Origin of the sequence: Rossellomorea vietnamensis (assembly GCF_008180415.1) — a bacterium.
GTDB lineage: Bacteria > Bacillota > Bacilli > Bacillales > Bacillaceae_B > Rossellomorea > Rossellomorea vietnamensis_C.
In genome coordinates, this window is sequence record NZ_VTEI01000001.1 from 173,015 (window position 1) to 403,700 (window position 230,686).

Annotated in this window: 192 protein-coding genes, 1 tRNA gene, 1 riboswitch and 5 other annotated features (1 of these 199 only partly in view); of the genes, 36 read left to right on the forward strand and 157 right to left on the reverse strand. The window is 43.3% G+C overall.

Annotation, left to right across the window (positions count from 1 at the left end):
- Together FZC78_RS00845 and FZC78_RS00850 are read left to right on the forward strand one after the other, a co-directional pair.
- A protein-coding gene (locus FZC78_RS00845; RefSeq protein ID WP_148937807.1) for an IscS subfamily cysteine desulfurase crosses the window boundary here: on the forward strand, positions 1-88 show its end. It extends 1,049 nt beyond the left edge of the window; the window shows 88 of its 1,137 coding nt (coding positions 1,050-1,137); its start codon lies off the left edge, out of view; the stop codon is at positions 86-88.
- A 29-nt stretch (positions 89-117) separates the two neighbouring features.
- The gene (locus FZC78_RS00850) at positions 118-663 is read left to right on the forward strand and encodes a transcription repressor NadR (protein WP_148937808.1); all 546 of its coding nucleotides are present in this window, start codon (positions 118-120) and stop codon (positions 661-663) included.
- 620 nt (positions 664-1,283) lie between these two features.
- Here FZC78_RS00850 and FZC78_RS00855 read toward each other — a convergent pair.
- The 29 genes from FZC78_RS00855 to FZC78_RS01000 form a co-directional block, all read right to left on the reverse strand.
- Positions 1,284-1,754: an ACT domain-containing protein gene (locus FZC78_RS00855; RefSeq protein ID WP_148937809.1), complete on the reverse strand. Its 471-nt coding sequence runs from the start codon at positions 1,752-1,754 to the stop codon at positions 1,284-1,286.
- 13 nt (positions 1,755-1,767) lie between these two features.
- Entirely contained in the window at positions 1,768-3,060 is a 1,293-nt protein-coding gene (gene obgE / locus FZC78_RS00860) for a GTPase ObgE (RefSeq protein WP_148937810.1), read from the reverse strand.
- Between the two features lie 448 nt (positions 3,061-3,508).
- Positions 3,509-4,036 carry a Spo0B C-terminal domain-containing protein gene (locus FZC78_RS00865; RefSeq protein ID WP_148937811.1) on the reverse strand — a complete coding sequence of 176 codons (528 nt, stop codon included), beginning with the start codon at positions 4,034-4,036 and terminating at the stop codon, positions 3,509-3,511.
- Positions 4,037-4,206: 170 nt separating this feature from the next.
- Positions 4,207-4,497, reverse strand: a complete 291-nt coding sequence (gene rpmA / locus FZC78_RS00870; RefSeq protein WP_113930151.1) for a 50S ribosomal protein L27 — start codon at positions 4,495-4,497, stop codon at positions 4,207-4,209.
- 12 nt (positions 4,498-4,509) lie between these two features.
- Complete coding sequence (locus FZC78_RS00875; RefSeq protein ID WP_148937812.1) at positions 4,510-4,845, reverse strand: ribosomal-processing cysteine protease Prp; 336 nt, start codon at positions 4,843-4,845, stop codon at positions 4,510-4,512.
- 12 nt (positions 4,846-4,857) lie between these two features.
- On the reverse strand, positions 4,858-5,166 hold the full coding sequence (rplU, locus tag FZC78_RS00880; RefSeq protein ID WP_006838655.1) for a 50S ribosomal protein L21: 309 nt from the start codon (positions 5,164-5,166) through the stop codon (positions 4,858-4,860).
- A gap of 13 nt (positions 5,167-5,179) precedes the next feature.
- Positions 5,180-5,262 (reverse strand) — a sequence feature (ribosomal protein L21 leader region).
- A gap of 546 nt (positions 5,263-5,808) precedes the next feature.
- Positions 5,809-7,266, reverse strand: coding sequence for an Rne/Rng family ribonuclease (locus tag FZC78_RS00885; RefSeq protein WP_148937813.1), 1,458 nt, complete (start codon positions 7,264-7,266; stop codon positions 5,809-5,811).
- Between the two features lie 96 nt (positions 7,267-7,362).
- Entirely contained in the window at positions 7,363-8,229 is an 867-nt protein-coding gene (locus FZC78_RS00890) for a M50 family metallopeptidase (RefSeq protein ID WP_148937814.1), read from the reverse strand.
- Complete coding sequence (locus FZC78_RS00895; protein WP_353733553.1) at positions 8,222-9,208, reverse strand: M23 family metallopeptidase; 987 nt, start codon at positions 9,206-9,208, stop codon at positions 8,222-8,224. Before FZC78_RS00895 ends, FZC78_RS00890 begins: the two co-directional genes overlap by 8 nt.
- 806 nt (positions 9,209-10,014) lie before the next feature.
- Positions 10,015-10,818 carry a septum site-determining protein MinD gene (gene minD / locus FZC78_RS00900; protein WP_148937815.1) on the reverse strand — a complete coding sequence of 268 codons (804 nt, stop codon included), beginning with the start codon at positions 10,816-10,818 and terminating at the stop codon, positions 10,015-10,017.
- Position 10,819: 1 nt separating this feature from the next.
- Positions 10,820-11,500: a septum site-determining protein MinC gene (minC, locus tag FZC78_RS00905; RefSeq protein ID WP_148937816.1), complete on the reverse strand. Its 681-nt coding sequence runs from the start codon at positions 11,498-11,500 to the stop codon at positions 10,820-10,822.
- A 202-nt stretch (positions 11,501-11,702) separates the two neighbouring features.
- Positions 11,703-12,221, reverse strand: a complete 519-nt coding sequence (gene mreD / locus FZC78_RS00910; RefSeq protein WP_148937817.1) for a rod shape-determining protein MreD — start codon at positions 12,219-12,221, stop codon at positions 11,703-11,705.
- Entirely contained in the window at positions 12,218-13,096 is an 879-nt protein-coding gene (gene mreC, locus FZC78_RS00915) for a rod shape-determining protein MreC (RefSeq protein WP_148937818.1), read from the reverse strand. The genes mreD and mreC overlap by 4 nt, the downstream gene beginning before the upstream one ends.
- Before the next feature lie 226 nt (positions 13,097-13,322).
- Complete coding sequence (locus FZC78_RS00920; RefSeq protein ID WP_148937819.1) at positions 13,323-14,327, reverse strand: rod shape-determining protein; 1,005 nt, start codon at positions 14,325-14,327, stop codon at positions 13,323-13,325.
- Between the two features lie 129 nt (positions 14,328-14,456).
- Positions 14,457-15,128 carry a RadC family protein gene (gene radC / locus FZC78_RS00925; protein ID WP_148938124.1) on the reverse strand — a complete coding sequence of 224 codons (672 nt, stop codon included), beginning with the start codon at positions 15,126-15,128 and terminating at the stop codon, positions 14,457-14,459.
- Positions 15,129-15,201: 73 nt separating this feature from the next.
- A complete protein-coding gene (locus tag FZC78_RS00930) occupies positions 15,202-15,768 on the reverse strand; it encodes a Maf family protein (protein WP_148937820.1) in 567 nt (188 codons plus the stop codon).
- Positions 15,769-16,215: 447 nt separating this feature from the next.
- A complete protein-coding gene (locus tag FZC78_RS00935; RefSeq protein WP_148937821.1) occupies positions 16,216-17,211 on the reverse strand; it encodes a hypothetical protein in 996 nt (331 codons plus the stop codon).
- 570 nt (positions 17,212-17,781) lie between these two features.
- The gene (locus tag FZC78_RS00945) at positions 17,782-18,222 is read right to left on the reverse strand and encodes a prepilin-type N-terminal cleavage/methylation domain-containing protein (protein WP_187444754.1); all 441 of its coding nucleotides are present in this window, start codon (positions 18,220-18,222) and stop codon (positions 17,782-17,784) included.
- Positions 18,223-18,250: 28 nt separating this feature from the next.
- Positions 18,251-19,036 carry a hypothetical protein gene (locus FZC78_RS00950; protein ID WP_148937823.1) on the reverse strand — a complete coding sequence of 262 codons (786 nt, stop codon included), beginning with the start codon at positions 19,034-19,036 and terminating at the stop codon, positions 18,251-18,253.
- Positions 19,036-19,650: a PilN domain-containing protein gene (locus FZC78_RS00955; RefSeq protein WP_148937824.1), complete on the reverse strand. Its 615-nt coding sequence runs from the start codon at positions 19,648-19,650 to the stop codon at positions 19,036-19,038. Before FZC78_RS00955 ends, FZC78_RS00950 begins: the two co-directional genes overlap by 1 nt.
- A complete protein-coding gene (pilM, locus tag FZC78_RS00960) occupies positions 19,650-20,612 on the reverse strand; it encodes a type IV pilus biogenesis protein PilM (protein ID WP_148937825.1) in 963 nt (320 codons plus the stop codon). The genes FZC78_RS00955 and pilM overlap by 1 nt, the downstream gene beginning before the upstream one ends.
- Before the next feature lie 18 nt (positions 20,613-20,630).
- Positions 20,631-21,380 carry a prepilin peptidase gene (locus FZC78_RS00965; RefSeq protein WP_148937826.1) on the reverse strand — a complete coding sequence of 250 codons (750 nt, stop codon included), beginning with the start codon at positions 21,378-21,380 and terminating at the stop codon, positions 20,631-20,633.
- Positions 21,381-21,389: 9 nt separating this feature from the next.
- A complete protein-coding gene (locus FZC78_RS00970) occupies positions 21,390-21,875 on the reverse strand; it encodes a type II secretion system protein (protein WP_148937827.1) in 486 nt (161 codons plus the stop codon).
- A 113-nt stretch (positions 21,876-21,988) separates the two neighbouring features.
- On the reverse strand, positions 21,989-23,200 hold the full coding sequence (locus FZC78_RS00975) for a type II secretion system F family protein (RefSeq protein WP_148937828.1): 1,212 nt from the start codon (positions 23,198-23,200) through the stop codon (positions 21,989-21,991).
- Positions 23,201-24,244, reverse strand: coding sequence for a type IV pilus twitching motility protein PilT (locus tag FZC78_RS00980; RefSeq protein ID WP_148937829.1), 1,044 nt, complete (start codon positions 24,242-24,244; stop codon positions 23,201-23,203).
- A gap of 9 nt (positions 24,245-24,253) precedes the next feature.
- Positions 24,254-25,915 (reverse strand): GspE/PulE family protein, encoded by a 1,662-nt coding sequence (locus tag FZC78_RS00985; RefSeq protein ID WP_148937830.1) that lies wholly within the window; start codon positions 25,913-25,915, stop codon positions 24,254-24,256.
- Between the two features lie 29 nt (positions 25,916-25,944).
- Positions 25,945-27,366, reverse strand: coding sequence for a VanW family protein (locus tag FZC78_RS00990; RefSeq protein ID WP_148937831.1), 1,422 nt, complete (start codon positions 27,364-27,366; stop codon positions 25,945-25,947).
- Between the two features lie 23 nt (positions 27,367-27,389).
- Entirely contained in the window at positions 27,390-28,127 is a 738-nt protein-coding gene (locus tag FZC78_RS00995; protein ID WP_148937832.1) for a PRC-barrel domain-containing protein, read from the reverse strand.
- 10 nt (positions 28,128-28,137) lie between these two features.
- Positions 28,138-29,754 (reverse strand): hypothetical protein, encoded by a 1,617-nt coding sequence (locus FZC78_RS01000; protein ID WP_148937833.1) that lies wholly within the window; start codon positions 29,752-29,754, stop codon positions 28,138-28,140.
- A gap of 114 nt (positions 29,755-29,868) precedes the next feature.
- On the opposite strand from FZC78_RS01000, the gene FZC78_RS01005 reads away from it, so the two are divergent.
- From FZC78_RS01005 to FZC78_RS01015, 3 genes are all read left to right on the forward strand, one after another.
- Entirely contained in the window at positions 29,869-30,390 is a 522-nt protein-coding gene (locus tag FZC78_RS01005) for a type IV pilus modification PilV family protein (RefSeq protein WP_187444755.1), read from the forward strand.
- Positions 30,332-30,964 (forward strand): PilW family protein, encoded by a 633-nt coding sequence (locus FZC78_RS01010; RefSeq protein WP_148937835.1) that lies wholly within the window; start codon positions 30,332-30,334, stop codon positions 30,962-30,964. Before FZC78_RS01005 ends, FZC78_RS01010 begins: the two co-directional genes overlap by 59 nt.
- A 117-nt stretch (positions 30,965-31,081) precedes the next feature.
- On the forward strand, positions 31,082-33,070 hold the full coding sequence (locus tag FZC78_RS01015) for a hypothetical protein (protein ID WP_148937836.1): 1,989 nt from the start codon (positions 31,082-31,084) through the stop codon (positions 33,068-33,070).
- 470 nt (positions 33,071-33,540) lie between these two features.
- Here FZC78_RS01015 and FZC78_RS01020 read toward each other — a convergent pair whose 3' ends face one another.
- Positions 33,541-36,363: a vWA domain-containing protein gene (locus tag FZC78_RS01020; RefSeq protein ID WP_148937837.1), complete on the reverse strand. Its 2,823-nt coding sequence runs from the start codon at positions 36,361-36,363 to the stop codon at positions 33,541-33,543.
- Positions 36,364-36,602: 239 nt separating this feature from the next.
- Between FZC78_RS01020 and FZC78_RS01025 the strand changes: the two genes are divergently transcribed.
- On the forward strand, positions 36,603-36,866 hold the full coding sequence (locus FZC78_RS01025; protein ID WP_148937838.1) for a hypothetical protein: 264 nt from the start codon (positions 36,603-36,605) through the stop codon (positions 36,864-36,866).
- A 177-nt stretch (positions 36,867-37,043) separates the two neighbouring features.
- Complete coding sequence (locus tag FZC78_RS01030; RefSeq protein WP_148937839.1) at positions 37,044-37,247, forward strand: hypothetical protein; 204 nt, start codon at positions 37,044-37,046, stop codon at positions 37,245-37,247.
- Between the two features lie 105 nt (positions 37,248-37,352).
- On the opposite strand, the gene FZC78_RS01035 is transcribed toward FZC78_RS01030, so the two are convergent.
- The 3 genes from FZC78_RS01035 to FZC78_RS01045 form a co-directional block, all read right to left on the reverse strand.
- Complete coding sequence (locus tag FZC78_RS01035) at positions 37,353-39,062, reverse strand: sensor domain-containing diguanylate cyclase (RefSeq protein ID WP_148937840.1); 1,710 nt, start codon at positions 39,060-39,062, stop codon at positions 37,353-37,355.
- 146 nt (positions 39,063-39,208) lie between these two features.
- Positions 39,209-40,504 carry a bifunctional folylpolyglutamate synthase/dihydrofolate synthase gene (locus tag FZC78_RS01040; protein ID WP_148937841.1) on the reverse strand — a complete coding sequence of 432 codons (1,296 nt, stop codon included), beginning with the start codon at positions 40,502-40,504 and terminating at the stop codon, positions 39,209-39,211.
- Between the two features lie 208 nt (positions 40,505-40,712).
- Positions 40,713-43,358, reverse strand: coding sequence for a valine--tRNA ligase (locus FZC78_RS01045; RefSeq protein ID WP_148937842.1), 2,646 nt, complete (start codon positions 43,356-43,358; stop codon positions 40,713-40,715).
- A 66-nt stretch (positions 43,359-43,424) separates the two neighbouring features.
- Positions 43,425-43,657, reverse strand: a binding site (T-box leader).
- 161 nt (positions 43,658-43,818) lie between these two features.
- Between FZC78_RS01045 and FZC78_RS01050 the strand changes: the two genes are divergently transcribed.
- Entirely contained in the window at positions 43,819-44,010 is a 192-nt protein-coding gene (locus FZC78_RS01050) for a hypothetical protein (protein ID WP_148937843.1), read from the forward strand.
- A gap of 214 nt (positions 44,011-44,224) precedes the next feature.
- Here FZC78_RS01050 and ysxE read toward each other — a convergent pair whose 3' ends face one another.
- From ysxE to hemA, 8 genes are all read right to left on the reverse strand, one after another.
- Positions 44,225-45,268, reverse strand: coding sequence for a spore coat protein YsxE (gene ysxE, locus FZC78_RS01055; protein WP_148937844.1), 1,044 nt, complete (start codon positions 45,266-45,268; stop codon positions 44,225-44,227).
- 342 nt (positions 45,269-45,610) lie between these two features.
- Positions 45,611-46,771, reverse strand: a complete 1,161-nt coding sequence (gene spoVID, locus FZC78_RS01060) for a stage VI sporulation protein D (RefSeq protein ID WP_148937845.1) — start codon at positions 46,769-46,771, stop codon at positions 45,611-45,613.
- 797 nt (positions 46,772-47,568) lie between these two features.
- A complete protein-coding gene (gene hemL, locus FZC78_RS01065) occupies positions 47,569-48,858 on the reverse strand; it encodes a glutamate-1-semialdehyde 2,1-aminomutase (protein ID WP_148937846.1) in 1,290 nt (429 codons plus the stop codon).
- A 740-nt stretch (positions 48,859-49,598) separates the two neighbouring features.
- Positions 49,599-50,579, reverse strand: a complete 981-nt coding sequence (hemB, locus tag FZC78_RS01075) for a porphobilinogen synthase (protein ID WP_148937847.1) — start codon at positions 50,577-50,579, stop codon at positions 49,599-49,601.
- 2 nt (positions 50,580-50,581) lie between these two features.
- The gene (locus FZC78_RS01080) at positions 50,582-51,379 is read right to left on the reverse strand and encodes a uroporphyrinogen-III synthase (RefSeq protein WP_148937848.1); all 798 of its coding nucleotides are present in this window, start codon (positions 51,377-51,379) and stop codon (positions 50,582-50,584) included.
- Positions 51,379-52,311 carry a hydroxymethylbilane synthase gene (gene hemC / locus FZC78_RS01085; RefSeq protein WP_148937849.1) on the reverse strand — a complete coding sequence of 311 codons (933 nt, stop codon included), beginning with the start codon at positions 52,309-52,311 and terminating at the stop codon, positions 51,379-51,381. The genes FZC78_RS01080 and hemC overlap by 1 nt, the downstream gene beginning before the upstream one ends.
- A gap of 16 nt (positions 52,312-52,327) precedes the next feature.
- Positions 52,328-53,161 (reverse strand): cytochrome c biogenesis protein, encoded by an 834-nt coding sequence (locus FZC78_RS01090; RefSeq protein WP_148937850.1) that lies wholly within the window; start codon positions 53,159-53,161, stop codon positions 52,328-52,330.
- A gap of 15 nt (positions 53,162-53,176) precedes the next feature.
- A complete protein-coding gene (gene hemA, locus FZC78_RS01095) occupies positions 53,177-54,532 on the reverse strand; it encodes a glutamyl-tRNA reductase (protein WP_148937851.1) in 1,356 nt (451 codons plus the stop codon).
- Between the two features lie 84 nt (positions 54,533-54,616).
- Between hemA and FZC78_RS24465 the strand changes: the two genes are divergently transcribed.
- Together FZC78_RS24465 and FZC78_RS01100 are read left to right on the forward strand one after the other, a co-directional pair.
- Complete coding sequence (locus tag FZC78_RS24465; protein ID WP_286365463.1) at positions 54,617-54,739, forward strand: hypothetical protein; 123 nt, start codon at positions 54,617-54,619, stop codon at positions 54,737-54,739.
- Between the two features lie 297 nt (positions 54,740-55,036).
- Entirely contained in the window at positions 55,037-55,522 is a 486-nt protein-coding gene (locus FZC78_RS01100) for a LiaI-LiaF-like domain-containing protein (protein WP_148937852.1), read from the forward strand.
- A gap of 36 nt (positions 55,523-55,558) precedes the next feature.
- Here FZC78_RS01100 and FZC78_RS01105 read toward each other — a convergent pair whose 3' ends face one another.
- From FZC78_RS01105 to lonB, 6 genes are all read right to left on the reverse strand, one after another.
- Positions 55,559-56,281 carry an amino acid ABC transporter ATP-binding protein gene (locus tag FZC78_RS01105; protein ID WP_187444770.1) on the reverse strand — a complete coding sequence of 241 codons (723 nt, stop codon included), beginning with the start codon at positions 56,279-56,281 and terminating at the stop codon, positions 55,559-55,561.
- 46 nt (positions 56,282-56,327) lie between these two features.
- The gene (locus FZC78_RS01110) at positions 56,328-56,975 is read right to left on the reverse strand and encodes an amino acid ABC transporter permease (RefSeq protein ID WP_148937854.1); all 648 of its coding nucleotides are present in this window, start codon (positions 56,973-56,975) and stop codon (positions 56,328-56,330) included.
- Positions 56,976-57,227: 252 nt separating this feature from the next.
- Positions 57,228-58,028, reverse strand: a complete 801-nt coding sequence (locus FZC78_RS01115; RefSeq protein WP_148937855.1) for a transporter substrate-binding domain-containing protein — start codon at positions 58,026-58,028, stop codon at positions 57,228-57,230.
- Positions 58,029-59,025: 997 nt separating this feature from the next.
- Entirely contained in the window at positions 59,026-59,607 is a 582-nt protein-coding gene (gene yihA / locus FZC78_RS01120) for a ribosome biogenesis GTP-binding protein YihA/YsxC (RefSeq protein ID WP_148937856.1), read from the reverse strand.
- Positions 59,594-61,927, reverse strand: coding sequence for an endopeptidase La (gene lon / locus FZC78_RS01125; RefSeq protein ID WP_148937857.1), 2,334 nt, complete (start codon positions 61,925-61,927; stop codon positions 59,594-59,596). The genes yihA and lon overlap by 14 nt, the downstream gene beginning before the upstream one ends.
- Positions 61,928-62,315: 388 nt before the next feature.
- Positions 62,316-63,977, reverse strand: a complete 1,662-nt coding sequence (gene lonB, locus FZC78_RS01130) for an ATP-dependent protease LonB (RefSeq protein ID WP_148937858.1) — start codon at positions 63,975-63,977, stop codon at positions 62,316-62,318.
- Positions 63,978-64,064: 87 nt separating this feature from the next.
- Here lonB and FZC78_RS23410 point away from each other — a divergent pair, with 87 nt between their 5' ends.
- Positions 64,065-64,223: a hypothetical protein gene (locus FZC78_RS23410; RefSeq protein ID WP_187444756.1), complete on the forward strand. Its 159-nt coding sequence runs from the start codon at positions 64,065-64,067 to the stop codon at positions 64,221-64,223.
- A gap of 175 nt (positions 64,224-64,398) precedes the next feature.
- Here the strand turns inward: FZC78_RS23410 and clpX are convergent, their stop codons facing one another.
- The 14 genes from clpX to FZC78_RS01200 all read right to left on the reverse strand — a co-directional run bounded on the left by clpX (position 64,399) and on the right by FZC78_RS01200 (position 79,039).
- On the reverse strand, positions 64,399-65,673 hold the full coding sequence (clpX, locus tag FZC78_RS01135) for an ATP-dependent protease ATP-binding subunit ClpX (RefSeq protein ID WP_148937859.1): 1,275 nt from the start codon (positions 65,671-65,673) through the stop codon (positions 64,399-64,401).
- A 378-nt stretch (positions 65,674-66,051) separates the two neighbouring features.
- Positions 66,052-67,338, reverse strand: coding sequence for a trigger factor (gene tig, locus FZC78_RS01140; protein WP_148937860.1), 1,287 nt, complete (start codon positions 67,336-67,338; stop codon positions 66,052-66,054).
- 187 nt (positions 67,339-67,525) lie between these two features.
- A complete protein-coding gene (locus FZC78_RS01145) occupies positions 67,526-68,539 on the reverse strand; it encodes a tetratricopeptide repeat protein (protein WP_148937861.1) in 1,014 nt (337 codons plus the stop codon).
- Positions 68,540-69,209: 670 nt separating this feature from the next.
- Positions 69,210-69,286, reverse strand: a tRNA-Arg gene (locus FZC78_RS01150).
- A 123-nt stretch (positions 69,287-69,409) separates the two neighbouring features.
- Positions 69,410-69,919, reverse strand: a complete 510-nt coding sequence (locus tag FZC78_RS01155) for a metallophosphoesterase (RefSeq protein ID WP_148937862.1) — start codon at positions 69,917-69,919, stop codon at positions 69,410-69,412.
- Positions 69,916-70,524, reverse strand: coding sequence for an XTP/dITP diphosphatase (locus FZC78_RS01160; RefSeq protein ID WP_148938125.1), 609 nt, complete (start codon positions 70,522-70,524; stop codon positions 69,916-69,918). Before FZC78_RS01160 ends, FZC78_RS01155 begins: the two co-directional genes overlap by 4 nt.
- A gap of 111 nt (positions 70,525-70,635) precedes the next feature.
- The gene (locus FZC78_RS01165) at positions 70,636-71,718 is read right to left on the reverse strand and encodes a GerMN domain-containing protein (RefSeq protein WP_148937863.1); all 1,083 of its coding nucleotides are present in this window, start codon (positions 71,716-71,718) and stop codon (positions 70,636-70,638) included.
- A 922-nt stretch (positions 71,719-72,640) separates the two neighbouring features.
- A complete protein-coding gene (gene racE, locus FZC78_RS01170; RefSeq protein ID WP_148937864.1) occupies positions 72,641-73,441 on the reverse strand; it encodes a glutamate racemase in 801 nt (266 codons plus the stop codon).
- An 18-nt stretch (positions 73,442-73,459) separates the two neighbouring features.
- On the reverse strand, positions 73,460-73,900 hold the full coding sequence (locus FZC78_RS01175) for a MarR family winged helix-turn-helix transcriptional regulator (protein WP_187444757.1): 441 nt from the start codon (positions 73,898-73,900) through the stop codon (positions 73,460-73,462).
- 199 nt (positions 73,901-74,099) lie between these two features.
- Complete coding sequence (locus FZC78_RS01180; protein ID WP_113930207.1) at positions 74,100-74,324, reverse strand: helix-turn-helix domain-containing protein; 225 nt, start codon at positions 74,322-74,324, stop codon at positions 74,100-74,102.
- Positions 74,325-74,519: 195 nt separating this feature from the next.
- Complete coding sequence (locus FZC78_RS01185) at positions 74,520-74,987, reverse strand: acyl-CoA thioesterase (RefSeq protein ID WP_435873988.1); 468 nt, start codon at positions 74,985-74,987, stop codon at positions 74,520-74,522.
- 837 nt (positions 74,988-75,824) lie between these two features.
- Complete coding sequence (sdhB, locus tag FZC78_RS01190) at positions 75,825-76,589, reverse strand: succinate dehydrogenase iron-sulfur subunit (protein WP_148937867.1); 765 nt, start codon at positions 76,587-76,589, stop codon at positions 75,825-75,827.
- Positions 76,590-76,591: 2 nt separating this feature from the next.
- Positions 76,592-78,352 carry a succinate dehydrogenase flavoprotein subunit gene (gene sdhA / locus FZC78_RS01195; protein ID WP_148937868.1) on the reverse strand — a complete coding sequence of 587 codons (1,761 nt, stop codon included), beginning with the start codon at positions 78,350-78,352 and terminating at the stop codon, positions 76,592-76,594.
- 78 nt (positions 78,353-78,430) lie between these two features.
- A complete protein-coding gene (locus FZC78_RS01200) occupies positions 78,431-79,039 on the reverse strand; it encodes a succinate dehydrogenase cytochrome b558 subunit (RefSeq protein WP_148937869.1) in 609 nt (202 codons plus the stop codon).
- A 506-nt stretch (positions 79,040-79,545) separates the two neighbouring features.
- Here FZC78_RS01200 and FZC78_RS01205 point away from each other — a divergent pair.
- Positions 79,546-79,989, forward strand: a complete 444-nt coding sequence (locus FZC78_RS01205; protein ID WP_426899782.1) for a YslB family protein — start codon at positions 79,546-79,548, stop codon at positions 79,987-79,989.
- Positions 79,990-80,199: 210 nt separating this feature from the next.
- Here FZC78_RS01205 and FZC78_RS01210 read toward each other — a convergent pair whose 3' ends face one another.
- From FZC78_RS01210 to zapA, 15 genes are all read right to left on the reverse strand, one after another.
- On the reverse strand, positions 80,200-81,444 hold the full coding sequence (locus FZC78_RS01210; RefSeq protein WP_148937871.1) for an aspartate kinase: 1,245 nt from the start codon (positions 81,442-81,444) through the stop codon (positions 80,200-80,202).
- A 142-nt stretch (positions 81,445-81,586) separates the two neighbouring features.
- A riboswitch (Lysine riboswitch) is annotated at positions 81,587-81,765 on the reverse strand.
- Positions 81,766-82,049: 284 nt separating this feature from the next.
- Complete coding sequence (gene uvrC, locus FZC78_RS01215) at positions 82,050-83,822, reverse strand: excinuclease ABC subunit UvrC (RefSeq protein WP_148937872.1); 1,773 nt, start codon at positions 83,820-83,822, stop codon at positions 82,050-82,052.
- A 307-nt stretch (positions 83,823-84,129) separates the two neighbouring features.
- Positions 84,130-84,444, reverse strand: a complete 315-nt coding sequence (gene trxA, locus FZC78_RS01220) for a thioredoxin (protein WP_148937873.1) — start codon at positions 84,442-84,444, stop codon at positions 84,130-84,132.
- 398 nt (positions 84,445-84,842) lie between these two features.
- Positions 84,843-86,558 (reverse strand): thiol reductant ABC exporter subunit CydC, encoded by a 1,716-nt coding sequence (gene cydC / locus FZC78_RS01225; protein ID WP_148937874.1) that lies wholly within the window; start codon positions 86,556-86,558, stop codon positions 84,843-84,845.
- Complete coding sequence (cydD, locus tag FZC78_RS01230) at positions 86,555-88,285, reverse strand: thiol reductant ABC exporter subunit CydD (RefSeq protein ID WP_148937875.1); 1,731 nt, start codon at positions 88,283-88,285, stop codon at positions 86,555-86,557. Before cydD ends, cydC begins: the two co-directional genes overlap by 4 nt.
- Positions 88,286-88,765: 480 nt before the next feature.
- Positions 88,766-89,746: an electron transfer flavoprotein subunit alpha/FixB family protein gene (locus FZC78_RS01235; protein WP_148937876.1), complete on the reverse strand. Its 981-nt coding sequence runs from the start codon at positions 89,744-89,746 to the stop codon at positions 88,766-88,768.
- A gap of 94 nt (positions 89,747-89,840) precedes the next feature.
- Positions 89,841-90,614 carry an electron transfer flavoprotein subunit beta/FixA family protein gene (locus FZC78_RS01240; RefSeq protein WP_148937877.1) on the reverse strand — a complete coding sequence of 258 codons (774 nt, stop codon included), beginning with the start codon at positions 90,612-90,614 and terminating at the stop codon, positions 89,841-89,843.
- Between the two features lie 106 nt (positions 90,615-90,720).
- Positions 90,721-91,494, reverse strand: a complete 774-nt coding sequence (locus FZC78_RS01245) for an enoyl-CoA hydratase (protein ID WP_148937878.1) — start codon at positions 91,492-91,494, stop codon at positions 90,721-90,723.
- 26 nt (positions 91,495-91,520) lie between these two features.
- Positions 91,521-92,108, reverse strand: coding sequence for a TetR/AcrR family transcriptional regulator (locus FZC78_RS01250; RefSeq protein ID WP_148937879.1), 588 nt, complete (start codon positions 92,106-92,108; stop codon positions 91,521-91,523).
- 187 nt (positions 92,109-92,295) lie between these two features.
- Positions 92,296-93,993 (reverse strand): long-chain-fatty-acid--CoA ligase, encoded by a 1,698-nt coding sequence (locus FZC78_RS01255; protein ID WP_148937880.1) that lies wholly within the window; start codon positions 93,991-93,993, stop codon positions 92,296-92,298.
- 249 nt (positions 93,994-94,242) lie between these two features.
- On the reverse strand, positions 94,243-94,650 hold the full coding sequence (locus tag FZC78_RS01260) for a DUF350 domain-containing protein (protein ID WP_148937881.1): 408 nt from the start codon (positions 94,648-94,650) through the stop codon (positions 94,243-94,245).
- A gap of 222 nt (positions 94,651-94,872) precedes the next feature.
- On the reverse strand, positions 94,873-97,227 hold the full coding sequence (locus FZC78_RS01265) for an endonuclease MutS2 (RefSeq protein WP_148937882.1): 2,355 nt from the start codon (positions 97,225-97,227) through the stop codon (positions 94,873-94,875).
- A gap of 19 nt (positions 97,228-97,246) precedes the next feature.
- Positions 97,247-98,968: a DNA polymerase/3'-5' exonuclease PolX gene (polX, locus tag FZC78_RS01270; protein WP_148937883.1), complete on the reverse strand. Its 1,722-nt coding sequence runs from the start codon at positions 98,966-98,968 to the stop codon at positions 97,247-97,249.
- 1,232 nt (positions 98,969-100,200) lie between these two features.
- Entirely contained in the window at positions 100,201-100,743 is a 543-nt protein-coding gene (locus FZC78_RS01275; protein ID WP_148937884.1) for a CvpA family protein, read from the reverse strand.
- A 7-nt stretch (positions 100,744-100,750) separates the two neighbouring features.
- The gene (gene zapA, locus FZC78_RS01280; RefSeq protein WP_148937885.1) at positions 100,751-101,011 is read right to left on the reverse strand and encodes a cell division protein ZapA; all 261 of its coding nucleotides are present in this window, start codon (positions 101,009-101,011) and stop codon (positions 100,751-100,753) included.
- A 181-nt stretch (positions 101,012-101,192) separates the two neighbouring features.
- On the opposite strand from zapA, the gene rnhC reads away from it, so the two are divergent.
- Entirely contained in the window at positions 101,193-102,119 is a 927-nt protein-coding gene (gene rnhC, locus FZC78_RS01285) for a ribonuclease HIII (protein WP_148938126.1), read from the forward strand.
- Between the two features lie 115 nt (positions 102,120-102,234).
- Here rnhC and FZC78_RS01290 read toward each other — a convergent pair whose 3' ends face one another.
- From FZC78_RS01290 to FZC78_RS01315, 4 genes are all read right to left on the reverse strand, one after another.
- Complete coding sequence (locus FZC78_RS01290; RefSeq protein WP_148937886.1) at positions 102,235-103,200, reverse strand: arsenic resistance protein; 966 nt, start codon at positions 103,198-103,200, stop codon at positions 102,235-102,237.
- A 791-nt stretch (positions 103,201-103,991) separates the two neighbouring features.
- Positions 103,992-106,409 (reverse strand): phenylalanine--tRNA ligase subunit beta, encoded by a 2,418-nt coding sequence (gene pheT, locus FZC78_RS01305; RefSeq protein WP_148937888.1) that lies wholly within the window; start codon positions 106,407-106,409, stop codon positions 103,992-103,994.
- Between the two features lie 16 nt (positions 106,410-106,425).
- Positions 106,426-107,463 carry a phenylalanine--tRNA ligase subunit alpha gene (gene pheS, locus FZC78_RS01310; protein ID WP_148937889.1) on the reverse strand — a complete coding sequence of 346 codons (1,038 nt, stop codon included), beginning with the start codon at positions 107,461-107,463 and terminating at the stop codon, positions 106,426-106,428.
- Between the two features lie 62 nt (positions 107,464-107,525).
- Positions 107,526-107,761, reverse strand: a binding site (T-box leader).
- Between the two features lie 57 nt (positions 107,762-107,818).
- Positions 107,819-108,580: a TrmH family RNA methyltransferase gene (locus FZC78_RS01315; RefSeq protein WP_148937890.1), complete on the reverse strand. Its 762-nt coding sequence runs from the start codon at positions 108,578-108,580 to the stop codon at positions 107,819-107,821.
- A gap of 161 nt (positions 108,581-108,741) precedes the next feature.
- Here FZC78_RS01315 and sspI point away from each other — a divergent pair, with 161 nt between their 5' ends.
- Positions 108,742-108,951: a small acid-soluble spore protein SspI gene (gene sspI, locus FZC78_RS01320; protein ID WP_148937891.1), complete on the forward strand. Its 210-nt coding sequence runs from the start codon at positions 108,742-108,744 to the stop codon at positions 108,949-108,951.
- A gap of 562 nt (positions 108,952-109,513) precedes the next feature.
- On the opposite strand, the gene FZC78_RS01325 is transcribed toward sspI, so the two are convergent.
- Positions 109,514-110,599: a M42 family metallopeptidase gene (locus FZC78_RS01325; RefSeq protein ID WP_148937892.1), complete on the reverse strand. Its 1,086-nt coding sequence runs from the start codon at positions 110,597-110,599 to the stop codon at positions 109,514-109,516.
- Positions 110,600-110,726: 127 nt separating this feature from the next.
- A complete protein-coding gene (locus FZC78_RS01330; RefSeq protein WP_148937893.1) occupies positions 110,727-111,215 on the reverse strand; it encodes a dUTP diphosphatase in 489 nt (162 codons plus the stop codon).
- Positions 111,216-111,399: 184 nt separating this feature from the next.
- Here FZC78_RS01330 and FZC78_RS01335 point away from each other — a divergent pair, with 184 nt between their 5' ends.
- The gene (locus FZC78_RS01335) at positions 111,400-111,801 is read left to right on the forward strand and encodes a sigma-w pathway protein ysdB (RefSeq protein ID WP_187442640.1); all 402 of its coding nucleotides are present in this window, start codon (positions 111,400-111,402) and stop codon (positions 111,799-111,801) included.
- A 51-nt stretch (positions 111,802-111,852) separates the two neighbouring features.
- On the opposite strand, the gene FZC78_RS01340 is transcribed toward FZC78_RS01335, so the two are convergent.
- The 5 genes from FZC78_RS01340 to infC form a co-directional block, all read right to left on the reverse strand.
- Positions 111,853-112,425: a TVP38/TMEM64 family protein gene (locus FZC78_RS01340; RefSeq protein WP_148937894.1), complete on the reverse strand. Its 573-nt coding sequence runs from the start codon at positions 112,423-112,425 to the stop codon at positions 111,853-111,855.
- A gap of 83 nt (positions 112,426-112,508) precedes the next feature.
- On the reverse strand, positions 112,509-112,796 hold the full coding sequence (locus tag FZC78_RS01345; protein WP_148937895.1) for a DUF1294 domain-containing protein: 288 nt from the start codon (positions 112,794-112,796) through the stop codon (positions 112,509-112,511).
- Positions 112,797-113,680: 884 nt separating this feature from the next.
- Positions 113,681-114,040, reverse strand: a complete 360-nt coding sequence (gene rplT / locus FZC78_RS01350) for a 50S ribosomal protein L20 (RefSeq protein WP_148937896.1) — start codon at positions 114,038-114,040, stop codon at positions 113,681-113,683.
- Between the two features lie 32 nt (positions 114,041-114,072).
- Positions 114,073-114,270, reverse strand: coding sequence for a 50S ribosomal protein L35 (gene rpmI, locus FZC78_RS01355; protein WP_113928486.1), 198 nt, complete (start codon positions 114,268-114,270; stop codon positions 114,073-114,075).
- Positions 114,271-114,291: 21 nt separating this feature from the next.
- The gene (gene infC, locus FZC78_RS01360) at positions 114,292-114,795 is read right to left on the reverse strand and encodes a translation initiation factor IF-3 (RefSeq protein WP_113928485.1); all 504 of its coding nucleotides are present in this window, start codon (positions 114,793-114,795) and stop codon (positions 114,292-114,294) included.
- A gap of 107 nt (positions 114,796-114,902) precedes the next feature.
- Positions 114,903-115,036: a sequence feature (ribosomal protein L20 leader region), on the reverse strand.
- Between the two features lie 190 nt (positions 115,037-115,226).
- Here infC and FZC78_RS01365 point away from each other — a divergent pair.
- Positions 115,227-115,703, forward strand: a complete 477-nt coding sequence (locus tag FZC78_RS01365) for a YusW family protein (protein ID WP_187444758.1) — start codon at positions 115,227-115,229, stop codon at positions 115,701-115,703.
- Between the two features lie 92 nt (positions 115,704-115,795).
- Here FZC78_RS01365 and thrS read toward each other — a convergent pair whose 3' ends face one another.
- From thrS to citZ, 20 genes are all read right to left on the reverse strand, one after another.
- Positions 115,796-117,727 carry a threonine--tRNA ligase gene (gene thrS / locus FZC78_RS01370; RefSeq protein ID WP_148937898.1) on the reverse strand — a complete coding sequence of 644 codons (1,932 nt, stop codon included), beginning with the start codon at positions 117,725-117,727 and terminating at the stop codon, positions 115,796-115,798.
- Positions 117,728-118,287: 560 nt separating this feature from the next.
- Entirely contained in the window at positions 118,288-119,148 is an 861-nt protein-coding gene (gene ytxC / locus FZC78_RS01375) for a sporulation protein YtxC (RefSeq protein WP_148937899.1), read from the reverse strand.
- A 642-nt stretch (positions 119,149-119,790) separates the two neighbouring features.
- Positions 119,791-120,723, reverse strand: a complete 933-nt coding sequence (gene dnaI, locus FZC78_RS01380) for a primosomal protein DnaI (RefSeq protein ID WP_148937900.1) — start codon at positions 120,721-120,723, stop codon at positions 119,791-119,793.
- Between the two features lie 10 nt (positions 120,724-120,733).
- On the reverse strand, positions 120,734-122,125 hold the full coding sequence (locus FZC78_RS01385; RefSeq protein ID WP_148937901.1) for a replication initiation and membrane attachment family protein: 1,392 nt from the start codon (positions 122,123-122,125) through the stop codon (positions 120,734-120,736).
- A gap of 92 nt (positions 122,126-122,217) precedes the next feature.
- Positions 122,218-122,673: a transcriptional regulator NrdR gene (gene nrdR, locus FZC78_RS01390; RefSeq protein WP_148937902.1), complete on the reverse strand. Its 456-nt coding sequence runs from the start codon at positions 122,671-122,673 to the stop codon at positions 122,218-122,220.
- Between the two features lie 92 nt (positions 122,674-122,765).
- Complete coding sequence (locus FZC78_RS01395; protein ID WP_148937903.1) at positions 122,766-123,119, reverse strand: cytosolic protein; 354 nt, start codon at positions 123,117-123,119, stop codon at positions 122,766-122,768.
- Positions 123,120-124,080: 961 nt separating this feature from the next.
- The gene (speD, locus tag FZC78_RS01400; protein ID WP_006837820.1) at positions 124,081-124,461 is read right to left on the reverse strand and encodes an adenosylmethionine decarboxylase; all 381 of its coding nucleotides are present in this window, start codon (positions 124,459-124,461) and stop codon (positions 124,081-124,083) included.
- A 693-nt stretch (positions 124,462-125,154) separates the two neighbouring features.
- Positions 125,155-126,177: a glyceraldehyde-3-phosphate dehydrogenase gene (locus FZC78_RS01405; RefSeq protein ID WP_148937904.1), complete on the reverse strand. Its 1,023-nt coding sequence runs from the start codon at positions 126,175-126,177 to the stop codon at positions 125,155-125,157.
- A 675-nt stretch (positions 126,178-126,852) separates the two neighbouring features.
- Positions 126,853-127,455: a dephospho-CoA kinase gene (gene coaE, locus FZC78_RS01410; protein ID WP_148937905.1), complete on the reverse strand. Its 603-nt coding sequence runs from the start codon at positions 127,453-127,455 to the stop codon at positions 126,853-126,855.
- Positions 127,456-127,477: 22 nt separating this feature from the next.
- Positions 127,478-128,110: a sporulation membrane protein YtaF gene (gene ytaF / locus FZC78_RS01415; protein ID WP_148937906.1), complete on the reverse strand. Its 633-nt coding sequence runs from the start codon at positions 128,108-128,110 to the stop codon at positions 127,478-127,480.
- 162 nt (positions 128,111-128,272) lie between these two features.
- A complete protein-coding gene (gene mutM / locus FZC78_RS01420; RefSeq protein WP_148937907.1) occupies positions 128,273-129,097 on the reverse strand; it encodes a DNA-formamidopyrimidine glycosylase in 825 nt (274 codons plus the stop codon).
- A gap of 21 nt (positions 129,098-129,118) precedes the next feature.
- Positions 129,119-131,746, reverse strand: coding sequence for a DNA polymerase I (gene polA, locus FZC78_RS01425; protein ID WP_148937908.1), 2,628 nt, complete (start codon positions 131,744-131,746; stop codon positions 129,119-129,121).
- A gap of 505 nt (positions 131,747-132,251) precedes the next feature.
- Complete coding sequence (hflC, locus tag FZC78_RS01430; RefSeq protein ID WP_148937909.1) at positions 132,252-133,187, reverse strand: protease modulator HflC; 936 nt, start codon at positions 133,185-133,187, stop codon at positions 132,252-132,254.
- Positions 133,180-134,142 (reverse strand): FtsH protease activity modulator HflK, encoded by a 963-nt coding sequence (gene hflK / locus FZC78_RS01435; RefSeq protein ID WP_252183462.1) that lies wholly within the window; start codon positions 134,140-134,142, stop codon positions 133,180-133,182. Before hflK ends, hflC begins: the two co-directional genes overlap by 8 nt.
- A gap of 309 nt (positions 134,143-134,451) precedes the next feature.
- Positions 134,452-136,233, reverse strand: a complete 1,782-nt coding sequence (gene pnpS / locus FZC78_RS01440; RefSeq protein WP_148937911.1) for a two-component system histidine kinase PnpS — start codon at positions 136,231-136,233, stop codon at positions 134,452-134,454.
- Complete coding sequence (locus tag FZC78_RS01445; RefSeq protein WP_148937912.1) at positions 136,230-136,949, reverse strand: response regulator transcription factor; 720 nt, start codon at positions 136,947-136,949, stop codon at positions 136,230-136,232. Before FZC78_RS01445 ends, pnpS begins: the two co-directional genes overlap by 4 nt.
- Positions 136,950-138,276: 1,327 nt before the next feature.
- Complete coding sequence (locus FZC78_RS01450) at positions 138,277-138,753, reverse strand: MaoC/PaaZ C-terminal domain-containing protein (protein WP_148937913.1); 477 nt, start codon at positions 138,751-138,753, stop codon at positions 138,277-138,279.
- Positions 138,754-138,953: 200 nt separating this feature from the next.
- Positions 138,954-139,892, reverse strand: a complete 939-nt coding sequence (gene mdh / locus FZC78_RS01455; protein WP_148937914.1) for a malate dehydrogenase — start codon at positions 139,890-139,892, stop codon at positions 138,954-138,956.
- A gap of 247 nt (positions 139,893-140,139) precedes the next feature.
- Positions 140,140-141,408, reverse strand: coding sequence for an NADP-dependent isocitrate dehydrogenase (gene icd, locus FZC78_RS01460; RefSeq protein ID WP_148937915.1), 1,269 nt, complete (start codon positions 141,406-141,408; stop codon positions 140,140-140,142).
- Positions 141,409-141,555: 147 nt separating this feature from the next.
- Positions 141,556-142,674: a citrate synthase gene (citZ, locus tag FZC78_RS01465; protein ID WP_148937916.1), complete on the reverse strand. Its 1,119-nt coding sequence runs from the start codon at positions 142,672-142,674 to the stop codon at positions 141,556-141,558.
- A gap of 652 nt (positions 142,675-143,326) precedes the next feature.
- Here citZ and ytvI point away from each other — a divergent pair.
- Positions 143,327-144,451 (forward strand): sporulation integral membrane protein YtvI, encoded by a 1,125-nt coding sequence (gene ytvI / locus FZC78_RS01470; RefSeq protein ID WP_148937917.1) that lies wholly within the window; start codon positions 143,327-143,329, stop codon positions 144,449-144,451.
- Between the two features lie 184 nt (positions 144,452-144,635).
- Here ytvI and FZC78_RS01475 read toward each other — a convergent pair whose 3' ends face one another.
- The 8 genes from FZC78_RS01475 to dnaE form a co-directional block, all read right to left on the reverse strand.
- Positions 144,636-145,022, reverse strand: coding sequence for an FxsA family protein (locus FZC78_RS01475; RefSeq protein ID WP_148937918.1), 387 nt, complete (start codon positions 145,020-145,022; stop codon positions 144,636-144,638).
- 874 nt (positions 145,023-145,896) lie between these two features.
- On the reverse strand, positions 145,897-147,657 hold the full coding sequence (gene pyk, locus FZC78_RS01485; protein WP_148937920.1) for a pyruvate kinase: 1,761 nt from the start codon (positions 147,655-147,657) through the stop codon (positions 145,897-145,899).
- Between the two features lie 55 nt (positions 147,658-147,712).
- A complete protein-coding gene (pfkA, locus tag FZC78_RS01490; RefSeq protein ID WP_148937921.1) occupies positions 147,713-148,672 on the reverse strand; it encodes a 6-phosphofructokinase in 960 nt (319 codons plus the stop codon).
- A gap of 679 nt (positions 148,673-149,351) precedes the next feature.
- Positions 149,352-150,332: an acetyl-CoA carboxylase carboxyl transferase subunit alpha gene (accA, locus tag FZC78_RS01495; RefSeq protein WP_148937922.1), complete on the reverse strand. Its 981-nt coding sequence runs from the start codon at positions 150,330-150,332 to the stop codon at positions 149,352-149,354.
- Positions 150,326-151,195, reverse strand: a complete 870-nt coding sequence (gene accD / locus FZC78_RS01500) for an acetyl-CoA carboxylase, carboxyltransferase subunit beta (RefSeq protein WP_148937923.1) — start codon at positions 151,193-151,195, stop codon at positions 150,326-150,328. The genes accA and accD overlap by 7 nt, the downstream gene beginning before the upstream one ends.
- 317 nt (positions 151,196-151,512) lie before the next feature.
- Complete coding sequence (locus FZC78_RS01505) at positions 151,513-152,127, reverse strand: FadR/GntR family transcriptional regulator (protein ID WP_148937924.1); 615 nt, start codon at positions 152,125-152,127, stop codon at positions 151,513-151,515.
- 8 nt (positions 152,128-152,135) lie between these two features.
- A complete protein-coding gene (locus FZC78_RS01510; RefSeq protein WP_148937925.1) occupies positions 152,136-153,374 on the reverse strand; it encodes an NAD(P)-dependent malic enzyme in 1,239 nt (412 codons plus the stop codon).
- A 612-nt stretch (positions 153,375-153,986) separates the two neighbouring features.
- Positions 153,987-157,340 carry a DNA polymerase III subunit alpha gene (dnaE, locus tag FZC78_RS01515; RefSeq protein ID WP_148937926.1) on the reverse strand — a complete coding sequence of 1,118 codons (3,354 nt, stop codon included), beginning with the start codon at positions 157,338-157,340 and terminating at the stop codon, positions 153,987-153,989.
- Positions 157,341-157,550: 210 nt separating this feature from the next.
- Here dnaE and FZC78_RS01520 point away from each other — a divergent pair, with 210 nt between their 5' ends.
- The gene (locus tag FZC78_RS01520) at positions 157,551-157,886 is read left to right on the forward strand and encodes a YtrH family sporulation protein (RefSeq protein ID WP_148937927.1); all 336 of its coding nucleotides are present in this window, start codon (positions 157,551-157,553) and stop codon (positions 157,884-157,886) included.
- Positions 157,883-158,389, forward strand: a complete 507-nt coding sequence (gene ytrI / locus FZC78_RS01525) for a sporulation membrane protein YtrI (protein ID WP_148937928.1) — start codon at positions 157,883-157,885, stop codon at positions 158,387-158,389. The genes FZC78_RS01520 and ytrI overlap by 4 nt, the downstream gene beginning before the upstream one ends.
- Before the next feature lie 652 nt (positions 158,390-159,041).
- Here the strand turns inward: ytrI and FZC78_RS01530 are convergent.
- Positions 159,042-159,980 (reverse strand): DHH family phosphoesterase, encoded by a 939-nt coding sequence (locus FZC78_RS01530; protein ID WP_148937929.1) that lies wholly within the window; start codon positions 159,978-159,980, stop codon positions 159,042-159,044.
- 112 nt (positions 159,981-160,092) lie between these two features.
- Between FZC78_RS01530 and FZC78_RS01535 the strand changes: the two genes are divergently transcribed.
- Positions 160,093-160,398, forward strand: coding sequence for a YtpI family protein (locus FZC78_RS01535; protein WP_148937930.1), 306 nt, complete (start codon positions 160,093-160,095; stop codon positions 160,396-160,398).
- Positions 160,399-161,132: 734 nt separating this feature from the next.
- On the opposite strand, the gene FZC78_RS01540 is transcribed toward FZC78_RS01535, so the two are convergent.
- The 7 genes from FZC78_RS01540 to ald all read right to left on the reverse strand — a co-directional run bounded on the left by FZC78_RS01540 (position 161,133) and on the right by ald (position 167,132).
- Positions 161,133-162,452, reverse strand: coding sequence for a CBS domain-containing protein (locus FZC78_RS01540; protein WP_148937931.1), 1,320 nt, complete (start codon positions 162,450-162,452; stop codon positions 161,133-161,135).
- Between the two features lie 83 nt (positions 162,453-162,535).
- Positions 162,536-162,781, reverse strand: a complete 246-nt coding sequence (locus tag FZC78_RS01545; RefSeq protein ID WP_148937932.1) for a hypothetical protein — start codon at positions 162,779-162,781, stop codon at positions 162,536-162,538.
- A 382-nt stretch (positions 162,782-163,163) separates the two neighbouring features.
- Positions 163,164-163,448, reverse strand: a complete 285-nt coding sequence (locus FZC78_RS01550) for a hypothetical protein (RefSeq protein WP_148937933.1) — start codon at positions 163,446-163,448, stop codon at positions 163,164-163,166.
- 177 nt (positions 163,449-163,625) lie between these two features.
- Complete coding sequence (locus FZC78_RS24660) at positions 163,626-163,883, reverse strand: PH domain-containing protein (protein ID WP_353733555.1); 258 nt, start codon at positions 163,881-163,883, stop codon at positions 163,626-163,628.
- 242 nt (positions 163,884-164,125) lie between these two features.
- On the reverse strand, positions 164,126-164,413 hold the full coding sequence (locus FZC78_RS01560) for a hypothetical protein (RefSeq protein WP_148937935.1): 288 nt from the start codon (positions 164,411-164,413) through the stop codon (positions 164,126-164,128).
- Positions 164,414-164,790: 377 nt separating this feature from the next.
- Positions 164,791-165,471 carry a metal-dependent hydrolase gene (locus FZC78_RS01565; RefSeq protein WP_148937936.1) on the reverse strand — a complete coding sequence of 227 codons (681 nt, stop codon included), beginning with the start codon at positions 165,469-165,471 and terminating at the stop codon, positions 164,791-164,793.
- A gap of 542 nt (positions 165,472-166,013) precedes the next feature.
- The gene (gene ald, locus FZC78_RS01570) at positions 166,014-167,132 is read right to left on the reverse strand and encodes an alanine dehydrogenase (RefSeq protein WP_148937937.1); all 1,119 of its coding nucleotides are present in this window, start codon (positions 167,130-167,132) and stop codon (positions 166,014-166,016) included.
- A gap of 1,150 nt (positions 167,133-168,282) precedes the next feature.
- Here ald and FZC78_RS01575 point away from each other — a divergent pair.
- The 3 genes from FZC78_RS01575 (at position 168,283) to spoIIP (ending at position 171,239) form a co-directional block, all read left to right on the forward strand.
- Complete coding sequence (locus FZC78_RS01575) at positions 168,283-169,617, forward strand: purine-cytosine permease family protein (protein WP_148937938.1); 1,335 nt, start codon at positions 168,283-168,285, stop codon at positions 169,615-169,617.
- Positions 169,618-169,825: 208 nt separating this feature from the next.
- A complete protein-coding gene (locus FZC78_RS01580; protein ID WP_252183463.1) occupies positions 169,826-170,350 on the forward strand; it encodes an RNA polymerase sigma factor in 525 nt (174 codons plus the stop codon).
- Positions 170,343-171,239 (forward strand): stage II sporulation protein P, encoded by an 897-nt coding sequence (gene spoIIP, locus FZC78_RS01585; RefSeq protein ID WP_187444760.1) that lies wholly within the window; start codon positions 170,343-170,345, stop codon positions 171,237-171,239. Before FZC78_RS01580 ends, spoIIP begins: the two co-directional genes overlap by 8 nt.
- 51 nt (positions 171,240-171,290) lie before the next feature.
- Here spoIIP and FZC78_RS23415 read toward each other — a convergent pair whose 3' ends face one another.
- Entirely contained in the window at positions 171,291-171,449 is a 159-nt protein-coding gene (locus tag FZC78_RS23415; RefSeq protein ID WP_187444761.1) for a hypothetical protein, read from the reverse strand.
- 108 nt (positions 171,450-171,557) lie between these two features.
- Here FZC78_RS23415 and FZC78_RS01590 point away from each other — a divergent pair, with 108 nt between their 5' ends.
- Positions 171,558-172,004 (forward strand): universal stress protein, encoded by a 447-nt coding sequence (locus FZC78_RS01590; RefSeq protein ID WP_148937941.1) that lies wholly within the window; start codon positions 171,558-171,560, stop codon positions 172,002-172,004.
- A 398-nt stretch (positions 172,005-172,402) separates the two neighbouring features.
- On the opposite strand, the gene FZC78_RS01595 is transcribed toward FZC78_RS01590, so the two are convergent.
- The 8 genes from FZC78_RS01595 to sppA form a co-directional block, all read right to left on the reverse strand.
- Positions 172,403-173,242, reverse strand: a complete 840-nt coding sequence (locus tag FZC78_RS01595; protein ID WP_148937942.1) for an EcsC family protein — start codon at positions 173,240-173,242, stop codon at positions 172,403-172,405.
- Between the two features lie 345 nt (positions 173,243-173,587).
- Positions 173,588-174,775, reverse strand: coding sequence for an acetate kinase (locus tag FZC78_RS01600; protein ID WP_148937943.1), 1,188 nt, complete (start codon positions 174,773-174,775; stop codon positions 173,588-173,590).
- A gap of 317 nt (positions 174,776-175,092) precedes the next feature.
- Positions 175,093-176,079: a class I SAM-dependent methyltransferase gene (locus FZC78_RS01605; RefSeq protein ID WP_148937944.1), complete on the reverse strand. Its 987-nt coding sequence runs from the start codon at positions 176,077-176,079 to the stop codon at positions 175,093-175,095.
- 242 nt (positions 176,080-176,321) lie between these two features.
- Positions 176,322-176,822 carry a thiol peroxidase gene (gene tpx, locus FZC78_RS01610; protein WP_148937945.1) on the reverse strand — a complete coding sequence of 167 codons (501 nt, stop codon included), beginning with the start codon at positions 176,820-176,822 and terminating at the stop codon, positions 176,322-176,324.
- 237 nt (positions 176,823-177,059) lie between these two features.
- Complete coding sequence (ytfJ, locus tag FZC78_RS01615; protein WP_148937946.1) at positions 177,060-177,545, reverse strand: GerW family sporulation protein; 486 nt, start codon at positions 177,543-177,545, stop codon at positions 177,060-177,062.
- 101 nt (positions 177,546-177,646) lie between these two features.
- Positions 177,647-178,354: a DUF2953 domain-containing protein gene (locus FZC78_RS01620; RefSeq protein ID WP_252183464.1), complete on the reverse strand. Its 708-nt coding sequence runs from the start codon at positions 178,352-178,354 to the stop codon at positions 177,647-177,649.
- A 318-nt stretch (positions 178,355-178,672) separates the two neighbouring features.
- The gene (locus tag FZC78_RS01625; protein ID WP_148937947.1) at positions 178,673-179,185 is read right to left on the reverse strand and encodes an RDD family protein; all 513 of its coding nucleotides are present in this window, start codon (positions 179,183-179,185) and stop codon (positions 178,673-178,675) included.
- A gap of 20 nt (positions 179,186-179,205) precedes the next feature.
- On the reverse strand, positions 179,206-180,216 hold the full coding sequence (gene sppA, locus FZC78_RS01630) for a signal peptide peptidase SppA (protein ID WP_148937948.1): 1,011 nt from the start codon (positions 180,214-180,216) through the stop codon (positions 179,206-179,208).
- A 209-nt stretch (positions 180,217-180,425) separates the two neighbouring features.
- Here sppA and FZC78_RS01635 point away from each other — a divergent pair, with 209 nt between their 5' ends.
- Positions 180,426-181,226 (forward strand): NAD kinase, encoded by an 801-nt coding sequence (locus FZC78_RS01635; protein ID WP_148937949.1) that lies wholly within the window; start codon positions 180,426-180,428, stop codon positions 181,224-181,226.
- 356 nt (positions 181,227-181,582) lie between these two features.
- Here FZC78_RS01635 and rarD read toward each other — a convergent pair whose 3' ends face one another.
- The 7 genes from rarD to FZC78_RS01670 form a co-directional block, all read right to left on the reverse strand.
- Positions 181,583-182,518, reverse strand: coding sequence for an EamA family transporter RarD (gene rarD / locus FZC78_RS01640; protein WP_148937950.1), 936 nt, complete (start codon positions 182,516-182,518; stop codon positions 181,583-181,585).
- A gap of 341 nt (positions 182,519-182,859) precedes the next feature.
- Positions 182,860-184,458 (reverse strand): amidohydrolase, encoded by a 1,599-nt coding sequence (locus FZC78_RS01645; protein ID WP_148937951.1) that lies wholly within the window; start codon positions 184,456-184,458, stop codon positions 182,860-182,862.
- A gap of 381 nt (positions 184,459-184,839) precedes the next feature.
- Positions 184,840-186,423, reverse strand: a complete 1,584-nt coding sequence (mbcS, locus tag FZC78_RS01650) for an acyl-CoA synthetase MbcS (protein WP_148937952.1) — start codon at positions 186,421-186,423, stop codon at positions 184,840-184,842.
- 1,321 nt (positions 186,424-187,744) lie between these two features.
- Positions 187,745-187,951 carry an alpha/beta-type small acid-soluble spore protein gene (locus tag FZC78_RS01655; RefSeq protein ID WP_148937953.1) on the reverse strand — a complete coding sequence of 69 codons (207 nt, stop codon included), beginning with the start codon at positions 187,949-187,951 and terminating at the stop codon, positions 187,745-187,747.
- Between the two features lie 86 nt (positions 187,952-188,037).
- Positions 188,038-189,249, reverse strand: a complete 1,212-nt coding sequence (gene thiI, locus FZC78_RS01660; RefSeq protein WP_148937954.1) for a tRNA uracil 4-sulfurtransferase ThiI — start codon at positions 189,247-189,249, stop codon at positions 188,038-188,040.
- Positions 189,246-190,394 carry a cysteine desulfurase family protein gene (locus FZC78_RS01665; RefSeq protein ID WP_148937955.1) on the reverse strand — a complete coding sequence of 383 codons (1,149 nt, stop codon included), beginning with the start codon at positions 190,392-190,394 and terminating at the stop codon, positions 189,246-189,248. The genes thiI and FZC78_RS01665 overlap by 4 nt, the downstream gene beginning before the upstream one ends.
- Before the next feature lie 257 nt (positions 190,395-190,651).
- Positions 190,652-191,338 (reverse strand): glycosyltransferase, encoded by a 687-nt coding sequence (locus tag FZC78_RS01670; RefSeq protein ID WP_148937956.1) that lies wholly within the window; start codon positions 191,336-191,338, stop codon positions 190,652-190,654.
- Positions 191,339-191,762: 424 nt separating this feature from the next.
- Between FZC78_RS01670 and brnQ the strand changes: the two genes are divergently transcribed.
- On the forward strand, positions 191,763-193,094 hold the full coding sequence (gene brnQ, locus FZC78_RS01675; protein WP_148937957.1) for a branched-chain amino acid transport system II carrier protein: 1,332 nt from the start codon (positions 191,763-191,765) through the stop codon (positions 193,092-193,094).
- 355 nt (positions 193,095-193,449) lie between these two features.
- Here the strand turns inward: brnQ and ezrA are convergent, their stop codons facing one another.
- A complete protein-coding gene (gene ezrA, locus FZC78_RS01680) occupies positions 193,450-195,147 on the reverse strand; it encodes a septation ring formation regulator EzrA (protein WP_148937958.1) in 1,698 nt (565 codons plus the stop codon).
- A 224-nt stretch (positions 195,148-195,371) separates the two neighbouring features.
- On the opposite strand from ezrA, the gene hisJ reads away from it, so the two are divergent.
- Positions 195,372-196,163 (forward strand): histidinol-phosphatase HisJ, encoded by a 792-nt coding sequence (gene hisJ / locus FZC78_RS01685; protein ID WP_148937959.1) that lies wholly within the window; start codon positions 195,372-195,374, stop codon positions 196,161-196,163.
- On the opposite strand, the gene refZ is transcribed toward hisJ, so the two are convergent.
- Positions 196,158-196,805: a forespore capture DNA-binding protein RefZ gene (gene refZ, locus FZC78_RS01690; RefSeq protein WP_148937960.1), complete on the reverse strand. Its 648-nt coding sequence runs from the start codon at positions 196,803-196,805 to the stop codon at positions 196,158-196,160. The two genes, hisJ and refZ, sit on opposite strands and share 6 nt — an antisense overlap.
- A gap of 242 nt (positions 196,806-197,047) precedes the next feature.
- Here refZ and FZC78_RS01695 point away from each other — a divergent pair, with 242 nt between their 5' ends.
- A complete protein-coding gene (locus FZC78_RS01695; protein WP_148937961.1) occupies positions 197,048-197,527 on the forward strand; it encodes a GAF domain-containing protein in 480 nt (159 codons plus the stop codon).
- Positions 197,528-197,882: 355 nt separating this feature from the next.
- The gene (locus tag FZC78_RS01700; protein WP_148937962.1) at positions 197,883-198,392 is read left to right on the forward strand and encodes a cupin domain-containing protein; all 510 of its coding nucleotides are present in this window, start codon (positions 197,883-197,885) and stop codon (positions 198,390-198,392) included.
- Between the two features lie 668 nt (positions 198,393-199,060).
- Here FZC78_RS01700 and FZC78_RS01705 read toward each other — a convergent pair.
- From FZC78_RS01705 to FZC78_RS01715, 3 genes are all read right to left on the reverse strand, one after another.
- Positions 199,061-200,596: an FAD-dependent oxidoreductase gene (locus tag FZC78_RS01705; RefSeq protein ID WP_148937963.1), complete on the reverse strand. Its 1,536-nt coding sequence runs from the start codon at positions 200,594-200,596 to the stop codon at positions 199,061-199,063.
- Positions 200,597-201,216: 620 nt separating this feature from the next.
- Positions 201,217-202,404, reverse strand: coding sequence for a methionine gamma-lyase (megL, locus tag FZC78_RS01710; protein ID WP_252183465.1), 1,188 nt, complete (start codon positions 202,402-202,404; stop codon positions 201,217-201,219).
- Between the two features lie 242 nt (positions 202,405-202,646).
- Positions 202,647-204,551: a sensor domain-containing diguanylate cyclase gene (locus tag FZC78_RS01715; RefSeq protein ID WP_148937965.1), complete on the reverse strand. Its 1,905-nt coding sequence runs from the start codon at positions 204,549-204,551 to the stop codon at positions 202,647-202,649.
- A gap of 669 nt (positions 204,552-205,220) precedes the next feature.
- Here FZC78_RS01715 and rpsD point away from each other — a divergent pair.
- Positions 205,221-205,823, forward strand: a complete 603-nt coding sequence (gene rpsD, locus FZC78_RS01720) for a 30S ribosomal protein S4 (protein ID WP_148937966.1) — start codon at positions 205,221-205,223, stop codon at positions 205,821-205,823.
- Positions 205,824-206,022: 199 nt separating this feature from the next.
- Here the strand turns inward: rpsD and FZC78_RS01725 are convergent, their stop codons facing one another.
- The 3 genes from FZC78_RS01725 to tyrS all read right to left on the reverse strand — a co-directional run bounded on the left by FZC78_RS01725 (position 206,023) and on the right by tyrS (position 208,897).
- Positions 206,023-206,586, reverse strand: a complete 564-nt coding sequence (locus FZC78_RS01725) for a GNAT family N-acetyltransferase (RefSeq protein ID WP_148937967.1) — start codon at positions 206,584-206,586, stop codon at positions 206,023-206,025.
- A 98-nt stretch (positions 206,587-206,684) separates the two neighbouring features.
- The gene (locus FZC78_RS01730; RefSeq protein ID WP_148937968.1) at positions 206,685-207,347 is read right to left on the reverse strand and encodes an HAD family hydrolase; all 663 of its coding nucleotides are present in this window, start codon (positions 207,345-207,347) and stop codon (positions 206,685-206,687) included.
- A gap of 287 nt (positions 207,348-207,634) precedes the next feature.
- Positions 207,635-208,897 (reverse strand): tyrosine--tRNA ligase, encoded by a 1,263-nt coding sequence (tyrS, locus tag FZC78_RS01735; RefSeq protein WP_148937969.1) that lies wholly within the window; start codon positions 208,895-208,897, stop codon positions 207,635-207,637.
- Positions 208,898-209,154: 257 nt separating this feature from the next.
- Positions 209,155-209,374: a binding site (T-box leader), on the reverse strand.
- 268 nt (positions 209,375-209,642) lie between these two features.
- Here tyrS and FZC78_RS01740 point away from each other — a divergent pair.
- Positions 209,643-212,609: a transglycosylase domain-containing protein gene (locus FZC78_RS01740; RefSeq protein ID WP_148937970.1), complete on the forward strand. Its 2,967-nt coding sequence runs from the start codon at positions 209,643-209,645 to the stop codon at positions 212,607-212,609.
- 1,412 nt (positions 212,610-214,021) lie between these two features.
- On the opposite strand, the gene acsA is transcribed toward FZC78_RS01740, so the two are convergent.
- Positions 214,022-215,740, reverse strand: a complete 1,719-nt coding sequence (acsA, locus tag FZC78_RS01745) for an acetate--CoA ligase (RefSeq protein ID WP_148937971.1) — start codon at positions 215,738-215,740, stop codon at positions 214,022-214,024.
- A gap of 234 nt (positions 215,741-215,974) precedes the next feature.
- Here acsA and FZC78_RS01750 point away from each other — a divergent pair, with 234 nt between their 5' ends.
- From FZC78_RS01750 to FZC78_RS01760, 3 genes are read left to right on the forward strand one after another with little or no spacing between them, the layout of a single operon-like run.
- Positions 215,975-216,607 carry a GNAT family N-acetyltransferase gene (locus FZC78_RS01750; RefSeq protein ID WP_148937972.1) on the forward strand — a complete coding sequence of 211 codons (633 nt, stop codon included), beginning with the start codon at positions 215,975-215,977 and terminating at the stop codon, positions 216,605-216,607.
- 27 nt (positions 216,608-216,634) lie between these two features.
- Positions 216,635-217,282 carry an acetoin utilization AcuB family protein gene (locus tag FZC78_RS01755; RefSeq protein ID WP_148937973.1) on the forward strand — a complete coding sequence of 216 codons (648 nt, stop codon included), beginning with the start codon at positions 216,635-216,637 and terminating at the stop codon, positions 217,280-217,282.
- On the forward strand, positions 217,279-218,457 hold the full coding sequence (locus tag FZC78_RS01760; RefSeq protein WP_148937974.1) for an acetoin utilization protein AcuC: 1,179 nt from the start codon (positions 217,279-217,281) through the stop codon (positions 218,455-218,457). Before FZC78_RS01755 ends, FZC78_RS01760 begins: the two co-directional genes overlap by 4 nt.
- Before the next feature lie 492 nt (positions 218,458-218,949).
- Here FZC78_RS01760 and ccpA read toward each other — a convergent pair whose 3' ends face one another.
- Complete coding sequence (gene ccpA, locus FZC78_RS01765; protein ID WP_148937975.1) at positions 218,950-219,948, reverse strand: catabolite control protein A; 999 nt, start codon at positions 219,946-219,948, stop codon at positions 218,950-218,952.
- Between the two features lie 980 nt (positions 219,949-220,928).
- Entirely contained in the window at positions 220,929-221,993 is a 1,065-nt protein-coding gene (locus FZC78_RS01770) for a bifunctional 3-deoxy-7-phosphoheptulonate synthase/chorismate mutase (protein WP_148937976.1), read from the reverse strand.
- Between the two features lie 376 nt (positions 221,994-222,369).
- Here FZC78_RS01770 and FZC78_RS01775 point away from each other — a divergent pair, with 376 nt between their 5' ends.
- Positions 222,370-224,520, forward strand: coding sequence for a cell division protein FtsA (locus tag FZC78_RS01775; protein WP_148937977.1), 2,151 nt, complete (start codon positions 222,370-222,372; stop codon positions 224,518-224,520).
- A gap of 43 nt (positions 224,521-224,563) precedes the next feature.
- Here the strand turns inward: FZC78_RS01775 and ytxJ are convergent, their stop codons facing one another.
- From ytxJ to FZC78_RS01790, 3 genes are read right to left on the reverse strand one after another with little or no spacing between them, the layout of a single operon-like run.
- Positions 224,564-224,878, reverse strand: a complete 315-nt coding sequence (gene ytxJ, locus FZC78_RS01780; protein ID WP_252183466.1) for a bacillithiol system redox-active protein YtxJ — start codon at positions 224,876-224,878, stop codon at positions 224,564-224,566.
- Between the two features lie 59 nt (positions 224,879-224,937).
- Positions 224,938-225,450, reverse strand: a complete 513-nt coding sequence (locus tag FZC78_RS01785) for a YtxH domain-containing protein (protein ID WP_148937979.1) — start codon at positions 225,448-225,450, stop codon at positions 224,938-224,940.
- 23 nt (positions 225,451-225,473) lie between these two features.
- On the reverse strand, positions 225,474-225,986 hold the full coding sequence (locus FZC78_RS01790; protein WP_148937980.1) for a DUF948 domain-containing protein: 513 nt from the start codon (positions 225,984-225,986) through the stop codon (positions 225,474-225,476).
- 291 nt (positions 225,987-226,277) lie between these two features.
- Between FZC78_RS01790 and FZC78_RS01795 the strand changes: the two genes are divergently transcribed.
- Positions 226,278-227,393 (forward strand): aminopeptidase, encoded by a 1,116-nt coding sequence (locus tag FZC78_RS01795; protein WP_148937981.1) that lies wholly within the window; start codon positions 226,278-226,280, stop codon positions 227,391-227,393.
- 121 nt (positions 227,394-227,514) lie between these two features.
- On the opposite strand, the gene FZC78_RS01800 is transcribed toward FZC78_RS01795, so the two are convergent.
- The 4 genes from FZC78_RS01800 to murC form a co-directional block, all read right to left on the reverse strand.
- Positions 227,515-228,030, reverse strand: coding sequence for a YobA family protein (locus FZC78_RS01800; protein WP_148937982.1), 516 nt, complete (start codon positions 228,028-228,030; stop codon positions 227,515-227,517).
- A gap of 158 nt (positions 228,031-228,188) precedes the next feature.
- Positions 228,189-228,329, reverse strand: a complete 141-nt coding sequence (locus tag FZC78_RS01805) for a hypothetical protein (RefSeq protein ID WP_252183467.1) — start codon at positions 228,327-228,329, stop codon at positions 228,189-228,191.
- A 90-nt stretch (positions 228,330-228,419) separates the two neighbouring features.
- Complete coding sequence (locus FZC78_RS24095) at positions 228,420-229,103, reverse strand: sigma-70 family RNA polymerase sigma factor (RefSeq protein ID WP_252183468.1); 684 nt, start codon at positions 229,101-229,103, stop codon at positions 228,420-228,422.
- Between the two features lie 192 nt (positions 229,104-229,295).
- Positions 229,296-230,606, reverse strand: a complete 1,311-nt coding sequence (gene murC / locus FZC78_RS01815; RefSeq protein ID WP_148937984.1) for a UDP-N-acetylmuramate--L-alanine ligase — start codon at positions 230,604-230,606, stop codon at positions 229,296-229,298.
- Positions 230,607-230,686 lie beyond the last annotated feature (80 nt).

The window sequence follows — 230,686 nt, forward strand, 5'->3', positions numbered from 1 at the left end:
CTCAATGGGAAAAGGTACAACGAAAGAAGATGTTACAGAGCTGGTAAAGGCTCTTTCCGATATTGCTGAAAAACACTACGAACAATAGCTTTCTGCTACGCTGGAGAGGAGAAAAAAATGTCAAAAGGCAAGAAAATACTTGGAGAAGAACGAAGGAATCTTATACTATCCAAACTTCAGGAAGAAGGAATCCCGATTACCGGGGGAGACCTTGCCAAATTCACGAATGTCAGCCGGCAGGTCATCGTCAGTGACATCACCCTGCTGAAGGCCAGAGAAGAACCTATCATCGCCACAAGCCGGGGGTACCTTTATCTGCAGCCAAAACACCCTGAAGGCACTGTCGAAAAAACCATTGCCTGCAGGCACACACCGGACCGCACAGAGGAAGAACTGAACCTTCTGGTCGACCACGGAATCCTCGTCAAAGACGTCCGGATCGAGCATAAAGTATACGGCGACCTGACCGCTTCCATCATGGTCTCCAACCGCCAGGAAGTAAAACAGTTCATGAACAAAATCAAAGAAACAAACGCCTCCTACCTATCCGAGCTGACAGATGGCATCCACCTGCACACCATCTCGGCGCCGAATGAAAAGGTCATGGCCAATGCTGAAAAAGCACTGAAAGAGGCTGGTTTCCTGATTGAATCCACTTCTTGATTACGAGGATGCCCCATAGAGGGTATCCTTTTTTGGTTTGTCTTTTTTAGGGGAGGGGGGCTAGTACTCTGATTTGGGGTAATTGTTTTGTGATCGGGGTGTGCGGGGGGAGTCAGCAGCTCCTGGCTCGGTTCATATTCGTTATGCAGGACTACATCGTGCTCTATCGACCCGTTTTGCTTGTCTATCATTTGAGAGTTTGGGGTTTCTATCGACGACTACATTTCTCCCTCAATGAGTTTGGATATTCTATTGTTAAATTTGCCCTTTCTATCGACGTTCTGCCTTTTAATTGCTTCCAAGCTACACCCGGCAGCGATGGCGTTCTTTCAACGAGTTATGCTGGTCTATCAACGAATTTGAGTACTCTATCCACGATTTTGGCCTTTCTATCGACGAAAGCCCTTAATCTAGCAAATCATCGCCCGGTTTCATCCGTTATGCATAACTTCATTTTGCTCTATCAGCGACTTTTGCTGATCTATCAACCGGTTTTGGATTTCTATCAACCGGTTTCACCGTTCTATCAACCAAATAGCGTGTTCTATCAACCGATTTAACGATTCTATCAACCATTCAGCTCTTTCCCTCACCGATATCACCCACACAACAAAAAAATGCTAGGCACCTGAGCCCAGCATTTCCACTTTTTCTACAAATTCAAGTTTTCTCAAGCTGTTCAGCATTTCTTCGATATCGACCGTGATATCCGCCACGTTAAGGGAAAGCGTAACGTTCGCTCTTCCCTGCAGGGGGATTGTCTGGTGAATCGTGAGAATGTTGCAGCCTGTTTTGGCCACTTCGCCCAGCAGGCAGGAGAGTGTACCTGATCGGTCTTCCAGGTGGAAGAACAAAGTGATGATCCGTTCCTTCACAATTCTGTGAAACGGAAATACAGTGTCGCGGTATTTATAAAAGGCACTCCGGCTCAAGTCGATACTGCGGACAGCTTCCCAGACTGAACCGGCTTTGCCTCTTTCAATCAGCTCTTTGGCTTGCAAGGTTTTCTTCATGGCATCAGGAAGCACGTCTTCCCTTACCAGATAAAATTTTCCTTCCTGTGCTTTTTTCTGCAAGGCTGGTTCCCCCATTACAAAGCTTCAATCAATCGACGAAGTCAAATTCAAAGTCAAGCAGTCTGACAGTGTCTCCGTCTTTTGCTCCTCTTTCTCGCAGTGCCTCGTCGACTCCCATGGTGCGCAATTGACGCGCGAACCTTTTTTGAGATTCTTCGCGGCTGAAATCGGTCATCTTAAATAGCTTCTCTATTTTGGCACCGTTGACAACGAATGTGCCATCCGGTTCTCTTGTGATAAAGAATTCAGCCTCAGCTTTTTCATGTTTATAAAGGACGCGCTGATCTTTGGTTTCTTCTTCCTCTTCTTGGAACATCGCAAATTGAGGTGTTTCTTCCAATTTATCAGCAATGGCGAACAGCAAATCACGCAGGCCTTGTCTTGTAACAGCAGAGATTCCGTAAACAGGATAGTCCTCTTTCAGTTGTTCCTTGAAGTTCTTAAGGTTTTCTTCTGAATCAGGCATGTCCATTTTATTAGCTACAATGATTTGCGGACGTTCTGTCAAACGAAGGTTGTAAGCTTCCAGCTCCGCATTGATGGTCTGGTAATCCTCGTAAGGGTCTCTTCCCTCAAGTCCGCTCATATCGATGACGTGGACGATGACACGTGTACGTTCGATGTGGCGGAGGAACTGATGTCCAAGACCTACACCTTCAGATGCGCCTTCGATCAATCCAGGAAGATCAGCCATAACAAAGCTGCGTGCGTCTTCCGTTTCAACCATTCCCAGGTTAGGAGCGATGGTTGTAAAGTGATAATCGCCGATTTTTGGCTTGGCTGCTGAAACGATGGAAAGCAGAGTCGATTTTCCTACACTCGGAAAACCTACAAGTCCGACATCAGCCAGAAGCTTCAATTCCAGTACGATATAACGTTCCTGGCCCGGCTCCCCTTTTTCGGATAATTCAGGAGCAGGGTTGGAAGGTGTCGCAAAGCGGGTATTTCCTCTTCCTCCGCGGCCTCCTCTGGAAATGACGGCTCTCTGGCCGTGCTCCGTCAAGTCGGCAATCAATTCTCCTGTATCATCATCTTTCACGATGGTACCCGGCGGAACTTTGACTACCATGTCTTTCGCGTTCCTTCCGTGCATGTTCTTGCTCATCCCATGCTCTCCGCGCGGGGCTTTGAAGTGGCGCTGATAACGGAAATCCATCAGTGTGCGAAGACCTTCTTCCACTTCAAATATCACGTCGGCGCCATTTCCGCCGTCACCGCCCGCTGGACCTCCGTCCGGGACGTATTTTTCACGGCGGTAAGCAACCATTCCGTTGCCTCCGTCGCCGCCTTTTGTATAAATCTTGACCTGATCGACAAACATTTATTTTCACTCCTAAAAAAGTCTGTTTTCGTATAAATTGTTGCTTTCGGAAAAATCCCAAAAACCGGATTTTTCCCCGAATACTCAGATACTCTCTCTATTCAGGGGGAGCAGCTCTTCTCTTTCTTGCTTACCAGAATATTTCAGGTAGATTATGGTGTAATCTTAACTAATTCATATGAAAAAGCAACAAAGTTTACGAAAAGAGCTTTTAAAAAGGCTGTTTTCGCATAGATTGTTGCTTTCGGAAAAATCCCAGGAGCCGGATTTTTCCCCGGGTATTAAGGGATTTCTCTCTAATCGGGGAAAGCAGCTCTTTTCTTTTCATGATCACCAAGTTATTAAGATGAATTATGATTAGTTTTTTGGAATTAGTATCCAAATAGCAACAAAGTTTACGAAAAGAGCCTTTAAAAAGAGGACCACAAGATGGCCTGCTCTCCATAAATTATCTATTTAGATTCAAGGATATTAGAAATCCGTTACTATCCATGGTTTCAACAGCAACACCGGCACTGTTTCTTTCCAGCCAGTCCTGCAGGCTTTCTTTATCTACTATTATCCCATTAAAATCCAATTCAAACCGTGCTTCCTGCTGGCAAATCTTGATGGTTACCATCATATTGTTTTCTTCATAGGGTTTCACACAGTTTTCAAGAACTGAGAAAAGCCCAGTGAACCACCCAAATAACCGAGCATCATTAACATCTGGTTCTTCTGCTTCCAGCACTTCGAATTCCAGCTTGATAAAATGGGTCTGCCAGTTATAGGTCAGCATCCACTCAGAAAACTTAGGCACCTTAAGATTAGAAAGCTTGGACTCATTCTGGGACTCGGCAACAATTTCTTCAATGATCTGCTTTGCCCGATCCATTCTTCCTAAATCCATATTGCCTTTGATTAATTGTAATCTATTCATCCAGTCATGGCGGGCATGCCTCAATGCCTCTACCAGGTTCCATTCACTATTCATCATAAAACTCCCTATAAAACGGTCTTTTCTTATTTGTAGTATATCAGAAAAGGATAGGGGAACGAAAAAAATTCCTGTTAAAAAGACAAAATTCGACTGAACTGCTTAAATTGTTCTTCATAAAACAAGAAAACTCTAACCGAATATACGGCTAGAGTTTTCTTTAAAAAGCATTATGCTTCTTTAACTACAGGGTATACGCTGACTTTTTTCTTGTCACGGCCCATACGCTCGAAACGTACGATTCCGTCAACTTTAGCGAATAAAGTATCGTCACCGCCGCGTCCAACGTTAACTCCCGGGTAAATTTTAGTACCGCGTTGACGGTATAAAATAGATCCGCCAGTAACCTCTTGACCATCAGCACGTTTTGCACCAAGACGTTTAGAGATTGAGTCACGACCGTTTTTAGTCGAACCTACCCCTTTCTTCGATGCGAAAAATTGAAGATCTAATCTTAACATGTGTTCCACCTCCTACGCTTTGAAGGTTATTTTTATAAACTTGCTATATTCACGTTCTATCGTCTGTAAAGAGACAATCATCCCTTGTAAAAGAAGCTGGACCTTTTCCTCTGTTTCATCCGGCAGGCCTGCCGGGAATTCACAGTGAAGGTAACCGCCATCAGGCGACTGGTCAATCTCGGGTTGAACCCCGGTCAATGACATGATCGCATTAACGGCACCAAAGGATACAGCCGATGCTCCGGCACAAACGATATCTTGACCATTCTGCGCAAAATTTGCATGACCATCCATGGAAAAAGAAGAAATTCTTCCTCCCGGATCTTTAGTGAAGTAAACATTAATCATTTTTCAAACGCCTTACGCGTTGATTTTGTCAATCGTTACTTTAGTGTAAGGTTGACGATGACCTTGCTTACGACGATAGTTTTTCTTCGGCTTGTATTTGAAAACGACTAATTTCTTAGCGCGGCCTTGTTTTTCAACTTTAGCTGTAACAGTAGCTCCATCAACTAATGGACTTCCTACTTTTACGTTGTCGCCACCTACGAAAAGTACTTTGTCAAAAGTAACTGTTTCGCCTTCGTTTCCTGCAAGCTTTTCAATGTAGATAGATTGTCCCTCTTCTACTTTGATTTGCTTTCCGCCAGTTTCGATAATTGCGTACATGAATGGCACCTCCTTATAAACTCAGACTCGCCAAGTACAGGCGTTTTGTTTTTGCAACAAAAGCTTACTGCCTGATTTGAGCGGTTGTAGCACGGGTGCTACAAAAACTATAACATAAGAATCCTATCATATATTCAAGAATGGTGTCAATAGCTTTCATGGGAATTAAAATGATTCAGGAATTTGCTACTTAAATAAAAACCTGAGTTTTTTGGTCTCCGAGGGGCGTGCACTTTGAACCAGCTGGACTGGACGCACGCCCATCCTGGAGGGGATCGACTTCTGGTGCTATCCCTCTAAGCAGAAAGAAAGGATGCATTTAAAAGATACAAATTTTTGGGAGAAGCGAAATTAAATGCCACGTCCAGAGGAGCAAAAAATAAGGGGAGAATTTCCCGTAAAGTGCAGGTTTTATCTTATTTCACTGGTAAATAGGGGGGATTTTTCCCCTTATTTAGAGAAAAAGCCCCTGTTTTCCAGTGCTTCTAGTCAAATAAGGGCAGATTCTCCCTCTATTTCAGCTAATTTTTGATGCTGCTTATTCATTAAGGGGAATTTTTCCCGCTATTCTAAAAAGCGTAAGCTCCTTGATCAACTCCGAGAGGGTGAACACTGGAACTGGAAACCACCTACAGGGTTATATTACCTGTTTTCTAATCTTTTGATTTTATAATATGGTTTGTTCTCTTTAACATGTTGGAACTCAATTTTTTTATGGATGGTACTTTCCATCTCTTTTAGATAATGAGAACTCTCTCCGCGGAATGCCCGCTGAACATCTTCTGTCGCTTCGATAACTACTTTATCTTCATCCGCAGGATAGAGCTCATAAAGTTCTCTCTCAAGCCTGTAGGCCATGGATTCCGCACTAAGCACTCTGCCTTGTCCGCTGCAGGATGGGCAGGAGCATGTCGTATACTCAAGCAGCGGCGGCTTCGTCTTCTTCCTCGTCAGCTGAAGGATTCCCAATTCAGTGAAGCCGACGATGGTCGTCCGCTTTCCATCTTCGCTGAGTCCAGCCTTTAAAGCAGCGATCACTTCCGCCTGCTGCTGTTCACTCTTCATTTCGATGAAGTCTATAAGTATGATGCCTGACAGGTTCCTGATTTTCAGCTGCCTGGAGATTTCCTTTGCAGCCATTTTATTGGTTTTCAATACCGTTTGGGAAAGACCGCTTTTACCAGTGAATTTTCCAGTATTCACATCGATCACCGTCAAGGCTTCGGTAGGTTCAATGACAATGGTTGCCCCATTTTCCAGCCAGACGACTCTTTGCATCGCTTTTTCAATTTGTGTTTCCACCCGGTAATGATTGAAAATATTCTCATGACCCTGGAAATGGGAAATCGGAGAAGACAGTGATACTCCGTGCTGCTGGAGATAGACCTGAAGTTCTTCTTTCCATACAAAATCATCCGTAATGATTTCAACTTCTTTGATTTTTTTAACTTCCTCCAAGATATCATCTGCCATGACATCCTGCCCGTGAAGCAAGAAAGGAGCTTTTCGATTGAGAGATGAAGCATATAAACTTTGATACTGCTTTCTCAACGCCAGGAATTCTGTTGTAATCTCTTCTTTTGATTTTTGCAGAGAGGCCGTCCTGAAGAGAATGCCTTCCTTGTCCTCTTTCATCTTCGAGCCAAAGCGGCGCCATTTTTTCTTCTGTTCTTCATCGGACGCTTTTTTCGAGACAGCCACATAGCGGCCCTGGGGCATATAGACAATGGAAGCTCCTTTCAGTTCGATCACACCTGTGAGCCTCGGCCCTTTTGTTCCGGCAGGGTCCTTTTTGACTTGAACGAGCAGCTTCTGGCCCTGGTGGAGAAGCTTGCTGATTTCTGCAGAGTTTCTTTCCGGCTCCTCAAGAGATACATACTCTGCCAGATCATCTATATGTAAAAAACCATTTTTATCTTCGCCAATATTAATAAAAGCAGCATTCAGGCCCTTTTCAACTTTATCGACACGACCCAGATAAATGTTTCCGACGATCGATTCTTTTTCAGGCTGATAGACATGAAGACTTTCCATTATTCCATCACGCAGGCGGGCCCATCTTTTTTCCCGTCCCAATGCATTTACGATAATTCTGTTCATCAAGAGCTCCTCATTTCGAGTACAAGTAGAATAAGACTAACCGTAAGCCGGTCAGTCTTTTCATCATAATATGAAGAGAAATTTTACGCAAACGTTTCAATATAAATACAGAAGGTCACGGGACTTAGCGGTTGTCATCTTTTCAGTAAAATAAGCATGCAGAATTTCGTTTTCGTCCAGCTTGCCGGCTTCTTTGCCATCAATATAAACAATGAGCGGATGCTTGAACCCTCTATGGAATTTCTCCAGTACAGAGTAAATGGTCTCCTCTCCATCCACCTTGAGAGGTTTCAAATCCCGGACATCTCCGCTTTTACCGTAGTACCTTTCCAATAAAAATCGTATGAAGGTAAACTGCCTCTGCTTCCACTCTGTCCATAAAGAAAAATACAAAAAAGACAGGATGATCCAAAGATTAAGATGGAAAGGAACCGTCAACAGGACGACTGCATGAAACAGCAGAAGCGCAGCCAGTGACAGGATCAACGTCCACTGATAGGCGGTGATGAACGTGAACCTGTGCCCAAGGCCAACCGCGAGCAGTTTCCCTCCATCCAGAGGCCATATGGGCAGCAGGTTAAAGAGCAGGACCATCAAGTTCAATTGAATGAAAAGCTCGTAATAATAAGGCGGGATCAGTCCGGCGGAATAGAGAAGCTTGGCTCCACCCATCATCCACAAATGCTGAAGCGGACCGGCCGCCACTACAATGAGTTCTTCCTTCAATGACCGGTTTCCATGCTCATCCATCTCCGCTACTCCCCCAAACGGCAGGAGGGAAATCCTCTTAATCCGCCAAGAAAAAACATGGGCCGCACCCCCATGTCCTAACTCGTGTATCAATATAATGATAAACAGCATGATCAGCTCAACGAAATGGGCGGTCAGAATCGCCAGTCCGGCCGCCGCCCACAGCAGCGGATGAATATGAACCTTCTTCAGCAGTTTTCCAAATTCATTCAAATGTAATCACCTGGATTGGATCTATGAAAGCATCCTCTTTTTTGATGGCGAAATAAAATTCCCCAGTCGCTGCATTCTCTTCATCGGTAACCGTTCCAACCGGATCACCTGCTTTCACTTGTGCATATTGAGTGACCTCGATTGAGTTCAAATGCCCATACCAGGATTCCGATTTGTCACCATGCTGAATGATGACAGTCTGGCCGAGATCCTCTTTCTTTCCTGCAAAAGTGACCAAACCGCCTTGCATGGCTTCCACCAGGGAACCTTTCCCTGTTTCCACCATGATGCCCTGTCCATTGCTTTTAAAATTTTCAACAACCTTTGCTGAAGCCGGCAGTGCATAATCAGCTGACTTCGTCGCCTCTGGCAGACTGCTGTCTTTTCCCTCCGGAAGCAAAGCCAGAGGCTTCCCGAATTGATCTTCATACCATCCGGCAACTGCTGCGAACTGGAATTCCTTCGTCATTGTCTGCTGAACATATGAACGTGCTTTATCAAACCCAGGTACCTGATTCTGAAAAAGAATAGCCGTGCAAAGAACAATGACACTGGTCCCAAGGATCTTCAAAATGAACATTTCTTTACTGAACAGGGGATGGGTTCCTTCAGAAGGTCCCCCTTCGTAAGATGAAAACCGTTCCCCGCCATACCTTTCTTCGTCCGTTGGAAGCAGCATGCCCCGGGATTCAGAAGAATGGGTGCTGCTCATCCGTTTTCTCTTAGCTATCCGCTTTCTGATTTCATCCGCTCGATTCCCCATATACCATTCCCCTTTTTGTATGCTGGAACGCGTACAGCCTGGAGTCTGTAACGATCGGCTTTCGGTGCAGACTCTTCTCCCTGTATAGTACAAGTCCCTTTTGCTATCAATGTATGACTTGTCCTTTGGAAATATGTCTGTTGAAGTTTTGGGTGAATGAAGTTGCTCACTTGTCAGCAGATGCTGATGCAGCCCTTTCTCTGCGAGGTACATCATCTTTTCGTATTTCCTTTTTGATGTACCTCGCTCGCTTAGCGAAGTACATTATCTTCTCGATTTTTTCTTTTGATGTACCCCGCTCGCTTAGCGAAGTACATTATCTCCTCGGTTTTCCCTTTTGATGTACCTCGCTCGCTTAGCGAAGTACATTATCTTCTCGATTTTTTCTTTTGATGTCCCCCGCTCGCTTAGCGAAGTACATTATCTTCTCGATTTTTTCTTTTGATGTACCTCGCTCGCTTAGCGAAGTACATTATCTTCTCGGTTTTCCCTTTTGATGTACCCCGCTCGCTTAGCGAAGTACATTATCTTCTCGATTTTCCATTTTGATGCACCTCGCGCCCCGCGAGGTACAACTTCTTCTCTGTTTTCTCATTTGATGTACCCCGCTCGACCTGCGAGGTACATCATCTTCTCGGTTTTCCTTTTTGATGTAACTCCCTCGCTTAGCGAAGTACATTATCTTCTCGGTTTTTCCTTTTGATGTACCCCGCTCGACCTGCGAGGTACATCATCTTCTCGGTTTTTTCTTTTGATGTACCTCGCTCGCTTAGCGAAGTACATTATCTTCTCGGTTTTCCCTTTTGATGTACCCCGCTCGACCTGCGAGGTACATCATCTATTAATTTCCCTCATTTAATGCACACCCTCGCAAACAGACTAACTTCTCCCTTCGCCGTTTCTAAGCCTCACACACACCTATCCTCCCGCCGGCAAAATTGCTGCTCCATTACTTCCTTTCCACCCAAACTCCCTAAACACAAAAAAGCCGCCCTGCAACAATGGAGGACGACTTGATTCTATTAAGCTTTTACACCAAAGAACTTTTTCAGCTTGGTGAATACGCCTTGTCTATCATCATCCAAGGACTGAAGCGGCACCGATTCTCCAAGGATTCGGCGGGCGATGTTGCGGTAGGCAATGGATGCCTTGCTGCTTGGATCCATGGCAATCGGCTCGCCTCTGTTGGAGGATTTAATGACATTGTCATCATCGGCTACGATGCCGATCAGGTCGATGGACAAGTGAGTCGTGATTTCATCAACATCAAGCATTTCGCCGTTTTTCATCATATGGGTCCTGATGCGGTTGATGATGAGTTTCGGAGGCTCGATATCTTCCTTTTCGAGCAGGCCGATGATGCGGTCTGCATCCCTGACCGCGGAGATTTCCGGTGTGGTTACCACAATTGCTCTGTCAGCACCGGCAACGGCATTCTTGTAGCCTTGTTCAATTCCTGCAGGGCAATCGATGATAATATAATCATAGTCTTGCTTAAGTGTATCGATCAATTTCTTCATCTGCGGAGGAGATACCGCCGATTTGTCGCTTGTCTGTGCGGCCGGAAGCAGGAAGAGCTTATCTTCGAACCGTTTGTCTTTTACAAGGGCCTGATGGATTTTACAGCGTTCTTCCACGACATCGACCAGATCATAAATAATCCGGTTTTCAAGCCCCATTACGACATCCAGGTTCCGCAGGCCGATATCGGTATCCACCAAACAGACTTTTTTCCCTTGCAGAGCTAATGCCGTTCCAACATTCGCGGATGTAGTCGTTTTACCTACACCACCCTTACCTGAAGTGATTACTATAGCTTCACCCACATTAGCGTCCCCCTTTAAAACTGGTTATATTTGGTCTAAGATGCTTCAAAACTTGCAATCTGTCAATCACGATTTGATTCGATTCATCTATGTAGGCACATTCCATTTCATGGCCTTCTTCTTTATCGAAATGATCAGGAGCCCTGTTCAGGCAATCCGCTATCCGAAGCTGTGACGGTGTCATTTGTGATGCGACGATCACCGCTTCATTGCTGCCCGTGTATCCTGCATGTGCAATCCCTTTCAGTGCACCCATTACATAAAGGTTGCCTGCAGCTTTAACGGTGCCTCCCGGATTGACGTCTCCTACAATTAGTAAATCGCCCGGAACTTCAATTACTTGTCCTGAACGGATGACACCGGCAATTGTATGGATTTCACTTTCTTCTTTCATCTTTAACGCTTCATCGTTCGTCACGACATTAGAGGTAATCTCCTGGACTGTTAAATTGCGTTTCTCACTTACAATCTCCTGGAGCTCCTCTTTCTGCCGTGAAGTCAAATATCTATTTCCAGCTTGTATTTTTACAGTTATCAGAGGAGTCCCCTCGCTCTGCCGGTATTGCGCAGACAGCTTGTCCTTCAATTCACTTTTCAGTTCCTCGAGTGAGCATTGATCATTCAAATGAAGGGTCAACCCATCTTTTGTACCTTTGATCATAACGTTTTGCCTTTTTTTCATGTCGGAATAATTCACCTCAGTCATCATTTAATTCGACAAATGCATGCCTGTTTCCTTTTTTATAACGTGCTTTTTGAAAATTATTGAGGATGGGATGTGAGGTGAATGTAAATGTGCATCCTGCCATTCCACCCGGCTCCTTACCTGCTGAAACAGCTGTTGCAGCAAGCTCCAGAAACAGGCAGCGGCGAAAACAGCACATTCAGTCTTCCAGTCTTTCTTTTTCAAGCTTCAAAAGCAGTTGTTTTAATGGATAAGAGACGATGATGATAAAAACAGCATTCAGAACAAGTGTCGGCCATAGGCGCAAATCGGCAAATGCTGCAATATCCCAATCCGTCTTACCTATCAGGAAATTGATTTCATAGACAATAAACTCAAGAAGTGACACATTCAGCAGGATTACTATACTGGTGACAATCCAATTGCTGTTTAATACTTTCATGATCCGGGATGTCAAAAAGGTGACAAATGGGAAAATGAACAAGTACACACCGAGTACCTCTGTATAAAAAGAATCATAGAGAAATCCGAAGATAAAGCCGTAAAGAACGGCGGTTGTATTATGATAATAGACGCTCATCAACAAGATGAAAATAATCAGGAAGTGAGGAACCAGAACCCTGTCACTGCTGATTATATCCAATGGCAGGAAGGTGACGAAGACGCTGGAACCATAAAAACAAAGCAAGGCAATCAGCGGAAGGAGAAGTCTCTTCATTCCTCATCCTCCGCTTCTTCCGGCTCCTCCAGGTCGATGCTGACTTTGCTTCTGTCCACAACGATCACATGCTCGAGATGATATAAATCTGCCGTTGGTTCTACATAGGCTGTTTGGGTCAGCCCGTATTGATCAGACTCAATTTCCTTGACTTCGCCAATCGGCAGCCCTTTTGGAAACACTCCGCCGAGGCCGGAAGTGATCACCTTGGAGCCTTCTTCTACCTGCATATCATTAGGGATTCGCTTAACAAGAAGCTGATCCCTTTCCGTGTCATATCCTTCGATGGAGCCGATTACATTTTCTTCTCCCTGGATAAGGGCAGAAATTCGGTTGTTAGGATTTTTATTGCTGAGAAGCTCGATAGTTGATGAAAACTGCTTGACGCTTTTTACTTTTCCTATTAACCCTTGGGCCGTGATGACCGCCATGTTGGATTGCACTCCCTGGACTTTTCCTTTATCAATCACAAGCAGATCTTCCCACTGCCCCGGGTTTCTGGCAATGACGGTTGCCTGGATGGGATCAAAGTCTCTCAGGTTTTCTTCCTTGCCGAGTATCTCGCGCAATTCATCATTATCTTTTTCAAGGTCTTTGACCATCGTTTCCAATTTCACAAGTTCTTCAAGCCTGGATTTCAGCTTTTGATTTTCGGTGTACGTATTTTGCAGATCATTTACATTTTCAAAGAAGCCTGCAACAGCTCCAACCGGTTTGGATACCAGCGACTGCCCAAATCCGACAATATCTCCTACAAACTGTTCCGGCCAGGAAATGTTATCCCTTTCACGAACAGAATATCCTATCAATGCCACCAGCACGATGATGCTGACAAGGAGGATGATCAATCGTTTATTCAAAAAAAAGCGGGGCATGAAAGACACCTCTATCTTTTACACTTATTTTCTCTCCTGATGTAATCAAAATATAAACTCTTCTAGTACACTTCTTAATCTACCATTTTTCTTAAAAATGAAAAAGAGCCTTTTATGTAAAAGCTCACAGAGTCGAAAAGGATACTTTTACCATTCACAGCAAACAAGAAGGGACTGCCCACTAAACCTTTCAATGAGTGCAGCCCCATCTGAATGTTAATCCATTTTATTTCTTGTTTTTAAATAAATCGATATGGTCCAGAGCTTTCCCTGTTCCGATTGCCACACAGTCAAGCGGATTTTCAGCTATAAGGACAGGCATTTTCGTTTCATCACTGATGATTTTATCCAGATTGCGAAGCAAAGCACCGCCTCCAGTGAGGACGATTCCGCGGTCCATGATGTCTGCCGCCAATTCGGGCGGAGTCTTCTCAAGCGTACTCTTGACGGCGTCTACGATAGAGTAAACCGTGTCTCTGAGCGCAGCCGCGATTTCATCCGCTGTGATTTCAATTGTTTTCGGCAGTCCTGTCAACAGGTCACGTCCGCGGATATCAAGAGTATCAATACCTTCAGAGTCACCGGCAGAGCCGATTTCAACTTTGATCGTTTCAGCCGTACGGTCCCCGATCATCAGGTTGTATGTTTTACGGATGTAGTTGATGATGGCTTCATCCATTTCATCCCCTGCTACACGGATGGACTGGCTTGTCACGATTCCGCCGAGGGAAATAATGGCAACTTCCGTCGTTCCGCCTCCGATATCCACAACCATGCTTCCAGTCGGTTCCCATACTGGAAGATTGGCGCCGATAGCCGCCGCAAATGGTTCTTCGATTGTAAAAGCATCCCTCGCTCCTGCCTGCCGCGTAGCGTCAATGACAGCACGTTCTTCAACAGCGGTAATGCCCGATGGAACACAAATCATCACATATGGCTTGCGGGAGAAGGAACCTCTTCCATTCGTCGCCTGTCTTATGTAATATTTCATCATCGTAGCAGTAGTTTCGTAATCAGCGATGACACCGTCTTTCATTGGACGGAGGGCCACTACATTTCCCGGAGTTCTTCCGATCATATTTTTAGCGTCGTTGCCGACAGCGACAATTTGCTTAGAATCCGTCTGCATTGCCACAACTGAAGGCTCCCGGACGACGATTCCTTTTCCTTTTACATATACGAGTGTGTTAGCCGTTCCTAAGTCTATTCCAAGATCCTTTGTACCAAACATTGTTGTATCTCCCTTTCTAATACGGAATGGGGTCATTCCAATCTATATAAGTTCTTTCCCTATATATCGAACTGAGCGTGCAAAAAGCATAAACAATATTATAGCTTAACCATTACAAAAAACAAAGCCTCATAAGTAGCCTTTTTCCTTTAAGCTGACATATTTCTTTTCACCGATGATCAAGTGGTCGAGAACGTCTATCCCTATGATTTTGCCGCATTCTACGAGCCTCTTCGTCACCTCTATGTCTTCCCTGCTCGGGGTAGGGTCCCCGGAAGGATGATTGTGTATGCAGATGATGGAAGCGGCGGACCTCCGAAACGCTTCCTTGAAGACTTCACGCGGATGAACGATAGAGGCATTGAGACTGCCGATAAAAATCGTCTGTTTATGAAGCACCTGATTCTTGGTATTGAGATAGAGACAGACGAAATGCTCCTGTGAAAGGAACCGCATATCATTCATCACATAATTAGCTCCATCTTCAGGTGAACGGATCGAATAACGGTCATCGAATGCAAGGTTGCTGATCCGGCGCCCGATTTCGACAGCCGCCATGATCTGCACTGCCTTAGCAAGACCAATTCCGTTAATTTCTGTAATTTCCTCAAGCGATGCTTCCTTCAACAGCCTGAACCCTTCGAATGTCGTCAGGACTCTGTTGGATAACTGGAGCACAGACTCAGATTTGGTGCCTGTCCTTAAAATGATTGCCAGCAGTTCCTGATTCGACAGGCTTGCAGCACCGCTTTGGACCATTCGTTCCCTTGGCCGTTCGTCAGTTGGATAATCCCTGATCATCAATTTTGTCTCTGTCAAATGATTCAATACCTCCTAATTATAACGCATAGGAGGAAAAAGAGAGGAAATATGCTTATGGGTGAAAACCCATTTCTTTCAAGCTGCGGTATACCTGGGAAATCGGCAGACCGACAACGGAGAAGTAATCACCCCGGATCTCTTTCACCAGGAAGGCACCCAGGCCCTGGATGCCATACCCTCCTGCCTTATCGAGTGGTTCACCGGAAGCTGCATAAGTATCTATTTCCTCTTCTGTCAGCTCCCAAAACGTTACATCTGTTTTTTTATAAAACATTTTTTCCTGTTCATCTTTTACAATGGCTACGCCTGTATAGACGGAGTGAGTACTGCCGGACAGTTTTCTTAACATTTCCTTGGCATGGCTGGAATCCTCTGGTTTTCCCAGGATAGCCCCATCGTGGACTACTACAGTGTCCGAGCCGATAACAAAGGCCCCTGGATGGCCTGCCGCCACAGAGGCTGCTTTTCGTTTACTCAGTTCCATAACGACTTCGTCCGGCTGAAGGTCTTGCGGGAAAGTTTCATCAGCGTGGCTGACTTCAATAGAAAAAGAAAGTTGGATTTGTTGTAGAAGTTCTTTTCTGCGGGGAGAACCTGAAGCTAAAATGAGGTTTGACAATTCATACACCTTTCCCTTCTTCCGTTTGATTGGGAGATACTAGTTCATCGTACCAAATACTTGTCTCAATCACAACTAATAACCGAAGAGTTTGGAGGGACTTAAATGGTGTCGCTGACAAATAAAAAGCAGAACTCCTATAATAAGGATTCCTGCTATGATTTTTATTTTTGCGTTCATGGTTATAGGCCTTCAATTAATGTGCTTTATCAGACATGTTTATCCGCTTGGTAATATTCTAGGTGCTTATATATTTATAGAACCAGCGCTATGTTTCTCAGCGGCACCTTTTTCTGTATCAAAAAAAGCAGAGGACAAATCCTTTAACGGGTTGCCCTCCAGTTTTTATACCATTACTTTTTCCTCGTTAATCCATCTCGTATTTTTGCTTCAGCTCTGCCACTTTATTATATATTTCCCGGAAAATATCCATTATACGAGATAAGGTTACAAATTATGATAGGCCTCCAGGTAATTAAGAAGAGATTGTTGGGATGCAACCAGCTTGGTGAGTTCGGAAGAAGACTTGTACTCCTGCAGGTTAAGAGCAGCTGCCTCCAGTCTTTCTTTTAACCCTTTCATGCTTTCGCCCGTCTTGATGGCTGTGATGTCTTTCAGGAGCGTATTGATTTCAGCAAGTTTTTCATCATTTACACTTCCTGTAGTATACGCACTTGTACTTTCGGCAGCTAATGCAGTATAAAGGGATGCAGACTTTTCAAGAAAGTCAGCGTCAGCTTTCGACCCTTCTATTTTCTTTTCCGAAAGGACAATTTCCTTGGCATACACTTCGACGTTTTGCTCAGTCAGCTTTTTTCCCATGGACTTGGCCGATTCCAAATCCCCTGAGGTTCCAAGGAAAAGGTACTGATTACCTTCCATCTCCATCAGCATGACCGGTAGTCCCTTCGCTTCAAGAGATGCTTTCATGGCATTTGCCGAGTCAGCAGTGGAAAACACACCTCCCTGTAAAACTGAGGTATTCAAACTCTTCATTGAAATACTTCCTCCGCCTGCAGAAGGAGCAGCCGCTTCACCTGTATTTGCACTTCCTGGTTCCTGAAGCTTGATGGCAGGTGCAGACTGCTCTCCTTCCGTGATTACATTAAGAATAATGAAGCCAAAAATAAGCGAAATGGCTACTGCACCTACCAGCGTATAGATAATACGGGCAATTCCCGGAGTAATTCCGCCTCCGCTGAAAGTCCTTTTTCCTTTTTTCTTATTCTTTTGGACATAGTTGATTTTCTTGAACTCTTTAGGGACCGGATCTTCATCGGGCAGAACCCATTCAAAGGAATCATCTTCTGCCCGTTCTTCCGCAGCTGCAGATTCCTGTTCTCCTAAATTCCAATTATGTACAGGAAGATCTTCCTGGAAATCTTTTTTATCGCCATTGATTTTGATCGTGATGCCGGCATTTTTCTTTTCCCGCTTGTCCACTTTTGACCCCCTCCTTTTTGTCGTTTTTTTCATGCTATCACAGCGCATAAAAAAAAGAACAAGACTTTTGTCGTCTTGTTCAAAGAGGTTTTCGTCAAATTTTTTAACTGGCTCAATCTGCGCAGCTGAAGCGGAAATAGTATTGGATTTCCGCTACAGGTGTGCGACTCCGCGGGGCGGGCGGTGAGCCTCCTCAGCTTCGCCTGTGTAAAAAGTGGAAGCGCCCTGCTCAGGCCCGTCAGGCAAATGTTCCAAAGCGAAAAAAAGGCGGTCTTTCCTTTTATTCGCTTTGGGTTATTTGACCCCGAGGGACTGGGCGCTGCAACTGAATTGGGGGTCTCACCTGTCACCAAAAGTGGAAGCACCTTGGTCAGCCCCGACAGGCAAATGTTCTCAAGAGAAAAAAGGCGAACTTCCTTTTTTTCTCTTGGGGTTATTTGACCCCGAGGGGCTAGGTGCTGGAACTAGACGCCCGCTAGTCCCGCAGGAGGTCGCCCACCTTCCGCTCCAATCCCTCTAAGAGAGCATTCATAAAAAGTCTAAAAATAACAATCTCTTAGAAACAGCTTTTCAATTGGATGATATCAGGTCTTCATTTATATCTTTCATTAGGACGGGCGTATAGTCTTCTCCGTCAATTCCGCACAGCTTTTTAGTTTCACCGATGAAGCAGATGGATTCGATTGTTTCTTTGGTTACCATGACAAATGATTTGTTTGTACCAGGATCCAGCGTTTTATTGGTAAACGGATCCCGAATCTTTTCAATCATATTGTTTTCATAGAGTGTTTTGTAAGAGATTTCGGTGAGTTCATTATCATGCAGCAGGGATTCTTTTGCATACAAGGTTGCTGCATCTTTTAAAGTATGGGCGTTGGCTACAAATGCCTGATGCTTTGATTTTTCTATAATTTGGCCGATGGCGAGGACAGCGATCATCCCGATGATCCCCATGATGACAATTACCGCGAGCAGCTCGACCAACGTCAATCCTTTTTGATTCAGTTTCACTATATCCAGCCCCTTTGCAGGCTATCTTTTATTCGTCGTCTTCCTCTTCCAAATCACCGTAAGAACTGAAAGGATTCACCTTATTCGCTGGAGGCGGGGATTTCAGTCCAGGCATCTCTTCTATTAATTGAATCAAGTCGGGCAGGTAGAAAGCAGCTACCACAAGTTTGTAGCTGACTTTATCGTAACTGTCTCCCTGAGATGTCGATTCTTCCGGACCTTCAAAAGCGACCTGTTCAATTTCTGTGATTCTATCAAGATCTTCAAGCACTTCGAGGAATCTTTCCATTTCGAAATAGCTGGGAGATTCTACTGACAGGGTCGCGCTGATTTTCTTCAACCCCTGAGGGAGAAGTTCCTGCGTCTGGGCTTCCTTATCCACTTCAGTCTCTGCTTCTCCATCGGTACTTTCATCGCCTTGGGCAGAAGAAATATTCTCTATGTCTTCTTCGGCGCTTTGTGATGTCAGAGGAAGAGTCACATCTCCCTCTGCAAACTGGATGCTTGATACGAAGCTGTCAGAAATGGTTTCCGCTTTTTCCAAATCAAGCAGTAGTTTTTCTGTCATAGGTTTGACAGGAACTTTTTTCTGAAGAGAAATAGAACTTTCAAAAGTTTCCTGCTCGATATTGCTTGTCTTTTCTTGGAGCAGGGAAATCAGTTTCTCTTCTGTTTCCAGTTCCTGCTCACGAAGGCCGATTTCCTTTTGAACCGGATTATACAGCAGGAAATAAACTCCTGTTAAAATAAGGATTCCAAGCAGTAAAGAACCGGCGATAAGGAGCCACTCTCTTTTATCAAATTGGAGGTTCATTATTCATCCCCTCCTTCATTATCAGCTTGAAGTTCATTTTTGATGACAGCCTGGTTGAGGGAGATTTCGTACTGCCCCAGGTACCTCGGCATGACTTTATCTTCAGGAAGTACAATGGTGTCCCCTGCTGTTTCACCTTGCGATGTTTCAACAGATGTCAGCTTTGCTTCCCCTATCCACTTTGAACTTTTTAGATCGTTAAGGAAGTAGGCTGCCTGTCTGCTCGTATCAAACTGGACGTTGAGGTTGATCATACCTTCTTCCGTGTAATTGAACGACTTGAAGAAACCTCTCTCAGGCAGCAGGGCCGTAAGATGCTCAAGAACCGGCACCGTATCTATCGGATACTCTTCCGCCCACTGTACGGCCGTTTGAAGCTCCTGCAGACCATCGGAGGATTGAATGCTGTTCATGGCAGTTTCCTGCTGAAGGCGAAATTCTTTCTTCATATCAAGTTCTGTAGTCAGATTCTCTAATTTTTGCTGAGACAGATTCGTATGAATAAGCAGGAATGCCGTCCCGATGATCGTCAAGGCAATAGAAGCAATCGCAATATAAACCGGAAACCTGCGCTTTCGTTCTTTCTGTGGAAGTAAATTGATATCAATCAGCATCACAGCACCTCTTTCAGCGCAAGACCGACAGCCAGGTCATAATAACCCGGAACTGACTGACCTTTGCTATCCAGCATGGAATTCTGTGGTGCTCTATGTACAGCTGCGCTCAGTCTTTCTGTTAAACTCCGATAAATTTCGTTGAGATAGGGATGGTCTCCAGTCAGAATGACATTGTTCACGTTGACCTCTCCCTTATTCAATGAGTATTTATAAAAACTGAAGACTTTCTCAATCTCTTTGAACGTATCTTCCAAATAAAATATCCCTCCGCGATCAAGGTCCGGAGATGAATCCGGAAAATCGGCATCACCCTGGAAGGAAATCGGCCTGAGAAAGATCGGCTGATTCCTATGGAAAATGGAAATGGTCAAAAGTTTTTCATCAAACTGAAGAATCATTTCGTGGTCGGCACTTCTCACCATATCATTGTGATAAAAGAATCTGTAGAGAGCTAATGGTGAAATATCAGCAGCCACCGGCTTCAGCTTCACTTCATCAAGAATATCTCTGTAGGAATGGATGACTTCTTCAGGGGAAGCCACCAGCAGGATCTCCTGCTTATCGTCTTTCTCCCCAAGCCTTACGACATCGAATAGGGGATCTTCGAAAGGAAGGTGAATGCTTGTGCCGATCTCCATGAACAGATAGCCCTTCAATTCATCCTCTGCGATATCGGCTGGAACAAGTACTCTTTTAACAATGATGGATGTACTGGGAACTATGAACCGGACCTGCCGCTTCTTGATTCCCCAGTCATAAATACACTCCTCCAGGATCATGGCAAGGGTGTCATATTCAATGATCTTTCCATCTGTAATGACGCCTTGAGGAAGAAGCTTCTCTCCATAGTTCTGCACGATCAGCGGAGATCCCATCTTCAAATCTGCGTACCGGATTGCTGTATCAGTGATGACAAGATTCGCTATTCTATTGTTATTTCCAAACAATCCAAAGTTCATTGAATATAACCCCTTTACCTAAAAACCCATTAAGAGTGATAAATACCAGTCTATAATATTGTCATAATAAAAATAAGAAATTAAAGCACCTGCCGCAATGAATGGTCCAAACGGAATCGGTTTCTTTCTTTGAAAGAAGCCTGCCGCAAGCCCGATCATTCCAATCACAGCTCCCAGAAGAGTCGCGAGGAAAAATGCCAGCAGCACCGGTCCTACCCCCATAACAAAGCCAATGAGTGCGTATAGTTTAATATCACCGCCGCCCATTCCGCCTTTACTGATGACAGCAATCAGCAGAAGCAGGCTGAATCCAATTGCGCTTCCAGCCAAAGAATCCCACCACGGGTTCAACGGGATAAATAGCCGTTCTAACAAAAAAAGCCCCGAGAAAAATAACAGAACTTTATCCGGGATGATCATGTATTTTATATCAGATACAAAGATGATGACAAACAGCGAAACAAGTGTGAGAGCAACGAGAAGTTCCGGCTCCCATCCGATGATAGAATACGAGATTAGAAATAGTATGGCAGTTGAGGCTTCCACTAAAGGATAAAGAGGAGAAATGCGCTCCAGGCAGCGGGAACACTTTCCTCCTTGAATGATGTATGACAGAACCGGAATCAATTCCAGCGCCGTCAGGGTATGACCGCATCCCGGACAAGAGGAACGCGGCTTGACGATCGATTGGTTAAGTGGCACTCGCAGGCCTACTACATTGTAGAAGGAGCCTAGGAGGAGACCGTAAATTAATAATAAGTTTAACATTAGATAATATTATGGTGTAGGGTTAGTAGTTGTCTCAGTCGCTAGGCCATCTAAATTTACATCGTCACGAGTTAAACTATCTGGGTCCTTATTAACAAAATAGCCATTGGTAGCACTATTATTGCTAGAAAGAGTTACTCTATAAGTATAATTACCAGTCGATGAGTTTTTTGTAACAAATACAGCAGTTTTGTCATCATCGTAGCTAGTTCCAGAAGGATTATCAACATCCTCTAAGTAACCATCTGAAACTAATGAATCTAAAGTAAATGTAGTACTTCCTTCAACATCTTTCGCAGTCACTGCCATACGAGCAGCACTAACCATCTGCTGAGCATTCGCAATATGCGCATCCTTCTTTGAGTTATTAATCAATCCACCAATACTAGGTATAGCAATAGCAGCAATAATTCCAAGGATGACAACGACAGCAAGCAGTTCGATAAGGGTTAACCCTCTTTGGTCTTTCAATTTTTGACCGATTTTCTTAAACATTTTCCGTACCTCCTATGGTTCTTTTAGATTAGGTAAATAGTATTTCTGTTTCAATTATACATGACAATTTTGTCATTTAAAGTAGCAAAATGTAAAATTTTTAAAGAAATTGTTTAATAGCCTCCGACATTGTTGAAGATTTCGAACATCGGCACCATGATGGATGTGACGATGGTCCCGACCAGTGCTGCGAGGAAGACGATCATCAGCGGCTCGATCAGGGATTTTAAGCGGTCTGTGCTGTTTTCGACTTCTTTTTCATAGAAGTCCGCGACTTTTCCCAGCATAGAATCCAGTGAACCGGTTGTTTCTCCAATCGCAATCATCTGGGTGACGAGCGGCGGAAACGCCCAGTGCTTTTTCATCGGCTCTGTCAGGGATGTCCCTTTCTCGAGGGAATCTCTTGACTGGCGGAGAACTCTTGCAATCACTTCATTCTCGACGACCTTCTCGACGATAGCCAAGGCCTGCAGAATCGGAACCGAGCTGGAGAACAAGGAGCTGAGTGTTCTTGTCATTCGCGCCAATGCCGCTTTTTGGATCATGCTGCCGAAAATCGGCATACGCAGCATCGCATAGTCATAATAATATTTCGTTTTGCTGTTTCTCTTTATGGCCATGATGCCGGCCGCAAATGCTAGCATGGCTGCCGTAACCAAATACCAATACTTCTGCATGAATTCACTCGAACCCAGTACGAATTGCGTGATGGCAGGAAGCTCGCCGCCAAAGTCCGAAAGCATTGTGACAAAGGTTGGTACTACAGCCACCAGCAGGAAGATGACGACCGCAATTGCGATGACTCCCACCACCGCAGGATAAGCGAGGGCGGAAACGATTTTCTGCTTTGTCATGTGCTGCTTTTCATAGTGTGTGGCAAGGCTTTCAAGCGTTTCGTCCAGGCTTCCTGATGCTTCCCCTGCCCGGATCATGTTGATCAGCATCGATTCAAAGATCCTTCTGTGTTTGGCAAGTGCATCCGAGAGCGGGTTTCCGTCTTTCAACTCTGATTGCACTTCAACCAGCGCCTTGCCTAAAGGTTTGCTTTCTGTCTGCGAGGAAAGGATATCCGTTGCGTCCACAACCGTTACCCCTGCCTGCAGGAGGGTCGCAAACTGTCTTAAAAAAATGACCATGTGCTGCAGTTTGACCGGATTTCCGATTGCGATATCCTTGGTCAGCAAGGTTTCCGGGACTTCACTCATCTCGATAACCCGGATGCCCTGGTTTTTCAGCTTGAGCATCGCTTCCCTTGTAGAGCCTGCCGTTAATACCCCTGACTTCTTGCCCGTCCGTCCGCGTCCTGTATATTTAAAGCGCGCCATCTAGGTCGTCTGCTCCATTTCAATGTAAGGAAAGGCCGATTCACGGGCAATGATACCGGATTCGTACAGATTTCTGATGCTGGACGACATAAGATGCATCCCCAACCCTTTTGAGGTTTGCAGGATATTATCAATCTGGTGGACCTTTTCTGAGCGGATCAGGTTGGCGATCGCCGGATTATTGACGAGAAGCTCGGTTGCCGCTCTCCGCCCTTTTTTATCGACCGTCGGAAACAGTCTTTGCGACAGAATCGCAACAAGAACAGAAGCGAGCTGAATCCTGACCTGGGCCTGCTGTTCAGGAGGAAACACATCCACAATCCGCTCGATCGTTGCTGCTGAACTGGACGTATGTAAGGTAGCAAATACAAGATGTCCGGTTTCCGCAGCCGTTATCGCTGTATGAATCGTCTCGAGATCACGCATTTCTCCAACAAGAATAATATCCGGGTCCTGGCGTAGCGCACTGCGGAGCCCTCTAGAGAAATTTTTCGTGTCAAATCCGACTTCACGCTGGTCGATGATGGAGCTGCCATGTTTATGCAGATACTCGATAGGATCCTCCAATGTGATGACATGCTTGCGCATGGACCGGTTCACATGGTCGATCATCGAAGCAAGCGTAGTCGATTTCCCGCTTCCCGTCGGACCTGTCACAAGGACAAGGCCCTGCGGCTTTTCGGTAATTTTTTTCAGCACCGGCGGAAGCGACAAGTCATCAATGCTTGGAATGCTTGTCGGCACAATCCGGATGGCAAGAGAAATACAGGAGCGCTGCTGATAAACGTTGATCCTGAAACGTGATATTCCCGGGATGCCATAGGAAAAGTCAAGCTCGCCTTGATCCATAAACATCTTCCACAGATCTTCAGGAACGATTGACTTGGCCATGCCTTCCGTGTCAGATGGCTTCAGAATGTCTTTGCCGTATCTCTTCAAGTCCCCATGAAGGCGGAACACAGGAGGCGCCCCGACAGTTAAGTGTATATCGGATGCCTTTAGCTCGTATGCTGAACGCAATAAATAGTCGATTTTTTCTTTCATTTCTATCACCTATTCTGAGATGGCTACCCGAAGGATCTCTTCGGTCGTCGTCAAGCCTTGTTTTACTTTCAATAATCCATCATCGACGAGGAAGATGGTCTTGCTTTTCACTGCATGCTCCCGCAGCTTGGAGAACGATTCGCCATTTAAAATGACTTTTCTCATATCCTCATTCATGACAAGGACTTCATGAATGGCGAGGCGCCCTTTATAGCCTGTCATGTTGCAGGAAGAACAGCCCTCGCCCCTCATGATTTTATCGATCTTCATCCCTCTTTTAGCAAAGATTTCGACTTCCCGTTTACTCGGCTCATGTTCTCGGCCGCAGTCACGGCAAACTTTTCTAACAAGACGCTGAGCGACAATTCCGCTCAATGAAGAAGCGACAAGGAACGGCTCCACTCCCATGTCCAGAAGCCTTGTGACGGTTCCAAGAGAATCGTTGGTGTGGATGGTGCTAAGTACAAGATGTCCTGTCAAAGAAGCCCTGATCGAGACCTCCACTGTTTCCTTGTCACGTATTTCCCCGACCATGATGATGTTCGGATCCTGACGGAGAATGGCCCGCAAGCCCTTGGCAAATGTAAGGCCTACGTTGGGATTAACCCCGATCTGGTTGATGCCTTCGAGCTGGTACTCAACTGGATCTTCAACCGTGATGATATTGACTTCTTCGCTGTTCAAGTGATTTAAAGCCGCATAGAGTGTTGAAGACTTACCCGACCCGGTTGGACCTGTAATCAGGACAATCCCTGTCGGCTGCTTGATCATATCCATGAAACGCTTGAAATTAAGTTTGTTAAATCCAAGCTGACTGATATCATTTAATGCAGAGCTGAGGTCAAGTATCCTCATGACGACCTTTTCACCGAATACGGTTGGCAGTGTGGAGACACGGAGATCGACCGGCCTATAATCTACATTGGTTTTGATCCTGCCGTCCTGCGGGACCCTGAACTCTGTGATATCAAGGTTGGCCATGATCTTGATCCTGGCAATCAGCATGCTTTGCATATGCTTCGGCAGATTTCTTTCCGTTCTCAAAACACCATCAATCCGGTAGCGGATCGCTACCTTCGTCTCCTGTGGATCGATATGGATATCACTGGCCTTCTGCGTGACTGCGTTTGAAAGGAGCTGATTGACAAGCTTAACGATCGGCGAATCCTGGTCGACGATTGTCTGTTCTTCTATAGTGCTCTTTTCTGGCTTTTCATTGACCAGCTCTTCAAAGCCTTCCTCTGTATCATAGTACTTGGTGACAGCCCTAAGGATATCATCCTTCGTTGCAATCGCTGTTTCAATTTGGAAGCCTGTCGACAGCCTTAAGTCCTCTATGGCATAGAAGTCCATGGGATCTGACATGGCGACATAAAGCTTCTCACCTTCTTTTTTTAAAGGGATCATGAGGTTCCGTTTAGCCTCTTCCTTTGGGATCAGGTGAAAAAGATTCGTATCAAAAGGATAACGGTATAAGCTGACGTGCGGGATACCCAGCTGGAACTCGAGGACCTCGATCAGCTGCTGTTCGGTAATATATCCCTTTTGCAGCAGGGCATCTCCAAGCTTTTGTCCCTGTTCTTTTTCCTGCAGGGCCATATTAAGTTTTTCTTCTGAAATCAGGCCCGCTTCCACTAAGAGATCTCCGAGCCTCTTCCTGGTCTGTACCATCCAATCACCAGCTTATCTAATTTTCTAGTTCATTTTTTTTTATCTTCGTCTGCTTTTTCATCTTTTTTATTGGACGCGGCTGCTGTGCCGGCATCACTTTGCGAGGAAGCTGATCCCTCGCTGGCTTTTCCGTCCGCAGAAGATCCGCCCGCATTGTCATTCTCTGATGAATGGTTCTCTTTTGTAGAATCATCACTGCTTCCTGAATTCGGCGGAGGTCCGCTTGTTTCTGTGGAATCTGATTCTTCATCACTATCTGTCAAAGGAGTATCGACAATATCTTTTTCCTCAACATCTTCAGGTGCTTCTTCCAGACTATGAATCTCGATTCTATGGACAGGCGGATAAAAATCCTCTGCAATCAGTTTTTCTTCCATTACTTCTCCATTTTCACCGATACTCTGGCGGAACACTTTGATCAGGACGCCTTTCCTTCCTTCTTCAGGCACCTGAACTACATTCTTCTCGAGGAAAGGATTGTACTGGACGATTTTCTTTTGAGGAAATTCCTCTTTGTCCTTCAGTGTTACCTTGTAGTCCGTCGCCAATGGAAAGCCGATCAGCTTGGCGTACAGCTGATTGTCGAGAAGCTCGAGGACAATAAGGTAATCGTTATTATTCGGATTGGCAAAAACAAAATCCTGGCTGCTTGCATCATCGATTTTCGCTTCATAGCCGAGCTCTATTTCTGCAGGCAGGTCCGGGCTTGTATTTCGTTCAATGATAGAAAAATTGGACTGCAGGACCAGCTTATATAGAAGCGAGGTAATGACACTGAGGTCTTCACCTTTTTCATTGCCGGTAAAACCGTTCTCCTCCAGATGCCTGAGGAACGAGAATTCTGTGCCCTGCTTCACAGTGATTTGCGGAAAGGCTTCTACGAATCTCTTAATCTCCGGTGTGACCGTGATTTTTTCCGAAAGAGCTTCGGCGGTAACTTCCTCCACACTTCCCTTTTCAAAATAATCACTGAGGGAAATGACAGAGCTGCTTGGCAGCATGGAAGCCTGGCCGATTAGATCCTGCTCCAATGAAGCAGTGTCCATTTCTTCAACAGACATTTCGGGATAGGCTGTTTTCAATTGATCCATAAGCGTTTCCATGTCTACAGTGACAGCCAGAGGAGTGGTTCCTCCCCCGCTGGCATTCTGCATACTTTGATTGATATCGATGGAAAATAGAGAAAGATCTATATCCGTTTCCACTCCGGAAAGTTCTGCTGTCATGATTGCTGATGCTTTCCATTCGGCTGCCGCCAATGCAAGTGCCTCTTTTGCCTCCTGCTGGGACTGCCCCCCTACATTGATGGAAGCCACCATTGTGGACGGCTGAATCATATCGGCCTCTGTAAATTTATTCAGTGCAAAAGAGCCTGCATGGGAAAAACCGAAAATAAAAACGGTGGCAGAGAGTAGTGGGATGAATACATTTTTAACTGGTCTGTTCTCCATGTCAATTCCCCGCTCCTTTCACATTAATCTTGTGTATTCATTGTCAATTCAACGAATACGGACGGTCCTTCAGTTTGTGCTCGGGAGATGTCCTCTTCAGTCAAGATGGTACCACTTGAGATGATTGTTTCTCCTGAAACTCCTGTTATATCTTTCGTGACACGCTTGCCTTTCAACAGGCCTGCCTGCTTGTTTCTAATATTTTCTATATCGATTGACGTGTTCTCTTCAAGATCTAATTCAGGCTCTTCTTGAGTTTCAGGAAGCAGTTCTTCCACAGAATCCATAAAGCGCCCCGCTGAATCTTCCTTGACGATCAGGATATCTTTTCCGTAAGTGAGGATTTGTTCGGCTGACAGCACCTTTTCACTTTCTTTCATTCCCACAAGAATACCAATGATGTATCCTGTTTCATCATCCACAAAGTACTCTTTTGCTTCACCGATCAATTGACCTTTTCTTGACATGACCTTTGTATCATTGATGCGGATCTTCTTGTTCACCAGCGCATTTGCAATCGGAATTTCATTCAAGTCGATGACAGCATTGCCGTTTTCCACAGTGACTGCATATTCCCCGATGCCGATTACTTTTTTAAAAGGGATGGCTTTAACACTTACCTGCCAATCTTCATGCTCGATTGTAAGGAAGTCGACTGATCCTTTTTCAGGGTTCACAACCAGGGATTTAACACTCCCAATTTCCACTCCATCGGCGATACTGATAATCGGCAAACTTAAAATTTCTGTACTCTTCTTCATATTACTGCACCTATTCCCTTCTGTTTAACAACTCTTGTTTTATGATATTCTTCCATGCCATTTCTTTATAATCATTCAATTCACTCTTTAACAGCGGGTAAGTCATGAATCTCTCTTCCATTCCTTCTATGAAAACTTTCATCTTCTTGAATTCCTGGGATTCATGATAGCGCTGAATCAATTGCTGAGATAAAACATAGAAATCCCGGTCATGAAGCTCTGGCTGCATATACTGCGCTGCTAATGCTTCAAACTCTTCAAGAGACATCTTGTTTCGATAATAAGCCAGTTCTTCCGCTATGGTGTGGATAATCAAGGTCTGCAGCTGGGCGTTTCCTTGCGGTTCCTGCTCCTGCTGCGTTTCCTCTTCGATGCTCTCATCAGCGTTCTCCTGGTGAGAATCAGCCGATAGAATCATCATTTCTGCATCATCAGTCAGGTCTGATAAGAGAACTGGCTGGAGTTCTTCCTCCTGCTCTTCAGCCACTTCCGCTGATTCGCCGGAAACCAGAATTTCATTTTGGTCTGACCTGATCTTATCTTCAGGCCCTTCTATTTCTAAAAGGTCTTCGGCCAACACAGGCTCTTCTGGTTCTTCGATTTCAACTATGCTTTCTTCTATCGGGCTGAGTACTTCCAATTCATGTTCATCCTCAGATGGAGACGACATTAAGAATTGAGCTTCTATATCAGTCAATTCTCCCAAATCATGCTCTTTGGCGGTAACTTCGGATTCTTCCGACACCTGCACCTCTGCTTCAGCGTCAATACTGAGTTCAAAATCTGTTCCCAGTAGTTCCGATTCATCTACAGCAGGTTCAGATTCATCCGACAGCTCTATCAATAACTCGATTTCACTAAGCTCTTCATCGTCTTCCTCAACATCCACTGAATTCCATTCCTCGACAGTATCGTTAAGTTTAAGTTCATCGAGTGGCTCTTCTGCCTCCATCGCTGCTTCATCGTGATTTTTATTATGTATTGGTTCTGCAAGTTCCCCTTCTTCCTGACTAATCAGCATTTCAATTTCACTTAAATTTTCATCGTGTGAAGGTAGAAAGGAGACCTCTTCAAGTATGCCGTCTTCTTTATCTTCACTGTCTTGTGCAGCATCTTCTTCTATTTCCGGCGCATCCGCCTCTTCCTTTATATCGTACACAGAGCTGCTGTTTTCAGTAAGCAAAGGAATTTCTTCAAGATCTTCATTAATGAATTCTACTCTTGTCTCACTTTCTGCCTGAGCTTCTTGAACATCTTCCTGCTCTACCAGAGTGCTTTCGGCAGATCCTGGATCTTCTTCCACTGCTGTAAAAAGAATCTTCTCAGGTCTTTCAGCAGCGGTATCAGCCTCAGCACTATTATTTCTATCCTGCATACCTTCTTCTGCAAGCAAAAGAGGGCCAAAACGGTTTCCGATCATAACGGAGGATACAATGACTAAAATGAATAATATAATGGCAACCAGTCCAAGGGGATATTGGTTGGAGGCCAGCAAACCCAGAAGAGAAATCAAAAGCCCTCCCCCAGCAATCCAGACCTTCCCTTTCCTGGTCATCGCGCCAGGCAAGAACAATAGGACAGGCAGCAATAACACAAATGCTATTAACGCAAAAATATATTCCTCCATTTTCTCACTCCCTTCAGCAAGTATTAATTTTCTATGAAATTAGTACTACTTCTACATTATTCGACTCATAGTTATTGTATAATAAACTTAGGCAATTTGAAAGAAGGTGACGGAATGAAACTGTCAAATATCTTCAGAAATAACCAAGGTTTGACACTAATTGAGGTTTTAGTCTCAGTAACTCTATTGAGCACCGTGCTATTAGTCTTTTTAAATTTTTTCTTCCAGGCAGGTACATATACAAATATGAATCAAAAGAAGACAGTGGCCGTCAATGTTGCCAGAAACGCCTTGATGCATATGGAAAGCCAGAGTTTTCTTGAAGTCAAAAGAGAATTTTCCCAGGTGAATGAAGGAACTGCCGCTCCTGATGACCATTTATTGAATCTGAAACTATGTGATGATACCCGATATAAGACTTTTGGACCTGAAGAAAGTCCCCCTGATACTTGTGAAGATATCCCTATAAATGGAACTTCCTATAAAGTGACTATAAAGTCCGAAGAAGTCTCTCCTTCCAAAAAGGAAGAGTTAAAATACTATATACCGATCAAAGCAGAAGTGAGGTGGACTGCAAATGATAAGGAATTCGATACATCGGTTGGCGGAACGGTTAAAAGTGAAGACATTCGATGAAGATGGCTTCACACTCATCGAACTGCTTCTCACATTAGCCATTTCGGCCATCCTGCTTCCGGTCATATACGGTACCTTTTTGACAGGATATAAGATTTATGAAAAAGTCAACATAGAAGGCCAGCTCAGGGAAGATGCTGACTATGTATCGGCCTTGCTGATGAATTCACTGTATTCGACTCCTTTTGACTATGTGGACCAATGCGAAGGAGAAGATAACTGCCTAGTATTCGTTGATAATTTAGAGACCGCCCAAAACACCTACCACCCTGAAGTAATCGATCAGGACAAAAAGAGAGAATCAGGCGACATAAAATCCTTTACGATAAGGTTAATAGAGAAGGACGGAAAACAAGTATGGGAAACAGGCAATGGAACAATCGACACCCCTTCTGATTTTCGGGACTCTGAGATCAGTTTTGCTTGTTCGAATCCCAATCAAGACGATTTTGATGACGAGGATACAAAGAAAGAAAAATGTACGAATGCCGTTATTAAGCTGAACTTCTCAATAGCTCATGAGAACGAGGACCGAAGTGAACAGCTCAATCTTCAAAGCCAATTCGGGTTTTAGGCTGTTTCTGGAAAATCCAAAGAAACGGATTCCCGGTGAACTGTTCCATTGTGTCCCGCTATAAATCTCAAACACCAGCAAAGTAACGAAAAAAGCCTGAAAGAAAGGAGGATACACATGGTAAACAACCAGAGGGGAAACACACTGATTACCGTTATGATCACCTCCCTTGTCATCATAACAATCGGCATGGCAGTTCTAACGGCATCCATCGGAGGAGCTAAAAGAACGGAGGTAAGGGAAACGGATATCGATATTACATATGACGGGCTGCGGCTGGTCGATGAAATGACGGCCGACCTATCTACCCGCCTGGTACAAAATAACTTCAAAATTGAAGGCTTATCTCCGACAGATTTAAGTTCAAAACTGACATCCTATTTTTCTTCCCAGGCAGACTCTGCACAATTTAATGACAGCATTTCTTGTGTCAATGTTGTAGATGTAACAGGAGCAAATCCGAAGTATCTTATACCAGGAACGGAAAATCAGTGCCTTGGAAGCGGCCTTGCGAATTTAGACACCTTTAACATCGACACTTCCCTTCAATTGACAAGGGTCCTTGATTTTGTCGTAACGGTCAATACACCGGATGGCCAGCAGGGAGAGGTGAACAGAACGGTACGGAAAAGGGTGATTCTGTCCCCACTGCCTGGATTCCTTAAATATGCTGCTGGCGCAGGGAATCAGACCATCCTAAATGGCTCTCCGAATATCGCGGGAAACGTGTACGGCAAAGAAATTGTCATTGACAAGAACGCTCATTACCAATTAACGAGTGGAGACCAGGAAGAAATTGAAACGCCTTTTTCTTCGATTTTTGGCGACATCTATATAAATTCTTCGAAATCAGATTATAAGGATGTAATGGATTATTTGACTGCCGACAAATTTTATCACCAGCAGCTGCCGCAGTTAAAGAATGACAGCCAATTCGTGTCGGTCTATTTTGATAAAACTTTCTTGGAAAGAATAAATGAGATTAGACAAGATCAGGGATTTGCTAAGACACCTGCTATACAGAATCTTTCCCAGCAATTAGAGCAGTCCATCAAGGGACAGTATACTTTTAGTGAGAGCGGCCTTCCTGATGTACTGACCAGCCCGTTGAATGAAGCTGGCATCGGGCTGGATGCACTTCTTGGACAGGACCTATACAATGAGGTTAATACTCTCGGGTATAAACTGATTGACACCAGCTTATCATCAACCGTTGCAGTGCCGGGTGACCTTATCATATCCAGTATTTCTTCCGCACTCACCTTTTCCGGGAAAATTATTGCGGATGGAGACATCTACATTATTGGAAATAAAACAATTACACTAAATGATATAATCGCTACTGGAGATATTCATTTGATCAATCTGGATGGCGATATCAATGTGGAGGGAAATATTCTTTCCGCAGGTGAGGTTAATATCCAGACCAACAATGGGTTTTCATTTAACAATGATACTGAAACGCCAGGATATATGCTGGCAGGAAAGTCTCTTACAATTGAATCCCTCGATAGCCAGTCGACCATCATCGGCAATCTTGTTGCAGGGGAAAACCTTCTCATACAGGGAAACAGCAATGAAACCGACCGGCCGGAAGACGATGTAGTGTTATTCGACTCTGTCATATACAGCGGGGGAGAAGCCTTTATCTCTAACTTGAATATTTTGGGCAGTGAAGATGATGATATTCAAAAACAGCTTATCCTTCTGTCTGGTAAAAACCTGACCATGACCCGGATGAACGAGTATAAAAACTTTGTTCCGAGTGACGAAGATATTAACTATGAGGGAAAAATTTCTGATCAAACTGTTCAGCCATTAAAAGCATTCTTCTATACAAATCAGAAAGCTGAACTTTATGGTGTTGGTTCTCTTTTCCATATTGATGGCGGAGTCTTCGCGAATGATACTCTTGAGATCAATGCAATCAGAGGAGATATAAACAGCATTCAGGATGCAGACCTGTATTCAACCAAAATTGATCAGGACAATCATTATTCCCGCTTTAACATTAATTACAATCGAGATATTCTTCTTCAAAAAATTGATGCCCTTCCGAAGACAGAATTTTTGTCATTGTTCAGTGATGAAGTATCTGTTCAGTAAAATCGGATGCAGATTCTGTCTTAATAAAAATAATAGCAAACAAAAACAACTATCTTAATAAAAACTCCCCTGACAACAGCACCGTCAACCCTTGTATTCTAAAGAAAGACTACTTTAATCCTCCTAGCAATATAAGGGTGAATTAAAGCGGAAAACGTATTTTTGGCTCAGCCTAAAATGTCTTTATATTATTAAAAAAGCCACTAGTAAAACCCGTTCAGATAAATTCTCTGGACGGGTTTTACTGTTGGTTTAAATTATTAACCAAGATAACTATGACACTGACAACCCCCAGCCCTGACTAGCACAGAAAGCTAATTACTTTTTAAGGACAACCCCCGGCCTCTGTTTAAATCGGTGTACTCAAAAAGAAAGGCGGCGGATCATATAAGATCCTGCCGCCTTTCCGTTGATGCGATGCTATAGTCCTTCGATAACGATTGAGATGCCATTATATGACGGAGCTTGGTTTACCATCTTCCATCAATATACGGATTTTCATCTCCGCCTTCTTCAGGCGTAACCACTTCAAATACTGCTGAATCGGTTAAGGAATCATCTTCGTCCGCTGTGACTGTAACCGTTGTAAAGCCGAGTTCTTCTGTTCTGATATACCACTTTCCATCCTTTTCAACTGCTTCTATTGCCGGAGCTGAAGATACTGTTTCCGCCAGCTCTTTATTAGTCGCATTGGATGGGTTGAAAATCAGGAAAGCCTCGATTGGTATGTCCTTATCATTTAAAGGCAGGTTGATTTTTGCCTGCTTGAATTTTACCTCTTCAAGGGCAACATAAGGGTCAATCACTTTGACGGGAACAATGATCTTTACTCCAGAGCCATCATTCGCTTCGATGACCAGCTGATCCTCACCAGGTTCGATTCCCAGTATCCTGTGATTGCCTGATCCCTCTTCGGAATAGCTGGCGATTTTCCCATTGCTGTCCAAGAGCTGGACTGTGACACTCTTATCGGTTGCATCCAGTGGCAATACTTCAATTTGGAACGAAATCGATTCTCCTGCAGTGACCTTAATTGGATTAGGTGTTACGTTGATTTCACTAACTTTTTTAACGATGACGATGTTCTTTGTAACCGGCTGCTCATTAAGCGTGAAGCCGCCCTCTGTTTTCACTTGGATTTCTATATTGCCAATTAAATCTGCAGGAAGGGCAACCGGTTCATCCGGCTGGAATTTTTCCCATCCGCTGTCCTTTTGTCCAGATATGGTCTTGTAGTAATAAGTAACATCTTCCCCGCCTACTTTTTTACTCACTTTGAAAGAGGCAGGTCCTGTGGTCTTTTCATTATTGCTCAGTACTTTTTCAGTATTCGTTTCATAAACCGCAAAGTCTGTTTTTAGGAATACGTCGTGGAACGAATTATCGTTGTAATGTACCCTGATTGTATTGCCGTCCTTCAACTCTAATCCTTTTACAGGCAGATTCTTAGGGGTGGCTTCAGCTTTGACTTCATTTGTAGAATCTTCTTTCTTTGTCAGCTTGCCAGTATGATCTCCGATATAGGTAGCATCGCCGGACATGCCATTCAAAATAACCTGAAGGCCGATATAACCTGAATGTGAAGTAAGAGTATGGTTCTGGCTGCTGAAGTTTGAGTCAGTATAATGGATGGCTGCCTTTGGCATTTTCACCAATGACATGGCAAAATCGGCTTGGAGAACAGCTTTCATGTTCAACCGGGCTGGAGAGAATTGATTTCCATTATAAGTAATCGTTTTCCCCGGCTTAATCTCAAGGACCCGTTGGCCATTCTGAGTGGTTTCCCTGACAGCGGCCCCCGCCAGCGACCCGCTTAGGCTTGTTTGGAGAGCAGAACTCTTCAGGCTGATTCCATCAGGCAGCGGCTGGATGATCTTTATATTTTTTAGATTTCCTGACTTGTTCGCTTGCAGGACTGCGGAAGGAGTTATATCATACTCAATTGAAAACTCGTTATGTTCATTATTCTGCATTCCCATTTTCACTAGATTTTCAGGAGCGTGATACTGATTGCCGTTAATCTTCACAGCACTCTCGAATTTAGGCGCTGCTTCATCCACAATATTGATTGTAACGTTTTTATGTGTTACAGCCGGCAAAGTGTTGCCGTCAAAATCTTTTTGGATGAGTTTAATGTTATCAAAAACATACTGTCCTTTTTGAGTAAACTCCAGCGGCAGGCTGAGCTGAATGTTCGCAGGAGAAGGACTTTTGCCGATAGGGTATGTGAAGTTGTACTTCATGTGAACGATGTTCCGATCATCCATATAAGCATCTGAATTCGCTGCAAGCTTTACTTTTCCATTGAATTTGCTTAAATCGATTTGTACTTCCCCTTCAATGGAAGGAGAATTGAACTCTTTCGATATATCTGTAAATACATTGGAAAGGCTGTTTGGATTTGCCTGAATGGCTCTTCCGCCTGTTTTGTTTGACATGGTTTCCAGCAATTGATAGTTGACTTCGCCTGGCTGGGCAAAAGCGATGCTGAACATTGTTACATCATTGCGGCCAAGCTTTTCAGCAGATAAGACTGCATGATGCTGAATGAAGTTTTGCACACTATCGTATGTATAATTCCTGTTGCCTACCTTGGCTGTGCCATTCGTATACAACGTATACTCTTCACCTTGGTATTTAAGAGAAGTAGGTTCTCCATCTGTCAGGAAAATAATGTAGCGCTTGGAATCCCTCATTCCGGAAAACTTTTGAAGTGCATATTCAAGGGATTGCGTATAGTTGGTCCCTCCATTACTGACTTCCAGGTATTCTTGGACCCAATCATAATAATAGCCTCTTTTATAACGAACCCAGTCATAATACCCATAATCGAGGTTCTCTGCAATCTCTGAGATACTTCCTAATCCTGTCTCAGGATTAACTACTCTCCCATTGACGTTTTTATAACTAACATCACTATCAAAAGGAACAAAATAATATTTATCCCCACTTTGTTTATTTTGCTCAAAAAATGCAAGAGACTGTTTCAACGCATTTTCTGCACTCGTGGCTTTTTTGGCACCGCCATATGTATCTGCCATTGATCCCGAAGTATCGTGAACGAACACGACATCAATCGGCTTTCTCTCTTCATTGGTGGCTTGTCCCCTCGGAGTCAATTCGATATCGAGCCGGCCCTGGGCATCTCCATTTTGGGGCTTAACATATTCATTAGCGCTGGGCTGTACGGAAAATTCAATTGAAGGCTGTCCTGATGCATTTGCAAAGGAGGTATGTATCATAAAACTGAATAAAATGGTAAAAATGACTGCTGCAGAAAACCTCTTCTTCAAACCCTTCCCTCCTCTTTGTCATTTATTGTCATTATTTCTTTAGAAATTACTACTTATCTACTATTATAGCAACCTATCCCCTCTTTACATAGACCAAAGTACTAGATTCGATAAAAATTTACACACTAAAAAGCGGAAAGGCCCCGCTCAGCGGCGTACGGACTGTTCCAGCCCCGCATTGAGATAAAGGAATCACGAAGAACGAAGTGATTCGATGATGACTTATCGCAGAGGAGGGGATGGGCAGTACGCTAGCCGCTGGGGCCTTGGAGCTGGATTGCATAAAAAGCGGAAGCGCCCTGTTTAGCCCCGACAGGCAAATGTTCTCTGGAGAAGAAAAGGCGGTCTTCCCTTTTATTCTCTTTGGGTTATTTGACCCCGAGGGGCTAGGCGCTGGAGCTGGATTGCATAAAAAGTGGAAGCGCCTTGATCAGCCCCGACAGGCAAATGTTCCAAAGAGAAAAAAAGGCGGTCTTCCCTTTTATTCTCTTTGGGTTATTTGACCCCGAGGGGCTAGGCGCTGGAGCTGGATTGCATAAAAAGTGGAAGCGCCTTGATCAGCCCCGACAGGCAAATGTTCCAAAGAGCAAAAAAGGCGGTCTTCCCTTTTATTCTCTTTGGGTTATTTGACCCCGAGGGGCTAGGCGCTGGAGCTGGATTGCATAAAAAGTGGAAGCACCTTGATCAGCCCCGACAGGCAAATGTTCCAAAGAGAAAAAAAGGCGGTCTTCCCTTTTATTCTCTTTGGGTTATTTGACCCCGAGGGGCTAGGCGCTGGAGCTGGATTGCATAAAAAGTGGAAGCGCCTTGATCAGCCCCGACAGGCAAATGTTCCAAAGAGAAAAAAAGGCGGTCTTCCCTTTTATTCTCTTTGGGTTATTTGACCCCGAGGGGCTAGGCGCTGGAGCTGGATTTAGAAACGCTCCCTAATTTTCATCTATAAATTTCACTTTCTAATATCATAAAAAAACCCCGTATGAAAAACGGGGTCAAGAAGACTTCACATATTCAGCCACTCTGTTTCTTCCAGCTTGTTTAGCACCTGTATAGAGGGCTCGGTCAGCATGCCTGATCAACGACATGCTGTCATCTGCATCAAGCGGGGCCGAGGCCACTCCGATACTAGCGGTTACTTTAAGGTTTACTGTTTTTCTCTCGACTTCAAGATTACTGTGTAGAATAAACGGCCTGTCCGCTATTGTTCTCCGGACAATTTCGGCTATTAGAAACGCATCTTCCTTGGTCGTGTCAGGAAGCAGGATGATGAATTCCTCACCGCCGTAGCGGGCAACGGTTCCTTCATCCCCAATCAGTGTTTCCAGCCGCCTTGCTAATTCAAATAAAATTTCGTTGCCGCTTTGATGGCCATAGTTATCATTAACCGATTTAAAATGGTCTATATCAAGCATAACGAGGGATAAATTGGTTCTTTCTCCGTTGTGCAGCGCGCTGAATTCCGTAGACAACAGGTTTTCAAAATATCTGTAATTGTATAGTTTGGTTAAGGCACATCGTTCACTGCTTCTCTTGGTTGCTTCATAGTGGCGTGCATTGGCAATGGCCACACCAAGATATGAGCAGAGAATGTCTACAATCATGAGCTGATATTTTCGATAGGCCTTTTTCTTTGAAGAAGCGAGCAGCAGGACTCCCCTTACCTTTTGATTCCGAACTATCGGAACCGAGAGTACGCTTTCCACATTGTCAGGCATATACCCCTTCGCTACCTCAGTCCAGTCTGATCTATTATGAAACAGGGCGGACTTCCCTGTTCCCCATACAAGCCCGCTGATCCCTTCGTTCTTCTTCAATGGAGGCAGGTTGATTGATTTATTTTCATTGTTCTCCACTCTGCGGAGAAGAACAAGTTCATCGCCCTTTACATCCAGTATGTATGCATACTCTACGGGAAGAGTTTGCAGAATTTTATCAAGAAATAACTGCAGCACTTCATTTACCTGCAGGCTTTCTGTTAGTTGATGTCCAATTTCCACCGATTTTTGCAGGTATTGGTTAATCTGTTCTGACGAATTATAAAGCCTCAGTATCATCGCGCCAGATAAGAATGGCAGACCAATAAGGAAGAGCGCAATCGGACCGATATGGTATTCAAGAAAAAACAGGCCAAGGCCCATTGGAAACATGATCAGCATGGCGGAAAAGTCCCACTTGAGATCTTCACCGAAAAGTTTAATTTTTCTATTAAGAAAAACATGGAATCCTATCAAAAGCACCTGGTTCAATAGAATAGAAGATACCTGATAGATTAAAGCAGGAATGAACAAAGCTTCCACCGGGGAAAATCCGATTGTCCCTCCAATAGCATAATAAACCACACCGCTGAAAACGGACATCAGGAAAAACATGATGGAATTCCACGGCACACGGTAAAAGTCATTCTTCCCGATACGCAGTCTGATCATATGGGAAACGATCGCCACTTGAAGCAGGACCACTTCAAAGAAGAGGCCGAATTTCAAAAATGCGGCAAGGGAAACCCATTGAATCAGTAATATAGGGAGTCCGTTGATGATAATCGGCATGACTGAAATGATGATGGCAAAAAGAATAAACGCCGACATACTGAGTACATCAGCGTTCACGGGAGGGAAAAATTGATAGGTAAAGTAGATTCCTGCAGGCACAAGCAATGCCCACACTATCCAGATAATCATTTCCTGAGTTCTGCTGATTCCCATCTAACTTCCCCACCTTTCCATCCTATTGAATGATCCTTTGCTCTATTACCAAGGAATCTTATAGTAGAACTTAGTCAAAAAGTCACAAGTTTAAGAATATTTTATCAAAGTATACAGTAAATGTCATGAAAAATTTACAAATACTTTCAGTTGCTTACAATTACCGGCCTGACTTCTGACAAGAAATACAGCGACCCTGTTATGATCAGGATATCGTCACTGCCGGCCTTATTTTTATACGCTTCCAGGTACTTCTTCCACTCCTTTACCGTGCGGTGTTTTTTTAATAAGAAGTGCTTTTCAAGCTCTTCAGGAGATGCCGCCCTCGGAAAATCAAACGTGGTCAATGCGATGCTGGAAACCTTTTTTTCCAGTTCTCTTACCATGGTTTGCAGGTCCTTATCTTTGAGAGCTGAAAATAAAATATGCACTGTTTTTTCTTTGAATCTTGTTTCAATCGTCCTGATCAGTGACTGCATCCCTTCTGGATTATGTGCTCCGTCGAGATAGATGGCGGGCGTTGTACTGACCTTGTCCATCCTGCCCGGCCAATAAGCTTCAGCCAATCCACGTTCTATAGCATTTTCATCAATTTTATAAGAATACATTTTCTCTAGTAAATCTGCAGCTTTTACAGCCAATACCGCATTTTCTGTTTGATGCCTGCCGATCATCCCGATTTCAAATGTTCTCTTTCCACCTGTGCCGATGTAATCAAATATCTCACCATCCGATGAAGCCCCTTTATAATCCGCCTTAAAATCCCGGTTGTGCAAATAGAGGTCCCCGTTCATTTGTTCTGCTTTTGAACTAATCACTCTTTGTGCATCAGTCTGGGAGGCCGCCGATACGACCGGCTTGCCTTCTTTGATGATCCCGGCTTTTTCAAAAGCTATATCACTGATGGTATCACCTAAAAATTGAGTATGATCAAGCCCGATGTTTGTAATAATGGAAAGCATCGGATCAATGACATTTGTCGAATCGAAGCGGCCGCCAAGTCCTACTTCAAGTAAGACAATCGGGACCCGGTTCATCCGGGCAAAGTAATACAGGGCCATACACGTAATTACTTCAAATTCAGAAGGTCCCCCTAAATCGGTTTTCTCTAGTTCCTCCGCCAGTGGAATGATGACATTTACGAGTTCCACAATCTCTTCGTCAGAAATCGGTCTGCCGTTTACGGAGATCCTTTCATTGAAAACTTCAAAATAAGGCGATGTGAACGTACCTGTATCGTAACCTGACGCTTCCAATATGCTGCGCAGGAAGGTCAGAGTCGACCCTTTTCCATTTGTACCGCCAATATGTACCGCCTTCAATTCTTTTTCCGGGTGGTCCAGCTTCTTCATGATCCATTCCATCCTGCTTAAACCAGGCTTAATGCCCAGCCTCAACCGTGAATGGATCCAGTCAACCGCTTCATCATATGTTTTAATCAACACTGTCACTCCGTTTCTAGAGGCAATTTCACATGTGTGGATGTTCTTTCAACACCCAGGGCCCTTTGATCAGAAAATGCACCTCATACATACTGATTGTTTATCCATGGCACATACGCTGGATTCTAATATATTACTCATTTAAAAGCGGGACTGCCAAGAAGAAGTATTTTCACTTCCTTTTGGATCAGTCCCGATGATTTTTATCTTATTGGCCTTTCAGTTCCTGTATGCGGGCTTCAACCGTGCTGCGCTTTTCGAGATAATCCGCTTCTTTGGCGCGCTCCTCATCTACTACTTTTTGCGGAGCTTTGCCTACGAACTTCTCGTTGTTCAGCTTGCCTTGTACTCTGGCTACTTCTTTGTTCCACTTCTCATACTCTTTTTCCAAGCGGGCGATCTCTTCCTCAATATCGATCAGGCCCTCTAATGGAAGATAAAGCTCCACTCCTGTTGCTACAGCTGTCATAGCTTTATCAGGCGCTTCAATATCCTTTGAAATGACCATTTCTTCAGGGTTACAGAAGCGTTCAATGTACGCTTTGTTCTTTTCGAGTGTAGAAAGTGCTCCATCATCCTTGGCTTTCAGAAGCAATTTGATTTGCTTACTTAAAGGCGTGTTCACTTCTGCACGAATATTGCGGACAGAACGGATGATTTCTACAAGAAGCTTCATTTCCTCGGCAGCTGCTTTGTCAGTGAACTCTTCCTTCACAGCCGGCCATGCAGCAGTCGTGATGGATTCGCCTTTATGCGGCAGGTTCTGCCATATTTCCTCGGTAATAAACGGCATGAACGGATGCAGAAGTCTCATAGTGTTATCGAGAACGTAGGCAAGAATCGATCTTGTCGTCTTCTTGGCTGCTTCATCTTCTCCGTATAGCGGAAGCTTCGCCATTTCAATATACCAGTCACAGAAATCATCCCAGATGAAGTTATAAAGGATGCGGCCCACTTCGCCGAATTCATAGCGGTCAGCCAGTTTCGTTACCGTTTCGATTGTTTCGTTCAATCTTGTGAGAATCCATTTATCTGCAACAGATTTTTCACCTGTCAGGTCGATTTCTTCGTATTTCATTCCATCCATATTCATAAGAGCAAATCTTGAAGCATTCCATATCTTGTTGGCAAAGTTCCAAACTGATTCAACTTTCTCCGTTGAATAACGAAGGTCCTGGCCTGGAGAACTTCCAGTGGAAAGCATGTATCTTAAAGCATCTGCACCATATTGATCGATCACTTCCATCGGATCGACGCCATTGCCAAGGGACTTGCTCATCTTGCGGCCGTCTTCAGCTCTTACTAGACCGTGAATCAGAACATCTTTGAAAGGGCGCGTTCCTGTGAACTCAAGTCCTTGGAAAATCATCCTTGAAACCCAGAAGCCGATGATATCATAGCCTGTTACAAGAGCATCTGTCGGATAGTAGCGTTTGAAGTCTTCTGCTTCTGTATCCGGCCAGCCCATTGTAGAGAACGGCCATAGTGCGGAACTGAACCATGTATCCAACACATCTTCTTCCTGTCTCCAGTTTTCGATGTCTGCTGGTTCCTCTTTCCCAACATGGATTTCCCCTGTTTCTTTATGGTACCAGGCCGGAATGCGGTGCCCCCACCAAAGCTGACGGGAGATGCACCAGTCACGCGTGTTTTCCATCCAGCGAAGGTATGAAGTTTCAAAACGGTCGGGAACAAAATTCACCTTGTCCTCAGCATTCTGAAGGTCGATCGCTTTATCTGCAAGAGGCTGCATTTTAACAAACCACTGTGTGGAAAGATAAGGTTCTACCACTGCTCCGCTTCGTTCTGAATGGCCAACTGAATGCATGTGGTCTTCGATTTTGAAGAGTACACCTGATTCTTGAAGGTCCTTCACGATCTGTTTGCGGCATGCGAAGCGGTCCATTCCCTGGTACTTTCCTGCTTTTTCATTCATAGAACCGTCTTCGTTCATAACCAGGATGCGCTCAAGATTATGGCGGTTTCCAATTTCAAAGTCGTTAGGATCGTGGGCAGGTGTGATTTTAACGGCACCTGATCCAAATTCCATATCAACATAGTCATCGCCGACGATCGGTATTTCACGACCGGTGATTGGAAGTGTTACCTTTTTGCCTATGAGGTGTTTGTAACGATCGTCTTCCGGATGTACCGCAACGGCCGTATCACCAAGCATTGTTTCAGGACGGGTAGTCGCGATTTCAATGTGCCCGGATCCGTCTGTCAGTTCATATCTCATATGATAGAATGCTCCTTGAACATCCTGATGGATAACTTCTATATCGGAAAGAGCCGTCTTAGTTGCCGGATCCCAGTTGATGATATATTCTCCCCGGTAAATTAAGCCTTTCTCATACAGGTTAACGAACACTTCATTAACAGCCTCTGAAAGACCTTCGTCAAGAGTGAAGCGCTCCCTGCTGTAATCAAGCCCAAGCCCGAGCTTCGACCATTGCTGGCGGATGTGCTTTGCGTATTCTTCTTTCCATTTCCATGTCTCTTCAAGGAACTTTTCACGGCCAAGATCATAACGGGTTGTACCTTCATTGCGGAGCTTCTCTTCTACCTTAGCCTGTGTTGCGATTCCGGCGTGGTCCATCCCCGGAAGCCATAAGACATCATAGCCCTGCATCCGTTTCATTCGAGTCAGGATATCCTGCAGGGTTGTATCCCAAGCGTGGCCCAAGTGAAGTTTCCCGGTTACGTTAGGAGGCGGTATAACAATTGTGTATGGTTCCTTCTCTTTATCAGTTTTTGCTTCAAAAAACTTTCCATCGAGCCACCATTGATAACGGCCGCTTTCAATAGATTGCGGATCATACTTGGTCGGCATGCTGATTTCATTGTTTTCCATGATTACTTCCTCCTTAGAGATGATATTCTGTTTTTTTCTCTGAAAAATAAAAAAACTCCACTCGTCTAAAAGGACGAGGGAGCTGATTCGCGGTACCACCTTTTTACACAGGCTTAAATATAGTTTCAAACCTGGCACTTCATTGAGATAACGGCTTTAAACCGGATCCCGCTACTGCTCTTTCACGGAATCTGCTCAAGGGCGACTTTCCTTTGTCTTTGCCTGGGAAATCTTTCAGCAGATTGATTTCCCTCTCTGGAGGCGAGTTTCAAAGTACTACTCCCTATCTTTGCATTTGGAACGTATATACTATTATTCAATATAGTATCGGATTTTAATTCTGTTCGTCAATCATTATCGCCCATTTTTTCAAAAATAATTCAAAAAAATTTGGACAGATGCGGAACTAAAGAAAACCTAGGCACATAGAATAATATAAATCGTATCAGGAGGAGATTCAATGCGAAAAAAATATAATCCTTATGTACTGCCTCCCTGGCTCCGTACCTGCCGGAATGTATGTAAGCAGTTCAGTATACCATTTTGCATTTTCCAAGGGATACGAACCATCCTGATCCCGACTACCTTTGATGTGTTGCTGCTGGCGGTTTTCATCGGCCTTGCCCTTGCCTTTTACTTTGAATGGCTGTAAAGGGCTTTTTCACTTATGTTGCTGCTTTCGAAAAAAACCCAAGAACCGGATTTTCCCTTCCAATACTCGGTTTCTCTTTCTGAAAAAGAAGAGCAGCTCTTTTCGTTTTAGTTCACTAGGGGATTTATGTATATTAGGGCCTATATATTTAAAATTTATATTTAATAGCAACAAGTTCTGCGAATAGAGCTTTATAAAAAGGAGCTTCTTCCTGCTATGAGGATGAAGCTCCTTCTTGTGCTTGCTGTTGGGCTTCTTTCTTGCGCTGCTCCCGCTCTTCCCATTTCATGACAATATACTCGGTATTCTTGAGAAGCCAGTAGTGCTGCTGCAGTTTCCTCAAATACTTTATCTCGTTTCGTTTGTCCTTTGGAGTATCGTGATATTTTTTCACAACTGAAATCAAACCGCTTGGATAGGCAAGATAACTCAGGAATAGCAGCTTTTCTTCACTTCTGAATGAAAAGTGGCTGCAGTAGGTCATCAGCCAGTCAAAGCATTCATCGTATGCTTTTGGGTAGGTTTTAAGAGTCCGGGACAAAAATGGAAGCAGGTCATGGATCGGGGAGGCGATCCTGGTCTGTTCAAAATTTGAGAAAAATCCTGAACCCCTGTCGTCATAAAGAAAATGCTCCGAGGATATTTTTCCGTGAACCACTACACTCCTGACTTTTTCCAATTCCTTCGACTCTTCATACCAGCTGTCGAACTTTTTCCTGGCAAACTTAAGGGCCTGAGAAGTATCACCGTAATACATACAGTAAGACAACTGAAAAGGAGACATATACAATTCTTTCTCACACAACTCTATATATTCTTCCAGGAAATTCTGCTCTTTCTCCCATCTTGCATTAACAGCTTCATAATGTTCTTCACGTTCTTCTTTTCCTATCTTCTGTTCTTTGGAAGAAAGGGTATGAAGCCTCGCCAGCTCGCGAAAGAGGGTTTGATGCCTTTCAAACCGATTCTCTTTCACTTCATTTGTCAGCCAGGGCATAACGTAATACAGGTCGTTGTCCTGCCAAACTGCATATCTTCCATCCATGGTGGGATAAATCGGGACTATCCGGTGATAGCCTGATTGAAAAAGATGCTGTACATTTCTTACAAAATCAACCCCTGCCCCCGCGTGAATCCTCTTAACAGCAAGTGTGCCTTTTTCTGTATACACCTTTTTCACCTTGCCGAAATCCTCCGCAAAATGCGGCTGGACACCATAAGCCTTCAAGACATCCGTTAAGTTTTGGTCAATAGCCATTCCTTTCACCTGCTTTATTTTTTGCCGTAAAATCGTCTCTGTCTTAGTAAGGAAACTGAATTTCACCAAGTCATCCAGAGGTGAAGAATTTCACCTTAAGAAAAGGCTGTTTTCGCATATAATGTTGTTTTCGAAAAAATCCAAAGAGCTGGATTTCCCCCCTGATACTGAGAGTTTTATCTCTTATCGGGGAGGATCAGCTCTTTTCTTTTCGTTAAGTACCGTACTTTTCCCATCTAGATATTGACATTTCTTCGGAATTAGATCAAATAGCAACAAAGTTTTCGAAAAGAGCCAAAGAAAAAGACAGAAGAGCAAGGAAAAACCCTTGCTCACCATCACCTAATTTTTGAAGACTGCTTCTTGTGGAATATACAAGACATGGCCTTCTGATACATCCTGATGCGCCTCCAGGTGATTGACACGAAGTAATTGCGGGATCGATAAATCATACTTATCGGCAATCAATTCAAGTGTTTCTCCTTCCTGGACGATACAGACCTTCATTTTCGCCGCTCTGCCTTCATCTTTGCGGGCAAAAAAGTCGGTTAAAGAAATACTTTCATACTTTTTCTTGAACAGTGGTTTTTTCTTGGCTGCCTTTTCCTCCGGAGAACTGCTTTCGTCTTCGAACATCAGTGAAGAAGATTCTTCTTCCATCTCCTGCACTTCTTCTGCAGCCACTTCTTCTTCAAACTCAACTTGTTCGCCTCTTGCATACTCGAATTCTTCCTCATCATACGAAAAGACCGGATGATTCTCCTGTTTTGCTTCATAGGAGATCGGGATTACCACTTCTTCCTCTTCTACAGGAGCCTTTCTGCCTTCGACAACAAACGGTTCATAAACATCTTCTTCCTCAGCACCGTCATCTTCATAGTGGACTTCCGTCTCTGTTTCTTCTTCGATTTCTTCTTCTCTATCATCTTCGTATTCTAAGTCTTCCAGTTCTTCATAAGACTCTTCTTCCGTCTCCTGTAAAACTTCAGCAGCCGGAGCCGCGCGATAAACGGGTTCAATCACTTGGTCTTCTGCGAGCTCAATCGGTGCATGGACCTGCTGCTCCCCATAAATCCCCGATATCGTTAAATCAGCATTCAGCTTCAAACACGCATTTTCGGGAACTACGTAATCAAAAGAATCGACATATACATCGATTTCATCCAGGTTGGCAATCCGGTTCTTTGGAATGGTTACATCCACTGGAAAACTGTGTGTGAACTCACATTCTCCTTTTTCCCTGAATTCCACACGCTGGACAAACTTTCCATTATGCTGGAAGTCGTACCAATTATCCGGTTCTTCTTCAGGCTGAGAACCTGATGGCAGATACTCTCCTGTCAAATCCAATGTTCCCCGGATCAATACATATTGTTCCTGCTCTTGGATCGTTATATGGGGATCTAAAGAGATGGAAAGTAATTCTTCTACTTCCTGTCCTTTTTTAAACCAAACAGCTTCTTCCAAAGAAAATCGCAAGCACGATTGTTGTTCTTGTGACAAAGAAAACTCCTCCTTTCAATTCCGTTACAAGGTATATCAATGTCATTATCAACTTATGAGGAGGAGTGGAAGAATATGAATTGAAATTAAAAAATTCAGTGTGTGGTTGGGAAGTAACCTTAATCAAACAAATTCCACTGCTCCCGACTGAAGCAGCACCAGCTTCATACATATCTCCACTCCGCAGGTCCACCGGTTCCCGACCGAAGTAACCCGCTCTTCGTACATATCTCATGCAAATTCCACGCCTCCTGACCGATGCTGCCCGCACTTCATACACATCTCAAGCAAATTCCATGCCTCCTGACCGATGCTGCCCGAACTTCATAATTTCTCAAAACAAATTCCCTGCTCGTGACGATGCAGACCGTTCTTCGTACATATCTCAAGCAAATCCACCTGCTCGCGACCGAAGTAACCCCAACTTCATACATATCTCCAGTAATTTCACTGGCTCCCTACCGAAGTAACACCCACTTCATACATATCTCCAGCAAATTCACCGGTTCCCGACTGAAGCAGGACCAGCCCATACATATCTCAACCTAATCCGCCTGCTCGCGACCGATGAAGCTCCCTCTTCGTATAAATCACAAGCAAATTCACCGGCTCCCGGCCGAAGCAACCCAATCTCATACAATTCAAAAATCCTCTGAGAATAACAAGTAAACAGGCTTTTGTGTGAGAGCTTCGCAGGAAGAGGGAGCAGAATATTTGAATAAGTATCCTGGGTAAAAATCTGATCAAAATCAAAAAAAAGACAAAGCCAGCAATAATTGGCTTTGTCTTCACTATTATTATCCTTTAATTTTCTGGAAAGCTTTCTCTGCAGCTTGGATGGTTTTCTCGATGTCTTCGTCCGTGTGAGCTGTTGAAAGGAAAAGACCTTCGAATTGTGAAGGCGGGAGGAATACTCCTTCATTTGCCATTTCACGGTAATAGGATGAGAATAACTCTAAATCTGAGCTCTTCGCACCTTCATAATTTTTGACTTCTTCGTTTGTAAAGAAGATGCCGATCATGGAACCAGCACGGTTGATGGTATGCGGAATTCCGAACTTTTCAGCTGCCGCATGAAGGCCTTCTTCGAGTCTGTCGGCTTTTCGTTCAAATTCTTTATAGCTTTCTGGTGTCAGCTGGCTTAAGGTTTCATAGCCTGCTGTCATAGCAAGCGGATTTCCTGACAGTGTGCCCGCTTGGTAAATAGGACCGCTCGGGGCGATTTGTTCCATGATTTCCGCTTTACCGCCATACGCTCCAACTGGAAGGCCGCCGCCGATGACTTTTCCTAGGCACGTCAAGTCAGGTGTAACACCATAAAATCCTTGAGCACAATTGTAGCCGACACGGAAGCCTGTCATGACTTCATCAAAGATCAGCAATGACCCGTATTTCTCTGTGATTTCACGAAGAGACTCCAGGAATCCAGGCTGAGGAGGAACAACACCCATATTACCTGCCACTGGTTCTACGATCAATCCCGCTATATCGTCTCCGAATTGTTCGAAAGCATATTCCAGGCTTTCTAAGTCATTGTAAGGAACCGTAATCGTGTTCTCTGCCACGCCGGCAGGAACTCCTGGACTGTCCGGCAATCCCAATGTAGCCACTCCGGAACCAGCTTTGATCAGCAGAGAGTCGCCGTGGCCATGATAACAGCCTTCAAATTTAATGATCTTGTTCCGCCCGGTATATCCTCTTGCAAGGCGGAGCGCACTCATTGTCGCTTCTGTTCCGGAAGAGACCATTCTTACAATTTCAATAGAAGGTACACGCTCGATCACAAGCTCAGCAAGCTTGTTTTCAACCAAAGTCGGTGCCCCGAAGCTTGTGCCGAGTTCAGCCACTTCCTTGATCGACTGAACTACTCTTTCGTTGGTGTGCCCTAAAATTAATGGTCCCCAGGAAAGTACATAGTCGATATATTCATTTCCATCGATATCATAGATTTTGGAGCCTTTTCCTTTTTCCATAAAAATCGGGTCCATATCAACTGATTTAAACGCACGGACAGGGCTGTTCACTCCGCCCGGCATTACTTTTACCGCTTCTTTAAAAGCCTGTTTTGACTGGTCATATTTTCGCATGATAAGTTCCTCCGTTTTCTTTAAATTTCGTCATTTTCTTCCTTACAGAAGGGCTATTTCTCTAAGTTCGTTTTAAAGAAAGGCAGCTTTCGCAAAAATTATGGTTATGGAAAAATGATTGATTTCCACTCCAGGCGAACGACTCCGCGGGGCGGGCGTTGAGCCTCCTCGGCTTCGCCTACATATAAAGTGGAAGCGCCTTGGTCAGCCCCGACAGGCAAATGTTCTCAAGAGAAAAAAAGGCGATCTTTCCTTTTATTCTCTTGAGGTTATTTGACCCCGAGGGGCTAGGCGCTGAAACTAGATTGCGGGGTCTCACCTGTCTTCAAAAGTGGAAGCGCCTTGGTCAGCCCCGACAGGCAAATGTTCTCAAGAGAAAAAAGGCGGTCTTCCTTTTTATCTCTTGGGGTTATTTGACCCCGAGGGGCTAGGTGCTGGAACTAGACGCCCGCTAGTCCCGCAGGAGGTCGCACGCCTTCCGCTCCAATCCTTCTACGTAAAAGGCAGAGGTGGGTTAAAGTATTTTTAAAACGAACAATCTTTTAGAAATACTCCGCTGATGGCACCAGTGTTACCAACTATTTAATAAAGGCTATTACAGTTATCCTCATAGTACATGTACTATTCCAAATGAATAAGATGAAAATATTGCCGTGCCTTAGCATGCCTTTTTTCTTACAAACACCCTCAAGAAAATGTACTTATTTAATTCTTACTGAGTATGATTCTGATTCAGGAGATTACTCACCTTTTATCCAGGCTGCTGCATCTTTGGCTGCATAAGTGATAATGAGATCCGCTCCTGCTCTCTTCATGCTTGTCAGTTTTTCCATGACCATTGCTTTCTCATCGACCCAGCCGTTTGCTGCCGCTGCTTTAATCATGGAGTATTCGCCGCTGACATTATAAGCTACGACCGGTGCATTAAATTGATCTTTGACGTCACGGATAATATCCAAGTAGGAAAGGGCTGGTTTGACAATCAGGAAGTCTGCTCCTTCTTCTATATCGGATTGAGCTTCACGAAGGGCTTCTCTTCTGTTAGCAGGGTCCATTTGATACGTCCTGCGGTCGCCAAATTTCGGCGAACTGTGGGCAGCATCCCTGAATGGTCCGTAGAAGCTGGAAGAGTACTTCACAGCGTAAGACATAATCGGTACATCTAGGAAACCGGCCTCATCAAGCCCTTTTCTGATGGCTGCCACGAAGCCGTCCATCATGTTTGATGGAGCAATGATATCCGCTCCTGCTTCCGCCTGGCTTACAGCTGTTTTGGCCAGCAGGTCGAGTGTCGGGTCGTTAAGGATCTTGCCGCCCTCCACAATCCCGCAGTGTCCATGGCTCGTATACTGGCAAAGACATGTGTCGGCCACCACGACCATTTCAGGATAGTGTTCTTTTACAAGGCGGGTTGCCTTTTGTACAATTCCGTTTGCATCATAGGCACTTTTTCCAAGCTCATCTTTTTCGGCAGGTACTCCAAACAAAATGATGGAGTGAATGCCAAGTTCATTCAATTCGTCCAATTCAGCTTTCAGGTAGTCCATCGATATTTGATAGACCCCCGGCATGGATGCAACAGGGTTCTTTACATTTTCTCCCTCCACTACAAAAAGCGGATAAATTAAATCTTCTGTCCTAAGAAAGTTTTCACGGACCATCGCTCTCATGTTTTCTGACTGGCGAAGGCGGCGGTGACGATTAAATTTCAAGTCTGTCATGCTTATTCCTCCCTTTTCTTTTTTAAAGCGAAATAGCCGGCTAACCCTTCTATCATCTCTTCAACTGTATACTTTTCAGGGATAACTTGTACAGCCAGACCATTCTGATCGGCTGCCTCCTTGGTTACAGGCCCGATACAAGCGGTGATCAAGCTGTCGAGGGTATGCTCAAGAAGATTCTCCCTGACAATTTTCATGAAACTCTTTACGGTCGAAGGGCTTGTAAAAGTAATGGCAGCCAGTGCTCTGTTTTCCAATAATCCAATTAATTTTTTTTCATGATCTTTTGGGAAAAAGGTTTCATAGGTGATCCATTCATCAATAGTTATGCCCGTTTCCCTTAATCGAACAGCTATAGTATCCTTAGCCAAGTTTCCTTTTGATAGAAGAATCGGTCCAGTTTCTGTGACTTTTTCAAGGAATTCACCAGAAAAGTCAGCTGCTGAATAGAATTTCGGCACAAAATCCGCTTGGATTCCGTAACTATTAAGTGCTTTACATGTTTTTTCCCCGACAGCAGCAAATTTGGTTTCGCTTCCATTAAGGGTAATAAAGTGATTCTTCAATTTTTCAAAAAAGAAGTGCACACCGTTTTTACTAGTAAAAAAAATCCATTCATAGGATTTCAGCTTTTTTAAATATGTACTTTCCATTTCATCTTTATGGGGCCTGAATGAAATAAGCGGGACGATATGGGGGATACCGCCAAACTTTCTGATGGTATCCGCCATTCCTTCCGCATTCTTTGCTTCTCTTGTCACTAAGATATCCATCCCTCTTAGCGGTAAAGAGGAGTCCATTACTGATCCAGCTCCTCTTTCACCTTATCAATAAGGGCTTTGGCCCCTCTTTCAGTCAACAATGCCGCCGCTTCTTCACCGACCTTCACAGGATCTGTACCTGTGACTGTCTCTTTGAAAATATCTTTTCCATCTGGAGAGGCAACAAGCACTGTCAGCTCTACACCATCATGGCCCCTAAGTTCGGCATAGCCTGCAATCGGCACCTGGCATCCGCCCTCCATTTTGTGAAGGAAAGACCGCTCCGCTGTAACTGTCTTCGTAACTTCTGCAGAAGCAAATTTGCTCAGCAGTCCAAGAAGTTCATTGTCGTCTTCACGGCATTCGATGGATAAAGCCCCCTGCCCCACTGCCGGTACACAGAACTCAGGCTCCAGGAATTCTGTTACGACATTGGATGTCCAGCCCATACGGGACAATCCGGCTGCGGCCAGGATGATGGCATCATAATCTTCCGTTTCCAGCTTAGATAAACGTGTATCAATATTTCCCCTGATCCACTTTATTTCCAGCTCAGGACGCTGTGCAAGGATCTGTGCCCCTCTTCTTAAGCTGCTTGTTCCGACAATCGCACCCGCAGGCAGATCGCTCAGCTTGATGTGATTCTTGGAAATGAAAGCGTCACGATGGTCTTCTCTTTCAGGAATACAGCCGATGCATAAACCATCCGGAAGTACAGCAGGCATATCTTTCATGCTATGTACTGCCATATCAATTTCTTTATCCAGCATTGCTTGTTCGATTTCTTTTACAAACAGGCCTTTTCCTCCGACTTTGGATAGTGTGACATCCAGGATCTGATCTCCTTTAGTGACAATCTCCTTTACTTCAAACTCAAAAGAGGGATCCAATTCTCTCAACTTATTGATGACCCAATTAGTTTGTGTTAATGCAAGTTTGCTTCGACGTGATCCTACTATAATTTTTCGCATTACGAACCTCCTAAGCTTATGAATACCAGAAATGAAATGATGAAAGCCTGCTGACAAGAAGAAAGTTGATCAAGATTACTAAGAAGGCGCCGGTATTCAAAAACGCCAGACTCTTGCCATATACCTCTTTGCGTATACGTAAATATAAAAAGACGCTGTATATAATCAGCACAAAGAAGGAGCCGATGATCTTCGGATCGTACCAGAGAAAGTCAGGCAGTTTGATAAAGGCCCATTGAAGGCCGAGTATCAAACTCAATAACAGCATGGCCACTCCTATCGCATTTAATATGTAAGCCATCTTCTCTAGTTTCGACAAATCACTGATCCTCCATAACCTGGGCCCCCATTTTTTCTGTTTCAGCAGTTTATACTGCAGCAAATAGAGAAGGGAAAACACAAAGGACAAGGAAAATGCCCCGTATGAAAGAATGGCCATGGTGATATGGATCAGCAGCAGCTCAGAGACAAGCTGCTCTGCCATTGCATTGGATTCAACCTGCACAGGCGCAAATGTATGTATGGCCATGATGATGAATCCGAGTACATTAGTGAAAAATACCGTAAAATCCACACGCAGGACCCTATTAATAGCAAGGGACAAGGTAATCAGCACCCAAGCATAAAAATAAAGTCCCTCAAAAATGGTGAGGACCGGAAATCTGCCTGTTTTCATCATATAAAGAAACAAAAAGATTGTTTGAAGGACCCAAACAATCGCAAGAAGCCAGAAGGCAAACATATTTGCCTTCCGGTTTTTGTTTAAGAAATCTATGAAGTAAAACAGAATGCTTATAGCGTACAGAACAATCATCAGTTCATGCAGCCTTGTCATCGTTTGTTCAAACATAGACAACACCCTCGCTTATGATTGAAAAGAAGGCTGGAGTTTAGGTGCCGTAACTGCCTGCTTTTCTTTCCCCTTGCTCTCAAGTGCATCTGACTGGAGCTGCAACTGTTCTTCGATATTGAAGATTTTAATGAATAGGTCAAGTTTTTCCTGTCCGTCAGGCAGTGCCGCTAATTCCTTGGCCTGAAGAATCGGGTCTTTCAAAAGCTGGTTGATGATGCTCTTCGTGTGTTTATTTAAAATTTTACGTTCACGATCAGACAGGTTTGGCATCTTTCGCTCAATGCTTTCCATGGTCTGGCCTTGGATCGTCAAAGCTTTCTCTCTTAAAGCTGAAATTACTGGTACAACGCCAAGCATATTGAGCCATTCCTTGAAAGCTACAATTTCCGCTTCAATCATGATCCCAATCGTTTCAGCCGCTTTTTGCCTTTCAGCCATGTTCGCCTGAACAATGCCTTCCATGTCATCTATATCGTAAAGGAAGGCACTCTCAAGGTTCTCGATTTCAGGATCGATATCCCTAGGCACCGCAATATCAACCATGAACAACGGACGGCCTTTTCTCATGCGCTCAACCAAGACCATCTGATCTTTAGTAATGACATAATCCTTTGCACCTGTAGAGCTGATAAGGATATCTGCTTCTACAAGGGCACATTGAAGCTCTTGCAGAGTTTTAGCATCTCCGTTAAATTTCTCAGCCACATCCACCGCTTTTTCAAACGTACGATTAATTACAGTGACCTTGGTTGCTCCGCTTCCTTGCAAATTCTTTATTGCGAGCTCACCCATTTTTCCAGCCCCGAGAATCAGGACATGCTTCCCTTTTAAGTCACCAAAGATCTTTTTGGCAAGTTCAACAGCCGCATAGCTTACAGAAACAGCATTTGAGCCGATTTCTGTCTCAGAATGAGCTTTCTTTGCAAGCGTTACTGCCTGCTTGAACAAATGATTAAAAACCGTTCCCGTTGTACCGGATTCCTGTGCAGCCAGGAAGCTGGTCCTGATCTGGCCAAGGATCTGCGTCTCTCCGACAACCATGGAATTCAATCCGCACGTAACATTAAACAAGTGCTCAACAGCACCATCCTGCTCATATATGAACAAATAAGGAGAAAACTCCTCTTTGTCAAGACCAAACCACTGAGATAAAAATTCTTTAATATAATAACGACCTGTATGAAGCTGATCCACGACCGCATATACTTCCGTCCTGTTGCATGTAGAAACGATCACATTCTCAAGAATACTCTTCTTACTCTTAAGTGTTTCCATCGCTGTTTGCAGGTCTGCTTCATTAAAAGATAAACGTTCACGAATCTCGACAGGGGCCGTTTTGTAATTTAAACCGACTACAATAATATGCATGATAGAAATGACACCCCCAAATTAATCATTGACTCTAGTATAACATGTACGATAAATAACCCATCAAATAAATGTGAACATAAGATGAAACCTGTGGTACCATTAAAAGTGGAGCTGGCTCGTTCAGGTCCGACAGGCGCTGGCAGGCCGGCAGATGAGGATGCACTTTATCCTCAACTGACGGTATGCAACGACCCGAGGGGCTAGCAGCGGAACTGGATAGCGATTAAGTGTAGAGACGGCTCGTTCAGGTCCGACAGGCGCTGGCAGGCGGACAGGTGAGGACGCCCTTTGTCCTCGGCTGGTGAATGAATAACGACCCGAGGGGCTAGCCAGCGAGAGTAACGGCAGTCCATTGTAAGCCAAACTTCCTATAAACCTTATACCGCATTAAAAGGAAACTATATATTGAATTTTACATAATCTTATTCTTTTCGACATACTTTCCTATGTTAGATTAACAAAATGAACCCTATTATTCAAGTTTACAATTTGGAGGCACTCATGAAAGGACAACGACTTTTTCCAGGAATGATACTGATAGGATTCGGCATCTATTTCTATCTTCAACAATCCAATATTTCAATCTTCCGGGAATTTTACACATGGCCCACTTTACTGATCATAGTCGGCATTGCCTTCTTGGCTCAAGGCTACAAAGGAAAAGACTATGAGGCTATCCTGCCAGGCACGATCCTCACCGGTTTCGGCCTGCATTTTCACATTAGCAGCCATATCGCAATCTGGCCTGACCATATTGGTGTGTTCATTCTGATCATTTCACTCGGTTGTCTTCTTCGTTACCAAAAGACGGGCAATGGCTTGTTTCAAGGAGTGCTATTCCTTATTCTAGCTATAATACTTCTATTTTATGATAAAGTTTTGTTGTGGCTGGGCATTCTGCAAGGAGGAGTAAATATAATAAGGGACTTTTGGCCGCTTATTATCGTAATAATCGGGATTTATCTGCTATTCATAAAGAAAAAGTAAAAAGGAACCGGATTGTCCGGTTCCTTTTTTGTATGGCTATAAAATGGAATCAAGAAACTCCTGAGTACGCTGCTCTTTAGGATTTCCGAACAACTCCTCCGGCGGACCGACTTCCACAATCCTGCCATCATGCATATAGATGACCCAGTCTGCTACCTCACGGGCAAATCCCATTTCGTGAGTGACGACCACCATTGTCATCCCTTCAAGCGCCAGTTCTTTCATAGTGGAGAGAACTTCCCCTACCAATTCCGGATCAAGGGCTGAAGTCGGTTCATCAAACAGCATGATATCCGGCTTCATCGCAAGTGCCCTGGCAATCGCAACACGCTGCTTCTGTCCCCCGGAAAGCTTGGAAGGATAGACATCTGCTTTGTCTTCAAGGCCGACCTTCTTTAAAAGGACCATTGCTTCTTCCCTTGCCTTGCTTTTTTGAATCTTTTTTACTTGAATAGGTGCCTCCATGACATTTTCAATGACTGTCTTATGGGGAAAAAGAAAGAAATGCTGAAAGACCATCCCTACTTTGGCCCTGACTTCATTCAAGTCGTGAGTTCCCTTATTCACTTCTTCCCCTTCAATGATAATCTTTCCGCTGTCTTTCATTTCAAGGAAGTTAAGGCATCTTAGCAAGGTGCTTTTTCCCGAACCACTCGCACCGATAAGACAGACCACATCACTCTCTTTTACTTTCATATCTATATCCTTCAGCACGTGCAAATCGCCAAAGGACTTATTCAATTTTTCAACATTTATCATTTCCTGACTCAAATTAATCCCTCCATCTGTTTTGGAAGTCAGTTCATTAATCACTTAAAGACATACGCTTTTCGACTAGGTTGACAATCATAGAGAAGAAAAGTACCAACACAAGATAGTAAACCGCTACGATTAATAGATAGGTCATATAATCAAAGTTATTTGATCCGAGTGTAGTCGCTACACTGAAGAGTTCAAACATACCGATGAAAGATGCCAGCGAGGAATCTTTCAGGGCAATGATAAATTGGTTGCCCATTGGAGGAAGCGCTCTGCGGAAAGCCTGAGGAAGTATAATCCTTCTCATAGTCAATCCGTTGGACATTCCGAGGGAGCGGCCCGCTTCCATCTGGCCCTTATCAATTGACTGGATTGTACCCCTGAAGATTTCAGCTATATAGGCACCATTGTGGAAGGCAAGACCAAGAACTACCGACCAGAAACCGGAAATATCCAATTCAGTTAAACCAAAATAGAAGATAAAGATCTGAACAATCAAAGGTGTTCCCCGCACTATAAAAATATAAAGATCTGCGATGATTTCCAGGACTTTCACTTTGGAAATTTTCATAAAGGCAAAAAATAAACCTATGAATATGGCAATGAATACAGATACCACGGTAAGTTGAAACGTTAAAAGCATTCCCTGAAGGAACACATCGATAGTATCTATGAATGTTTCAAAAAAAGTCACCTTATTCCCTCCTATATCTTTATTTCACTTCTTAAACCTGAATGCAGATTAGGTGATCATTTCTATATCCTGGTGAGTATTTCATCCAACCTGCCTTCTTACTTTTCAAATACTTATGTAGAAGATTGGCCAGGATTGGGGAATGAAAACTAGTCGAGATTTAAGGAATGAATAATTTGCAATTAAAAGAATTTTAGATAAAAAAAGCGAATGCGCTAAAAATGTGCACATCCGCCCTAAAAATGATGGTGTTTATTCTTCTCCCTCAGGGTCAGCTGTAATGTCTTCTCCGAAATATTCTTGACTAATTTCTTCCAACGTTCCGTCTTCTCTAAGTGTTTCTAACGCTTCATTGATAGCATCAAGAAGTTCTTCATTATCCTGGGCAACGGCAATCGCCTGTTCACTGCGGCCAAGAAGTTCCCTTGCCTCAATTTCCAAACCAGCACCGATCGCTTCTTTACCTGTAACAAAATCGGTGATGACGGCATCATGCTTCCCTTTGCTCAGAGCTTCAAGTGCAACAACATCACTATCATACGTTTTGATATTCTCTGTTGCTTCACCCGCTGTCTCTGCATAAGTAGAGCCTTTTGATACGGCAATTTCCATTCCTTCCAGATCCGCCAATGTTTCAACATCACTGTCCGGACGTACAAAGATCTGAGGACCTGAGTAGTAATATGGAGTAGAGAAGTCTACTTTCTCAGCACGTTCCTCTGTAATGGTATGACTCGCCACTGCTGCATCAAAACGGCCAGACTGGACACCTTCAACAATTCCGGCAAATTTAAATTTCTTTTGTTCCGGATCTAGTCCCAATTCCTCGGCAACCGCCTCAGCAACGTCGATATCAAAACCTGTCATTGTCCCGTCACCGCTTGTAAAACTGAAAGGTTTGAATTCCCCGGATGCAGCGAAGGTGAATTTACCTTCATCGACTAAATCCAATCCGCTGTCTGATCCACTTCCGGAACTGCTGTCGTCTGTTCCGCACCCCGTAATTAAAATGGCTGATAATGATAATGCTGCAAAACTGAATAATTTCTTCATTTTTCTGTAAATGCCCCCTTCAAATCTTTTTAATCATATGTATTATGCTAACAAACTAATGGATGATTCACAAAATTCAAAATTACTGATAAATCTGTAAAAACCTGTGAATCCAAGGGTTACACCAAGCAAGCCCAGTTTTCCATTGAAATCCATAAATTTGCAGGCACATCCTTAGTTTTCCTTTTCCCGTGACAAATAATTTTAAACATCAGAATAGTAATTTAATTGTTATTTTCGAAATTAAACTTCATCAGCCTTCCATTAGTTATCAACCAACTAGAAAATCAGGCTGTTTTCATATGAGTTGGTTCTCGCTTCAGTCATATGGAACTTGGAGGCTGGATTTCCCGCTAGTCTGATAGAAGGTTTTAAGCATTCCGCTTCAATCGATGCTCCCTGCACAAAAGGTTATAACAGCATTTTTAGAAAAGAGACACACAGTAGGAGAGCAAGTTTTTTTGTATGAAGAGAGTTTCCAACATGCCTTGCAAATCGAGACACTTCTCAAAACCTGAACCTCTTTTTGCTCCTGAAGTGTCTCCTTTTTGATCTCTCCTATGTGACACTTCAACCTCTTTTTGCTCCTGAAGTGTCTCTTACAACTCTCCTATGCGACACTTCTACCCCTTTTCTCTCTCAAAGTGTCTCTTAGAACTCTCCTATGCGACACTTCTACCCCTTTTTTCTCTCGAAGTGTTTCTTACAACTATCCTACGTGACACTTCATCCTCTTTTTGCTCTCGAAGTGTCTTTTACAACTCTCCTATGCGACACTTCAACCTCTTTTGGCTCCTGAAGTGTCTCTTACAACTCTCCTATGTGACACTTCAACCTCTTTTGGCTCCTGAAGTGTCTCTTACAACTCTCCTATGTGACACTTCAATCTCTTTTTTTTTCTGAAATGTCTCTTGGGACACTTATGAGGGACCTATAACACTAGTAAAGACCCATAAAAAAAGAGAATACCCGTGTGGCGGATATTCTCTCGTCTTGTTTATCTTCTTGCATTAAGAGCGGCCCAGACCTGGTCTTTGCCCAAGCCAGTTTCGGATGAAAAGAGTATGACTTCATCTCCCTCTTTTATATCCAGCCCTTCTTTAGTCGCTTTCAAATGCTTCTGCCATTTTCCTTTAGGAATCTTGTCGGCTTTCGTGGCAATGATTACACAAGGAATGCCGTGATGCTTTAGGAATTCATACATCATGACGTCATCCTGTGTCGGCGGATGACGCAGGTCGACAATCTGAATGACCGCTTTCAGCTGCTCCCGCATTGTGATATACGTCTCAATCATTCTTCCCCATGCTTCACGTTCTGTTTTTGAAACTTTAGCAAACCCATACCCCGGAACATCCACAAAATAGATACTTTCTTCTATCTTGTAAAAATTAAGGGTTTGGGTCTTCCCTGGCTTGGATGAAATCCTCGCCATACTCTTACGGCCGATCATCTTGTTAATAAAAGACGATTTTCCGACGTTGGAGCGGCCTGCAAGAGCAAACTCGGGAAGATAGTCTCCCGGATACTGCTCCGGCCTTACCGCACTGATTACAAGCTCTACATTATTTACTTTCACTTCTCTCACCTACTAAAGCTGTTTCTAGTACTTCTTCTATATGGGAAACCAGAACAAACTTAAGATCCTTTCTAACACTTTCCGGGATATCGTCAATATCCTTCTCGTTGTCTCTCGGGATAATAATTGTTCTAAGGCCCGCACGGTGTGCACTCAGGGATTTTTCCTTCAATCCGCCAATCGGGAGCACACGTCCGCGCAGGGTAATTTCCCCTGTCATGCCGACTTCACGTTTTATTTTCCGTCCTGTTAGAGCCGAAACCAGAGCTGTGGCAATCGTGATTCCTGCAGACGGGCCGTCTTTAGGAACCGCCCCTTCTGGCACGTGAATATGAACATCATATTTCTCATGGAAATTTTCTTCTAAATTCAGATCGGCTGCTTTGGACCTTACATAACTGAATGCCGCTTGAGCCGACTCTTTCATGACATCCCCAAGCTTTCCTGTCAGGACAAGCTTACCTTTACCTGGAGATAGAGATACTTCAATCTGCAGGGTATCTCCTCCAACAGAAGTATACGCCAAGCCGGTTGCGACACCAACCTGGTCTTCTGTTTCAGCCTGGCCATAACGGAATTTCTTTTTGCCAAGGAAATCTTCAATATTCTTTTCCGTGATGACGACTTTCTTTCTCTCACCGGAAACGATCACCTTTGCGGTTTTTCGGCACAATGTTGCCAGCTGGCGTTCCAAGCCCCTGACTCCCGCTTCTCTTGTATAATAACGGACCACCGCTTGTACAGCATCTTCCCTGACTTGCAGCTGTGATTTTGTTAATCCGTTTTCCGCGATTTGCTTAGGAAGCAGATGATCTTTGGCGATGTTAATTTTCTCCAATTCTGTATATCCTGCAATCGTGATGATTTCCATTCTGTCCCTTAATGGACCGGGAATAGTGGAAAGGTCATTGGCCGTTGCAAGGAACATGACCTTGGAAAGATCATAGGTTTCCTCTATATAATGGTCACTGAAATTGAAGTTTTGTTCAGGATCCAGCACCTCAAGCATTGCTGATGAAGGATCTCCCCTGAAGTCGCTTGACATTTTATCGATTTCATCCAACAGAAAGACCGGATTGATGGTACCGGCTTTCTTCATGCCTTGGATGATCCTGCCCGGCATGGCGCCGACATAGGTTCGTCTGTGTCCCCGGATCTCTGATTCATCACGCACTCCGCCCAGGGAAACTCGGACAAAATGCCTGCCAAGAGACTCTGCAATAGATTTGGCAAGGCTGGTTTTCCCCACACCTGGAGGTCCCGCAAGACAAAGGATCGGCCCGCGAAGAGATTGAGTAAGCTTTTGAACAGCCAAATATTCAAGTACCCGCTCTTTCACTTTTTCAAGTCCAAAGTGATCTCTGTTCAGTATTTCCTCCGCCTTGATGATATCAAGGTCATCCTCTGTCTGTGCAGACCAAGGAAGAGAAACCAGCCACTCGATGTAGTTTCTGATCACAGAACTTTCAGCTGAACTTGTAGGGACTTTTTCATAACGGCCCAGTTCCTTCAATACTGTTTTCTCAATCGCTTCCGGCATGTCGGCTTCTGCAATCCGCTGAGTCAGCTCTTCGATTTCACCGGTTTTGCCTTCTTTATCACCCAGTTCTTTCTGGATGGCTTTCATTTGCTCTCTAAGATAGTACTCTTTTTGCGTGCGTTCCATAGAACGCTTTACACGCTGGCCGATTTTCTTCTCCAGATTCAATACTTCTTTTTCATTGTTGATCGTCTGGATGACAAGCTGTAATCTTTCTTTGATATCGAGCGTTTCAAGAACCTTTTGTTTTTCTTTCATTTTCAGAGGAAGATGGGAAGCAACTATATCGGCAAGCCTGCCTGGTTCATCGATATCCGAAACCGTGGAATACGTTTCAGCAGAAACTTTCTTGGAAAGCTTTATGTACTGCTCGAAATAGTTCAGGAGGGTTCTCATTAACGCCTCTGTTTCAGATTCCTTATCCTCAATGTCTTCGTGTGTCGAAATGTTCACTTCGTAGAACTTCTCTTCATTCGTGAAATTACTGATTTCCGCCCTTTGGATCCCTTCCACAAGTACCCGTATTGTTCCATTGGGAAGCTTAAGCATTTGTTTGACCTTTGTCAGCGTTCCCATTTCATAAAAGTCATCGACGCCTGGTTCATCTATATTCATATCTTTTTGAGTGGTCAAAAATATATATTGGTCATCCACCATTGCCTTTTCAAGCGCCTGGACTGACCTGTCACGCCCTACATCTAAATGAAGGACCATCGTTGGATAAACAAGCAGACCTCTTAATGGAAGGAGGGGAAGAGTTAATTCTTTCTGTTTTGCCATAAATACACCTCCAAAAATTCTCGCCCTTTTGAATCTCATAAGTCTTTGTACAATTCTATCTTATTTATATATAGGTGTCCATTTTAGAGTGGATGGGCACTCTCCTATGAACCCTTGGTGGTCAGGGGTTCATGCTTCAAGCCGGGGATTATTACTCTCACGAAATTCCTGAAATTTCTCGGCTGTCCTCCTGCCTTAAACAGGTCCCGACCATATTAGACACGATTTAACGAAATATATTACCACTTTAACATTCAAGAGGGCGGGCTGAAACATACCCTCCCTCTTATTGTACAGCTAAGAATGATCACATTCATGAATTATGCTTAACATATACTTCTCGTATTCCTCTCCAGAGCAGAACTTAAACGATAAATGCATCAGCAAATCATACGCTTTTTTTGTTGTTTTCTTCATTATATGTGATTTCTTCCTCTATTTTCTCTTTATCAAGTGCAATATTGAAAACCTCTTTCAAATGTTTGACAGGATGGACCTCTATTCCTTCTATTTCCTGAAGAAGGGCACCCATATTTTCATGAGGGATCACAGCAGCACGTGCACCTGCAAGCTTAGCGGCTTTTACCTTAGGAAATACTCCCCCCACCGGTTTAACAAAACCATGGATACTGATTTCACCGGTTAAGGCGATATCTGATCTAACCGGAATCCGGTAAATCGATGAATAGATTCCCGTAGCCATTGCTATGCCTGCTGAAGGGCCGTCGACTGGGATGCCGCCCGGGAAATTAACATGAATGTCAAATTGGTCGGCAGGAACGCCCATCGAGCGCAAAACTGTAAGGACATTTTCGATAGACCCTTTCGCCATACTCTTTCTTCGGATAGATTTACCCTTATCACCGATACTTTCTTCTTCCACGATCCCAGTGACATTGATGCTCCCTTTTTCCTCTGCAGGAATGACTGTGACCTCAATTTCCAAAAGCGAACCGGAGTTAGGGCCAGTTACCGCAAGGCCATTTACGAGGCCAATGGCAGATTTTTCGTTGATTTTCCGGTCCATCCTTGGTGAGAGCTGACTCGACTGAATCATCCATTCTATGTCTTTATCATCGATAAATTCCCTGTTCTCCGTGATGGCGAGACCTGCGACGATTTGGACCATATTAACTGCTTCTCGGCCGTTTCGGGCATATGATGCAAGAAGTTCCACCCCTTCCTTGCTGATGGAAATGTTCACTTTTTCCGAAGCATTTTCGGCCACTTTTATTACCTCTTCTTTGTTGAGTTCCCTGAAAAACACTTCCATACACCTTGACCTGATTGCAGGCGGTATCTCACTTGGCGTTCTTGTCGTAGCACCAATCAATCTGAAATCTGCCGGAAGCCCATTCTTAAAAATGTCGTGGATATGGGTAGGAATTTGTGTATTCTCTTCACTATAATAGGCACTTTCTAAAAAAACTTTACGATCTTCCAGGACTTTCAGCAGCTTATTCATTTGAATAGGATGCAGTTCACCGATTTCATCGATAAACAAGACTCCGCCATGGGCATTCGTAACAGCACCCTGCTTTGGCTGAGGAATCCCCGCTTGTCCCATAGCTCCTGCTCCCTGATAGATCGGGTCATGCACAGAGCCGATCAACGGATCCGCAATTCCTCTTTCATCAAACCTTGCCGTCGTCGCATCCAATTCCACAAAAACAGAAGTCTTTTTGAAAGGAGATTGTAACTGCTCTTTAGCCTCCTGCAGGACAAGGCGTGCCGCCGCGGTCTTTCCTACACCTGGCGGACCATAAATAATAACATGCTGAGGATTTGGACCACATAAAGCAGCCTTTAATGACTTGATGCCATCCTCCTGGCCGACAATATCCTTAAAGCTTTGCGGCCTTACCTTTTCCGAAAGTGGTTCTGAAAGCGAGATGGACCGCATTTTCCGCAGCTGCTCCATTTCTTTTTTTGATTCGCGATCAATCGAAACCTTTTGTGTGCGTTGACTTTTTAATAAGTTCCAAAAATATAAACCGATAATCACCCCGAAAAACAGTTGGATGATCAGTGCTATTCCTGTCCAACTCATGCCTTTCCCTCCAGTAATAACTCGTTGTTAAAGGTTAGTATCTCCTCGAGTTTGGAGGAATAAACAAGTTTTTCTAGGATGAGGGGAATGCATTTTACTTACCTTTATTGTATAGGCAAATTAATGAGTGCTTTGATTTCCGCTCCAGGGGAACGACTCCGCGGGGCGGGCGGTGAATTAAAAAGCAGAAGCGGCCGTTCAGCGGCGTACTCTTCTGAAAGCAACAATATGAAAACAGCCTCTTAAAATGAGAAGAAATTAAAATAAGTCTTAGTTAACCAAATACCTTGCTGTTTAATTTAACTCAGTTTTAAGTTATAAAACAGGAGGTAAGTCTTAGCTGAATTATCTATATCTCCAATTTTTATAAGTGCACAAAAGGTCCTCCACGGCGAACCGGGAGGACCTTGTTGGCTTATTGTTATGCGGAAGTCTTTTCTTCGTCATTTCCTTTGATAACCGTGCCGTCTTCCAATAGAAGCTTTGGAGCTTCACTATCGGTGACTGTGCCTGGTGTAATGATACATTTCTTGATATCTTCTCTTGAAGGAAGATCGAACATTACCTCAAGCATGATGGTTTCGATGATTGAACGAAGACCGCGGGCACCTGTTTTGCGTTCAATCGCTTTATTGGCGATTTCTCTAAGTGCATCTTCTTCAAACTCTAATTCCACCTGGTCCAGTTCAAGCATTTTTTGATACTGCTTTACCAGTGCGTTCTTCGGTTTTGTCAGGATTTCCACAAGAGCATCCTCATCAAGAGGAGTCAAGCTGGAAATAACCGGCAGACGCCCGATGAATTCCGGGATCAGACCGAACTTCAACAAGTCTTCAGGAACGACCTTAGCCAGTAATGCTTTATCATTATCGACATTGACTGCTTTCGAGTCGGAACCAAAGCCGATAACTTTTTGCCCAAGGCGTCTCTTCACAATTTGCTCGATACCATCAAATGCTCCTCCACAGATAAACAGGATATTTGATGTATCGATTTGGATGAATTCTTGATGCGGATGCTTTCTTCCACCTTGAGGAGGAACGCTCGCAACCGTACCTTCCAAGATTTTAAGCAGCGCCTGCTGAACACCTTCACCTGAAACATCTCGTGTGATTGAAGGGTTCTCAGATTTTCTGGCTACTTTATCGATTTCATCGATGTAAATGATGCCGCGTTCTGCTTTTTCTACATCATAATCAGCCGACTGGATCAACTTCAACAGGATGTTTTCCACATCTTCTCCGACATATCCGGCTTCCGTCAGTGAAGTAGCGTCCGCGATGGCAAACGGTACATTAAGTATGCGGGCCAAAGTCTGGGCTAAAAGGGTTTTACCGCTTCCTGTCGGCCCAATCATTGCGATATTACTCTTAGATAGTTCAACATCATCCACTTTACTGTTCGAATTGATTCGTTTGTAGTGGTTATAAACAGCTACCGCCAAGGACTTCTTCGCCTGCTCCTGGCCTATTACGTATTCGTCGAGGATTTCACGGATTTCCTTCGGTTTAGGAACATCCTTGAACTCAACTTCTTCTTCTGTTCCAAGCTCCTCTTCCACGATCTCGGTACAAAGCTCGATGCATTCATCACATATATAAACACCCGGTCCTGCTACAAGCTTCCGGACCTGATCTTGTGTCTTACCACAAAAAGAACATTTCAATTGTCCTTTTTCATCGTTAAATTTAAACAATGAAATTCACCCCTTATAAAAAGCTATGTCGTTTCAAAAAAATCAAGTTATGTATTGCATTTTATCATACTATATGTCCGGAAAGGAAATTAAACGATCCAACCAATTTTACGCCCGCTTATTAAGGTTTATCCAAAAAACGGTCATCCTATTCCTGTTTAGGAGATTATGTAAACGGATTGTAAATGTACCGGTTTCTTCTCCTAAGAGGATTACCAGTTACAGCTTCAATAACAAGCTGGGTTGAAATCCTTGTGATCTCCAGTCCATCCATTCTTGCTGAGTTAAGTATAAGCTTCAAAAGAGACAGAGGGAAAAATTTCTTATTTTTATAAAACAAGGCACGATTCAACTCGCGCCTTGTTTCTATACTTATTATTATGCAACAGTCTTGCTGTTATCCACAAGAACTTCTACTGCTTTACGGATTTTAAGATCTGTTTTCAGGTTATCAAGACCGCCAAGAGCCTGCTTGATATTGTCTGCAGCCATATTGTACTGCTCAGCCAGTTTGTTAACTTCCTCTTCTGCTTCCTCATCAGAAATTTCAAGATTTTCTGCTTCAGCAATTGCTTCAAGAGTTAAGTTAGTGCGTACTCGCTTAGCTGCATCTTCTTTCATCTGGCCGCGAAGATCTTCTTCTTTTTGTCCAGAGAATTGGAAGTAAAGCTCAAGGTTCATTCCCTGCATTTGCAGACGCTGTTCGAATTCCTGCATCATGCGGTCAACTTCAGTATCAACCATTGCATCCGGGATCTCCACTTCTGTATTTTCAGAAGCTTTTTCCACTAGCGTGTCACGAAGTGTTTGTTCTGCTTCGTTTTTCTTGGATTCTTCAAGACGCTTTTGGATTTTCTCTTTTAACTGGTCAAGAGTTTCAACTTCTTCATCTGCATCTTTAGCGAATTCATCATCAAGCTCAGGAAGCTGTTTCGCTTTGATTTCATGAAGTTTTGTTTTGAATACCGCAGGCTTGCCAGCAAGCTCGGCAGCGTGGTATTCCTCTGGGAAGTTAACTTCTACTTCTTTTTCCGCTCCAGTTTCAAGGCCTACCAATTGCTCCTCGAATCCTGGAATGAAGGATCCTGAACCAAGTTCAAGAGAGTAGTTTTCAGCTGTGCCGCCTTCGAAAGCTTCACCATCAACGAATCCTTCAAAATCGATAACAACTGTGTCGCCGTTTTCAGCTGCACCTTCTTCTTTGACAGCCAGCTCAGCTTGTTTTTCCTGAAGAGATTTTAATTCGTTCTCAACATCTTCAGAAGTAACTTCTGTTTCCATTTTCTCTACTTCAAGCCCTTTGTATTCACCAAGTTTAACTTCTGGTTTCACAGTGACTGTAGCAGTGAAAATAAGCTCTTTGCCTTTTTCCATTTGCTCGATGTCGATTTCCGGACGATCCACAGGCGAGATTCCAGTTTCTTCAACAGCTTTAGCATAAGCTTCAGGAAGAATGACATCTAACGCGTCCTGGTAAAGAGATTCTACACCAAAACGTTTTTCGAACATTCCGCGAGGCATTTTTCCTTTACGGAATCCTGGTACATTAACTTGCTTAACTACTTTCTTAAATGCAGCGTCCAAACCATTGTTCACTGTATCTGCATCTACTTCAATTGTAAGAACCCCTTGGTTCCCTTCTTGCTTTTCCCATTTAGCAGACATACTTTTCCCTCCAACAATCTATAATTGATTATAGTTAATACAAAATAAATATTTAGATAGGTTTGCCTATGTAACAAAAGCACTATCTCTTCGAATATGAAAAACTTCACATTGCAACCATTATATTATAACATATGAAATCCTTCTTTCAACTCATAGCATTAAAAACGAGTTTCCTATATTTGTTTTATAGGACCGGAGAGGTAACACCTTCCAATTTTCCGATTAACTCCCCGATGGATTTCAGTTCCCTTTCCTCATCTGCCGCTTTTTCTTCCAATCCCATTGCCGAAAGGTCTTCACCATAAAGGTCCAGTCCAAAAGCCAGGTAAGCGAGCGCAGTCTTTTCAGCCGGCCACTCCATCTCAAGAGGATACAACAGGAAGCTGTGGCGGGTAAATGTCTCGATCACCTGCTGCTGCAAGGAAGGATTTCTTTGGGCAATCAATTCATCTATTTCTTCAGTTACTTCTTTATAGTAGCTGGTCTGAAAGACATCTTCCAAGCTTGCCGGCACACATGTGACTCTTTTTCCGAACTTACTGATTCCTACCTCTTCATGAAAACCATGCTCTCTCAGAACATTAACGATCATCGTTTGAATAAAAGGATGGGTAGTATCTTCATCCAAGGCAGCGAGTAATTCTGTCATATATGGCCGGATATTCCGGTTAACAAGCTCCGCCAAAATAAGCGTCTGCTCCTGAAGTTCTTTTCCTTCTAAAACTTTTTCTTGAGATGAATGACGAATATCATCAGTACTTGCAGGGCTTGGCACTTCCTTTCCTTCCAGCACCCTCTTGCTGAAGGACAACAGCTTGCTGAAGTGCTCTTCCTTCTCAAGAGGCACTTCTTTCTCATCGAATAAGGCACTTATAGTACTCACAACTTCTTTATGTTCATTCAACTGTATCAAGATCATCAAATATAATTCGACAACCTTAAAGTAATCTCCAATTCCTTCATGAAGGAGTTCCTTACAGAGTTCCTTCGCCCGGCGGTAGTGCTTGTTCTCATATAGCGCCAGAACGTATGCAGCACCGATTTCACCGTCTTCCGGATCTATTTCGTAGGCCTGCCCAAACAAACCGGCTGCCTGATCCAGCTGACTGTTCTGCAGTGCTTCCAGCCCCTTTTCAAAAAGTCTCTCCTTCAAGCGTGGAAATTGAACTATTTTTTTATCTTTATTTTCTTTACTCATCAACGTTACCGCCCTGCTCCATTTAATGATTTCAGTTTAGCAAAACTGCGGGGAATAAACAAAGAGGAGGAGAGGAGAATTTTAAAAAGCTCATTTCCCTTCAGCTCATAAGGCAGGTTTGGGCACCTAGAGGGTTTCTTGGTTTCCTTTTTCCGCTCTGCTCACCTTGTTTTGGCACCTAGAGGGTTTCTTGGTTACTTTTTTCAGCTCTGCTCATCTTCTTTAGGCACCTAGACCATTTCTTGGTTTCCTTTTTTGGCTTAGCGCAACCTATTTGGGCACCTATGCACTTTCTTGATTACATTTTTTAGTTTTAATCACCCTGTTTGGTTACCCAGCCACCTCTTTCGTTACCTTTTTAATATTCCTCTCTGGCTTGGCTTCCCTCTATTCTAACTAAAAGGCTGTTTTCGCACATTTTAGCTTTCGGAAAAATCCCAAGAGCAGGATTATCCCTGGATAATAAGCTTTTCTCTCTAATCGGAATCATTCAAGATAACCATGTGATCTCGGTGATTAGGATTTAGTTTAAATAGCAACAAAGTGTTAACGAAAAGAGCCTTTAAAAAAGCTCTCCCCAAAACAGCCAAAACAAAAAGAAGCCCCTTGATACCTAGGTATCAAGGGGCTTCGAACGACGGTTTTTAAAAACCGTAATATGTAGTTTAAATGGCGTCCCAGGAGAGATTCGAACTCCCGACCGTACGCTTAGAAGGCGTATGCTCTATCCGGCTGAGCTACTGGGACTTGTTTCAGCGACAATATTTATTATATTTGAATAACAAATGAAAGTCAACACTTTTTAAAAACTTTTTTTAAAAATTATTGCCAGCTTCAGAAAAAAGAAGGCGGTTGTTTTCCGCCTTCTTATTATACAAAGAACTTCTGTGATAAATCAACAATCTCTTGATGATTATGATCGAAAAATTTTACAGAGATTGAATCTCCTTCTTTTTCGATAAGTGCATAGGTTCTTTCCTTTCGTCCCCTCGGCAGAAGAATGCTGCCCGGATTCACAAACAGTACATCCTCTATCTTCTCTGCCCCCAACTGATGGGAGTGACCAAAGAACACGATTTCAGCGTCATTTTCCTTCGCTAAGTAATTGAGGTTCATCAAGGTCATTTTCACATTATACAGATGACCGTGTGTGGCCAGAATTCTCGTACTGCCAAACTCCTCTGTCAGCACTTCTGGATAAGAGGAATCCATGTCGCAATTACCCCGGACCGCAAGATATCCTTCCATTGCAGGGTCACTTGCTTTCAGTTCTGAATCTCCGCAATGCACAAACCCATCGACTTTCCCTTTGTACGTACTGTATAAGTTCTTTATTTCTGTGTCGGAACCGTGGCTGTCACTTACTACAATCAGCCTCATAGATGATCACCTGACAATTCTTCCAGATCATGTTCAAATTGTTTCAGTGCGTTTCCTCTGTGGCTGATCGCCGCCTTTTCTTCAGAAGTCAGCTCGGCCATCGTTCTGTCTTTTTCTTCTACAAAAAAGACAGGGTCATATCCAAACCCGTTCGAACCGCGTCGCTCGGCCAGGATTTTCCCTTCACAAGCCCCTGAGTAGGTCTTTGTTTCTCTGTCAGGACCTGCTATGGCCAGTACACAATAGAAACGTGCGGATCTCTCATTGTAAGGAACCCCTTCCAATTCAGAGAGCACTTTATCCATATTGTCATTGTCATCTTTTGCTTCCCCAGCATAGCGTGCCGAATACACACCCGGCCGTCCGTCAAGTGCATCGATGATCAAACCGGAATCATCGGCAATGACGATTTCATTCAGGACTGAAGATGCTTCCTCTGCTTTCAAAACAGCATTTTCTTCAAAGGTTTCACCCGTTTCCTCGATGTCCTGGAAGTCCGGGAAATCAAGCAGCGTCAGCACCTCATATCCCTTTGGGGACAACATGCGCTCAAACTCCTTAGCTTTTCCCTTATTTTTTGTCGCGATTATTACTTTTCTTTTCATCATGAACCACCTTTACTGTAAGTAGTCTTAATTTGCCATTATCTCTTTTAAATTCCGCAAAAAGATAAGAGGCAGTCTCAGCTGCCTCTTATCTTGATTACTTATAGTATATCAAAAACTGATTGTGTTTACATTTTCCGGACGAGTAACCGGTTCACTCAAGGTTTCCCCTTTTTCATTCACCAGTTCACCTTCCCCGTTGACCATGACAGCAACACTTTCGATTCCTTCCTGCTCTGTCAGGGACAGAACCAGCGAATTCATGAAGTGCTCAGAGACAATTTTTTCCTCGAAGCTGCCATAAACCGCCTCATTGAAATTAAGCGTTACCTGACCGTCCTTTACGGAAGGTTCATCCAGTAAGGCTACCCCGGTAAAATCGCTGAGAAGATTTTTTTGATAACCAGGTCCCTCGACAAGCTGCTGGACGACCGCTTCAACCTTATTATTCACCTTATTGCTGACCCGTTTGGTTACAGGAACATAATACGTGTTATCTCCTTTTTGAGCGACAAAGTAAACGGTTACCGGGTGAGTAGCCGTCACATCGGTAATACCTGATGTATCCACATTAATACCCACTTTTCTGGATAATCCTTTTTCATCGACCGGAGTCCCGTTGACTGGCATCTCCGTCAACTCATATCCATTCACCCGCAGTTCAACCTTTTCAATCGACTCAAATTGAGTTAGTGTCCATGTAACCGACTGGAGGATTTTCATCTCATCTTCCGGCTGATAATTTTGGAACTCGCTTGAAAAGTCTGCAACTGCTGTACCATCTTTAATATTCACACTGATTTGAGTGCCCGCTGGCAGCACAGGGCGGAAACCGTTGGGAAGCAGATTTTGGACAGGTCCATCCGCTACAAGATAGTCCAGCGCCTGTTTCGCGACACTTTCCGTTTTTGGCAGAGCCAGCGTCTGTGATACGACATAGCCATCAGAATCAATTAGATACAGCTCTGTCATCACACTACTTTCAGCTGCTTCCTCAGTCGAAGTAGAAGATGTTACTTCTCCTTCAGCATTTTCTTCAGCCACATCCACTTTCTCACCTTCTTCTAAGTACGATAAATCTGATGGCGGATCAATCTTTGCTTTCTCGTCTCCACCTAATAATCCGCACCCTGAGAGGTAAATGGATGAAGTTACCACTGTAAGCACAATCGCTGCTTTCGTTTTCTTTGACATGGGGGAACCCTCCTCAGACAGTTTGTACTATATGTATACGAGCTCTTTTTTGAAAATAGACCGAAAAAAGTGATAGAAATTTACGAGGCATTGAAAAAGTCCAACTTCCCTTTACCGCTTCAGATATTATAAAAGAGCTTTGATTTCCGTTGAAGATAACCGGCTCATCTGGGTAGGCGCTTGATGGATCAGGTCTTATAACGAAAGCAGCCTTCATTTCATTATTTGGGTACCCAGCGTTATAATTGAGGGAACTTTTTTTCCTTAATCCTCAATCCATGCTAAATCCTGGGTAAATAGAGGAACTTTTTTCCCTTATATGACAAAAAAGCACATTTTTTTAGTGTATTAAGTTAAATAAGGGAATTTTCTTCCCCTATCTTAGCTTTTTTCAATGTTTTTTAGTAAATAAGGGAACTTTTTTCCTCTATTTATTATTTAGAATACTGAGCCATATCGGAAAGTCCCATCGGTCACTGGCTTGAGTTAGCCTTTTTCTATGGACTAGTTGAAAAAGGCCACATTCCCGACAGGCAAATGTGCCAATGATTCGATACATTGCTTTCAATGAAAAAAATCAACTTTTTCTTCCTATTTAAGAAAGGATAGTTGACTTTATCGTTGTTCATAACAAGAAAATTTTAAAATTCCCTAGATTTTCAGTGCCCTTAAATTTACGATGCTCTTTTTTTGAGGGGGATTTGATTGTATATATTGATGAGGAAGCTGACTCATCACGTTCACATCCAATATACTCATCAGCTGTCTGGATTTCTAATTCCGGGCTGTTTAAACCGCCTTTTTACCGCCCAAACTCATCCGAATTCTAATATCACGCTATTTCAATCCACTATAAATTCAGCGACTTTAGTACCCTAATCTGCAAACCTATCAACCAACAAAAAAACCATCCTTCACGGGATCAGTCCCCGAGTAGGATGGTCTTTGTATCAATATGTTCAAGCTGCAGCCAGTCTTGTGCAATTTTGGAGAACATCCGTGATGAACCCGTGGTGAAGAATGTATGCTGCGGCTTCTTTTTCTGTTTGTTCAGCATTCCTTGATAGTCCAGGATGGCACTTACTTCGCTTGCTGTTTCATCACCTGAATTGATGACCTTTACATCTTGTCCCATCGCCTTTTGGATGATTTTTTGCAGCAGCGGGTAATGCGTGCATCCGAGAATCAGGGTGTCGATTGGCTCTCCTTTTATCCCGGCAAGCGTTTCATCGACAATTTCCACTGCCCATTTGCTGTCATACTCGCCACTCTCTACCAAAGGAACAAATTTAGGGCAGGCGAGGGATGACACCTCCATAGAATCATTGATGGAATGAATCGCCTTGTCGTATGCTTTGCTGTTCACAGTGCCTACCGTTCCCAGCACACCGATATTCCCATTTTGACTGTGTTTCAAGGCAGCTCTGGCACCAGGCTGGATGACGCCGACTACAGGAATTGGGAGCATGTCCTGAAGCTCTTCCAGCACGACTGCGGTTGCCGTATTGCAAGCAATGACCAGCATTTTAATATTGTAGTTCATGAGAAATGCCGCCATCTCCCAGGTAAACTTTTTCACTTCTTCTGCTGTCCTCGGTCCATAGGGACAGCGGGCGGTATCTCCTAGATAAAAAATCGTCTCATTAGGGAGCTGGCGCATGACTTCCCTTGCTACCGTCAATCCTCCAACACCTGAGTCAATAATTCCTATAGGTTGATTCACAAAAATTTTCCCTCATTTTTATTTCATTTCTTGATGCAATTTAGATAGATTCGCGTTAAGTGTCTTGATTTCATCACCGGAGAAGTTTTTAAGGATTTGCTGCAGGTACTGCTGCCTTTTCTCGATTACTTCTTCGATGATTCTTTCGCCTTCATGGAGGAGGTGAATTCTCACAACACGCCTGTCTTTATTATCCTTCACTCTTTCTACTAATTCCGTTTTTTCCATTCTATCGACCAGGTCGGTAGTGGTACTGCAAGCAAGGAACATTTTGGTGGAAAGTTCCCCGATTGTCATGTCACCGCCTTCGAACAGCCATTGTAACGCAACAAATTGGGGCGGCGTAATCGAATATTGGCTAAGAATCTCTCTTCCCTTTTGTTTAATGATAGATGATATGTAGCGTAAATCTTTTTCGATATCTGCAAAGACTTCCATATCCTGCGATTTGTTGTTCATTTCTGACACTCCTATCAATACCTTTTCGTACAAGTTATATACTTAGCATTGTCGCCTTTTTTCTGACTTTTTTCAAGTAACTTTTATAGGTAAATGCCGTACCGGACTATTGTTGCTGTTTTCGACAAATTTCAAAAAGGGCCACAGTAAGCCCTCTGATAGTTAAAGCCGGCTGTCCTTAATGGGCAGCCGGCTAATTTTACAGCTTGAGTTCCCCCATGCGAAGAAGCTCTACAACAGCTTGAGAACGCCCCTTCACTCCAAGCTTTTGCATGGCGTTGGAAATATGGTTCCGAACTGTCTTCTCGCTAATGAATAGTTCACCAGCGATGTCTTTAGTCGTTTTGTCCTGGACTAACAGCTCGAATACTTCTTTTTCTCTTTTGGTAAGCAACGGTTTGTGTGCAAATTCATTGTCCTTCAATTATGGTAACCCTCCTTGCCTTCGCCAGCTTTAAACCGCGGGGATGGGTATTGTCGGTCGTCACGATATCATATGTGAACCATTGGTGTGGAGTGACATAGAGGAGGCTTTAATTAGCAAAAATAGGCAAGGTTACTTTTGATATAGAGACATAGGGTTTCTGCTATTCTTGACACTGTCTTCAGGCTTGATCATTCAACAACTTTTCGATAAATGATGATTGTTAGATAATTTCGCCTTCATATCATCCGTCCAAGGTACTCCCTTTCCTGTTTCCTTGGAAATCTGCACCATTGTTCCTCTGCCAGTAAAACAAACCCTGTCACGTTCATCCATTCCCATATAATGAAGATCAACTGAGGATGATCCAATCTTATTAGCATTCACATATACCCGTATGGTTTGGCCAAAATATACCTGTCTCAAAAAATCGCACTGAAGATCGGCTACAACCGGAATGGTTTCATTCTCCGGTTTTACCCAGTCCTGCATAAATCCTTTACTCTTGAAAAATTCAATCCTTGCTTCTTCGAAATAAGTGAATGGAACCGTATTATTTAAATGGCCAAACATATCCGTTTCAGAAAATCTGACTTTTATCTTGTTATAAAATTCAAATTGGCCTTTCCACTGCTCCATCTCTTCAATATATGTAATTCTCATGATTTTGCCCCTCCTGTGCTCAGGCTGTCTCTGGTTAGAGAAGAGAAGCCTGTTTGGTTTTTGAAAATGAATGAATGTTCATTCTTTTCTTACTATTATATATTTTTCTTACCCAAGAAAAAAGATATTTGTTCTTTTTTGCTATATTAGATGTGTTCCAGGATCATTTTCTTGATCTTGAAATGAACCGAGCACTACAAAATGGGGAAATTTTTATATGATGTATTTCGAAACGCCAGCGAGGTACATCAAAACCAAAAAATTCAAAGATGATGTACCTCGAAACCCAAGCGAGGTACATCAAAACCTAAAAAATCAAAGATGATGTACTTCGAAACCCAAGCGAGGTACATCAAAACCTAAAAAATCAAAGATGATGTACTTCGAAACCCAAGCGAGGTACATCAAAACCTAAAAAATCAAAGATGATGTACCTCGAAACCCACGCGAGGTACATCAAAACCTAAAAAATCAAAGATGATGTACCTCGAAACCCAAGCGAGGTACATCAAAACCTAAAAAATCAAAGATGATGTACCTCGAAACCCACGCGAGGTATATCATAATCCATAAAATCAAATTTGATGCACCTCACAGCTGAGTACATGACTTTAAAAGCACAGCATAAATGTTCTGCCCCTTCTCTGAAACTGGAGATCCTCTAAATCAAGAACTCTAAACACCCCACTGTCCCGTCATTGGTTTAGAACCTTCGAATACTAACCATGCACCCTAAGGGACAATCACACAATTTGATGTTCTTCCATCCATAGAAGTTAGTTCCATCAAAAACCCCCTCAAGCTCTCAGGCTGAGGGGGTTTGGGTTTAATTTAATATCAAACCATATTGTCGCTTCCGAAGAAGTTTTTGAACATTTGGAAAGAGGTATCTCTGTTTAGTGCAGCGATGGATGTTGTCAAAGGAATTCCCTTCGGGCAAGACTGCACACAGTTTTGTGAGTTACCGCAGTTGGCAAGCCCTCCATCTCCCATGATGCTTTCCAGACGCTCGTCTTTATTCATGGCACCCGTTGGATGGGCATTGAATAGACGAACCTGAGAAAGTGGTGCAGGCCCGATGAAATCTGATTTCGAATTCACGTTCGGACAAGCCTCAAGGCAGACACCGCAAGTCATGCATTTAGAAAGCTCATATGCCCACTGACGTTTTTTCTCAGGCATACGAGGTCCTGGTCCCAGGTCATATGTTCCGTCAATCGGAACCCATGCTTTGACTTTTTTCAGTGAATCGAACATTCTGCTGCGGTCCACCACAAGGTCACGAACAACCGGGAATGTTTTCATAGGAGCCAGACGGATTGGCTGCTCCAGCTTATCAACAAGTGCCGTACAAGATTGGCGCGGCTTGCCGTTGATGACCATTGAACAGGCTCCGCAAACTTCCTCAAGGCAGTTCATGTCCCAGTTGACCGGAGTCGTTTTCTCACCTTTAACATTTACAGGATTTCTGCGGATTTCCATCAGTGCAGAAATGACGTTCATGTTCGGGCGGTAGGCCAGTTCGAATTCCTCTGTATAAGAGTCAGTTTCAGGGCTGTCTTGACGAGTAACGATAAAGCGTACTGTTTTATTTTCACTCATCTTTATTTACCCCCTTTTTTCTTAGTGTAGTCGCGCTTACGCGGCGGGATCAACGATGTATCTACCTCTTCGTAATGGAATTCAGGTGAATTTGTTTCTGCATTGTACTTAGCCATAGTGGTTTTCAGGAACTTCTCATCATTACGATCCGGGAAGTCCGGTTTGTAATGGGCACCACGGCTTTCATCACGCTGAAGGGCACCAATTGTGATGACACGTGCAAGCTGAAGCATATTGTGCAGCTGGCGGGTGAACATCGCACCTTGGTTGCTCCATTTTTGGGTATCATTGATATTGATATTTTTAAAGCGTTCCATCAACTCTAGGATCTTATTATCTGTTTCTTTAAGTTTATCATTGTAACGAACCACTGTAACGTTATCCGTCATCCACTCACCAAGCTCTTTGTGGATCACGTAAGCATTTTCAGTTCCGTCCATGGACAGGATTTCGTTCCATTTTTCTTCTTCCTGCTGAACATGGCGTTCAAATAAGGAAGAAGGCAGTTCATCCACACTCTTCTCCAGCCCACTCATATACTTGATTGCGTTTGGACCGGCAACCATTCCGCCAAAGATGGCAGAAAGAAGAGAGTTTGCTCCAAGACGGTTTCCGCCGTGTTGTGAATAATCACATTCACCAGCAGCGAACAGTCCAGGGATATTCGTCATTTGATCGTAATCTACCCACAGGCCGCCCATTGAATAGTGAACAGCTGGGAAGATTTTCATAGGGACTTTACGAGGGTCGTCTCCCATGAATTTCTCGTAGATTTCAATGATGCCGCCCAGTTTGATATCCAGCTCTTTAGGGTCTTTATGTGAAAGATCAAGATAAACCATGTTTTCACCGTTGATCCCAAGCTTCTGGTTGACACATACATCAAATATCTCACGTGTGGCAATATCACGAGGCACAAGGTTTCCGTAGGCAGGATATTTTTCCTCCAGGAAGTACCAAGGCTTACCGTCTTTATATGTCCAGACACGTCCGCCTTCTCCACGAGCGGATTCGCTCATAAGGCGGAGCTTATCGTCTCCCGGAATTGCTGTCGGGTGAATCTGGATGAATTCTCCATTTGCATAGTATGCACCCTGCTGATACACGATGGAAGCAGCAGATCCTGTGTTAATGACTGAGTTCGTGGATTTACCGAAAATAATTCCAGGACCTCCTGTAGCCATGATTACTGCATCTGCAGGGAATGATTTAATTTCCATTGTCTTAAGATCCTGTGCTACGATACCGCGGGCTGCTCCTTCGTCATCAACGATAACACCAAGGAATTCCCAGCCTTCATATTTATTGACAAGTCCAGCCACTTCATGGCGTCGAACCTGTTCATCAAGTGCATATAATAACTGCTGTCCAGTCGTTGCACCAGCGAAGGCTGTACGGTGATGCTGTGTCCCTCCGAAGCGGCGGAAGTCCAGAAGTCCTTCCGGCGTACGGTTGAACATTACGCCCATACGGTCAAGCAAGTGAATGATTCCCGGTGCAGCTTCCGTCATAGCTTTGACTGGAGGCTGGTTAGCGAGGAAATCTCCTCCGTAAACAGTGTCATCGAAATGTTCCCAAGGAGAATCTCCTTCCCCTTTCGTATTTACCGCTCCGTTGATTCCGCCCTGTGCACAGACAGAGTGAGAACGCTTCACTGGCACTAATGAAAATAGATCGACCGGCGCTCCTGCTTCTGCTGCTTTTATTGTAGCCATCAAGCCGGCTAAACCGCCGCCGACCACGATGATTTTCCCTTTACTCATCTAGACTCACTCCTTCTCCTACAAAAATACCAATAACCGAGTCTCGTAAATTCTGAATCCAGTTACTTTAATAATGAATTAAACGAACGCATATAATGAGCTGATTCCCACATAGGAAAGAGCAATGAAAATTCCGATTGTAATGTAAGTAGCGATTACTTGGGAACGCGGAGAAACTGTGATTCCCCAGCTCACAAGGAAAGACCACAAACCGTTAGCAAAGTGGAAGATAGTAGAGATGACGCCAACAATGTAGAAGCCCATCATAAATGGGTTGGACAAGATGTTCTCCATCATTTGAAAGTTAACTTCTGCTCCGAATGCAGCTGCAACCCTTGTTTCCCAAACATGCCACGTAATGAATACCAGCGTGATGACGCCCGATATCCGCTGAAGCAGGAACATCCAGTTACGGAAATAACCGTATTTGCTTACATTGTTCTTTGCAGTGAAGGCTATATATAAACCATAAATAGCATGAAACAACAATGGAAGAAAAATAATGAATGTTTCAAGTACGTACCGGAAAGGTAAACTCTCCATAAAGTGTGCTGCATTATTAAATGCTTCTGCGCCCCGTGTGGCAAAGTTGTTGACTACTAAGTGCTGAATTAAGAATATCCCTACTGGAATAACACCTAGCAAAGAGTGAAGCCTGCGTAAATTATACTCACGATTTCCAGCCATGATATACCCCCCCTTAATGATGAAAAAATGCATAAAATAAGATATTGCCAATACTATTAAAGGTATGAACCTTCTGCAAATTTTCATATTATAACAAAAATGTGACAAGTTCATTTTACTCCCATGTTAGAGGTGCGTCAAGAAAACGTATACATAAAATTCGATGATATCGCAAAAATATTTATAATATATTGATAATATTACTTTGCTGTTTAATCTGGCAGAACAAGTACCCCGTATAGGGTGAGCAAGCTGCGGTAAAATGAAAAAGATGAATAATCATTATGCCGGTAAAACATTCCATCTATACTATTTTTGTCTTAGCGATTTATATTTTACCCTCACCTTGTTTATAATAGATTAATAGAAGATTGTTGATGCACTGGAATGTTTTTAGAAATCGACAAAAACCTCAGGAATACTTTTACAATTCAGTGGAAAATAATCAGATAATAACTCTCTTAAAGCGAGCAGGAAGAGAGCCTTATAGAAAGAGGGGATTCGTTTTGGAAAGCAGCAATAACCAAAAAAGCGGGGAAATGGAAGCCGTTCCCTTGTTTGGGTACGAATTGATGAGAGATATCCTGCTGCCCGAGATTTTGGGCAAGCATACGACAGACATTCTTTACTGGGGCGGCAAAAGCCTTGCAAGGAGATTTCCTCTTGTCTCACTGGAAGAAACAGAAGCGTTCTTCTTGGAGGCAGGCTGGGGGAAATTGAGCCTTGCTGATGATAAAAAAGACGAACAGATCTTTATTTTATCAGGACCATTCGTCGAAAGAAGACTTTCACTCAAAACAGACATTTCCTTCAAGATGGAAGCAGGCTTTCTAGCGGAACAAGTTCAGTCTAAAAAAAAGGCCGTCACCGAAGCGGCTGAAGAGATCCATAAGAGATCCAAGACAGTCAAGTTCATCGTCCGGACTGATCCCAAGGATAAAATAGAATAGTATTATAAAAAGCGCAAGCGGCCCGTTCAGCCCCGACAGGCAAATGTTCCCCGGAGAGAACAGTGTCCTTTTATTCTCCAGGGGTTATTTAACCGAGAGGGTCCGTTCCAGTGGGTACTCCCTTGGGCACTGCAGCTGGATCCAGAAGCGATGCCCATTTTCAAACTACTATTTAAAAGGCTTTCCAGGTGTGGAAAGCCTTTCAAGTATTTATTTTACCGAAACCTTTTGCGGCTTCTGTGCTTTATCAAGATTGAATTCCGTATGAAGTACTTCCGCCGCTTTCAGCATTTGTGCTTCATCCACCACAGCAGAAACTTTGATTTCTGATGTGCTTACCATTTTGATTGGAATCTGATTATTGGCCAGCGCTTCAAACATCTGTGCCGCTACACCCGGATTGGAGATCATGCCTGAGCCCACAATGGAAACTTTAGCCAGTCCGCTTTCATGTTCAATGGAACTGAATCCAAGCTGTCCACGATTATTTTGCAGCACTTCGACCGCATCCTCCAGGGACTCTCTCTTGATGGAGAAAGAAAGATTGATACTTCCTGTCTCTGTCTTACTCTGAATAATGATATCGACATTGATGTGATTTTTTGCAAGAGTGGTGAATATGGAAGAAAGGCCTGTGATTTCATTTTCAAGTCCTATTACAGTCATCCTGATTATTTCTTCTTCGAACGCTACTCCTCGAACAATCAACCCTGTTTCCATTGAAACTTCCTCCTCAATCATTGTACCTTCTTGTTTGTCCATGCTTGATCTTACTACCAGCGGTACTCCATGATTTTTGGCAAATTCCACTGCCCGAGGATGAAGAACACCGGCACCAAGATTAGCCAGTTCCAGCATTTCGTCATAAGCGACGGATGAAAGCTTACGGGCGTTCTTCACATATCGGGGATCAGAAGTATAAACTCCATCCACGTCTGTATATATATCGCACCGATCTGCATTCAGCGCTGCGGCAAGGGCTACAGCCGTTGTATCTGAACCGCCGCGTCCCAAGGTGGTTATTTCTCTTCTCTCTGCCATTCCTTGAAACCCTGCAACTACCACAATACGGTTGTCTCTAAGGTTCTGCTGGACTCTGTCACTATTGATGTTAGTGATACGGGCATTGCCATGTATATCTTCTGTCTCAATGCCTGCCTGCCAGCCTGTCATAGAAACCGCGTCATATCCTGATTCAAGCAGCACCATCGTCAGCAGCGAAATGGTGATTTGTTCACCGGTAGTAAGGAGCATATCCATTTCACGCTTGCTTGGCTTGGCAGAAGCCTGATAAGCCAAATCGACCAGCCCGTCGGTTGTTTTCCCCATAGCCGAAACCACAACCACTACGTCATTGCCCCTGTTTTTCTCTTCGATTACACGCAAAGCAGCATTTTTGATTCTTTCCATATCGCCGACGGAGGTTCCTCCAAATTTCTGTACAATCAGTCCCACATTCTCGTCCTCTTTTCTTAAGTGTTTTTTTCTCTAAGTATAAGTACAAGAATAACGGTCCATCACGAAAACCAAACCTCAATAAAAAAGGCAATGAGATAGTATCTCATTGCCTGTGAAATCGCAAAATTATGCAGGTTCCACGTGAGATAGCTCTCCAAGACTGTTAATCTTGACAATTCTGCATCTCTTAAACACAGAACCAGCGAAAACAGCCATGAGCCTGTTCTCACTTCGGCGAATTTCCCTTTCAATGCCTGTCAAAAGAGCCCATACTCCTCGAAACATCTACTGATGAAAGTCCGCACCTCTATCACCACTTGTATAAAAGTGATAATTTTATAAAATTTTCATTCATTTTAACACACAACGTAAATGATGACAATCCTATTTTCTTCATCTCTTGGAAGGCGAGTATTTTAATTAACCAAGGCTGGCTTCTTGAGGACATCTTCTCGATCTTTTACTCGTTTTGAATGTCTCCAAGCCAGCACCTCGGGTACATTCCCGCTTTTGATGCATTCCGAACAAGCACATTGAAGACATACATTGCCCTCGGACAAACAAAAAAACACCCTGCCATTTCAAGGCAGGGTGTACCTATGCTATTCTTTCAGTTTCTCCATCAATTCCTCGGCAGCTGCTTTTGGAAGCCCCGCTTCGATCAGTTCCTCCATAGAAGCTTCTCTCATTTTCTTCATGGATCCAAAAGTTTTCAGAAGCTGTTTTTTTCTTTTAGGACCAATGCCGCTAACTTCATCCAGCATTGAAGAAAAGGCGGTTTTGCCTCTCAGCTGGCGGTGGAAGGTAATCGCAAATCTATGCACTTCGTCCTGGATTCTCTGCAGCAGATAAAATTCCTGGCTCCTTTTTTCAAGTGGAACAATTTCGAGCGGATTTCCATAGAGCAATTCAGATGTCTGATGTTTGTCGTCTTTTGCCAGTCCGGCTACAGGAATATCGAGATTCAATTCCAATTCCAGCACTTCTTTTGCAGCGCCTATCTGGCCTTTCCCACCATCTATGACGATTAAATCAGGGAGCGGCAGTCCTTCTTTCAAGACTCTGGAATACCTTCTTCTCACTACTTCACGCATGGAGTCATAATCATCCGGCCCTTTTACAGACTTGATCTTATACTTGCGGTACTCTTTCTTTTCCGGTTTGCCGTCAATGAAGACAATCATTGCCGAGACAGGGTCAGTGCCCTGGATATTGGAGTTATCAAAGGCTTCGATACGGTGAGGAGTATAGATACCCATCGCCTCACCCAATTTATCAATTGCCATGATGGTTCTTTCCTCGTCCCGCTCAATCAAGGAAAACTTTTCCTTCAGTGCAACTTCAGCATTCTTGCCCGCTAATTGAACCAATTGCTTTTTCTGCCCCTTCTTAGGCTGTGTCGTCCTTACCTCCAGAAGCTCTGATACGATTGATTCGTCAATCCCTTCAGGAAGATTGATCTCCTTCGGTTTAAAATGATTGGCCTTGGTATAGAACTGGCCGATATAGGTCAGGAATTCCTCTGCCGGTTCATCATAGATGGGGAACATAGAAACATCACGTTCAATCAGCTTCCCTTGCCGGATAAAAAACACCTGAACACACATCCAACCTTTATCGACCGCATATCCAAAGATGTCACGGTCCGTGAAGTCGGTCATGGTCATCGTCTGCTTCTCCATCGTCGCCTCAATATGCTGAATTTGATCACGAAACTCTTTTGCGCGTTCAAATTCAAGATTTTCTGCAGCCTGGCCCATCTTTTCGTTAAGTTCCTTTTTAATATCCTTATAACCGCCGTTCAAGAAGCGGGCAATCTCATTTGTCAGCTCTTTATATGTTTCAGATTGCACTTCATGGACACACGGTGCCAGGCATTGTCCCAGATGATAGTACAAGCATACCCGGTCAGGAAGGTTATCGCATTTTCTTAGAGGGTAGATCCGGTCGAGCAGCTTCTTCGTTTCATTTGCTGCCCCTGCATTTGGATAAGGACCGAAATACCTTCCCTTATCTTTCTTGACATTGCGTGTGATAATCAGCCGCGGATGTCTTTCTGCCGTCAGCTTGATAAAAGGGTAACTCTTGTCATCTTTCAGCATGACGTTATATTTTGGATCATATTTTTTGATCAAATTCAATTCAAGGATCAGTGCCTCCAGATTTGAAGACGTTATTATATATTCAAAGTCCTCGATCTCTCCGACGAGCCTTTGTGTTTTACCATCATGAGAACCTGTGAAATAGGACCTTACCCGATTCTTCAGCACCTTTGCCTTACCAACATAGATGATGGTCCCTTGTCTGTCTTTCATCAGGTAGCATCCCGGCTGATCCGGGAGCAGTGCCAGTTTGTTTGATATATTCTCGTTCATTACCCTCACCCCCTGCGGCTTACCACTAAACATAAGCAGTTTTCAAAGGATACAAATGAAGACCCCTGTAAAAACAGCTTGAAAAATGAACGGAAATCAGTAAACTTTCTTCAATAATCATAGGCAATTAGCCCGCCAAGGTCAACTGGCGGGCTTCTGGCAAAAGAATACAATCCAGCCGGCACGAAGCTTTTCTTCTTAAAGGTTACCAGCAAAGGAAGACTGTATCCTGAGCAGATGAGATATACCATGCACCTTACCTTGCAAAAAAAAGAAACGAGCCAATCGGCTCGTTTCTTCTTATTCATTAAGCATGTTTGTTCAGTAATTCAGCAAGAGCTTCTTTAGGCTGGAAGCCGATGACTTTGTCAACTACTTCTCCATCTTTAAGAACAACTAGTGTCGGGATACTCATAACACCATAGTTTCCTGCAGTTTCTTGGTTTTCGTCAACGTCAACTTTGACGATTTTCACTTTATCGCCCATTTCGGAGTCAAGCTCTTCCAGAACTGGTGCAATCATTTTACAAGGTCCGCACCAAGGCGCCCAGAAATCAGCAAGTACTAAACCTGAACTTACTTCATTTTTGAAATTTTGATCTGTTGCATTTGTGATAGCCATTTATATTCGCCTCCAATTATGTTTAAAAGTTAACGTCAGTATATCATCGTTCTATTGATGATGCTATAAATATGCTCGCAGGTAATTTACCCTGTTTTGCCTTGTTTATTCATGGATGGCTCCCTGGACTCGAGGGTAACGGAAACGAGGATTTTCTCCTTTGCCTTATTTGGTAAAAGCATATCTTTTATAAATGCTTTCCCGGTATAACCGCCAGACCTGCGTCTGCCGCGAAGACCGTCACCGTAATAGGGTATTAGACACGCTGGGATAAAAAACACTCACCCTGAAAAGAACAGATAAGACTACTATGGTACCTAAAAACAGAAAATTAGTTCTTACCATATAAAGTGGAATGCCTGATTCTAAACCCTTTGGGGATCAGTTCCGCCACTGCCTTATCCAAATACACTTCTTTCAATCTCTTTCATAGCAAAGAAGTACCCTTGCTTTGCCATCAATTCATCAAATGTTCCTGTTTCAACTACCTGTCCTTTTTCCATCACGATAATTTGATCCATTTTCTCCAGTCCCGTTAAGCGGTGGCTGACCAGCACAAGTGTATTATCCGCTGCTTGTTCAAAAAGCTCTTCATAAATAGTCTTCTCTGTCAGCACATCAATTGAAGATGTAGGTTCGTCCAATATCCATAGACGCCCTCCCTTTAACATGGCACGGGCGATGGCAAGCCGCTGTTTTTCCCCGCCTGACAAATTCTCTCCACGTTCGAGAACTTCGCTGTCAAGATTAAAATGAGCTAACTGGACTTTTTCAAGGACTTTCATTAGTTCTTCATCTGTTTTATCAGCTCGTGCCAAATCAAGATTTTCCCGGATAGTTCCATAGAAGAAATGGTTATCCTGCAATACCACGTTAGATTTCGACCAGAGATCGTGCTCATCCACATGATTAAGCGGATGGTTTCCAATCCTAATCTCTCCTTCGGCAGCTTGAAGCACTTTAAGCAGCATCATCAACACCGTTGATTTACCAGATCCACTGGGGCCGACAATAGCCGTTTTTGAACCCTCCGGCAACTGAAAGCTCACCTCATTCAATGCCCTGCGGCTTTCTCCTTCGAAGTGGTAAGACAATTCCTGGAATTCCACAGATAAAGATTGAGATTCCGGCAGCCTCGCGATTGGGGCAGAGGGTAAAACCGGCTCTTCCTTTACTACAGAATACAAACGCCGAGAGGCTGCGCGGCTCTCTTCCAAATGGCCGGGCAGTGCTGCCATCGGAGCGGAATTTTCAAATACAGTCAAAGAGACCATGACAAGCATTGCCAAAAAAACGCCTTCAAGCTGGCCTTGTGTCACGAAGTACGCACCGAGTGCCAGGACAGCCCATGACACCATAAGAGATACTGCTGAATTTACAGATTGATTGAACATTAGTTGAACAGTTTCGCGTTCTTGATCTTCGATATATTTTTGGGAGGAATCTTTCAGCATTTCTTCTTTTTCCTCTAAACGCTGATACAATTTCAGTTCCCGGAATCCATATAAAATCTCTGTCGCTTCTGTAGATAGGCTGCCTCTCCGCTCACGCAAACGATAATCCAGCCTGCGCTTTCTGTAGGCAAAAATTGCAGGCACAACCAGCGATGTCAGTATAAGCCCCACAATCAATACCAAAGCAATGTATACAGAGAAAAACATCATGAAGACAACCGTGCTTAAAAACACGATGACCAGGACAATGGGAGGGTAATACACACGCAGGAAAAAGTTTTGCAGTCTCTCTACATCCCCTACAATCCTCGATAGCAAATCTCCGCTCCGATATTTTTGATAAATGCCGGGTGCCAGGGGTTCAAGCCTTTTGAAGAAATCAACTCTCAGGTTGCTTAGAATCGAAAAAGTGGCCCGATGGGAGTATAAGCGTTCCCCATACCGGCTGCCAGCACGCGCCAGCCCAAAAAGCTTCAATAAAGCAATCATGACAGTTAACGCATACAGAGGCGGAACGAAAGCGGCCTTGGAAATCAAGTATCCGCTGGAAGCAAAAAGGCCCACCGCTGTAATACCGGCTAAAACCCCGAATAAAATCGAAAGCAAGATATCTTTTCTTTCACGGCCAACTTCCTTCATAACAAGCATCAGATCTTTCATCCCGCATCCCCCCTTTGCTGAACTGACACCATGCTGCGATATTCCAGAACTTTTTCAATCAGTTCTTCATGTGTGCCGCTCCCTATTAACTCTCCATTTTCCATGAACAGAATCAAATCAGCATCTTTGATGGTATGCAGTCTATGCGCTACGGTGATGACCGTCGCCCTCTCTGAAAGCTCTTCGATCGATTCCTGTAATATTCGTTCTGTTTTTAAATCAAGCCCTGTCGTCGGCTCATCAAATAAGATGACGGCAGGGTCCTTCAAAAATGCCCGCGCAATGGCTAGACGCTGCTTCTCTCCTCCCGATAAGCCTCGGCCGCCTTCACCTACCCGGGTATCATAACCCTGATCAAGCGCCTCAGCCATCTCTGACAACCCAGCTTTTTCAGCAGCTTTTACAATTTCCTGCCGACTTGAGTCTCTTTTCGCTCCAATCGCAATGTTTTCTGCGATAGTACCTGAAAATACATAAGGTCTTTGGGAAATATAACTGATTTCATTTAACCAGGATTCTTCCGTATAGGTTGAAAGAGGCTGCTGATTAATTTCAATCTGTCCCTTGGAGGGAGCTGCAAGTCCGGCAAGCAAGTGAAGAAGAGTTGACTTTCCTGAACCTGTGCGCCCGACTACCGCTGTTTTTGTATAGGGTTTTATATCGGCAGAAAAGCCTTTTAATTGGAATCCCCCATCTTCATATTTGAACCCAACATCCTTCATGCTGATCAAAGGAGGAGCTGAAACCGACAGTTCCTTCTCTCCCCATTTGACAGGGAGATCCGATCTATCGAGCTCCTCCTTTATTTTGTTTGCAGCACCGAGACTGCCTCTGCCTGTGTGAAAGGCACTGCCAAGTTCTTTGATCGCTGCATAAAACTCCGGTGCCAGCACCAGTAAAAAGAATGCAGTGAAGAATTCCACACTTTCAAAAACAACAAGCCGAAGTCCCAGTTCAAGGGCAATCAATCCAATCCCGAGCATGGAAATATACTCAAGCATCAAGGAAGAAATAAAGGCTACCTTCAGTACATCCATCGTCGCATCCCTGAAACCGTGACTGCTTTCTCGAATGGCCTCTTTTTGATTTGCAGACTGTCCGAATAATTTCAAGGTCGTTAAGCCTTGAAGAGTATCAAGAAACTTCCCTGAAAAGGCCGACATTTTATCCAATTGCTCTTCTGATTTTTTCTGCGTTTTCATTCCGATTATGATAAAAAACAAAGGAATGAATGGGGCAGTAATCATCATCAGCAGCCCTGTTGAAATATGCTGAGTGAATGCAGCAGCTAGGATCATGAGCGGAATAATCGAAGTCTGGATAACCTGGGGAATGTAACGGCTGAAATAGCTGTCAATCTCGTCAACCGCATCCAGCATGACGCTCACCTTTCGACCGGACTGGCCTTGAAGAGAAGCCTGCAGAGGGTTTTTAGTGAATTTAGCCAGCAGCCTTTGCCGAAAGCTGTCTTTTACCTTAGAAGCCATCCTTGCACCTGCTCGTCCACTGCCAAAGTTCAGCAAGACCCTGACCAGCAGGACAAGCGCTAGCCAGCCCAGAAAAGGAACAACATCAGCGAAGGGTTGTCCTTGAAGGAACACCCGGTCAACCACAGTCACAATTAAATATGCCTGAGTTATGATACTTAACCCTGTAAGGGTTGCTATTATTCCTAAGTATATTAATGTTCCTCTATGATGTTTCAAAAATGGGTTTAGTATATTCATTTTTAAAAAATCTCCTATCTTAAAAAGAAAAATCTGCTTAGAATGTTTGTGAATATATTCACAATTTTATAATGTCATTATACATAATTATCAGGAGAAATTCATCTGAGAGGGTTTGAGCGACTAGATTCTTCGCTATGTACCTTTTAATATTGGATGTATTGTTTGTCTTCATTGAACAATGCCAGCTTGCTCTTATTGCCAGTCATTATCTCGGCCCTTCCTCTTCCTTAATGGGCAGTATACTTCCTAAAATAATATATAAAACCAGAATTTTTTTCCACGTCGCTTAAGTCTGTCTTTGAGCCACCCATTCTTATAAACCAGTACAGTGCTCTACTCCTCTCTATTCCTCTAAAGAACAAGAGAGAAACCATTGAAACACACAAAAAAGCACCCGTCACTTTCACGGATGCTTTCTCTAAATTTAATTAAAATCATTCATCAAATGAATTTCCAAGTCAGCTTACAGACTGCTGATTAAGAAGAAGAAACTTTTAATTTCTTGAATTCTTCTGTCAACATCGGCACCACTTCAAACAAGTCTCCCACAATTCCGTAGTCTGCTACATTGAAGATGCTTGCTTCAGGATCTTTGTTGATGGCAACAATCACTTTGGAGTTGGACATACCGGCCAAATGCTGAATGGCACCTGAGATACCGCAGGCAATATATAAGTCAGGAGTAACAACCTTACCCGTTTGCCCAATTTGCAGGGAGTAGTCGCAATAGTCCGCATCACATGCACCACGAGAAGCTCCAACAGCTCCGCCTAATACATCGGCAAGCTCTTTCAGCGGACCGAAACCATCTGTACTTTTCACCCCGCGCCCTCCTGCGATGACGACTTTAGCTTCAGAAAGATCTACACCATCCGTTGCTTTTCGGACAACATCTTTGATAATTGCACGAAGGTCCTTGATTTCCACAGAAACAGAACTTACATCTCCGCTTCTGGATTCATCTTTTTCAAGTGGATCAATATTGTTCGGGCGGATTGTCGCGAAAATCAATCCGTCTGTCACAATTTTCTTTTCAAATGCTTTACCGGAATAAATCGGGCGTGTGAATACTAGGTTTCCGCCTGCCTCTTCAAGAGAAGTGGCATCGGAAATCAGTCCTGATCCTAATTTGCTCGCAATCTTAGGAGCAAGATCTTTTCCAAGGGCTGTGTGGCCAAAAATGATTCCCTCTGGGCTTTCCTGATCAAGGACAGCCATCAATGCTTGAGAATAACCATCGGAAGTGTACTGCTCCAGCTTTGCATCCTCAACCACGATTACGCGGTCAGCTCCATATTGAATTAGTTCATTTCCTAAAGCGCTTACAGAACTGCCCAATAAAACTCCAACTACTTCTCCTCCCTCAGCAATTGTCTTACCCGCAGCAATTGCTTCGAAAGAAACGTTTCTCAATGCGTTGTCACGTGCTTCTCCAAGTACCAATACTTTTCTTGCCATGTTCGATTACCTCCTGAGTGAATGATCTGTTGATTGTATATAAGGATCGTTCGCTAATGCTGCTTTTAGCAGATCAGCGGCTTCTTCCCTTGTATTAAACGACTTTGGCTTGCGTGTGAAGCAGACCGACCAGTTCTTTTACTTGGTCTTCAAGCTCACCTTCAAGAATTTTGCCCGCTTCCTTCTCAGGCGGCAGGAAGATTTCAATCGTTTTTGTCTTTGCCTCAACATCTTCTTCTTCAAGATCTAAATCATCGATTTCAATTTCATCCAATGGTTTCTTCTTTGCTTTCATGATACCAGGCAAAGAAGGGTATCTCGGTTCATTCAGCCCCTGCTGTGCTGTTACGAGTAAAGGAAGAGATGTTTCGATTGTTTCGGAATCGCCTTCTACATCGCGGACAACCGTTACAGTTCCTCCGCTGATTTCAAGGCTTGTGATAGTGGTTACATAAGGGATATCCAGTTGTTCCGCTACTCGTGGTCCAACCTGGCCTGATCCGCCATCAATGGCAACGTTTCCTGCAAGGATTAAATCTGCTTCCTTGTCTTTTAAGTATTCGGCAAGGATTTTGGCTGTAGTGAATTGATCGCCGTTTTCCACATCATCTTCTGTGTTGATGAGTACCGCTTTATCAGCCCCCATTGCCAGAGCAGTGCGAAGCTGTTTTTCACCTTCTTCGCCGCCGACAGTGACAACTGTGATTTCTCCGCCGTGCTCGTCACGGACCTGGATTGCTTCCTCTATCGCATATTCATCGTAAGGATTGATGATGAATTCTGCACCATCTTCACTGATTTGGCCATTTGAAATACTGATTTTTTCTTCAGTATCGAAAGTTCTTTTCATTAATACGTAAATGTTCATTTCTAGTTCCCTCCTAAAATTTCAAACTTTCAATCGGTTAAAAAGATTGAGAATATTTAAAGTAAAAATTTTTACCTGTGATTCAAGGAAGAGCCGGGAGCCCGGCTTATCTGCCCTTGAATTCAGGTGTACGCTTTTCAATGAATGCCTTGATGCCTTCCTGGCCATCCTCGGAAACGAATACATCTCCGAATAATTCCGCTTCCCGTCTGACTCCCTCATAAAAGCGTTCATGTTTGGAAAAGCTTAGAAGTTCCAAAGCAGCTTTCATTGCCACAGGGCTCTTCTTCGCAATCCTGAACGCCATTTCTTTCGCATGCTGAAGGACCTCATCATCCGGGTATGCTCTATTGGCCAATCCCCATTGAACCGCTTCCTTCCCGGAAATTGGTTCACTTGTGAGCAGCATTTCGGCCGCTTTCGCAGATCCGACAAACTTAGCAAGGCGCTGAGACCCGGCAAATCCAGGAACAAGCCCTAACTGCAGCTCCGGAAGCCCCAATTTTGCATTTTCGCCGACAAGGCGGATATGGCAGCCCATCGCAAGTTCAAGGCCCCCTCCCAATGCAGCTCCATGAATGGCTGCAATGATTGGTTTAGGGAAATTTTCCATGCGTTCAAAAAGGTCCTGCCCTCTTTTGGAAAGCTTCGAGAAATCCTCTCCGCTTTCTACTTTGGTGAACTCTTTAATATCTGCTCCTGCAGAAAAGAATCTGCCTTCACCATGCAGCAGGATGACTCGTGCTTCTTCATTCTTCTCCAGCTCATCCATCAGTTCGTCCAGTTCGATAATTAAGTCACTGGCAAGAGCATTTGCAGGAGGACGCTGAATAGTAACGAACGCTGCCTGATTTTCAATCTTGAAACTTAGATACTGCATCTAGTCTTCCTCCCTTACACAATACTTCAGTTCCTTGAACCGCAGCCGTTCAGCAGCAGTTTATGTATCGCAGGAACTTGTGCTGCCAGGTCATATTTTTGTTCATTCATGACCCAATTGGTAAGCATTTCATCGATAGTGCCGAAAATCATCTGTCGTGCAAGGCGGATATCGAGATCTTTCGAAAATTCCCCTGACTCGATTCCTTCTATCAAAATCTTGTCTATGACGATCAGGTAGCCTTTAAGGACCTCATTGATTTTCAATCGAATGTCCTTATTGGACTGCCTAAGCTCCAGCTGGGTGACGATTGCCAGATGGTGATCTTCCGACAAAATCTTACAATGATTTTCAATCATCACTAATAACTTCTCCGCTGCTGTTCGTTTTCCTGCTATAACTTCTTCAATTTTTTCGACAAACATTCCCATCTTTTCACGAAAAAGTGAAATCAGGATATCTTCTTTATTTTTGAAGTAAAGATATATGGTCCCATCCGCAACCCCGGCCTGTTTCGCTATCCTTGAAACCTGGGCCTGGTGGTATCCATTTTCAGCAATCACTATTACAGCGGCATCAATAATTTGTTTATACTTCGGTTTGTCTCTTTTCATATCATGCCCTGCCTCTAAGAAATAATGAATGACTATTCATTCATAAATTCATCATAAAATGTGAGAGAAAAAAAGTCAAGAAGAATATCCTTGTCCACATCTCTTTCAAAAAGAAAGGCCTGGTGGCCGCCTCAATGTTTTTGCCATAACCTATTCTAGTATGAAGTTGTGTATTCTCCAAATAAAATTAACCGAGTTTTTCATCATTCTCTTTTAATTTGTTTTTTTCCTCATCGACCAAGGCCCTTCGCAGGATTTTCCCTACAGCCGTTTTCGGAAGTTCATCCCGGAATTCATATATTCTTGGTACTTTGTAAGCAGCAAGATGCTTCCTTGCAAATGAATCCAGATCTTCCTCCGCCAGTTTGGAATTCTCCTTAAGAACAATATATGCCTTTACGGTTTCACCTCGGTAAGGATCGGGAATCCCGGCCGCGACAACCTCTTGGACATCCGGGTGTTCATAGAGCACTTCTTCGATTTCCCGCGGATAGATGTTGAAGCCTCCGGCAATGATCATATCTTTCTTCCGGTCCACTACGAAGAAATAACCTCTTTCATCCATATATCCCAGGTCACCCGTAAGCAGCCATCCATCTTTCAGAGTCATTTCTGTTTCTTCCGGTCGGTTCCAATAGCCTTTCATCACTTGTGGACCTTTGACACAAATTTCACCGATTTCATTCGGCGGAAGCTTTTCGCCGGTCTCCATTGAAAAAACAGCTGCATCTGTATCGGGCCAAGGTATGCCTATGCTTCCTTTCACCCTTTCCCTGTTCCACAGGAAGTTGGAGTGAGTGACAGGCGACGATTCAGTCAGGCCGTAGCCTTCCACTAATTTTCCGCCGGTTACTTCTTCAAATTTCTGCTGTACTTCTACCGGAAGAGGAGCAGAACCGCTTATACAGGAGTCAATGGAAGATAAGTCGTATTTCTTCAGATCTGGATGGTTTAATAACCCAATATAAATGGTCGGTGCACCAGGAAACAAAGTAGGCTTTTGCTTCTGGATCGTTTTCAGCGTGGTTTTTGCATCAAATTTAGGAAGCAGCACCATTTTATAACCCTGCATGACAGAAAGGATCATGACGGTGGTCATACCATACACATGAAAGAATGGGAGAATGCCGAGAATAATTTCTTCTCCTTTTTTACACTTATAAAGCCAGGTGTCACACATCATGGCATTGGAAACAAGATTTTTATGAGTCAGCATGACTCCTTTGGGAAATCCAGTTGTTCCTCCCGTATATTGAAGCAAAGCCAGGTCTTCTTCAAAATCAAACGGTATATCAATAGGAGTGCCATCCGCCGTTTTCATGATATCTGTAAAAAGATGATTCTTCTCAGATGGCTCTACCTTCACGACAATGTTATACTGCTTCTTTTGAATAAAAGGATAAATTAAATTCTTAGGAAACGGGAGATATTCTTTGATAGCGGTTACAATTACATGCTGCAAAGAAGTCTCTTTCATTACTTTTGTCACCTTTGGAAAAAGGATATCCATTGTAAGGATGACTTTAGCACCTGAATCTTTCATCTGATACTCGATTTCCCTCTCCATATAGAGCGGATTAGTTTGAACGACGACTCCGCCTGCGTAGAGGACTCCATAATAGCCAATGACTGACTGCGGGGTGTTCGGCAGCATGATCGCCACCCGGTCCCCTTTTTCAACTCCCAGAGTTCTGAGATAATTGGCAAACTTCAATGCGGAATTATAAAGTTCTCGGTAATTGATTTCCTTTCCCATGAAGTGGATAGCGGACTTGTCGGGATATAGTTCTGCTGCTTTCGTCAGATAGTCCTGCAGCGGCTTAGGTGTATAATCCAGTTCTTTCTTGATTTCTTCCGGATATAATTCCAGCCATGGTTTTTCCATATTGTTTCACCCCTTTTAAATTTTTAGAAAATTTTAATTCTTTATGCTATTATAGTATATCTTTACTACTGTATCAATTCGAATTCCTTTAATAAACTATGTATATTTCGGACTAATGAAAAAGAGAACGGCAGCCGCCGCTCTCCTTTTGCCCTTTACACGAAGAAAACCATGTAAAGGATACCCACAATTATAAACACGGCACAAAGTCCCAATAATACTTTTGCTAATGTTTCCATTTCTCTCTCCTTATGAGATGCCCGCTCCTATGACATAAGACAGGCCTACTGATATGACAAGGGAAATAAACCCGACTGCCCGATTATCTCTCTCGATTTCTTCATCAATCTTAAACTTAGGTGTCATAAATTCATAGATGAAGTACCCGGTTAAAAGCAGGAAAAACCCGAACACTCCCCAGCCAATCGTTGTCAGCAGGGTATCATTTTCAGCGATTGAATGCCTGAAGATATTGGCGATACCAAAAATCTTCCCGCCTGTAGCCATAGCCACCGCCATATTTCCTTTCTTTATTTCTTCCCAGTTGTTGTACTTCGTAACAAGTTCGAAAATGGAAAGGAACAGCACAAGAAACAGTACGACGACACTGTAGTAACCAGCCGTCTGAATAAATTCATTTTCCCAAAAGTTTTCCATCCCTAAACACCCTTAAATGATTTATTGTATAAAAAGTGGAAGCGGCCTGATCAGCCCCGACAGGCAAATGTTCCGGAGAGAAAAAAGGCGCTCTTTCCTTTTATTCTCTCCGGGTTATTTGACCCCGAGGGGCTAAGTCCGTTCCAGTGGGTACGGACCCTCGGCCGCTGCGGATAAATTGCATTAATAGCGGAAGCGGCCGCCAGCTCAGGAACTACTACTTTACTTAAATTCCACTACACTGACACCGGTTCCGCCTTCGCCCGCTTCGCCAAGACGGACCCTTTTGACAGAGCGGTGGTTTTTCAAGTATTCCTGCACTCCCTGCCTGAGGGCACCCGTTCCTTTACCATGGATGATGGAAACACGCGGGTAGCCTGCCAATAAGGCATCATCGATATACTTTTCGACTCGGGACAGGGCATTTTCAAATCTTTCTCCCCTAAGGTCCAGTTCCAAGCCTACATGAAAATCTTTTCCTTTGACAGTAGCAAGCGGTTTGGTTTCAACCTTTTTCTCTGCCTGAATGAACTCAAGATCGGATTCTTTAACCTTCATCTTCATGATTCCCATTTGAACCTGCCACTCTTTTGAGGATACTTTTTCAACCAGGTGGCCTTTCTGATCAAATGTAAGGACCTTCACTTCGTCTCCCGGTTTTAGCTCTCGTTGGCTCGAAGCGGCTTTTTTCGGTTTGCTTCTGTCCAAGTTAGGCGCAGCGCCTTCAATCCTTTTCCTGGCATCGATCAGCTCATGCTCTTTAACATCAGCGCTTTTTTCCAGCCTCATTTTCCGCAAGTCTCTGATAACGCCTTCTGCTTCTTCTTTAGCTTTCTCAACGACTTGAGAGGCTTTCACCTCGGCTTTTTCATATAAGCTGTCACGCTTATCATAAAACTCCATCATTTGTTTCTGCATGTCTTTATGCATCTTATCCGCTTGCTTAAGAAGTTCATGTGCTTCATCATAATCAGCTTCAGCATCTTTCCTGCTTTTCTCAAGAGAAGCAATCATATTTTCAATTTCTTTGCTGTCTGTTCCGATGTGTGATTTGGCGCGGTGAATGACCCTGTCGGCCAATCCAAGCCGTTTGGATATTTCGAATGCGTTGCTTCGGCCCGGGACCCCGATCAGCAGCTTATAGGTTGGACTCAGGGATTCTACATCAAATTCCACACTGGCATTGATGACACCTTCCCGATTATAGCCATAAGCCTTCAGTTCAGGATAGTGGGTAGTAGCAACGACTTTCGCACCTCTCTGATGTACTTCGTCCAGGATGGAAATCGCCAGCGCCGCCCCTTCCTGCGGATCTGTTCCAGCACCAAGCTCATCGAAAAGAACCAGGCTTTCGTGGTCGACTTTGTTAAGAATATCTACAATATTCACCATATGTGAAGAGAAGGTACTCAAACTTTGCTCTATCGACTGTTCATCACCGATATCAGCGTAGACATTCTGAAAGACTCCCAATTGAGAGCCATCCAAAGCAGGAATCTGCAGTCCCGCCTGCCCCATCAATGTCAGCAGCCCGACAGTTTTCAACGTCACTGTTTTACCACCGGTATTCGGTCCGGTGATGACTATCGAACTGAAATCTTTGCCCAATTCAATGTCATTGGGGACTGCTTCCTCAATCGTGAGCATCGGATGCCGCGCCCTGTTCAGTTTCAGTACTTGTTCGCCATTAATCTCAGGCTTAGTCCCTTTAATGGACTTTCCGTACTTTGCTTTAGTAAACATAAAATCTATATCGGCCAGGGTGGCGACAATCGTTAATAAATCCTCAGAATATCCACTGACCTCTACCGTCAATTCGGTAAGGATCCTTTCGATTTCCAGTCCTTCTTTCAGCTTTAATTCACGCAATGCGTTATTAAGCGTCACAATAACCTCAGGCTCAATGAAAAGAGTCTGGCCTGAAGAGGACTGGTCATGAATGATGCCTCCATAATTTCCGCGGTATTCCTGCTTTACCGGTATAACATACCGGTCATTCCGTATGGTGATGATCGCGTCTGAAAGCATTTTCTGCGCATTGCTGGATCGGATCATTCTTTCAAGTTTTTCTCTGATCCGCCCCTCATTTGCCCTGATCTGCGAGCGGATCTGCCTTAAGGAATCACTGGCAGAATCCAGAATTCCGCCATTTTCGTCGACGACCGCTCTGATTTTATGTTCAAGAGGGGTTAAAACCGTCATCTCGCTGACTTTTTCAGACAGGATCGGAAGCTCTATTTCTTCCTCTCCCAGATCCTCCATGAAAAGTCTGATCTGCCTGCTGGCATAAATGGTGCTCGCTACCTGCACAAATTCCTGGGGGCTCAGCATGCCGCCGATTGTAGCGCGTTTGACAGCAGGACGGATATCAAAGATCCCTCCCAGCGGTGCATGACCTTTTAGTCTCAGGATGCTGGCCGCTTCATCTGTCTCATCCTGTATTCTGATTACCTCTTCAAGGGTTGTGGAAGGCTGCAGGGCTTCCGCCTTTGCTCTTCCAAGTGCAGAAGCGGCAAAGCCTGAAAGCAGTTCTTTTACCTTATTAAATTCCAATGTCCTTAATACTTTATCATTCATGGAGTATACTCCTCCCTAACTATCCATCATTTCTATTTAAGAATTTCAACAGGTCATCACTCTCATAGGTGTTGATGACTGAACTTGATTTTACCCAGCCTCTTCTTGCTGCACCGACGCCAACTTCCATGAATTGAAGATGGTCGATGCTGTGGGCATCTGTATTGATGACAATCTTGACGCCGGCTTCCTCTGCCTTTTTGATATTTTCAGAAGACAAGTCCAGACGGTTTGGATTAGCATTAAGTTCAAGCGCAGTGCCAGTCTCTTTTGCCAGTTCGATCAGCATATCAACATCCACATCATAACCTTCCCTCCTGCCGATGATCCTTCCAGTCGGGTGGGCGATGATATCGACATGAGCACTCTTAAGAGCTGTCTTCAGACGATCCATTATTTTATCACGTGATTGTGTAAAACTGGAGTGTATGGAAGCAATCACGAGATCCATCTGTTGGAGTACTTCATCTTCATAATCCAGTGTACCGTCCGGGAGGATATCCATTTCGATACCTGAAAGAATGGTAATATCATCATATTTATCATTCAATTGGCGGATTTCTTCCCGTTGTTTCAATAGTCTTTCGGCAGTCAGTCCGTTCGCTACTTTAAGATACTGCGAGTGATCTGTGAATGCCATATATTTATACCCTTTTTCTCTGCAAGCCTCAACCATTTCCTCCAATGAATGGGCGCCATCTGTCCAGGTGGAGTGCATATGAAGGTCGCCTTGGATGTCCTTCAATTCAACCAGCCCATAGTCATTTGAATAGCGGTCGATTTCCCTGCCATCTTCCCTCAGTTCAGGCGGAATCCACGGCAGGCCGAAATGGCTGAAGAATTCCTCTTCAGAACGGAATGTCGCAATGTCACCCGTCTCAGCATTTTCGACTCCGTATTCACTGATCTTTTCGCCTCTCTCTTTGGCGATCTGCCTCATACGGACATTATGATCCTTAGAGCCAGTAAAGTGATGGAGAGCAGTTGCATACTCTTCGGGTTTTACAAGTCTGAAATCCACGGATACTTCCCATTCATAAAGGAAAGTAAGGGAAATCTTTGTATCTCCCGCCGCAGCGGAATCCTTTATATCCGGAAGACTCATAATCTGTTCTTTCACTGTCTGGACATCATCGACGGCAATAATGAAATCCAAGTCTTTGACTGTTTCCCTCACCCGCCTTAAACTTCCTGCTCGTGAAAATTCCTTAACTCCCTTCATTCCTGAAAGAGTCTGTTCGATTTTCTCAGCAATCGGAAGCATATAAGCAATCGGAAGCCGGTCCGGCTGCGAGCCGGCACTTTCAATCGCCTGAAGGATTTTTTCCTCAGTCTTCTTGCCGAAACCGGACAATGCCGAAACCTTGCCCGCCTCGCAGACATCCTTCAAATCCTCTATGTTCGTGACATTCAACTCCTGGTATAGCTTGGCAATCTTCTTCCCGCCAAGGCCAGGCAGCTTTAACAGGGGAACTAGGCCTTCTGGAACTTCTTTCTGAAGCTCCTCCAGAACACTTGATTCCCCCTCAGTGATGTATTCTTCAATGACAGCTGCTGTTCCTTTTCCAATTCCATTAATCTCTGTGAACGATTGAATTTCACTCAAGCTTCTGTCATCCGTTTCAAGCGCGTTGGCCGCTTTCCTGAAAGCAGATACCTTAAACGTGTTTTCGCCTTTCAATTCCATATATATAGCAATTGTTTCAAGTAGTTTTATAATATTCTTTTTGTTGACAGCCATTCGATCACCCTCTTATTAAAATTTGTCAGAGTAATGTCTATTTCTTTTGGGACTCTATTTTCAGACTCCAATACTAATACTATCAGAATACGCTCACAAAGGGAAAAAGAGATACCTTGAAGATGAGTGATTGGTGTGGCGGGGAAGGGTTCGGATTGATATGTGGTTGTATATTTAGTGGCCGATTCACGGCGATTTAGGTTCCCGATATTTCAGGACCGATTGAGGGCTGATATGCTGACATTTTCGGGTGCGTTGTAGGATAAACGAGCTTTTTTTTTGAGGGGGTGGCATTTTTAGTGGGTTTTCCGGATATTCGTGCCATTTTTTGGGGGTGTGGCATTTTAGGTGCATTCCCGAAGTAAACACCAATAAGTCAGGGATTTCATCTTTTAGTATGGTGTTTTGCTCTTAATCACACTACTAACTCCTGGGTTCCATCTTTTAGTTTAGTGTTTAGCCCTTAATCACACTACTAACTCATGGATTTACCCTTTTAGTATAGTGTTTAGCTCTTAATCACACTACTAAATTCAGAATTCAATCCTTTAGTATAGTGTTTAGCCCTTAATCACACTACTAACTCCTGGATTTACCCTTTTAGTATACTGTTTAGCTCTTAATCACACTACTAAATTCAGAATTCAATCCTTTAGTATAGTGTTTAGCCCTTAATCACACTACTAACTCCTGGATTTACCCTTTTAGTATACTGTTTAGCCCTTAATCACACTACTAACTCCTGGATTCCCCCTTTTAGTATAGTGTTTAGCCCTTAATCACACTACTAACTCCTGGGTTCCCCCCTTTTAGTATAGTGTTTAGCTCTTAATCACACTACTAACTCCAGGATTCCCACTTTTAGTATAGTGTTTAGCCCTTAATCACACTACTAACTCCTGGGTTCCCCCCTTTTAGTATAGTGTTTAGCTCTTAATCACACTACTAACTCCTGGGTCCCCTATTAGAATTTAGCCTCTAATCCCTATGTTAATTCCAAGATCCCACCTTTTAATATAGCGTTAGCCCCTAATCAGCCTATTTCCCTGCTAAGCATGCTCCTCAGCCCTTAATCCCCTATCAACTTACAGTATGTTACCTTTTCAGCCGCATTACTTAGCTCTTTTTCAGGTGTTGTCATATTCCTCCGAAATGTTATCACACTAATTTCAGCACCGGAAAGACACAAAGAAGGACCAGCCGGGTCAAGCCGGCCAGCCCTAAAGAAAGAATTATTCTGATACGTAATGGATCCACCATTCCTGAACCTGGTCGGATAAAAACGGTGTATTGGTTATCATGAATTCAGCAAGTACAGAATCATTCAACAGTGTCTGAATCATGGAAATCGGCAGCATTGCCGCGATGTATAATAAAATAAAAACAACAATATAGGTTTCTATGAAACCCAATATTCCCCCGCCCAAAACATTCAATTGTTTCAGGATCGGCAGGTGCGCAACAAAATCAAGCATGGATCCGAGGATTTGAAATACAATCCGGACAGCAAAAAAGATAATAGCAAAGGCAATGACCCGATAATAAGACTGGTCCAGATTCGTTGCTTCAAAAAGCATATTTAATGTAGATTCTTCATCCAGCATCGGAAAGGGAATCCATAACGTTAATTTTGGTGCCAGCTGATCGTAGTAGATATAAGCAATGATAAATGAAATGATAAAACCTGTCATATGTACAAGCTGAAGGATAAACCCTCTCCTCAATCCGACAAAGAATCCGAAAACGAGGATAATCAATAGTGCTAAATCAAGCATAATATTTTCAATCCTTTAATTTTTTTAATTCTTCTTCCAGACTTTCGCAGTACTCTTTCAGCTTAATGTTGTCATGAAGCGTGTTCACCGCAGTGAGTACGGCAAGCTTGCTCTTATCCAGGGAAGAATTCATGGAGCTGATCTCTCTCATTTTTTCGTCGACCAAGGAAGCAACCTGACGGATATGGCTGGTAGATTCAGTACCGACAATAACATATTGCGTCCCATATATATCCACAGTTGTACGGTTTTTTTGTTCTTGAGACAACACGAAAGCCCCCCATCATAAGAATCCTAAACATTATCATAACATGAATGTAATTAATATGGGAAAGAAAATGTCATTTTACGTCTAATTTTGTTCGCAATTCTAAAAGCAGCCAAAGTTTGATATGATTTAAGTTCAACCTTACATATGAAATACTTTTCTGGAGAAGGGAATGGGCTACGTGGCAAACACTGTTTTACAATGCTCCACATCAAAAATCAATGAAATGAAAACATATTATAAAAACAATTTGCAAAGCAAACTGCCCCCAGGGTCGGTTTTCACTGCAAAAGTACCGGGATGCACCATTACAGCTTACCGGTCAGGAAAAGTTCTTTTTCAAGGAGGAAGCGGCCAGGAAGAAGCAGGCAGGTGGGGCTCCACGGAAACAGCCCCTGCCAAAAGCGGCAAACCAAAAACGAATCCCAAGCTTCCAGCGAATATCGCGGATATGTCGATCCTTGGGTCGGATGAAGTCGGAACAGGAGACTTCTTCGGCCCCATCACAGTGGTTGCCGCTTATGTAAAAAAAGAACAAATAGCACTCTTGAAGGAGCTTGGCGTCCGTGATTCCAAGAATCTGACCGATGACAAAATCATAGCCATTGCGAAAGATCTGCTTTCTGTCGTTCCATACAGCCTCCTCATTTGTCATAACGAAAAATATAATGACCTCCAGGAAAAGGGGATGTCTCAAGGAAAAATCAAAGCCTTGCTTCACAACAGGGCAATCCTGAATCTGCTTAAAAAAATAGAGCCGGAGAAGCCTGAAGCTATTTTGATAGACCAGTTTGCAGAAGAAAACACTTATTACAAATACCTTGCTGGCCAAAAGGAAATCCACAGGGAAAATGTACTCTTCAGTACAAAAGGTGAAAGCATTCACCTATCCGTAGCCGCTGCTTCCATACTGGCTCGATATGCTTTTGTGAAAGAGATGGATAAACTCAGCGCAGCTGCAGGATTCCAAATTCCAAAGGGTGCCGGAAAGCAAGTTGATGTCGCTGCCGCCAAAATCATCCGCCAATCCGGTGCTGACGAACTGAAAAAAATCACAAAGTGGCATTTCGCCAATAGTGATAAGGCGCAAAAGCTTGCCAGGCATTGAGGCCTTTGCTACTTAGACAGTAAAATATAATGGGAATCAATAAAAAACACAACTGCAAGCAGTCCAATCAGAATAGATTGGACTGCTTTTTATACTAAAAATTTCAGTTAGATGCTTAAAGACTTTGTGTTCCTTTACTATTCCGCCCCAACAACAATAATACTTGTGCTGCGACTGCCAGAATTGGCAATTCTAATAACGGACCGATTACTAAAGTCAATGCGATTAACGGTTCGTCCGGGAAGGCGGTCATCGCAATCGCTAAAGCAATAGGCGAGTTTCTAGCTAAGGTCGTCAAGCTTAAACTGATTCTGTCAGAGGAAGAGAATCCCATAACTCTTCCAATTTTTTGTCCCACAAAAAAATTAATAATAAAGAATAACATAACCGGAATGAAAATTTTCCATATTAAACTTAAATTATCCAGAAGCAGTCCCCCTTTTGATGCAAACATAGCAGTAATGGCCAAACTCAAGAAGAGCACCGGAAATACGGCCAGTTTGGTTATAAGATATTCCCTCCATTCTTGTCTGTTTTTCAAAAGGGAATTAGTTAAAACTGCTAAAAATAAAGGAAGAATTAAAATCAGAAGAATGCTCTCCACTAGAAATTGCATCTCGATGACACCGGTGGTTCCCTCAAAAATAAGAAGATAAATCGGCAGCAGCAGTACCTGCAGGATCAAATTCAATGGCAGGATGGCAGCAGAGAGTGCCACATTGCCTTTTGCAATACCCGTAAAAATTAAATACCAATCCGTACAGGGTGTGACCATCAGCATAATGAAGCCTATGTATAAAGGAGTCTGCCCATCTAAAAAGACCAACGCCAGTATCCACGCCAGCAGAGGGGTCCAGACAAAATTGATAAGAACTGATGTAAAGGTAAACTTTCTATTTTTAAAAGCTTTCTTTATCTCCTCTAAAGGAATTTGCAAGAAAGTGATATAGAGCATGACAACTAACAAAGGAACGATGAAACTTTCTGCATAAGCCCTTACAAACTCCACTTGCCCTATTGCTATGCCAATGATCACTGCTGAGAAAATAATGATGGTATACAATTTTTCAAATAAGTTCATAGTGACTCACAACCCAACCTGCTGTATATTTTTTTAAAATTATAACACAGCGTCAATTTGAATAGATGCTCTATGACCCATACTCGGAGAACGCTGAACTTAATTTTATCAAAGCTCTTTTCATAAACTTTGTTGCTAATTTATATGAACTTCGTTAAAAATCCTTTACCAAAATATTCTGGTGAGCAAGAAGAAAAGAGCTGCTCTACAGTTTAGAGAGAAAAAACCTAGTATCTGCGGGAAATCCTGTCATTGGGAGTTTCCTGAAAATAAAAAATGAGAAAACCTCCTTTTATAGACTTTTTCTAAATAAATATTACATTAGAATGTGAATTCGCCTTCACTCCAATTGCCGCAGGAGGATCTTCGCTGCAGGCGTACGATCTCCTGCGGGACTAGCGGGACAGGTGAGACCCGTAATCTAGTTCCAGCTCCTAGCCCCTCGGGGTCAAATAACCTCAAGAGAATAAAAGGAAAGATCGCCTTTTTTCTCTTGAGAACATTTGCCTGTCGGAGCTGACCAAGGCACTTCCACTTTTTATACAGGCGCAGCCGAGGAGGCTCACCGCCCGCCCCGCGGAGTCGTGTGCCTGGAGCGGAAATCCATTATTTCTCAAAAACCACAATCTTTGCGAAAACAGCCTATCACAAAAATTGCAAGTTATTTTTACATAGGGTTGCAAGCCCCCAGTATATAAGATAAGAGAAAAACGCTCCGAGGCTTCACACTCGGAGCGTTTCTCTATGGCAGCAGTAACAATACTGAACCTATTCAATTCTGCCCTGGCTTATTAGCCTCTCAGCTCAGCCCCGGCTTTTTCTTTAACAGCATCCAAAACTTTGTTGTGCGCTTTAACGACTTCATCGTCAGTCAATGTTCGGGATGGATCAAAGTATTTCAGTGAATACGCAAGAGATTTCTTGCCAGGTTCCATATGCTCACCTTGATACAAGTCAAAGACGGAAACTTCTTTCAGCAGCTTGCCGCCCGCTTCTTTGATGATGGACTGCAGCTCGCCTGCTTTGATATCCTGCTGAACTACAAGAGCAATATCTCTTGAAATCGATGGGTATCTAGGAATCGGTGAATACTGCAATGCCGGTAAATTAAAGTTGTATAGAGGTGCCGCTTCGATTTCGAATACATAGGTTTCATTCAAATCCATATCTTTTTGGACCTGAGGATGCACCTGTCCAGCGAACCCGATAACCTTTTCGTCTAAAAGGATTTCCGCTGTTCGCCCAGGATGCATGCCATCCAGTTCTTCCGCTTGGCGGAACCTGATATGCTCAGAAACACCCAATTCTTCGAAGAGGCCTTGAAGAATTCCTTTTACAACGAAGAAATCAACAAGCTTCTTTTCACCCTGCCATGGATGGCTGTTCCATAATCCAGTGACAGCACCGGCAATATGCTCATGTTCAGAAGGAAGCTCCTGCCCCTCTTCTTTCAGGAATACAGATCCTGTTTCATAAAAAGCAAGACTATCATTTTGGCGGGCTGTATTGTAAGACAGCACTTCAAGCAATTGCGGGATGATACTCAGACGCAGGTTGCTGCGCTCTTCACTCATAGGCATGATCAGGCGGATCGGTTCGCGCTTATCGATGGCATACTGACCTGCTTTTGCATCATTAGTCAGAGAGTAAGTGATAGCTTGCTGCAAACCGGAGCCTTCCAGGTTGCTGCGAGTAGCACGGCGCTTGATTTGGAATGAAGTCAGGCTTCCTGCTGTCGCATCTCCTTCAGGGAGGGTCAATGGCAGGTTATCGTATCCATACAATCTTGCCACTTCTTCAAGCAGATCTTCAGGAATGGTGATATCCCCTCTTCGTGTCGGAACCGTAACTTGGAATTCTTCACGGTTAACAGCTGTTTCAAATCCAAGGCGGGTAAAGATATTTTCCACTTCCCCGGCACTGATTTCGGTTCCAAGCACTGAGTTGATTTTATCCAGGGTAATCGTTACAACTGCCGGCTCCACCTTCAGATTATCTACTGTGACGGAGCCTTCCAGTACGTCCCCGCCTGCATATTCTGCCATCAATGAAACGGCTCTTTCCGCCGCTTCTCTAACCCGGTTTGGATCGACTCCCTTTTCATAGCGCGTGCTCGCTTCGCTTCTAAGACCGTGGTCTTTCGAAGCAGTCCTAACCGTTCCGCCTGCAAAGTAAGCAGATTCCAGTAATACTGTCGTTGTTTCCTGGCCCACTTCAGAGTTCGCGCCGCCCATTACACCGGCTAGTGCGATTGGCTCTGTTCCGTTGGTGATCACTAAGTGGTTTTCATTCAGCTTTCTTTCTTCATCATCCAAAGTGACAATCACTTCATCCTGTTTCGCTTTTCGTACAAGGATTTCCTTGGAACCAAGACGGTCATAATCAAACGCATGAAGCGGCTGGCCGTATTCCAACAGAATGTAGTTAGTAATATCGACGACATTGTTATGAGGACGGATACCTGAAGCAATCAGACGGTTTTGCATCCACATTGGAGAAGGGCCGATTTTGATGTTTTTGACTACTTTTGCTACATAAAGCGGATTATCTTCTGCTGCTTCTACATTTAACGTAATATAATTTTCTGCTTTTTCAGATGATACCGCAGTATCAATTTCAGGTTTTTTCACTGAACGGCCAAGAATTGCTGCTACCTCATAAGCTACTCCCAGCATACTTAGTGCATCTGATCTATTTGGCGTTAATCCAAGTTCCAGAATCGCATCGTCCAAGTTCAGTTCTGCCACAGCATCCGCCCCGACTTCCGTCTCTTGTGCGAACACATAAATACCTTCAGCGTGCTCTTTAGGAACAAGCTTGCCTTCAACACCAAGCTCCTGCAAAGAACAGATCATTCCGTTAGACTGCTGTCCGCGGAGCTTCGCTTTTTTGATTTTAAAATTGCCCGGCAGGACAGCTCCTACCTTTGCAACCGGAACCTTTTGGCCTTTTGCTACATTAGGCGCACCGCAGATGATTTGAACAGGTTCTTCATCTCCGACATCGACTTGGCATCTATTTAATTTATCTGCATCCGGATGAGGCTCGCATTCCAATACGTGCCCAACCACAACATTCTTGATTTCTTTTCCAATTACCTCGACACCCTCGACTTCAATTCCGCTGCGGGTGATTTTTTCAGCAAGCTCTTCAGGGGTTACACCGGAAAGATCGACATAATCCTGCAGCCATTTATATGAAACAAACATTTTCCTGCCTCCTTAATTATTCCTGGGTTTGAAATTGTTTTAAGAAACGAACATCATCTGTATAGAAGTGACGGATATCATCAATTCCGTATTTCAGCATCGCAATACGCTCTGGTCCCATACCAAAAGCGAATCCTGTGTACTTCTTAGAGTCGAATCCGGACATCTCAAGTACATTTGGATGAACCATTCCGCCTCCAAGAATTTCAATCCAGCCAGTGCCTTTACATACACTGCAGCCTTTACCGCCGCAGATCTTACATGTGATATCCATTTCTACAGAAGGCTCTGTGAAAGGGAAAAAGCTTGGACGAAGACGGATTTCCCTGTCTTCACCGAACATTTTTTTCGCAAACACCTGCAGAGTTCCTTTCAGGTCGCTCATGCGGATGTTTTCACCGATGACAAGTCCTTCAATCTGCATGAATTGATGAGAGTGGGTCGCGTCATCATTATCGCGGCGGTACACTTTCCCGGGGCAGATCACTTTAACAGGGCCTTTTCCTTCATGCTTCTCCATCGTCCTTGCCTGTACCGGTGAAGTGTGGGTCCTAAGTAAGGTCTCCTCTGTGATATAGAAAGAGTCCTGCATATCTCTTGCCGGATGTCCCTTTGGAAGATTCAATGCTTCGAAATTGTAAAAGTCGGTTTCAACTTCCGGTCCTTCCGCAATGCTGTAACCCATTCCGATGAACAGATCCTCGATTTCTTCCACAATTTTCGTCAGCGGGTGTTTGCTTCCTTTTTTGACCGGTCTGCCAGGCAGGGTGACATCAATCGTTTCTGATGCAAGTTTTTTATTGACCGCCTCTTTTTCAAGTTTTTCATTTTTCTCTTCCAGACGTTCTGTGATGGCCGCTCGAACATCATTGGCGAGGGCTCCCATTTTTGGGCGTTCCTCAGCAGAAAGCTTGCCCATTCCTCTTAACACTTCCGTGATAGGGCCTTTCTTTCCGAGATAAGCAACCCGGATGTCGTTGAGCTCTTTAAGCCCTTCTGCTGCTTCGATTTGTTGAAGAGCTTCGTCTTGCAACTGCTTTAGTTTTGCTTCCATGCAAATGGCCTCCTTAGCTAATTTTGGCATTTTATTTAAACAACAAAAAAACCTCTTCCCAATCAAGGGACGAGGTTATCGTCGCGGTACCACCCTTATTAACACACAGCAAGCCTGTGCTCTCTTCATTGGGATAACGGCTTGTCGCCGGGGCATCTTTCGGTTTCCTGAAGAAACGGTCCCGATGCCAACTCAAGAGGTGAACGTTCGCGGTGGTGTCCATAAGAGCACTTTCAGTCACGGTACTCTTTCCCTGAAATGGTTACATCACGCTACTTTTCTCTATCATTGTTTTTTTACATATGTGCATTCATTATAGAAAACATTTCAGCTGATTTCAAACCTTTTTCAAAAATTACTGCGCCTTTTTCAAGTGATACATTAGAATCCCTGCTGCAATAGCCACATTCAATGATTCGCTCTTGCCGTAAATCGGTACATAAAGGTTCTGGTCAGTGGAGCCCAGAATGGATGGAGATACGCCATTGCCTTCATTCCCCAGGATAAGGGCGAATGACTCTTCGCTTGATACAGTATGGTATTCCACACTGTTCTCCAATGCGGTTCCATATACCGGAACTCCCTCATTTTTCAAAGAGTCTATCCAGTCCGGCAGATCGCCTTTTATAATCGGAAGGTGAAAATGGCTTCCCTGCGCTGAACGAAGAACTTTCGGGTTATACAGGTCCGCAGTACCTTCCCCAAGGATAATCATATCGATGCCGGCTGCGTCTGCAGTGCGGATGATGGTTCCGAGATTTCCCGGATCCTGTACTTCATCAAGCATCAAGAAGGCTCTGCCTTTCAACTCGCCTTCCTTTGTTTCGGGCTGATAGCAAACCGCAAAAACTCCCTGACTGGTTTCAGTAGCCGAGACTGCTTTGGCAGCATCTTCAGACAGCTGAGTGACCGAAACAGAGTCAAGATTCCAAGCGGAGGGAAGATCAATTCCTTCTTTCACCAGCACCTCTTGAACAACTTCATCGTATTTAAGGGCTTCCTCAACCAGATGGAAACCTTCAACCATATATGTACCAGAGCGGTCGCGCTCTTTCTTTGTATGCAGCTTCTTCCACTGCTTCACCTGTGGATTTTTAGCAGATTGAACATATTTCACAGTTTGTGTCTCCTTGTGAACAGTTTGGCGGCTGATCTGTGTACCTTATCTTTATGCCGCTTTCGAATTTACATTATACCTCACATTTCGTACATAATAAACGGGAAGTGGGAGAAGATAACCAAGAAAGCACTAATTTCAGGGTAAAGGAGCGTTTTAAAATGGGATTGAACTTACGAAATGCGATCATCCATAATGTTTCAGGAAATAATCAGGATCAGTTAAAAGATACGATTGTTGACGCTATCCAGGGCGGTGAAGAAAAGACACTTCCTGGACTTGGCGTTCTTATGGAAGTGTTTTGGAATACGGCAGATCCACAAGAGCAGAAAATGCTGCTGGAAACAATTGAAGAAGGCTTGAAGGGTTGATTAAGACGGATGCATTGTGCATCCGTTTTTTTGGTTGGCTTGGCTGGGGTGCTTTTGGGTAAGCTTGATTGAATACAGAGGGCCAGCGTGAGTCCGTTTTATAAGATGGATTAGGATGAGATTTGCGGGACATTGAGATTCACTTTTTTGATAGTTAACGGCCCGGAAGCGGGATTTGCGGGCCATTGAGATTTGCTTCTTTGATGGATAACGGCCCGGTAACCGTATTTGCGGGCCATTGAGATTTGCTTCTTTGATGGATAACGGCCCGGAAACGGGATTTGCGGACCATTGAGATTCTCTTTTTTGATAGTTAACGGCCCGGAAGCGGGATTTGCGGGCCATTGAGTTTCGCTTTTTTTACGGTTAACGGCCTGGAAGAGGAATTCCCGGGCCGAAACCGAGAAAGCTCTATCGCCAACGTAAATTCATACCTCTCATCTATCATTTATTATTCATCCCTGCATTAATGACGATTTGTCCCATACCTCAGCAGCCTCAGTAAAATCAATTAGAAACACAACAAAAAAAGAGACCCTCAAAAGGTCTCTTTTTCAACAAATCAATCAAACGTAATTTTAGCAACAGTGTCTTTATCAAGACGCTTGATGACTTCAGTGATTAGTTTCACTGCATTTTCGTAGTCATCACGGTGAAGCATCGCTGCATGAGAGTGAATGTAGCGTGTTGCAATCGTGATGGAAAGTGCAGGAACACCATTTGCCGTCAAATGGATAGCACCTGAATCGGTTCCGCCGCCTGCAATCGCATCGAACTGGTAAGGGATGTTGTTTTCATCTGCAATATCCGTAACAAAGTCACGAAGACCTTTGTGTGAAACCATGGATGCATCATAAAGAATGATCTGCGGGCCTTCACCCATTTTGCTTTGTGCTTCTTTTTCAGAAACGCCAGGAGTATCTCCGGCGATTCCGACATCGACACCAAATGCGATGTCCGGCTTGATTTTAGAAGCAGAAGTTCTTGCGCCGCGAAGGCCGACTTCTTCTTGCACTGTTCCAACACCGTATACGACGTTTGGATGGTTTTCGCCTTTTAATCCTTTAAGGACATCAATGGCAATCGCACAGCCGATACGGTTATCCCAAGCTTTAGCTAATAGCATTTTTTCATTGTTCATTACAGTGAATTCAAAGTAAGGAACAACCATGTCACCAGGCTTAACGCCCCACTCTTGTGCTTCATCACGGCTTGAAGCGCCGATATCGATGAACATGTCTTTGATATCAACCGGCTTTTTGCGTGCTTCCGGAGGCAGGATGTGAGGCGGCTTTGAACCGATTACCCCTGTGATGTCCCCTTTGTTTGTAACGATTGTCACACGCTGGGCAAGCATCACCTGTGACCACCAGCCGCCGACTGTTTGAAAACGAAGGAAGCCTTTGTCATCAATTTGAGTAATCATGAATCCAACTTCATCAAGATGGCCGGCTACCATGATTTTTGGACCGTTTTCATCGCCGACTTTCTTAGCGATCAAGCTTCCAAGATTATCAGTTGTGATTTCATCCGCGAAAGGCTCTATGTATTTCTTCATTACTTCTCTTGCTTCGCGCTCATTACCTGGCACACCTTTAGCATCTGTTAGATCTTTCAGCATGCTTAGTGTTTCGTCTAGTTTCGCCATTATTTCGACCCCCTAATGATTTTATGTACCACTGAATATAATAACAAATTATCAGAATTTATTCAAAAAATTTGCATATTAAACGGCAGCTACCGTTAGATTTCCTCTATCAGCAAATAATATCCATTCAGTACCCTTGTTCCTGGCGCCTGTAGTTCACTTCATTCTTCTGTTTATAAGCCTGTACTACTTCCTCATGGGAAAAACCAAGAGATTCCCCTAAATAAAAGTATTGATGCACAAGCTGGTCATACTCGGTCACTGATCTTTTGGACGTAAAATCATTGATGGAATGATACACATTAAGGAACTGCTCTGTAAGACTGGCATCCCTGTAGCTCGCATCCCGGAGCTTGAAATTTTTGATGCCAAGCGCAATTCCCAAAGATAAAATGAAATGGACGCCATCTACAAATTCTTCAAGAATGACATCCTTTTCTGAAGGAGATTTTTTGCTCCAAAATTTAAAACACCTTGTTTCATTGGCCAACTCCCCGATCTCCACCAGGAGAGCCAGCGTTTTTTCTTGAAACAAGTCCTCTTCTTCCAGCCCGTGTTCCTTTTCAATATATGTATCCAGTGCTTTCTGCATTTGAAATAACTCATTAATATTCATGATTATCCTCTTCCTTTCTTAAAGTACCCTCATAAAATCCTTCTTCAGCCCCGAAAACTATACCATACTGTGCAGTCTGCTAAAAAAAAATAACTTTTTTTCAATTTAAATGAAACTTTTTTCCGGCTCAATCGTAGAGAGAAATGGATGTACTATGCAGTGTGATTGTCTGGAGGGTTAAACGATGCTGATACTCATTAGGATTTTGGTCTTTTTACTTATTATTTATCTATTATACCGCGCTTTTAAATACGTTGTGAATCCAAAGCGCAAGCTGGAATTAGCTTCGGAACAGAAGAAATTCTACTTCCTCGACGATCAAGAAAATGTCAGGAAAAACTTCCTGGTCACTTATAAAGGTGTTTTATTTCAGGGAGAGAAGTACCTGGGTACTACAGAACGCGCCTTTGAGGTTGTTTCTATTTTTGTTTGGGTTGAAAATGCCAACCTTTTAAAAGGAATCAGCTATGAAGACCTGAAATATGTGGAAACAGAAATATTGGAGAGGTACCCGAATGCCTCGATTGACTGGAAAAGTCCTTTAAAAGAGTTTATTAACAAAAAACAGGAACCGGAAATGGAATGAGCATTCCCCCGGCTCCTGTTTTTTGTTAGGCTCTTCTCTAAAACTATAATTTTATGACGGCTGATGAAAGAACTCCCTCCACTTGATCACTTTTACTTTTTCCCTCAAGGTATAAAACAGCAGACACAACCCCAATAGAATCATCGCGATAATCCCGGGAGTAAACTCGGAAATGAATTCACCAAACACGGTATAAAAGAACGCCAGGGGCAGGTTTGCCAGAAAAGAACTTTTCAAATAGTCCCCCAGCGCCGGCCTTCTTTCCATCAAACAAACATTCAAAAGTTGATAATGAACAAAAGGCACAAGCCTCAAAACCGCAATCTGCCCGACTGTCAGAACCGCCCCCTGCCCAAACCACTTTTGTTTAAGATTTAACAGCTTTTGATTCAAACCGGGAAACATTTTCAATATAAAATAAGAGCCTGCTGACAGCAAGGTTAATCCAGCCAGGGAATACAAAGTGCCAAAAACACTGCCAAATAGGATGCCTCCGACAATACAAACCAGGACCACAGGTATAAAAATAAATTGCCTGACGATATGAAATAAAATGAATGCGAGGGGAGCCAGCCAACCGCTTGCTTCAATAAAAGTAAACACAAAGGCATATCTATCATCCATGCCCCCACCTCTTTTCTACATGTTACTACAGCATATACAATGGTACGAGCTGTTAGAACAAGACATCTTATCCCAGCGCATTTCTATCCTTGGTAAAAGACAAACGCAAGGGCTGAATAACTGATCAGCTGCCCAACAGACAACGCAGGAAGACCATATTTAAAAACTTTATGTTTCGTCTTATGCCTGAACACTCTCATCCCCGCGAAACAGCCGGCAGCACCTCCAAGGAAGGCCGCCTTCCAGATTGTGCTCTCTTTAATTCTGTACTGTTGTTTTTTCGCTCTTGTTTTATCATTTCCCATAATCATAAATCCCATAAGGTTTATAATGATAAAATACGTGATTAATAGAATGAGTGCAGTATTCATACGCAGATGCCTCTTTTCAAGTTTTTCTTGATTATACTAATTTAATTATAAAGGAAGGATGTCCTGCCGCAACAACAGATGAATGATTACCTGGTATTCTGGTTTTCAAGCGAATAACCTGTTGGAAGGGAAAGGCAGCTTTCCTCAGCTGGATGCTTAAGCGAATCTCGCACTGTAAGATTGCTCTTAGCGATCAAGCGATGAGATTAGGTACATTGATTTTATTAATAGAGGAAAAGAATTCCCTTATTTTAATAATTGCATAGAAAATAGCTTAAATAGAGGAAGAAATGTCCCTTATCTCACTCAAAACACTAAAAATAGGTTCTTTTTCTTTCAATAAGGGAAAAAACTTCCCCTATTTACGGACAAAATCAGTTCCAACCTGCAATTAACTGTATAATCTTCCCTTATTTTTCCGCAGGTTAGTCAATTAGGAACAAGACTTTAATTTCACTTTTTCTACAGACTGTTTTCTAAGAAATTATTGCTTTAGAAAGGAATTGCGGTTGTTATAAGAGTAACTATCTTTTAATGGCTGTTTTTTGTAAAGTTTATCCTCCTCCTATTTGGTAGAAGGATTGGAGCGGAAGGCGTCCGACCTCCTGCGGGACTAGCGGGACAGGTGAGACCCCGCAGGCGCAGCCGAGGAGGCTCAACGCCCGCCCCGCGGAGTCGTACGCCTGGAGTGGAGATCCATTACTCTTAAATGTCATGTTACTTTTCTGAGAGGAATCATCGCTGCAGACATATGATTTCCGTGGGACTAGCTGTACCTTTTCACATTTTATATAGAAATTAACTAGTTCAGTTCCCCACTAGTTGGAAGAGCTCAACAATACAAAAAAGCCATCCTCCAAAGAGAATGGCTTTTATAAAGTAAATTACTTGTTGTTTTGAGATTTTGCAGCTTCTGCTAATTGAGCAAATGCTTGTTCGTCGTTAACAGCAAGCTCAGCAAGCATTTTGCGGTTCACTTCGATACCTGCAAGTTTAAGACCATGCATCATGCGGCTGTAAGAAAGACCGTTCATGCGTGCAGCTGCATTGATACGAGTGATCCAAAGCTTACGGAAGTCGCGCTTTTTCTGGCGACGATCGCGGTAAGCATACATATAAGATTTCATAACCTGCTGGTTAGCTACTTTGTATAATGTATGTTTTGAACCGTAAAAACCTTTTGCTAATTTAAGAACTCTTTTGCGACGTCTGCGTGTTACTGTACCGCCTTTTACACGTGGCATATAATTTCCCTCCTAGTGTTAAATCTTCGATATTATAAGTTGTCAAGCATGTGACGAATGCGTTTGAAATCACCTTTAGAAACTACAGCGCCTTTACGTAGCTTACGCTTTTGCTTCGTAGATTTGTTAGCGAATAAATGGCTTGTATAAGCATGAGAGCGTTTCAATTTTCCAGAACCTGTCTTCTTAAAACGCTTAGCTGAGCCGCGGTGAGTTTTCATTTTTGGCATGTGAAATTCCTCCTCGATCCATTACTTTTCATTAATAGGTGCTAAAACTAAGAACATACTGCGTCCTTCCATCTTTGGCTTCGATTCTACTGTAGAAAGATCTTTACATGCTTCAGAGAAACGATCCAGTACGCGTTGGCCGATTTCTTTATGAGTAATGGCACGGCCTTTAAAGCGGATAGAAGCTTTTACTTTATCTCCTTTTTCAAGGAACTTGCGAGCATTGCGAAGCTTCGTGTTAAAATCATGTTCTTCGATACCGGGGCTCAGACGAACCTCTTTCAAATTAATGATTTTCTGGTTTTTGCGAGCTTCTTTCTCTTTTTTCTGCTGCTCGAACTTATACTTACCATGGTCCATGATACGGCCCACTGGCGGTTTTGCATTCGGAGCAACCAATACAAGATCAAGATTCACACGTCCAGCGATTTCTAATGCTTCATTTTTGGATTTAATTCCAAGCTGCTCTCCATTTTGGTCAATCAAACGGATTTCACGAGCGCGTATGCCTTCGTTAACGAACATGTCTTTGCTAATAGTCAGCCACCTCCAAGGTTAATTAAGAATACTGTGTTTGGGTCAAGATCAGCATTGAGCAAATAGCTGCAGGGCAAGAATGTATGTTGGTTTTAAGCCATAAAAAAATGCCGGTGGCAAAAGCACACCCGCATTATAAGACGTAAACGTCATAAAGTACATTTCGTAAAACCTGCCAACTGCCTAGTGCGTCAATCAGGTGAGAAGCGGGTAGCTCCTTCTTTACCGCAAACTGTATTCAATTACCTTAGTTACTATATCATAATCAGTCTTACACTGTCAAATGATCGCTTTCTTTTGCAACAAGATTTATCTTATCAAAAGTCTGCCCAGAACGCAATAGCTTTTCTGCAAAAATGTTTGAAAAGTCATTTTTGGGGCTAAAGAATAGTAGCAGAAACTTCAAAGGAGTGTTTTTTATGAAAAAATTATTCACCGTCGGTACGGCACTTTCAATAACACTCATGCTCGGCGCCTGCCAGGATTCAGAAGAAGGGCAAAATGAGAGCCAGGAGGAAGTACAAAATCCGGAAGAGGGCCAAGATGCTGATACAGTGATTGCGTACGATTATTTTGATATGAAAGTAGATTATCAAGACCTTGAAAATGCTTATGCAGTTGAATATGAAAAAGAAGGAGAAGGCCAGGACGTCGATATTACTGATAATATTAACAATAAAGAATACGACACTACAGATGACAGCGTAGCGTTTGGAGACATCCAGCCTGCTTTCAGCGAGTTGGAATTTGATGAAGATACTCCTGATGAAGAAGTAGCTCAACAGCTTGTTGATGCATTTGGACTGAGAGAAGATTATGAAAGAATTGAACTCGAGGTCGACTTTACAGAGGGCGGAGAAAAGAACTTTACCTACGAGAACCCGTCTAATTCATAATAATGGACTATCATGCAGGTCATTTAACCTTACTCATAGCCCATTAGCAAAAAGGCCGTCTCCTTCGAAGGGAGACGGCCTTTTTAATGGTGTTATCTACTCACTTCATCCGTTACTTTCGAGATGAAATCAGAAAGTGAGATGGTTTCTGAGTTTTGCTCGCCATACTTACGAACGTTGACGGCTTCTTCTTTAATTTCATTGTCACCGACCACAAGCATATATGGAGTCTTGCTCATTTGCGCTTCACGGATCTTGTAGCCGATTTTTTCATCACGGCTGTCAAGTTCTACACGCAGCCCTTTAGCCTGCAGGTCTTCCTGAACTTTTTTTGCATAATCGAAATGTACATCTGGAGAAACAGGGATGACCTGAACCTGTACTGGTGCCAGCCAAGTTGGGAACGCTCCCTTGTACTCTTCAATCAAGAACGCGACAAATCGTTCCATTGTTGACACGACTCCGCGGTGGATAACAACCGGACGATGGTGCTTGCCATCTTCTCCGATATACGTTAAGTCAAAGCGCTCAGGAAGCAAGAAGTCCAGCTGAACAGTTGAAAGTGTTTCCTCTTTGCCCAAAGCTGTCTTCACCTGGACATCCAATTTAGGGCCGTAGAATGCTGCTTCGCCCTCTGCTTCGAAATAGTCAATTTCCATTTCATCCATTGCTTCTTTCAGCATTGCTTGCGCTCTCTCCCACATTTGATCATCATCAAAATACTTTTCTGTATCCTGAGGATCACGGTACGAGAGTCTGAAGGAGTAATCATTGAGGTCGAAATCTTTATATACCTCAAGGACCAGACGGACAACGCGCTTGAACTCTTCTTTGATTTGATCTGGACGCACAAATAAATGGGCATCATTCAGAGTCATTCCTCTTACACGCTGCAATCCAGAAAGAGCTCCGGACATTTCATAACGGTGCATTGTTCCGAGTTCCGCGATACGAATCGGAAGCTCACGGTAGCTGTGGATGCTGTTTTTGTAAATCATCATATGATGCGGACAGTTCATCGGACGAAGAACCAATTGTTCATTATCCATATCCATGACAGGGAACATATTTTCCTGATAATGATCCCAGTGGCCGCTTGTTTTATACAGATCAACGCTGCCCATCACTGGAGTATACACATGGTCATAGCCCAGTTTTTCTTCTTTATCGACGATGTAGCGCTCGATGATGCGTCGGATTGTCGCACCTTTTGGCAGCCACATTGGAAGGCCTTGTCCGACTTTCTGTGAGTTCATGAACAAATTAAGTTCTTTACCGATTTTACGGTGGTCACGTTCCTTTGCTTCTTCTAGCAGGCGCAAGTGCTCTTTTAAATCTTCTTTATTGAAGAAAGCAGTACCGTAAATACGCTGCAGCATTTTGTTATCGCTGTTTCCGCGCCAGTAAGCCCCTGCCACGCTCAGCAGTTTGAATTCTTTAATTTTCCCTGTTGATGGAACATGGATTCCTCGGCATAGGTCAAAAAAGTCACCTTGCTCATAGATGGAAACCTGCTCTCCTTCAGGGATGGCCTCCAGAAGTTCAAGCTTATACTCATCCCCGATGTCTTCGTACATTTTTTGCGCTTCATCACGGCTGACATCTTTTCTGACAACCTCAATATTTGATTCAGAAATCTTTTTCATCTCTTTTTCAATTTTAGGAAGGTCCTCAGATGTAATGCCGTGCTCTGAATCGATATCATAGTAGAAGCCGCCTTCTATAACAGGACCAATTGCTAGTTTAGCATCAGGATATAACCTTTTCACTGCCTGTGCCATCAAGTGCGCTGAACTGTGGCGCAGCACTTCAAGAGCATCGTCATGATCAGGGGTAACGATCTCAATCGGTCCATCCTCTGTAATCGGTGTTCTTAAATCGATCAAGTTTCCATTGATTTTTCCTGCCAGTGCTTTTTTCTTTAAGCCTGAGCTGATGGATGATGCGATTTCTTCAGTTGTCGTTCCTCGAGGAAACTCTTTCACTGCTCCATCAGGAAATGTAATTTTTAATGACTCTGACATAATGTTGTTCCTCCTTATTTGCATTGTTTGGTGCTCTGGGAGTTTTAAAAAAATTTTAGAAACACAAAAAACCCCATCCCTTCAAAAATGAAGGGACGAGGTTTGTTAGTTTCATCTCGTGGTTCCACCCAACTTCTCATTTGTATTTTCAAAAAAAGGAAATACAAATGACTCCGGATCATATAACGGCTGCTGCCGTCAACCAATACTGACGAACGATAAGCGGCGAATTTCTGCGTCGATTTCGCTCGTTCGGATCCTCACGTATTAAGATACGCTCCGGTCCTCTCTCCCTCATCTCCTTGAACTTCTTGCTTCTCGTTCGTCAGGGACGGGGATTGCGGCGAATTTCTGTATTGTTTTCGCTCAATCGTGTTCATGGTTGAAGTTCAGAGGCGGTCAGTGCTTCAATCGTGTTGGGAAGTTCCAGCCTAAGCTTCCCTCTCTGTAAACCGTGTTGAATACTGTTGTCCTCATCAAAACCTTGATATATGAAGTTAATATGTAGGTTATTATAGTCGGTTAGATGAGGAAAATCAAGCGTATGGCAGCAATTTGGGCTATTCATTTGCAGCATCGGGAATCTCGGGTTGGACACTGCCTGAAAATGCGGATAGCGGCAGAATCCTTACACGCTCCTCGAATATGTTTTGAATGGTTCGAATGAGCTTGATTTCGGAATCGGTGCAATACACATTAATCTGTTTGGGTGCCATGGACAGCAATGGGGCAATGGTATAGGAATCCACATATACAGGATGATTGGTCAAGAGGCGCTTGTCCACGAGACTGAACAATTCATTTCGTTTCAACTCTTTTAGAGCAGCATTGAAAAACAGCAGATCATAATTAGAAAAATAAAGATGAATGCACTCCTCCTGGTTGTTTTTTCCTGCCAGGTAGTCTCTCAGCATTTGGACGAACATCTGATAGTCCTGTTCGAGCTTATATTCATCGATCGCCCTTTCTACATACAAAACCGTTCTTTCATAAAGAGCTTTCAATCGGAACTTTACTAAAGAATCAAAGTGGACAGGTTCCTCTGCTTCCAATAAAGGCTCCAGATTACTTTTTAGAAAACCTGTTTCATCCCACTCCTCGATCAGGCTGGTTAATTCGTCCCTTTCGCCTGAGAGCATTTCATCAATGACCATTAGAATTTGTTCCTGCTCATGCGGATCTTTGTATAGGTAGTATTCCGACAACATAAAGGCTGACCAATCAAGCCTTTTTGTTTTCATAATAAAATGGAACAGACCATCCAGAATGGCTTGATGATCCTTCTGCTTATCCACTGACACAATATAATGCACTTGATTCTGAAAAAGAGTTTCGTGAATCAGCGAGCTGCACGACTCTTTTTCAAAGAACTTTTGGAGATTCTTAGCGTCTCCGTTTTGTTTGAAGATAATCTCAAACAATCCGCTCCCCCCTTTAAAGCCAAATCCCTGCTTTATATATATGGGGAGCTGGGACAAATTAGAAGTGCTCTTATTTACTTTCACCAAGCTTTTTCCAACTTAACTTTTAAATTTAATCTCTTTCATAAAAGTTTCGGTAGTTTCCTCATGATATCAGGTATTTTTTTACTAGTGGAAATCAACCTCAGAAAGTAATAACGATTTGCCAGGTTATTTATCTATTGTTAAGGACTTTATCTTCTGCGGTAATTATGAGATTGTTTTAGTTGTAAACGTTCAAGTTCTTCAGAACCGAGTGTGCGTTCAATTTTAAGGCATTGGGGGATTCAGATTGGAAATTATCGGAATAGCCATTATACTTATCGTGTTTTTCTCATCTAATATCATAGAAAAAAGGTTGAAATCAATTGAAAATCAAAACCATCGCTTAATAAAGATTTTAGAAGACATAAGAGATAAAAAATAAAGCGGACGTAATGTATTCGCTGAATTTCCCACTTTGTTATTTACCTCTTTATTGCAGGTTTAGTTTCATAACTTGTCATTAATAATCAAAACGCAGAGGCTGTTAAAACCTCTGCGTTTTCGGTGTGATTTAGTTAACCATAATATAAAAATCAGCTTAATATTATTCTGATCCTGCTACTGCCTTCGGTTGATTCCATCAAGAAGGACCGGCTTGGTTAAGTACTTGATTCTCTCCATGATTCTCGCAGCTTTCATTTTTTCCTCTTCTCCGCGCTGTGAATACGTAAGGTGATGTTTCAGGCCTTCGTAATCAAAGTTTGAGGTGAAGAAGGTTGGAAGGTTTTCCAGCATTCTGAATTGCAGGATGGTTCCCAGAATTTCGTCCCTCACCCAGCTTGACATAGTTTCTGCACCGATGTCATCCAGCATGAGGATAGGGGCTTTCTTAACCGCATCCAGCTTTTCATCCATGGAATGATCATTGAGGGACTGCTTCATCTCCCGCACAAACTCCGGCATGTAGACCAGCAGGGAGGAGATTTTTTTATCCGCAAGCTGATTAGCGATGGCACCGAGCAGATAAGATTTCCCCACTCCGAACTTACCGTGAAAATATAAACCCTTCTGGCTTCTCCCCGCTTCATAACTTTCAACAAATTCATTAGCGAGGTCCACCGCTTCCAGTCTGCCTTGCGAATCAAGATCGATGGTCGAGAAAGACGCCTGAAGAATATCCCTGGGTACATAAAGGCTCTTAATCAGCTTCTCAGACTTCCTCTTCTCATCATCCATTTCCTTGCGCGGGCAGACATGATACTCAATATCGATGAGTTCTCCTCTTATGACTAAATGGGGATCATACCCTTTCATCATATTCTTACATTCGGAGAGGCTTGGACAATCCACACACTGTTTGCTCTGTGAGATATATTCATAGAGCTTCATCATGCTGTTATCCACCATTGTTTTAGTGACTTTACCTTGGTTCTTTTCAATAAAATGCTTTACATAATCGTCTTGCATGATCTCCTGCCTCATTTTTTCATATCTTTCTTTAAAGGTTTGGGAGCCCGCAAGCTTTTTCAGGGAATTTTGGATCGAATCCAATCTTCTTCACCTACTTTCGGTATTTCTTCAGTTTTTCTTCCAGTTTTCGTTTCTGCTCTTCAAAATCAGAGCTGTTTTGATCAGGCTTCTTATCTGTTGTGTCTGCAGGTTTTTCGTCAAACCAATCAGGCAGCTTCTCAGTCCTGACTGGTTTTTTATAATTTCTCTTATTATCTTTTTTGCCTTCTGCCCATGACAGATATTCCTTGTGCTCTTTCTTAGCCAATTCCATCGCTTCCTGGGCAGTAGAGACCTTCTTCCGCACCCATTGGGACGCAATCTTCTCCACATATCCCTTCGTGAGCTTCATATCTGTTTTTAAAAGGACGTATTGTAAAAGGACATTGGCCACACCGGTAGAAAGTTTCTTGGATATCATCACTTCTTCAATAGCCTGCAAATCGCTTTTTGCCGGCTCAATCCCTCCGGAAATATCCTTAAGAACTTCTTTGGGAGAAGTCGTTTCAAGATACTCTATCAACTCTTCTTCTTTTGTAGCAGGAGTTTTCCTGGATGCTTCAGCAGTTTTTTCCGTCTTGGTCTTCAAATCAGGAAGCGGGTCCCCCGCATTATGGAGCTGATACCAATCCCTTGCCGCTTTACGTAATTCCTCGATATTAATTTCCTCGTCTTCCGTCAAAGCACTCAGCACGACATTCTTCATTTGCAGCGGGTCTATGCTGTATAAACAGCTTAGCTTAGCAACTGTTTCTTTTACATTAGGAGTGAAAGCCCGCCTCGGAACCATGTTCTGGGAAAGTCCGGCAAGCAGCAGGTCAAAATCGAAATCTATGGTGTCAACTGGAACACCGGGCGAACTTTGCGGCTCCGTAAACCTTTTGCCTTCAGATAGCGAGCTTGCACTTTCGGCTTCATCATCGAGCAGGTTAATCGATTGGCTGGAAGTATAGATATCCTGAAATGACCTAGTGACTTCCTTATAATGTGACAAATCCTTTTCTTCATCGCAGAAGAATTTCTTCAAACGGTTGAAATGGGTCTTCCCGATTTTCCTGAAAAGGTATACATTCAGCATTCCATCAGAAAAGAATTGCTGAGGAGACAGCGGAGGCTGGATTTCATAAATGAAATCCCGAGGATCTCCACCTTGTTTCTCATACGTCTTCAACAATCCGATGCCCTCCAACTTCATTCTCGCCTCGTAAACATCAGGCAGGTTGGAAGAAAGAAAATTCATCAAGTGATAATGAGTGGATTGTTCGGAGTTCAGCCTGTTCTCCTCTACCTCATTTAACAGGGTCATATACAGGCTGTAGCATATCGGACCTATCAGCGGCTGATATAGGAATGTGACAGCTTTCCGTTCATATTCCTGAATAACGCCGTTTAGACATACCGTATACCTGTCGACAGGCTGAATTTTATTCCAGTGATTCTTCATTTGATCTCCTTACCTTTCCAAATACGACGACTTGCGGAGGGTGCCCTGTAACAAAGAGAAAAAGAGCCAAGAAGTACTCAGCTCATACACAGTCAGTCTTTTTTAATCAAATCCTTTAACTCATCTATAAACACATTAATATCTTTGAACTGGCGGTAAACAGACGCAAAGCGGACATAGGCAACTTCATCCACTTTCGCAAGGCGGTCCATAACAAGTTCACCGATTTTTTCCGATTGAACTTCAGATGACCCTTCATTCCTCAGTTCTTTTTCAATATCTCCCGTGATGCTTTCAAGAGTATCCAAGGAGACAGGGCGCTTTTCACACGCTTTAATAAGACCCCTCAGCATCTTCTCGCGGCTGAACTCTTCACGGATCCCTTCCTTTTTGACTACGATGAGAGGATACTCCTCCACCTTTTCAAAAGTTGTGAATCTATAAGAGCAAACTTCGCATTCCCGTCTTCTTCTGATCGACCGGCCTTCGTCAACCGGACGCGAGTCAACCACTCTCGTTCCATTATATTTACACGATGGACATTTCATAATATCAGCTCCGAATCTTTGTCACAATCGGACTACGCTTTGTTTATCTACTTAAATAATATATAACCGGACGCTCAATCACAAGATGGAATTTATGCCCTTTTCAATCTGCTGTCCAAGATTTTATAAAAAGAAGCGATTTCCTGCTTCATCTTCGGATACAAGCCCGGCACCTTTTTCTCTGCACTGATTTTGAAGTCGACTGCTGATTCAAATGGTGCAACATTTATGGCCGTTACAACGATGAAATAACCGGGAAACCCGCCTTTCTCTACTGTAATTTCCCCGCGTTCCCTCGACTCGGCAATCACTTTATACCCGCCTGATGCAAACAAGTCCAAAACCGCCTGAAAAACCTTATCCTGAGCAGATTTATAGTAATGGGTCTGAATTGCTTTATCCTGAGTGCTGTCCGATGTTTCGACATCCGATTTAAATATAGTCATGATAGATGTAAATACTCCCAAGTTTCTTCCCTCGCTATCTTCATTCAAATATCCCGCAGGTTCCCCGTCGAGATCTATTAGTTTCCGAAAAAATATTCCTGCTCTTATTGTACCGAAATTCTTCACTTAAAAAAAGCATTCCCCACCCAAAGTGATAGACTTTGTTCAATACTTGCTTCTTAGAGGTGTATATACCTAAAGAAAGACCAAAAGCGCAAGCGCACCTTTAAGTCCGGACAGAACAATTTGCATCTTTGGTCTAGAAGGATGGATTTTTGTAGAGATCTGTATGAAGATGGAGGTGCCTCGGTCGGGAGGGATGGATTTTCGCTGAGATCTGTATGAGGTTGCCGGCACTTCGGTCACGAGAGGTGGATTTTCGCTGAGATATGTATGAAGTTGGAGGGACTTCGGACGGGAGGGGTAGATTTTTGGTGAGATATGTATGAGGTTGGCTGCACTTCGGTCAGGAGAGAGGGTTTTTTRCTGAGTTATGTATGAGGTTGGGGCTGCTTCGGTCGGGAGTGGTGGATTTTTGCTGAGATATGTATGAGGTTGGCTGCACTTCGGTCAGGAGAGAGGGATTTTTGCTGAGTTATGTATGAGGTTGGGGCTGTCTCGGTCGGGAGGAAGGGATTTTCGTTGAGATCTGTATGAAGTTTGGGCTGTCTCGGTCGGGAGGGAGGGATTTTCGCTGAGATATGTATGAAGTTGGAGGGACTTCGGTCGTGATGAGCGTTTTGCTTTTAGACATATATCAAGTAATAACATCTAGTAGTAAGAATACGATGGGATTAGTCAGAACCATAACCAGCAAGCACCGATCCTAGTGCGCTTACACTGGAACATTAATACACACAGGCGCCTAGATTAGATCTTACACGAAAAGTTCCCCAACCTGAAAAGTCAATCTTACTCACAAAAAAGAGCCATTCTAAGAATTAGAAGGCTCCGTGATTTTTTATAATGCGTTCACTTTTGATTGTTTCACTTGTACAGGACCCATGCCGCGCGGTAATTCGATATTCTCGCGTGTTTGTGCATTTAGGGCTTCAGCTATATAATCAGCAGCGATATTAGGATCTAGATCACCGCATGTATATACATCAATGCTCGCATAACCATGTTCAGGAAAGCTGTGAATCGTCAAGTGAGACTCTGAAATGATCACCACTCCGCTTACACCTTGAGGAGCAAACTTGTGAAAGGCCACCTCGCGAACTTCTGCACCTGATTTCAATGCAGCATCTACAAACGTTCTTTCAATCTCATTTACATCGTTTAACTTGTCAAAATCGCAACCCCATAATTCAGAGATTACATGTCTACCCATTGTTTCCATTTCTTGTTTCCCCCTTTGACATAATTTTTTTCGTCAAAATGAACCTATCCTTCGGCAACATAATAACTACCACGGGGGAAAGTTAGTCCGAAGAGGTCCTAACCCTTTAAGTAGTTAACAATAATTACAATTGCGTTCAAGAAGTTCACGAAAAATAGTATACTTTGTTTAAATCAGATTTGCAATAAAAAAAGTTAAATATTTTCTTTGATTGATTTTTGGGTGAAGCGAGACCAGTTAAGATTCCTATCGAAAAGGTTTTCAGATATTTCACATCCTCGGACAAGATGATCCAAGCTTTCTCCGTTTTGTCTTCAGCCCTTACTATGTGTTTTCCCGTTAGTCCGGAATTTCACTCATCCCCTAGTCAGTGTTCTATTACTGATTGCACGGAGCTCTAGAGTTATTTTAATATTGATGATTTGCGAAGGGCTTTATATGCGCATAAATCACCATGTTAATTTGCTGATCCCCTGAAGCAGGGTGTTTTCTCTCTAATCACCTTGCACCTTTGCCGGTTTCCCTCTGAAGCTGGGTGTTTATGCACTAATCACCCTGATATAATTCGAACTCCCCTCTGCAGCAGAGCATTTCTCGGTTTTCCATTTTAAAAAGTGAGCCTCGAAAGCCCGCCCCTGCTCTTTGTAGAACACAAAAAAGCCGGGAAAACAATTCCCGGCTTCTCGAAAACTTTTATACATTCACACTAGATTTCAGCTGCTGCGCAACATACTTAGCCAAGTCCACTACCCTGCAGGAATAGCCCCACTCATTGTCATACCATGCGAGTACCTTCACTTTGCGGTCACCGATGACCATAGTGGATAAGCCATCGATAATCGCGGAATGAGGATTTGTATTGAAATCAATAGATACCAGTGGTTCTGTTGTAAACTGCAGGATTCCTTCCAGCGACCCTTGAGAAGCTGTGATCAGCGCCTCGTTGATTTCTTCCGCTGTAACCTCTCTTTTTACATCAACAACCAGGTCGACTAGCGATACATTCGGTGTAGGAACACGCAAAGCCATTCCGTGAAGCTTGCCCTTCAGCTGAGGAAGGACCAATGATAACGCTTTCGCAGCACCCGTCGTTGTTGGGATAATCGATTGACCGCAAGCTCTTGCTCTTCTCAAATCTTTATGAGGGTTATCGATATTCTTCTGATCATTCGTGTAGGCATGAACTGTTGTCATCAAGCCATTTTCAATACCAAACTGCTCATCCAGCACTTTCGCTACAGGTGCAAGACAGTTTGTAGTACAGGAAGCATTTGAAATGATGCTATGCTCTTCAATTTTTAGAGCGCTTTCATTCACGCCCATCACAATCGTCACATCTTCGTTTTTCCCCGGAGCTGTAAGAATTACTTTTTTAGCACCGGCTTCAAGATGCAGGCTAGCTTTTTCTTTCGAGTTGAATTTCCCTGTTGCTTCTATTACGATATCAATCTCAAGATCTTTCCATGGAAGTTCTCTTGGATCGCGATTGCTGATTAGTTGAACGCGTTTGTCATTCACAATGATGGCATTTTCTTCAGTTGATACTTCTGCGTTGAATGTGCCATGATTTGTGTCATACTTAATTAAATGAGCCAGTGTTTCTGGAGGATAGCTCGCATTGATTGCTACAATATCAATATTCTCATCTAATATCGCTTTTCTGAATACCATTCTCCCAATACGCCCAAAACCGTTGATTGCCAATTTCGCCTTCATTAATCCGGCTCCCCTCTATATAAACGTTATACTTTTTATGTGTTTCAGTTAGCATTAGTATAACATATTTACCAAAAAACTGAATGATTAATTTGCATATTTTAAATGATTAATTATTCCGAATTTTATATCCACAGGGCTCTTAACGCCTTTTCCCGAACACAAAGTTTACTAAGGTTGTTTTGCCCAGCTTGCCTGAATTAGTCTGGCTGTAAAGCTGCCTTATTAAAATATGAGTGATCTATTCATGAAATTCCTCATTCTCTTTTAAAATCTTAAAAGAACAGCACCTAGACCAGTAAATGTGCTTAAAGGAAAAAGCGTGGTCTTTCGTTTTCGCTCTATTCATAAAAATTGTAGCTGCTTCTTCAAATTATCATGCCATTATTTTCTTAGCTCTTTGACTTAATGGTACGTTTCCAAGCTAATCAAGCCATTATCTTCCTGACTCCATGAGTAATTGGTACGTTTCTCTATTGCATCATTTTTAAAAGGGTATCTCTGAAACTACTATCAAAGTTTTATAAAGGAGCTTTTCTTTTATTCTCAGGCACTTATTCGACCCAGAGGGACCAGGCTGAAGTTCGACATGTATATAAGGTTAAAACTATCCTCAAAGGTGAAATTCATAAAATCAAACAAAAAAGAAGCTGATTGTTCAGCTTCCTTTCAAAATTACGGTGTTAAGTTCCATCGGACAAGAAGATCATCCAATTGAACGCCCGTTTCATCAATGGTTCCCCTGTTATCCAACACAGCATCTGCCAGGTTTCTTTTCTCGTCCAGACTCATCTGGGAATTCACCCTGGCTTCTGCTTCTTCCTCTGTCAATCTGTTTCTCAACATAAGCCTGGATAATTGGGTATCTCGATCTACATACACAACAACTGTTTTCTCCACCATCCAAGTTAAATTGCTTTCAAAAAGCAATGGAATATCCATCACGACAGTCTGCTTTCCATTTTCAAAGGCTTTCTCTTTTTCAGCGAGCATTTCGGCTCTCACTGCAGGATGCACAATCCCGTTCAGTTCTTTCCGGCGCTCTTCATTATAGAATATGATGTTTCCGAGAGCAGCACGGTCCAGGGTTCCTTCCTTATTTAAAATGTCCTGACCAAATGTCTCGACTATTTTTAAATAAGCTGGCTCTCCGGGTTCCACGACCTTCCTTGCAGCCAAATCTGCATCCACCACTGTGAACCCTTTTTGGGCAAGAAGGCTGGATACTGTACTTTTCCCGCTGGCAATCCCGCCAGTCAGGCCGATAATTGATGTCATTATCAGTCATCCTTTCTTCCATTCAGAACCGCAGCACGCCAATCAGTATTAAAAGCACTCCCGGCAGAAAAGATACTTTCTTCACCCATCCCATATGGGCACAGCTCTTTCCGATTCTCAAGCCCGCCGACAGGAACACAATACTCATCATCATGACTGAAAAAGCGAGAAGCAAAGGAGAATAGCCTAATAAAGCCGCTCCAATACCTGCACCAAAGGCGTCAAGAGAAAGAGCGAGGCCCAGCATGATCGCTTCCACGCCTGTAATCGTGCCTGATCGGTCAAAGTCTGCCGCCATCGGCCTTTTAAGAATGTTGATTACGAGCCCGATCGATTCTATTTCGAAATTAAATAAGATTTTCTCTTCATCTACAACTGTATCTTTTCTGGATGTGAAGAATTGCAGCAGCACAAAAGCACCGATAGCAATAAGGATGAGCCCGCCGATCCTATCGGCAGCTCCTTCTGACAGGAAATTTTCCGCTGAGCTTCCTATCGACATTGCGGCCAGCAGTGAGCCGGCAGAACATACCGAAATGATCACAATGGACCTTAGCGGCATCCCCATTTTTCTGAGGCCATAAGTCAGGCCGGTGCTGAAGCTGTCAAGACTTACGGCGAACGCAAGCATGAATAATAAAAGTGTCCCACTCATGATGTTAAGCTCCTCCTCCTTTTATAAATCAAGAGGATGGCAACCAGGATTGCTGGTATCCGGTTTCCTCCATACCTTTCATAGCTACGTTAGTATATGGAGAAAGCTTATCAGGTGTTAAGAACCTATTATCCTGCTTATATCAGCCAAATCATTCAGCCCTTACTTCTGGCAGTTTGGACAGAAGTGTGTGCCTCTTCCTGCCGTTACATTTTTTTCGATGGTTTTGCCGCATGTTCTGCATTCTTCGTTCTTTCGACCGTAAACGAACAGCTGCTGCTGGAACATTCCGATTTGTCCTTGTGAGTTCACATAGGAGCGGATGGTGCTGCCTCCCTGCTCAACCGCTTCACTTAACGTATCGATGATTTCCTTATGCAGCTTTTTTATTTCAGTTTTTTTGATGGTCTTTGCCTTTCTCGCTGGGTGTATCCCGCTTCTGAAGAGGGCCTCGTCTACATAGATATTCCCCAACCCGACCAGCACAGTCTGATCCAGAAGGACCGCCTTAACTGCACGCTCCGTCTTGGCCAGTTTCTCAGTGAGATGCTTTATTGTAAAATCCGTTGAGAAAGGCTCTGGTCCCAGCTGAGACAAGGGTAAATGCAAGAGTTCTTCTCCTTTTGGAAATAAATGCATGGTTCCGAATTTCCTGACATCCTTATATCTTAATTCTGTGCCGTCTTCAAAATAAAAAATGACATGGGTGTGCTTATCGACAGCTTCTTCCCCTGGAAAAACACCATATCGGCCCTCCATCCTCAAGTGTGATACCAGGGAATAGTGGTCTGTCTGCAGGATGAGAAATTTCCCCCTGCGGTTGACTCCCTGAATGGTTTCACCTTGCAGAGACATCTTAAATTCTTCCACTTCGTCAGGAAGCTTGACCATTTTAGGCCAAAAAACTGAAACTGAATGAATTCTTTTTCCTGTAACCAATTCAGCCAGTGTTCTTCTGACGGTTTCCACTTCTGGCAGTTCCGGCAAATCAGATCACCCGCCTCATCATTATTTTGCGTCGTACCATGTCGGGCCGTAAGAATAGTCCACTTTTAATGGAACCTCCAGCTCAATGGCATTTTCCATGACTTCCGGTACGATTTCCTTTAAACGTTCAATTTCATCTTCTGGTGCTTCAAAAATCAATTCATCGTGCACTTGCAGAAGCAGGCGTGTTTGAAGTTTCTCTTTCTCCAGTCTTTCCGCCATCTCGATCATCGCTTTTTTGATAATATCCGCGGCGCTTCCCTGGATCGGCGTATTCATTGCTGTCCTTTCTGCAAAGCTGCGCAGGTTGAAATTCCGGCTCGTGATTTCAGGGATATATCTGCGTCTTTGGAGCAGTGTCTTAACAAAGCCATTCTGCTTCGCCTCGCCAATAATATCATCCATATATTCCTTAACCCCCGGGTAGCTGTCCAGGTACCTTTGAATAAATTCTCCTGCTTCTTTTCTTGTAATGCCCAGACTTTGAGATAGACCAAAGTCACTGATTCCGTAGACAATCCCAAAGTTAACGGCTTTGGCATGCCTTCTCATGTTGGAGGTCACATTGTCTGCCTCTACATGGAATACATCCATCGCTGTTTTTGTATGGATATCCATCCCTTCCCGGAATGCATGGATCAGTTTTTCATCGGCTGCGATATGAGCGAGCACCCTCAATTCAATTTGAGAGTAGTCCGCAGCGAACATGAGCCACCCTTTTTCAGAAGGAACAAACGCCTGCCTGATTTTCCGGCCTTCTTCCAGTCTGATTGGAATATTTTGCAAGTTCGGATCTGTTGAACTGAGTCTTCCCGTTTGAGTCAGTGCTTGATTGAATCGGGTGTGCACTTTATTTGTATCCTCATGGATGACCTTCAGCAGACCTTCTAAGTAAGTTGATTGCAGCTTTCCAAGCTGACGATAGTGAAGGATATGATCTACGATTTCATGCTTGGATTGCAGTTTTTCCAATACATCTGCAGAAGTAGAGTAGCCGGTCTTCGTTTTTTTGATTGCGGGCAGCTCTAGCTTTTCAAATAAAATGACTCCAAGCTGTTTCGGGGAATTGATATTGAATTCCTCTCCAGCCAGTTCATGAATTTTCTTCTCCAGTGTATCGAGCCTTTCAGCCAGCTCAGACTTCATTTCTCTCAATCGCTCCGTATCCACAGCAACCCCTGTGTATTCCATTTCAGCAAGAATGATGGCAAGCGGAAGTTCCAAATCGGTAAATAACTGATACTGGTCATTCTTCTCCAAAGCTTCTTCGCATGTACTTTTCAATTCAAAAACCACGTTAGCTTTTCTTGCCAGATGCTCTGCCAATCTATTTTCTTCTGGAACCTTTCTTTTTGCCCCTTTTCCGTAGACAGCTTCATCGGACTCAATAGCAGAAGCACCATGTTTTCTCGCTACACCAGCAAAATCATCGGCAGATTCAGCCGGGTTTAAAATGTAGGAAGCAATCAGCAAATCAAATTCTATACCATTCAATTCGATCCCCTGTCTCCTCAAGGAAACGATGGACCTCTTCGCATCAAAGACAGATTTCTTATTGTTTTCATCCCTCGCCCATTCCTTGAATACATCTGACTCCAAGGCTGTTTTCAGAGTGAAGAAGTAGTTTCCTTTGCTGTTTCTCATGGTGATGCCTGCAATATCACCATTGAAATAATTATCTTCCATCACTTCAACATAGAGAGAAGACTCCTCTTTAAGGTGCTCGTCCTTAATTTCGGATAAAATTTCAAAAGAAACATCCAGCAGATCCTGTTCCTCTTCCACTGTTTCTCCCATCTTTTCCAGAAGGGAATTGAAACCAAGCTCCTTAAAGAATTCCTTTAACTTTTTGTCGTCGCTTCCTTCATAGTTCAATTCCTCAAGAGAAACCTCTATCGGCGCTTCACGAAGGATCGTGGCTAGTTCTTTACTCATCACAGCCTGGTCCTTGTTCTCTTCAAGCTTTTCTTTGAGCTTTTTACCGCTGACTTCATCAATGGATTCCAGCAGCTTCTCAAGGGTCCCGAATTGCTTTAATAACTTAATGGCTGTTTTCTCGCCAACGCCGGGTACTCCAGGAATGTTATCGGAACTGTCCCCCATCAAGCCCTTCATATCAATGATTCTGTCAGGTGTGATTTCCCATTTCTCCATGATATGTTCCGGAGTGTAAATCTCGATATCCGTGATGCCTTTCCGGGTAATGCCGACTGTCGTGGTTTCAGAGCTAAGCTGGGTCAAGTCTTTATCTCCGGAAATGATTTTCACTTCGTATCCATCTTTTTCCGCTTGAAGGGAAAGAGTCCCGATAATATCATCCGCTTCATAATTCTCCAGCTCATACCTTGGAATTTGATAAGCGTCCAGCAGTTCTCTTATATAAGGAAATTGTTCAGACAGTTCTGGCGGGGTTTTCTGTCTGCCGCCTTTATATTCGCCGAATGTTTTATGTCTAAAAGTGGTCTTCCCGGCATCAAATGCAACCAGGATATGAGTAGGATTTTCTTCTGTCATTATTTTTTGCAGCATGGTAGTAAAGCCGTAGACTGCATTTGTATGTACCCCTTTATCATTGTTCAATAATGGCAGGGCAAAAAAAGCGCGATAAGCTATACTGTTACCGTCAATCAACATTAACTTTTTCTTCATGTATGAACCTCCCGGATCAAGAATTTTTCTATTTCATTTAAGCAGCAAATGGCAGGAGAGGGCTAGTCCACACACATAGGTAAATAACCTTTCTCCTCCGGTCGAAAATAAATGTTTTTCTAAAAGATTATGATCATGAATATTATCCCGCTTGTACGTAGGGGATGTTGCAGCAGAGATTACTTTCTTATTCAATTCTAAAGGATTATTGTTTTTTAATAGTATTTCACCTGACGCTTCTTTACTCAAGAGGATTGGAGCGGAAGGTGCGCGACCTCCTGCGGGACTAGCGGGACAGGTGAGACCCCGCAGGCGAAGCCGAGGAGGCTCAACGCCCGCCCCGCGGAGTCGTGCGGCTGGAGCGGAAATCCATTACTTTTAAAACAGCCGCAATTTATAACGACAAAAAACCGCTATCTTTCCTTCATTCTATCATGTTCAGAATAGAAAGGAAAAATAACGGTATCGGCCGCTGCGGGCGCGGGCCTTCTAATAAAATTTCTTATTATTCGGTATAGCCGCTTAACAATTGTGTGTATGGAGAGTTAGATGGAAGTACTAGAACAGTTTCTCCATCCACTGTTTTTTTGTAAGATTCAAGAGTTCTAAATAACTGGTAAAATTCAGGGTCCTTAGAGAAAGAGCTGTTATAGATCTTAGCTGCCTCAGATTCTCCTTCTGCTCTGATGACATTGGCATCCGCCTTCGCAGTAGCAAGCAGTTCAGTGACTTCTCTGTCTGTATCTGCCATGATTCTCTGCTTCTCAGCATCACCCATGGACAGGTATTCCTGGGCTGTCTTTTCCCTCTCCGAAATCATTGCTGTGTATACAGCTTTTTCATTTGTTTCCGGCAAGTCGGTTCTCTTCATTCTTATATCCTTTACAGTGATGCCAAAGTTCCCATTAGCAAGAAGTTCATTCACTCTTTCTGTTATCTTGTCATTGAGGCTGCCTCGACTTGATTTTTCATCATTAATAATTTCGACATAGTTTAATTTCCCCAATTCAGCCCGGACAACAGAATAAATGAATTCCTCCATTCTGGCTTCAGCATTAATGACGTTTCTCGCATTGGAAATCATCTTTTTCGGATCTTCTATTTTCCAGACGGCATAGTTATCGATCATCATTCTTTTTTTGTCTTTCGTATTGATTTCTGCTTCTGAGACATCATAGGTCATTTGATATTTAGGAAGAGTAGAGACCGACTGGATGAACGGGATCTTATAACTAAGGCCAGGCTCTTCTTCAATCCTTACTACCTCACCAAATTGGCGTATCACCCGGTATTCTCCTTCTTTAACAATAAAAACATTGAGGATAATAAGAAGCAGGACTGCAATAGCCGCTATTAAAAAGATTCCCAGCTTCGTATACTTTCTCCATTGTATCTCAGGTTTTTTCGTATCATTCAAGTTGGTAATATTGGAATCACTCATTACTAGCATTCCCTTCTTGACCTTGAACAGGCTTTTCTTTTTCTAAAGGACGAATCGGAAAATACTTCATTGTGTTTCCATCATCGTTCATAATATAAACTTCGGCTTCCGGTAAAACTTGCTCAAGCGTTTCCAAGATGAGACGCTGCTCGGTAATTTCTGAATTTCCTTTGTACTCTGCATATAATTTATCAAAAACTGCTACATCTCCACGTGCCTGCTCAATTCTGGCAGCTTTATCACCTGTTGCACGTGATAGGATAGCATCCTTTTCACCTTGTGATTCATTCAGCCTCTGATTTTGATACTTTTCGGCTTCATGGATCTTGGTATTCATCATTTCCCTTGCATCCGTTACATCTGTAAAAGCTTTTCGGACATCCTCATTCGGCAGCTCGACATCCTGGAGCTTTACTCCAATGACAGATATGCCAATATCATATTTATCAATCAGTGTAACAAGCAAATCTCTGACCTCGGCTTCTATTTCTGCTTTCCCGGAAGTTAACGCCTCATCAATTTCCGTGCTTCCGATGATACTTCTTAATGAAGAGGAAGTCGCATCATATAAAATTTCCTTAGGATCTTCGGCATTGAATAAATATTTTTCAGGGTTCGTAATTTTCCACTGAACGACCATATCAGCCAGGACAATGTATTCATCTCCTGTGATCATCTTAGTTTCTTTAGGGAACTCAACAATCTCCCCATCTTTTTCTTCATAGCCGAACTGAAGGCTGAACGTTTCTTTTGATAATTTCTCCACAGTCTGAATCGGCCATGGCATTTTGAATTTAAGACCGGATTCTGTTATCGGCTCCCCGGCCTCTCCGAACGTCAGAACGATTGCCTGATCGGATTCATCCACTGTGTACCATGTTGTAAAAAGAACAACGATCAAAACGATGGCCCCCGCTATCATTCCGGCAACCTTATAAATTTGCTTCAGGCTCATTTCCATACCCCTCTCTATCTCGATACCTTTTATACGGTTAAATAACAAAAAAGTTTCAGGGGCATTACAAAAAATTATCCATATTAAGTGAAAAGAGAAGGAGTCTTCATAGGGAATTGTGGATAGTTGAGCCAATATAGAGGATACTCTGGAAAATGCACATAAAAAATAGAAAAGGTGAGAACGGGGTCAGTTCTCACCTTTTCAGGGCTCCTTGGATGAAGGGGTTTTCACTTAGTATACTAACAGCCTATTATTAAGCTGCGTTGAAAATAATGTAAAGACTGTGTAAAGTTAGTATTTTTTTAACTATTCCTTTTCAGAATCTTCCTGAAGGAATTTTTTAAATAGAGTCACTTTAAATGTTGTTCCTTCGTTCACTTTACTTTCAACCCCGATCTGCCCTCCATGAGCCTCTACCAAATGCTTTACAATGGCCAGCCCAAGCCCCGTTCCTCCTGAATCACGGCTCCTTGCCTTGTCAACACGGTAGAATCTTTCGAAAATGCGTGGAATCTCTTCTTCATCAATTCCTATTCCGCTGTCCTTAATCTCTATCACCACTGTGGACACTGTTTGACTTACCGAAACCGTAACCTTGCCTTCAGCGGGAGTGTAAGTGATGGCATTGCCAATCAAATTGATGAACACCTGCTTCATTCGCATTGAATCTACTTCTGCTACGGATGGTTCGTCTGCATGCAGAGTAAGCTGAATTTCTTTTTTCTCCGGCTTTTTCTCCAGAATCGCAACCACTTCCTGTAAAATCACACTGATATCAGCCTTATGTACATGCAGTTGGAAGCCTTGCTTTTCCATTTTGGATAAGTCCAGTAAGTCCGTGATCAAAGACTGCAGCCTGTCGCTCTCATTCAGTATAATGTTCAAAAATGCTTTGGTTGTCTCTTTATCATTCATTGCTCCATCCAGTAAAGTTTCACTAAAGCCTTTGATTGAAGTAATTGGCGTCCGAAGCTCATGCGAAACATTTGCAACAAAATCTTTCCGCATCTGTTCGAGCTTTTTCAATTCAGTGATATCATGGAATACCAGCACAATCCCCTTCCACTCTTCCTTTGTCCCGATTATGGGAGCGCCATATACCTCAAAATGTTTACGTTCGATCTGCAAAGGAAGGAGTAATTGCTTCCTCACCTTTTGCTCTGTCATGAAAATTTCTTCAACCAATTTATTGACTTCTGGAAACTTGATCACATCATAGTAACGCTCATTGACAAAACGTTCTGAAGTGATAGAGAAGAATTCCTTGAAAGCCCTGTTTGTCATAATTGCATATCCTCTATGGTCAATCAGCAGCAAACCGCTTCCCATATTCTCAATCAGGGTCGTCAATCGGTTCTGCTGGATTTCCTGGGCCGAGGTCATTTCCTGTAGATTCCGTGCAAGTATATTAATGGATCTACTTAACATACTGGTCTCATCCATCCTGTCCTCATAGGTCCTGGCACGGTAATTTCCTTTAGCCAATTCCATCGCTACCCCTGTAGCTGAATCAATCGGCTTAGTATATCGCGCCGTAATCCTCGATCCAAGCATGATGATGACGACCAGTGCCATACCAAGGGAGATGGACAAGACTGCCCATATCTGTTTATAACCCGCCACCAGAATATCAACACGGGAGCCCAAAATTAATAAAGAAGACTCCTCCCCATCCCCTATCGGCTGCCAATAGTTCACCACATCATTCCCATTTTTCAGCAATTCCGTCTGTTGAAGTCCGCTGTTCCACTCTTCCGTGATTTCATAAATGGCTTCATTTTGAACCTCTGGATCAATCTCCGCAAAAGGACCGCTGTCTTTCAGGATATTTCCATCGGGACCGGTAATCGTGACACGGATATCGAGCAGGTTGCTGATCTCCTCTATCTGTTCGTCCGCAATGGACTGCGGCTCTTGGGTGCCGATTACCTCATTAACAACCAGCTTGGCCTCTTTCTCAATTCTATGATTAAAAGATTGAAGATAATAGCTCTTGAAAATCTGGCCTAAAAGCAAGCCAAGCCCAATAAGTACCACAATGATCAACATGATCAAAGCAAATAGGAGGCGTGACCTGAACTTAATCATGAACCTTTCTGCTCTTCCAGCTTGTAGCCGAGGCCGCGGATGGTTTTGATATAAACCGGCTTCTTGGTATTCGTTTCAATCTTGTCTCTTAAATGGCTGATGTGTACATCGACAATTCTTGTATCTCCGGCAAAGTCATAATTCCACACGGCACTCAGCAGCTGATCGCGCGTCAAAACCCTTCCCTTGTTCTCTGTCAGATAAAGAAGAAGTTCAAATTCTTTGGGAGTCAGCTCCAGCAGAGTATTCCCGAAATAGGCTTCATATTGTTCTGGATACACCTTCAATTCCCCAACTTGCAGGTAATCCTTTTGTTCTGCACGCAAATGTTCTGCTGCATCTATGACAGCCTGGCTTCTTCGCAGGATGGCCTTCACCCTCGCCATCACTTCCCTCGGGCTGAATGGTTTGGTCATATAATCATCTGCTCCAAGCTCAAGACCCAGAACTTTATCAAATTCATCATCCTTAGCAGTCAGCATAAGAATGGGAATCATCACTTTCTGCTGTCTTATCTGCTTGCAGACTTCGATTCCGTCAATCTTTGGAAGCATCAAATCAAGGATCATTAAATCAGGAACCTGTTCTAATGCCAAATCTCTTCCTTCCTCTCCGTCATTCGCCGTGATGACGGTATATCCGGCCTGCTCCAAGTTGTACTTCAGCAGGGTGACAATCGATTGCTCATCGTCTACTACAAGAATCTTTTTGCTCATTAATGTGTTCCTCCGTATACCTGTATTAAAAACCCCATCATCCAAAAATTATTTAGTTATAACTTCATTATAATATAAAAACAAGGGAGATTCCCATGTCTATCGCAGATTTCCTATTGTCAAACTCTTTCCCATATAAAAAGATTGCGTGTATTAGTCATTATTTCGCTTTTTTATAGCTCTTTCTTCACTTGCCTGAATGATTGTTGACTTGTGGAGGTGGCGGGCTTGCGGGGCACATTCCATTAAGAATGGGGATTTTCCTGGTTTGATGTATCTCGCTCCGCCACCGAGGTACATCAAATGAGGATTTTCTTGGTTTGATGTATCCCGCTCCGCCTGCGAGGTACATCAGATGGGGATTTTCCTGATTTGATGTATCTCGCTCGACCTGCGAGGTACATCAAAAGGGGTTTTTTTTGTTTTAATGTATCTCGCTCTGCCACCGAGGTACATCAAATGGGGATTTTCTTGGTTTGATGTATCTCGCTCCGCCTTAGAGGTGCATCAAGCAGGGATTTTCTTGGTTTGATGTATCTTGCTCCCCCTGCGAGGTACATCAGATGGCGATTTTCTTGGTTTGATGTATCTCGCTCCGCCTGCGAGGTACATTAGATGGGGATTTTCTTGGTTTGATGTATCTCGCTCCACCACCGAGGTACATCAAATGAGAATTTTCTTGGTTTGATGTATCTCGCTCCGCCTGCGAGGTACATCAAAAGGGGATTTTTTTGTTTTAATGTATCTCGCTCTGCCACCGAGGTACATCAAAGGAGGATTTTCTTGGTTTGATGTATCTCGCTCTGCCACCGAGGTACATCAAAGGAGGATTTTCTTGGTTTGATGTATCTCGCTCGACCTGCGAGGTACATCAGTTGGGGATTTTCTTGGTTTGATGTATCTCGCTCCACCACCGAGGTACATCAAAGGAGGATTTTCTTGGTTTGATGTATCCCGCTCGGCTAATGGTGTTCGTCAACTATCAAGAAAATCCTCCATTGCTCTTACTCTCTAACATGCCTTCGAGTTGAAAACTCTTACGCCAACTTTAGTCTCACCATGGTAGCTTTTTCTCACACTGCAAATCAGCCGGCTGCTTTATCAATTCCATATAAGGAAGAACGTTATCTATACATCATTTTCCCTTTGCTAAATTCCATGCTCCTTAAACGCTTTTTATACAGCATTATCACTAACAAATAATGAAGGGCAACTTATATACCACCGTATAAGTTCTATGGCCATCCCCCGGCATAGCCAGGGTTTTCAAGACCATCAAAAAAAGACTGCCCGGCTTCATAAACCGGGGCAGTCTCCTCATAATTCTTTAAAAATTTTCTAGTGCATGGCCATTCATTTTCTCTAATTTATGCGGGGGACAAACATCCACTGATCCCTTGATGACTGTCTCTTCCTGCTCATTTGTGGCAATCACATCAATTTTGACCAAGTGGCTGCTGCTGTCTATATTCTTCACTTCAAAAAGGAATTGGATCGTCTCATAATGGTATACAGGTTTCGGAAACTCTAGTTCCTGTTTCATGATATGTGAGCCTGGGCCCGGCAAATACTTTGATACTGCTGAGTTAATAATTCCTGTCAGCATGATAGCAGGTACCAGGGGCTTCTTGAATGGAGTCTGTGAAGCATAGTCATGCTGGATGTATAAAGGATTTGCATCATTCGTCAAACCTAAGTACAGAAGGAGATCTTTATCCTCAATCTTCTCTGTGAGTGTCAGCTTCTCTCCTACTGAAATATCATCAATTTTTCTACCCGGCTTACGTTTTTTACCTAATAACATAGCTGGCGCACCTCCGTTGTAACCGTTTACAATTAAGAATAAAAGAAATACTCTTTATTGTCTGTCTATTTATATTTTACCACTATTAGTATAACCTTACAAAGGAGATTTTTTCACCAAACTTAAATTATTGTTATTCTGACGTTATTGACAAGCAAAAAAACCGAATCCAGCAGCCTGGATCCGGTTTTTTTGTATAATTATTTTAATACATCCATAATATTGCGTACAGAATCCGCAGACTTTGAAAGTGCTGCTTTTTCGTCTTCTTCCAATTCCAGTTCGATGATCTGCTCCAAGCCATTTCCACCTAGAATGGTCGGTACACCAAGGTAGATTCCATCGAATCCATACTCGCCTTCAAGATAGGCTATGGCTGGAATGACTCTTCGCTGGTCCTTAAGAATGGCTTCTGTCATTTGAACTAGAGAGGCAGCAGGAGCGTAATAGGCACTTCCGTTACCCAATAGGCCAACGATTTCTCCGCCGCCTTTTCGTGTCCGTTCCACTATGGCATCCAAACGGTCCTTAGATATCAATTTCTCAAGAGGAATTCCGCCGGCGTAGGAATAACGCACAAGGGGAACCATGTCATCTCCATGGCCGCCCAATACAAATCCAGTTATATCTTTCACAGACAAGTTCAATTCTTGAGCAACAAAAGTACGGAAGCGGGCTGTATCAAGCACGCCGGATTGACCGATGACACGATTTTTAGGGAATCCGGACTCTTTGAATACAGTATAAGTCATGGCATCAACTGGATTCGTCAGCACGATGATGATGCTCTCAGGAGAATACTTAACGATTTCCTGCGTTACGGATTTCATGATCTTTTGGTTCGTCTGCACAAGATCATCCCGGCTCATTCCGGGTTTCCGGGCAATCCCGGCAGTGATTACTACGATATCAGATTCCTTGGTATCTTCGTAATTCGATGTACCGGTGATTTTGGCATCGAACCCTTGGACTGGACTTGCTTCTTCTATGTCCAAAGCTTTTCCTTTAGTCGGATCTTCCATTTGAGGAATATCTACGAGTACTACATCTCCGAGTTCTTTTTGTGCAAGCATCAAAGCTGTTGTTGCCCCGGTGAATCCGCCGCCGATCACTGAAATTTTCTTGCGTCTGATTGCCATAAGAATCTCCTCCAATTTCAAGATATAAGTACAAAAGCGCTAGCTCCTTGTGCAGCCTTTACAGACAAATGTTCCGAATAGATAACGTGGGTGATTTGAGCCTGAATGGCTGAGCACTCGAGCTGAACGTGAATAGTATAGTCAAAGGTGATCTGCAAAGGTGGCTTAAATCATTCAAAAATAATGATAGAGTTGGCTTGCATTAAACAAGCCAACTCTGTTTTCATCAAATGAATTAAATATGAAATTACATGTTTTCGATTAAAGCAGTACCGAACTCAGAACATTTAACTTCTGTAGCGCCGTCCATCAGGCGGGCAAAGTCGTAAGTAACAACTTTAGAAGCAATTGTTTTTTCCATTGATTTTGTAATCATTGTTGCAGCCTCAGTCCAGCCAAGGTGTTCAAGCATCAACACGCCGGAAAGGATCACTGAAGATGGGTTAACTTTATCCTGACCTGCATATTTAGGTGCTGTACCATGAGTTGCTTCAAAGATCGCATGTCCTGTATCGTAGTTGATGTTCGCTCCAGGAGCGATTCCGATTCCGCCTACTTGTGCAGCAAGAGCATCAGAGATATAGTCACCGTTAAGGTTCATAGTAGCTACTACATCGAACTCAGCCGGACGAGTAAGGATTTGCTGCAAGAAGATATCAGCAATTGCATCTTTAACAATGATTTTGCCAGCAGCTTCTGCATCAGATTGAGCTTGGTTCGCTGCATCCAGGCCTTTATCTTCTTTGATACGGTCATATTCAGCCCAAGTAAATACTTTCTCGCCGAATTCTTTTTCAGCAAGCTCGTAACCCCAGTTTTTGAAGGCACCTTCAGTGAACTTCATGATGTTGCCTTTATGTACAAGGGTAACCGACTTGCGGCCTTCTGTGATAGCATAGTTGATCGCCGCGCGCACAAGGCGTTGTGTACCTTCTTCAGATACAGGCTTGATTCCAAGACCGGAAGTTTCAGGGAAACGGATTTTGTTTACGCCCATTTCATCTTGAAGGAAAGAGATCAACTTTTTCACTTCATCTGAACCTTTAGCATATTCAATGCCTGCATAAATGTCTTCAGTGTTTTCACGGAAGATGACCATGTCTGTATCTTCAGGACGTTTAACAGGAGAAGGAACACCTTCAAAGTAACGTACCGGACGAAGACAAGTGAACAGATCAAGTTCCTGGCGAAGTGCTACGTTCAATGAACGGATACCGCCGCCGATTGGTGTTGTAAGAGGTCCTTTGATTGCGATGAAGTATTCACGGACTGCATCAAGAGTTTCACTTGGAAGCCACTCGCCGGTTTGGTTATAAGCTTTTTCCCCAGCTAAAACTTCTTTCCATACAAGCTTCCGCTCGCCGTTATATGCTTTTTCAACAGCCGCATCCAGGACGCGGGAAGCAGACGCCCAGATATCAGGACCTGTTCCGTCACCTTCAATAAAAGGAACGATTGGGTTATTTGGTACATTCAAGCTACCATTTTCAACAGTGATTTTTTGACCTTCAGACATACTATTACCTCCATCTTCATATTAAAGGGACTGATGCAAGGCTTGAACACCTTGGAACCAGACCCGCTTTATTGTTGACGGAAAAGGCTGCAGCATTGAAGCCTTTTCCATTGTCATTACACCAGATATTAAGCTTTTTGTAAAATATTAACCGCGCTGCTCAACCGGAACATATTCCTGTTTGCCAGGACCAGTATAATCTGCACGTGGACGGATCAGGCGGTTATTGGAATACTGCTCAAGGATGTGAGCCAGCCAGCCTGAAACCCTGCTGACAGCGAAGATCGGTGTAAACAGATCATGATCAATGCCAAGGCTGTGGTAAACAGATGCAGAATAGAAGTCTACATTCGGCGGCAATCCTTTTTCGGATGTCACGATGTCTTCGATCTTCGTGGACATTTCATAATATTTGCTTTCGCCTCTCAGCTCAGTCAGCTTTTTGGACATTTCTTTCAAGTGTTTCGCTCTTGGATCTCCCTGCTGATAAACACGGTGGCCGAAGCCCATAATTTTTTCTTTGTTATTCAGCTTTTCACGGATGACTGATTCAACATTATCCACCGAATCAATTTCTGTCAGCATTTTCATTACCTGTTCATTGGCACCGCCGTGAAGCGGGCCTTTCAAAGCACCAATTGCCGCAGTGACACCAGAATAAACATCTGATAGAGTCGCTACGCAGACACGCGCTGTGAACGTAGAGGCATTCAATTCGTGGTCGGCATGAAGAACAAGAGCTTTATTGAACGCTTCTACTTCAATATCTTCAGGGTCATTACCCGTCAGCATATATAAGAAGTTTGCAGCAAATCCAAGATCAGTTCTTGGTGCGATTGGTTCTTTTCCGCTTCTGATTCGAGCAAATGAAGTAACAATGGTTGGGATTTTAGCTTGCAGGCGGACAGCCTTGCGGAAGTTAGCTTCCTCTTCCATCACATCCGATTCCTCATCATATAATCCAAGAAGTGAAACAGCTGATCTTAAGGCAGCCATCGGATGGACATCCTTGATTGGATACATCTTGAAATGCTCTAGTACTTCCTTAGGAAGAGCTGCGTTCTCAGCCAGATCTTTTTTCAACTGATCAAGCTCTGAAGCTGTAGGCAATTTAAGATTCCATAATAGATAGATTATCTCTTCGAAGCTGGCATTGTTTGTTAAATCATCGATGTTATATCCAACGTATGTAAGAGTATCATCAATGATTGAACTGATTGAAGACGTAGTTGCTACAACACCTTCTAATCCACGGGTTGCTGTCATAAAAAACCTCTCCTTTATCTGAATAATTGCCTGTCGCCCATTGGTGAAATGGACAATATTTTTAAGAGTGATATAGTCTCTTAAAATGGCTTGTTTCAAAAGGTAAATATAATTGTTTAAGACTTACGCTATCGAGCGCTCGCTCAACACAGTACCACACCATCACCATGTCAAAAAAATCAGTTTCCTGCATGGGATGCGCTTTCATTTTCTATTATAAACAATTATCTGACTTTTGTGAATGAAAACGGATTAATTTCTGCAAGAATTATTTTAGTAGAAAAACATATTGCCTCTTTTCTATCTATATCCTAACATAATATTCCGCTTTACCCTAATCTATCTATAATCCCTGCATTTCTATTAACTATAAGAGTAAAACCAAGAGTTGGGCTGTCTTCTTTTAAATTGCAGACAAAATATATTTTCATTAATAGCCGAATTTTAAAATTTTGATAGTATATGAAAAAACTTTTTTACTGTCGTATTCCAAGAGATTTTCCTAGTGAAGGTTCATCCGGCATTCTGAATAGAATATCTTTCTTTCAGAAAATCTACCATTCTCTTAAGAAGTTCAACTTTCTTTCATTTTCTTCCTGGGCTAAAATATACATATACTATTAAACAGAATTTTTTGACAGGGGGTCTGTAAATGAATTGGGAATTTCTTTACCGCTGCTTGCGCTTTCTATTCGTTGTGGCAGTAGTCGTTCTGACAGGAATAGCAATTTACTATATTTCAAAGGTAACCTATCCTTTCATCATTGCTTTGGTTATCGCCCTTTTAATCAACCCGGTGGTAAATCTCCTGGAAAAAAAGGCTAAAATGCCGCGCGGGCTCGCCGTCGCTTTGGCTCTATTCTTGATCATCGCCCTCTTCATAGGATTGATTACATTGCTGATAACAGAGATTGTTTCAGGTGCAAACTATCTGGCTGATGTTGTTCCTCAGCATGTGACCACTCTCGTGGAGTACTTTGAAAATTTCATTGCAGGCCAGGTTATTCCTTTTTACCATCAGATCAGCGGATTGTTTAAAAATTTGGAGGCCGGGCAGCAAGGAGCCATCCTTGAAAATATTCAGGCTGCCGGAGAAAGAATCGCCTCATCCGCTGGTGAGTTCATCCAGAACTTCTTTCAAAAGCTGCCAAATATCGTATCCTGGATCCCTAATGCGGCAACCGTATTGATCTTCTCTGCGCTGGCAACATTCTTCATCAGCAAAGACTGGTACCATCTTTCAGACAGACTCTCCAAGTATGTTCCCGTTAAAGCTGCGGCAAGCGGGAGAAGGGTTTTCGTGGATTTGAAGAAAGCTTTGCTCGGTTTTGTCCGGGCACAATTCACTTTAATATCCATTACAGCTGTAATCGTACTTATCGGCCTGTTGATTCTCCGGGTCGATTATGCCATAACCATTGCCCTGGTAATCGGGCTTGTGGACATCCTTCCTTATCTGGGAACAGGAGCAGTATTTGTTCCGTGGATCATTTATGAACTGATTACGGGGAATATTGGATTAGGGCTTGGCCTTGGAGTCCTTTATCTCGTGGTCGTCGTCCAAAGGCAGATTATGGAGCCAAAGATATTATCCTCGAGTATCGGACTTGATCCTCTGGCAACACTTATCGCCCTGTTTGTCGGCTTCAAGCTGGTTGGATTTCTCGGCCTTATCCTTGGTCCCGTGACTCTGGTGATTTTATCCACCCTGAGAAATGCCGGAGTCTTCCAGGATCTCTGGGATTTCATTACTGGCAAACCGGAGATAAGGGAATAAAAAGAACAAAAGCAGAAGCGCCTGTTGGAGCTGACCATGGTGCATCCGTTTTATGAACGAGGTGGCCTGGCCGCCACCCCCCGGAGCCGTGCGGCTGGAGCGGAAAGCAATTACCCTTTTCAACAGCCGTGATCGCTGTAATTTATAATAAAAAGATCCGTTCTCAGCGAACGGATCTTTTTTGTTACCGGTATATTATAACGTTTCCATTATTAATCCATCTTCTGAACAATCTTAAAAGAAACGGCTTGATCATTTTTCTGGTTTGCGGAAATAACAGCAGGAATCCTATGGCATCTGTTATGAATCCAGGAGTTAGAAGAACCACTCCTCCTACCAGGACACAAAGGCCGTCTACTATCGCATCGCCGGGAACCTGCCCGAACTTGATTTGTTCCTGTACATTCCTTATTGCCTGGAGACCCTGTTTCTTTGCCAGATAAGCGCCCAGGACACCTGTAGCAATAATCATCAGAATTGTCGCGGGTACTCCGAATGTCTGACCTGAAAGAATTAACAAACCTATCTCAAGTGCAGGCACTACTATTAAAAATAACATCATATATCTCATTATCTTCATTCCCCCATTTTTTTTGGACAACCTGGTTCTATTATAACATATTCATAGACAATAGACTGATGACCGCTAACGACAACTTTTCAACAGTTTTGTTATAAAGCGGAAGCGCCCCGTTAAGCCCCGACAGGCAAATGTTCTCCGGAGAAAAAAAGGCGCTCTTCCCTTTTATTCTCCGGGGGTTATTTGACCCCGAGGGGCTGGGCGCTGGAGCTGGATTGTTATAAAGCGGAAGCGCCCCGTTAAGCCCCGACAGGCAAATGTCCTCCGGAAAAGAAAAGGCGGTCTTCCCTTTTATTCTCCGGGGGTTATTTGACCCCGAGGGGCTGGGCGCTGCAGCTGGATTGATATAAAGCGGAAGCGCCCCGTTAAGCCCCGACAGGCAAATGTCCTCCGGAGAAGAAAAGGCGGTCTTCCCTTTTATTCTCCGGGGGTTATTTGACCCCGAGGGGCTGGGCGCTGGATTGATAAAAAAGCGGAAAGGTCCCTCTCAGCAGCATACAGATTGTAGGGCTCTCGTATGAGATAAAGGAATCACAATGAAAAAAGTGAGTTGATGATGACTTATTGCAAGGAGAGAGAACGAAATCTGCTAGCCGCTCTGGCCTTGATTAATAAAACTCTAGAATGCGTTTTCACCTTCCCCCCTTTACACAGGAGGATTGTAGCGGAAGGCGTACGATCTCCTGCGGGACTAGCGGGAAAGGTGAGACCCCGCAGGCGCAGCCGAGGAGGCTCACCGCCCGCCCCGCGGAGTCGTACGCCTGGAGCGGAAATCCATTACTTTATAACAGCCAAAATCTTTGCTAAAAGAACACACTAAAAAAGTGGTGCCTCCCAAAGGAGACACCACTTTTATAAAAATCATTTATAGTACACTTGCATGTCCGTCGTAGATGACACCTCTTGAAGAATCAACGGTGATTTCCTGTCCATCTTGAAGGAGGGACATAGCATTGTCCACACCTACGATGACTGGGATGCCGATATTTATGCCAACAACAGCCGCATGGCTTGTCAGGCCGCCCTCTTCTGTAATCAAAGCTGCACACTTCTCAAGTGCAGGGACCATATCTTTATCACTGCCCACCGTGACAAGGATGGAACCAGGCTGAACCTTTTCATTTGCTTCTGCTGCATTTTTAGCCAAAACAGCTTTTCCGAATGCCGTCTTGCGCCCGATACCTTGTCCTTTTGCAAGAATATCGCCAACCACATGGATTTTCATCAGATTGGTAGTGCCGGATTCTCCGATTGGCACACCAGCTGTAATGATGATGCGGTCTCCATGAGTAATCAATCCGGAATTCACGCTTTCTTCCACAGCCATTTCGAGCATTTCGTCTGTAGTAGAAACTTTTCTGCCCATTTGAGGGTATACTCCCCAAGCCAATGCCAGCTTGCGGGAAACAGAATCGTTAGCTGTTACCGCAATGATTGGTGCTTTTGGACGGTATTTTGAAATCATCTTCGCTGTATGTCCGCTTTCTGTCGGAGCAACAATGGCGTTGACAGAAAGATTGATGGCAGTATGCGCAACAGACTGTCCAATAGCATCTGTCATATTATGTCCGCTGTCCTTGCTGCGGATGGATAGGATATCTTTAAAATCAAGTGCTGTTTCTGCGCGAGAAGCAATGTTATGCATTGTCTGCACAGATTCAACAGGATAAGCCCCTGCTGCCGTTTCCCCTGAAAGCATGATCGCATCGGTCCCGTCAAAGATGGCATTTGCCACGTCACTTGCTTCTGCCCTTGTCGGACGAGGATTGCGCTGCATGGAATCCAGCATTTGCGTTGCAGTAATAACCGGTTTCCCCAGAACATTACATTTCTTGATCAAGGCTTTTTGTACAAGCGGAACCTCTTCTGCAGGAATCTCTACGCCAAGGTCCCCTCGTGCTACCATCAAGCCGTCGGAAACTTCCAGTATTTCATCAATGTTGTCGACACCTTCCTGGTTCTCGATCTTCGGAATGATTTGGATGTTTCCTGCATTATGATCTTCAAGCAATTGGTGGATTTCCAGGACATCAGAAGCTCGGCGGACGAATGATGCTGCGATGAAGTCCACGCCCTGTTCGATACCAAATTTAATGTCATTGGCATCCTTCTCGGTGATGCCGGGCAGGTTTACGGAAACGCCTGGAACATTGACACCTTTTTTGTTCTTCAGAGTTCCAGAGTTTAGGACCTTAGTCTTAATCTCGCCTGCAGCTTTATCAAGAGAAATGACTTCAAGGCCAATCAGTCCGTCATCTAATAGGATTTTGGAGCCCTCATGTACATCGTCTATCAAGCTTTCATATGTCACTGAGAATTTTTCTGTAGTCCCAAGCACTTCAGTCATGGAAACAATCACTTCAGATCCTTTTTCAAGTTCGATTGAGCCATCTTCCATATTATTAGTGCGGATTTCCGGACCTTTTGTATCCAAAAGAATTCCCACTGTTTTACCTGTTTTTTCAGCAGCGGTTCTAATATTCTGGATCCTGGCACCATGTTCTTCATGGTCTCCATGCGAGAAGTTTAAACGGGCTACATTCATTCCTGCTTCGATTAACTGTGTTAATTGTTCAACTGATTCACTTGCCGGTCCTATCGTACATACTATTTTGGTTTTTCTCATTACGTAACGCCCTCCTGGATATTCCCTGTCATTTTAAATCCAAATGCGATGTTAATTAGATGGACAACTCTTTTGAGAGTTTGTACATATTTAAATCTAAGACATGCTCTTTAGCCAATGCTTCAATGATATCATAATCAACCAGCTGGTTTTTCTCGATTCCGACTGCTCTTCCTCCCTTGCCCTCTGCAAGAAGGTCTACCGCACGTGATCCCAGGCGGCTTGCCAGTACACGGTCCGAGGCAGTAGGCGAGCCTCCGCGCTGCATGTGCCCAAGAACAGATACTCGAGTTTCAAGATTTGTTGCTTCCTGGAGTTTAGCAGCAAATTCCTCACCGCCCATTACACCTTCGGCAACAATGATGATACTGTGTTTCTTACCGCGCTCCTGCCCTTTTTTCAGGCGGCGGGCCACATCATCCATATCATGTTTATCTTCCGGGATCAGGATTGTCTCCGCTCCGCCTGCAAGTCCTGACCAAAGAGCCAGATCTCCTGCATTTCGGCCCATTACCTCAATGATGAATGTTCTTTCATGGGATGTAGCTGTGTCACGGATTTTATCAATTGCATCGATTACCGTATTCAAAGCTGTATCAAAGCCGATCGTGTATTCTGTTCCAGGGATATCATTATCGATTGTTCCCGGCACACCCACACAAGGGTATCCAAGCTCAGTCAGCGCTTTCGCACCGCGGTAGGAGCCGTCTCCGCCTATTACCACAAGCCCTTCAATTCCATGCTTCTTAAGCTGTTCAATTCCCTTTTGCTGGCCTTCTTTGGTCTTGAACTCTTCACAACGCGCCGTATATAACATTGTTCCTCCGCGATGGATGATGTCCCCTACAGAACCCAGTTCAAGTTTTTTGATGTTTCCATTGATCAATCCATTATACCCTTGATAGACCCCATATACTTCCATGTTTTGATAGATGGCCTGCCTGACGACCGCTCTCACGGCTGCATTCATACCAGGAGAATCTCCTCCGCTTGTCAATACACCTATTCTTTTCATTCACAATCACCTCTTATTAAGTCTTTATGTATAGTTAATTTTGTTATTGTTCTTTTGGGGGACAAAAAGAAGATAGTCGGGGATGCAATTTTATCACTTACTAGTATAGGCAAAAAGCCCAGGGATTATTTATAAAATAACATGAAGAATGCCAGCCCACAACGAATATAGAGCCGAATCCCCTAAAGACGAAATTATCAAAATACTGAAAGCGTTTCACTGTAAAAATTTGTGTTTTCGTTCTTTTTCCCAGCTTTAAATCACATTTTCCGATTAACACTTTAACTTTGCTGCTATTTTATAAAGATACCAAAAATCATCATGATTATTCACCTAAAAAACTGTTAAACAAGAATGAAAAAAGCTGCTCTCTCCGTTTAGAGGCTGTTTACGCATATATGGTTGCTTTCGGATATATGGTTGCTTTCGGATATCCCCGGATACTAAGAGTTTTATCTCTTATCGAATCGAGAGAGATCAGCTCTTTTCTTTTCGGTGTTACCAGTTTTCATTCCTCTTACTATGGCTATTTTTTTGGAATTAGTATCAAATAACAACAAAGTTTACGAAAAGAGCCTTTTAGAAAGAACATTCTTACGATCCGGGTGAAATCTGCAAGCAGCACCCTAAGCGAAAATCTTATCCACCAAATGGAAAAAGCGTGAAAAAGTATCCACGCTTAAGAATTTACCCTTGAAAATTCATCTAAAACAGTATATTCTCCCATAATTTTATATTTATTATAACGGCCTTTAATCAACTGGTCTGACGTTTGGGGCACCAGCTCTTCCAAAGATGCTTTCAGTACTTTGCCGATGCTCTCGGCCTGGGTCTTGACATCCTTATGGGCTCCGCCTCTTACTTCAGGAATGATTTCATCAATCACACCAAGTTCTTTCAAATCTGGTGCCGTAATCTTCATGCTTTCGGCAGCTCTTTTTGCCTGACTGGAGTCTTTCCATAGAAGGGCAGCTGCTCCCTCAGGAGAAATAACCGAATAGGTGGAATTCTCCAGCATATGAATATGATTCCCTACGCCTAATGCCAAGGCTCCACCGCTTCCTCCTTCTCCAATGACAATGCAAATGACCGGCACACTCAAGCCTGCCATCTCAAAAAGGTTGCGCGCGATTGCTTCACTTTGGCCGCGCTCTTCTGCAGCTTTCCCGGGATAAGCACCCTTGGTGTCGATAAAGCAGATGATCGGCCTGCCAAACTTGTCTGCCTGCTTCATCAGCCTAAGTGCTTTACGGTATCCTTCAGGGTGGGGCATCCCGAAGTTCCGGCGGATATTTTCTTTCGTGTCTTTCCCCCGCTGATGCCCGATGACGGTTACAGGAAGGCCCCGGAATTTTGCGATTCCCGCAACAATGGCTTCATCCTCACCATAGAGGCGGTCGCCGTGCAGTTCATGAAACTTAGTAAACAGAAGACTGATATAATCCAGAGTCGTCGGTCTGTTTTGGTGTCTGGCAACTTGAACCCTTTCCCATGGTTTCATATTTTCATACAGGTCGTTTTCAAGTTTTTCCAGTCGTTTTTCAAGCTTTTCGATTTCAGAGGAAAGGTCCACTTCAGACTTCTGAGTGAATTCCTTTAATTCCGCTATTTTATTCCTTAACTGTATAACAGGCTTTTCGAATTCCATTTCACTTACCACGTCACTTCACCGTCCCATTGATGAATCTCCAATATAGTCGAGATCTTCTCCTTTAAGTCCAAACGTGAAATGACATCATCCAGCTGCCCATATTTCAAAAGGAACTCCGCCGTTTGGAAGTCTTCCGGCAGGTCTTCTCTAATTGTTTGTTCAATAATCCTTCTTCCGGCGAAACCTATTAAAGCTCCCGGCTCTGCAAAATTATAATCACCAAGAGATGCAAAACTTGCAGAGACCCCGCCAGTTGTCGGATGGGTCATGATTGAGATGAAAAGTCCGCCATTATCACTGAACCGTTTTAATGCTACAGACGTCTTGGCCATCTGCATAAGAGATAAAACACCCTCCTGCATTCTTGCCCCGCCTGACGCTGTGAAAATAATGAACGGGCAATGTCTTCTATCAGCCTCTTCAATTGCTCTAGTAATCTTTTCACCCACAACAGAGCCCATACTTCCCATTCTGAAGCGGGCATCCATAATTGCAACGATTGTCTCGCAGCCGCCCACTTTCCCGGCACCTGTTACAACAGCCTCATTGATATTGGTCTTTTTTCGGTCTTTTTCCAATTTTTCTATGTAATCAGGGAAATTCAAAGGATTTTCCGAAATAAGGCCTGCATCAAGTTCTTCAAAGCTTCCCTCATCTATGAAGCTGTCGATTCGTTCAAAAGCATTCATGCGGTGGTGATAGTCACAATGCAGGCAGACATTCAAGTTTTTCTGCAGTTCTTTTGTGTACATGATTTTTTTACAGTTCGGACACTTCGTCATGATTCCTTCCGGGACATCCTGTTTAGCCGCATCAGATGGAATGGTGGCATACTTCTTCTTTTTTGTCTTAACAAAAAGATCTTTAAGCAAAAGGGAAACCTCCTTATTCATTCTAGTATAAGTACCTGCCCCTTAAGGGCGAATAATCTGACATGCTTCAATAGTTGCGGTATAGGGCGGTGAATGTATCTGATGAGTTTTTGATGCCAGGCGGACACCTGGTTTTAATATCCTTCAAAAATAGAAAGAAGGTCCCATCAACACGCTTACCCAACCATAATCAGCCCGCGTTATATCGGACTTGCTCTCATACACTCTACATCAATACAATCAAAAATGATGTAGGAACATGTCGGCATCTTCTCGACAATTTTCTACTCTGTTATTCTATAATCACGCTCTTTTATTCATGTTTTCAATTTATAGTAAAATTCCCACATTTCATCTTCTTGTTTTTCAAGAAGGCAATTGACAAGCCCCACACACTCTTCCATCTTCTCATCGTCCATCAGCACTGCTTTCTCTACCATTGCCCCATATTGGGACAGGATGTACCAGATCTTTCCTGCCAAAAGATTGCCAGAATGATGGATAAGCTCCCGTAGAAAGCTGTCCACTGTGCGAAATTCTCTAGCAGCCAGAGAGTCCTGAATTGCTTCCATACTAATTCCGGTGTCCAAAATGGTTCTCAGGCTTTCTTTTTCAAGCCACTCTTTCGTTAGCAGAACATCTCCTTTTGCCTGGCCGTCCTTCAGGATGAACGTCCCTAGCAGCTCGACTAAATGATGATTGCGGAAGTCTTTTAAAAAAGTCCCTTCGCCGCGCCTTGTTTCAATAAGGCCAAGCAGCTCCAAGGCCCTTAAAGCTTCTCGAATGGAAGAACGCCCGGCTTTCAGGCGTTCTGACAACTCTCTTTCGGAAGGAATCTTATCTCCCGGCTGCAAGCCATCGTGAGAAATCATTTCCCTGATTCTATTGACAATTTCAATGAATACCTTTGAATTCGGTTTTGGTGAATCCATCTGCTGGGTCATTCACCCTTTCCGATTACTGCCAGCTTCTCTGTTTTTCTGCGTACTTCTTCCGGGTCGACTTTCTGCCTGGCAACACCTGTTTCCATTGCAGCCTGGGCCACAGCGGCTGCTACAGCCGGCGCCACGCGCGCATCAAATGGCCCTGGAATGACGTAATCTTCATTCAAATCTTTTTCGTCAACAAGCGCTGCGATTGCTTCCACGGCGGCCTGTTTCATTTTTTCATTGATATGGGTAGCGCGGACATCCAGCGCACCCCTGAAAATTCCCGGGAAGGCAAGGACATTATTGACTTGGTTAGGGAAATCAGACCTGCCTGTCCCCACTACCTTAGCCCCTGCTGCCTTCGCATCCCCCGGCATGATTTCCGGCACAGGATTTGCCATGGCGAAAATAATGGAATCCTCGTTCATGGATCGTACCATCTCTTCATTAAGGGCGCCTGCTGCGGAAACACCGATGAACACATCCGCGTCTTTGATCACATCTTTCAAGCTTCCTTCAATACGATTACGGTTCGTAAACTTGGCTACCTCATCCTTAATGTCATTCATGCCGTTTGGACGGCCTTCATAAATTGCTCCTCTTGTATCACACATCACGATATCGCGGACGCCGTAATTATGAAGAAGCTTGATGATGGCTATTCCTGCTGCGCCTGCCCCATTGGCAACCACTTTGATCTCGGACATTTTCTTTCCAACGATTTTTAATGCATTCACAAGCCCTGCAGCCGTTACAATCGCCGTACCATGCTGATCATCGTGAAAAATTGGAATATTGGTTTCTTTCTTTAAGCGTTCTTCTATCACAAAACAATTCGGAGCAGCTATATCCTCCAAGTTCACCCCGCCGAATGTCGGTTCCATTAATTTAACGGTTTCGACTATCTTGTCCACATCATTGGTATCAAGACAAATTGGGAATGCATCCACTCCTGCAAAGCTCTTGAACAGCACCGCTTTTCCTTCCATCACAGGAAGTGCGGCTGCCGGGCCAATATTGCCAAGTCCAAGTACAGCCGTACCATCGGACACGACCGCTACCATATTGCCTTTCATCGTATATTCATAAACCGTTTCCGGTTTGTCATAAATCACTTTACAAGGTTCCGCTACACCCGGGGAGTAAGCCAGGCTTAAATCTGTTGCATTTCTGACCTCGACTTTTGATTTCGTTTCCAGTTTTCCTTGATTAATCCTGTGCATGTGCAGCGCTTCTTCACGTAATGACAAGCTGGTTCACTCCTTAAGTATCTGCTTTTATGGTAAATGTATTGTAATGTAATCATTCAACTTTCGGGTGGTCTGACCACCCATTTCCCTTTAAACAATATAATAAATGCTTAATGAAGTAAAGGAAATACTATTAATTTACTTCCAGCCTTTACTCAAACCACATCTTAAATTATACTTCCCAATACCCACCCGGACTATCTTCCTCAATACATCCCTTCCTAAAAGGCAAATAAATGTGTATATCAACAAAACACCGCGATGATCTAGTGATGCAGCAACCGAAATGGTTGGATAATTTGTAGAATAAAAGTGTATCGGCAGTTGCGCACGGATTTTGAAGAACAAAAAGCTCTGTCATTTGCTATTTAGGAGGGCTCTTGTATTACCAATTGAACAGGTTCACCGGGAGGAAATACTATTAAATCAAGAAAAAAGAAGTGTCAAAATCGATACGATTTGGCACTCCTTTTGATGTAATTTTGAAATTTTGTACTCGAAAGCGGAACCCGTTAATGATCTAGTGGTGTTTTGTTTGCCGGGCAATACCCTGTTATCTTGGAATTGATACGCTACATTCCTGCTGCTTGAACTGCCGTGTAAGGAGTCTAATCACTTCAGTACTGTATTTTTCTCTCCCAGAGTTTCCTTCAATTCACGCAGGCATTCAGCCGATGGATTCACCCGCTGGTTATTGGGAAGCTGAACCGTCCTGTTTTCTCCATCAAAATGGATGATGACAGGTACCCTGCCTTTATGCTTCTTCAGTATACTCTTCACTGCTTCTATGGCTTCCCCGGAGGAGTGACTCACCTTCAGATAGAGCCTCTTATTGATCTCAGAGGAAAGGGACTTTACCTCCTCTATGGAAAATGCCTTGTTGACCAGCAGCTGCATTTTATCATTTCTTTCTTCAACAGATCCCTCGAGCATCAGAATGTTTCCTTCTTTGATCAATGCTGAATACTGCTTATACGCATTAGGGAAAACAACGCCTTCCATTTCGCCGCTGGAATCACTTACTGTGATGAAGGCCATTACCTCGCCTTTTTTAGTCCTGATTGTTTTCAATGCCGTAATATACACTCCTGCCCTGATGTTTTTATTTCCGGCTTCAAGGTCAAAAAGGTCTATGGCAGACAAGTCTTTGAAAAGGCCTTCATAAGGTGAGACGGGATGATCGGACAAGTACAGGCCAAGCACCTGCTTTTCATACTCCAATTTTTTCTCAAGAGGCATGCTTTCGACTTCCGTGTACTTCGGCTTAAGGAGGAATGCTTCTTCTTCCTCGAATAGATCATACTCCTGATCCTGGGGACGGACCAATTCTGCGTGCTCTATGGCTACATCAAGACTTGCCAGAAGTGTAGATCTGTCTTCACCGAAGTCATCCAATGCACCTGAAAATACAAGAGCTTCAAGTGTCTTTCGATTGACGGCTTTCACTGACACCCTTAAGCAGAAATCAAATAAGTCTGCAAAAGGCTTTCCCTGCCGCTCCTTGTATATTTCCTTCAGTGCTGCGGCACCAACGCCCCTGATCGCTCCCAGGCTGTAACGGATGCCTCCTTTTTCCACTTTGAAAGGAAACTGGCTGAGATTAATGGATGGCGGAAGGATGTCGATATCATTCTGTTTCGCTTCACGAATATACTGGGATACCTTCGTGTCATTCCCAACCACCGATGTAAGCAGTGCCGCAAGAAAGTATGAAGGATAGTTTGCTTTCAAGTAGGCAAGCTGGTAGGCGATCATACTGTAGGCAACTGCGTGTGAACGGTTAAATCCATAATTGGCAAACCGGACAATCAAATCATATATTTCTTCTGCGGTTTGGAATGTGTACCCTTTCTTTAGTGCTCCATCAATGAAATGCTTTCGTTCACTGTCCAGGACATCCCGCTTCTTCTTGCTGACCGCCCTGCGAAGCAAATCAGCTTCCCCTAATGTAAAACCGGCCATTTTGGAAGCGATCTGCATAATCTGCTCCTGATAAACGATTACTCCGTATGTGAGGCCAAGAATCTCGTTTAGATCCTCATGTGGGTAGTCAATGCTTTCCTCTCCATGTTTTCTGGAGATGAACAACGGAATATTTTCCATGGGACCCGGCCTGAATAATGCATTGACGGCCACAATATCCTCAAATGAGCTCGGCCTCAATTTTACCAGGACATTCTTCATCCCATCCGATTCCAGCTGAAACACACCATCCGTTCGTCCCTGGCTCAGAAGCTGAAAGGTTTTTTCGTCATTCTGCGGCAGTGCATCCAAGGAAACATTTTTCCCCGTTCCCTTTCGGATGGACGTAACGATCCGGTCCAGAATCGTTAAATTTCTCAGACCGAGAAAATCCATTTTTAAAAGCCCGATCTCTTCCAATATCTCCATAGGGTACTGAGTCAGGTGGACATTCCCCTGGCCGGCCTGGATGGGAATCAGATCCACAAGAGGCCTCTCACTGATGATGATCCCGGCAGCATGGGTAGAAGCATGGCGTGGAAGTCCTTCCAGTTTAAGAGCCGTGCTGAATAACCTCTGCTTGTGCTGAGATTCATTGATAAAATCTCTAAACTCCGCTGACTCGTCGTACGCAGATTTCAAGGACAAGCCATGGCGCGAGGGAACGAACTTCGACAGCTGTTCCAGTTCCTTGGAATTAAAACCGAATACCCTTGCTGTATCTCTCAGGGCCGCTTTTGCCGCAAGTGTCCCGAATGTGATAATCTGCGCCACATGAAGATCTCCGTATTTTCGGTGCACGTATTCAATGACCTCTTCCCTCCTGTAGTCGGGAAAATCAATATCAATATCAGGCATTGAGACCCTCTCAGGGTTAAGGAACCTTTCAAATAACAGACCATGGACGATTGGATCCACGTCGGTAATCTTAAGAATATAGGCAACGAGTGAGCCTGCAGCCGATCCCCTTCCCGGTCCCGTTAGAATATGTTGCTCACGCGCAAATTTCATGAAGTCCCACACAATCAGGAAATAATCACTGAAATTCATTTTTTGAATGATTGACAGCTCATACTTCAGCCTGGCCATATATTCGCCGGCATTCTCCAGTCCCCGTTCCTTAAGCCCCTTCAGGCAGACCTCTTCTAAATAGGGGTCAGCTGATTGACCAGAGGGCAAAGGATACTTTGGCAGAAGGTTTTGGTTAAAAGCTATCTCTACATTACATTCATTCGCGACATTCATCGTATTTTCCAGAGCATCGACATGGCGCCCGAACAACTCCAGCATTTCATCCTTGCTTTTGAAGTAGTACTGATCATTCTCAAGGATTTCGCGGTCATCATCCGCCAGCTTGACTCCGTCCCTGATTGCCAAAAGACATTCCTGTGCGAACGCATCGTCTTTTTCAACAAATTGGACATCATTGGTTACAACCTGTTTCACTTTATATTTTTTCCCTAATCTTTGAATGCCTTCTTCTATTATCCGTTCATCTTGCAGTCCGTGATTTTGAAGAGACAGATAAAAGGAATCCTCCCCAAATATCTTCAGCATCCTCGTAAAGGCTTCCTCTGCTTTTTCATGGGAGCCTGCAAGCAATTGCTGTTCTATTTCTCCTTTGATTCCTGGAGTAATCCCGATCAGGCCCTCCCTGTACCCTTTCAGCCATTTATGGGGAATTCCTTCCGGGGATTTTGTTCCGATCACACTTGAAATCTTCAAAAGGTTACGATATCCAGCATTATTTTTTGCAAGCAGAATAAGCGGAAAGCTTCCCTCTTCATCTTCACTCATTACATCTACGGTCATTCCAATGATAGGTTTGATGCCGTTCTTCCCGCATTCCTGATAAAACGGAACGACTCCATACATCACATTTCGATCTGTGATGGCGATTGCACGATACTGATGCTGTACTGCTTTATGTACAAGCGATTTGACCGAAGCTGTGCTCGACAATAAACTGAAAGCGCTTGACACCTGCAAGTGGACAAACGACATGAGCACTCACTCTCCTTTTCACTTTCTCCTCCTTTCATTATAAGAAACTATAAGGAAAAAAGAAAATATGTTCGCTTTTTTTCATGGCTCATATTCTTCATATATGAGCGGCCCGTCCCATATACATAAGTAGAAAGACTACTTTGGCCAATGGCAGTCAGTGATTCAGACAGGAGCAGAACAAAACTACTATTTTCGGAGTTGATTAGAATGGCTGAAGCTTTCTTCCCGGAGCTTTTCAAAAGTTATTTCATCGCAATGGGGGTTCTGCTGGGAGGCTGCCTGCTGGGAGGACTGGCAGCATTCATGACAGGCCAGCCGCTCTTGACGGAAATTTCCCGGCTTTCCAGCATACTGAGGATCTGGGCCATCATAGCTGCAATCGGCGGAACCTTTGATACTCTTTACAGTTTTGAAAAAGGATTCCTGAACGGCGAGACCAAAGAGGTATTCAAACAATTCCTTCTTATTCTTGCTGCGATGGGAGGGGCACAGACGGCCGCAATGTTTATTTATTGGCTGACACAGGAGCATATTTCGCCATGAGAATTCCTCCCTATTACAGGCACCCGGCTTGGCAGAGATTCTTTGCAGGTGCTCTGATCGGCGGGGTCATCAGCTGGATCATTTTCTTATTCATGTTCGGTGTCCTCCAGGAAGAACAGACCTCTCTCATAGAAAAGCAGCAAAAAACCATAGATGACTTGGAAGTGGATCTTTCTCATTGGCAGGAGGATTTCAAAGAACTGAATAAAGAAAACAGCAAGCTTCTGACCATCCAGGACATCAAACTGGAAATCGTCAATGCCAAACAATACCGAATTGATGATTCACTCAGCATCTTTGAAGCAGAGGAGGAAATTAAATCCGACCTCAGCCCCCTGCTTGCAAAAGACTTGGATTCTGTTTATAAAAACAAGGATCTTGTCAAAAAAACAATCGAAAACAAAACTCTGCGCATCAATGATAAGAGATACAAAGTTAAAATAAAGGAAATCTATTTTTATACCGTTATCCAGATTTTCCTGGAACTGGAGTATGACGGGTAGTGAAACAGTTAAGGCTCGTTTTGTGGCGGGCCTTTTTCCTATGGAAGTTAATAAACTCTTTGCGTAGCAACCTAATAGCCTTTATGGGGTGCTGATTTCGCAAAATGTTGTTTTTGTATGAATAGGGCGTTTAGCAATTAATCGCTATGCTCCAGGGAAATTTCCCCATTATAATAGGGTGTTTCTCGGCTAATCACCATACTATAAGGCGTTTTCCTGATTATAATAGGGTGTTTATTCGCTAATCACCATACTATAAGGCGTTTTCCTGATTATAATAGGGTGTTTATTCGCTAATTACCATACTATAAGGCGTTTTCATGATTATAATAGGGTGTTTATTCGCTAATCACTATACTATAAGACGTTTTTCTGATTATACTAGGGTGTTTATCTAACTGTCAGGGGATTGACCTAGGCTTCCACTTTTTATACAGGCTGGGCAGAAGGAAACTCAACACTCTGCAAACGGCATTCCAACTACATAAAATGCGGAGGAGGGGAAAACAAAAACAGCAATCTTTTAGAATACAGACTTTAGAAAAGCTGGCTGCTTCTCTTTTTTTGTGCAGTCGCAATTCTCCAGAAGCCCCCGGCTAAATAAAACAGAGGGGCATCGCCAAGCGAATCCCCTCTTCTGCTCTTCATTAAATCAATTTTCTGCACAAACCTGCATCAAGTCTTTCAGAACTTCTTCCTTTTGTGCCCAGTCAAAAATGGAAGCTCCCGCCGCCAGAGGATGACCGCCACCATTATACTTTTTGGCGACCGTATTGATCACCGGTCCTTTTGAGCGGAAGCGCACCCGGATTTGGTCCTCCTCTTCTATAAAGAAGACCCATGCCTTGATTCCTCTTACGTTTCCAAGCGAGCTTACGAGAAGGGATGCTTCAGCTGGGACGAGGTTGAATTGCTCAAGGATTTCCTTCGTAATCGTCATGCAGCCGACATCATGCTGGAGCATCTCATAGTTTTGAAGGACATATCCTTCTAATTTCAGCACCTGGGGATCGGCTTCATACATTTTGTTATAAAGCTCGTTGCGGTCAAAATCATAACGGATAAGCTCCCCTGCCACATCAAATGTACGCTGAGTCGTACTTGGGTATAGAAATCTTCCAGTATCGCCGACTATTCCCCCATATAGCAGCCTTGCCGCTTCGTCAGTCATTTTAAGTCCCTGGTCTTTTCCATGCTGATAAAACAGGTAGATCATTTCACTGACCGAGCTTGCGTTTGTATCCACCCATAATAGATCACCATATGGATCTTCGTTTGGATGATGATCGATTTTGATGAGCTTATCACCGAGCTCGTATCGATCATCGCATATCCTTGCTGAGTTGGCGGTATCACATACAATGATTAAAGCTCCATTAAAGACACTGTCTTCAATTTTGTCCAGTCTTCTGAGATAATGCAGGGTCGGTTCTTCTTTCCCAACGGCAAATATATTTTTTTCTGGAAAAGACGCCCTTAGAATCTCAACAAGTCCTCCTTGTGACCCATATGCATCCGGATCCGGTCTCACGTGGCGGTGAACGATGATGGTTTGGTATTCTTTTATCATCTCGATAATTTGATCTTTCATAGTAAACTCCTTTTAGACATAAAAAGTTCATTTGGAATCCAGCAGAAATACCGTTAGAATAGTAAAAGGAGATTCATGAACTTAACCAACGATATTTTGGAGGATATAAGATATGCCCGTTTTAGTATTTTTAATCATTCTTTCATTTTCTTTCTATTTTTACTATAAAGTGAAATCCGTCAGAAGCAGCAGATTCATCGAGAAAAAATGGCTTTCAGGTAAATCCAGTATCGCTCTGGGACTTTTTGTCGCCTTTTTCGGAATCAATCAACTGTTTCTATTCCAAACCACTTTCACCTATATCATCGCCGCACTGTTTATCCTGATCGGATTGGGGAGCGCCTGGATGGGCTGGAAAGTATACAAGCATTTTCTGCCTCAGGCTGTAAAGGAAGCACAAGAACTGGACAACCAGTAACGGCTATTAAAACCTGCATTCAAATGAATGCAGGTTTTTTTATCGCTTAGGTTTTAGGTAAAGCAACATTTGCCTGTCGGGCCTGTTCAAGGCGCTTACGCTTTTGATGCGGCCAGCTTCAGCGCCTAGTCCCTCGGGATCAAATAACCTCAAGAGAATAAAAGGAAGACCGCCTTTTTTTCTCTTGAGAACATTTGCCTGTCGGGCCTGTTCAAGGCGCTTACGCTTTTGATGCGGCCAGCTTCAGCGCCTAGTGCCTCGGGATCAAATAACCCCAAGAGAATAAAAGGAAGACCGCCTTTTTTTCTCTTGAGAACATTTGCCTGTCGGGCCTGTTCAAGGCGCTTACGCTTTTGATGCGGCCAGCTTCAGCGCCTAGTCCCTCGGGGTCAAATAACCCCAAGAGAATAAAAGGAAGACCGCCTTTTTTTCTCTTGAGAACATTTGCCTGTCGGGCCTGTTCAAGGCGCTTACGCTTTTGATGCGGCCAGCTTCAGCGCCTAGTCCCTCGGGGTCAAATAACCCCAAGAGAATAAAAGGAACACCACCTTTTTTTCTCTTGAGAACATTTGCCTGTCGGGCCTGTTCAAGGCGCTTACGCTTTTGATGCGGCCAGCTTCAGCGCCTAGTCCCTCGGGGTCAAATAACCCCAAGAGAATAAAAGGAAGACCGCCTTTTTTTCTCTTGAGAACATTTGCCTGTCGGGCCTGTTCAAGGCGCTTACGCTTTTGTAATTAATGTTTATCTATCAGCTGACAGATCATCATGGCTTTTCCTACTAAAACCGTTTCATGGTAGACTTCCACATCGACTTTACCGAACTTGCGGCCGACGTCCAGTACTTTAGGGCGGATGTCTATCACACTTTCCATTTGAATGGGCCTGATGAAATAAACGGTCATATTTTCAACAACCAGATCCCCTTTTTTGTAGTACTTTAACGCCCTGTTCGCCGCTTCTGTCACGAGAGTCGTAAATACTCCGTAGGACATGGTTCCAAGTCCGTTGGTCATTTGCGGAGTGACTGGGAATTGGTAGCTTGCCTCAGCGGAATCCTTCGTATCGGAAGTTGTCATATTGCTCGTAATGTTATCATCAATCGTTTCCCCGACCTGCGGCTGGCGCTGGATCATTTGCATTGCTTTTAGGACATCCTGGCGGCTGATGATTCCCTGCAGCCTGTTTTGGTCGTCAACCACCGGCAGGACTTCGATGCCTTCCCAAATCATCATGTGGGCTGCAGAAGCCACGCTGGTATTTGCTCTAACGGTTATAGGCTTTTTCGTCATGACCTTCTCAATGGCGGCACTCTTCTCCTGGCCCATTACGTCCTTGGATGTTGCCATACCCTGCACCTTCCTGTTCCGGTCAATGACAGGAAAGCGGCTGTGGAAGGTGGATTGATTTTTTTCATACCAATCTTCCAAAGTATCACCCACTTGTAAAAAAGCGGTCTGATCTTCTGCAGTCAAAATATCTTCCACCAATACGATATCCTTCTTAATCAGCTGGTCATAAATCGCACGGTTAATCATAGCAGCAACAGTAAAAGTATCATAACTCGTCGAAATAACAGGCAGCTCAAGCTCATCGGCAAGTCTTTTGACATTCTCTTCAGTATCAAAGCCTCCGGTAATCAACACAGCGGCGCCAGCTTTCAAGGCAAGCTCATGCGCCTTTGTCCGGTTACCGACAATCAGCAGGTTCCCAGCTTCTGTGTAACGCATCATAGCTTCGAGTTTCATAGCGCCAATGACAAATTTATTGAGCATCTTATGAAGCCCCGTTCTCCCGCCAAGAACTTGTCCATCTATAATGTTGACAACTTCTGCAAAAGTCAGCTTTTCGATATTCTCTTTTTTCTTTCTTTCAATCCGGATGGTCCCGACTCTTTCAATGGTGCTTACATATCCTTTTGTCTCAGCATCCTTGATTGCCCTGTATGCCGTACCTTCACTGACACTTAAAGCCTTGGCGATCTGTCTCACGGATATTTTTTCTCCAATGGGGAGTGTATCAATATACTCAATTATTTGCTCATGTTTAGTTGCCAAGCTTTTCACCCTTCTTATAGTGCCTGAAATAGTATCTTAATTATAAAGTGAAAAGCTTGGTGTTTCAATTTTCTCCTGAATGTTCAGCCAAAAGAACGAACCTTTCTGACCTCTTTCTTCTTTTTCAATTGCTTTCCTTGCTGCTTCATTGTCCGCGGGGCAAAGAGCATTCCGGATAAATTACCGGCTATTACAATGGCTGCAAAAGCGAGCCAGCTGATGGCGAACCAGCCTGACAACCCTTCCGCAAACACATTCAGACGGGGAACAGCATAGTAGAGCATCATCCCGGCCAGCAACAAACAAATTAAATACCGCTGCTTTTTCATATACTTCCTCCTTTTACTAGCTTGTTTAATATGTATGCGGGACAATCCCTTCTCATTATTTTTTCTTTGTGGAGGTATCACTTTGAGCCTGGCTCAGAGCTTACCATTTGCCCTTGCTTTAATTTCACCCTTTTCTGCCTACATCATATTTTCCTAGAATAAAACACTAACCCTGAACGGATATCAGGATTACTTGTGAGGTGAAAACTTCAAAAAAAACAGGCCTACTCACAACGGAAATCACATTATTTTCACTCCAAATCAGTGTATTTCACACAAAAAAAGCTTAGAGAGCAAGTTCTCTAAGCCTTTTGCTTTTAAGCCTGTCTTTCATTAAAGCCACCTTTAGCTGAAGATAGTACATCTAATAATTTTCATTAGCCTAACAATTTGATTCCTCAGCTCTTAGCAATGCACCGCTTTCGTTATCTACTTGAACAGTACCAAATTCACAATCCTTGTCAATTTCCCATTCGACGGTGTACTTCCCTAAACCTTTGCTAACCGATTTTATTTTTATTTCATCTTTGTCTTTGCTGAGTTCTTCAGTGAGCTGTTGCAAAACAATTGACTCTGCTTCGGATTGAGTAATTTTAGACTCAGAATTCCCACAAGCAGCTAATATTAAAAATAGTAAAACAAATAACATAAAGACTATTTTTTGCATATTTTCGCTCCCTCTTCATTTATGCCTTAAATTAGATTGAGGGGTACACTAATGTCCTTATTCAAATAACCTGCTCCAATAACTGAAGAAGGGGCAAAAAACGAATCAATTAGCCGAACTTCAGTTAATCCGTTTCTTGAATAAGATTTAATTTTCATTTGAATGTAAATTTCTTAATTAAGATATTATTTTGATATTCTTACACCGGGTGTAAAGGATTTTTATGAACTCATCTCTATCAATAGGAGAAATAAGTACGGAATTATAGTAACCGTACACGATTTCCAGCCTTTTTAGTGATAAAGCAGGACTTGATAATGGATTCGTTGTTTTTCTTACAGACTTTATAGTGTCTAATGGAATAATCTTTTTAAAAGGACCAAACTTAATGATTAAGGTGTTCTCAACTACTAAATAATAGGTGGTTAACCACATCCATAAAATAAATAGTGGCAGAGTTACACAAAGAGTAAATACAATTATAAAATCAAGAGTGTTAGCTGTTTTATCAGTGCATAAAGACCACTTCCCATAGTAAATATCATTGGTATCCACACGATAATTGATAACCACCAATCTTTCCGTGACTTAAATTTCAATAAGTTCACCTCCAAAAAATTCAAAACTTCTAAATCCTAGTAAACGCCCACGTTCAGTGAAATGACACTTATAATTATTTAAGGTCCATAAATTATCATAAATAGCATGAGAAATACGTTAAACACTAACAATATTTTTCCGAATGACTCCCTTAAAGCTAGAACTGAAAAAATTATAGAAATAATAAATGAGGTAATAGCAATTTGCGATGGAATATATAAAAAATCCAGAATTCCTGTCATTGAAAAAAACAGAATAAAAATGCTTATCATTAAAAATATTAATGAAAAAAGAGATGCAAAAGTGACATAACTAAAAGCAACTAGCTTTTTTAAGTGCTTTTTTTCATAATTATTTTCATCCATGCTTTTCTCCCCTTTTTATATTATCCTTTTTTGATATTCCTCGATTTAATAAACAAAACCTTTCCTTCACTAACCTGACCCTGACAAGGGACCGAAGCTTATTCAGCAAACGTATCTTTTAAAATTAGACGATAACCAAATTAATTTAGTTTCCATTATTTTGTTAAAAAACCCGCAAAATCGAGTCTTATCTTACGAAATAATTATTTCTGCCCTTGTATAAGATTAAGCTGCCATACTCGAATGACACTAGTTATAACACTAAAAAAACGCACTGAGAATTTCATTGAGAAATCCAGTGCGTTTACTTTGATATTTACTTGGTTGCACCACTGAAGTGAACCCGTTCCTGAAAGGATCTTTGTTTCTCCTAATAATTAAAGCTCAATAACATCTCCTGCATTCATGACTTTTCCTTCTTGTCCTTTCAACATGGAAACAAATTTTTCAGGATCCTGTTTGATTGGCGGGAATGTGTTGTAATGGATCGGTACCACCGTTTTGGCGTTTACAAATTCCGCTGCCAAAACGGCATCATCAGGTCCCATTGTAAAGTTGTCTCCGATTGGAAGGAAGGCAAGATCAATGGTGTTTCGCATACCTATCAGCTTCATATCGGAGAAAAGGGCCGTATCTCCAGCATGGTAGATTGTTTTCCCTTCTGTCGTAAGCAGGATTCCAGCCGGCATTCCTGTATAAATGATCTGTTTGTCTTCTGTTTCATAAGAAGAACCGTGAAATGCCTGCGTCAGCTTCACTCTTCCAAATTCGAAATCATACCCTCCCCCGATATGCAGCGGATGGGTATTCACTCCCTGCCAGCCTATGTATGTAGCCAGTTCAAAAGGAGCCACTACAAGCGCGTCATTTTGCTTCGCCAGTTCAACCGTATCACCGACGTGGTCATTATGACCGTGGGTAAGCAAAATGACATCCGGCTTTTCATTTTCCACTTTCAAGTCAGTGAGTTCGTTGCCGCTGATAAACGGATCGATCAGAATCGTATGATTTTCTGTGACTACTTTAACAACTGAATGTCCATGATAAGAAATTTTCATTATTAGCCCTCCTGTAAAATAGTTTACTGCGCTGCCATTGGATTCTGCCAGATAAATAGTCATCGGATTTTCTGTCTGGCCAAATCTCCATTAAGCATAGCTTCTACATACTTAGTTCTTGATTGGCAGCTCAAATCCTTCTTCCACCCTCCCTTCTTTTCTACCCTGTATTCTCATCTTTTAAAAGTAAATGATTTCTCTAGAAATAGAGGGAAAGATTCCCCTTAATGAATGAATAGTACCGAAAAACAACTTAAATAGAGGGAGAATTTCCCCTTATTTGACTTAAAAGACTAAAAAATAGATACCTCTACCTTGAATAAGGGGAAATTCTCCCCTTATTCATCAACAAAATGTGCTCTAATCCGCAGTTAACGGTAAAATCTCCCCTTATTTTCTCCTGATTATTCCGCTCGCAAAATTGAACGGCCGCTCCCGCTTTTCATGAAAATCTGACGCCCGCCGCCCCATATGTCTGCAATGGAGCAAAAGAAAGCGATAAAAAAGACTGTCCCATTTTCACAGGACAGCCTTCGCATTCATTAAATTTGATCAAGCAGTGTTTTTGTATCAGAATAATCAAGGTCATGCGCTTCTGCTACTGCTTTGTAGGTAACATATCCGTTCAATGTGTTGATTCCTTTTAGCAATGGTTCATTGCCAAGGCACGCTTCTTTATAGCCTTTGTTTGCAATTTGAATCGCATAAGGAACCGTAACATTTGTAAGTGCGATTGTAGATGTACGAGGAACGGCACCAGGCATGTTCGCTACTGCATAATGAACAACTCCGTGCTTCACGTAAGTCGGGTCATCATGAGTTGTGATGCGGTCTGTTGTTTCAAAGATTCCTCCCTGGTCGATGGCGATATCCACCACAACAGAACCAGGCATCATGGATTTGATCATGTCTTCTGTTACAAGCTTCGGTGCTTTTGCCCCAGGAATCAATACAGCTCCGATAACAAGGTCAGATTCAGCAACAGCTTTTTCGATATTCAGCGGATTGGACATCAATGTCTGGACATCGCTTCCGAAAATGTCGTCCAGCTGGCGCAGACGTTCAGGACTTAAATCGAGGATGGTTACTTGCGCACCAAGACCTACAGCCATTTTAGCAGCATTTGTTCCTGCTACACCGCCTCCGATAATTGTTACACGGCTTCGCATGACTCCTGGAACTCCTGATAGAAGGATTCCTTTGCCGCCATGAATTTTTTCAAGGAACTGGGCTCCGATTTGTGTAGCCATTCTTCCTGCGACTTCACTCATAGGCGTCAATAATGGCAGCGTGCGGTTCGCTTCAACTGTTTCGTAAGCAATTCCGACTACTTTATTGTCAATTAGTGCTTTCGTTAACTCAGGCTCTGGAGCCAGATGTAAATATGTAAATAGGATTAACCCTTCACGGAAATACGAATATTCGCTTGGCAGCGGTTCTTTTACCTTCATGACCATGTCCATGGACCATGCTTCAGATGCGCTTCCAACAATGTGACCTCCAGCGGCTTTATATTGTTCATCAGTAAAACCAGAGCCGAGGCCCGCCCCGGATTCAATATACACTTCATGGCCGAACTGGGTAAGGTTTACCACTCCTGCCGGTGTCATTGCCACTCGGTTTTCATTGTTTTTTATTTCAGTTGGTACTCCGATACGCATTAAAAAAACCTCCTCATTTCAAATCCATATGTAAAACTTCTTAACTAATATAACACTATCATTCTTAAATTGCACAACAATTTTATAGGAAATGTAAGCATTTACATTTAGACAGAAAAGCCTGAATTTTCCCTATCTATAAACGGGGAATTCGTTCATGAAAAACCTCTTGATAACAAGCCGCAACTGTCTTTAAGATATTCCTCTTCTTTTAAACAACGTAATATCATTCAGTTCCTTCATGCAATTTTAGGTTAGGTTGTTTTCGTGAAGATTTGGGCTGCTACAAAAATATTTTCCACACCTGCTTCCTGCTTCACACAAGGGGAGGAGGATAAAACGGCATTCAAAAGCAACAGTCTTTTAGAAAGGCTCTTCTCGTAAACTTTGTTGCTATTTTATATTAACTTCTTAAGATAGCGCCATTAAATACTGGTAAGCCAAAAGAAAATGTGCAGCTCATCTGTTTAGAGAGGTAAATCTTATCTTAGTATCTGAAGTGAGACCCTGCCGAAAGCAGAATCAAATATGAGAATAGTCTATTTTAAAGGTTGTTTTCTAATTAATTCCTGATTTAAAACGCACTTTTACCTTCATCCCCCTATACGTAGGAGGATCTTCGCTGCAGGCGTACGATCTCCTGCGGGACTAGCGGGACAGGTGAGACCCCCTATCTAGTTCCTGCGCCTAGCCCCTCGGGATCAAATAACCTCAAGAGAAGAAAAGGAAAGACCGCCTTTTATTCTCTTGAGAACATTTGCCCGTCGGGGCTGACCAAAGCGCTTCCACTTTTTATACAGGCGAAGCCGAGGAGGCTCATCCAGCTCCAGCGGCCAGCGCCTAGCAGATTTCGGTCTCTCTCCTTGCGATAAGTCATCATCGAATCGCGTAAGCTCTTCGTGATTCCTTTATCTCATACGAGAGCCCTAAAATCTGTACGTCGCTGAACGGCCGCTTCCGCTTTTATTTCACCGCCCGCCCCGCGGAGTCGTTCGCCTGGAGCGGAAATCCGTTTCACTTAAACAGTCACAAACTACGCGAAACAGCCTCTAGAAAAGCGCCTTTGGTTATCAAACTTCAAGTCTACACTTTTACTCCATTTCCTATACAATAGAATAGAATTACTTCGAAGATAGAAGGAGTCCTCCAGATGAAAAAAACGATGATTGAAAGATTAGGATTAGAATCTGTTCCACAGCATTTAAAAACCACCACATGGTTTGAATATTTCATCATTCAGCTTGCTTTCTCTGTTAATGCAGGGAACTTTCTGGTTCCTGCTTTAGCTGTAATGGAAGGCGGGTTGTCCATGTTATGGGCCATAGTCAGTACGCTTCTTGGAGGGAGCATCGCGTTTTTGTTTGTCTCACTCCTCTCGCTGCCAGGGGCAAGATACGGCCTGCCAGCCCAGTATGTCATTCGGTCCATGATTGGTACCAAACTTTCAAGGCTGATTGCCTCCCCTGTCCGGTCCCTGACTTCCTTGTATTGGTTCAGTGTTCAGACAATCGGCGGTACTTTGGTGGTCTTGTCACTTGTAAAAAAAGCGACGGGGCTTGAGCTACCTCTGGTTCCGATTGCCATCTCACTCGCATTGATCATGACAATCCTGGCTTTAATCGGATTTGAAGCAGTCAAGAAAGCGACGAAGATGTTTATGCCTTTCCTCTTGATCGGGCAGGCAGCCATCCTGGTTATCTTTATTACCACTGCAGCAGAAGGAATCGGAAGCAATGTCCTCGTTTCAGGAGGAGGTTTCTCCTTTGGCCCATTCGTGTTCTTTGCCAGCCTGGCCTTTGTCCAATACGTATCGGGAGTAAGTGCTTCTTCGGATATAACACGATATGCTAAATCCGGAAAACAAGGCTTCTGGGGGCTGTTTGCCGGTAATGTGTTCGGATTTTTCATGACAGCACTGTTGGGAACCTTCAGTGCCGCGCTATTTCAAAACTCCAATCCTTTCGTTGCTGCAACAGAACAGACCGGGTCAATCCTTCTGACCATCCTGATTGGAATCTGCGCCATGGTCTCAATGATATCGATCAACCTCAGTAATGCTTACACGGGTGGCTACAGTCTGCTTAACGCCGTCCCTTCACTGGGAAGAGTGAGAAGCGCACTAGCTTTCGGTGCAGCCGGGATCGTACTGAGCTGTTTTCCAGCACTTGTCGATAATGCGAAGGACTACATTTCCCTGCTCGGCGCGTTCGTCATTCCGCTCTCGGCAGTCATTGCAGCTGACTATTTGTATATCAAGAAAGCGAGGATAGCCGAGGAAGACCTCGCCAAGATTGCTTCTGGTGCCTTTCAATACAATTTCAAAGCAGTCTATACATTGGCGGCTGCTCTGGTGATTTACTTCCTGATTCCAGAAGAATGGTCGCCTGGGTTTATCAGCTTTTTGCTTACATTTACGATGTATAGCTTCGTTTCGCATCAGTCTAATAATAATACCGTGGAAGGCCAAAACCGTCATGCTCTATAAGCATGGCGGTTTTTTTGATGAGAAAATGAATTCTTCCCATTATCATTCCTTGCCCCCGTCCACCACATTCTCTTCACTTTCCATTTTTAAATACAGGGGATTCAGGTTTGCATCTTGTATATATAAATAAAATTCTTATTTAAACCAAGTGTAACCTTTCTGCTATTGAAACGATTAACCATTGAAAGATAAAAAAGGAGGGGCGCTATTGAACAGACCGAATATCGAAACGCTGTATAGGAAGCACCACCAAGAAGTTTATAAGTTTCTAATCTGCTTTACAGGCTGCAAAAATGAAGCCGAAGATCTAACACAGGAAGTTTTCCTCAAGCTTATTAAATCCGGCTCAAATTATAATGGCAGCTGCACCATAACGACCTGGATCTTTTCCATTGCCAAACACACTGCAATCGACCACTACCGCAAGAAAAAATTCTATTCCATTGTTAAGGATTCATTTTTCAAGAACATGTCCTCCCTGCACTCAGATCCACAGCACTTAATAATCCATGATGAAAACAAGCACCTTATCCACCAAGCCATACTTCAATTAAAGCCTTCCTACAGGGCAGTCATCATTCTTCGGGGCATCAATGAATTTACTATTTCAGAAACAGCAGAAATCCTAAACTGCAGTATTTCCAAGGTGAAAGTCACCTATCACAGAGCACTGAAAAGAATGAAGGATGACATTGAATTATCTGAGCTTAAGGAGGTACTTAAAAATGCATAAAGAACAAGATCTTCTCTGCCAATTAAAATATGCTAAGGAACTCCTTCCGGCAGAAGAATTCTCGCAGAAAACCCTTTCAATGTTAATTGATGAAGAAGAGAAGCATTACAGAAAGAAAAAGGTAATTAGATTCTCATCTATCTCATTCGCTGTTTTAGCTAGTGCAGTTATGCTTCTATGGATAAGTTTTGGTGACCTTGCATCGACATCCCACTCCCTGACAGAAAAAATGCACTTAGGAACACCAGCAGAAAATAATAAAATTGAATTCTTTGTATATCATACACACAGCCAGGAATCTTTCATTCCTGAAATAGGAGTAAAAAGCATAGATAAGGCACACAGCAACGAGGTGAACATCTCCATGGTTGGAGATCATCTTTCAAAAGCACTTACAGAAAGAGGAGTTGAGGTTCTTCATGAAAAACATGATTTTATCGCAGAGCTTAAGGAGAAGAACTTGAACTATGAAAAATCATATGAGTTATCACGTGCTTATGTAAGCGAAGCAGTAGAACAGAATGAAGAAAGCTTAGCCATGGTCCTTGATATTCACCGAGACAGCCAGCCAAGGAAAGTTACCACTTTAGAATATGAAGGAGAACATTATGGGAAGGTTGCTTTTTTTGTTTCTTCAAATATAGATAATATTGATGAAGTGATAAAATTTACAGAAGCAGTCAATGCAAGGATGGAAGAAAAAGTTCCGGGGCTTTCCAGGGGAGTCTTTATTAAAAATATCGGGTCAAAGCAATCAACCTACAACCAGGACCTGTTTAATCGCTCATTATCCATAAACATTGGCGGCGCAGAAAATACTCTTGAAGAAGAGTACAGAACGGCAGATCTCCTGGCTGAGGTGCTTTCTGAGATTCATTGGGAGAACTAGGAGTGCAATATATATGCTGTCCAGAATGATCTTCAGAACAGCATTTGCTCGTCACATTTTTTCTTCATTTTGAGCATTGCTCGAATTTAGAGGCCCTGCCTCGCCATCATGAAGACCTGATTCATAGGAATCCATAATTTGAGCCGAAGTTTGTTCGGCGGCTCTTTCATCATAAAAACTCTGCTGTGATACTCTGTTCTTTTTGTCCATGGTTTAATGTCCTCCTTAAACGGAAAAATAACTACTAATAGCTTTTGAAATTCTGTAACAGTTATTATAGGAAATATATAGTAAAATGAAGGTAAGGAGGGATGGGCCATGACTTTGAAGTATAAAAACATACTTGTGGCAGTTGATGGGTCTAAAGAAGCTGAATGGGCATTTACAAAATCAATCGATATTGCTTTACGTAATGAAGCGAAAATCTCAATCCTGCATGTAATTGATGCGAGGTCCTTTGCAACGGTGGAATCCTATGAACAGTCAGTAGGTGACCGAGCTGACCAGTATGCTAAAGAATTGATAGAATCATATAAAGAGCAAGCTCATCAAGCAGGTGTAACCAATGTCGATACCCTGATTGAATATGGATCCCCTAAAGTCATCATTCCAAAAGATGGAGCGGAAAAAGTCAGTGCAGATCTGATTGTCTGCGGTGCCACAGGATTGAGCGCCATGGAGAGATTCCTAATAGGAAGTGTTTCAGAGCATATCACTCGCTCAGCGAAATGTGATGTTCTCGTAGTCAGGACTGACGATCAGTAATATAAAGAGCGGAATAGCTGTGTTCAGAACCGCCAGCCAAATGTTCCGAAGAGAAAAAAAGGCAGTCTTCCCTCTTATTTGTTACACGAGGGGCTGGATTTAGAACCGCTAACCAGTTCCAATCCACTATTTTCTTGTCTTTTCACAATAGGTTCTTTTCTAAAAGATGGTGTTTATGGATACTTTATTATCCTCCTCTCCATTTTAAGTTGGAGGATTGGAGCGGAAGGCGTACGACCTCCTGCGGGACTAGCGGGACAGGTGAGACCCCACAGGCGAAGCCGAGGAGTCGTGCGCCTGGAGCGGAAATCCATTACTATTATAACAGCCACAATTTATGCGAAAACAACCTGACCAAAAGACCAACCGGCAGCCGGTTGGTCTTTTTTACTTATCACTTATCCGTCACTGCGCTTTCTGGACAAGTAACGATATTGATAATACTTCTCTGCAAAATCATTCAATTTTCTGGTGTATTGATAATTGACTCCTGCCCCTACTGCCATGCTGATCAGGGGTATCCCTGACAGGCGCTTCTTCCTGAACGTCGTAATGACAGTCCCCTTGAGCATATGCTTCAAAGGACCTTCCAGCCAGGTGTAATCCGTAAGCTTTTCTGTGCCATTGTAAAAATAATCATTTTCTTTTCGTTCTAGGTCTTCCATTAATTCTTCCCAGGCTGCAGCCCTCAATCTGGCAGGAAGTGTGGCTGCATGGAAAACCTTCAATGACGTCATCATCTCAAAAGGTGTTTGAACATCGAAACCGTACGATATCGCAATCAGCTGCACAGAACGCAAATTAATTACGGCCATTGCCGGCAGATCCGCCCCAATTGCGGCCGCACCTCCAGTGCCAGTCAGTCCGCCCTGTACAAACGAATAAAATTGATGCCTGCCAGAATGCTGCATGGCTATATAATGAAGTTGATCAATCGTTAAAAAATGCAAATCCTGAATGGTCTCGACCTCCTGATTGAAGGCACGGGCCGTTTTCAAAATCCGTTCACGCGCATCATTCTGAAGCTGAGAACCCTGCAGCAAAGAATGCAAATGAAATAACCACCCATCAAGTTTTTGAAAAAACCGCTCCTGCACATCGACTGGAAGCGTGGAAAATGCACCATCAAGCCACTTTACATATGTATTCTCAAGATCATTGGCCTCATAATCATAAAGGGAATCCTGCCACAGGCGAATCTCCTCCAGCACTTTTTCCTCTCTTTGGGACAATTCCATCGACCTCAACTCCTTATCAAGACATGATTTCCTTTAATATACCATAATGGCTGGATTACTCCTACATGGATTCGGAATTGTTTCAGAATACATTGATTTTTCACTCATTTTTTTATCGGCACCCTTCTGACAGAACCGATTTTCTTCTTTCTGAATTCCGTGCTGCCTGTGCGCCCTTCTGACGACATCGATTCTCTAATCACCGGATTCTATGCTGCCCGAACATCTTCAATTAGCACCCAACAAAAAAGAGGACAAACCCTAAGCAGTCTCGTCCTCAATTTCATAGAAGTATTCTGTTTTTTAGCCTAAGCACCTGCTAGAGGAGCCTTCGTTAAGTTAAGATCAGACAGTCAAACGCTGAACATCGCGGGCGATCATAACTTCTTCGTTCGTCGGGATGATCATGACTTTAACAGGAGAATGAGGGTAGTTGATGAACGTCTCTTCTCCTCTTACTTTGTTTCTTGCCGGATCCCAGTAGATGCCCATGAACTCAAGGCCCTTTAGAACTTTTTCACGGACGATCTGGCTGTTTTCACCGATACCGGCAGTGAAGATGATGGCATCGACCCCGTACATGCGGGATGCGTAAGAACCGATGTATTTATGGATGCGGTTTGCGAAAACTTCCAATGCCAATTCAGCACGTTCGTTTCCTTCTGCCGCCTGCCCTTCGATGTCACGCAGGTCACTGGAAAGGCCGGATACTCCAAGCATACCGGATTTTTTATTCAGTACATCCAGTACCTCATCAGCTGTCTTGCCTGTTTTCTCCATGATGAACGGAATAAGGGCAGGGTCAATGTTACCTGATCTGGTTCCCATTGCGACACCTGCTAGAGGTGTGAAGCCCATGGAAGTATCGATTGACTTTCCGCCTTCAATGGCAGCGATACTTGCACCGTTTCCTAAGTGGCAGGAAATCAGTCTCAACTGCTCTTTAGGACGGCCAAGCATTTCTGCCGCACGTTCAGAAACATATTTATGGGAAGTTCCGTGGAAGCCATATTTACGGATTCCGTAATCCTCATAGTAGTCATACGGCAGGCTGTACAGGAATGAGCTTTCCGGCATCGTTTGGTGGAAAGCTGTATCAAATACCGCTACTGCAGGAACATTTGGCAGGACACTTTGGAATGATTTGATTCCCGTAATATTCGCTGGGTTATGAAGCGGAGCAAGTTCAGAAAGCTCCTCGATTTTTTCAATCACTTCGTCAGTAATCACAACTGAATCATTGAACACTTCGCCGCCATGGACCACACGGTGGCCGATTCCTTCAATTTCATCCAGGGATTCAATGATGCCTGCAGAAGTCAATTTGTCCAGAAGCATTTTAACGGCTACTTCATGATTCGGAATATCCGTTACTTCTTCCTGTTTTTCTCCGTTCACTGAAATGCTGAATACAGAGTCATTTAATCCGATCCGTTCAATTAGGCCTTTTGTAATAACCTCTTCTTGAGGCATTTCGAAAAGCTGGAACTTTAAAGAAGAGCTCCCAGCATTGATTGCGATCATTTTTGCCATTTATTTTCCGCTCCTTTTGTCTTGTCAAACTGGTGATGGTGCGTTCTATCATAGTTTGTTCATTTCATGACTTTATATCTCTCAATTTTTCATTTAATCACTGCTTGTTTGCCTTTTCAAGGGTAAGGTTCCCAGGTAATCGTTTACATACCGAAGTAAATATTTTCAGATAATAATGTTAAGCCGTAAACCTTTGCAGGGGCTTAAGCACTGCTCCTCTATTTATTTCCAATATGGTACATTCTGATTGCCAGTACCGGCATAAAAAAAGGCAAAGTCCAATAACGATTGCGACTTTACCTAGTTTTTGCTTTCCCTTATTTATTTTCTTTAAACCATTGATCCATCTTCGCCAGCATATTTTCCATCGCTTTGGGATTGGAAAGGGACGGCATATTTGCCATCAGAACTTCTTTTGGCGGTTTTACATCCTCTTTCTTCTTTTGAAGAATCAAAATGCTTTTCGCTGATTGCTCATTTTTGAAAAGAGACATCGGCAATTGCAGCAAGCCCTGGATGTACACATGCTCTTTAAAATAACCGTGCAGCTTTTTGGCTTCCTCCGACTCGAATAAGTGATTCGGTACCAGGAAGAACAAGTAGCCCCCTGGCTTCGTATGTTTGACGCTCTGCTCGATGAAAAGGTGATGAGAGTAAGAATGGCCTTTATCACTTTGCAATTCATAGTCGGCAGCCCTTAAGTCATTAGGGTAATAACCAACTGGCAGATCGCTGATGACAAGGTCAACAGGATCAATGAAGAGCGGTTCGAGTGAATCCTGGTTAAACAATTCCAGAGGATGCTTCTGCAGGTTCGCCCCAATGTAAGCCAGCTTTATCAGCAGGTCATCAACGTCTACTCCGACAGATGCCACTTTCTTATCTGAAAGCCCATTAAGAACGGTTGTGAGCAGGTTTCCTGTCCCGATTGCGGGATCCAGAAGACGCAGGTCCTGGCTGCCTTTAGTGAATTTCCCCGTTAAGTAGCTGAGGAACATTCCAATGGCATCAGGAGTCATTTGGTGGTTAGGCTGAGAGCTTTCCTTCATGCCCTTAAGGATTGCAAGCTGCAGCGCTTTGCGTATCTGCTCTTTTTCCATGCTGTCCAGACCGGCATCGCTGTACTTCTTCTGAAGTCTTTTCTTGGTCAGTTCAGTCAGCTCATCTTGCAGGATATTTCCATAAAAAAGATTTTCCCCGCTTTCGGCAATGGCTTCGAGATATGTACAAGCTAATTCCTCTTGCAGGATCAGCGCTGTTTCGTCTAATGTATTAAATAAATTTTCAATTGGAGAAACCGTCATGTGTCTCTGTCTCCTTTACTATTAATTCTTTCTCTATTTTACCTTTGTCTGCACAAGTGTCAAAGAAGGGCACTTGCTATTCAGAAAGGAATGGCCAATTATAACCCGATAACCATCTTGATAAAGGTAATGTTTGGGGTGAGCCTGGCTCAATTACTACAACCAGTTTCATTCCTCTAGCAAAAAAAGCCCTGAAGGATTGCTCCAGGACCATTCTTCTCATCCAATATCATCTAATAAGATTACTGAGCGTTTTTCACCGCTTCGATTGCTGCATCGTAATCAGGATGGTTTGTCGCCTCACTGACGTATTCAGCATGAATCACTGTATCATTGCTGTCGACGACAAATACGGCACGGGCAAGCAGGCGCATTTCCTTGATATGAACACCGTATGCTTCACCAAAAGACATGTCACGGTGATCAGATAAGGTTTGTACATTTTCGATACCGTTCGCCCCGCACCAGCGTCTTTGAGCAAATGGCAAATCAGCGGAAACCGTCAAAACTTCTACATTTTCAAGAGTTCCTGCTTCCTCGTTAAATTTACGTGTCTGTGCATCGCATACTCCCGTGTCAATGGATGGCACCACAGAGATTAAACGAACTTTGCCCTTTGTATCATTAAGAGATACTTCTGAGAGATCGTTAGCTAGAACTGTGAAATCCGGTGCAGAATCCCCTGGTTTTACTTCATTTCCTAAAAGTGTTACAGGATTATTTTTAAATGTAATTGAAGCCATATTGAAATACCTCCTTCGTTATGTATGAATCTCTTTTATCGTACCGAACGGATTCAAGAGAAATCAACTAATATGATTGTAGGGTTCTAATTAATACACTGCGATTCCCTCATGAATAACTGCATATAATTAATTCGGCAGCCCGCCTAAGTGTCTGATAGCTGGTAAACAATAATGAAGACTGATCATGTTTCCTTTAAAGCCGGAACCTGATCAGTCCTTTTTCATGCTATTAAATTAGAAGTCAAACGATTGATTCTGGCCATTATTTTGATTTTGATTTTGGTTTTGGTTCTGCTGTCCCTGTCCGTTGTCTTGATTATTTTTCTTCATCATTCCCTGGATCTTTTCCATTACACCAGGTGCGAGGTCGAGAATCTTTTCAAGCAGATGGGTATTTTCATCAAGATGAAGCATTTTGATTCCTTTTGAACCAACTATCAAGAATGCAATCGGTGTGATGGAGACCCCGCCGCCGCTACCGCCGCCAAATGGCTGTTCCTTCTTGCCTTGCTTGCCATCTTGGCCTTCTTTATCTCCCTTGCCGTTGAGAATGAACTCGCTGCCTCCTGCAGCAAAACCGAAACCTACTTTAGAAACGGTGAGGATGACACTTCCGTCAGGGGTTTCAACCGGATCTCCGATAATCGTATTAACATCGATCATTTCTTTAAGATTTTCCATTGCTGTAGTCATAAGTCCTTCGATTGGATGATCAGACATAAGATTACCTCCTAAGTGTTATGTAAAGACTCTTTACCGCTTTAAAGCAGCACAAGGGACAGTCCCTATTAGCGCGGCAGTGCAGTAAAGCGCTTGTCTTTTTAAATGGATTGATTTTTTTCTGACACTACTGCTAGCGGTTTGGTTTGGAACTTGGGTTTTCCGCCTTTCCAGAACTTAATCAATTTGATTCCTGCTAATATAGCATGCCCGACCCGAAAAGTTATGATACATGAAAATTCCGTCTGGATGAGTGCTTTTTGAAATGAGGGAATGACGGCAAGCTGCGGTTTGGATTGAAGCTGCATATAGTTGCTCATCACGCCAATCACCCCTCCCTTCGCCCCCCACATAAGCCCAGTCATCGTCCCGGTTGATGCAGCATCTCCTGTACCGAAGACAGTCTGCCATTTCACATCCCCGATTTTAACTTTTTTCATAAAACTTCTGACTATCCGGTGAAGCCCGGCTACATGCTGAAGGAGTTCCCGGAAATCCTTAATGGATGCCAGCATCTCTTCAGGCGTTTCCTTTTTAAGTTTGTCTTTTTCCTTCCCTTTTCCTTCACTGCCTTTTTCCGTTTTTTCCTCAAAAACAATATTGGGTCCATCATCATCCAGCTTGACCATCGGGACTTCGACTTTATATTTAATCAGGCCGAACCAGGCCCTGAATCTTATGATGAAATGGTCGTTGTCATTTCCATGATAAAGTGAAACTGTAATCGTAAGCTTGGTAATCAGGATGATGATTACTAAAAATAAAATAAGAGCTAGAACTACAATCAGTGTGATGATCCATCCATTCACTTTTTTCCACAACCCTTCAACTTGGAAGTATAGGCTTATTATTACCAAATTAAACCTTTCATACTTATTTAAGGAAAATAGCACATTAGCGGGCGATGAATGATAAAAGAGTTTGAGGGGGCAGGTTATCCGTCTTTCGATAATTGAAGGAAAAATGAAACTTTTGATAAGGGGGAGGTTTAACTTTAAGGATGGATTTTTTTCTTACCTCATCAGCTTAAAATCCTTTCCTAATGCGCTCAAATAGAAAAAGCAGCCATCCGGGGACAGCTGCTTCTTCTGTATTTTTATATTCTGCAAACTAGATGCAGGTAATATCTATGCATTTACCGGTTTAAACAACGCTGCACGTTTCTCCCGAATCACGGTAGTATCCGCAAACAAATCATGAATTCCCTGCTTCTTGTTCGTAAAGGCCACAACAATGTATAAAACAAAGAAACTCGCAGAGATAAATCTCCCAATCAATTCCCTGAAGAGAATTGTGCTCCATTGCAGAGTTTTTCCATCCAGTTCAATGACCTTCAAGCCAAACGCCATCTTTCCAAGCGTCTGTCCGAAATACCTGGTCATCAGTACAAAGTAGCCGTAAAAGATGATTGCACTTAATATGGAAATGGGTGCAAACATATCATCCTTCATTAGCGACAAGTCCAACGCTCTAAATATCGGATAGACAATCAGTCTTCCAATACTTGAAATCACGATTAAATCCAGGAGATAGGCCCAGAATCTCATCCAGAAACCACCAAGTTCAACTATTCCCAGATCAGTCTCTTTCTTTTCCTTCACGGTTGCTGCAATTTCTTCCTGATTTTCAAACTCACTCATGAACGGCACCTCCTCTTAAGTTATTCCGCATAGAGATACATCAGGCGCGGTGAATTTGGCTGAGAAAGAATTTTCATTAATGCCGCTGCCTGGATATCTCCTCCAGCCAGCCTTTGGGCACCCATATTTAATAAAGAACCAAACCCGCCATCACTCGTATACTCGATTACCTGGGCATTTTTAAGTTCAAGGTCTTTCTTCATTTCCTGAATAACATCTTCCACATATCCAAATCCATCAATCAAATTGTTTTCTTTTGCCTGAATTCCATCATATACTCGGCCGTCCGCAATTTGTCTTACCTGTTCTTCAGACATTCCGCGCCCTTGAGCGATGACATCGACAAATCCTTCATAGGAATTGTTGACCATGGACTGCAGGATTTCCCTCTCTTCTTCTGTCATTTCTCTCGTCGGGCTCATGATATCTTTGTGAGGACCGCTTTTGATTGTGACAAAATCAACTCCGTATTTTTCAGCCAGCTCAGAATAGTTGACACTTTGCATGATAACACCCAGTGATCCTGTGAGCGTTTCTCTGCTGGCAAAAATTTTCTCTGCAGGTGCAGAAATATAGTAACCGCCTGAGGCAGCCATGGATCCCATTGAAACATAGATTGGTTTCTCTGATTCTTCTTGTATCTCGACAAGCTGTTCGTGGATTTGGGCACTTTCCACAACGCCCCCGCCAGGAGTATTCACTTTCAGGATAACCCCTTTGATGCTGTCATCTTCCTGAACTGTTTTCAGCTGCTCCATGAAAATTTCATGATTATATCCGGAGCTCTCAAAGATGGAAGCTGCCGTATTGACATCCTGGATGACACCGTCCACCTCTAATACTGCAATTCTTTTGCTGCTGCTGCCGTCTTCAATGATTTCTTCAGCGAAAGGATTTTCCGTACCGGCAAACATTTCTTCAAAAGCTGCGCTAAAGTCATTTGACGCAGCAGAACTCGCAAAATTGACTAAAACGGAAAATAAAAATAATCCGGCAGCTATCCCTAGAGCCGTCCAACGTTTTCCACTCATATGTAGTTCCTCCTTTTTTCTCTTCATGATGCATACGTACATCGCTATCATAAAGTTTCACTATCATGATAAAATAATCATAAGAATCCGCCTCATAGAAATTCACCAAGAGAGCAGCACTTTGCATATAATCACTATTCTAGCAAAATCTATCGTGATTGGAAAAATTTCGTCCGAAATGGATGAGTAATTTTTGAGGAGGCAATAACATGAATGAAAGACGCAACCTATACTTTTACACGCTAAAAGACGAAGAAACACTCCAAAAAGTAGAAGAGTTATCTCAACTTGCCCAGAAGCACGGCTTTACCATTGTTAAAAATGCCAATGATGCCAACATCGTTGTCAGCGTGGGAGGAGACGGAGCATTCCTTCAGGCAGTCCGCAATACAGGATTCCGCCAGGATTGTTTATATGCAGGAATCTCAACAACCGGAAGCTTAAGTATGTATTGTGATTTCCATATAGATGATATGGAAAAGATGATCAAGGCAATGACAGAGGAGCAAATCGAAGTCCGCCGTTACCCGACAATCGATGTATCTGTCGATGATGAAACCACTTTTAAATGCCTGAATGAATTCAGCATCAGATCTGGCATCATTAAGACCTTCGTAATCGAAGTACATATTGATGACCTGCACTTCGAAACCTTCCGCGGAGACGGAATGGTGATCGCCACTCCGACAGGAAGCACGGCTTATAACAAATCAGTGAACGGAGCGGTCGTCGATCCGATGCTCCCCTGCCTGCAAGTAAGCGAACTGGCGTCATTGAACAATAACCGCTACCGCACACTCGGATCTTCCTTCATCCTGAGCGGTAACCGCAAGCTGAAACTTGAAATTGTACAAGACGGCAATGATTATCCTTCTATGGGAATGGATAACGAAGCATTGGGAATCCAGCACGTTAAACATGTCGAAATCACCCTTAGCGAGGAAAAAATTAAAACCGTTAAACTTAAAGATAACTCCTTCTGGGAAAAAGTGAAGAGAACGTTTTTATAAAGCTGTTTTCGCATAAATTGTTGCTTTTAGAAAAATCCCAAGAACCGAATTCTTCCCCTGGATACTGAGGTATTACTTTCTAATTGGGGAGAGCAGCTCTTTTCTTTTCCTATTTACGGGGTTATATCCGGGAATTAGGGTTATTTCTTGGGAATTAGTGTGAAATAGCAGCAAAGTCTACGAAAAGAGCCTTTTATAAGGCAGGAAATCAAGCAGTGCTGTGATATATACAGCTATATTTTCAGCAAAGACAAAAACACCACGAAGAATGCCCAGATGCCTGGGATTTTCGTGGTGTTTCTTAGTACTACTACTTGAAACTGGCACCCCATTAGGCACCAGCTCGCATATACACCTTACGCACACTTCTCCTGTGCCTTCGTTCTTCGTTTCACCCTCTTCATCCTGGAGACGGAGAAGATAGTCAAAGCTGACCAAATGAACGCGAATGCCACCAGGTGGGTTTGGGTGAAAGGTTCCCCGTAGAAGAAAACACCCAGAATCAGTGTCAGCGTCGGAGCAATGTACTGAAGGAATCCGACCATATAAAGCGGGATCCTTTGAGCTCCTTTGGCAAAATAAAGCAGCGGTACAGCCGTCACAGCCCCGCCGGCAATCAACAACCAATCCGTTCCTGCCGACAGATGAAACAAGGAGATGTTCCCCTGGGAGGACAAATAGATTAGATAGATAAGGGCAAAAGGCGCCGTTGCCATGGTTTCAAGAGTCAATCCAATATCTGAATCGACCTTGATCAGCTTTTTCGCTAACCCGTATAGACCAAAGGAAACAGCCAGTCCTACGGCTATCCATGGAAATCTTCCATACGACGCGGTCAACACCAGAACTCCCGCCGCAGCGAGAACAAAAGAAATCACTTGTGCTTTCGTCATTTTTTCTCTTAAAATGAAAACCCCAAGCAATACACTGACAAGAGGATTGATATAATATCCCAGACTTGCCTCTACCATTTGATCGGTATTCACAGCCCATATATAGATAAACCAATTTAAACTGATAAGAAGCGATGCCGTTGCCAGGGCAGCCAGCTTCTTTTTGGTTTTCATCATTCCCTTGATCATTTTCCAAAATTCCGGGAATTTCTTAATGACAATTAAAAAGACAATCATAAACCAGAATGACCAGAATATCCTGTTTGCCAATATTTCATCTGCCGGTACATGATCCAGCCACTTCCAATAAATCGGCAATATTCCCCAGAGAAAATATGAAAATGCAGTATAAATAATTCCCGATTGTTCTTCTGTACGAATGCCGGCCACCCCCTTCAAAATATATTTCCGTTTTCGAAATAATATTATTATATCTCGGTTGCCCCTAAAGGGCAATCTGATTTTTTTCTTGCACCTTCTTTAAGAGGAATGATTTAGACTGCGTTTCTGATTTTTCAGACCGCTAATCTTCTTCTTATTCACCCGTATTCCTGATTTGCGGGCCGCTATCTTCTTGATTCCACCTTCTCATTGGCCTACATTCCGCGTTTACGGTCCATTATCTTTTTCTTTCCGCCTTTTCATCGGCCCGCATTCCTGCTTTGCAAATTCAGCCAGACATTTACGCTCAACTGCATCAAAAAAAGGTGCCAAAGAACGCACGGCACCTTCGAAACTATTTATGCTTTTTTGTAAACAACCGTTTCATCCACGATGGTCATTTCCACTTCCATGCCCAGAAGTTCCTCTGGATCGATTTTGAATAAATCTTTAGGAAAAACAGTGAAATCTGCTCGGTAGCCTTCTTTGATCATGCCATGGTCATCTTCATGATGACAGGCATAGGCACTTCCTTTGGTGAACAAAGAAACAGCTTCATACATAGAAAGACGCTGGTCCTCCATATAGACCGTCTTTTGAGGATCTAAAGGATTGGTTCTCGTTACTGCGGCATGCATGCCAAGCAATGGATCGACAGGCTCGATCGGTGCATCCGATCCGCCGGCACATGGAATCCCTTCATCCAGAAGCGTCTTCCAGGCGTAGTTATACTCCATATTTTCTTCCCCGACTCTATCGATCACCCAAGGGAAATCAGAAGGAACAAATCTCGGCTGTATATCAAGGATAAGCGGAAGCTTCTTAATTCTGTCAATTAGCTCTCTCCGCAGCAGCTGTGCATGGATAAAACGGTCTCTTCTTCCATTGAATGTTGGGTAAGCTTCCACCACATCCAGCACATTTTCAAACGCTTGATCACCTATTGTATGCACAGCGATCGGCAGCTGTAGTTCTCTTGCTTTTTTAACGAGCTCGGTCAGTCTTTCCTGTGTGTGGATGGCGACTCCATTGGTGGATGGATCATCATTATAAGGGTGGCTCAATAAAGCAGTCCTTCCTCCCAGTGCACCGTCAGCGAATATTTTCATTGCCCCGAACTCTACTAGTGATGTTCCGCCCATAAAAGTATTGCCTGCGTCATTCCAATCTTCGATGACTGCCTGATGGACAAGCAGGTGGGACCTGAATTTTTTTCCATTCTTCTCAATGACATTCAAAAAGGTCTGATAGGTTTTTTCAAAGTTCCCATAATAACTGAGGTCCTCTGTATGCCCGCCGACGAGTCCCAGTTTCCAGCAATTCTCAATCGCCTTTGTCATGGCTCCTTCAAGATACTCTCCTGTAGGGGAAGGCATTGCATCCACCAGCAGGTCTTGTGCTGTGTCCTTTAAAACACCATTCAGCTCGCCTTCTTCATTTTTTTCAATAAGTCCTCCAGGAGGATTTTGCGTATCAAGATTAATTCCCGCCATTTCCAATGCCCTCGAATTGGCTACCATGGCGTGGCGGCAGATGCGTTTCAGAAGGACCGGCTGATCCGGAACGACTGCATCGATTTCCTGCCTTGTTACAACTTCACTATCTTCCCACAAGTTTTCATTAAAGCCCTCACCGATCACCCAGTTTCCCTCTGGAGTAGCCGCGGCTTTTTCTTTAATCGCCTGCAATACCTGTTCCTTCGTATTCATTTTTGAAAGATCCAGACGAATCAAAGTTTCACCATGGCCAATAAGATGCATATGACTGTCGACAAATCCAGGGTAAACGGTATTTCCCTGCAGGTCGACTCTGTCTGAGATCAAATCTGCATATTTGGCTTCCAGTTCCTGTACTGATCCCGTTCCTGTAATATATCCATTCTTTGTAAAAACAGCTTCCACTGAAGTCCCTTCTTCAGTCATTGTATAAAATTTTCCGTTAAACCATAACGTTCCCATTATAAAAACTCCTTGTCCCAGCATTTTCTATACAAAGGCTATTTTCGCATATATTGTTGCTTTCGGAAAAATCCCAAGAGCCGGATTTTCCCCCGGATACTAAGAGTTTTATCTCTTATCGTGGAAGAGTAGCTCTTTTCTTTTCGATATTAGCGTATTTTTTCCTTCTTGTGATTGTTATTTTTTGGAATTAGTATCAATAGCAACAAAGTTTACGAAAGAGCCTATACAAAAAAGGACTGGCTCACCGTCCTGATAGAGGATGTTTCAGAATTCGCTTCTCTATCGAGACCGGGAGCCACTCCCGTCATTTCTGTCTATTTCATTTTACTATAACGCTTTAATACTTTAAAGGATTTCGTTTTCTGAAATATCAAATCATTAGCTCTTCAATGCTTTTCTTTCATTCTGCCTCAATTCGATTCTCCTGATTTTTCCTGAAGTAGTTTTAGGAAGCTCTTCAAGGAATTCAATCTTTCTCGGATATTTATAAGGCGCCGTTAATTCCTTCACATGTTCCTGAAGATTTTTCACTAAATCGGGATCTTCCTGGTTCACTCCGTCCCTGAGTACGACAAAAGCCTTGACGATATTTCCCCTAACTTCATCTGGACTTGCAACGACTGCGCACTCTTTCACGGATGGGTGCTTGACGAGTGCATCCTCTACTTCAAACGGACCAATTGTATAGCCGGAACTGATGATAATGTCATCTCCCCTGCCTTCAAACCAGAAGTACCCTTCCTCATCCTTCTTCGCTTTATCGCCTGTAATGTAGTAATCACCGCGGAATTGCATTGCAGTTCTTTCCGGATCTTTATAATAATTTTTAAATAATGCAGGTGTATCCGTATGCACAGCAATATCACCAACTTCTCCAGGAGGGCATGGATTTCCCTCTTCATCAATGATTTCTACGGAGTTTCCAGGAGTTGGTTTTCCCATAGAACCAGGCTTCAGTTCCATCCCTTTCATGATGCCGACAAGCAGCGTGTTTTCCGTCTGTCCGTATCCATCCCTGACTTCCACATTAAAATGTTTTTGAAAAGCATCGATGACTTCCCTGTTCAGAGGCTCCCCAGCAGAGACCGCACTGTGAAGATGCTGAAGATTATACTTCCCAAGATCATTCACTTTGGCCATCAGCCGGTACTCTGTCGGTGTACAACACAAAACGTTGACTCCATGGTCCTCCAGCATCTGCAGATACGTTTCCGGATCAAATTTACCTTGATACACCAACCCGGTGGCTCCTGAACCCAAAACCGACAGGAACGGACTCCAAATCCACTTTTGCCAGCCAGGTCCGGCCGTAGCCCATACAGTGTCTCCCTCTTCAATGCTCAGCCATTTTTTTGCCGCTGTGCGCAAATGTGCATAAGCCCATCCATGTGTATGGACGACTCCTTTTGGATTGCCCGTCGTTCCCGATGTATAAGAGAGGAACGCCATATCATCACGCTTAGTATCAGCAAGCTCCAGTTCATCAGATGCTTCCGTTTTTAAGACATCTAGCGAAAGCCATCCTTCTTTTTCTGCTCCGATCACAAACTTCTTCAGAGCTTTGCTTTCCTCCACTTCATCAAACTGATCGGTAAAAGGTGCATAGGAAACAATCGCTTTAACATCTCCATGCTCAATCCGGTACTTAAGGTCTTTTGACCGAAGCATTTCTGAACTCGGAATGACCACAAGACCTGCTTTCAGTGCCGCAACATATGTTTCATAGGCCTCGATCAGCCTTGGAATCATGACAAGGACAACATCCCCTTTTTCCAAGCCATGATTCATGAAGGCGTTTCCAATTTTATTCGCATTTTTCATCAGATGTTCATATGTAATTTCTTTCTCTTCCCCTTGTTCGCTTTTCCATAAAATCGCCTTGTTGCCAGGATCACCTGCGAATTTCTCCACTTCACTGACTAAATTGTATTTTTCCGGTGAAAGCAAATCTTCTCTTCTCATGATTCTCCCCCTTTGATGTTCATTCCACTCTATTATACTAAATTTTTATAATATTTAAAATTATTTACCGGGGGGACTTTTGAACGCTTTTGGTGTTTATACAGCTTTAGAGATGCCGGCTCCTCTTTTTGGCCTTTCTGGTGTCTTTGGTTTCTTGATCGAAGGACACCTGAACCCCTTTTTCGACCTTCTGGTGTCACTCGTTGCCTCTCCGAAGGACACCTGCATCACTTTTTGACCCCTCTGGTGTCCCTCGTCTCCCTCTCGAGTGACACCTGCATCACCTTTTGGACCCTCTGGTGTCTCTCGTTTCTCGCTCGAGTGACACCTGCATCGCATTTTTGACCTCCTGGTGTCTCTCGTATTCCTCTCGAGTGACACCTGAACCCCTTTTTTGACCTCCTGGTGTCTCTCGCATCACTCTCGAGAGACACCTGAACCCCTTTTTTAACCTTCAGGTGTCTCTCGTTTCTCGCTCGAGTGACACCTGCATCACTTTTTGACCCCTCTGGTGTCCCTCGTCTCCCTCTCGAGTGACACCTGCATCACCTTTTGGACCCTCTGGTGTCTCTCGTCTCCCTCTCGAGTGACACCTGCATCACCTTTTGGACCCCCTGGTGTCTCTCGTTTCTCGCTCGAGTGACACCTGCATCGCATTTTTGGCCTCCTGGTGTCTCTCGTTTCTCGCTCGAGTGACACCTGCATCGCATTTTTGGCCTCCTGGTGTCTCTCGTCTCCCTCTCGAGTGACACCTGCATCACCTTTTGGACCCTCTGGTGTCTCTCGTTTCTCGCTCGAGTGACACCTGCATCGCATTTTTGACCTCCTGGTGTCTCTCGTATTCCTCTCGAGTGACACCTGAACCCCTTTTTGGCCCTTCTGGTGTCCCTCGTATTTCGCTTGAGGGACACCTGCATCGCATTTTTGACCTCCTGGTGTCCCTCGTCTCCCTCTCGAGTGACACCTGCATCACCTTTTGGACCCTCTGGTGTCTCTCGTTTCTCGCTCGAGTGACACCTGAACCCCTTTTTGGCCCTTCTGGTGTCCCTCGTATTTCGCTTGAGGGACACCTACACCCCTTTTCGGCCCTTCTGATATCACTCGTTGCCTCTCCGAGTGACACCTGAACCCCTTTTTCGCACTCCAGGTGTCTCTCGTTCCCCTCCCGAGTGCCACCCGCACTCCATATCGCCCCTTCAAATGCCTCTATCCTGAATCTTCCCACTCCCCCTTCCCTACACTTTCCCTTCTATGGTGTCTAAAAAAACAAACCAAAAAGGAGCGGGAAAACCCGCTCCTTGTAGCCATAATATTTAGTTGATTACTGTTGGTAACCGCCGCCGATTTGTTGTTCAGCCATTTGAACTAAACGTTTAGTGATTTCACCACCGACAGATCCGTTAGCGCGTGCAGTTGTGTCTGCACCAAGTTGTACACCAAATTCAGAAGCGATTTCATACTTCATTTGGTCGATTGCTTGTTGAGCTCCAGGAGCTACTAGTTGGTTTGAACTGTTGTTGTTTGCCATGTGTTTTCACCTCCTTGTGAGTATAGAATGTGCGAAAATACATGGCTTCATTCGGATTTATAATTGGTAATTCTTCCTAATGTTTATTACAACAGTTCATCAAAATTGTCTTGTTCTGTCTGCAGCAATCCGCCTTCGATCACTAGTGTTTCGGTTTCCTCCACTGCTTTATTGATCAAGGATTCGAAATCCACAAAGCTTTCATAGTACTGGATTTTTTCCCTTTTCGGCTTGGTTTTCGGAGCTGGCGGCGTAAAGACCGTGCAGCAGTCTTCATATGGAAGTATAGAGATATCATGGGTACCGATTTCCTTTGCAATATCGATGATATCCAGCTTGTCCATTGCAATCAGAGGCCTGAGGACTGGTGTGCTTGTCACCTCATTAATGGCAAGCATGCTTTCTAAGGTCTGGCTTGCTACCTGCCCCAAGCTTTCACCCGTTACAATTCCAAGCCCCTCATGCTGTTCCCTCAGTTTCTCCGTGATTCTGAGCATCATCCTTCTAGTCGATGTCATCGTATAATTCTCAGGGACCTGACTGTGGACGGTCTGCTGGATTTCAGTAAATGGAACAACATGCAGTTTGATGCTCCCGCTGAAAGCAGATAGAGATTTAGCAAGATCGATCACTTTCTGCTTGGCTCTTTCACTGGTAAAAGGAGGACTGTGGAAGTGGACTGCCTCGATCTCTACACCGCGTTTCATTGTTAAATACCCGGCAACCGGACTATCCAGCCCGCCTGAAAGCATCAGCATTGCTTTTCCACTAGCTCCAGCCGGCATTCCGGCTGCTCCCGGATAAATTTCACTGGAGAGATAGGCACCCTCTTTTCTGATTTCCACATTCAGCTTGATATCCGGATTTTTGACATTGACTGTCAATCCCTCCGTATTCTTAAGAACATGTGAACCCACTGCATAATTGATTTCATTGGTATCCAGCTCGAAGGTTTTATCCGCTCTTCTCGCCGCCACTTTGAATGTCCGGCCCTCTGAGAACGATTTTTGGACAAGATTAAGAGCTGCCTCATTAATTTCTTCCATGTCTTTACCGGTTTTCACCACTGGGCTGTAGGATTGAATGCCGAAAACATTGGCCAATCTCTTTAGTGCTTCTTCGCCATTCTCACCATTCAGGTAAATATGGAGTCTGTCCCGGGTAGCACTGATTTTGATATTTGAAAAATCCTTCAGCGTCATCAGGATATTTTCTCTAAGTTTCTTGGTAAACGCTTTGCGGTTCCGCCCTTTTGTTGATATTTCTCCATAGCGGACTAATATTTGATCGTATATCATCTTTTTCTCCTCGTTGTTTCCTCAAGATTTTTCTTTACAGTTTTTAATGCTTTGCACAAACTATCTACTTCTTCTATTGTATTTTCAAATGAAAAACTGACCCGGATGGAAGTATCCAAAAGGGTTTCAGCCACACCCATACCGAGCAATGTCCTTGAAGGCACGTTCTTTTTAGAAGAACAGGCACTGGTCGTCGATACAAAGATATCAAACTCTTCCAGGGCATGAACAAGGATTTCTCCACGGATATCCTGTACCGAAAAATTCACGATATGAGGGGCAGCGGCTTCTGGAGAATGAATAGTAATTCCCTCTGTCTCTTTCAGTTGATCACGCAGATAGGAGTTCAGCTTTTTCATCTCACCAAGTTCTCTCTCGCTTTTTTCGAAATGCAGTCTTAATGCTTTTGCAAAAGAAACAATGCCGCCTGTATTTTCTGTTCCGCTCCTGATCTTTCTTTCCTGTTCACCGCCTGAGAGCAGCGGGGAAATTTCCAAGCCTTCCTGAATATATAACATCCCGGTCCCTTTCAATCCATGAATCTTATGGCCGGAAATAGAGCAAAGATTTACTCTTGACTCATAAAAGGATAGCGGAACTTTTCCTAACCCCTGGATGTGGTCGACATGAAAGATGATTTTTGGAAATGCATGAAGGGCGTTTCCGATTTCCTCAATGGGCTGAATGCTTCCGACTTCATTGTTAACATGCATAATGGAGACCAAGATGGTTTCATCTTTGATAGCGTCCACGACATCCTCTACTTTTACACAGCCAGTTGAATCAACCGGCAAATAGGTAATAGTGAAGCCTAGTCTCTCTAGTTGTCCGCATGTTTCAAGGATGGACGGATGTTCAATGGCAGAGGTGATGATATGCCTGCCTCGATTTCGATACTGAAGCGCTGTTCCTTTCAAGGCAAGATTGTTGGATTCTGTTCCCCCTGAAGTAAAAAACACTTCCGTTTCTTTAATACCGAGCAAACCCGCAACCTGTTTTCTTGATTTTGAAATCAGGGATTCCACTTTTCCGCCAAGTGCATGAATAGAAGAGGGATTGGCAAAATAATCTTCGTTCACTTTTGTGAATGTATGGATTACCTCTTTATATGGTTTAGTCGTTGCACTGTTGTCAAAATAAATCATTCTATATACACCTTCTGATGGTTCAGTTTATTAGGACTGTAAATCAATTGTTTACAAGTGATAATATTATCACAAATTTCCTATTAAAAAAATTTCATTTTTTCATGGCTGCCGGCTTTCCTTCCAAGAAGGCTGGTCTCCATCTGAAAAAAAGCTCGGCAAGACACAAAGAAGGACAAAACCGCCAATGATTTTGTCCCCTGCTTTGCAATCTGAATAAACCCACAAATTCTTTTGCATACAGATCATCGATTCACTTATAGGCGTTTGGTAACCAATGGCTCATAATCATCTGTCTTGCAAACTTCAATTGAATGGTTAACATAGTTATGAATAGAGGTAATGCTATGAGAATTCGCATCAGCTCTGCGGTTATTCACAAAATTATATCGGCTGGTGGCGTAAATTTTATATCCTTTATTTATACAGTAACTTAGAAATTGAGAATCTTCTCCTGTATTGGCGTTAGTAAAATGGCACTCTTCCCACAGTTTCTTCCTGAAAGTTAATGTTGCTCCGCGAATAAAGGTTACATACTTATCTTCAAATCCAGGATAAAAAAGATTTAATGATTTGCTTCCTTCAAAGTAAATAAAAGAAGTGCTTTTCCCAACGACAGCCGCCCCTGTTTCCTCCAAAGCATGTATCTGCTGTTTCAGATAGTAAGGTGAGTAATAGTCGTCATCGTCAAACTTAGAGATGTACGGATGTGCTGCCAGATTAATCCCATAGTTCAAGCATTCCCCCAGCGAAGTATTTTCCGGCAATTGATAGACAGAAACATTAGAGTATGATTCAGCCTTTTCTCGCCACTTATTTATGTCCATATTATCTCTATTTAAAATAACAATCAGTTCCTTCGTTTCCCATTGCTGCCGCCTGAAATTCTCAAACACGTTCTCCATATACTCTTCTCTTATCGTACAGGTAATGATAGAAACCATTGGATCAATATCTCCTTTCTAAAAATCAATCCGCTTCCTTTCAGCATTCACTTTACAATATGCGGTTGCAGGACAAACCGTGTAAGAGCTCCATTGAGTATTGGTGCCCTTTTTGGTTTGAAGCCAGGATAATCGCTTCACCCCTTTTAAGCACTCAGAGGGACTGTCCCTTTCATCGCTTTAGTGGAGCAAAGCACCTTCATTCTTTCTTCCACCAGCAGAAAATCCTCCAGTGCCCATGAGATGTTCTCTCCTTGACTTGTAAGGCAAGTTGCTTTATTTTGGGTAAACAAGAAAAGAGATTCCCCAAGCAACCCTCTTATTATACTGAATTTTTTAACTTTTAATTATTTCGACAATTTACGCTTTTTCTGTGATACTATATAACAGCTTGATTCACCTTGAAGTTTAGGGGGCATGAAACATGAATAGGAAAGCGCTATCATTTAATTTAATATTCACTGTTGGTCTTATGCTGTTTGCTCTGTTCCTTGGTGCTGGAAACATGATTTTCCCGCCATTTTTAGGCCAGCAGGCCGGAGAAAACGTCTGGGTTGGGATTGTCGGGTTTTTGATTACCGGTGTCGGGCTTCCCCTAATGGGAATCATTGCGATTGCCAAAACGGGTGGAGATCTGCAAACACTGGCAAACAGAGTCAATCCTGTTTACGGAGTAGTCTTTACGGTCATTATGTATCTGGCAATCGGCCCTTTCTTCGGGATTCCCCGGACCGGGACGGTCGCTTATGAAATAGGGGTTACTCCCTTCCTGGCAGACGATATCAATAAATATGGATTACCATTGTTCATTTATACGATTGTCTTTTTCGGACTGACTATTTGGCTGGCCATGAATCCCGCAAAGCTTGTTGACAGGATTGGAAAGATTTTGACCCCGGCACTGCTGGCCATTCTAACCATCCTGGTGATTAAGAGTATCCTGACACCTATGGGAGACCTTCAAAGTCCTTCCGGCGCCTATATAGATGGTCCGTTTTTCAAAGGCTTCCTTGAAGGGTACCTCACGATGGATACAATAGCCGCACTTGTGTTTGGAATCGTCATAATTAATACCCTCAGGGAAAAAGGCTATGAATCCAAGGCTCTCATTACAAAAGCCTGTATACTAGCCGGTATCATTGCGGCTGCCGGCCTAGCACTGGTATATGTCTCCCTTGGATATATTGGAGCGACAAGTACAGAAGCAATTGGATTGAAGGAGAACGGGGGAGCCATCCTGTCTGGTTCAGCAAATTATCTGTTTGGACAGATTGGCGCCATCATTTTGGGGCTTGCCATTACTTTCGCATGCCTGACCACTTCGATTGGCCTTGTATCCGCTTGTTCCCAGTACTTTTCAAAGCTGCTTCCAGTTTCATACCGGACGCTGGTCATCGTCATAAGTATTTTCAGTATGACCATTGCGAATATTGGATTAACACAGCTGATTTCCGTCTCACTGCCGGTCTTGATCGTCATCTATCCTCTCGCCATCGTGCTCATACTCCTTTCATTCATGCATAACTGGTTCAACGGTTATTCAGGGGTATACATCGGGGCTTTGATATCTACTTTCCTGATCAGCTTTATTGATGGTTTAAAAACCGCAGGAATTGAGTTCTCAGGCTTAAACAACACCTTAAGCTTTCTGCCTCTATTCACTGAGGGGGTCGGATGGCTGCTGCCGGCGGTTATAGGAAGCATCCTCGGCTTCCTGATCTCTACTGGCATAGGAGAAAAAAAGAAACCAGTATAAGTAGAAAAGCTTCAGCGCCTCGATCAGCCCCGACAGGCAAATGTCCTCAGAGAAAAAAAGACGCTCTTTCCTTTTATTCTCTGAGGGTTATTTGACCCCGAGGGGCTAGGCGCTGAAGCTGGACGGAACAAAAGCTTCAGCGCCTCGATCAGCCCCGACAGGCAAATGTTCCTCAGAGAAAAAAAGACGCTCTTTCCTTTTATTCTCTGAGGGTTATTTGACCCCGAGGGGCTAGGCGCTGAAGCTGGACATGGATATTATAGCCATAAGTCATCCACAGAGGGTGATTTAAAATTTCTTAAACAATAATAAAAAAATCCCGGGCTGGCTTCCGCCAGTACCGGGATTTTCTTCGTTAACCGTTCAGTTCTTCGTTTACAATGCCTTCAATTCTCTTGATGGCACCTGGTTCGACTTCCTCAATAGCAGTTGCTGCTTGTTCCAAGGCTTCTCTGTAATCAAAACTTCTGAACGCTGACTCTGCTCTTTGAAGCTTCTGGGAGACATCACCATACTTGCTGCGGTAGCGATTTCCATACTGGATCACCTTTTCGGCAAGCATGACGGTTTCAATCAGGTCTGATGTCTTTTTGTAAAAGTGATCGACCGTATCCACAGCTTTTTCTAAATACTTCTGAACAACAGGCATATTGAGCGGCTTCTCTTCCAATGCACGAACAACCTCAATGATATTCTTATGCGCCTCCTCGAGAAGGGCATTATAGTCAGTAGGAAGACCAGGTACGTTACTTTTGGAAATCATTCGGCTCGCTTCCCCGATTTTCTTTTTAAGCTCCGCGACCTTTTCCTTAGCTTCAATTTCTTCTTTTCGAAGAGCCTGCAGTTTTTCAGAGAAAGCGGCTTGCTCGCTTTTAATCAGCTGAAGCTGCTGATTGATATCCTGCAGCTCTTCGCTTAAATAGGAATAAGCAGACTCGTTTTCATCCACCTTTTCCTGAAGCTGCTGAAAACGTTTAAACAAGGTATTGATTTTTTTATCGAGCCCGACCGGAACCTGCAGATCTTCATCTCTAAGATGGTAGCCCTGCTGAACGAATTCAGTTTCCAGCTTGATTTCTTTGTTGACCGCTTTAATATTTTCCAGCAGCTCGGAAGACTGCTCTTCATTTTGCAGGACAAAGTGCTTTGCAAGAACTTCTTTTTCAAGCAAGTCATACAATTGTTCGACATTTGCCTTCATGCGGTCAACTTCATCTGCTGCCTTATCGGTTTGCAGCTTCTCGAGTGAGTCAAGGCAGGCAGCCAATTCTTCCCGCAATCTTGAGATTTCCGTATTGATGCCAAGATGCTTCAATACATATCCTTGAGCTTCCATCTCTTTAAATCCTGCCTCAACTTCGCTAAGCTGAGTAGGAAGTGAATTCTGGCAGGCTGTCAGCAAATCGGGGATGGATTCCATCTTATTGACGATGTCCTGGATATCAGCCGTCAAGCCCAAGACCAGCTCTCTCGCTTCCAAATAGTTGCCTTCTTCAGTCAGCTTATTGAAATTCTCAATTCTTTCCGACATTTCATCCAGCTTTGCCTCAAGTCCGTATGCTGCTTTTCCATACGTATGGCGGTGGGCAAGCAATGCCTTCCTGCTTTTTCGGAAGCCCTCCCGCAGCTCTTCAATCTCAAGCCTGTTCTTTTCTTCACTGCCGACAAGCTCTTCTACTTCCGAGTGGATCCTTTCCATCTTGTCTTCTGTCTGGTTCAGGATTTCTTCTATCCTCGCAAGAACCTCTTTGGCAGAACCAAAGCGAAACTTATCGATATACTCTTCTGACTCGAACAGGCGCTCTTCTACTTCAGGAAGATCCACTGTGACAATGTCATCCCAGCCTTTGCGCCATTTTTCAAAGAGTTCTTCTGTCTGGCCAGTCATGTTAAGCTGCTTCACCTTGGACAGTTCATCCAGGATGGGCCTGTTCATGATGTCGACCTTCCAGGATTCAAGCCGGTCAACGTGATGGTAGTATTTTCTTCTTATAAAAAAACCGATGATAAATAGGATAATGAATAATATAATTCCTCCGATGATAAATTCCATCGTAAGCCCCCTGCTTCTTCAACTTTATCTGCTCTATGTAAAAACTGTAAAATCTCACAACATAGCTTTTCTTATGATACCATGATAACGACAATTTTTGACGATTTATTTGCAATTTTTCCTCTTCTGATAGAAGTTTCGTTATAAAAGCTACCTATTTGGCAAATTTATTGGTATTTTACTATTATATATGGATATGACAGTAAAAGGAAATGAGGGATTACATGAAAATCGACGGACATATTCACAGCCCCTATTGCCCCCACGGGACCAAAGATACATTTTATGAATATATTAACCGGGCCATTGAGCTGGGGTATGATGAAATCACCTTCACGGAGCATGCGCCTCTTCCGGAAGGATTCGAGGATCCCGTACCTGATAAAGACAGTGGGATGAAGAAGGACTACTTGAAAGAGTACCTCAGGGATTTAGAAGAACTAAAGAAGGAATTCCAAAATATAATCACCATTAAAAGCGGATTGGAAATTGATTATATAGAAGGATACGAGGCAGAAACCAAACAATTCCTCGATACCTACGGCCCCCTGTTAGATGACAGCCTTCTTTCGGTCCACTTTCTGCTCAAAGACGGAACCTATGACTGCCTTGATTTCAGCAGCGGAAACTTCGAAAAAATGATTGAAGTCTACGGCTCTGTTGATAGTATTCATCAAACCTACTATACAACGGTATTAAAATCAGTCACAGCAGACCTTGGTAATTATAAACCGAACCGGATTGGGCACATCACACTGGCCGATAAGTTCAAAAAGGATTTCCCTCCCAAGGAATCGTTCCAAAAGAAAATAGACGAAATCCTGAAGGAAGTCGCCAAGTGTGGAATGGAATTGGATTATAACGGTGCAGGATTTTTCAAAAAGGGCTGCGGTGTCTCTTATCCGCCTCCAGAAGTTGCCCGCCAAGCTATGCAAATGGGAATCCCTCTTGTTTATGGTTCTGATGCACATCAAGCGAAGGACCTGAATCAAGGCAGGAACCTAATGAATCTATAAGGTCGAGACCCTGGGTACTGCACTCCTGATCAACAGGCATTGGTCGATCCATTGCTCCAGTGATGTAAAATACCGGTCCACAAAGTGCTGTTCCTGAGGATACACATGCCATACTTCCCTTAGATATTGGCTGTTGAGGAATGGCATGGACATCATCGACTTCAACTGTATAATAAAAATGCTTACCGGCATCGACGTGAACCGATTTTGATCGAGTCCCATTTCAAAAAAGCGTTTCAGCAAGTAGCGCTCTTTCATTAAGTAAGAAGAAATAATCTCGCGGACAACCTGGGAATCGATGGAGATTTCCCTCCAGACAAAACGAGCGAGAAGGTGGTTTTCACTTTGAAACTGAAGAACATTGAAAACAGCTCTCTTCAAACATTCATCTGCAGGGGTGTAATCCAATTTATCGGATTCCCTTTCAAGACACTCTAAATAAGATTCAAAAAAACGGGTGAAACAGGATTCAAGCAATCCTTGTTTGCCGTTAAAATGGTAGGAGATATTGGCAGCATTGACCGATGCTTTTTTAGCAATATCCCTCACTGACGTACCGCTATATCCTTTAGTATTAAATAGTGAAACAGCAGATAAGAGAATATTTTCTTTAGTCAGTCCCAGCGCAGCAGGTTTTCCCATGTTCTCACTACTTTCGAATTTATTAGTTGAATCACCAATGGAAATATGCTAAAAATGGTTCATCAGGATGGTCAGCAGACTAGCGACATTTAATAAAAGCGAATCTGTTTCTTACTAAATAAAACATTCGGGATGGCAGCTGATATTCCTTTATGTATTTCTCGACACATTCCTGCTCAACTTGTAGGAATTCCTAGAATTAAAGCTATTTAAATCAAAACCTGTAGAAATGAGGGAGTTCCATGTTTCAAACTTCTATGTACCGAGGTACCCGCGAAGAAAATTACGACCTGGTCATCAAGCAATTGCATGCCCTGTTAGAAGGAGAAAGCAACCAAATCGCCAACTTGAGCAACGCCTCTGCATTGCTCAACCAATTTCTGGACCGCATCAACTGGGTCGGCTTTTACCTCATGGAAGACGGCGAGCTTGTACTAGGGCCATTCCAAGGACTTCCAGCATGTGTTCGAATCGCAGTAGGACGAGGAGTTTGCGGCTCTGCAGCAAAAGACCGCGAAACTTACTTAGTAGAGGATGTCCACGCTTTCCCTGGCCACATCGCCTGCGATGCAGCCTCCCAGTCTGAAATTGTCGTACCCATCCTTAAAGATGGTGAGTTGATCGGTGTCCTTGATATCGACAGCCCTGAAAAAAGCAGATTTGATGAAACAGACAAAATTAAGCTGGAAGCGTTTGTTTCCGCATTAGTTCAATATATTTAATGAGCAGAAAGCCGGGATTTGAGATTCCGGCTTTTTTTGTGGTATCGCACGAGTGTTTGTAACAAGTTGGCATACATGAGGTGCATACTCTGCTTCAAGCTCTTCTTGTGAGGGGAATTATCCCGGAAGCGAAGTAAAAGTGGATTAGATTCTCTTGAGGAAGTTTTTAACCCTAGTGGTTTCTAACATACGGGGATTCAATGCCGGCTGACTGCATCGATTGCTGAATATCCTGATTCCATGCAGCCAGCACCCGCCATCGCTCTGTCATTCATAAGCTAAGCCTCTGCAAAGTTTATCCTCACCTCCATAGGGGAAAATTCATTAGTATATGACACTTCAGAGGAGGATCAGTATGCAGAACAAGAATGTAGAAACGTTGTATTTTGAAGAAAGCGGCTCGATCCCCAACAATCCGGATCTGCCAGTCCTTTTCTATAAGGGAGCTCTCAAAGATGACCCTGAAAAGGCAGAACTTCTTTTCAATGACAACAATTGGAGAAACAGCTGGCAGGGCGGCGTATTTGATTATCATCATTTCCACAGCAATACCCATGAGGTCCTTGGGGTTGTCAGCGGCTCCGCAAAGCTGATTGTAGGTGGAGAGAGCGGCAAGACGATAGAAGTGAAGCCGGGTGATGTAATTGTGCTGCCAGCGGGTACCGGGCATAAAAGGTTGAGTTCTACTGAAGACTTCCAAGTTGCCGGTGCTTATCCCAATGGCAAAGATCATAATTTGAAGACGGATGAAAACAATGGAAGAACACAGCTGTTGATTGAAATCAAAGAGGTCGAGGTTCCCTCCAAAGATCCCGTTCACGGAGAAAACGGCCCGCTGCTTTCTCTATGGAAAAAGGATGAATAGCTAAAAAACACCCGAGCTTTTCGAGAGCACTGAAAATCTACCGAATTTTATAGGTTACTTGCTTTAACCTAAGATAAAGTCAACTATCCTTCCTTAAAGAGGAAGAAAGGTTGACTTTTTTCTTGCTCTCTATCCTGCATCAGCTTTAAAATCCTTTGGTGTTTTTTATTTGCCTGCCACTGCTGGAAAGATAGAAGGGTGCTAATTAAAGGCAGTGACCGATGGTGCTTAACTATGTAGTTCAGTGTTTTGGATAGTAAATAGAGGAAAGAGATTCCCTTATTTCTTACAAAACTCTAAGAAAAGCTAAAATAGCGGAATAAATTTTCCTTAATTAGCTAAATACGCTTGAAAATTGTGCTTTTTATTATATAAAGGAAAAAAGTTCCTCAATTTTCCCCGTAATAAGCTTGAAATTGAAGATAAGGGAAAAAAGTTCCCTTATTTACAGCTGATTACCCAATTAAGAGAATGACTGGACAATTTCTCTCTAAAGCCCATTATATTATTCACCCAACCAAGCGGAGTGGGCCTCCTCAACAAAAAACCAGCACTCTTTCATAGGCTTTTATGAAAAAGCAGAATCGCTCTCTGAAGTGAGCGATTCTGCCTTTAAACTAATTGTCGGACTTGTTCAGTGTCCTCAGCTTTTCGGGTGTTTTTTCACATTAATCATAGATCTTTTTCAAAGGTTTGACTGCAGGCCCTTCAATCACATCTCCGCAAGCAGAGAAACGGCTGCCATGGCATGGACAGTCCCATGATTTTTCGGCGGTGTTCCACCCCAGTTCACATCCCATATGAGTACAGGTCGTATCCACGACTGTAACTTCCCCGTTCGCATTCCGGTAGGCTCCAGCTCTCTTACCGTCTAAAGTTATCACACCACCTTCACCGTTCTCTAACTCTTCAAGTTTTCTGTCGTGTTTATCGAGCTTGCCTTTTACAAACTCTTTAGCTACATCGGCATTTTCTTTGATGAAATTTTTCACGCTTGGATTTGCATTAAAGCGGGAAGGGGCGAATAGTTCTTTAAAGCGGTTCTCCCTTCCAAGTATATAGTCTGTGAGCAGCAATGCAGCCGCCGTTCCATTTGTCATCCCCCACTTAGCATAACCAGTCGCCACAAGAGTGTTTTTCTCGTGTGCTGTGACAGGACCGATATACGGAACTTGATCCAAGGTAGTCAAATCCTGAGCGGACCAGCGATAAGGAAATTCTTTGGCGGAAAAATGCTGTACTGCAAAATCCCTAAGATTTTCATAATGCTCGGTGGTGTCTCCTCCCTGACCGCTTTTATGGCTGTCTCCGCCAAACAAAATCATTCTGCCGCCATTGGAATCTGTAGTATATCTTATAGACCGCTTCGGCTGATCGGCACTGAGGTACATCCCTTCAGGAATTTCGCTGTCTGTTTTGGCTGCAAGGATATAGGACCTTTCTATATCGAGCCTTGAAAAGTAAAGGCCTTTAAAGTCATTGATTGGAAAATGAGTACTTACAATTACTTTTTCAGAGGTAATTTCCCCTCCATCCTCTGTCAGGACTTCGACAGGGCTGTCACCGCTGACTTTTGTCACTCTTGTATGTTCAAAAATCAAACCTCCATTCGCCTTGATTTCACCCAGAAGCGGAAGTAAAAACTTCACAGGATGAAATTGAGCTTGATTATTTAATTTAAGTGCGTTCTTCACTTCGAAAGGAAGTTCTGTTTCCGTAGTCAATTCTCCAGGAATGTTCAGCTTCTTATAAGCTTCTGCTTCTTTAATAATCTGATCTGAACCTTTATCTGTTTGAGCATAGACATATGAGGGCTGAGTCGTGAATTCACATGAAATGCCCAGTTCTTCGGTCAGGCTTTTTAAAAAATTCATGGCTTCATCATTGGCCTGGTAATATAAGGATGCCTTTTCTTCACCATGATGTTTGATCAGATCATCATACATCAATCCATGTTGAGTAGAGATTTTGGCTGTTGTATATCCTGTAGTACCATTAATCACTTTCCCGCTTTCGACAAGCGCTACCTTTTTGCCTTCCCTCGAAAGCAAGTAGGCCGCGATAATCCCGGTAATCCCTGCTCCAACAATTGTTACGTCCACCTGAAGACTTTCATTTGCAAGTTTATCGTATGGAAGTCCCCTCTCTTCGGCTGCTTTCCGCCAGTATGAATAAGACTCCCTTGGTATCTTCTGCTCATTCATTTAAGTATTACCTCCCAAATATCTGATACAGATTACTTACCCAATAATACTTAGAAAATGCCTTTTGAAATGCAGCGCGGGGTGTTGAGGTGGGCAGTAAATGTGCTTGAGTCAATCTGAATTATAAATTTCCGGCTTTTGAGAGGGGCATCTGGAGGATGTCTTTTATAGTCTCTTTTCGAAAAATTTGTTGCTATTCGCTACTAATTCCGAGGAATATCAATCTCAATAAGGAAAAAATAAGGTAATATCGAAAAGAAAAGTGCTGCATTTCCCCGATAATATATAAAACTCTTAGTATCCAGGGAAAATCCGCCTCTTGGGATTTTTTCGAAAGCTACAATTTATGCGAAAATAACCTTTTCATAAGAGTGCGAGTTTTCATCTATGCTGCGCCGAGCTGGACAGGTAAGCGGGGGACGTCATCCCAGGATTTTTCTCTTTTGATGTACCTCGCCGGGCGAGCGAACTGCATCAATCTCAAGAAATTCCTATTTCAATATACTCTACTGAACAAACAGCCTCTATCCCGTGAACCCCAGCTAAATACCCCGCTTTCCTTCACAAAGATTCTCACAACACAAAAAAACCAGAACCCTGGAGGCTCCGGTTGAAATTTTCTATTGTACCTTATTAAGTGCTTGCATTATATCGTCACGTATATCTTCCCAAGCTTCAAGACCTACTGAAACCCTCAAAAGAGTATCCGTTATGCCCATCTTTTCTCTTGATGCTTCCGGAACGACCGCATGTGTCATGGTGGCCGGGTGCTGAATCAGTGTTTCGGCATCGCCCAGGCTGACTGCAATCTTGATCAGCTTCAGTTCATTCATGAATCTCTGTGCTGTTTCTTTTGTTCCTTTAAGGGTGAATGCAATCAATCCACCCGGTTTGCTCATTTGTTTTTTCATCGTTTCATAATTTGGGTTGTCAGGGTCTCCCGGGTAATACAGTTTATCTACTCCAGGCTGCTCTTTTAAGAAAGCGGCAATCTTTTCAGCATTTTCACAATGACGGTCCATCCTTACAGGCAGGGTTTTCAATCCTCTAAGCAGCAGCCAGGCATCGAACGGGGAGATGACTCCTCCGATATCTTTTTGGGTAGTCATTCGGATGTGATCCATCAGATCTTTTTTTCCCGCAACGATTCCTGCAATCACGTCGCCATGGCCGCAAATGTATTTGGTGGCACTGTGAATGATGATGTCACAACCTAAATCAAGAGGCTTTTGCAGATAAGGCGATGAAAAAGTATTATCCACTATGACTGGTATTCCCTTTTCCTTTGCAATGGAAGCGACCATTTCAAGGTCAATCAACTTCATTGTTGGGTTGATTGGTGTTTCGACATAAATACAAACTGTTTCAGGCTTAATACTGTTTCTGATTTCTTCTGCACTCTCCATTGCAGAGAAATCATGTGTAATATTATATTTCTCTTCCATCAAGTTCAACAAACCGAATGTACAGCCATAAACCCCTTGGGAACAGAGGATATGATCATTTGCTTTTGTAAGTGATAATAAAACAGCAGATACTGCAGCCATTCCGGATCCGAATGCCAGAGCACCTTCTCCATTTTCCAGTGCAGCCATCCGCTCTTCAAGTATGGAAACAGTCGGATTTCCAAGACGGGAATAAATATATCCTGCCTCTTCCCCGGCAAACCTTCTTTCCCCCTGCTGGGCATCCTTAAATGTGAAAGTGGAAGTTTGATAGAGAGGCGGTGCCAAACTATCTTGATAGTCGACTGAATTGTACCCTTCATGTATCACTTTTGTTTCGAATCTATCATAGTTCTTTGCCAATTTTACTCCCCCTGATCTGTAGTTCATGTTCTTGACCTGTGTATGCTTTCTCTATCCCTTTGTACAGGGTCTACCCGGCGGAATTTAACCGTCCGGCCTATTCATCTCATACGAATTCATTAATAGCATATGACATTTCTTTGGAAAAAGAAAGCGTTTACATAAATATAGTTTTATGCTTCCTCATAAAAATCCCATAAAAAAAAGACCCGAAAACATATCTGTTTTCAAGGTCTTTACTGCTAGTTTAAAATGTTGGCCACTTGATTTTTTCCATTATTCTTCGCGTAGTACATGGATGCGTCCGCTCTTTTGACCAAATCCTTTACGTGATCCTCCTGGCCGCTCTTCCACGATGAGACCCCGCAGGATACTGTCACTGAGGGCTTGGTTCCTTTGGGGATCTGTTCCACAATCCGGGATCCTATGGCAATACCTGATTTCAAATCTATGTGCGGCAGATAAACAGCGAGTTCCTCCCCGCCCCATCTTGCCGCAAAGCCCGCTTCTTTTGATTCTTCCTTCAGGACCTTGGCAACCTGGATAAGAACTTCATCCCCGATTTGGTGTCCGTATGTATCATTTATTTTTTTAAAATTATCTATATCCAAAAGCAGAAGTGCCCCTTGTTCATCCTGATTTATCGCCCTGGCCATTTCTTCATCCAGGTAATTTCTTGAATAAAGCTGCGTCAGGTGATCTGTAATGACCAGTTCTTCCAATTTTTCACGAAGCATCGAGTTGGTTAAGGCAAGCGTAGAATGATGGATAAACGACTGCAGGAGCTTATACATATCAAACGAAAATGAGTAAGGCTCCTTATGAAGCACGATACAAAAACCGATAATAGAGCCATTCTGGATCATCGGAACGGCCATCAGAGAAAGATAAGATAACTCCTTGCCGAACTTGCCGCTGAGGTCCCCAATGAATATCGCTTCTTTATCAGTAAAGATCTTGCGTTTCACATAATTGATGCAAGTCGTCCCTTCAATGCCTCGGAAAAAGGAAGAACTTTCTGTTAGAACCTTGTATTCACCCCTTTTATCGATAAAGACAAATCCGATGGAAGAAGCCTGGAAAGAACGCTTTATTTGTTTTTTTAAGAATGTGAGAGTTTCCGCCATCCTTAAATTTGAATTTAACCTGTGGGACGTCTCGTTGATCAACTGCAGATCTGAAATCAACCTTCTTGACTGCTGGTAGAGTTTTGCGTTTTCAAGAGCGTTTCCAGCCGTATAAGCCAGCAGGCGGACGAACTCTCTTTGATTTTCTGGAAACTTGAATGGAAGGCCCGTTACAACTTCGAGTACACCGTAGACACCCTGCTTTCCTTTTAAAGGGGCGTACAGCGTCAGCTTCTGCTCTGAATAATGATGATCTGTTTCGATCGTTCCATTGACAAAAGCCTCCATGGCAGCAGTGTTGGCCCTATCATAATCAAAATCCTTGATAGGAAGATTTCCATGGTTTTTATCATTATCATTGGAAAGCAGCAGATGAAAATGATAATCCGGAAAGACCCTCGTCAATGTACTGATGATCTGCCCGAGCAATATGTTAATATCCATAGAAGAATGGAAAGCTTCATTCACTTTAAAAAGTTCACGGTAACGATGTTCATCCTCTATTATTTGAAGAAACAAATTCATTTTCTTCAAATAATTGCAGCTGGCAGCGGAGAACTTTTCCAGGACATCTTTGGACAGAGTGAGAATATCATGAGACACAATCCCAGAAGCTAAGAGAATACCACAAGAACCATGCTGATCATCCATCATAAAGGCATAATCAAAGGAGGCAAAGTCACTATGACTGTCTGCTCCTTTAACGCAAACCTCACTGCTGTCCTTGAAAATAGCTTCCAGGACATCAGGAAAAACGGAAACTGGATGATTTCCAGTTGATATTGCCTCTGTAAGATGATAGGAGTTCTCCATCCGCTGGTAAAAAAGGACCGTTTCAGCCTGCAGTGTATCGCGCACTGCTTTCATCCAGCTGAAAAGACACTGACTGGCATTATCGTCTTCTTCATTGAATTCTTCATTCACTAAGTCAAACAATTGGGCTTTATAGCCATTCAGGAAGGATTCATCCTTACGTTCCATCCCGATCACCTGCATGTCCACACAATCATTCTTTTCCATAGCATGTCCCTCATATCCTATCTTTCCTGTTATTTATACCTTGGCCTGCCTGCTTATCAATAAACTAATACCAACTATCTACTATGTATATGTATACTCCGTTTAAGGACTTCCATCATTATCGGTATGCCCAAGAGTCTTGGGTGCACCGATAATGATGAAAAACACTATATTGACTATGAATCTAATCAACAAAATTATATCATAAAGATTTGGATGATTCCTATGTAATATTCTAATTTTACTATTTTTCGCCAGGTCAAAACTTTCTCCTTTCTAAAAGGACGGACTTCTATGCACTTCATTAATATGAGCATCATTTACTGCTATTGAATAAACAGTTGATTTTTGCTGCAAATGCACAACTCCGGAGGGCATGAAAGTCTAGGAAATAAAACTGCCGTTTAGCAGGAAAAAAAATAGACAACAAATCAAAACGAGAATTCCCCCTTGACTTCCTCTGTTTAAAATCATATAATATTCTTTGTGTAAAATAAATGCAGCCTTTGTGATGTCCTTTTTGCTGTATTTTGTTCCTCTCGAACGAGGTGTATCTTGTAACTCTCTGCTGCTGGAGCGAAGGTACATGAAAACATAATACTCATGATTGTTAATTCACACACGGTTTTTATTTTACAACTAAATAAAAACACGAAGGAGGAGTCTTCAATGGCTCGTTATACTGGCCCTAGCTGGAAATTATCCCGCCGTCTTGGAATCTCTCTAAGCGGAACAGGTAAAGAATTAGAAAAGCGTCCTTACGCTCCTGGACAACATGGTCCTAACCAACGCAAAAAAATCTCTGAGTATGGTTTACAATTACAAGAGAAGCAAAAGCTTCGTCATATGTATGGAGTGACTGAGCGTCAATTCCGTAACCTATTCGACAGAGCAGGAAAAATGCAAGGTAAACACGGTGAAAACTTCATGGCACTTCTTGAAGCCCGCCTTGATAACGTTGTTTATCGTCTTGGTTTGGCTCGTACTCGCCGCCAAGCACGCCAGCTTGTTAACCACGGACACGTTACAGTTGATGGATCTCGCGTAGATATCCCATCTTACCGTCTGTCTGCTGGACAAACAATCTCAGTTCGTGAAAAATCACGCAACCTTAACATCGTTAAAGAAGCTCTTGAAGTGAACAGCTTTGTTCCTGACTTTTTGACTTTCGATGCTGACAAGCTTGAAGGTTCATTCACTCGCTTACCAGAGCGTTCTGAACTTCCTGCTGAAATTAACGAAGCTCTTATCGTTGAGTTCTACTCTCGTTAATCTTTCAAAACCCTTTCCCTTTTGGGGAAGGGTTTTTTTATTCTGGAGAATTCAAGTCTGCTTCCTCATATAATTTCTTGGAATAGAAGATCCGTGAAGGCCCCCCTTAATACTTCTTTTACTTTAATGCTCCGTTAGCCGAAGATTTTGTTACATAACCAAGGCGAAGGGCTGTTTGTTCGCCAAACGCCCCTTCTACTCAAATAAAAGACTGCACTTTGATTTTTTCCCACTCATTTCTCAAGATACCCATCTTAATGGCATCAAAGTATTCTCCATTAACCATTCTGGCATCTCTGATTCTTGCTTCTTCTTTCATTCCTAATTTTTCTGCTACCTTTACCATTCTTGTGTTACCTGACCAAGTTGACATTCCCAGTCTGTGCAGGTCAGTAGATGTAAAAAGATAATCAACCCATAGTTTGTATGCTTCTGAACCATAACCGCCGTTCCAATAATTATTGTCATAAATAACGATTCCTGTTTCCAGCCAGTTGGTGTTTCTATCTACCCAATAGGACCCGACGTAACCAACGGCTTTTCCCTCGCATTTGATAACAAGAGCAGCAGGAAATCCAGTGAAAATTTCTTGCTCCCACTCGGTACGGTACTCTTCTTTAGATTTCTTTTCTTCAGGAATATAAGGTCCATTCCACTTTTTTGCTTCCTGTTCTTTTTCTTCAAACTTCCAAAAATATAACTTTGCAATATCTTCTGTTGTTGCTTCTTTTAAAACAACTTTGTCACCATTAAGCTCAAGCATAGTTAAAAACTCTCCCTTTATTTTATCTGCGTAGCAATTTTACCATTATTTTCTCATTCTATTAACCTGCCCAATCGTTGAAGAGTAAAAGTTAGTTATCAGACTTTTCTCCCCATTAACAAATCCTTTACCTGTTCAACAGTTTGGACAATATACGTAGGATCGGATTGACTTATTTCCTCAAGTGAGCCATATCCATAAGTTACTCCTATAGAATCAATACCCATATTTTTTGCTCCAATAATATCATGCTTGCGGTCACCAATCATAATAAAGTCATCCGGCTGATGACCTTTATACTTATCTAGTATGTATTGAATAATGTCAGTCTTTGAAGTTCTTGTTCCATCAAGATTGCTGCCAACAATAAGATCAAAATACTGGTCAATATTGAAATATTTCAGTATTTGTTCAGAGAATACTGTAGGCTTGGAAGTAGCAACAACTAAAGTATGTTTTTGTTCTTTTAATGATTTTAGGAGCAAAGGTATATTTGAATATAACTTATTCTCAAACATCCCCTTTTCCTTAAACCTTTGCCGATAAAAATGGATTGCTTTTTGTGTATCTTTCTCATCAAAATCGTAATATTCAACAAATGAAACTTGTAATGGTGGACCAATAAAACATTTAAGTTTATCGAAATCACCCTCAACAATACCCATTTTTTTTAATGAGTATTGAACCGATTTAGTAATACCTACTTTCGGGTCTGAAATTGTCCCGTCCAAATCAAATAAAATGATCTTGTATTTGTCCATATTAATCTCCCTTTAATTGAACCAATTCCCCATCTAATTTTATCATAATAATTTTATGAAAATTCAAACTCTTATTCTGTTAAATGGCTCTTTAGTTGAATATTCATTTTCTATAAGTGGCCACTTTATTCTTCCAAACGGCAAATAATTTTGACCCCATAATATATCTTATATCTGCTCTTAGTGATTTGTTTTGCAGTAGTCATTGTTAAGAATTTAATCCTCTAACTAAAAAAAGGAGTGCCAAAATCAAAAAGACTTGGCACTCCTTTTATCGTAAGTTTTCCTTAAGAGTATTGAATCATAAAATATTTCTTCTTCCCTCTTCTGATGATGGTGAACTGGTCATCGATCCGGTCTGATTCAGACATGACGTGCTGAAGATCGGTTGTACGGTCACCGTTGATATAAATAGCTCCGTTCCCGATATCTTCTCTTGCCTGTCTTTTGGAAGAAGCAATTTTATTATTTACAAGAAGGTCCACAAGGTTGATTTCCTCGTCCTTGGCTTGTGTAAAGGATGGGACATCCTTGAAGCCCTGCTTGATTTCTGCAGAAGAGAGTTCTTTGATGTTCCCGCTGAACAATGCTTCTGTAATTTTGATCGCCTGGGCCAAAGCTTCTTCTCCGTGAATCAGCTTTGTCATTTCTTCTGCCAGTGTCTTCTGAGCCTTGCGCAGATGAGGTTCTGTCTCGACTGCTTGTGCCAATCCTTCGATTTCTTCATGAGTCAGGAATGTGAAGTATTTAAGGTACTTAATGACATCCGCATCTGCTGTATTGATCCAGAACTGATAAAATTCGTAAGGAGATGTTTTTTCAGGATCAAGCCAAATTGCGCCGCTTTCTGTTTTTCCAAATTTGGTTCCGTCAGCTTTTGTCACAAGCGGGATGGTGAAACCGAATGCTTTGGATTCTTCTTCTCTCGTACGTCTGATCAGTTCCAACCCTGTAGTGATGTTCCCCCACTGATCGCTGCCGCCGATTTGCAGCTTGCAGTTATAGTTTTCATACAAGTGGTTGAAGTCCATCGCCTGTAAAATGGTGTACGTGAACTCTGTGTAGGAAATACCGGTTTCCAAACGCGATGAAATTGTGTCTTTTGCAAGCATATAATTGACGCCGATATGCTTTCCGAAGTCACGAAGGAACGTGACCATATCCATCGGTCCGATCCAGTCGAAGTTATTGACCATTACCGCGCCATTTTCACCTTGGAAATCAAAAATGCTTTTCAGCTGCTCCTTAATGCTTTCCACATTGTGCTGAATCGATTCCACTGTCTGCAATTTTCTCTCTTCACTTTTCCCGCTTGGATCTCCAATCAGTCCAGTTGCTCCTCCGACAAGCACAAGTGGACGATGGCCATGATTTTGAAAACGTCTCAATGTTAAAAATGGTAGCAGATGTCCGATGTGCATGCTGTCTGCAGTAGGATCGATTCCGCAGTAAATAGAGATTTTTTCTTTGTCTAAAAGGGTTTTTAATCCTTCTTCATCTGTCTGCTGATAGGTTATTCCGCGCCACTCTAAATCTTTTAATAAGTCCAATTCAATCTTCCTCCTGGTATTTATTTATTTTTTCGCAAAGGGAGAATTTCTCCAAGACAAAAGCGCAAGCGCCTTGGTCAGCCCCGACAGGCAAATGTTCCTCAGAGAAAAAAAGGCGCACTTTCCTTTTATTCTCTGAGGGTTATTTGACCCCGAGGGGCTTGGCGCTGAAGCTGGACGTGGATAACTTAGCTATAATTTATCCACAGAGGGTGACTTTAAGATTTCCTAAACAACAAAAAAAACGCCTCTGCCAATGCAGGGACGTTTATCACGCGGTACCACCCAACTTAAGGACACAAGTATCCTTCACTCTACAGAATAACGGTTTTCCCGTTTGCCGCTAAAGGACTTTTTCGTCTTTCACAGCAAAAGCTCGAGGAGGTAATTCATCACGTTATATATGTCAGTTTTCACCTGCCACTGACTCTCTGGGATAGGGATAACGAGACTACTTGTTCCTGTCTAAGCGATTTCATTATGAAACTTTTTCAGATACCCCTTTTTTATCATAGTTATATCCTCTTTGTCAATTTCGCTGTTGAAATTCCTTTTGGGAGCCTTCAATTTTATTACTCAAAGCTGATTGTATTATTCCTGTTTATTTATATAGGGAAAATATACCACGTTTACTGCTCCATTGATTTTTCATGGTTCGCGGCCAGCCTCCCTATAAATTCCTAATTAAGGTCTTCACACGGTCGAAATATGCTATAATATAGTTGATTTTAGGAGGAGTGAATATATGAAGGAAAAATTTCAATCTTTACTGCAGCGATCTCAACCTGTCATCAAGTTTTTTACTAACAATAGATTTTTAAAACGCGCCAGAATTACATACGGTGTACTTTGGAATTTATTATTGATTTTTATTATTTTCGCTGTTCTTGGTACAGCATTCGCAGGCGGTGTCGGTGCTGGATATTTTGCCTCTCTGGTAAAAGAAGAGCCCATCAGGCCATACGACAATATGAAGAAGGATATCTACAACTACGAAGAAACGTCCCAGCTCTATTTTTCCAATGATGTATACCTAGGGAAAATGAGAACCGACTTGGAACGGGAAGAAGTCAGCATAGATGAAGTTTCAGATCACCTGGTGAATGCTCTGATTGCAACAGAGGATGAATACTTTAAAGAGCATAATGGAGTAGTTCCGAAAGCAATCCTTCGGGCTATTGTACAGGAGTTCACGAATTCTGCCTCTCAAACTGGCGGAAGCACCCTGACACAGCAGCTAATCAAGAACCAGATCCTTACGAATGAGGTGTCTTTTGACCGAAAAGCAAAAGAAATCCTCTTGGCGATGAGACTGGAGCGCTTTTTTGAAAAAGAAGAAATCCTTGAGGCCTATTTAAATGTCGCAACACTGGGCCGGAACTCTTCCGGCAGAAATATTGCAGGAGTTAAATCGGCAGCAAAAGGCATATTCGGGGTCGAGCCTAAAGATCTTTCTCTTCCTCAGGCAGCGTTCATTGCAGGCCTTCCGCAAGCTCCATTCTCCTATACTCCTTTCACAAATGGAGGAGAGGTCAAAGAAAACCTGGAGCCTGGAATTGCAAGGATGCAGACGGTGCTGTACCGGATGTTTGAAGAAGGCTATATTACTGAAGAAGAATATGATACAGCCGTCAATCACGATATTGCCAAAGACTTCATTGGCCCTTTACCTTCTGTGAATGATAATTATCCATGGCTGACTGTAGAACTTGAAAGCCGTGCAAAGGACATCATTTCAGTCATCCTGGCTGAACAAGAAGGCTATTCAAAGGACGACCTGGATAACAACGATGAATTATTTGAAAAATACACCACCCTTGCTGACCGTGAAATGAGGCAGCGCGGCTACCAAATTCATTCTACAATCAACAAAGAAATCTATGACAGCATGCAAAAAACAAAAGATGCCTATGAAATGTATGGACAAGAACTTACCAGGACGAAAATTGATCCTGAAACAGGAGAAGAAGTAGAAGTACCTAATCCTGTACAGGTCGGTGCCATCATGATTGAAAACAAAACAGGAAAAATCATCAGTTTTGTCGGCGGAAGGGACTTTGATCTAGAGCAGTCTAACCATGCTACCTATACCATCCGTCAGAACGGTTCAACCATGAAGCCGCTGCTTGTATATGCACCGGCGCTGGAATTCGGAGAAATCGGAGCGGGATCCCCCCTTCCGGACGTTGATATGACGATCATGGGTGGAAACGGAGTTCCTTGGAATCCGCAGAACTATTCATTTGATTACAATGGTTTAATCCCGGCAAGATATGCATTGGCAGAATCGTTGAATATACCTGCTGCACGCTTGTATACAAGAATCTTCAATAAACAGCCGATACAATTCCTTGAAAAAATGGGCTTCTCTACTCTGACCAACAGAGAAAAAGAAAACTACTCTCTTTCTCTTGGGGGTATGGAACGCGGAGTTACCCTTGAAGAAAATACAAATGCCTATACGACGTTTGCTAATGGCGGAAAATTCGTTGATGCCTACATGATTGATAAAATCGTAGACAAAGACGGTAACACGATCTTTCAACATGAAGGTGAATCTGTGGATGTATTCAGTCCTGAGACAGCTTACATGACCATCGATATGATGCGTGATACCTTTGATCACTACGCCGGAACGGGACGGTATGCCAAGACCTTCCTTAACTTCTCATCCGACTGGGCAGGAAAATCAGGAACGACACAGGACTACAAGGATCACTGGTTCATAGGGTCCAATCCAAATATCACGTTCGGAACATGGCTTGGATATGATGATCCGCAATCGATGTACAGAGCCATGGAAACATACGGACACTACGGTTTGAGAAATATCCGTTTATGGTCTTACCTGCTGAATGATGCGCATGATCTTGCACCGGATTTGATTGATCCTGAAGGAGCTTTCCAAGAACCTGAAGGAATCGTAACCAGATCCTTCTGCGGGATCTCCGGGCTTGCGCCATCCGAAGCATGCAGTCAGGCCGGACTTGTCAGAAGCGACTTGTTCAATGCTCAGTATGCACCGAGCAAGACAGATGACAGCCTTCTGAAAAGCCGTTACGTTATGGCTAACGGCAAGAAGTATCTCGCGCTTGATTCAACTCCGGAAGAGTTTTCACAACCAGGGGTTATCTTGAATCCTGACTTTGTGGAAAGCATCCTGAATGGCATTAACGCGGATCCGCGTCAATTGATTCCAGCGGACGATGAAAAATACAAGAACATTCTCGTAGCAGAAAACAAGATCGAAGATGACGGAGCTGCACCGGGAACAGTTAACGCCACTGCTTCCGGAAACAAGATTACCTGGACGGCTTCAGCAAGCAGTGATGTTGTCGGGTATAGAGTCTTCACCGTCAGCGGACAAAAAGTAGCAAGTGTTAAATCTGATTCCGACCTGGTTACATCTGTGGGCAACGGAGAGTATTACGTTGTAGCAGTAGATGTTGCCGGAAAGCAATCAGGAAAATCAAACACCGTAAGAATCGGTCAAGAAAAAGAAGAACCTAAACCTCCTAAAGAGGAAAAGCCAAAACCTGAAAAACCTGAAGAACCTAAACCAGAACCTGGCAATACTGGCGGAGGTAATTCAGGAGATGAAGGCGGCGGGTCTGACTCTGGCAATGAGGGCGGGGGCAGTGATTCCGGATCTGATTCCGGTGATAGCTCAGGCTCTGACTCAGGAGGAAACGAAAGCAGCACCCAAGGATAAAGAATAACAAAAAGCCGGATCCGCCATTACTGCGGATCCGGCTTTTTTCTGTTATAGCGTTTTACCGGGACGAAAAAGGATTCGAGCATTCACCTGTTAAATGCCTTTGTAACACCGTTAGGGTTTCGCTGCAATGCTCCCAAGTCTGGGTACACATCTCCTCTCTCAAAACCCTTTACTCATGTACCCACTCTCAATCTCTAGATACATGTCTTTGTCTTTTCAAGCCTACTCATGTACCCACACGCCACCTCTGGATACATGTCTTTGTCTTTTTAGCCCATCTCATGTATCCACTCTCGATCTCTGGATACATGTCTTTGCCTTTTTGAGCCTACTCATGTACCCACACGCCACCTCTGGATACATGTCTTTGTCTTTTTAGCCCAACTCATGTACCCACTCTCGATCTCTGGATACATGTCTTTGTCTTTTTACCCCAACTCATGTACCCACACGCCACCTCTGGATACACGTCTTTGTCTTTTTAACCCAACTCATGTACCCACACGCCACCTCTGGATACATGTCTTTGTCTTTTTAGCCCATCTCATGTACCCACTCTCGATCTCTGGATACATGTCTTTGCCTTTTTAACCCAACTCATGTACCCACACGCCACCTCTGGATACATGTCTTTGCCTTTTTAACCCAACTCATGTACCCACACGCCACCTCTGGATACATGTCTTTGTCTTTTTAACCCAACTCATGTACCCACACGCCACCTCTGGATACATGTCTTTGCCTTTTTGAGCCTACTCATGTACCCACTCTCAATCTCTAGATACATGTCTTTGTCTTTTTAGCCCAWCTCATGTACCCACTCTCGATCTCTGGATACATGTCTTTGCCTTTTTAACCCAACTCATGTACCCACWCTCSATCTCTGGATACATGTCTTTGTCTTTTTAACCCAACTCATGTACCCACTCTCGATCTCTGGATACACGTCTTTGTCTTTTTAACCCAACTCATGTACCCACACGCCACCTCTGGATACACGTCTTTGTCTTTTTAACCCAACTCATGTACCCACACGCCACCTCTGGATACATGTCTTTGTCTTTTTAACCCAACTCATGTACCCACACGCCACCTCTGGATACATGTCTTTGTCTTTTTAACCCAACTCATGTACCCACACGCCACCTCTGGATACATGTCTTTGTCTCTTTGACCCAACTCATGTACCCACCTTCCTCTGCTGGATAAATATCTGCACACAAAACCCTTCACTCATACATCCAATTTTACCTTCTGGTACCATATCTCTGCTTCAAATCTTTTACCCAAGTAACCAGTTACCCTTCTTCTTTGCAATACAAATCAGCTCTATATGCAGACTGCCTAGCCTTGTAAAAAAATAAAAAAACCCGCCCAGATCAACTCTGAGCGGGTTCCTTTTTAATCTACTCTTCCATCGTGGAAAGATCTCCTGTCGGCAGATCCAATTCCCATGCTTTCAGTACACGTCTCATGATTTTTCCGCTGCGTGTTTTCGGCAGTTTATCTTTGAACTCGATTTCTCTTGGAGCGGCATGAGCAGCCAGCCCTCTTTTTACAAACTGCCGGATATCTTCTTTCAGTTCGTCTGTCACTTCATATCCTTCACGCAATGCCACGAAAGCTTTAATGATTTCACCACGAACCGGGTCAGGTTTACCGATGACTCCCGCTTCAGCAACGGCAGGATGTTCAACCAGTTTGCTTTCGACCTCAAATGGTCCCACCCTTTCACCTGAAGTCATGATGACATCATCAATCCGGCCTTGGAACCAGAAGTATCCGTCTTCATCCATATAGGCAGAATCCCCGGATACATACCAGTCTCCCGGCATGAAGTAGGAATCATACTTTTGCTCATTTTTCCAGATGGCATTCATCATGGACGGCCAGCCGCGTTTGATGGCGAGGTTCCCCATACGATAAGGCGGCAGTTCGTTCCCTTGATCATCCACAATGGCTGCTTTGATGCCCGGGATCGGTTTTCCCATCGACCCTGGCTTGATTTCCATGCAAGGATAATTGCAGATGACCTGTCCGCCAGTTTCCGTCATCCACCACGTATCATGGATGCGGAGATGAAAAACCTTCATTCCCCAGCGGATTACTTCAGGATTCAATGGTTCCCCAACGCTCAGGATATGCCTAAGGCTGCTTAAGTCGAAGCGTTTCACAACCTCATCTCCGGCACCCATCAGCATTCTGAAAGCAGTAGGAGCGCTGTACCACACAGTGACTCCATATTTTTGAATCGTATTGTACCATTTTTCCGGCTTGAACCTTCCGCCCGCAATAATGTTGGAAGCTCCAGTCAGCCATGGACCAAAGATTCCATAGGAAGTCCCTGTCACCCAGCCTGGGTCAGCTGTGCACCAGTAAACATCGTCTTCCTGCAGATCCAGGACCCACTTGGCCGTCTGGTAATGCTGAAGCATCGCATTATGGACATGAAGGACTCCCTTCGGCTTGCCAGTAGAGCCGGACGTATAGTGCAGGATCATTCCATCTGTCAGTTCCACCCATTCGATATCCAGCTTATCGCTGGCTTCATCAAATCGTGTCAGGAAGTCCGTATACTTCCCTTTCTCCTCAACACCTTCTCCAACGAGGATTACATGCTCTAAGGCAGGCAGTTCATCCACTGGAACCCTCTCGAGCAATTCCGGGGTCGTCACAAGGACTTTCGCTTCACTGTCTTCAAGGCGGTCCCTGACAGCACCCTCCATAAACGCTTCAAACAGCGGGCCGACAATGGCTCCCAGTTTAATCGCGCCGAGCACGGTAAAGTACAATTCCGGGGATCTTGGCATAAAGATGAACACTCTATCGCCTTTTTCCACATCACCATACGTCTTCAGGACATTTCCTGCTTTATTGGTCAGATTTTTCATTTCTCTGTAGGTATACTTTTCATCTCTGGTGTCGTCGTTGTAGTAAAGAGCCACTTTGTTCTTCCTGAATGACTCCGCATGCCGGTCGATCGCTTCATATGCAATATTCACACGGCCTGTTTCATGCCAGGAAAAATTCTTTTTCGTTTCGTTCCAATCAAAGCCCTTGTACGTCTCTTCATAACTAGAAAGATTGTAGTTTCCTTGAGTTACTGGCAGCGCTTCCAACTTCATTGTAGCGATTCCTCCTTATGTAAGAAATTACTATATTATTATAGTACAAAAATCTATTTTTCTCAATTTTAAAAATTGTTAGATTTTTAATTTTTGTTATACTATTGGTATGTAAGGTTCTCCTCTTATATGAAAGTTTCATTAAAAAGACTATTCCAGAGCCTTTTGCCTGCTATGTAGTCTGCCTGATTTATGTAATAATAATTATGTATATTATTTTGAGGCGGTGACAAAATGAACCACCAAAAAACCTATAATGCAATGGAACTGAAGACTCCAAAAGGCAACTTGATCATTGAAGGACCTGTTCCTGTCAGTGAATTGATAGATTTGGAGTTTCATGAAGACCTGACAGCATTCCGCACTCCGGAAAAACAGCACAAGGCAATTGTTGAAATTGCAGGGCTGCCGGAGGGAAGAATCATTATAGCCAGGGAAGACAACATCATTGTCGGTTATGTTACATACCTGTATCCGGATCCTCTGGAACGCTGGTCGCAAGGAAAAATGGAAGAATTAATCGAACTTGGTGCTATTGAGGTCATTCCGAAATTCAGGGGAGCTTCGGTAGGGAAGAACCTTCTAAGGGTTTCGATGATGGATGACGCAATGGAGGATTACATTATCATCACAACTGAATACTACTGGCACTGGGATCTGAAAGGCACTGGCTTGAATGTTTGGGAGTACCGGAAGATCATGGAGAAAATGATGAATGCAGGCGGATTGGAGTACTACGCAACGGATGATCCTGAAATCAGTTCGCATCCGGCCAACTGCCTCATGGCCAGAATCGGAAAAAGAATCGAAAGCGAGTCTGTCCAGAGTTTTGACAGATTGAGATTCATGAACCGCTATATGTATTAACGACTCTCTCAAAGGGGATGGAAAACCATGATAGTAGAAGAAATCATGATAACAACAGTAGAGACACTAAGAGCAGATGATACAATAGAGCAGGCCATCAAGACCATGCGCGAAAAAAAAATCAGGCATATTCCGATCGTCGATGACAATATGGCGGTAATCGGCATTGTCAGTGACCGGGATGTGAAAGACGGCACCCCCTCGATTTTTCAAAAAGACAAAGCAGCAGAAGAATTGCAAAACCCACTGAAGCTGATCATGAAAACAAATGTCATCACAGGACATCCTCTCGATTTTGTTGAAGAGGCTGCTGCCCTCTTTTACGAACACCAAATCGGCTGCCTTCCGATCGTGAAAGAAAATAAGCTGGCCGGCATCATTACCGAGACCGACCTCCTTTATACCCTGATTCAATTGACGGGAGCCCACCAGCCCGGTTCACAAATCGAAGTGAAAGTGGAAAACCGGTCCGGCGTATTATATGAAGTGGCTGGCATCATTCGCAAACATAATGCCAACATCCACAGTGTCCTGGTCTACCCGGACCGCCACGACGAAAAGTACAAGATTCTCGTGTTCAGAGTGCGGACAATCAATCCTATGGCGGTCATTGATGATTTAAAGAAAGAAGGGTATGAGGTTCCCTGGCCGAACATGCCCGGTATGCCATCATGACGAAGGAGGCTCTGTTTGTCTATTCTGATAAGCTATTAAAATACCGTTTTTCCGAAAATCACCCGTTTAATCAATTCAGGCTGAAACTGACCATCGATTTGCTCCAAGAAGCGGGGGCCCTGAATGAAGATGATCTTATAGAGCCGAGAATGGCCACAGATGAAGAGCTTCATCTGGTTCATGACCCTTCTTTCGTAAGCGCTGTCAAATCTGCAGGCAACGGTTCTCTTTCTCCTGAAAAAGCAGAGAGCTATGGAATCGGTACAGAGGATACGCCCATCTTCAAAGGAATGCATGAAGCCAGTGCGCTCTTAGTCGGAGGCACTTTGACAGCCGTTGATTGTGTCCTTGGCGGCGTGTCGAAGCATGCCGCTCACTTAGGCGGCGGGCTTCACCACGGATTCAAAGGAAAAGCTTCGGGATTCTGTATTTATAACGATAGTTCAGTGGCAATAAAATATATGCAGGAAAAATATAATGCAAGGGTCTTATATGTAGATACAGATGCCCACCACGGTGACGGTGTACAATGGTCTTTTTATGATGACCCGGATGTCTGCACCCTGTCCATACATGAAACAGGCAGATATCTGTTCCCCGGCACCGGCAATATTAATGAGCGGGGACACGGAAAGGGGTATGGCTACTCTTTCAATATACCGCTTGATGCTTTTACGGAAGATGAATCCTGGCTTCAGGCTTACGAAACTTCCTTTAGAGAGGTCATTAAATTTTTCAAGCCTGATGTGATTCTGACCCAGAACGGAGCGGATGCCCATTATTATGACCCATTGACTCACTTGTCTTCTACTATGAATATTTATCAGAAAATTCCTCAAATTGCCCACGAACTCGCCCATCAATATTGCGATGGCCGATGGATAGCTGTGGGAGGCGGCGGATATGATATTTGGCGTGTCGTCCCCCGGGCATGGAGCCTTCTGTGGATGGAAATGGCGCAGCGAAACGAAGGCATGAAGCAATTTCCGGAGCAGTGGGCGAAGCGCTGGCAGGAAGAAGCACCCGTTCCCTTGCCAGTTAGCTGGGAGGACCCTACGGGGATTTACCCTGCGATTCCGAGGAAGCCCGAAATTACAGAAAAGAACTTTCAAACAGTTGAAAAAGCTCTTTATCAACTGAGGCAGCAGGGATCTAATAAGTCTTCTGCTCAGTGATTTTGTAATTCGCTCCCTTGTTGGACGCTGCCCCTCCATTTACTTTACTTTCTAGAACTTCGTGCATTCAGGCGGCTGCTTATCTGACTGCATGGAGTTCTTTTTTTGGGGATTGGTGCCGTCATTGGCGCTTCTGATAGAATCGTTTTTTCGGATGTTCCTTGGGGGGATTTCTGGCTGTAGCGATTTCAGATTTTAGGGATTCGATGCCGCCTGGGCCGGCTTCTGGATGCAGCGATTCTCGGTCTTAGCGATGCTATATAAACCCTTTTCTAAATCATTATCTTAGGTTTTTAATTTTATTTCTTTTCCGTCATCAGCGTTGGATTTTCAGATTTACATACCGTATAAACACACATTCTGCAACACCGTTTTCTCAATCTTACGCTTACCATCTGCCCCGCCAAGCACAATCCCCATCAAACCAGGCCCACTAACAAACCAAACAAAAAAACGCACCTTCTCAAAAGGAAAGGCACGTTTTCCGGCACTTTATTTAGTAGAATCTCTCTCTTCAATCCTATGCGGAAGAACCACAATGTTTTCATCGACTTTTTCTTTATTCATATATTTTGTCAGAAGGCGCATGGACACAGCACCAATGTCATATAACGGTTGGACGATCGACGTCAGCTGCGGGCGGACCATCAATGCCAGCCTTGTGTTATCGAAGCTGATGACTTCTGCTTCTCCCGGAATGTTGACGCCTTCATCCTGTGCTCCGTGCACGACACCAAGTGCCATCTCGTCATTCCCTACAAATACGGCTGTAGGTTTGTCAGTAAGCTCACGAAGCTTCTGCCATGCTTCAAGTCCGGAATCATATGTGTAGTCACCTTCTACAACAAGCTCTTCATTGAACTCGATTCCTGATTCTTCCAATGCCTTCTTATAACCAGGAAGCTTTGCCTCATTATTGACTTTGTCGTGGAATGGACCGCTGACATAAGCCACTCGCTTGTGCCCTTTAGCAATCAATTCTTTGACAGCGTCATAGGCTGCCTCCTGATAATCAATGTTGACGGAAGGGATTTTCCCGGAATCCTCAACTGTTCCTGCCAATACGATCGGCACTGGTGAAAGTTCAAATTCCCTGACATGTTCTTCAGTGATATTTCCGCCCATGAATACAATTCCATCCACCTGTTTGCCGAGCATGGTGTTCAACAGATGCAGTTCTTTCTCTGTATTTTGGTCGGAATTGCTCAGAATGATGTTGTATTTGTACATCGTCGCGATATCTTCAATTCCTCTTGCAAGTTCAGCAAAGAAGATATTGGAAATATCCGGGATGATGACACCAACAGTCGTGGTTTTTTTGCTGGCCAGTCCCCTTGCGACAGCGTTCGGCCTGTAGCCGAGCCTGTCGATTACCTCTACCACTTTTTTTCTTGTTGCGGGCTTTACATTTGGATTCCCATTGACTACGCGGGAAACCGTCGCCATGGATACATTTGCTTCCCTGGCTACATCATATATCGTTACATTCATGGATTCCACTCCTTCAATTTCGTTTTAGCTTATCCCTTATCTTACACTAATTTACCATCTTTAATAAATTCGGTGAAAATTTCAACTCGTCCCCATTATTAATATAGCTATATCATACTTGAGTGCGGGCGTCTCTGCAATCAATCCACACTTAATTCCTACCCGAATAGACGCTTTTTAAAAATATATTTCGTTATCTATGCAGCCCATTTAAAAAGCATTCTATGAAACATTCTGGATAACAACCATGGCTTCCCACTTACACCAATACGACCAATGGGTCCAACAAATCGAAAGAACAAAAGCGGAAGCGCCTCGGTCAGCTCCAAAGACAGGCAAATGTTCCAAAGAGAAAAAAGGCGGGCTTTCCTTGAGGCCACTGGAAAAGTCCAACAATTAGTTTAAAGGCAGAATCGCTCACTTCCAAGAGCCGATTCTGCCTTTTTCATAAAGTTTATGAAAGAGTGCTGTTTTTTGTTGAGGAGGCACACTCCGCTTGGTTGGGTGAATAATGTAATCAGCTTTATAGAGAAATTGTCCAGTCATTCCCTTAATTGGGTACTCATCAGTAAATAAGGGAACTTTTTTCCCTTATCTGCAATTTCAAGCTTATTACGGGGAAAATAGAGGAACTATTTTCCCTTATATGATAAAAAGTAGAATTTTTCTAGCCTATTAAGCTCATTAAGGGAAATTTATTCCCCTATTTTAGCTTTTCTAAGAGTTTTGTAAGAAATAAGGGAATCTCTTTCCTCTATTTACTATCCAAAATACTGAACTACATAGTTAAGCACCACCGGTCCCTGCCTTTAATTAGCACCCTTCTATCTTTCCAGCCCCGACAGGCAAATGTTCCTTAGAGAAAAAAAGGCGCTCTTTCCTTTTATTCTCTGAGGATAAAAGTTGTCCACAAAGATTAATTTTTATAATTTCCTAGGAAACTAAAAAATGGCCATCATATAGATGACCACTTTGCCTAGCTATTTACCCGCCGTTAACTCTCTATAGAAATGATCAAACTGCTCCAGGTCCATTTGCTGTGCAGCATCGGATAATGCTACAGCCGGATCTGGGTGAACTTCTGCCATCACGCCGTCAGCTCCGATTGCCAGTGCAGCTTTTGCTGCAGGCAGCAATAAATCACGCCGGCCGGTTGAATGGGTGACATCGACAAATACAGGAAGATGCGTTTCTTGTTTCAAAATAGGTACTGCTGAGATATCAAGGGTGTTCCTTGTAGCCCGTTCATACGTCCGGATCCCTCGTTCGCAAAGAATGATATCTCCGTTTCCTTGGGAAATGATATATTCTGCAGCATTCATGAATTCCTCAAGAGTTGCCGATAGTCCCCTTTTCAAAAGGACAGGCTTCCTTGCAGATCCAGCCGCTTTCAGCAATTCAAAGTTTTGCATATTGCGGGCACCGATTTGGATGATATCCACATAGTCACATGCCGACTCAATATCGGCCGGATTGACAATTTCACTGACCACTGCAAGGTTGAACTCGTCAGCCGCCTTCCTCAAAATTTTCAAACCTTCCATACCTAAGCCTTGGAAATCATATGGAGAAGTACGTGGTTTAAAGGCTCCTCCGCGGATAAGGTTTAGCCCCTTCCCTTTGATCGACTTGGCAACTTCTGTAACCTGTTCATACGATTCCACCGCACAAGGCCCGAAAATGAAGTGAGGATTTCCATCACCAATTTCCTCGCCTTTTACATTGACAATGGTATCTGATGGCTTTTTCTTCCTGGAAACCAACAGTTCTTTTCGATGGTTGTCCTGAAGCAGGTCAAGTCCGGCTTTGAAAACCTCTTTAAAAATATGTTCGATCGTCGTGTTGTCAAAAGGTCCCTGATTTTGGTCAATGATATAGTTGAGCATATCTCTTTCACGAACAGGATCGAAACGATTCATCCCCTGTCTTTCTTTTACCCTTCCAATTTCCTGGACAAGGCGGGCGCGTTCATTGATATTTTCCAACAGCTTCAAGTTTATATCATCGACTTGGCTTCTTAGCTGATCGAGTTCTTTATTACTCACAACCCAACATCCTCTCTGCACTGGCTTCCTTTTTATTTCAATTGGCTGTTCTTGTATAGGCTATTGCTCTCGTGATGATCCGGTTTCCCCATCCTGGTTATAATTAATTCTTGCATATGAAGAAGCTGCAAAGTCTAAGAAAAGAATTATAAATTCCTACACTTCGTACTTTTTCCCTAAAAGTATGATACATTTTTTATAATAGGATTTATTATAATGGAATGTAAAGTAAAAGTCACGGAAAACACTTTATCCTTTCAACGCATTCACGCGTTAAAGTATTATCTAGTGTTTTTTTATGAAATTAAATTCGTCTGCAAAGAAGCTGAAAGCAAAAATTGAACTCAGTGAAATAGATTAAAGTGGGTGTTGCATTATGCCGGATAAAAAGAAAATATTCGCATTGGATATCGGTACCAGGTCTGTGGTGGGAATCATCCTGATAGAAAATGAAAACAAACAATTTGAGGTTATTGATATTCTCTCACAAGAGCATAAAGAACGTGCGATGCTGGATGGACAGATTCATGATGTACCTGCTGTTGCTTCTGTCATTTCCTCCATTAAAACAGAAATGGAGAAGAAACATGGGCCTCTTCAGAAAGTGTGTGTAGCTGCAGCGGGGAGGGCTTTAAAAACCGAGACCGCCAGTGCTTCCATCTCCATCACAGGAAAGCCTCTGCTGACGCAGGAAGACGTGCTTCATCTAGAGCTTAGTGCTGTACAGCAAGCCCAGGCAATAGCCGCGCACGACGGAGACCAAACCTATCATTACTACTGTGTTGGGTACTCTGTCCTCTATTATAAGCTCGATGGTGAGGAAATCGGCAGCCTGGTCGATCAGCAAGGAGACCAGGCATCAGTGGACATCATTTCTACCTTCCTGCCTAAAGTGGTGGTTGAGTCCCTGTTGGCCGCATTGAACAGGGCCGGATTGGAAATGGAAGCCTTGACACTCGAGCCTATTGCCGCCATTAATGTTCTCATTCCCGCATCTATGCGCAGGTTGAATGTCGCACTTGTCGATATCGGGGCTGGTACATCCGACATCGCATTGACTGATATGGGAACGATTATCGCATTTGGAATGGTTCCCACAGCCGGAGATGAAATTACAGAGGCCATCAGTGATGCTCTTCTCCTGGACTTTCCTCTTGCTGAAGAGGCTAAAAGAGAACTGATTAACCAAGAAACCATAACTGTTTCTGATATTCTTGGATTTGAAACAGAGATTTCTCGTGAAGAAGTCGTTACTCAGATATCTCCAGCCATTGATCACCTGGCTCAAGAAATCAAAACGGAAATCCTTAAGCTTAATAACGGAAAACCGCCTAAAGCAGTTATGCTGGTCGGCGGCGGAAGCTTGACACCCGAACTTCCTGAGAGGCTGGCTTCTGCCCTTGAGCTTCCCCTTAACCGGGTGGCCGTGCGTGGAACGGACGCTATCCAGGACTTGCAAATTATCGACAAAGTGTCAAATGGCCCTGAACTTGTCACCCCAATAGGAATCGCGATAGCTGCCAAAAAAGCACCTGTCCAATACGTGACCGCCTATGTGAATGAACAGCCGATAAGATTGTTTGAAGTAAAAGAACTGACCATCGGAGACTGCCTGCTTGCAGCTGGTTTAAAAATAAATAAATTGTACGGCAAGCCGGGAATGGCAATGATTGTGTCTGTAAATGGACAGTCCATTACTCTTCCGGGAAAACATGGAAAAGCTCCTGCCTTATTGAAAAACGGGCAAAAAAGCAGCATCGATTCCCCTATTCAAAATGGAGATCGAATCACCGTGATTCAAGGCGAAAACGGAGAAGAGCCAGTCATTAAGATTTCTGACTTAATAGAGACGCAGCCTGAAATTACTTTAACCATTAATCAAAAGGACTTCTCCTTCCCAATGAACCTGATGGTCAACGGGAAACCATCTTCGTTGGATAAATTTGTTCAGGACAGAGACACAATCGAGGTTGAACCCCTTCCTTCAGCAGAGTCGGTTTTGAAACGGACTGGACACGAAGAGCTTACCAGGCATCTTAGAACATTCCATGTTACCATCAATGAGAAAGAAACCTTCATTCCGGCCTTCTCCGGCAGGATGACAGTCAACGGAAGGGAAGCACGACTGTCGACAATCATCAAAAGCGGGGATGTCATTGAAGTATCAAATCCTGAAATGCCCACCTTAAAAATGGTCACAGAGAAAAAACAAATGAATCTCAGTCACAGGATTACCGTATTCTTTAATGATAAAGAGCTGGAACTTTCCAAAGAAGCTGCTGAAGTGTTTCGCAGTGGAGAAAAGCTTGCAGAAGACAGCTTGATTCAAACAGGGGACAAATTGACGTCCATTGCGAAAGAAGCCGGATCATTTATCTTTCAGGATCTCTTCAGACATATTGAAATCGAGATGCCTTCCAACGCTGGAGGTAAATTTCTTCTTATGAAAAATGGCGAAGAAACCACTTTTTATGAAAGCATACAGACCGGTGATAAACTTGAAATCCGCTGGCCGTTATCTGTTTAATAACAAAAGAGACTGAAGGGTATGTCCCTCAGTCTCTTTTTGCTTAAACACTTGCCAATTCTTTGCTGGTAATTTTCCAGTGCGATTGGTTCCAAACCGGCTTACCGTTTTTAAACAGGAAAGCTTGCGGGGACTCATGTTTAATGCCGAAGGTCTCAGCAATATGGTTGGATAGATCCCTTGAGTCCTGTACAGCTAAATAATAGGCTTCCTGCTCGCCCGTATCATTGGCAAACTTTTGGTATTCATCAAAGGCACTGCCGCTGATGGGACAGGTTAAGCTGTGCTTCATAAAAAAGAACTTATCTTTCTCCTCTACAAGCTGGTTGAACTCTTCAATGGTATCAATCTTTTTCACTATTCCCGCTCCTTTCAAAAGAAGGCGGTGAGGCTGTTCCGCCTGCACCGCCATCCATGTTATTGTTTGATTGTCTGCTCTGTATCATCAAATGCTTTTTTCGTTTCTTCAAGCTTTTGATTGAGCTCTTGGGCATCATTTTGTTCAGTTTCAACCGGAAGCTGTTCTTCGCCTGTCACTTCACTGCTATCTTCATTCTTACCTGATTTCACTTTATTAACCAGGTTAGTGGACTGTTCTTGTACAGTCTTTGTAATTCCTGAAGTTTTTTCTTTTGCTGCTGAAGCAAGTTCATTGCCCCGCTCCATAGCTGTTTCTCTCCACTGGCCGCTTTTTTCTTTTAACGTGCCAGCATGTGTGTTTAGATCATCACGAAGTTCTTTTCCGGATTTCGGAGCAAGGAATAGAGCTGTCGCTGCTCCTACAATTCCGCCAATTAAGGAACCAATCAAGAAATCCTTGGCATTGATGCTGCCTTCGTGAGTAGCGTTATTGTTATTATTATTTGTTCCGCCGTTTGGGTGGCCATGGCTCACCTGGTTCTTGTATACATCATTTTGTTGAGTCATCATAACATCCTCCCTGGAATTTAATATTAGTTCTGTCTTGCTCTGCGAATCATTTGTTCGCGTCTGTCAACCTCTGCAGATGCTCTCGCTTCTTCAGCTGCATAAGCATTTCTGGTGCCTTGATAAGGTTTTTCTTTCGTCTTCCACTTATCGCGCAGCTCCATTGCCGCTTTTCCCCATTGAACAACCTGGGAGATTCTTTCTTGATTCTTCTCTAAATTTGTAGAAATTGAAGTGGTAACTTTTTTTACAGATGAATTTAACCCTTGAATTGAACTTCCCACATCTTTCACAGCATATACAACTGTGTTCAATTCTTCTGACTTCTGCTGGATGTCCTCTGCAAGCCTGTTGGTCTTATGTAGAAGATCAGCAGATTCCTTTGTTACTCCCTGCAGCTGTGTTTCCAAACCATCAAGGGTATGGGAGACACTATCTAAAGTCGTTTGTACCGACTTAAGGGTTTTTGTCAAACTAATGACTAATACTAAAAATGCAATGGCAATCACTGCGACACTCAAATATAAAATTATCTCCATTTCATCAGCACCTCCTGTTTATAGCAATTCTTTACCCGGCACCGAGCGTCCTTAAACACTAGTTTCTCCACCGGAACATGAATATCCTGCTAATTTCACAGATTATTATTTCCCGATTTCGTTTTTCTAATTATTTTGTTTCGAGGTGCATGTCAGAAAATTTGTTACCTGCATAGGAATCTTTTTATAAAAAAACAGGTGTTTTCGGTTACAATATGAGTAGGCTCTAACACCCTCAGCCCTGTGAATTAGACAAGGCATAAGGAATATCCATTTAGGAGGAATACATATATGAAAGATCCTAGAATTGAAAAGCTGGCCAAAAATTTGATTCAATACTCTGTACAGCTGCAAAAAGGTGAAAAGGTATTAATTGAAAATTTCGGCCTGCAGCGTGAACTGGTTACTGCATTGGTAAAGGAAGCCTATGCTGCGGGAGGATATCCCTTCGTGTCGCTGAAAGATCATGCAGTCGACCGCTCTCTATTGATCGGCGCCCAAGAGGAACAGTATGAGATGATGGCTGAGTTTGAAGCCGGAGTCATGGATAAGATGGATGCCTATATCGGGCTTCGTTCTGGCGACAACATCAATGAACATGCCGATGTTCCGGATGAAAAGATGAAAATCCAGGGAAGCACTGTCGGTAAGAAAGTTCATCGCGAAATTCGTGTTCCCAAGAAAAAATGGGTGGTGCTGAGATACCCGAATGCATCGATGGCCCAGCTGGCGAAAATGAGTACAGAAGCGTTTGAGGACTTCTACTTTGATGTGTGCAACCTTGATTACGCGAAAATGGACAAAGCGATGGACGGCCTGGTTGAATTGATGAATAAAACGGATAAAGTCCGTATTACAGGTGAAGGAACTGAACTTACTTTTTCCATCAAAGACATTCCCGCTGTGAAGTGTGCGGGCCGATTGAACATCCCGGACGGGGAAGTTTACACGGCTCCTGTAAAAGATTCAGTGAACGGTACCATTACTTATAACACACCGTCTCCTTATCACGGCTTCACTTATGAGAACGTGAAACTGACTTTCGAAAACGGAAAGATTGTTTCGGCTGAAGCCAATGATACAGAAAGAATCAATAAAATTTTTGATACGGACGAAGGCGCACGTTTCATAGGTGAATTTGCCATCGGGGTCAACCCTTATATCCTTCATCCGATGCAGGACATCCTGTTCGATGAAAAAATTGACGGCAGCTTCCACTTCACACCGGGAGAGTGCTATGAGCAGGCTTATAACGGCAACCACTCCAACATCCATTGGGATATGGTCATGATCCAAAGACCTGAGTACGGCGGAGGAGAAATCTATTTCGATGATGTGCTGATCCGCAAGGACGGCCGCTTCACTCTTCCTGAGCTTGAGCAGCTTAATCCGGAAAACTTGAAATAGGATCGAAACTTTAAAAGAATTTTGAAGAAGCAATGATCAAAGAAGAGTAAAAACTAAGAGGGACTGCAAACAATAGTGCAGTCCCTCTTAGTTTTTCATTAAAGCCCTTTAGAAAATTTTTTCACTTATCCTCCACGTTAACCGTATGTTCCTCATAACTGTCAGTGTTCTTCAATATAATTGACCATTGATCTTCATCGGAATTATAAGAAATGGACTGTGCAGTTAAAATTTCATTTTCAAGAACAGTCTTAGATAATGCTCTATTTAAGGCCTCAGCTTCGGAAAGTGTGGCACCTTCTGGTGAAAAACTTGGAAGAACTTCTAATTTGCCAACAGCCGCTTGACCCGGGTATGAAGTGTCCATTCCGCCATCAAACCATATCTTCACTTGTTCTCCTACTTTAACGTCTTTCGGTGCTTCACTTGCCCATACAGCATCATAATATTCTTCTATACCGCCATTTTCACTGTAGTCTTTAGCTTCTGTACTGACAACTAAAATCTGTTGTCCTTCCTTATCCATTACATATCCTGTTATCCCTGGTTCTCCGCCATCAGTATTACCAGTTTCATTACTGCATGCACTTAATAAAAAAAGCATAAACACCGTTGAATAAACGAATATCTTTCCCATTTGAGACCTCGCCTCCCTTGCTAGATGTGCGTATTGAGCTGCTAGTAGTTTCTATAGCGGTTAGCAGCTCAACACCCTGCCACTACTAGATTACCAGCGTCTATTCTAATCTGAAATATCTATTTAATAAACTCTAAAAAGTAAGAGATCCAATCAGTTTATTCCTCTATCTCATAAACCAGTACATCAAACAGCTCATCTCCATCGTACAACAGGAATGCCCATTCTCCTGGTTTCGGAATGGTGATTGCGCAAGGTACATAGGCATCAGCTCCATTTACCGCACTGCCTAGCTGCATGGTCCACTTCCACCCATTATCCAAGATAGGGTAAGCAGTTTGTGAACCTTCATGAACCCCTACCACCGTTAAGTCTGAAGTTTTATTTCCCTAAAGATGCCACATCCATTTTTGCGGTGTCAAACTCGGCATATCGATACCTATGACACCTGATTTATTCTCATTTCCAATAATTCCTCTATCAAAGTTGACCGCTTTCCTATCCCAGTCAATTTCTTCAAAGTCCTGCTGCTCTACAAAACCTGGGATATTTTCCGGCAGCTTTATTCCTTGGGTTTTCAATCTTGTTTTTACCGTGTTGGAATTCAAGTTTAAAATATCGCCGATTTTCGCAATTGACAGCTCTTCATAATAATAAAGAATAATGACTTCACGGTATTTTACCGGCAGCTTCAACACACTCTTAGAAAGTGTCTCTTCCTCACTGCGTTTGATTAACAGCATATCAGGCGGAGGATCGTTTGATTTAAAGATGGTGAGAAGACTTGACTGAATAACTGTTTTTCGATAGGAAGCGCTTTTTAACATGTCCTTAGATTTATTAATGGTGATTCTGTATATCCATGGTTTAAAGTCAAGGATTTCATAGAGCTTGTCGTAATGATGGCAGCAGACGACAAAAACGTCCTGAACACTATCTTCGGCTAATTTCCAGTCTTTAACGTAGTTATAAGCCATCTTTGTCAAATTTTCACCGTACCTATCCATAATAGCCTCGAGCCAAGCATCTTTTCTGGCAGGAAAATTAGAATCATTTTCTGTGAGACTGGTCAAATGGTTCCCACCCCGCTTTCTTCTTTACTGCTAAGACGATTCAGTTGCCAGAAGGTTTCATTATTTTATGAGAATTTTCTTTATCGCTTTAAAGCACGAAGAGGGACTGTCCCTATTTACGCTTTAAAGCGTAAAAGCCCTAACACTAAAAAAGCTGCCAGCCCTTATGCAGGGCTGGCAGCTTAAAGAAATCTATTCTACATGGTTCCTGAGTGTTTCTTCATAGGCTTCCTGGAATTTTTGGACATCCCCGGCCCCCATGAAAATTAGGACACCATTTTCGTGAGCCATTAATGGCTTGGTATTATCTTCATCGATCATTTTGGCATTCTCGATTTTGCCCCTTAGGTCATCGATGGAAAGTTTTCCATGATTTTCACGTGCAGAACCAAAGATTTCGCATAGATACACCTGGTCGGCTTCCGATAAGCTGTCGGCAAATTCATTTAGGAATGTCTGAGTCCTTGTGAATGTATGAGGCTGGAAGACAGCTATGATTTCCCTGTCTGGATACTTCTGCCTTGCCGCTTCAATTGTCACCTTGATTTCAGTTGGGTGGTGAGCATAATCATCAATCAGAATCTGTTCGCCGATTTTTTTCTCGGAGAATCTTCTTTTTACCCCTTGGAAGGAAGCTAATCTTTCCTGCACAATCTCTGTATCTAGATCCTCGTAATGACAGAGGGCGATGACAGACAGGGCATTCAGGATGCTGTGGTCTCCATATCCAGGAATTGAGAAAGAAGCGAAGAATTCATTTCTCACAAAGACATCGAAAGTTGTTCCATCCGGATTCTTATTGACATTCCTTGCCTGGAAGTCATTTTCTTCTGCAAAACCATAGAAAAGGACAGGAACCTTCGCTTGTATCTTTTGAAGGTGTTCATCATCCCCGCAGGCAATGATCCCTTTCTTGACTTGCATCGCCATCTCTTGGAATGCCTGGAACACGTCATCGACGTTCGCAAAATAATCAGGGTGGTCAAAATCGATATTTGTCATGATGGCATAGTCAGGATGGTAAGACAAAAAGTGCCTTCTGTATTCACATGCTTCGAATACAAAGTACTCTGCGTCCTTTTCGCCCTTGCCCGTTCCATCCCCGATCAGGTAGGAAGTAGGCTTTGCGCCTCTAATGACATGCGCAAGAAGACCTGTAGTCGATGTCTTTCCATGTGCACCTGTAACGGCAACAGACGTGAATTCCTGCATGAAATCACCAAGGAAACTGTGATATCTCGTCACAGGGAGGCCTTGTTCCACTGCCTCTTCAATTTCTTCATGTGTGTCTGGGAAAGCATTACCCGCTATAACATTCATGTCCGGCCCTATATTTTCCTTTTGAAAAGGCAGGATTTTTATTTTAGAATCTTCAAGAGACTTCTGTGTAAAAAAGTACTTTTCGACATCCGAGCCCTGTACTTCATACTCCATATCGTGAAGCACCTGGGCAAGCGCGCTCATTCCAGATCCCTTAATTCCAACGAAATGGTATATTGTCATATTAGAACCTCCAACAATCATCTATCTGTAAGCAGTATATGACATTAATCCATTTTTGCCAGCAGGTGTATTTTGACCAG

What these genes read in the sequence shown, in the direction of transcription:
- FZC78_RS00850 (WP_148937808.1), top strand. Translation starts at nt 118, where the DNA reads ATGTCAAAAGGCAAGAAAATACTTGGAGAAGAACGAAGGAATCTTATA.
- FZC78_RS00855 (WP_148937809.1), bottom strand. Translation starts at nt 1,754, where the DNA reads ATGGGGGAACCAGCCTTGCAGAAAAAAGCACAGGAAGGAAAATTTTAT.
- obgE (WP_148937810.1), bottom strand. Translation starts at nt 3,060, where the DNA reads ATGTTTGTCGATCAGGTCAAGATTTATACAAAAGGCGGCGACGGAGGC.
- FZC78_RS00865 (WP_148937811.1), bottom strand. Translation starts at nt 4,036, where the DNA reads ATGATGAATAGTGAATGGAACCTGGTAGAGGCATTGAGGCATGCCCGC.
- rpmA (WP_113930151.1), bottom strand. Translation starts at nt 4,497, where the DNA reads ATGTTAAGATTAGATCTTCAATTTTTCGCATCGAAGAAAGGGGTAGGT.
- FZC78_RS00875 (WP_148937812.1), bottom strand. Translation starts at nt 4,845, where the DNA reads ATGATTAATGTTTACTTCACTAAAGATCCGGGAGGAAGAATTTCTTCT.
- rplU (WP_006838655.1), bottom strand. Translation starts at nt 5,166, where the DNA reads ATGTACGCAATTATCGAAACTGGCGGAAAGCAAATCAAAGTAGAAGAG.
- FZC78_RS00885 (WP_148937813.1), bottom strand. Translation starts at nt 7,266, where the DNA reads ATGAACAGAATTATCGTAAATGCATTGGGACGGGAAAAAAGATGGGCC.
- FZC78_RS00895 (WP_353733553.1), bottom strand. Translation starts at nt 9,208, where the DNA reads ATGATGTACCTCGCAGAGAAAGGGCTGCATCAGCATCTGCTGACAAGT.
- minC (WP_148937816.1), bottom strand. Translation starts at nt 11,500, where the DNA reads ATGAAAAAAAGGCAAAACGTTATGATCAAAGGTACAAAAGATGGGTTG.
- mreD (WP_148937817.1), bottom strand. Translation starts at nt 12,221, where the DNA reads ATGAAGAGACTTCTCCTTCCGCTGATTGCCTTGCTTTGTTTTTATGGT.
- mreC (WP_148937818.1), bottom strand. Translation starts at nt 13,096, where the DNA reads ATGCCCCGCTTTTTTTTGAATAAACGATTGATCATCCTCCTTGTCAGC.
- FZC78_RS00920 (WP_148937819.1), bottom strand. Translation starts at nt 14,327, where the DNA reads ATGTTTGGTACAAAGGATCTTGGAATAGACTTAGGAACGGCTAACACA.
- radC (WP_148938124.1), bottom strand. Translation starts at nt 15,128, where the DNA reads ATGATCAGGGATTATCCAACTGACGAACGGCCAAGGGAACGAATGGTC.
- FZC78_RS00950 (WP_148937823.1), bottom strand. Translation starts at nt 19,036, where the DNA reads ATGAACCTCCAATTTGATAAAAGAGAGTGGCTCCTTATCGCCGGTTCT.
- FZC78_RS00955 (WP_148937824.1), bottom strand. Translation starts at nt 19,650, where the DNA reads ATGCTGATTGATATCAATTTACTTCCACAGAAAGAACGAAAGCGCAGG.
- pilM (WP_148937825.1), bottom strand. Translation starts at nt 20,612, where the DNA reads ATGAACTTTGGATTGTTTGGAAATAACAATAGAATAGCGAATCTTGTC.
- FZC78_RS00965 (WP_148937826.1), bottom strand. Translation starts at nt 21,380, where the DNA reads ATGTTAAACTTATTATTAATTTACGGTCTCCTCCTAGGCTCCTTCTAC.
- FZC78_RS00970 (WP_148937827.1), bottom strand. Translation starts at nt 21,875, where the DNA reads ATGTTTAAGAAAATCGGTCAAAAATTGAAAGACCAAAGAGGGTTAACC.
- FZC78_RS00975 (WP_148937828.1), bottom strand. Translation starts at nt 23,200, where the DNA reads ATGGCGCGCTTTAAATATACAGGACGCGGACGGACGGGCAAGAAGTCA.
- FZC78_RS00980 (WP_148937829.1), bottom strand. Translation starts at nt 24,244, where the DNA reads ATGAAAGAAAAAATCGACTATTTATTGCGTTCAGCATACGAGCTAAAG.
- FZC78_RS00985 (WP_148937830.1), bottom strand. Translation starts at nt 25,915, where the DNA reads ATGGTACAGACCAGGAAGAGGCTCGGAGATCTCTTAGTGGAAGCGGGC.
- FZC78_RS00990 (WP_148937831.1), bottom strand. Translation starts at nt 27,366, where the DNA reads ATGGAGAACAGACCAGTTAAAAATGTATTCATCCCACTACTCTCTGCC.
- FZC78_RS00995 (WP_148937832.1), bottom strand. Translation starts at nt 28,127, where the DNA reads ATGAAGAAGAGTACAGAAATTTTAAGTTTGCCGATTATCAGTATCGCC.
- FZC78_RS01000 (WP_148937833.1), bottom strand. Translation starts at nt 29,754, where the DNA reads ATGGAGGAATATATTTTTGCGTTAATAGCATTTGTGTTATTGCTGCCT.
- FZC78_RS01005 (WP_187444755.1), top strand. Translation starts at nt 29,869, where the DNA reads ATGAAACTGTCAAATATCTTCAGAAATAACCAAGGTTTGACACTAATT.
- FZC78_RS01010 (WP_148937835.1), top strand. Translation starts at nt 30,332, where the DNA reads ATGATAAGGAATTCGATACATCGGTTGGCGGAACGGTTAAAAGTGAAG.
- FZC78_RS01015 (WP_148937836.1), top strand. Translation starts at nt 31,082, where the DNA reads ATGGTAAACAACCAGAGGGGAAACACACTGATTACCGTTATGATCACC.
- FZC78_RS01025 (WP_148937838.1), top strand. Translation starts at nt 36,603, where the DNA reads ATGGGCAGTACGCTAGCCGCTGGGGCCTTGGAGCTGGATTGCATAAAA.
- FZC78_RS01035 (WP_148937840.1), bottom strand. Translation starts at nt 39,062, where the DNA reads ATGGGAATCAGCAGAACTCAGGAAATGATTATCTGGATAGTGTGGGCA.
- FZC78_RS01045 (WP_148937842.1), bottom strand. Translation starts at nt 43,358, where the DNA reads ATGGAAAACAATGAAATCAGCATGCCGACCAAGTATGATCCGCAATCT.
- FZC78_RS01050 (WP_148937843.1), top strand. Translation starts at nt 43,819, where the DNA reads ATGCGAAAAAAATATAATCCTTATGTACTGCCTCCCTGGCTCCGTACC.
- ysxE (WP_148937844.1), bottom strand. Translation starts at nt 45,268, where the DNA reads ATGGCTATTGACCAAAACTTAACGGATGTCTTGAAGGCTTATGGTGTC.
- hemL (WP_148937846.1), bottom strand. Translation starts at nt 48,858, where the DNA reads ATGCGAAAATATGACCAGTCAAAACAGGCTTTTAAAGAAGCGGTAAAA.
- hemB (WP_148937847.1), bottom strand. Translation starts at nt 50,579, where the DNA reads ATGACAGACTTGAAATTTAATCGTCACCGCCGCCTTCGCCAGTCAGAA.
- FZC78_RS01080 (WP_148937848.1), bottom strand. Translation starts at nt 51,379, where the DNA reads ATGGACTCCTCTTTACCGCTAAGAGGGATGGATATCTTAGTGACAAGA.
- hemC (WP_148937849.1), bottom strand. Translation starts at nt 52,311, where the DNA reads ATGCGAAAAATTATAGTAGGATCACGTCGAAGCAAACTTGCATTAACA.
- FZC78_RS01090 (WP_148937850.1), bottom strand. Translation starts at nt 53,161, where the DNA reads ATGTTTGAACAAACGATGACAAGGCTGCATGAACTGATGATTGTTCTG.
- hemA (WP_148937851.1), bottom strand. Translation starts at nt 54,532, where the DNA reads ATGCATATTATTGTAGTCGGTTTAAATTACAAAACGGCCCCTGTCGAG.
- FZC78_RS24465 (WP_286365463.1), top strand. Translation starts at nt 54,617, where the DNA reads ATGAAACCTGTGGTACCATTAAAAGTGGAGCTGGCTCGTTCAGGTCCG.
- FZC78_RS01100 (WP_148937852.1), top strand. Translation starts at nt 55,037, where the DNA reads ATGAAAGGACAACGACTTTTTCCAGGAATGATACTGATAGGATTCGGC.
- FZC78_RS01105 (WP_187444770.1), bottom strand. Translation starts at nt 56,281, where the DNA reads ATGATAAATGTTGAAAAATTGAATAAGTCCTTTGGCGATTTGCACGTG.
- FZC78_RS01115 (WP_148937855.1), bottom strand. Translation starts at nt 58,028, where the DNA reads ATGAAGAAATTATTCAGTTTTGCAGCATTATCATTATCAGCCATTTTA.
- lon (WP_148937857.1), bottom strand. Translation starts at nt 61,927, where the DNA reads ATGGCAAAACAGAAAGAATTAACTCTTCCCCTCCTTCCATTAAGAGGT.
- lonB (WP_148937858.1), bottom strand. Translation starts at nt 63,977, where the DNA reads ATGAGTTGGACAGGAATAGCACTGATCATCCAACTGTTTTTCGGGGTG.
- FZC78_RS23410 (WP_187444756.1), top strand. Translation starts at nt 64,065, where the DNA reads ATGCATTTTACTTACCTTTATTGTATAGGCAAATTAATGAGTGCTTTG.
- tig (WP_148937860.1), bottom strand. Translation starts at nt 67,338, where the DNA reads ATGTCTGCTAAATGGGAAAAGCAAGAAGGGAACCAAGGGGTTCTTACA.
- FZC78_RS01145 (WP_148937861.1), bottom strand. Translation starts at nt 68,539, where the DNA reads ATGAGTAAAGAAAATAAAGATAAAAAAATAGTTCAATTTCCACGCTTG.
- FZC78_RS01155 (WP_148937862.1), bottom strand. Translation starts at nt 69,919, where the DNA reads ATGAGGCTGATTGTAGTAAGTGACAGCCACGGTTCCGACACAGAAATA.
- FZC78_RS01160 (WP_148938125.1), bottom strand. Translation starts at nt 70,524, where the DNA reads ATGAAAAGAAAAGTAATAATCGCGACAAAAAATAAGGGAAAAGCTAAG.
- FZC78_RS01165 (WP_148937863.1), bottom strand. Translation starts at nt 71,718, where the DNA reads ATGTCAAAGAAAACGAAAGCAGCGATTGTGCTTACAGTGGTAACTTCA.
- FZC78_RS01175 (WP_187444757.1), bottom strand. Translation starts at nt 73,900, where the DNA reads ATGAACAACAAATCGCAGGATATGGAAGTCTTTGCAGATATCGAAAAA.
- FZC78_RS01185 (WP_435873988.1), bottom strand. Translation starts at nt 74,987, where the DNA reads ATGAGAATTACATATATTGAAGAGATGGAGCAGTGGAAAGGCCAATTT.
- sdhB (WP_148937867.1), bottom strand. Translation starts at nt 76,589, where the DNA reads ATGAGTGAAAATAAAACAGTACGCTTTATCGTTACTCGTCAAGACAGC.
- sdhA (WP_148937868.1), bottom strand. Translation starts at nt 78,352, where the DNA reads ATGAGTAAAGGGAAAATCATCGTGGTCGGCGGCGGTTTAGCCGGCTTG.
- FZC78_RS01200 (WP_148937869.1), bottom strand. Translation starts at nt 79,039, where the DNA reads ATGGCTGGAAATCGTGAGTATAATTTACGCAGGCTTCACTCTTTGCTA.
- uvrC (WP_148937872.1), bottom strand. Translation starts at nt 83,822, where the DNA reads ATGAACGAGAATATATCAAACAAACTGGCACTGCTCCCGGATCAGCCG.
- trxA (WP_148937873.1), bottom strand. Translation starts at nt 84,444, where the DNA reads ATGGCTATCACAAATGCAACAGATCAAAATTTCAAAAATGAAGTAAGT.
- cydC (WP_148937874.1), bottom strand. Translation starts at nt 86,558, where the DNA reads ATGAAAGATCTGATGCTTGTTATGAAGGAAGTTGGCCGTGAAAGAAAA.
- cydD (WP_148937875.1), bottom strand. Translation starts at nt 88,285, where the DNA reads ATGAATATACTAAACCCATTTTTGAAACATCATAGAGGAACATTAATA.
- FZC78_RS01235 (WP_148937876.1), bottom strand. Translation starts at nt 89,746, where the DNA reads ATGGCAAGAAAAGTATTGGTACTTGGAGAAGCACGTGACAACGCATTG.
- FZC78_RS01240 (WP_148937877.1), bottom strand. Translation starts at nt 90,614, where the DNA reads ATGAACATTTACGTATTAATGAAAAGAACTTTCGATACTGAAGAAAAA.
- FZC78_RS01245 (WP_148937878.1), bottom strand. Translation starts at nt 91,494, where the DNA reads ATGCAGTATCTAAGTTTCAAGATTGAAAATCAGGCAGCGTTCGTTACT.
- FZC78_RS01250 (WP_148937879.1), bottom strand. Translation starts at nt 92,108, where the DNA reads ATGAAAAGAGACAAACCGAAGTATAAACAAATTATTGATGCCGCTGTA.
- FZC78_RS01255 (WP_148937880.1), bottom strand. Translation starts at nt 93,993, where the DNA reads ATGGAAAAACCATGGCTGGAATTATATCCGGAAGAAATCAAGAAAGAA.
- FZC78_RS01260 (WP_148937881.1), bottom strand. Translation starts at nt 94,650, where the DNA reads ATGGAAAACTTTTGGGAAAATGAATTTATTCAGACGGCTGGTTACTAC.
- FZC78_RS01265 (WP_148937882.1), bottom strand. Translation starts at nt 97,227, where the DNA reads ATGAATGATAAAGTATTAAGGACATTGGAATTTAATAAGGTAAAAGAA.
- polX (WP_148937883.1), bottom strand. Translation starts at nt 98,968, where the DNA reads ATGGCTGTCAACAAAAAGAATATTATAAAACTACTTGAAACAATTGCT.
- FZC78_RS01275 (WP_148937884.1), bottom strand. Translation starts at nt 100,743, where the DNA reads ATGCTTGATTTAGCACTATTGATTATCCTCGTTTTCGGATTCTTTGTC.
- FZC78_RS01290 (WP_148937886.1), bottom strand. Translation starts at nt 103,200, where the DNA reads ATGAACTTATTTGAAAAATTGTATACCATCATTATTTTCTCAGCAGTG.
- pheT (WP_148937888.1), bottom strand. Translation starts at nt 106,409, where the DNA reads ATGTTTGTTTCATATAAATGGCTGCAGGATTATGTCGATCTTTCCGGT.
- pheS (WP_148937889.1), bottom strand. Translation starts at nt 107,463, where the DNA reads ATGGAAGCAAAACTAAAGCAGTTGCAAGACGAAGCTCTTCAACAAATC.
- sspI (WP_148937891.1), top strand. Translation starts at nt 108,742, where the DNA reads ATGGGATTGAACTTACGAAATGCGATCATCCATAATGTTTCAGGAAAT.
- FZC78_RS01325 (WP_148937892.1), bottom strand. Translation starts at nt 110,599, where the DNA reads ATGGCGAAACTAGACGAAACACTAAGCATGCTGAAAGATCTAACAGAT.
- FZC78_RS01330 (WP_148937893.1), bottom strand. Translation starts at nt 111,215, where the DNA reads ATGAATATTAATGAGTTATTTCAAATGCAGAAAGCACTGGATACATAT.
- FZC78_RS01335 (WP_187442640.1), top strand. Translation starts at nt 111,400, where the DNA reads ATGCTGATACTCATTAGGATTTTGGTCTTTTTACTTATTATTTATCTA.
- FZC78_RS01340 (WP_148937894.1), bottom strand. Translation starts at nt 112,425, where the DNA reads ATGGATGATAGATATGCCTTTGTGTTTACTTTTATTGAAGCAAGCGGT.
- FZC78_RS01345 (WP_148937895.1), bottom strand. Translation starts at nt 112,796, where the DNA reads ATGAATACTGCACTCATTCTATTAATCACGTATTTTATCATTATAAAC.
- rplT (WP_148937896.1), bottom strand. Translation starts at nt 114,040, where the DNA reads ATGCCACGTGTAAAAGGCGGTACAGTAACACGCAGACGTCGCAAAAGA.
- rpmI (WP_113928486.1), bottom strand. Translation starts at nt 114,270, where the DNA reads ATGCCAAAAATGAAAACTCACCGCGGCTCAGCTAAGCGTTTTAAGAAG.
- infC (WP_113928485.1), bottom strand. Translation starts at nt 114,795, where the DNA reads ATGTTCGTTAACGAAGGCATACGCGCTCGTGAAATCCGTTTGATTGAC.
- FZC78_RS01365 (WP_187444758.1), top strand. Translation starts at nt 115,227, where the DNA reads ATGAAAAAATTATTCACCGTCGGTACGGCACTTTCAATAACACTCATG.
- thrS (WP_148937898.1), bottom strand. Translation starts at nt 117,727, where the DNA reads ATGTCAGAGTCATTAAAAATTACATTTCCTGATGGAGCAGTGAAAGAG.
- FZC78_RS01385 (WP_148937901.1), bottom strand. Translation starts at nt 122,125, where the DNA reads ATGAAGAATCACTGGAATAAAATTCAGCCTGTCGACAGGTATACGGTA.
- nrdR (WP_148937902.1), bottom strand. Translation starts at nt 122,673, where the DNA reads ATGAAATGTCCATCGTGTAAATATAATGGAACGAGAGTGGTTGACTCG.
- FZC78_RS01395 (WP_148937903.1), bottom strand. Translation starts at nt 123,119, where the DNA reads ATGACTATATTTAAATCGGATGTCGAAACATCGGACAGCACTCAGGAT.
- speD (WP_006837820.1), bottom strand. Translation starts at nt 124,461, where the DNA reads ATGGAAACAATGGGTAGACATGTAATCTCTGAATTATGGGGTTGCGAT.
- FZC78_RS01405 (WP_148937904.1), bottom strand. Translation starts at nt 126,177, where the DNA reads ATGAAGGCGAAATTGGCAATCAACGGTTTTGGGCGTATTGGGAGAATG.
- coaE (WP_148937905.1), bottom strand. Translation starts at nt 127,455, where the DNA reads ATGACATCAATTATCGGCCTGACTGGCGGGATTGCCAGCGGGAAAAGT.
- ytaF (WP_148937906.1), bottom strand. Translation starts at nt 128,110, where the DNA reads ATGAGTGGGACACTTTTATTATTCATGCTTGCGTTCGCCGTAAGTCTT.
- polA (WP_148937908.1), bottom strand. Translation starts at nt 131,746, where the DNA reads ATGAAGAAAAAGTTAATGTTGATTGACGGTAACAGTATAGCTTATCGC.
- hflC (WP_148937909.1), bottom strand. Translation starts at nt 133,187, where the DNA reads ATGAGTGATTCCAATATTACCAACTTGAATGATACGAAAAAACCTGAG.
- hflK (WP_252183462.1), bottom strand. Translation starts at nt 134,142, where the DNA reads ATGAGCCTGAAGCAAATTTATAAGGTTGCCGGAATGATAGCGGGGGCC.
- pnpS (WP_148937911.1), bottom strand. Translation starts at nt 136,233, where the DNA reads ATGATTAAGTTCAGGTCACGCCTCCTATTTGCTTTGATCATGTTGATC.
- FZC78_RS01445 (WP_148937912.1), bottom strand. Translation starts at nt 136,949, where the DNA reads ATGAGCAAAAAGATTCTTGTAGTAGACGATGAGCAATCGATTGTCACC.
- FZC78_RS01450 (WP_148937913.1), bottom strand. Translation starts at nt 138,753, where the DNA reads ATGTTATTAGGTAAAAAACGTAAGCCGGGTAGAAAAATTGATGATATT.
- mdh (WP_148937914.1), bottom strand. Translation starts at nt 139,892, where the DNA reads ATGGCAATCAGACGCAAGAAAATTTCAGTGATCGGCGGCGGATTCACC.
- icd (WP_148937915.1), bottom strand. Translation starts at nt 141,408, where the DNA reads ATGTCTGAAGGTCAAAAAATCACTGTTGAAAATGGTAGCTTGAATGTA.
- citZ (WP_148937916.1), bottom strand. Translation starts at nt 142,674, where the DNA reads ATGACAGCAACCCGTGGATTAGAAGGTGTTGTAGCAACTACGTCTTCA.
- ytvI (WP_148937917.1), top strand. Translation starts at nt 143,327, where the DNA reads ATGAATTGGGAATTTCTTTACCGCTGCTTGCGCTTTCTATTCGTTGTG.
- FZC78_RS01475 (WP_148937918.1), bottom strand. Translation starts at nt 145,022, where the DNA reads ATGAGATATATGATGTTATTTTTAATAGTAGTGCCTGCACTTGAGATA.
- pyk (WP_148937920.1), bottom strand. Translation starts at nt 147,657, where the DNA reads ATGAGAAAAACCAAAATAGTATGTACGATAGGACCGGCAAGTGAATCA.
- pfkA (WP_148937921.1), bottom strand. Translation starts at nt 148,672, where the DNA reads ATGAAAAGAATAGGTGTATTGACAAGCGGAGGAGATTCTCCTGGTATG.
- FZC78_RS01505 (WP_148937924.1), bottom strand. Translation starts at nt 152,127, where the DNA reads ATGGATTCACCAAAACCGAATTCAAAGGTATTCATTGAAATTGTCAAT.
- dnaE (WP_148937926.1), bottom strand. Translation starts at nt 157,340, where the DNA reads ATGTCGTTTGTCCACTTGCAGGTGTCAAGCGCTTTCAGTTTATTGTCG.
- FZC78_RS01520 (WP_148937927.1), top strand. Translation starts at nt 157,551, where the DNA reads ATGGCTGAAGCTTTCTTCCCGGAGCTTTTCAAAAGTTATTTCATCGCA.
- ytrI (WP_148937928.1), top strand. Translation starts at nt 157,883, where the DNA reads ATGAGAATTCCTCCCTATTACAGGCACCCGGCTTGGCAGAGATTCTTT.
- FZC78_RS01530 (WP_148937929.1), bottom strand. Translation starts at nt 159,980, where the DNA reads ATGAAAGATCAAATTATCGAGATGATAAAAGAATACCAAACCATCATC.
- FZC78_RS01535 (WP_148937930.1), top strand. Translation starts at nt 160,093, where the DNA reads ATGCCCGTTTTAGTATTTTTAATCATTCTTTCATTTTCTTTCTATTTT.
- FZC78_RS01545 (WP_148937932.1), bottom strand. Translation starts at nt 162,781, where the DNA reads ATGAAAAAGCAGCGGTATTTAATTTGTTTGTTGCTGGCCGGGATGATG.
- FZC78_RS01550 (WP_148937933.1), bottom strand. Translation starts at nt 163,448, where the DNA reads ATGCAAAAAATAGTCTTTATGTTATTTGTTTTACTATTTTTAATATTA.
- FZC78_RS24660 (WP_353733555.1), bottom strand. Translation starts at nt 163,883, where the DNA reads ATGTGGTTAACCACCTATTATTTAGTAGTTGAGAACACCTTAATCATT.
- FZC78_RS01560 (WP_148937935.1), bottom strand. Translation starts at nt 164,413, where the DNA reads ATGGATGAAAATAATTATGAAAAAAAGCACTTAAAAAAGCTAGTTGCT.
- FZC78_RS01565 (WP_148937936.1), bottom strand. Translation starts at nt 165,471, where the DNA reads ATGAAAATTTCTTATCATGGACATTCAGTTGTTAAAGTAGTCACAGAA.
- ald (WP_148937937.1), bottom strand. Translation starts at nt 167,132, where the DNA reads ATGCGTATCGGAGTACCAACTGAAATAAAAAACAATGAAAACCGAGTG.
- FZC78_RS01575 (WP_148937938.1), top strand. Translation starts at nt 168,283, where the DNA reads ATGAAAAAAACGATGATTGAAAGATTAGGATTAGAATCTGTTCCACAG.
- spoIIP (WP_187444760.1), top strand. Translation starts at nt 170,343, where the DNA reads ATGCATAAAGAACAAGATCTTCTCTGCCAATTAAAATATGCTAAGGAA.
- FZC78_RS23415 (WP_187444761.1), bottom strand. Translation starts at nt 171,449, where the DNA reads ATGGACAAAAAGAACAGAGTATCACAGCAGAGTTTTTATGATGAAAGA.
- FZC78_RS01590 (WP_148937941.1), top strand. Translation starts at nt 171,558, where the DNA reads ATGACTTTGAAGTATAAAAACATACTTGTGGCAGTTGATGGGTCTAAA.
- FZC78_RS01595 (WP_148937942.1), bottom strand. Translation starts at nt 173,242, where the DNA reads ATGGAATTGTCCCAAAGAGAGGAAAAAGTGCTGGAGGAGATTCGCCTG.
- FZC78_RS01600 (WP_148937943.1), bottom strand. Translation starts at nt 174,775, where the DNA reads ATGGCAAAAATGATCGCAATCAATGCTGGGAGCTCTTCTTTAAAGTTC.
- FZC78_RS01605 (WP_148937944.1), bottom strand. Translation starts at nt 176,079, where the DNA reads ATGACGGTTTCTCCAATTGAAAATTTATTTAATACATTAGACGAAACA.
- tpx (WP_148937945.1), bottom strand. Translation starts at nt 176,822, where the DNA reads ATGGCTTCAATTACATTTAAAAATAATCCTGTAACACTTTTAGGAAAT.
- ytfJ (WP_148937946.1), bottom strand. Translation starts at nt 177,545, where the DNA reads ATGTCTGATCATCCAATCGAAGGACTTATGACTACAGCAATGGAAAAT.
- FZC78_RS01625 (WP_148937947.1), bottom strand. Translation starts at nt 179,185, where the DNA reads ATGAGTGAGTTTGAAAATCAGGAAGAAATTGCAGCAACCGTGAAGGAA.
- sppA (WP_148937948.1), bottom strand. Translation starts at nt 180,216, where the DNA reads ATGAGTGGAAAACGTTGGACGGCTCTAGGGATAGCTGCCGGATTATTT.
- FZC78_RS01635 (WP_148937949.1), top strand. Translation starts at nt 180,426, where the DNA reads ATGAATGAAAGACGCAACCTATACTTTTACACGCTAAAAGACGAAGAA.
- FZC78_RS01645 (WP_148937951.1), bottom strand. Translation starts at nt 184,458, where the DNA reads ATGGGAACGTTATGGTTTAACGGAAAATTTTATACAATGACTGAAGAA.
- mbcS (WP_148937952.1), bottom strand. Translation starts at nt 186,423, where the DNA reads ATGAGAAGAGAAGATTTGCTTTCACCGGAAAAATACAATTTAGTCAGT.
- FZC78_RS01655 (WP_148937953.1), bottom strand. Translation starts at nt 187,951, where the DNA reads ATGGCAAACAACAACAGTTCAAACCAACTAGTAGCTCCTGGAGCTCAA.
- thiI (WP_148937954.1), bottom strand. Translation starts at nt 189,249, where the DNA reads ATGATATACGATCAAATATTAGTCCGCTATGGAGAAATATCAACAAAA.
- FZC78_RS01665 (WP_148937955.1), bottom strand. Translation starts at nt 190,394, where the DNA reads ATGATTTATTTTGACAACAGTGCAACGACTAAACCATATAAAGAGGTA.
- FZC78_RS01670 (WP_148937956.1), bottom strand. Translation starts at nt 191,338, where the DNA reads ATGGTTTCTATCATTACCTGTACGATAAGAGAAGAGTATATGGAGAAC.
- brnQ (WP_148937957.1), top strand. Translation starts at nt 191,763, where the DNA reads ATGAATAGGAAAGCGCTATCATTTAATTTAATATTCACTGTTGGTCTT.
- ezrA (WP_148937958.1), bottom strand. Translation starts at nt 195,147, where the DNA reads ATGGAATTTATCATCGGAGGAATTATATTATTCATTATCCTATTTATC.
- hisJ (WP_148937959.1), top strand. Translation starts at nt 195,372, where the DNA reads ATGAAAATCGACGGACATATTCACAGCCCCTATTGCCCCCACGGGACC.
- refZ (WP_148937960.1), bottom strand. Translation starts at nt 196,805, where the DNA reads ATGGGAAAACCTGCTGCGCTGGGACTGACTAAAGAAAATATTCTCTTA.
- FZC78_RS01695 (WP_148937961.1), top strand. Translation starts at nt 197,048, where the DNA reads ATGTTTCAAACTTCTATGTACCGAGGTACCCGCGAAGAAAATTACGAC.
- FZC78_RS01700 (WP_148937962.1), top strand. Translation starts at nt 197,883, where the DNA reads ATGCAGAACAAGAATGTAGAAACGTTGTATTTTGAAGAAAGCGGCTCG.
- FZC78_RS01705 (WP_148937963.1), bottom strand. Translation starts at nt 200,596, where the DNA reads ATGAATGAGCAGAAGATACCAAGGGAGTCTTATTCATACTGGCGGAAA.
- FZC78_RS01715 (WP_148937965.1), bottom strand. Translation starts at nt 204,551, where the DNA reads ATGGAAAAGAATGATTGTGTGGACATGCAGGTGATCGGGATGGAACGT.
- rpsD (WP_148937966.1), top strand. Translation starts at nt 205,221, where the DNA reads ATGGCTCGTTATACTGGCCCTAGCTGGAAATTATCCCGCCGTCTTGGA.
- FZC78_RS01725 (WP_148937967.1), bottom strand. Translation starts at nt 206,586, where the DNA reads ATGCTTGAGCTTAATGGTGACAAAGTTGTTTTAAAAGAAGCAACAACA.
- FZC78_RS01730 (WP_148937968.1), bottom strand. Translation starts at nt 207,347, where the DNA reads ATGGACAAATACAAGATCATTTTATTTGATTTGGACGGGACAATTTCA.
- FZC78_RS01740 (WP_148937970.1), top strand. Translation starts at nt 209,643, where the DNA reads ATGAAGGAAAAATTTCAATCTTTACTGCAGCGATCTCAACCTGTCATC.
- acsA (WP_148937971.1), bottom strand. Translation starts at nt 215,740, where the DNA reads ATGAAGTTGGAAGCGCTGCCAGTAACTCAAGGAAACTACAATCTTTCT.
- FZC78_RS01750 (WP_148937972.1), top strand. Translation starts at nt 215,975, where the DNA reads ATGAACCACCAAAAAACCTATAATGCAATGGAACTGAAGACTCCAAAA.
- FZC78_RS01755 (WP_148937973.1), top strand. Translation starts at nt 216,635, where the DNA reads ATGATAGTAGAAGAAATCATGATAACAACAGTAGAGACACTAAGAGCA.
- FZC78_RS01760 (WP_148937974.1), top strand. Translation starts at nt 217,279, where the DNA reads ATGACGAAGGAGGCTCTGTTTGTCTATTCTGATAAGCTATTAAAATAC.
- ccpA (WP_148937975.1), bottom strand. Translation starts at nt 219,948, where the DNA reads ATGAATGTAACGATATATGATGTAGCCAGGGAAGCAAATGTATCCATG.
- FZC78_RS01775 (WP_148937977.1), top strand. Translation starts at nt 222,370, where the DNA reads ATGCCGGATAAAAAGAAAATATTCGCATTGGATATCGGTACCAGGTCT.
- FZC78_RS01785 (WP_148937979.1), bottom strand. Translation starts at nt 225,450, where the DNA reads ATGATGACTCAACAAAATGATGTATACAAGAACCAGGTGAGCCATGGC.
- FZC78_RS01790 (WP_148937980.1), bottom strand. Translation starts at nt 225,986, where the DNA reads ATGGAGATAATTTTATATTTGAGTGTCGCAGTGATTGCCATTGCATTT.
- FZC78_RS01795 (WP_148937981.1), top strand. Translation starts at nt 226,278, where the DNA reads ATGAAAGATCCTAGAATTGAAAAGCTGGCCAAAAATTTGATTCAATAC.
- FZC78_RS01800 (WP_148937982.1), bottom strand. Translation starts at nt 228,030, where the DNA reads ATGGGAAAGATATTCGTTTATTCAACGGTGTTTATGCTTTTTTTATTA.
- FZC78_RS01805 (WP_252183467.1), bottom strand. Translation starts at nt 228,329, where the DNA reads ATGCAGCTAGGCAGTGCGGTAAATGGAGCTGATGCCTATGTACCTTGC.
- murC (WP_148937984.1), bottom strand. Translation starts at nt 230,606, where the DNA reads ATGACAATATACCATTTCGTTGGAATTAAGGGATCTGGAATGAGCGCG.